The organism is Polaribacter sejongensis (assembly GCF_038024065.1).
Taxonomy (GTDB): domain Bacteria; phylum Bacteroidota; class Bacteroidia; order Flavobacteriales; family Flavobacteriaceae; genus Polaribacter; species Polaribacter sejongensis.
In genome coordinates this window covers 1,557,501-1,788,186 of record NZ_CP150667.1, presented here as the reverse complement: position 1 = coordinate 1,788,186, position 230,686 = coordinate 1,557,501, and the positions used below count along the sequence as shown (strand labels likewise).

Annotated in this window: 149 protein-coding genes, 11 tRNA genes, 4 rRNA genes and 1 riboswitch (2 of these 165 only partly in view); of the genes, 89 read left to right on the top strand and 75 right to left on the bottom strand. The window is 31.4% G+C overall.

Annotated features, from left to right (window positions below; all coding sequences use genetic code 11):
• Positions 1 to 1,457, top strand: the 3' end of a protein-coding gene (locus WHD08_RS07350) for a glycoside hydrolase family 3 N-terminal domain-containing protein (protein ID WP_208888684.1). 1,462 nt of this gene lie to the left of the window's left edge; the window shows 1,457 of its 2,919 coding nt (coding positions 1,463–2,919); its start codon lies beyond the left edge, outside the window; its stop codon occupies positions 1,455 to 1,457.
• 129 nt (positions 1,458 to 1,586) lie between these two features.
• Here WHD08_RS07350 and WHD08_RS07345 read toward each other — a convergent pair whose 3' ends face one another.
• The 6 genes from WHD08_RS07345 to WHD08_RS07320 all read right to left on the bottom strand — a co-directional run bounded on the left by WHD08_RS07345 (position 1,587) and on the right by WHD08_RS07320 (position 7,533).
• Entirely contained in the window at positions 1,587 to 2,645 is a 1,059-nt protein-coding gene (locus WHD08_RS07345) for a 1-acyl-sn-glycerol-3-phosphate acyltransferase (RefSeq protein WP_208888685.1), read from the bottom strand.
• A gap of 13 nt (positions 2,646 to 2,658) precedes the next feature.
• Complete coding sequence (locus tag WHD08_RS07340) at positions 2,659 to 3,570, bottom strand: bile acid:sodium symporter family protein (RefSeq protein WP_208888686.1); 912 nt, start codon at positions 3,568 to 3,570, stop codon at positions 2,659 to 2,661.
• A 105-nt stretch (positions 3,571 to 3,675) separates the two neighbouring features.
• Positions 3,676 to 4,314 carry a DUF4159 domain-containing protein gene (locus WHD08_RS07335; RefSeq protein WP_208888687.1) on the bottom strand — a complete coding sequence of 213 codons (639 nt, stop codon included), beginning with the start codon at positions 4,312 to 4,314 and terminating at the stop codon, positions 3,676 to 3,678.
• Between the two features lie 86 nt (positions 4,315 to 4,400).
• Positions 4,401 to 5,111 (bottom strand): 16S rRNA (uracil(1498)-N(3))-methyltransferase, encoded by a 711-nt coding sequence (locus tag WHD08_RS07330; protein ID WP_208888688.1) that lies wholly within the window; start codon positions 5,109 to 5,111, stop codon positions 4,401 to 4,403.
• Between the two features lie 139 nt (positions 5,112 to 5,250).
• Entirely contained in the window at positions 5,251 to 6,375 is a 1,125-nt protein-coding gene (locus WHD08_RS07325) for a GTP cyclohydrolase (RefSeq protein ID WP_208888689.1), read from the bottom strand.
• 30 nt (positions 6,376 to 6,405) lie between these two features.
• Positions 6,406 to 7,533, bottom strand: coding sequence for a transporter (locus tag WHD08_RS07320; protein ID WP_208888690.1), 1,128 nt, complete (start codon positions 7,531 to 7,533; stop codon positions 6,406 to 6,408).
• Positions 7,534 to 7,711: 178 nt separating this feature from the next.
• On the opposite strand from WHD08_RS07320, the gene WHD08_RS07315 reads away from it, so the two are divergent.
• From WHD08_RS07315 to WHD08_RS07295, 5 genes are read left to right on the top strand one after another with little or no spacing between them, the layout of a single operon-like run.
• A complete protein-coding gene (locus WHD08_RS07315) occupies positions 7,712 to 7,978 on the top strand; it encodes a DUF4834 family protein (protein WP_165732817.1) in 267 nt (88 codons plus the stop codon).
• Positions 7,979 to 7,981: 3 nt separating this feature from the next.
• Positions 7,982 to 10,390, top strand: a complete 2,409-nt coding sequence (locus WHD08_RS07310) for a YfhO family protein (RefSeq protein WP_208888691.1) — start codon at positions 7,982 to 7,984, stop codon at positions 10,388 to 10,390.
• Entirely contained in the window at positions 10,390 to 11,580 is a 1,191-nt protein-coding gene (locus tag WHD08_RS07305) for a glycosyltransferase family 4 protein (RefSeq protein WP_208888692.1), read from the top strand. The genes WHD08_RS07310 and WHD08_RS07305 overlap by 1 nt, the downstream gene beginning before the upstream one ends.
• Positions 11,577 to 12,842 (top strand): glycosyltransferase family 4 protein, encoded by a 1,266-nt coding sequence (locus tag WHD08_RS07300; RefSeq protein WP_208888693.1) that lies wholly within the window; start codon positions 11,577 to 11,579, stop codon positions 12,840 to 12,842. The genes WHD08_RS07305 and WHD08_RS07300 overlap by 4 nt, the downstream gene beginning before the upstream one ends.
• Positions 12,843 to 12,844: 2 nt before the next feature.
• On the top strand, positions 12,845 to 14,332 hold the full coding sequence (locus tag WHD08_RS07295) for a lipopolysaccharide biosynthesis protein (RefSeq protein WP_165732813.1): 1,488 nt from the start codon (positions 12,845 to 12,847) through the stop codon (positions 14,330 to 14,332).
• On the opposite strand, the gene WHD08_RS07290 is transcribed toward WHD08_RS07295, so the two are convergent.
• From WHD08_RS07290 to WHD08_RS07245, 10 genes are all read right to left on the bottom strand, one after another.
• The gene (locus WHD08_RS07290) at positions 14,323 to 14,628 is read right to left on the bottom strand and encodes a DUF6122 family protein (RefSeq protein ID WP_165732812.1); all 306 of its coding nucleotides are present in this window, start codon (positions 14,626 to 14,628) and stop codon (positions 14,323 to 14,325) included. The genes WHD08_RS07295 and WHD08_RS07290 overlap by 10 nt on opposite strands.
• A gap of 132 nt (positions 14,629 to 14,760) precedes the next feature.
• A complete protein-coding gene (locus tag WHD08_RS07285; RefSeq protein WP_165732811.1) occupies positions 14,761 to 15,336 on the bottom strand; it encodes a Crp/Fnr family transcriptional regulator in 576 nt (191 codons plus the stop codon).
• Positions 15,337 to 15,380: 44 nt separating this feature from the next.
• Positions 15,381 to 15,983 carry a WbqC family protein gene (locus WHD08_RS07280; protein WP_165732810.1) on the bottom strand — a complete coding sequence of 201 codons (603 nt, stop codon included), beginning with the start codon at positions 15,981 to 15,983 and terminating at the stop codon, positions 15,381 to 15,383.
• 73 nt (positions 15,984 to 16,056) lie between these two features.
• Positions 16,057 to 17,754 carry a signal peptidase I gene (gene lepB, locus WHD08_RS07275; RefSeq protein ID WP_208888694.1) on the bottom strand — a complete coding sequence of 566 codons (1,698 nt, stop codon included), beginning with the start codon at positions 17,752 to 17,754 and terminating at the stop codon, positions 16,057 to 16,059.
• 136 nt (positions 17,755 to 17,890) lie between these two features.
• Positions 17,891 to 18,592 (bottom strand): 4-hydroxy-tetrahydrodipicolinate reductase, encoded by a 702-nt coding sequence (dapB, locus tag WHD08_RS07270; RefSeq protein WP_208888695.1) that lies wholly within the window; start codon positions 18,590 to 18,592, stop codon positions 17,891 to 17,893.
• A 1-nt stretch (position 18,593) separates the two neighbouring features.
• Complete coding sequence (locus tag WHD08_RS07265) at positions 18,594 to 19,184, bottom strand: DUF5683 domain-containing protein (RefSeq protein ID WP_165732807.1); 591 nt, start codon at positions 19,182 to 19,184, stop codon at positions 18,594 to 18,596.
• Positions 19,185 to 20,069: a ParB/RepB/Spo0J family partition protein gene (locus WHD08_RS07260; RefSeq protein WP_208888696.1), complete on the bottom strand. Its 885-nt coding sequence runs from the start codon at positions 20,067 to 20,069 to the stop codon at positions 19,185 to 19,187. It lies immediately after the preceding gene.
• A gap of 1 nt (position 20,070) precedes the next feature.
• Entirely contained in the window at positions 20,071 to 20,835 is a 765-nt protein-coding gene (locus WHD08_RS07255; RefSeq protein ID WP_208888697.1) for a ParA family protein, read from the bottom strand.
• 193 nt (positions 20,836 to 21,028) lie between these two features.
• Positions 21,029 to 22,489, bottom strand: coding sequence for an aminoacyl-histidine dipeptidase (locus WHD08_RS07250; RefSeq protein ID WP_208888698.1), 1,461 nt, complete (start codon positions 22,487 to 22,489; stop codon positions 21,029 to 21,031).
• Positions 22,490 to 22,560: 71 nt separating this feature from the next.
• On the bottom strand, positions 22,561 to 23,193 hold the full coding sequence (locus WHD08_RS07245; protein ID WP_208888699.1) for an NAD(P)H-dependent oxidoreductase: 633 nt from the start codon (positions 23,191 to 23,193) through the stop codon (positions 22,561 to 22,563).
• A 116-nt stretch (positions 23,194 to 23,309) separates the two neighbouring features.
• On the opposite strand from WHD08_RS07245, the gene WHD08_RS07240 reads away from it, so the two are divergent.
• Positions 23,310 to 24,584 carry a DUF2851 family protein gene (locus WHD08_RS07240; protein WP_208888700.1) on the top strand — a complete coding sequence of 425 codons (1,275 nt, stop codon included), beginning with the start codon at positions 23,310 to 23,312 and terminating at the stop codon, positions 24,582 to 24,584.
• Between the two features lie 2 nt (positions 24,585 to 24,586).
• On the opposite strand, the gene WHD08_RS07235 is transcribed toward WHD08_RS07240, so the two are convergent.
• The 7 genes from WHD08_RS07235 to uvrA form a co-directional block, all read right to left on the bottom strand.
• Entirely contained in the window at positions 24,587 to 27,010 is a 2,424-nt protein-coding gene (locus WHD08_RS07235; RefSeq protein ID WP_208888701.1) for a zinc-dependent metalloprotease, read from the bottom strand.
• A gap of 139 nt (positions 27,011 to 27,149) precedes the next feature.
• A complete protein-coding gene (locus WHD08_RS07230; protein ID WP_208888702.1) occupies positions 27,150 to 29,603 on the bottom strand; it encodes an alpha-ketoacid dehydrogenase subunit alpha/beta in 2,454 nt (817 codons plus the stop codon).
• Positions 29,604 to 29,783: 180 nt separating this feature from the next.
• Positions 29,784 to 31,433 (bottom strand): hypothetical protein, encoded by a 1,650-nt coding sequence (locus tag WHD08_RS07225; protein ID WP_208888703.1) that lies wholly within the window; start codon positions 31,431 to 31,433, stop codon positions 29,784 to 29,786.
• Positions 31,434 to 31,443: 10 nt separating this feature from the next.
• A complete protein-coding gene (locus tag WHD08_RS07220; protein WP_208888704.1) occupies positions 31,444 to 32,115 on the bottom strand; it encodes a hypothetical protein in 672 nt (223 codons plus the stop codon).
• A gap of 108 nt (positions 32,116 to 32,223) precedes the next feature.
• Positions 32,224 to 34,983 carry an aminopeptidase gene (locus WHD08_RS07215; RefSeq protein WP_244183227.1) on the bottom strand — a complete coding sequence of 920 codons (2,760 nt, stop codon included), beginning with the start codon at positions 34,981 to 34,983 and terminating at the stop codon, positions 32,224 to 32,226.
• A 146-nt stretch (positions 34,984 to 35,129) separates the two neighbouring features.
• Positions 35,130 to 35,837: a TIGR00730 family Rossman fold protein gene (locus WHD08_RS07210; protein ID WP_208888706.1), complete on the bottom strand. Its 708-nt coding sequence runs from the start codon at positions 35,835 to 35,837 to the stop codon at positions 35,130 to 35,132.
• Between the two features lie 101 nt (positions 35,838 to 35,938).
• Positions 35,939 to 38,761, bottom strand: a complete 2,823-nt coding sequence (gene uvrA / locus WHD08_RS07205; RefSeq protein WP_208888707.1) for an excinuclease ABC subunit UvrA — start codon at positions 38,759 to 38,761, stop codon at positions 35,939 to 35,941.
• 178 nt (positions 38,762 to 38,939) lie between these two features.
• Between uvrA and WHD08_RS07200 the strand changes: the two genes are divergently transcribed.
• The 26 genes from WHD08_RS07200 to WHD08_RS07075 all read left to right on the top strand — a co-directional run bounded on the left by WHD08_RS07200 (position 38,940) and on the right by WHD08_RS07075 (position 64,488).
• Complete coding sequence (locus tag WHD08_RS07200) at positions 38,940 to 39,161, top strand: PspC domain-containing protein (protein ID WP_165732794.1); 222 nt, start codon at positions 38,940 to 38,942, stop codon at positions 39,159 to 39,161.
• A gap of 3 nt (positions 39,162 to 39,164) precedes the next feature.
• The gene (locus tag WHD08_RS07195) at positions 39,165 to 40,169 is read left to right on the top strand and encodes a potassium channel family protein (protein ID WP_208888708.1); all 1,005 of its coding nucleotides are present in this window, start codon (positions 39,165 to 39,167) and stop codon (positions 40,167 to 40,169) included.
• 90 nt (positions 40,170 to 40,259) lie between these two features.
• Positions 40,260 to 41,159, top strand: coding sequence for an SDR family oxidoreductase (locus WHD08_RS07190; protein WP_208888709.1), 900 nt, complete (start codon positions 40,260 to 40,262; stop codon positions 41,157 to 41,159).
• An 89-nt stretch (positions 41,160 to 41,248) separates the two neighbouring features.
• Positions 41,249 to 42,844, top strand: a complete 1,596-nt coding sequence (locus WHD08_RS07185) for an alanine/glycine:cation symporter family protein (RefSeq protein WP_165732791.1) — start codon at positions 41,249 to 41,251, stop codon at positions 42,842 to 42,844.
• A gap of 10 nt (positions 42,845 to 42,854) precedes the next feature.
• Positions 42,855 to 43,742 carry a helix-hairpin-helix domain-containing protein gene (locus WHD08_RS07180; RefSeq protein WP_208888710.1) on the top strand — a complete coding sequence of 296 codons (888 nt, stop codon included), beginning with the start codon at positions 42,855 to 42,857 and terminating at the stop codon, positions 43,740 to 43,742.
• 26 nt (positions 43,743 to 43,768) lie between these two features.
• Entirely contained in the window at positions 43,769 to 44,935 is a 1,167-nt protein-coding gene (locus tag WHD08_RS07175) for an acyl-CoA dehydrogenase family protein (protein ID WP_208888711.1), read from the top strand.
• Between the two features lie 290 nt (positions 44,936 to 45,225).
• The gene (gene rpsU / locus WHD08_RS07170) at positions 45,226 to 45,423 is read left to right on the top strand and encodes a 30S ribosomal protein S21 (RefSeq protein WP_036822200.1); all 198 of its coding nucleotides are present in this window, start codon (positions 45,226 to 45,228) and stop codon (positions 45,421 to 45,423) included.
• Positions 45,424 to 45,524: 101 nt separating this feature from the next.
• Entirely contained in the window at positions 45,525 to 46,418 is an 894-nt protein-coding gene (locus WHD08_RS07165; RefSeq protein ID WP_165732788.1) for a tyrosine-type recombinase/integrase, read from the top strand.
• A gap of 3 nt (positions 46,419 to 46,421) precedes the next feature.
• A complete protein-coding gene (gene hpf, locus WHD08_RS07160) occupies positions 46,422 to 46,730 on the top strand; it encodes a ribosome hibernation-promoting factor, HPF/YfiA family (protein WP_165732787.1) in 309 nt (102 codons plus the stop codon).
• A gap of 105 nt (positions 46,731 to 46,835) precedes the next feature.
• Positions 46,836 to 46,909: transfer RNA gene (locus WHD08_RS07155), tRNA-Thr, on the top strand.
• Positions 46,910 to 46,962: 53 nt separating this feature from the next.
• Positions 46,963 to 47,044: transfer RNA gene (locus WHD08_RS07150), tRNA-Tyr, on the top strand.
• A 16-nt stretch (positions 47,045 to 47,060) separates the two neighbouring features.
• Positions 47,061 to 47,133 (top strand) — tRNA-Gly (locus tag WHD08_RS07145).
• 15 nt (positions 47,134 to 47,148) lie between these two features.
• A tRNA-Thr gene (locus WHD08_RS07140) sits at positions 47,149 to 47,221 on the top strand.
• Between the two features lie 61 nt (positions 47,222 to 47,282).
• A complete protein-coding gene (gene tuf / locus WHD08_RS07135) occupies positions 47,283 to 48,470 on the top strand; it encodes an elongation factor Tu (protein WP_165732786.1) in 1,188 nt (395 codons plus the stop codon).
• Between the two features lie 75 nt (positions 48,471 to 48,545).
• A tRNA-Trp gene (locus WHD08_RS07130) sits at positions 48,546 to 48,617 on the top strand.
• A gap of 18 nt (positions 48,618 to 48,635) precedes the next feature.
• A complete protein-coding gene (secE, locus tag WHD08_RS07125; RefSeq protein WP_068450831.1) occupies positions 48,636 to 48,833 on the top strand; it encodes a preprotein translocase subunit SecE in 198 nt (65 codons plus the stop codon).
• Between the two features lie 2 nt (positions 48,834 to 48,835).
• Complete coding sequence (gene nusG / locus WHD08_RS07120) at positions 48,836 to 49,387, top strand: transcription termination/antitermination protein NusG (protein ID WP_068450834.1); 552 nt, start codon at positions 48,836 to 48,838, stop codon at positions 49,385 to 49,387.
• A gap of 76 nt (positions 49,388 to 49,463) precedes the next feature.
• Positions 49,464 to 49,901, top strand: coding sequence for a 50S ribosomal protein L11 (gene rplK / locus WHD08_RS07115; protein ID WP_165732785.1), 438 nt, complete (start codon positions 49,464 to 49,466; stop codon positions 49,899 to 49,901).
• A 20-nt stretch (positions 49,902 to 49,921) separates the two neighbouring features.
• Positions 49,922 to 50,611 (top strand): 50S ribosomal protein L1, encoded by a 690-nt coding sequence (gene rplA / locus WHD08_RS07110; protein WP_165732784.1) that lies wholly within the window; start codon positions 49,922 to 49,924, stop codon positions 50,609 to 50,611.
• Positions 50,612 to 50,630: 19 nt separating this feature from the next.
• Complete coding sequence (rplJ, locus tag WHD08_RS07105; protein ID WP_165732783.1) at positions 50,631 to 51,146, top strand: 50S ribosomal protein L10; 516 nt, start codon at positions 50,631 to 50,633, stop codon at positions 51,144 to 51,146.
• A 50-nt stretch (positions 51,147 to 51,196) separates the two neighbouring features.
• A complete protein-coding gene (gene rplL, locus WHD08_RS07100) occupies positions 51,197 to 51,571 on the top strand; it encodes a 50S ribosomal protein L7/L12 (protein WP_165732782.1) in 375 nt (124 codons plus the stop codon).
• A gap of 147 nt (positions 51,572 to 51,718) precedes the next feature.
• Positions 51,719 to 55,528: a DNA-directed RNA polymerase subunit beta gene (rpoB, locus tag WHD08_RS07095; protein ID WP_165732781.1), complete on the top strand. Its 3,810-nt coding sequence runs from the start codon at positions 51,719 to 51,721 to the stop codon at positions 55,526 to 55,528.
• A 79-nt stretch (positions 55,529 to 55,607) separates the two neighbouring features.
• Entirely contained in the window at positions 55,608 to 59,882 is a 4,275-nt protein-coding gene (gene rpoC / locus WHD08_RS07090) for a DNA-directed RNA polymerase subunit beta' (protein ID WP_208888712.1), read from the top strand.
• A gap of 196 nt (positions 59,883 to 60,078) precedes the next feature.
• On the top strand, positions 60,079 to 60,390 hold the full coding sequence (locus WHD08_RS07085) for a DUF3467 domain-containing protein (protein WP_208888713.1): 312 nt from the start codon (positions 60,079 to 60,081) through the stop codon (positions 60,388 to 60,390).
• A 220-nt stretch (positions 60,391 to 60,610) separates the two neighbouring features.
• The gene (locus WHD08_RS07080; protein WP_208888714.1) at positions 60,611 to 63,460 is read left to right on the top strand and encodes a TonB-dependent receptor; all 2,850 of its coding nucleotides are present in this window, start codon (positions 60,611 to 60,613) and stop codon (positions 63,458 to 63,460) included.
• Positions 63,461 to 63,465: 5 nt separating this feature from the next.
• Positions 63,466 to 64,488, top strand: a complete 1,023-nt coding sequence (locus WHD08_RS07075) for a phytase (protein ID WP_208888715.1) — start codon at positions 63,466 to 63,468, stop codon at positions 64,486 to 64,488.
• Positions 64,489 to 64,544: 56 nt separating this feature from the next.
• Here WHD08_RS07075 and WHD08_RS07070 read toward each other — a convergent pair whose 3' ends face one another.
• The 3 genes from WHD08_RS07070 to aroC all read right to left on the bottom strand — a co-directional run bounded on the left by WHD08_RS07070 (position 64,545) and on the right by aroC (position 67,667).
• Entirely contained in the window at positions 64,545 to 65,432 is an 888-nt protein-coding gene (locus tag WHD08_RS07070; RefSeq protein WP_208888716.1) for a carboxylesterase family protein, read from the bottom strand.
• A 6-nt stretch (positions 65,433 to 65,438) separates the two neighbouring features.
• Positions 65,439 to 66,527 (bottom strand): heparan-alpha-glucosaminide N-acetyltransferase domain-containing protein, encoded by a 1,089-nt coding sequence (locus WHD08_RS07065; protein WP_208888717.1) that lies wholly within the window; start codon positions 66,525 to 66,527, stop codon positions 65,439 to 65,441.
• Positions 66,528 to 66,602: 75 nt separating this feature from the next.
• Positions 66,603 to 67,667: a chorismate synthase gene (gene aroC / locus WHD08_RS07060; protein ID WP_165732774.1), complete on the bottom strand. Its 1,065-nt coding sequence runs from the start codon at positions 67,665 to 67,667 to the stop codon at positions 66,603 to 66,605.
• A gap of 247 nt (positions 67,668 to 67,914) precedes the next feature.
• On the opposite strand from aroC, the gene WHD08_RS07055 reads away from it, so the two are divergent.
• From WHD08_RS07055 to WHD08_RS07020, 8 genes are all read left to right on the top strand, one after another.
• Positions 67,915 to 68,002 (top strand) — tRNA-Ser (locus WHD08_RS07055).
• Positions 68,003 to 68,778: 776 nt separating this feature from the next.
• The gene (locus WHD08_RS07050; RefSeq protein WP_244183228.1) at positions 68,779 to 69,192 is read left to right on the top strand and encodes an HYC_CC_PP family protein; all 414 of its coding nucleotides are present in this window, start codon (positions 68,779 to 68,781) and stop codon (positions 69,190 to 69,192) included.
• Positions 69,193 to 69,300: 108 nt separating this feature from the next.
• The gene (locus WHD08_RS07045; protein WP_208888718.1) at positions 69,301 to 73,128 is read left to right on the top strand and encodes an efflux RND transporter permease subunit; all 3,828 of its coding nucleotides are present in this window, start codon (positions 69,301 to 69,303) and stop codon (positions 73,126 to 73,128) included.
• Between the two features lie 17 nt (positions 73,129 to 73,145).
• Positions 73,146 to 74,384 (top strand): TolC family protein, encoded by a 1,239-nt coding sequence (locus WHD08_RS07040; protein WP_208888719.1) that lies wholly within the window; start codon positions 73,146 to 73,148, stop codon positions 74,382 to 74,384.
• 2 nt (positions 74,385 to 74,386) lie between these two features.
• A complete protein-coding gene (locus WHD08_RS07035) occupies positions 74,387 to 74,944 on the top strand; it encodes a helix-turn-helix domain-containing protein (protein WP_208888720.1) in 558 nt (185 codons plus the stop codon).
• A gap of 76 nt (positions 74,945 to 75,020) precedes the next feature.
• Positions 75,021 to 77,519: a heavy metal translocating P-type ATPase gene (locus WHD08_RS07030; RefSeq protein ID WP_208888721.1), complete on the top strand. Its 2,499-nt coding sequence runs from the start codon at positions 75,021 to 75,023 to the stop codon at positions 77,517 to 77,519.
• Between the two features lie 4 nt (positions 77,520 to 77,523).
• The gene (locus tag WHD08_RS07025; protein ID WP_208888722.1) at positions 77,524 to 79,299 is read left to right on the top strand and encodes an efflux RND transporter periplasmic adaptor subunit; all 1,776 of its coding nucleotides are present in this window, start codon (positions 77,524 to 77,526) and stop codon (positions 79,297 to 79,299) included.
• A gap of 265 nt (positions 79,300 to 79,564) precedes the next feature.
• Positions 79,565 to 79,978, top strand: a complete 414-nt coding sequence (locus WHD08_RS07020; RefSeq protein WP_165732768.1) for a heavy-metal-associated domain-containing protein — start codon at positions 79,565 to 79,567, stop codon at positions 79,976 to 79,978.
• 434 nt (positions 79,979 to 80,412) lie between these two features.
• On the opposite strand, the gene WHD08_RS07015 is transcribed toward WHD08_RS07020, so the two are convergent.
• The 8 genes from WHD08_RS07015 to WHD08_RS06980 form a co-directional block, all read right to left on the bottom strand.
• A complete protein-coding gene (locus tag WHD08_RS07015) occupies positions 80,413 to 81,003 on the bottom strand; it encodes a LutC/YkgG family protein (RefSeq protein WP_208888723.1) in 591 nt (196 codons plus the stop codon).
• Positions 81,004 to 81,006: 3 nt separating this feature from the next.
• Positions 81,007 to 82,380 (bottom strand): lactate utilization protein B, encoded by a 1,374-nt coding sequence (locus WHD08_RS07010; RefSeq protein ID WP_208888724.1) that lies wholly within the window; start codon positions 82,378 to 82,380, stop codon positions 81,007 to 81,009.
• 11 nt (positions 82,381 to 82,391) lie between these two features.
• Positions 82,392 to 83,129, bottom strand: coding sequence for a (Fe-S)-binding protein (locus tag WHD08_RS07005; RefSeq protein WP_208888725.1), 738 nt, complete (start codon positions 83,127 to 83,129; stop codon positions 82,392 to 82,394).
• 253 nt (positions 83,130 to 83,382) lie between these two features.
• The gene (locus WHD08_RS07000) at positions 83,383 to 84,261 is read right to left on the bottom strand and encodes an AraC family transcriptional regulator (RefSeq protein WP_165732764.1); all 879 of its coding nucleotides are present in this window, start codon (positions 84,259 to 84,261) and stop codon (positions 83,383 to 83,385) included.
• A gap of 120 nt (positions 84,262 to 84,381) precedes the next feature.
• Complete coding sequence (locus WHD08_RS06995; protein ID WP_208888726.1) at positions 84,382 to 85,530, bottom strand: alpha-hydroxy acid oxidase; 1,149 nt, start codon at positions 85,528 to 85,530, stop codon at positions 84,382 to 84,384.
• Positions 85,531 to 85,534: 4 nt separating this feature from the next.
• Positions 85,535 to 86,833: an L-fucose:H+ symporter permease gene (gene fucP, locus WHD08_RS06990; RefSeq protein ID WP_165732762.1), complete on the bottom strand. Its 1,299-nt coding sequence runs from the start codon at positions 86,831 to 86,833 to the stop codon at positions 85,535 to 85,537.
• A 98-nt stretch (positions 86,834 to 86,931) separates the two neighbouring features.
• Positions 86,932 to 88,371, bottom strand: a complete 1,440-nt coding sequence (gene aldA, locus WHD08_RS06985) for an aldehyde dehydrogenase (protein WP_208888727.1) — start codon at positions 88,369 to 88,371, stop codon at positions 86,932 to 86,934.
• A 402-nt stretch (positions 88,372 to 88,773) separates the two neighbouring features.
• Positions 88,774 to 89,652 (bottom strand): sugar phosphate nucleotidyltransferase, encoded by an 879-nt coding sequence (locus WHD08_RS06980; RefSeq protein ID WP_208888728.1) that lies wholly within the window; start codon positions 89,650 to 89,652, stop codon positions 88,774 to 88,776.
• Positions 89,653 to 89,714: 62 nt separating this feature from the next.
• Here WHD08_RS06980 and WHD08_RS06975 point away from each other — a divergent pair, with 62 nt between their 5' ends.
• Positions 89,715 to 90,317, top strand: coding sequence for an alpha-ketoglutarate-dependent dioxygenase AlkB family protein (locus WHD08_RS06975; protein WP_165732759.1), 603 nt, complete (start codon positions 89,715 to 89,717; stop codon positions 90,315 to 90,317).
• A 2-nt stretch (positions 90,318 to 90,319) separates the two neighbouring features.
• On the opposite strand, the gene WHD08_RS06970 is transcribed toward WHD08_RS06975, so the two are convergent.
• The 3 genes from WHD08_RS06970 to WHD08_RS06960 form a co-directional block, all read right to left on the bottom strand.
• On the bottom strand, positions 90,320 to 91,027 hold the full coding sequence (locus WHD08_RS06970) for a LytR/AlgR family response regulator transcription factor (RefSeq protein WP_165732758.1): 708 nt from the start codon (positions 91,025 to 91,027) through the stop codon (positions 90,320 to 90,322).
• A 3-nt stretch (positions 91,028 to 91,030) separates the two neighbouring features.
• Positions 91,031 to 91,807, bottom strand: a complete 777-nt coding sequence (locus tag WHD08_RS06965) for a sensor histidine kinase (RefSeq protein WP_208888729.1) — start codon at positions 91,805 to 91,807, stop codon at positions 91,031 to 91,033.
• Between the two features lie 416 nt (positions 91,808 to 92,223).
• Entirely contained in the window at positions 92,224 to 93,237 is a 1,014-nt protein-coding gene (locus WHD08_RS06960) for a Kelch repeat-containing protein (RefSeq protein ID WP_165732756.1), read from the bottom strand.
• Between the two features lie 248 nt (positions 93,238 to 93,485).
• Here WHD08_RS06960 and WHD08_RS06955 point away from each other — a divergent pair, with 248 nt between their 5' ends.
• From WHD08_RS06955 to WHD08_RS06925, 7 genes are all read left to right on the top strand, one after another.
• On the top strand, positions 93,486 to 94,805 hold the full coding sequence (locus WHD08_RS06955; RefSeq protein WP_165732755.1) for a DUF4270 family protein: 1,320 nt from the start codon (positions 93,486 to 93,488) through the stop codon (positions 94,803 to 94,805).
• A 1-nt stretch (position 94,806) separates the two neighbouring features.
• Entirely contained in the window at positions 94,807 to 96,051 is a 1,245-nt protein-coding gene (locus WHD08_RS06950) for a hypothetical protein (protein WP_165732754.1), read from the top strand.
• A gap of 77 nt (positions 96,052 to 96,128) precedes the next feature.
• Positions 96,129 to 97,019: a 23S rRNA pseudouridine(2604) synthase RluF gene (gene rluF, locus WHD08_RS06945; RefSeq protein ID WP_165732753.1), complete on the top strand. Its 891-nt coding sequence runs from the start codon at positions 96,129 to 96,131 to the stop codon at positions 97,017 to 97,019.
• Between the two features lie 319 nt (positions 97,020 to 97,338).
• On the top strand, positions 97,339 to 98,469 hold the full coding sequence (gene tgt, locus WHD08_RS06940) for a tRNA guanosine(34) transglycosylase Tgt (protein ID WP_165732752.1): 1,131 nt from the start codon (positions 97,339 to 97,341) through the stop codon (positions 98,467 to 98,469).
• A 139-nt stretch (positions 98,470 to 98,608) separates the two neighbouring features.
• Entirely contained in the window at positions 98,609 to 99,706 is a 1,098-nt protein-coding gene (locus WHD08_RS06935; protein WP_165732751.1) for an LptF/LptG family permease, read from the top strand.
• Positions 99,693 to 100,607 (top strand): DMT family transporter, encoded by a 915-nt coding sequence (locus WHD08_RS06930; protein ID WP_165732750.1) that lies wholly within the window; start codon positions 99,693 to 99,695, stop codon positions 100,605 to 100,607. Before WHD08_RS06935 ends, WHD08_RS06930 begins: the two co-directional genes overlap by 14 nt.
• Before the next feature lie 74 nt (positions 100,608 to 100,681).
• Complete coding sequence (locus tag WHD08_RS06925; protein WP_165732749.1) at positions 100,682 to 101,635, top strand: acetyl-CoA carboxylase carboxyltransferase subunit alpha; 954 nt, start codon at positions 100,682 to 100,684, stop codon at positions 101,633 to 101,635.
• 75 nt (positions 101,636 to 101,710) lie between these two features.
• Here the strand turns inward: WHD08_RS06925 and WHD08_RS06920 are convergent, their stop codons facing one another.
• The 6 genes from WHD08_RS06920 to WHD08_RS06895 form a co-directional block, all read right to left on the bottom strand.
• Positions 101,711 to 102,739, bottom strand: a complete 1,029-nt coding sequence (locus tag WHD08_RS06920; protein ID WP_165732748.1) for a TlpA family protein disulfide reductase — start codon at positions 102,737 to 102,739, stop codon at positions 101,711 to 101,713.
• 353 nt (positions 102,740 to 103,092) lie between these two features.
• Complete coding sequence (locus WHD08_RS06915; protein WP_208888730.1) at positions 103,093 to 103,830, bottom strand: NYN domain-containing protein; 738 nt, start codon at positions 103,828 to 103,830, stop codon at positions 103,093 to 103,095.
• 147 nt (positions 103,831 to 103,977) lie between these two features.
• A complete protein-coding gene (locus WHD08_RS06910) occupies positions 103,978 to 105,138 on the bottom strand; it encodes a DUF3095 family protein (RefSeq protein ID WP_208888731.1) in 1,161 nt (386 codons plus the stop codon).
• A gap of 186 nt (positions 105,139 to 105,324) precedes the next feature.
• Positions 105,325 to 106,707, bottom strand: a complete 1,383-nt coding sequence (locus tag WHD08_RS06905) for a M64 family metallopeptidase (protein ID WP_208888732.1) — start codon at positions 106,705 to 106,707, stop codon at positions 105,325 to 105,327.
• The gene (locus WHD08_RS06900) at positions 106,704 to 107,174 is read right to left on the bottom strand and encodes a hypothetical protein (RefSeq protein WP_208888733.1); all 471 of its coding nucleotides are present in this window, start codon (positions 107,172 to 107,174) and stop codon (positions 106,704 to 106,706) included. Before WHD08_RS06900 ends, WHD08_RS06905 begins: the two co-directional genes overlap by 4 nt.
• 113 nt (positions 107,175 to 107,287) lie before the next feature.
• A complete protein-coding gene (locus WHD08_RS06895; protein WP_208888734.1) occupies positions 107,288 to 109,852 on the bottom strand; it encodes an ATP-dependent Clp protease ATP-binding subunit in 2,565 nt (854 codons plus the stop codon).
• Between the two features lie 274 nt (positions 109,853 to 110,126).
• Here WHD08_RS06895 and gyrA point away from each other — a divergent pair, with 274 nt between their 5' ends.
• Together gyrA and WHD08_RS06885 are read left to right on the top strand one after the other, a co-directional pair.
• Positions 110,127 to 112,658, top strand: a complete 2,532-nt coding sequence (gene gyrA / locus WHD08_RS06890; protein ID WP_208888735.1) for a DNA gyrase subunit A — start codon at positions 110,127 to 110,129, stop codon at positions 112,656 to 112,658.
• Positions 112,659 to 112,680: 22 nt separating this feature from the next.
• Positions 112,681 to 113,925 (top strand): tetratricopeptide repeat protein, encoded by a 1,245-nt coding sequence (locus WHD08_RS06885; RefSeq protein ID WP_208888736.1) that lies wholly within the window; start codon positions 112,681 to 112,683, stop codon positions 113,923 to 113,925.
• Between the two features lie 54 nt (positions 113,926 to 113,979).
• Here the strand turns inward: WHD08_RS06885 and WHD08_RS06880 are convergent, their stop codons facing one another.
• Both WHD08_RS06880 and WHD08_RS06875 read right to left on the bottom strand, forming a co-directional pair.
• Positions 113,980 to 114,750 carry a C40 family peptidase gene (locus tag WHD08_RS06880; RefSeq protein WP_208888737.1) on the bottom strand — a complete coding sequence of 257 codons (771 nt, stop codon included), beginning with the start codon at positions 114,748 to 114,750 and terminating at the stop codon, positions 113,980 to 113,982.
• Between the two features lie 31 nt (positions 114,751 to 114,781).
• Entirely contained in the window at positions 114,782 to 115,960 is a 1,179-nt protein-coding gene (locus WHD08_RS06875; protein ID WP_208888738.1) for an acetyl-CoA C-acyltransferase, read from the bottom strand.
• A gap of 134 nt (positions 115,961 to 116,094) precedes the next feature.
• Here WHD08_RS06875 and WHD08_RS06870 point away from each other — a divergent pair, with 134 nt between their 5' ends.
• The 11 genes from WHD08_RS06870 (at position 116,095) to rrf (ending at position 129,119) form a co-directional block, all read left to right on the top strand.
• On the top strand, positions 116,095 to 118,158 hold the full coding sequence (locus tag WHD08_RS06870; protein WP_208888739.1) for an HD family phosphohydrolase: 2,064 nt from the start codon (positions 116,095 to 116,097) through the stop codon (positions 118,156 to 118,158).
• 104 nt (positions 118,159 to 118,262) lie between these two features.
• Positions 118,263 to 118,344 (top strand) — tRNA-Ser (locus WHD08_RS06865).
• A 15-nt stretch (positions 118,345 to 118,359) separates the two neighbouring features.
• Positions 118,360 to 118,434 (top strand) — tRNA-Pro (locus tag WHD08_RS06860).
• Between the two features lie 30 nt (positions 118,435 to 118,464).
• Positions 118,465 to 118,538: transfer RNA gene (locus tag WHD08_RS06855), tRNA-Arg, on the top strand.
• A gap of 255 nt (positions 118,539 to 118,793) precedes the next feature.
• A complete protein-coding gene (locus tag WHD08_RS06850) occupies positions 118,794 to 121,769 on the top strand; it encodes a DEAD/DEAH box helicase (protein WP_208888740.1) in 2,976 nt (991 codons plus the stop codon).
• An 82-nt stretch (positions 121,770 to 121,851) separates the two neighbouring features.
• Complete coding sequence (locus WHD08_RS06845) at positions 121,852 to 122,481, top strand: porin family protein (RefSeq protein WP_208888741.1); 630 nt, start codon at positions 121,852 to 121,854, stop codon at positions 122,479 to 122,481.
• A 1,512-nt stretch (positions 122,482 to 123,993) separates the two neighbouring features.
• Positions 123,994 to 125,511 (top strand): 16S ribosomal RNA (locus WHD08_RS06840).
• 84 nt (positions 125,512 to 125,595) lie between these two features.
• A tRNA-Ile gene (locus tag WHD08_RS06835) sits at positions 125,596 to 125,669 on the top strand.
• Between the two features lie 84 nt (positions 125,670 to 125,753).
• Positions 125,754 to 125,827, top strand: a tRNA-Ala gene (locus WHD08_RS06830).
• A gap of 189 nt (positions 125,828 to 126,016) precedes the next feature.
• Positions 126,017 to 128,901, top strand: a 23S ribosomal RNA gene (locus WHD08_RS06825).
• 108 nt (positions 128,902 to 129,009) lie between these two features.
• Positions 129,010 to 129,119, top strand: a 5S ribosomal RNA gene (rrf, locus tag WHD08_RS06820).
• The 16S, 23S and 5S rRNA genes sit together here with 2 tRNA genes alongside, the layout of an rRNA operon.
• 1,931 nt (positions 129,120 to 131,050) lie before the next feature.
• On the opposite strand, the gene WHD08_RS06815 is transcribed toward rrf, so the two are convergent.
• The 3 genes from WHD08_RS06815 to WHD08_RS06805 all read right to left on the bottom strand — a co-directional run bounded on the left by WHD08_RS06815 (position 131,051) and on the right by WHD08_RS06805 (position 135,068).
• On the bottom strand, positions 131,051 to 132,826 hold the full coding sequence (locus tag WHD08_RS06815) for an AMP-dependent synthetase/ligase (protein WP_208888742.1): 1,776 nt from the start codon (positions 132,824 to 132,826) through the stop codon (positions 131,051 to 131,053).
• 364 nt (positions 132,827 to 133,190) lie between these two features.
• Positions 133,191 to 133,973, bottom strand: a complete 783-nt coding sequence (locus tag WHD08_RS06810) for a pentapeptide repeat-containing protein (protein WP_165734007.1) — start codon at positions 133,971 to 133,973, stop codon at positions 133,191 to 133,193.
• Positions 133,974 to 134,261: 288 nt separating this feature from the next.
• The gene (locus tag WHD08_RS06805; protein ID WP_208888743.1) at positions 134,262 to 135,068 is read right to left on the bottom strand and encodes a helix-turn-helix domain-containing protein; all 807 of its coding nucleotides are present in this window, start codon (positions 135,066 to 135,068) and stop codon (positions 134,262 to 134,264) included.
• Positions 135,069 to 135,997: 929 nt separating this feature from the next.
• Here WHD08_RS06805 and WHD08_RS06800 point away from each other — a divergent pair.
• Both WHD08_RS06800 and WHD08_RS06795 read left to right on the top strand, forming a co-directional pair.
• On the top strand, positions 135,998 to 136,561 hold the full coding sequence (locus WHD08_RS06800; protein ID WP_208888744.1) for a hypothetical protein: 564 nt from the start codon (positions 135,998 to 136,000) through the stop codon (positions 136,559 to 136,561).
• On the top strand, positions 136,552 to 137,013 hold the full coding sequence (locus tag WHD08_RS06795) for a hypothetical protein (protein WP_208888745.1): 462 nt from the start codon (positions 136,552 to 136,554) through the stop codon (positions 137,011 to 137,013). Before WHD08_RS06800 ends, WHD08_RS06795 begins: the two co-directional genes overlap by 10 nt.
• A 77-nt stretch (positions 137,014 to 137,090) precedes the next feature.
• Here the strand turns inward: WHD08_RS06795 and WHD08_RS06790 are convergent, their stop codons facing one another.
• The 8 genes from WHD08_RS06790 to WHD08_RS06760 all read right to left on the bottom strand — a co-directional run bounded on the left by WHD08_RS06790 (position 137,091) and on the right by WHD08_RS06760 (position 159,534).
• Positions 137,091 to 138,317, bottom strand: coding sequence for a threonine/serine ThrE exporter family protein (locus tag WHD08_RS06790; protein ID WP_165734002.1), 1,227 nt, complete (start codon positions 138,315 to 138,317; stop codon positions 137,091 to 137,093).
• 91 nt (positions 138,318 to 138,408) lie between these two features.
• Positions 138,409 to 142,101 (bottom strand): phosphoribosylformylglycinamidine synthase, encoded by a 3,693-nt coding sequence (gene purL / locus WHD08_RS06785; protein WP_208888746.1) that lies wholly within the window; start codon positions 142,099 to 142,101, stop codon positions 138,409 to 138,411.
• A 157-nt stretch (positions 142,102 to 142,258) separates the two neighbouring features.
• Entirely contained in the window at positions 142,259 to 144,334 is a 2,076-nt protein-coding gene (locus WHD08_RS06780; protein ID WP_208888747.1) for an endonuclease, read from the bottom strand.
• A 63-nt stretch (positions 144,335 to 144,397) separates the two neighbouring features.
• Positions 144,398 to 146,590, bottom strand: a complete 2,193-nt coding sequence (locus WHD08_RS06775) for an endonuclease (protein WP_208888748.1) — start codon at positions 146,588 to 146,590, stop codon at positions 144,398 to 144,400.
• A gap of 87 nt (positions 146,591 to 146,677) precedes the next feature.
• On the bottom strand, positions 146,678 to 147,889 hold the full coding sequence (locus tag WHD08_RS06770; RefSeq protein ID WP_208888749.1) for an RsmB/NOP family class I SAM-dependent RNA methyltransferase: 1,212 nt from the start codon (positions 147,887 to 147,889) through the stop codon (positions 146,678 to 146,680).
• 1,034 nt (positions 147,890 to 148,923) lie between these two features.
• Entirely contained in the window at positions 148,924 to 149,070 is a 147-nt protein-coding gene (locus WHD08_RS18620; RefSeq protein WP_422894401.1) for a T9SS type A sorting domain-containing protein, read from the bottom strand.
• Positions 149,071 to 149,516: 446 nt separating this feature from the next.
• Positions 149,517 to 149,876 carry a hypothetical protein gene (locus WHD08_RS06765; protein WP_208888750.1) on the bottom strand — a complete coding sequence of 120 codons (360 nt, stop codon included), beginning with the start codon at positions 149,874 to 149,876 and terminating at the stop codon, positions 149,517 to 149,519.
• A gap of 460 nt (positions 149,877 to 150,336) precedes the next feature.
• A complete protein-coding gene (locus tag WHD08_RS06760) occupies positions 150,337 to 159,534 on the bottom strand; it encodes an Ig-like domain-containing protein (protein WP_340833654.1) in 9,198 nt (3,065 codons plus the stop codon).
• A 909-nt stretch (positions 159,535 to 160,443) separates the two neighbouring features.
• On the opposite strand from WHD08_RS06760, the gene WHD08_RS06755 reads away from it, so the two are divergent.
• From WHD08_RS06755 to WHD08_RS06745, 3 genes are all read left to right on the top strand, one after another.
• Positions 160,444 to 160,722, top strand: a complete 279-nt coding sequence (locus tag WHD08_RS06755) for a hypothetical protein (RefSeq protein WP_208888752.1) — start codon at positions 160,444 to 160,446, stop codon at positions 160,720 to 160,722.
• A gap of 176 nt (positions 160,723 to 160,898) precedes the next feature.
• Positions 160,899 to 167,048 carry a T9SS type A sorting domain-containing protein gene (locus WHD08_RS06750; RefSeq protein ID WP_208888753.1) on the top strand — a complete coding sequence of 2,050 codons (6,150 nt, stop codon included), beginning with the start codon at positions 160,899 to 160,901 and terminating at the stop codon, positions 167,046 to 167,048.
• Positions 167,049 to 167,204: 156 nt separating this feature from the next.
• The gene (locus tag WHD08_RS06745) at positions 167,205 to 169,757 is read left to right on the top strand and encodes a DUF559 domain-containing protein (protein WP_261973755.1); all 2,553 of its coding nucleotides are present in this window, start codon (positions 167,205 to 167,207) and stop codon (positions 169,755 to 169,757) included.
• Here the strand turns inward: WHD08_RS06745 and WHD08_RS06740 are convergent.
• The 3 genes from WHD08_RS06740 to nrdG all read right to left on the bottom strand — a co-directional run bounded on the left by WHD08_RS06740 (position 169,750) and on the right by nrdG (position 173,365).
• Positions 169,750 to 170,901 (bottom strand): MFS transporter, encoded by a 1,152-nt coding sequence (locus WHD08_RS06740; protein ID WP_165734012.1) that lies wholly within the window; start codon positions 170,899 to 170,901, stop codon positions 169,750 to 169,752. The genes WHD08_RS06745 and WHD08_RS06740 overlap by 8 nt on opposite strands.
• A 217-nt stretch (positions 170,902 to 171,118) precedes the next feature.
• Entirely contained in the window at positions 171,119 to 172,909 is a 1,791-nt protein-coding gene (gene nrdD, locus WHD08_RS06735; RefSeq protein WP_208888754.1) for an anaerobic ribonucleoside-triphosphate reductase, read from the bottom strand.
• 3 nt (positions 172,910 to 172,912) lie between these two features.
• Positions 172,913 to 173,365 carry an anaerobic ribonucleoside-triphosphate reductase activating protein gene (nrdG, locus tag WHD08_RS06730; protein ID WP_165733990.1) on the bottom strand — a complete coding sequence of 151 codons (453 nt, stop codon included), beginning with the start codon at positions 173,363 to 173,365 and terminating at the stop codon, positions 172,913 to 172,915.
• Positions 173,366 to 173,483: 118 nt separating this feature from the next.
• Positions 173,484 to 173,681: riboswitch (cobalamin riboswitch) on the bottom strand.
• Positions 173,682 to 173,938: 257 nt separating this feature from the next.
• On the opposite strand from nrdG, the gene cysS reads away from it, so the two are divergent.
• From cysS to WHD08_RS06710, 4 genes are all read left to right on the top strand, one after another.
• Positions 173,939 to 175,417 (top strand): cysteine--tRNA ligase, encoded by a 1,479-nt coding sequence (gene cysS, locus WHD08_RS06725; protein ID WP_208888755.1) that lies wholly within the window; start codon positions 173,939 to 173,941, stop codon positions 175,415 to 175,417.
• Positions 175,418 to 175,527: 110 nt separating this feature from the next.
• Positions 175,528 to 175,764, top strand: a complete 237-nt coding sequence (yidD, locus tag WHD08_RS06720) for a membrane protein insertion efficiency factor YidD (protein ID WP_208888756.1) — start codon at positions 175,528 to 175,530, stop codon at positions 175,762 to 175,764.
• A gap of 140 nt (positions 175,765 to 175,904) precedes the next feature.
• Positions 175,905 to 176,765, top strand: coding sequence for a prolipoprotein diacylglyceryl transferase (gene lgt, locus WHD08_RS06715; RefSeq protein WP_208888757.1), 861 nt, complete (start codon positions 175,905 to 175,907; stop codon positions 176,763 to 176,765).
• Positions 176,766 to 176,769: 4 nt separating this feature from the next.
• Entirely contained in the window at positions 176,770 to 177,081 is a 312-nt protein-coding gene (locus tag WHD08_RS06710) for a DUF6787 family protein (protein ID WP_208888758.1), read from the top strand.
• Here WHD08_RS06710 and WHD08_RS06705 read toward each other — a convergent pair.
• On the bottom strand, positions 177,078 to 177,347 hold the full coding sequence (locus WHD08_RS06705) for a hypothetical protein (protein WP_208888759.1): 270 nt from the start codon (positions 177,345 to 177,347) through the stop codon (positions 177,078 to 177,080). The genes WHD08_RS06710 and WHD08_RS06705 overlap by 4 nt on opposite strands.
• A 93-nt stretch (positions 177,348 to 177,440) precedes the next feature.
• Between WHD08_RS06705 and WHD08_RS06700 the strand changes: the two genes are divergently transcribed.
• From WHD08_RS06700 to WHD08_RS06685, 4 genes are all read left to right on the top strand, one after another.
• Positions 177,441 to 178,067: an NUDIX hydrolase gene (locus WHD08_RS06700; RefSeq protein ID WP_208888760.1), complete on the top strand. Its 627-nt coding sequence runs from the start codon at positions 177,441 to 177,443 to the stop codon at positions 178,065 to 178,067.
• 54 nt (positions 178,068 to 178,121) lie between these two features.
• On the top strand, positions 178,122 to 178,937 hold the full coding sequence (locus WHD08_RS06695) for a lysophospholipid acyltransferase family protein (protein WP_208888761.1): 816 nt from the start codon (positions 178,122 to 178,124) through the stop codon (positions 178,935 to 178,937).
• A gap of 165 nt (positions 178,938 to 179,102) precedes the next feature.
• A complete protein-coding gene (rimO, locus tag WHD08_RS06690; protein WP_165733982.1) occupies positions 179,103 to 180,455 on the top strand; it encodes a 30S ribosomal protein S12 methylthiotransferase RimO in 1,353 nt (450 codons plus the stop codon).
• A 214-nt stretch (positions 180,456 to 180,669) separates the two neighbouring features.
• The gene (locus tag WHD08_RS06685) at positions 180,670 to 181,395 is read left to right on the top strand and encodes a diphthine--ammonia ligase (protein WP_208888762.1); all 726 of its coding nucleotides are present in this window, start codon (positions 180,670 to 180,672) and stop codon (positions 181,393 to 181,395) included.
• 72 nt (positions 181,396 to 181,467) lie between these two features.
• On the opposite strand, the gene WHD08_RS06680 is transcribed toward WHD08_RS06685, so the two are convergent.
• A complete protein-coding gene (locus tag WHD08_RS06680) occupies positions 181,468 to 183,945 on the bottom strand; it encodes a M14 family metallopeptidase (protein ID WP_208888763.1) in 2,478 nt (825 codons plus the stop codon).
• Positions 183,946 to 184,144: 199 nt separating this feature from the next.
• On the opposite strand from WHD08_RS06680, the gene bshC reads away from it, so the two are divergent.
• Positions 184,145 to 185,737 carry a bacillithiol biosynthesis cysteine-adding enzyme BshC gene (gene bshC / locus WHD08_RS06675; RefSeq protein ID WP_208888764.1) on the top strand — a complete coding sequence of 531 codons (1,593 nt, stop codon included), beginning with the start codon at positions 184,145 to 184,147 and terminating at the stop codon, positions 185,735 to 185,737.
• Positions 185,738 to 185,933: 196 nt separating this feature from the next.
• Positions 185,934 to 186,788: a 23S rRNA (adenine(1618)-N(6))-methyltransferase RlmF gene (gene rlmF / locus WHD08_RS06670; protein ID WP_208888765.1), complete on the top strand. Its 855-nt coding sequence runs from the start codon at positions 185,934 to 185,936 to the stop codon at positions 186,786 to 186,788.
• A gap of 584 nt (positions 186,789 to 187,372) precedes the next feature.
• Here the strand turns inward: rlmF and WHD08_RS06665 are convergent.
• Entirely contained in the window at positions 187,373 to 187,975 is a 603-nt protein-coding gene (locus tag WHD08_RS06665) for a hypothetical protein (protein ID WP_208888766.1), read from the bottom strand.
• A gap of 149 nt (positions 187,976 to 188,124) precedes the next feature.
• Here WHD08_RS06665 and WHD08_RS06660 point away from each other — a divergent pair, with 149 nt between their 5' ends.
• Entirely contained in the window at positions 188,125 to 189,612 is a 1,488-nt protein-coding gene (locus WHD08_RS06660; RefSeq protein ID WP_208888767.1) for a hypothetical protein, read from the top strand.
• A gap of 10 nt (positions 189,613 to 189,622) precedes the next feature.
• Here the strand turns inward: WHD08_RS06660 and WHD08_RS06655 are convergent, their stop codons facing one another.
• The 5 genes from WHD08_RS06655 to argS all read right to left on the bottom strand — a co-directional run bounded on the left by WHD08_RS06655 (position 189,623) and on the right by argS (position 194,724).
• Positions 189,623 to 189,901 carry a hypothetical protein gene (locus tag WHD08_RS06655; RefSeq protein ID WP_165733975.1) on the bottom strand — a complete coding sequence of 93 codons (279 nt, stop codon included), beginning with the start codon at positions 189,899 to 189,901 and terminating at the stop codon, positions 189,623 to 189,625.
• A 62-nt stretch (positions 189,902 to 189,963) separates the two neighbouring features.
• Positions 189,964 to 190,635 (bottom strand): hypothetical protein, encoded by a 672-nt coding sequence (locus WHD08_RS06650; RefSeq protein ID WP_208888768.1) that lies wholly within the window; start codon positions 190,633 to 190,635, stop codon positions 189,964 to 189,966.
• 183 nt (positions 190,636 to 190,818) lie between these two features.
• Entirely contained in the window at positions 190,819 to 191,193 is a 375-nt protein-coding gene (locus WHD08_RS06645; protein WP_165733973.1) for a LysM peptidoglycan-binding domain-containing protein, read from the bottom strand.
• A gap of 173 nt (positions 191,194 to 191,366) precedes the next feature.
• The gene (gene lpdA, locus WHD08_RS06640; protein ID WP_208888769.1) at positions 191,367 to 192,755 is read right to left on the bottom strand and encodes a dihydrolipoyl dehydrogenase; all 1,389 of its coding nucleotides are present in this window, start codon (positions 192,753 to 192,755) and stop codon (positions 191,367 to 191,369) included.
• 193 nt (positions 192,756 to 192,948) lie between these two features.
• Complete coding sequence (gene argS, locus WHD08_RS06635; RefSeq protein ID WP_208888770.1) at positions 192,949 to 194,724, bottom strand: arginine--tRNA ligase; 1,776 nt, start codon at positions 194,722 to 194,724, stop codon at positions 192,949 to 192,951.
• Positions 194,725 to 194,913: 189 nt separating this feature from the next.
• Here argS and WHD08_RS06630 point away from each other — a divergent pair, with 189 nt between their 5' ends.
• The 3 genes from WHD08_RS06630 to WHD08_RS06620 all read left to right on the top strand — a co-directional run bounded on the left by WHD08_RS06630 (position 194,914) and on the right by WHD08_RS06620 (position 200,804).
• Positions 194,914 to 195,438 (top strand): YkgJ family cysteine cluster protein, encoded by a 525-nt coding sequence (locus WHD08_RS06630; protein WP_165733970.1) that lies wholly within the window; start codon positions 194,914 to 194,916, stop codon positions 195,436 to 195,438.
• A 740-nt stretch (positions 195,439 to 196,178) separates the two neighbouring features.
• Positions 196,179 to 198,341 carry a beta-glucosidase gene (locus tag WHD08_RS06625; protein ID WP_244183229.1) on the top strand — a complete coding sequence of 721 codons (2,163 nt, stop codon included), beginning with the start codon at positions 196,179 to 196,181 and terminating at the stop codon, positions 198,339 to 198,341.
• Positions 198,342 to 198,548: 207 nt separating this feature from the next.
• Complete coding sequence (locus WHD08_RS06620) at positions 198,549 to 200,804, top strand: glycoside hydrolase family 3 N-terminal domain-containing protein (RefSeq protein WP_244183230.1); 2,256 nt, start codon at positions 198,549 to 198,551, stop codon at positions 200,802 to 200,804.
• 162 nt (positions 200,805 to 200,966) lie between these two features.
• Here the strand turns inward: WHD08_RS06620 and WHD08_RS06615 are convergent, their stop codons facing one another.
• The 3 genes from WHD08_RS06615 to WHD08_RS06605 all read right to left on the bottom strand — a co-directional run bounded on the left by WHD08_RS06615 (position 200,967) and on the right by WHD08_RS06605 (position 205,400).
• Positions 200,967 to 202,841 carry a cytochrome-c peroxidase gene (locus WHD08_RS06615; protein ID WP_208888771.1) on the bottom strand — a complete coding sequence of 625 codons (1,875 nt, stop codon included), beginning with the start codon at positions 202,839 to 202,841 and terminating at the stop codon, positions 200,967 to 200,969.
• An 85-nt stretch (positions 202,842 to 202,926) separates the two neighbouring features.
• The gene (locus WHD08_RS06610) at positions 202,927 to 204,528 is read right to left on the bottom strand and encodes a metallophosphoesterase (RefSeq protein ID WP_208888772.1); all 1,602 of its coding nucleotides are present in this window, start codon (positions 204,526 to 204,528) and stop codon (positions 202,927 to 202,929) included.
• A 5-nt stretch (positions 204,529 to 204,533) separates the two neighbouring features.
• On the bottom strand, positions 204,534 to 205,400 hold the full coding sequence (locus WHD08_RS06605; RefSeq protein WP_208888773.1) for a tetratricopeptide repeat protein: 867 nt from the start codon (positions 205,398 to 205,400) through the stop codon (positions 204,534 to 204,536).
• A 508-nt stretch (positions 205,401 to 205,908) separates the two neighbouring features.
• Between WHD08_RS06605 and WHD08_RS06600 the strand changes: the two genes are divergently transcribed.
• The 4 genes from WHD08_RS06600 (at position 205,909) to WHD08_RS06585 (ending at position 212,444) form a co-directional block, all read left to right on the top strand.
• On the top strand, positions 205,909 to 206,487 hold the full coding sequence (locus WHD08_RS06600) for a sigma-70 family RNA polymerase sigma factor (RefSeq protein ID WP_165733965.1): 579 nt from the start codon (positions 205,909 to 205,911) through the stop codon (positions 206,485 to 206,487).
• A 112-nt stretch (positions 206,488 to 206,599) separates the two neighbouring features.
• The gene (locus WHD08_RS06595) at positions 206,600 to 207,541 is read left to right on the top strand and encodes a FecR family protein (protein WP_208888774.1); all 942 of its coding nucleotides are present in this window, start codon (positions 206,600 to 206,602) and stop codon (positions 207,539 to 207,541) included.
• A 153-nt stretch (positions 207,542 to 207,694) separates the two neighbouring features.
• A complete protein-coding gene (locus WHD08_RS06590) occupies positions 207,695 to 210,865 on the top strand; it encodes a TonB-dependent receptor (protein WP_340833636.1) in 3,171 nt (1,056 codons plus the stop codon).
• A gap of 28 nt (positions 210,866 to 210,893) precedes the next feature.
• On the top strand, positions 210,894 to 212,444 hold the full coding sequence (locus tag WHD08_RS06585) for a RagB/SusD family nutrient uptake outer membrane protein (protein WP_208888776.1): 1,551 nt from the start codon (positions 210,894 to 210,896) through the stop codon (positions 212,442 to 212,444).
• Between the two features lie 248 nt (positions 212,445 to 212,692).
• On the opposite strand, the gene WHD08_RS06580 is transcribed toward WHD08_RS06585, so the two are convergent.
• From WHD08_RS06580 to WHD08_RS06565, 4 genes are all read right to left on the bottom strand, one after another.
• Entirely contained in the window at positions 212,693 to 214,231 is a 1,539-nt protein-coding gene (locus tag WHD08_RS06580) for a RagB/SusD family nutrient uptake outer membrane protein (protein ID WP_208888777.1), read from the bottom strand.
• 19 nt (positions 214,232 to 214,250) lie between these two features.
• Complete coding sequence (locus WHD08_RS06575) at positions 214,251 to 217,235, bottom strand: SusC/RagA family TonB-linked outer membrane protein (protein WP_244183231.1); 2,985 nt, start codon at positions 217,233 to 217,235, stop codon at positions 214,251 to 214,253.
• A gap of 440 nt (positions 217,236 to 217,675) precedes the next feature.
• Complete coding sequence (locus WHD08_RS06570; protein ID WP_208888779.1) at positions 217,676 to 221,830, bottom strand: hybrid sensor histidine kinase/response regulator transcription factor; 4,155 nt, start codon at positions 221,828 to 221,830, stop codon at positions 217,676 to 217,678.
• A 513-nt stretch (positions 221,831 to 222,343) separates the two neighbouring features.
• Positions 222,344 to 223,579, bottom strand: a complete 1,236-nt coding sequence (locus tag WHD08_RS06565; RefSeq protein WP_208891219.1) for an ABC transporter permease — start codon at positions 223,577 to 223,579, stop codon at positions 222,344 to 222,346.
• Positions 223,580 to 223,583: 4 nt separating this feature from the next.
• Between WHD08_RS06565 and WHD08_RS06560 the strand changes: the two genes are divergently transcribed.
• Positions 223,584 to 224,846 (top strand): exo-beta-N-acetylmuramidase NamZ family protein, encoded by a 1,263-nt coding sequence (locus tag WHD08_RS06560; RefSeq protein WP_208888780.1) that lies wholly within the window; start codon positions 223,584 to 223,586, stop codon positions 224,844 to 224,846.
• A 75-nt stretch (positions 224,847 to 224,921) separates the two neighbouring features.
• Here WHD08_RS06560 and WHD08_RS06555 read toward each other — a convergent pair whose 3' ends face one another.
• Positions 224,922 to 225,815, bottom strand: coding sequence for a transporter (locus WHD08_RS06555; RefSeq protein WP_165733957.1), 894 nt, complete (start codon positions 225,813 to 225,815; stop codon positions 224,922 to 224,924).
• Between the two features lie 267 nt (positions 225,816 to 226,082).
• Here WHD08_RS06555 and WHD08_RS06550 point away from each other — a divergent pair, with 267 nt between their 5' ends.
• The 3 genes from WHD08_RS06550 to WHD08_RS06540 form a co-directional block, all read left to right on the top strand.
• A complete protein-coding gene (locus WHD08_RS06550; RefSeq protein WP_208888781.1) occupies positions 226,083 to 227,117 on the top strand; it encodes a quinone-dependent dihydroorotate dehydrogenase in 1,035 nt (344 codons plus the stop codon).
• 54 nt (positions 227,118 to 227,171) lie between these two features.
• Complete coding sequence (locus WHD08_RS06545) at positions 227,172 to 227,786, top strand: LysE family translocator (RefSeq protein WP_208888782.1); 615 nt, start codon at positions 227,172 to 227,174, stop codon at positions 227,784 to 227,786.
• Positions 227,787 to 229,419: 1,633 nt separating this feature from the next.
• A 16S ribosomal RNA gene (locus WHD08_RS06540) occupies positions 229,420 to 230,686 on the top strand; it runs 251 nt beyond the window's last position.

The window sequence follows — 230,686 nt, the reverse complement described above, 5'->3', positions numbered from 1 at the left end:
GGTTGCAAGAAATCTCTAGAGAGAATAATGTAATTTTAGATGTTTTTGCGAGTCCTTATAGTTTATTACAAGTAAAATCTTTTACAAATATAGAAGGCATTATTGTGTCTTACCAAAATAGTCAATTGGCCCAAGAACTTTCTGCTCAATTAATTTTTGGAGCTTTTGGAGCAAAAGGAAAGTTGCCTGTTTCTATTAAAAGTGATTTTTTAGAAGGTAGTGGTTTCTTTACCTCAAACCTAAGTAGATTTGAGTATACCATACCAGAAGCAGCGCAATTATCTTCTATAAAATTAAAGAAGATAGATTCTTTAGCTACCATTATTTTAAAGGAAAAAATGGCACCAGGTTTTCAGGTTGTAGTAGCAAGACACGGTAAAATTGTTTTAGAGAAAAGTTACGGACATCACACAGATGATACGTCTAGAAAAGTAAAAAATTCTGACGTGTACGATTTGGCTTCGCTTACTAAAATCTTAGCCTCTTTACCTTTGGTGATGAAAGCAGAAGAAGAAAAGAAAATTTCTTTAAATGAAAAGCTTCAAGATCTTTTACCAGGTTTTAAAGGCTCTAATAAAGCAACGGTTTCTGTTAGAGAAATCCTTTCTCACTACGGACGTTTAAAAGCGTGGATTCCTTTTTATGTGGCAACTCAAGATAGTATAACGCATAAAAATTTACCGGCTTTTTATAGTAATAAACAATCGGAAAGATTTTCACTAAACGTGGCAAAAAACTTATATATAAACAAGAGTTATAAAGACAGTATTTATAAATATATTAAAGATGCAGACCAAAGAACAACTGCCGGATATAAATACAGCGATTTAGGATATTATTTATTGCAAGAAGCGATAGAGAAAACGTATGAAAAACCATTAAATACCTTGGTAGATGAAGAGTTTTATCAATCTTTAGGCGCTAATAGAACTACGTATTTACCGCTTCAAAAGTTCCCTGCAAGTGAAATTATACCTACCGAAAAAGACAACTATTACCGTAACCAATTAGTGCAAGGTTACGTACATGATATGGGCGCTGCCATGTTGGGGGGAGTAGGTGGACATGCAGGTTTATTTGCCAATGCAAACGATGTTGCAAAAATTATGCAGATGTATTTACAGAAAGGATATTATGGTGGTAAAAGGTATTTAAAAACAGAAACCTTAGATAAATTTAACCATCGTTATTTTTCAGATATGCAGGTTCGTAGAGGTTTAGGTTTCGATAAACCGCAGTTAAACCCTAAGGTAAAAGCAACTTGTGGCTGTGTCTCCGACGAGAGTTTTGGACATTCTGGTTTTACAGGTACTTATACTTGGGCAGATCCACAAAGCGGAATTGTGTACGTGTTTTTATCTAATAGAGTGTATCCAACCGCAGCAAATAGAAGTTTGGTAAATAGCAATATGCGTACAGAAATTCAGCAAGTAATTCAAGATGCTATTATAAATTAAGAGGAATAAAATAGTTGTTTTTAGAAGCTATTTCCTGCTTTCACTACTCGCTTTTTTTGAGAAAAACAAAAAAGAGCTCAAACAAACCGTTCAATCAGGGCTAGACTTGATTGGACGGTTTGTTTTTTTCTAAGAACTAGCCTCTGTATTTGTTGGCGCTAATTTGCTGTATAAAAATATAATTAATAAGCTAAAAGAAAAATAGAGTAAGGCAATCTTATCACCAAAAAAATAGGATATAATAAAAGCTTGTATCGCATAAAAAATAGGCAGGATAAACAGATTGTAAGTAAATCTAAAAGTGTCTACAAAATCGATATCTGGATTCTTTTGCGCTTGTTTTTTGTAAATTAGATAATGAACCAAGCTATTAAGAAGAATTACATAATACAAGGGTTTTAAATAATTTGTAGGACCTTCTTTTTTATGCGGAAATGTATTTGTTTTAATCATTTCTTGTACCTTTTTAACTTCTGTAAAATCTACTTGAGCATCATTTAACTTCGTTAAAATAGTATCGTAGTTTTCATCTTTTTCTATATGTACGGATAATTCTTTTAACTGATTTGCAACTTCGTTTTTTAGAATGTTAATAGATTTACTAGGAATGTTGTTAGCGTAAATTTCAGAAGCATTAATAGGTGCTCCGTAATGCAGTGCTACTTTACAAGGAAAGTGAGATGCATTTTGGTAGGTAAGGCCTACAGGTACAACTTGTATTTGTAAATCTGGATATTTTTCTATAGCTCCATATACAATTCTAGTAAACCCTTTGCTTAAAGGTCTAACGGTTCTTTCTCTACAATCGCTACCCTCTGGAAAAATCATCAACGATTTTCCACGATTAAAAATGTCATAACAGGTATTAAAAACTTCCTCGTTTTTAGCCAATTGATCGATGCCGTCTCGCATTCTATAAATAGCAATTAGATTTAAAGAATTTAGAATTTTTTCTATAATAGGGTTTTTAAAAGCAGCCGCTTTCACTAAAAAATAACTTGCTCTAGGATTGTTGGTGGTTACAATTAAAGGATCTATCAATCCGTTTGGGTGGTTTATAGCAAAAAGTACAGCACCTTTTTTGGGAACGTTTTTTAAACCCACAACTTTTATTTCTTTTGTGTAAAAAAAGAGTCCGAGTTTAACATACAAACGTACAAGACGAAACCATATTTGCGAAACTTCCATATATTATTAATAATTATTTTAAAGATGATTTTCTGCCCCAATAAGTCGCTAATGCCATTCCAGAAAAAACATCCCAAACTCCCCAAAAAGCTGCTAATAAGGCCATTCCTCCTAAACCTTCAAAGAAACCGAAAATAAGTAACAAACCTAAACCTCCATTTTGGATACCAGTTTCCATGGCAATTGTTTTACAATCTTTTTTATTCAATTTAAAACTTTTTGCGGTATAAAACCCTAAAATGTAGGCAAAAATATTATGAAAAATAACTAAGAATAACACGTGGTGAATATGATGTATAAAAACGTCTAAATTCTGAGAAAAAGCAATAAAAATTAAAGCGATAAAAACCAACATAGATAATGGTTTTAATACTTTTTCAATCTTTTGAGCCATTTCAGAATGGTAGTGTTTAATAACCATTCCAAGAATTAAAGGGATTCCTAAAATTATAGAAACGAGTTTAAATAAATCATACGGATTTAAAGAAACAGTTTTTAAAATTATATTGGTTGGTTCATATAAACTTCCCCAAAACTGTAAATTAAGAGGCGTCATTACAATGCAAATTAAGGTAGCAAAAGCTGTTAGACTTACGGATAAAGCTGCATTTCCTCCAGCCATTTTACTAAAAAAGTTAGAGACATTTCCGCCAGGGCAAGCAGCAATCATCATCATACCTAATGCAAAACTAGGATGCGGTTTTAGGATTAAAATAATTAAAAATGTAGCTGCAGGCAATAAAATAAATTGCGATAAAACACCTACAAAAACGATCTTAGGATTTTTAAAAAGCCTTTTAAAATCTTCTACAGAAATACCCAAAGCTACTCCAAACATAATAATGGCAATGGCTATATTTAAAACCCATAAACCACTTTCATCAAAGTTTATTTTAATATCGTCTATATCTATGTTGTTTTGCATTTATTTAAATTAGTTTCAAAGTTTCAAAGTTTCAAAGTTTCTGGTTTTCTTGGTTCTTGGCTCAAAAAAATCTTGTTTTAAATTTTATTTTTGCTAACTGCTAACTTAATTCTTAAAAGCAAATTCAATAATGTTCGCCCCCATTTTTAAAGCAGTTTCTCGTACACTTTTTGGGTTGTTGTGTATAATTTCATCTTCCCAACCATCACTTAAATCTGTTTCATAATCGTAAAAAACAACCAACCTTCCTTCGTAAAACAAACCAAAACCTTGGGCAGGTTTTTTATTGTGTTCATGAATTTTAGGAATTCCGTTGGGAAATTTAAAAGTTTGATGATAAATAGGGTGGTTACTCGGAATTTCTTTAAGTTCTAAACTCGGAAAAACTTTCTTTAATTCTCTTCGTATGAATTTATCTAATCCGTAATTGTCTGAAATATGTAAAAATCCACCAGAAATTAAGTAATTTCTTAAGTTGTTTGCGTCATCATCAGAAAACAATACATTTCCATGCCCTGTCATAAAGATGATAGGAAAGTTAAAAACATCTTCACTATCAATATTTACTGCTTGTGGATCTTTAGAAATATTGGTGCCAATATTTGTGTTTGCAAAGTCTATTAAATTAGGAATTGCTGTTGGATTTGCGTACCAATCTCCACCGCCATTATATTTTAAAATGGCTACATTCTGTGCGTTTGTAGAAAGTGAAAGTAGAAAGAGAAAAACGAATATTTTTTTCATTAAAGTAAGAGTTCTCTATTAAATTCTATAAAAAATAGAATTTAATAGAACTGACATTTAGTTATTAGAAAGCAATATAGTAAAAATTACTGATTGATAAACGAAATGGTATTTACAGCCACTAATGCAGCAGTTTCTGTACGCAATCTACTTTCTCCTAAAGAAATAGGAGTCATGTTTTTTGCCAAACATTTTTTAATTTCATCAATAGAAAAATCACCTTCGGGACCAATTAGAATGGTAGTTTTTTCTGAAGGTTTTACAACAGATTGTAGTAAGTTTTTATCTTTTTGATCTTCGCAGTGTGCAATACAAACGTTGCCTTCAAAGTCTTGTTTTATAAAATCATTTAATTTTATGGGTTCATTCAATTTAGGAAGCGTGAATTTTAAAGATTGCTTCATGGCAGACTGAATAATTTTTTCGAAACGTGCTAATTTTACAACTCTACGTTCTGAATTAGAACAAATAATTGGTGTGATTTCATCGATACCAATTTCTGTAGCTTTTTCTAAAAACCATTCAATTCTATCATTTAATTTAGTAGGAGCAATGGCAATATGTAAGTAGTAATTCCAAGGTTTTGGTTTTTCTTCAAAACCAATAACTTCTGCTAAACATTTTTTGTCGCTTGCAAGTATAATTTTTACATCAAACAAAAAACCTTTACCGTTTGTAATTTTAAGAATGTCATTTTCTTTTTTACGTAAAACACGCACAATATGTTTACTCTCAATTTTATCGAATGTAAGTTGCGTTGTTTCTGTAGAAATTTCAGAATTATAAAATAATTGCATTTTTTTTGGTTTCAAAGATTTAAAGTGGCAAAGTTGCAAAGTTAAATCGTTTTTATTTTTAAGCTGTTTGTTTCTAAAATTTTCATTTTTGCTAACAATCTAACAATCTAACAATCTAACAATCTAACAATCTAACAATCTAACGAAGAATACTCTTTCGATACGTTCTTCGCCTTTTATGCGTTACAGGATCAAAATTCTCCCATAATTTTTTAATAGCTTCGTTGTCTTCTAGCTCAGGAGTTCTAATACAATTTTCTATTCCTAAAGGCGCAAAAGTTTTGGTATATTGATCAAATATAATGGCATGTACCCCTTTATTTTGATAATCTGGATGTACGCCGATTAAATAAAATGTAACGTCTTTAGAGTGTTTTCTAGCTTTTAATAAGTGAAACAATCCGAATGGAAATAACTTTCCGTTTGCTTTTTGTAAAGCTTCAGAAAAAGAAGGCATTACAATCGCAAAAGCAACGAGTTTATTATTTTCATCAACCACAAATTTTATATATTCTGGATTGATAAAGCTGATGTATTTCTTTTTAAAGAAAGCAATTTGAGAATCAGAAATTGGTACAAAGGAAGACAGTTTAGAGTAGGAAGCACTAAAAACCTCAAACATATCATCTACATAAGGCATAATGTCTTTGGTTTTTGTGAAATCTAATGCTTTTAATTTTAACCTTTTTTTTAAGATTTTACTTATTCTATCAAAATAAACACCATCAACATTTTTAAACTTGAATTTATTTTCTAAATATTCCTTCTCTTTTACAAAACCTAATTGTTCCAAATGGTCTTTATAGTAAGGATGATTGTACCAGGTAATCATGGTACCAATGTGGTCGAAACCTTCAGTTAATACTCCGGTTTTGTCTAGGTTGTTAAAACCTATTGGTCCTTCTATATATTCTAAGTTGTTTTCTAATCCTATTTCTTTTACTTTTTCTAATAGAGCTTTACTTACTTCAATGTCATCAATAACATCAAACCAACCAAAACGCATTTTTTTAATTTGTTGTTTTTCAACCTCAAACCAATTGATTATCGCAATAACTCTCCCTACAATTTTGCCATCTCTTAAGGCAACAAAATATTGTGCATCTGCATTTTCAAAAACGGGATTTTTTGCTGGGTCAAAATTATCAATTTCATCTTTAATAATTGGCGGAACCCAGTATTTATGGTTTTTATATAACGAAAAAGGAAATGTTACAAATTGTTTCATTTCCTTTTTTGTGGTCATTTTTTTAATTGTAATCATATTACAAAAATAGTATTTCTAATGGTTATTTTAATCTTCTTCTACTTCTTTCTCTAGCTCCTTAATTTCTCTTTCTAATTTTTCTATATCTGTTTCTTCTTTCGCTTTTTTCTTACCAAACAAACCTAAGAAACCTCCTTTTTTCTCTTTTGTAGAAGTTCTTGTTCTGCTTCTTTTTCTAACAGCTTTCTTCTTGTCTTTTTTCTTAAACATTCTAGAGAAAAATCCGTTTTGTTTTTTATTATACCTACTTATTGGGGTGTCTCTAATTGCTTGTCCGCTATCGTCTAAATCGGTGTAATAATCAGAATGATTGTCTATTCTATATGAGATACCAAAACCTCCGTAAAAACCTTGAGATTTTCCTTCTTTTAAAAATCTAGCTGAGGTATTAATTTGAAAATCTTCATTAATAAGATAAGCTAAACCTGCCCCTAAATTTAAATTATTTTGTTCGCTTTTAAAAATTGCTTGGTGTTCTATAAAACCAGACCAATTGTAGCTAAGGTTCTGTGTTGCGGTAATGATGTATGAAAGTTCAAAGAAGTCGGTTCCTATTTTATCGTAATATCCATTGTAAACGACATTAAATCGATCGGTTATATTTTGCTGTAATAAAACGCCTAATTTAGGTGAAACACTTTCTGTTTTATATAGATCACCTACAACATCTGTATTTACTCCCAAATACAAAGCAACAGAAGGAATTAATCGTTTTTTATCAAAAGCATGCCTTTTTCTCCAACTTCTAACTTCTTTTGTTTTATCAGTATATTCTGGTTGAAATAATAAATATTTTGCACCGATTGTAAATTTACTTAACCCTGAAACTGAATATTGTGATGTAAAAATGTTATGAAACGTTACTTCGTCTTTTTGGTAGGTTAACTGTGCATTTAATTCTAATTTTTCTAAAAAGAAACCGGTTCTAAAAAGTAAATCTGCTCCAAAAGATTCTGGTATAGAAAAAGTAGGCTCTATGCTTGTGTTTTTGTAGAAAACATTTGTTTCAAATTGATATACGCCTGTACCAACACTATAAGGACTCTCTGAAAAACCAGGTTTGTTAGAGTTTATTACATCGGTGTATTGCGCTTCTGCAGAGCTTGTTATGAATACGATGAGGGTAATAAAAAATTTTAGGAAAAGGTTTTTCATAAATTAGAATAATATATTATTGGCAGTAATTGCCTATTACACAAACATAGTATAAAAATGCTATTTTATAAAAGCAAACGATACTTTTTTGAGTTTAAGAAAGTTTTATAGTTTGTAAACGCTCCAATTGTATTCAAATTGTTATTTTTGATTGATTTTTTTATAAATAAATATTTGAATGGGATTATTAAGAACCATAGCTATTATTGTTTTTTGCTATTATGCTTTTAAGTTTTTAGCAAAGTTATTCGCACCTTTTTTAATAAAAAAGGCTGCTGAAACTATTAAAAAGAAAGCAGAACAGCAATACGGTGGCGGGCAACAACAAGAACCGCAAAAAAATACTGTGCCAGAAGGGAAAACAGTAATCGATAAAACTCCAGGGAATCAACAACAAAGTAAAAATTCTGTTGGTGAATATGTGGATTTTGAGGAAATAGATTAATTTATGAAGTTTACTAAAGTTTTACCATACATCGGTGCTGTTGCAATTTTTGCTTTGGCATCAATTATCTATTTTCATCCTGTTTTAAAAGGAGAGAAGCTAAACCAATCTGATATTACTCAGTTTACCGGAATGGTAAAAGAGATTAATGATTTTAGAGCAGATAAAAACACAGAGCCTTATTGGACAGGTGCTTCTTTTAGTGGAATGCCGGCGTATCAAGTAAGTGCTTATTATCCGAATGATTTTGTAAGGGGTTTAGACAGAACTTTACGTTTTTTACCTAGACCTGCAGATTACACTTTCTTATATTTTTTAAGCTTCTTTGTGTTAATGATGTCTTTGAAAGTAAATTGGAGATTGGCAGTTTTTGGATCTCTTGCCTTTGGTTTTTCAACTTATTTAATTATAATTTTTGGAGCAGGGCATAATGCAAAAGCACATGCAATTGCCTACATGCCTTTAATTTTAGCAGGATTGTTATGGGTTTTTCAAAAGCGATATATTCTTGGTTTTTTAGTTACTGGAGTCGCAATGGCTTTAGAAATTTACACCAACCACCCACAGATGACCTATTATTTAGGTTTTGCATTAATCATTTTGGGTATTGTAGAATTTATTCATGCGCTTAAAGAAAAAATTATTCCGACTTTTATTAAACAAGTAGCTGTAATTATTGCAGCAGTTTTATTAGGAATTGGAGCAAATGCACCTCGTTTAATGGCTATGAAAGAATATGCAGATCATAGTACAAGAGGGAAATCTGAATTAACCATTACGCCCGATGGAAGTAAAAAAGAAATTACAAAAGGGTTAGATAAAGCCTATATTACAGAGTATAGTTATGCTAAATTAGAAACTTTTAATTTATTCATTCCACGTTTTATGGGCGGAGGAACCATAGAAAAATTAGGAGAAGATTCTAATTTTTATCAACTTCTAGAAGAAAAAGCTGGTAGAAGTGCTGCAAAAGAATACTCGGATCAAGCACTTACGTATTGGGGAGATCAAAATATTGTTGAAGCACCCGCTTATATTGGTGCTGTAATTTTCTTTCTATTTTTCTTAGGAATATTTTTAGTAAAAGGACGCTTAAAGCAATGGCTAGTTACTGCAACCGTTTTTTCAATTTTAATGAGTTGGGGAAGAAATTTTGATGTTTTAACCAATTTCTTTATTGATTATTTTCCGTTGTACAATAAATTTAGAGCCGTCTCTTCCATACAAGTAATTGCAGAATTATGCGTGCCTATTTTAGGAATATTGGCGTTAAAAGAATTCTTTTCGTCTAAGATTTCTTCGGATGTAAAACTAGACGGATTAAAAAAAGCAGTCTATGCTTTTGGAGGATTAATTATTGTTGGTTTTTTATTAGCACACGGATTTTCTACTTTTGAAGGAATAAGAGACGCACAATACAATCAGTTACCTGGTTTAACAGATGCTATTATTTCTGATAGAAAATCGATGTTATTAACAGACACGTTGCGTTCTCTATTTTTAATGATACTTTCTGCAGGTGTTTTATGGATGTTGTTAAAGGATAAATTAAAACAAGGCGTTGCTGTTTTGGCGTTAACTGTCTTTTTGTTATTCGATTTAATTTCTGTTGATAAAAAGTATGTCAATGAAGATGATTTTGAATCTGCAAGAAAAATAGAGAAACCATTTATAGCATCAACAGCAGATAAAATTATTTTACAAGATAAAAGTCATTATAGAGTTGGTAACTTCACCGTAAACCCAATGAATGATGGAAGTACATCTTATTTTCATCAATCTATTGGTGGCTATCATGCAGCGAAGTTAGGACGTTATCAAGAGTTATTCGATTTTCAAATTGCCAAAAATAACATGCAGGTTTTAAACATGTTAAATACCAAATATTTTATTATTGGTAATGATAAAGGAGAGAAGCAATCGCAATTAAACCCAGATGCTAACGGAAATGCCTGGTTTGTAGAACACGTGAAGATTGTGGATTCAGCGAATGAGGAAATTCAAGCTTTAGATTCTTTAAATACAAAGAAGGTGGCTGTTTTCTATAATGATGATGACAATCAATCTACTTTTCCTAGAGAAATTGATAGTACTGCCAAAATAGAACTTTTAAATTACGATGTAACAACGCTAACATATCAAGCTAAAACAGCCAAAGAACAGTTTGCTGTTTTTTCTGAAATCTATTATAAAGATGGTTGGAATGCTTATGTTGATGGAAAATTAACGCCTCATGTTCGAGTGAATTATGTGTTACGAGGAATGACAATTCCTGCAGGAGAACATACGATTGAATTTAAGTTTGAGCCAAAAGTAATTCAGCAAGGAAAAATTATTTCATTAGCTTCTTATGCGCTGTTAATTTTGATAACAGCAGGTTGGTTTTTTTATGAAAAGAAGAAAGAAAAGTAATGAAAATAGGGATGATTTTAGATGCTCCTTTTCCGCCTGATCCAAGGGTAGAAAACGAAGCAGTTTCTTTAGTAAAAGCAGGTCATGATGTTTTTCTGTTCTGTTTAAAATATGCTGATGAAAAATCGTCTGAAATTATAAACGGAATTCAAGTAAAAAGGTATATTTCTAATAAATTAGAATATAAATTATCAGCTTTAGCGTATACCGTTCCTTTTTATGGCATTTTGATGAAAAAAAAGATTCATCAATTTATAGAAGAAACTAAAATTGATGCGTTACATATACATGATATAAGAATCGCAGAAGCTGTTTTTAATGCAAATAAAGCCTTCAATGTACCTGTAGTTTTAGACTTGCATGACAACATGCCAGAAGTGATGAAATTGTATCCGCACTTGCAGAAATTCCCAGGAAAGTATATTATTTCACCATCAAAATGGAAAAAGAAAGAAAAAGAATTTATTGAAAAAGCAGATAAAGTAATTTCGGTTTCTCCTGAATTTTTAGATAATTTGGTAGAAATAATTCCATCTGTAAAAGAAAAGTTAGTATTAGTTCCTAATACCATTAGAGAGTCCTTTTACAAAGATTATAAAATTGATAAAGCGATTTTAGAGAGATACAAAGACAATTTTGTACTCTTATATTTAGGAGATACTCATTTAAGAAGAGGCTTGCAAACTGCCATTGAATCTCTAACTTCTCTAAAAGAAACCATTCCAAATATTAAGTTGGTTATTGTAGGAAGGAATACTACAGATGTTGTTTTAAAACAACAAGTAGCCGACTTAAAATTAGAACAATTTGTCGATTTTGAAGGTTGGCAAAATGTTGCTTTATTTCAATCTTATATTTTGTCTAGTGCTATTTGTATTTCGCCTTTGCATAGAAACTTACAACACGATGTTGCGTATGCAAATAAGATTTTTCAATATATGAGTTTAGCCAAACCGCTTTTAGTGAGTGATGCTACGGCTCAAAAAAGAGTTGTAGAGAACAATAAAACAGGTTTAATTCATAAAGACAGAGATGTTAAAGATTTTTCTGATAAAATTATAACGCTCTATAAGGATGAGAAGTTAAGAAATGAGTTAGGACAAAACGGAAAAGAGTTTATAGAAAATGAATTCTCTTGGGAGCAGACTTCTAAAAAACTGCTACATTTATACGATAATCTACTATCTTGAAAGTATTAATAATTACATATTATTGGCCGCCTGCAGGAGGTTCTGGCGTTCAGCGTTGGTTAAAATTTGTAAAATATTTACAAGAATTTGGCATTGAACCTGTTGTGTATACGGTTGATAATATAAATTACCCGAAGGAAGATAACACCTTAATTAATGAAGTCCCAAAAAATATAGAAGTTTTAAAACAACCTATTTGGGAACCTACAGATGTTCTTTTTTGGAAAAAGAAGACAACTCAGAAAAGTGGGATTTCCAATGCAAGTAATGGAGGAGTTTTATCATTTATAAGAGGGAATTTTTTTATTCCAGATCCTAAAGTATTTTGGGTAAATTCTTCTGTAAAATATCTTCAAAAATATTTAGATTCTAATAATATTGATACAATTATTTCTACTGGTCCGCCGCATAGTATGCATTTAATTGCTCAGAAATTACATCAAAAAAACAACATAAAATGGCTTGCAGATTTTAGAGATCCTTGGTCAGACTTGTATTACAACAAAGATTTTAAGCAATTGTCTTTTGCGAAGAATCGAAATAAAAGATTAGAAGAGAAAGTTTTAAAAAATGCAGATTGTATATTAACGGTTAGTAATGCTCTAAAAACCGAATTTGCTAAAAAAGCGAGTAGAGTAGAAGTGATTACCAACGGTTTTGATGATGAAGTTTTAACCAATAGCACAAGTTTTTTAGATTCGGAGTTTTCTATTTCCTACATCGGTTTGTTGCCAAAACAAAGCAATCCTAAAGTGTTGTTTAAAGTTTTAAAAGATCTTTGCTTACAAAATTTAGATTTTAAGAATGATTTAAAGCTAAATTTTATTGGTGATATTTCTGATGAAGTTAAAGAAGAAATTTCTAAAAATAACTTAACAGAGAATTCTAATTTTATTGGATATGTTACGCATAAAAAAGCAATAGCATATCAACAGAAAGCTCAGGTATTGTTGTTGTTAATTCCGAATGTAGAAAAATCAAAAGGAATTTTAACAGGGAAATTATTTGAATATCTAACTGCTAAAAGACCCATTTTAGCAATTGGACCAGAAGATGGAGATTTATCAGAAATAGTAAAAGAAACCAATGCTGGTGTTGTGGTTGATTTTGATAATGGAGAAAAAGTGTCTTTAGAAATATTAAAATTATATCGTCAATATAAAAAAGGAAGTTTACATGTGAACTCTAAAAATATTGAGAAATTTCACAGAAAAGCTTTGACGAAAGAGCTTGCATTGCTTCTTAAAAGTTTACATTCGTAGCTATGGGAGTTGTATTTAAACAGTCTTTAAAAAACACGCTTTTTATTTATTTAGGTTTTGCCTTTGGCGGAATTAATACGTTGTTTTTATATACTCGTTTTTTAGAAGATGAATATTATGGTTTGGTAACTTTTCTGTTATCTACTTCAAATTTATTAATGCCTTTAATTGCATTAGGAATTCATCATACAATTGTAAAGTTTTATTCTAGCTATTTTACAAAAGAAGATAGAGATAGTTTCTTGTCATCAGTACTTTTTTTACCGCTATTCATTGCAATTCCAATCGCTTATTTTGGAAACTTATTTTATCAAGAAATAGGAGATTATTTATCCGTAGAAAATCCTATTATAAAAGATTATACTGTTGTTATTTATCTAGTAGCCGTTGCTTGTTCCTATTTCGAGATTTTTTATTCTTGGGCTAAAGTTCAGTTTCAATCTGTTTTTGGTAATATTTTAAAAGAGCTGTATAACCGTGTAATGGTAATGATTTTGTTATTTGCAGTTTACTTTGAATTGATAACAAAGCACGAGTTTATTTACTACTTAACAGGGGCTTATTTTTTAAGAATGCTTATCATGATGTTTTATGCATTTAATTTATACACACCAAAATTTACTTTTTCTAGACCAGATAATTTTAAGGAAGTAATTCGTTTTTCTGGGTATATTATTTTAGCAGGAAGTGCAGGAGCCATCATTTTAGATATTGATAAATTTATGATACCTGGTAAAGAATCTTTGGTAATTGCAGCTTATTATTCTGTTGCCGTTTTTATAGGTTCTTTTATAGAGGCACCAAGTAGGGCGATGTTAAACATTTTACAACCTTTAACATCTAAAACATTAAATGAAGAAAATCATAAAGAAGTTGCTTCTTTATATAAAAAGAGTTCTATTAACCTATTATTAATTAGCGGCCTTTTCTTTGTCTTGATAAATGCAAACGTTGGTCAATTATTTAACTTACTTCCTAAAGAATATGGTGGTGGTGCATTGGTGGTTCTTATGATTTCTGTACTAAAGCTATATAATGGTTTCTTAGGGAATAATGGAGCAATCATAAACAATTCTAAGTTTTACAAGATTACATTACCCATTAGTATTTCTATGGCATTATCTGTTTACCTTTTAAATAAACTTTTTTATTATGAATTAGATATGGGAACAGATGGCTTAGCATTGGCAACTTTAATTGTAATCTTTTTAGCAAATACGTTTAAGCTGTTTTTTGTAAAAAATAAGTTTTCTATGACACCTTTTACAGACAAGTCGTTAAAAATGATTGTAATAATTACTGTTCTTTATCTTGCTTTTAATTTTTGGGATTTTACTATAAGTGACATTTATTTATGGAAATTCCCTGTTCATCCTATTATAAATATTGCTTTAAAAAGTATTTTAATTACGGTTGTATATATACTTTTAGTACTTAAACTTAATATTTCTAATGAGTTTGATGTACTCTTAAAAAAATACTACAAATAACAATCTATATAGTCTGTAAGCATGTGAAATAACAATGCAATACAGAGTATTCTGGTTTTCTTAAAAAACAAACCTACTGCATAAAAGCCTATAGCTATGTAAGAATGCAATGGATGAAAGTTAATGCTACATCTATTCTCTTTAAAAATAGGAGTGGCTAATAAATGATCTAAATCGACCAACATAGAGCACAAAAAGATTAAGTAAACCTTTTTCCAATTATCTTTAAAAAATAAATAGGCTATAAGTGCAGGTATTATAAAATGTAGGGTATAATGTATTATAAATTTTGACATAAAAAAAGGTTTACTTCTTTTACAAAATAAACCTTTTTTTTAGGGGTAGTAATTCTTTGGGGGAGCTTAGAATTCTTACACTGCTAAATTAGATATAATTTGTTTATTAATTCTTTACCTATGTTAATAGAATTATTTTGAATATATTTTTTTTCTAATTCTACTTAATTGCACAGCAGAAATATTTAAATATGATGCTATGTGGTACTGTGGGATAATATTTTCTATATTAGGTATTTCTTTTTTTAGCTCTTTATATCTTTCTGTTGCATCTAAAACGGATAAATTATATATCTTTTTTTCGAATAATAAAAAAATACTTTCCAAAGCGTTTGCATACATAACTGCAATGTCATTATCAACTAAAGCGAGTTCTTTCAGTTTTTTATAATTTATAACAAACAATTCACAGTCAGTTAAACATTGATAGGTTAACAAAGAGTTTTTATTAGAAACTAAAGCTCCAAATGAACCTGTAGAACTAAAAGGTACAAATAGACTTCTTATGTATTCTTTTCCGTTTTCATCTTCATAGTAAGATCTAACAATTCCTCTTTTTAAAATATATAAATCCGTAGGTTTATCTCCAGTTTTAGTTAAAACATCTTTATTATTAAATTTTTTCAACTCTGTAAGTTCTAAAAACTTTTGATAAGATTCAGGAGGTAATTTGTGGAAATTATTAATAAAAAAGGATAAAACATTCATTAAAGAAGAGTTTTAGTTTATAAGTCTAAATTTAATGCAATTAATTATAAATAACTAATGGCATTTGGTCCTTCCATGAAGATTAAGTCTAAAATTGATAAATTAGAAATAAACCCATGCTTATCATCAAACATTTGAATGTAAGAATCGGTTGTTTTTTTTGGTTGATTTTTTACATTTACAAGTTCTCTAAAATCAGGTTCTGCTGTATCTACAAGATATTCTGCTGTTTTAGAATATATTTGAGAAATTTGTAATGCATCTGTTATAAACAAATGTGTATCTATATTTACATCTTGTAAAAATGTATATTTTTTATGGAAGATTTTTAATAAATCATCTTCATAAAACTCGTAAAAAGGAGAGGTTCTATACGCTGTTTGTAAAGATTTTAAATGATGATCTTGCCAAAGTGCGTCATTATCTACCAGTAAATCTTTTGTTTTTTTACGCTGAGAAGTACCTTTATTTTTATCCTTAACAGGGATGTTTAGTAACTGTTTTCCGTTAGAATTATAAATGTAGCACCTGTTTCTATAGCTTTGTTTTTGGAAGTTGTCTTCCATTTCAAAAACAACAGCATCAGATTTTACAATCTCTGTATACTGAGATATTGGACCAAAATATGTGGGTATAAATAATGACATTTTCTATTGGTTTTTAGACGCTGTTTTTAGTAACAATCTGATGTTATTACAAAGAGTTATTGAAAACTGAATGCTATTTATTAGCTTTTTTTCCTCTGTAAAAACTATATCCAAAATACAAACCAATTAATGCCAATACAAAATATCTATAAGAAACTGGCTCTCCGTCTCCATGCACAGTTGTAAACATTCTATCCCAACGAATAGATTTTATTTTCTCACCAAAAGAAGCGGCATTTGCATCCCAACTAAACCAAACCATTACAGGTTTCCCTAATACATGATCGAAAGGAGTGTAGCCATAATAACGAGCATCTAAAGAGTTGTGTCTGTTATCTCCCATCATCCAATAATAATCTTGCTTAAAGGTATACGAATCTGTTTTTTTACCATTAATAAAAATATTATCTCCAACAATTTGTAAATCGTTGTTTTCGTAATTTTTAATAATTTGCTCGTAATATGGTAAAGATTTGGTATCAATTTTTACAGTTGCTCCAGCTTTAGGAATGTAAATTGGTCCCATATTGTCTTGACTCCATTGGTTCTCTTTTATATGAGGGAAAATACCAACATCTGCTCTATAATTTACCTTTTTTACAGAAACTGTAGAAGGGTGTTTTTTAAGTTGATTAAATTCATCTTCGGTTAAATTAATATTTATTTTGTTAGCTACATTCGTCATTTTTAAACGACTTGCTAAATCTTGAGAAACACCACCAGCAACTTCTGTATATAAAGAATCTGAACCTATTTTAGATAAGTTAGCACTCTTTTCAAAAGCTTCTTGAACTTTTGGGTTGTTCCAATATTCATTTAAAATTTTATAAACTCCTGTTCTTTCTTTATTGATTAAAAACTGAGGAAAATTGTTTCTGTCTATGGCAGATTTCGCTTCGTAAGTATAATAAAACTGAATTTTTGCTCTGTACGGTAATTTGTTCTTTTGTCCGTTTATATAAACGTAACCATCTTTAATTTCTAAAGAATCTCCAGCAATACCAACACTACGCTTTACATAGTTGGTTTTTTTATCCACCGGTTTGTATGTGAATTTTCCAGAAGTATCTCCCCACATAGTTGCCAATGTATCTGCAGGCCAATTGAAACAAACAATATCGTTGTTTTTAATTTTCTGTAAACCCGGTAAACGTGTATATGGTAATTGTGGACTTTTTAAGTAAGAAGCAGTTCCTGTAAATGGTAAAGAATCATGTACCATTGGTGCTGCAATCACTGTAGATGGAACTCTAGCTCCATAATGAAACTTGCTTACAAAAAGATAATCTCCCACTAATAAAGACTTTTCTAAAGAAGAAGTTGGTATGGTAAAAGGTTGCATAAAGTAGGTATGTACCAAAGTAGCCGCAATAATTGCAAAAGTAATAGAGCTTACCCATTCACCTAGTTCAGAGCGTGGTTTTAAGCTTCTTTCTGCATTGTACTTTGCATCTGTAGCATAATTGATGTAAAAAATATACAGACCTAAAGTAACAATCACTAAAAACGAATCTAGTTTTTTGTAGAAACCAAAAGTTCTAATAGTTTCAATCCAAATAACAGGAAACATTAATAGGTTTACAATCGGTATAAATAATAAAATGATCCACCATTTAGGTCTGTTTATAATTTGCATTAAAACAATTCCATTATAAACAGGTACAGCTGCTTCCCAAGCTTTTCTACCAGCTTTTACATATAATTTCCAAGTACCTAAAAAATGAATTACCTGTATTGCTAAAAAAAATATAAACCACTCTAAATAAGTCATAATTGTACTATTTGATTTCTGTTCGAGCGCAGTCGAGAACTTAATGTTTTATACTAAAAATATAAACCTCTCAACTGCGCTTGAGAGGATAAATTATACGTTTATTAGTAGCTTTATTATTAGTTTGTTACAGGATTTAACCTATGTTTAACACATCTTTCATAGAGAAAACTCCTTGTTTTCCTACAATCCATTCAGCTGCAACAACGGCACCTAAAGCAAAACCTTTTCTACTATGCGCTGTATGTTTTATTTCTATAGAATCTACTTCAGAATCGTACCAAACGGTGTGCGTTCCTGGTACTTCAGGAATTCTTTTTGCAACAATAGGAATATTTTCTTCGGATGTTTTTTCATCTAATTCCCAATTGTTTTTTGAAGAATTTTCTATAATTCCTTCTGCCAATGTAATGGCTGTTCCACTTGGTGCATCTAATTTTTTTGTATGATGAATTTCTTCCATAGAGATATTATAATCTTCTAAAGAACTCATCATTTTTGCCAATTGCTTATTCAATTCAAAGAAGATATTTACACCTAAACTAAAATTTGAAGCATAAATAAATGCGCTGTTTTTTTCTTTACAAAGTGATACTGCATCTTCATATTTGTCTAACCAACCTGTGGTTCCAGAAATTACAGGAACATTGTTATTAATACAATTGGTAATATTATTATAAGCAGAAGAAGGTACGCTAAAATCGATGGCAACATCAGCTAACGTAATGTCAATAACATCATCTACATCTTTTTTTATGACTATTTCATGTCCACGAGATAAAGCAATTTTTTCAATTTCTTTCCCCATTCTTCCATATCCTAATAGTGCAATCTTCATTTTAAAAATTATATTTAATTGTTAAACCTACTTTTGGTGCTTCAAAATAAGTAGGATCGTTAATAAAAGTAGGTTTAAATGATAAATCATCATCGGTATTAAATTGTAATAAATGTGCATTTACACTTGCTTCTACAATTTGTAAAACGTACAAAATAACAGTGGTTAATAAAGACATATCTCTATTTTCGCTTAACTGTTCTTGTGCTCTTTCTAGTGTTTCTAGAGAAAGAATCTCCACACCATCTACCGTAAATTCGTCTACTAAATTATTCTTTCTAAGTTTGTAGGCAGTTCTGTATCTATGGTATTCTTTATTATTGTCTAGATAATAGTAAATACTTGTACCCATAGCACCCCAAACAATGGGAGCTTTCCAATATTTCTTATTGTAAATTTGTCCCATTCCAGGAAATATAGCAGAATAAAATGCTGCTTTAGAAGGAGCTAAAGGATCGTAAACACCGCCTTTTTCAATTTTAAGATCTCCTTTTATTTTTAAATCTTTCACGTTTACAGAATCTTTCTGCCCAAAAATGGATGCAGAAAAAAATGCAAGGAATAAAACAAATATGGTATTTTTAATAAACACTTATTTTAATAAGTTTTTTATTCGATTAAAATCTTCTTCAGAATGAAAAGGAATCGAAATTTTTCCTTTACCATTGTTACCAACAGTAACGTCTATTTTATGACCAAAGTATTCACTAATATCTTTAACACTACTTTTAATGAAACTTGGTACTGGTTTTTTCTTTGGTTTTGCAATGGTACCAGATTTTAAGCTTTTTACTAAATCTTCTGTTTGTCTTACAGATAATTTATCTCTTAAAATTTTCTCGTAAATAGCTAATTGATCTTCTGTGTTTTCTACATTAATCATAGCACGACCATGTCCCATAGAAATAAATCCGTCTCGCATACCTGTTTGTAAAATTGGATCTAATTTTAACAAACGTAAGTAATTGGTCACTGTAGAACGTTTTTTACCAACTCTAGTACTTAATTCTTCTTGCGTTAATTGAATTTCATCTATTAAACGTTGGTAAGATAAAGCAACTTCTATTGGGTCTAAATTTTTACGTTGAATGTTTTCTACCAATGCCATTTCTAGCATTTCTTGGTCGTTGGCAAGTCTTATATATGCCGGTACTGTTTTATTTCCAATTAATTTTGATGCTCTAAAACGACGCTCACCAGATACTAATTGAAATTTATTTCCTTCTAATTTTCTAACTGTAATTGGCTGAATTACACCTAATTCTTTTATAGAGCTAGCTAGTTCTCTTAATGCTTCTTCGTCAAAATAAGTTCTAGGTTGAAAAGGATTTACATCAATTAAATCTAATTCTATTTCAATAATACTTCCAACAAGTTTGTCTGCATTTTTATCTGATGCAGAAATTACATTAGAAGATTCTTGCAATAAAGCAGATAATCCTCGTCCTAAAGCTTGTTTTTTGGTTGCTTTTGCCATTTTACGAATTCTTTTTTAATAATTCTTGTGCCAAATTTAAGTAATTTACGGCACCTTTACTGGTTGCATCGTATGCAATAATACTTTCTCCGTAACTTGGTGCTTCTCCTAAACGGGTATTTCTTCTAATTATAGTATCAAAAACCATACTAGAAAAATGCTTTCTAACTTCGTCAACTACTTGATTAGAAAGGCGTAAGCGAGAATCGAACATGGTTAAAAGTAAACCTTCTATATCTAAATCTGAATTATGAATATTCTGTACACTTTTAATGGTATTTAATAATTTCCCTAACCCTTCTAGTGCAAAATATTCACACTGAATAGGGATTATTACAGAATCTGCAGCTACTAAAGAGTTTAACGTAATTAAACCTAATGAAGGAGCACAATCTATTAAAATATAATCGTAATCGTCTTTAAGATCGACTAACGCTTTTTTTAACATATACTCTCTATCTTCCTTATCTACCAATTCTATTTCAATAGCTACTAAATCTATATGTGCAGGAATAATATCTACATTTGGAGACTCGGTTTTAACAATTGCGTCTTTTGCATCAATAGAATGTTCTAAAACTTGATAGGTTCCATATTCTACAGTTTCAACATCAATACCTAAACCAGACGAAGCATTTGCTTGCGGATCTGCATCAATCAACAAAACGTTTTTCTCTAAAACACCTAAAGAAGCAGCTAAATTTATGCTTGTAGTTGTTTTACCAACACCACCTTTTTGATTTGCAATAGCAATTATTTTACCCATTATAAAAGTTTAGTTTATAGGTAGTAAAATTACGTTTTTTTCTGTCTTTAGAAAATGAAAGATGTTAACAAAAAGATAAAACTGTAAGTTGCTGTTTTTTAATTACTTGTATTCGTTTTTGTTGACTTTTTAAACAAATTCAAGCAAAAAAAAACCGAAGCGTAAACTTCGGTTTCTAACAGGTAATATTGTACTATTTCTGTGGAATGTTCTTTAAAATTTCAATTAAAAATTTCCAAAATTTTTGTGTTGATGAAATAGATGCTTTTTCGTCAGGAGAGTGTGCTCCTCTAATAGTTGGTCCAAAAGAAACCATATCCATTTCTGGGTAATTCTGACCTAAAATACCACATTCTAAACCAGCATGACAAGCTGCTACATCTGCTTTTTCTCCATGTAAAGTTTCATATAAATTAGAAACTACGTCTAAAATTGCCGAATTAACATTCGGTTGCCATCCAGGATATTCACCAGATAAATCTACATCAAAACCAGATAATTCAAAAGCAGATTTTAAAGAATTTGCCAAATCTAATTTATTACTTTCTGATGAAGATCGTGTTAAACATCCAATTTTTATGCTTCCATCTTTTACAATTACTCTGGCAATATTATTAGAGGTTTCCACCAATCCTTTAATATCCGGACTCATTCTATAAACTCCGTTATGAGCAGCGTAAATAGACTTTAATAAACCTTCTTGAACGCCCAATTCCATAATTTTATTTGGAAGTGTAGTTTCTTGAATGTCAACTGCTAAGTTAGGTTCTATTGTTGAGAACTCTTCTTTTATATTGTTGATAAGTAAATTGGTTTCTAAAAGAAAAGCTTCTTTAGAAATGATGTCTACAGTTACAATTGCAGTACTTTCTCTAGGAATTGCGTTACGTAAACTACCTCCATTTATTTCAGATATTTGTAAACCAAAATTGGTAAAACCATCAAATAATAAACGGTTCATAATTTTGTTTGCGTTTCCTAATTCTTTAATGATATCCATTCCAGAATGTCCGCCATTTAAACCTTTTACAGTAATTGAATAAGCGGTAGCATTTTCAGAAATATCTTCTTCTGCATAACTTCTTGTAGCAGTAACATCTACACCACCAGCACAACCCATACCAATTTCATCATCTTCTTCTGTATCTAAGTTTAAAAGAATTTCTCCTTCTAAAATTCCACCTTCAAGACCCATTGCACCAGTCATACCTGTTTCTTCATCAATCGTAAAAAGCGCTTCTAGGTTTGGGTGTTCAAGATCTTCAGAAGAAAAAATAGCCATAATTGCTGCAACTCCTAAACCGTTATCTGCACCTAATGTTGTTCCGTCTGCAGTAACCCAATCTCCTTCAATTAGCATTTTAATACCTTCCTTATCGAAATCGAAAACAGTAGCTGAGTTTTTTTGATGAACCATATCTAAATGACTCTGTAAAACAACAGTTTTTCTGTTTTCTAAACCTTTTGTAGCTGGTTTTTTAATAATTACATTTCCAACTTTATCTACAAAAGTTTCCAGGTTTAATTTCTTACCAAAATCTACCATGAACTGAATTACACGTTCTTCTTTTTTAGAAGGACGCGGCACTGCATTTAAATCTGCAAAGTGATTCCAAACAATTTTAGGTTCTAAATTTCTTACTGCTTTACTCATTTTTTTGATTTTTATTATGAATTTTAAAGGCGTTTTAAAGCCTTTAAAAAGTTTAATTCTAGCTAGTAAAATTACAATATTTCTACTATAGTTTCTGTTAAGTCTTTTCTAACTTTTGTTAAATCTTTCATGTAGCAATCGTCGGCCCTAAAACCAATAGGAAGTACTAATACAGATTGTAAATTTTGAGCGGTTAAATTTAGAATTTCGTCGTATTTATCAGGAATAAAGCCTTCCATTGGGCAGGCATCTATTCTTTCTACGGCACAAACTGTCATTAGATTACCAAGTGCAATATATGCTTGGTTTTTATTCCATACCGTTAATTCTTCTTGTGTTTTTTTATCAATATCAGCGGTTAGAAATTCTTTAAAAGGTTTTATAATTTCATTAGGAGTCTTTCTAATTTTCTGTACCAATGTAAAGTAGTTTTCTACTTCTGAACTTGTATAGTTTTTAGGGATGCAAATAACCAAAACATGAGAAGCATCTACTATTTGTGCTTGGTTCCAAGAATGTGAAACTAGTTCTTTTTGAATTTCTTTATTTTTAATTACAACCAACTTTAAAGGTTGTAATCCGTAAGAACTTGCCGTTAAGTTAAAAGCTTCTTTTAAGGTGTTTATTTGAACTTCTGAAAGTTGCTTTTCTGAATCAAATTTTTTAACGGCATAACGCCATTTTAAACTATCTATAATATTCATTTATCTTAATTAGGCTACAAAAATAAGTCATTCTTTTTGATGATTTCTGTTCAGGTGATTATAAATATTGATAAAGGTATAAATGATTTTTTGTATCTTGATAACAAAAAAAGACTATGAATGAGGATTTTCTTCATTATGTATGGAAATATCAATTGTTTTCTGTTCACGATTTAAAAACAATGACTAACGAAGATGTTTCTATTTTAAAAGTTGGAATTCATAATTATAACTCAGGTCCAGATTTTTTGAACGCGCAACTTAAAATTGAGGATCAATTGTGGGTTGGCAATGTAGAGATTCACTTAAAATCGTCTGATTGGTATGCACATCATCATGAAATTGATGAAAATTATGATGCCGTTATTTTACATGTAGTTTGGGAAGATGATGCTACTGTTTATATGAAAAACAACAAACCTTTGCCTGTTTTGGTTTTAAAAGATTTTGTTCTTGCATCTGCCTTAAATAACTATCGGAACTTATTTTCTACCAAGCAAAATTGGATTCCTTGTGAAAAAGAAATTAGTACAGTAGATAATTTTACGATTGATAATTGGAAAGAACGATTGTTTTTTGAACGGTTAGAACGAAAATCGATTGAAATGAATCAAGTTTTGTTGGACAATCAAAACGATTTTGAAGCAGTTCTATTTCAATTATTAGCCAAAAACTTTGGATTAAAAGTAAATGGAGAAGTCTTTTTTAGCTTAGCAACTTCTTTTGATTTCTCAATTCTTAGAAAAGTAAGGTTAGATGAAACGCAATTAGCAGCTTTGTTCTTTGGGCAAGCAGGATTTTTAAAGGAAGTTATAGAAGACGAATATCATCAACAATTAAAAATAACGTACAGTTATTTGCGGCATAAATATAACTTAGAACCGATAGCAAATGTGCAGTTTTCTTTTTTTAGAATGAGACCACCAAATTTTCCTACTATTCGTATTGCCCAATTAATTGCTTTGTATCATTTACATCAAAATTTATTTTCTAAAATGATGCAAATAGAAACCTTAAAAGGATTTTATGAGTTGTTTGAAACTGATGTTCATCCGTTTTGGAAAACACATTATACATTTGATACAATTTCAAAACTATATCCTAAAAAGTTGACAAAATCCTTTGTAGATTTATTATTGATCAACACTATTATTCCTCTAAAATTTTTATATCAAAAAAATAGGGGAGAAGTGAATGAAATGGAATTTTTAAAGATTCTTAAAAAAATAAAATCAGAAAAAAATAGTATTATTTCTAAGTTTGATGAAATTGGAGTTCAATCTAAAAATGCTTATGAAACACAGTCTTTATTAGAGCTTAAAAATAACTATTGCGCAAAGAAACGATGTTTACAGTGCGCAATAGGAGTTCGGTTGTTAAGCGAAAAATAATGTTATTTCTTAGGATTTAAGATTTCATTAATTTTAGCATAACAATCTTTGTAATGATATTTTGTAATTGTGTTTACAGCTCTTTTACTTGCTGTATTTACTTGGTTTTTTAAAGCTTCTAATTCTCCTCTTACAATAGAAGAGATGTCGTTATTCTTTGATTCTTCATTATCCATTAAATTCTTCATTTTTTCAATAAATGATTTTTGAAGAGTTCTTCTTTGTAAGTCAACGTTTTTAGTTGCATTTGTCTCAGAAAAAATACCTTTTCTTAAATCTTTAACCATGTCTGATGCTGCATAAAATTCATCTTGAATTACTTCTGCTTCTATCATTCTGTTTAATGTACGGTAATTTAATAAAGTGCCTAAAAATCTATTTTGATAACTTGCAAGTTTGTCTGTATAACCAGTTTCTTCAATCTTGTTTAAAATATCTTTATCAAGTAACCAATTTTGAGTTTTAAAAACATTTGCTTGTAACCAAGCCATTGATTCTTTTTGTTTTGCTTTTGTAACGGGTACATAAACATTTCCAGACTGAGAAGGTTTTTTATTATATTCAAAAACACCACCAATATTACCAACAACGTGTCCAGAATATCTTCCCCAAACGCTTAGTAACTCTCCGTATAATTCACTTAAATCTTGGTAATTGTTTGTTTGATCTGATGTCCAACTTGGAAGATTTTTAGCTACAATTTTTAAGTTTTTAACTCCGTAAGTACTTGCTTTTACTTGGTCGTTTCCAATTCCTTCAGTTTGTGCCGAAGGATCAAAACGTTGTCCACCAAATCTATAAATTGGGTTATCCGCTTTATCTTCAATCCATGTATCTAAAGTTTTTACTTCGTCTTCTGGAGTATTTGCATTTGGCACAACTCTGTATCCCCAATTAATTGCATAATGATCATAAGGCCCCAATTGTCTAACAAATCTTACATCTTTATCACCAGGTTGTGCAACGTAATTGTAACGTGCGTAATCCATAATTGTAGCTGCAATTCCGTACTTCTGAGTAAAACTTCCAGAGCGTAAAGAATCTACAGGATACGCATAACTTGCTGCCATGTTGTGAGGTAAACCTAAAGCGTGACCAACTTCGTGAGAAATTACCATACGCATCATTTCTCCAATATCTTCTGCAGGCGTGTCTAAAGTTCTTGCAGACGGATTTGCTGCTCCGGTTTCTAATAAATATCTATTTCTATAAGAACGTAGATGATTGTGATACCAAATAATATCACTTTCTAATATTTCTCCAGATCTTGGATCTGCAACACTTGGTCCGGTTGCATTTCTTGTAGTACTTGCTACATATCTAATAGAAGAATAACGAGCATCTTCCATACTAAACTCTGGGTCTTCTTCTTTTGTTGGTGGCATTTTTGCTATAATAGCATTTTTAAAACCTGCAGTTTCAAAAACCTTTGCCCAATCATCAACTCCTTGTTTTATGTATTTTCTTAGTTTTTCTGGTGTTGCAGGATCTAAATAATAAACAATTTGTTTTTTTGGTTCTACTAATTCTCCACGGTTATATGCTTCAACATCTTTAGGTTCTAATCTCCAGCGTTTAATATATCTTTTTTCATCTGCTTTTAATGCCTCTGAACTATAATCTACATTTTCAAGAGAAAAATAACCAACTCTTTTGTCTGAAATTCTAGGCATCATTGGGTTTTCTGGCAGTAAAATCATAGATTGATTCACACGCATTGTAATTGTGTTTGTATTTCGATTACTTGGTGGAGCATCTGCGTCAAATGTAAAATTCTGAACTACTTCAACATTTTCAGGGTAACTTTTAATGCTACTAACAAAACTTCTATCTGCATCTAATCTTTTTACTTTATATGTTTTTCTAAATCTTGAAGATAATCCTGATATTGCTTTTACATCAGAAGAAAAGAATTTAGTAACATCAACTAAAACAGCTGTAGAATCTGAATTTTGAGTTTTAATATCAAAAGAATATATAATTGGTTCTAAATTATTAGCTTCTACCGATTTAAAAATCGGTAAAGAATCGTTTGCAACTGCGTTGTAAGATTTTACTTTTAGTAAAACTTTATTTTTATATTTTTCCCAAACAACAACTTGTGTGTTAATTTTAGAACCTGCATTTACATAACCACCACCTAAGCCCGCTGGTATATCTCTTAGTCTAGTAACTAACAACATTTCTTTGCCTAAGTAAGATTTAGGAATTTCGTAGATAAATTTATCTTTATCAAAGTGAACTTTAAATAAGCCTTCGTCAGTTTTTGTGTCTTTGTTTATGAAATCTGAATATTTTGGGGTTTTTGCTTTGCTTGTTTTAGCTTCTGAATTTTCTTTCTTTTTATCTTTTGATTTTCGTTGAGCTTCAAGAGAACTAGAAATTGTAAAAAGAGAGAGTAATAATAAAAGTAGTGTTTTCTTCATATTAGAGTTTAATGATGTATAAGGCACTAAATTACTTAAATGTGTTTGTTATTTTCTTAACGTTTTCTTATAATTATGTTAAAAAAAAAGCTCAAAAAAATAGATTTTTCGAGCTTAATAGAATTTATGTATGGTGTTTTTAATACAAACTTTTATGTTTATTAGGATTTGCATCATTCATAATTTCATAGATTTTCTCATAAATATCCTCTGCAGATGGTTTAGAAAAATAATCTCCGTCTGTACCGTAAGCTGTTCTATGTTCTTTAGCTGTTAAAGTTGCAGGTTTGCTATCTAAAAACATGTAACCATTTTGGTTTTCTACAATTTCTTGGAGAAGATAAGCAGAAGCTCCACCAGGTAAATCTTCATCAATGATTAATAACTTATTTGTTTTTTCTAAGCTTTTTACACAATCATGATTCAAGTCGAAAGGTAGTAAACTTTGTGCGTCTATAATTTCTATGTTAATATCTGCTTGTAGTAATTCTTTAGCTACTTCTTCTACAATTCTTAAGGTAGACCCGTAAGAAACAACTGTTAAGTCTGTACCTTCTTTTACAGTTTCTACAACACCTATTTGTGTTTTGTAGTCACCTAAATTTACAGGCAATTCCTCTTTTAATCGGTAACCGTTTAAACATTCTATTACTAATGCAGGCTCATCACCTTCTAGTAAAGTATTGTAAAAACCAGCTGCTTTTGTCATGTTTCTAGGTACTAAGACATGAATTCCTCTAACATTATTTATAATTCCGCCCATTGGAGAGCCTGCGTGCCAAATACCTTCTAGTCTGTGACCACGGGTTCTAATAATTAAAGGCGCTTTTTGTTTACCGAAAGTTCTGTAATGTAGGGTTGCTAAATCGTCGCTCATTATTTGTAAAGCGTACAACAAATAATCTAAATATTGTATTTCTGCGATAGGGCGTAGGCCACGCATTGCTAAACCAATACCTTGTCCTATTATTGTTGCTTCTCTAATTCCTGTATCTGCAACTCTTATTTCACCATATTTTTCTTGAAGACCTTCTAATCCTTGGTTTACATCACCAATAAAACCAGCATCTTCACCAAAAATAATTACTTCTGGATGTTTTTTAAGAATAGCATCAAAATTATCTCTCATAATTATCCGTGCATCTACCAATGTTTTACTATCAGAATATACAGGTTTCTTTTCAGGAACGTTTAATGCACTAAGGTTTGTTTCACTATATAGATATGAAGAAAATTTTTCAGAGGCACTTTTTATAGCGTTTTTTATAAAATTTTGAAGTAATATTTTTTCAGCAAAATTTTCATCACTTAAATATCGTAGTGTTTTTCTAGTTGCAGATAAAACATCTTTTCTACTAGGTTCTATAATAGAAATTAAATCTTTTTTATGTTTGTTGATAAAGCTACTGTTCTTGCTCTTTTCAGCAACTTTGTCTAATAATTGACAGGCAGTATTTACTTCTGTTTTTATTTCATTAATAAAAGTGTTCCAAGCATTTCTTTTTGCACTTAAAACTTCTTTTTTTGCTTGCTTTTCTAAAATAATAAGATCTTCTTCAGATTCTACAAAGCGTAAAGTTTCTCCTGATTCAGTTTCTAATTCGAAGTCTAAAATCCAATTTCGCATTTTTGTAATGCAATCGTGTTCTTTTTCCCAGTTTAGTCTTTTTTTATCTTTATATCTTTCGTGAGATCCAGAAGTAGAATGACCTTGTGGTTGTGTTAATTCTTTTACATGAATTAAAATAGGTACGTGTTCTTCTCTAGCAATTTTTGCAGCTTTATTATAAGTGTCTACCAATTGTACGTAATCCCAACCGTTTACCACAAAAATTTCATAACCATTATGATTATTGTCTCTCTGAAAACCTTTTAAAATTTCTGATATACTTTCTTTTGTAGTTTGATGTTTCGCGTGAACAGAGATTCCGTATTCATCATCCCAAACACTCATTAGCATAGGTACTTGTAAAACACCTGCTGCGTTTATGGTTTCAAAAAATAAACCTTCACTAGTACTAGCATTACCAATAGTACCCCAAGCAACTTCATTTCCGTTTATGGAAAATTTAGATTTATGTTGTACGCTTTTTTCTGTTCTGTATATTTTAGAAGCTTGTGCTAAACCTAATAAACGTGGCATTTGACCCGCTGTAGGTGAAATATCTGCACTAGAGTTGTATTGTTTTGTTAAGTCTTTCCAGCTGCCATCTTCATTTAAACTGTGTGTTGTAAAATGACCACCCATTTGCCTTCCGGCGGACATAGGTTCTGCTTTTATATCTGTGTGTGCATATAAACCTGCAAAGAATTGTTGTGGAGTTAACTCTCCGATAGCCATCATAAAAGTTTGGTCTCTGTAGTAACCAGATCTAAAATCGCCTAACTTAAATGCTTTAGCCATTGCTAGTTGCGGAACTTCTTTTCCGTCACCAAAAATACCGAATTTAGCCTTACCTGTTAAAACTTCTCTACGGCCTAATAAACTGCACTCTCTACTAATTTTAGCTATTTTATAATCATTTAAAACTTCTGTTTTAAAGTCTTGAAAAGATAGTTTTTGTTTATTATCTATAGGTGTTTCTTGCAACATTTTTATGAGCTTTTTAATGTGTCACAAAGATAGTTTTTTTAGTTGATAATTAAAAACTTATATATTTATTAAGAATATGGTAATTTTTTTTGCTAATTTTTAGTTTTTATTGGGTTTTGTTTAATAAAAAAGAGATATTGTTTTCACAATACCTCTTTTTTTGTATAAACTGTTATTTGGTTAGAATAATCTGCTGCATAAATCTCCGGGTGCTTCGAAGTCACCAATAATAATGTTGTCTGAGTTAAATGTATAATCATATTCATAAGAATTACCTCCAAAATATACTTTGTATTTTTGGGACACTCCTATATGTGCGTTATATATGTAGCCTTTTCCAGCATAAGTGTATCCAACCCATTTCCAATATGTATAAATTCTTCCGTAGTACGTGTAGCTTTCTTGTCTGTATAAGTATAAAAAAGGATTTAATACTTTATCTCCACATTTAGTTTGAAATTGTATGTTGATATTTCTTACGTCCGGCTTCGGGGGAATTGAATTAGAAAATGTAGAACCATCTATATTTATGGTGTTATTACTACAACCATCAAAAGCTTCTGAAGTATATAATAAAACTCTATTGCTGTCATATCTACCACCAGAATATAATTTAATTTTTAAGTTTTGGTTAGGAGTTCTGTAATATCCATTAGAATTATCTTTAGTTTTAGATATTTGTATATCTCTATTAGCGATAACTTGACCATTATGTGCATAAACTAGGTCGTAGCTTAAGTCATTGAAATTATCAGAAAGACTTGGTGTTTTCGGGATTGATACTGTTAGTTTTCTGTAATAATCACACCCTCTATAATAGTAGTCTAAGTTATACCAAGATAAATGAGTTGTTGTAAAAACTACGTTGTAGTTCCCAGAAGTATTCATGGTTACAGTTCCTGTTTTGTGAAAGCCCCATTGACCATCTTCTCCGTATGACCAAATTGGAATTAAATCACCTTCATTTATATTATCTCCAGTTTCAGGGTTTATGTAATTATTTGGGATCTCAATACCTACGCTAATTGGCTTAGAGAAGTTTTTAACTTCTTTACCATCTACAAACATATCAATAGAAGTAAAACCTGCTGTAATAAAAGCTACATCTTCAGTTTCATCTCCGGCTTCGTCAATAACACTTAGTGGGGTTAAACCTCCAGGGAAAGAAGCTATAGCTTCGGGTGTATCTAAACTAAAGTGAGCAATTTCACTTTTTAAGTTAGCTCCAGAGATGTTGTTTCCATTTGCATCTTGAAAAATAGTACCAGATTCAATTGTGATTTCTGTATTTGTTGTTGCTTTTGTTTTTGGTGTTGTAATGATATAGTTTTCAGAAATTGAGTTATTAGAAAGTGTTTTTGTGGTTTCTAAAAAATCAACTCCTTGTACAGTATTTAATTTATTTACTATGTTTATAGATTTAGTAACTAAAGTGTCATTTGCAGCTATAATAACAGGTATAGTCGTTGTTAGATAGTTATTGCCTTTAATTTTTAGTAAAACTTTTAAATCTTCAGAACTAGAAAAGTTAGGGTTTACTGCTAAAGATATATTTCCATCAATTACTTTTAAGTTGGAAATATTTTCTCCAGAATTTGTTACAAATTTATCAGCATCATTACCAATAAGTTCTACAGTTAATTTATTTGGACCCTCAATACTTTCTGGGTTTACAATATCTAAAACACTAATAAGCGCTTCTTGTTTTAATATGTTGTTGGATATTTGAATATCAACATCGTCTGTTATTCCTTTAAAATTACAACTTATAACAAGTAGTGTCATAAATGCGAGTGCAATAAATGCATGTAGTTTGTTTAATTTTTTCATTTTTCTTTTTTTAAAATTTATAAGCTAATCTTATTTGTATTCTTGGTATAAACTTAAAAGTATCAAGAGCTTCTTTTAAATTTTCTTTTTGGTTTGAAGTAGGTGAAAGTAAATTTGTTGCAGTTAATTCTACGTCTGGTGATGAAGTGAAATAAGTACCAAACTCAACACCAAAACCAAATCTTTTTTTAGGTACAGGTCTACCAAAACCAACCCCTAGATAAGGAGCTACGCCACTCCAAGTAACATCTGCGTTTATTTCACCAATATTTTCTTTGGTAATTGTAATATCTCCATATTTTACATCTTCTGTATACGTAATTAGAGCATTTGCATTTACTTTAGATAAAAGACCTAGACCGGTTGTTAATTTAAATGAAGAATTTTTAAATGGTAAATATTCAATTCCTAAATCTATTATGGAAGATTCTATCGTTGCAAGCAGGTCTACAACGTCATCTTTAATCTCTAGGTCTTCTTTTTCGAAGTCTTCTAATTTAAAAGTTTGCCAGACCACTTTTGCATTTAGTTTTGGGCTAACTTTTCTTGCATATTCTAATCCAAGACCAGGTGATCCAATAGAAATTGCAAATGCATTTTTCTTTTCAATTTCTTGTGATTGCCCTAGGAGACTAAAGCTAATAAGAAAAATGAATAATAGTTGTTTTTTTTTTTTTTTCATTTTCATCAATTTTAATTTGTTGTTTGTTGGACAAAATTAATATTTAATGAGAATGTTAAAATACCTACTTATAGGTATATTGACTCTTTAGTGGGGTTTTTGTGAATATTACAAAAATCCTCTCTTAAAAAAGTTGTAAATAGATTTTACATCAGCAGATAATGAGAATCTTATTTTTTCGGGATAAGCGTTCTGAGATATTTCCCATCCGTTGTTGGAATAAAGGGGAAAGTAAATTTCGAAGATCTCATGTACAAAGTTAAAACGGATTCCGTTTTCGTAGGCAAAGTACAGAGGTTGATTTTTATTTTTTAAGAAAGCGACATCATTATAAACCTCTATCCATCTCCACAAACCAATGCTAGAATTATTAGAAACCATAAATTGATTTGCAAATCTTGTAGGTAATACAGATTTAAAACCACCTTCGTTAATAATGTATTGTTGGCTAAAAAAACCAGAGCTTTCAGATCTTCCTAAATAATTTAATTGAAATAGGTAATCATTGCTTCTATCTAAGCCAAAACTAAAATAATCTCCTTCTGTTTTATTGTTAAAAAACACACCCGCAAAAAATCTAAAGTCTAATTGAGTATCTGTTGTTGTTAAGGTTCTAAATCTAAGATCTAATGTGGCTTTAGAAAACTTTTTAGCAAACTCTGTACTAAAGCTGTATCTAAACTCTTTTATAATATCTGGGTTAGAGTAATTGTAACTTAAGCTAAGAACACTGTAATTATCTTGGTCTGTTCTTATAGCATCAGGTGCAATTTCTTTATCTATATGAATTAATTTCGCTCTTAAATATTCTGATGAAATGTCTCTTAATGTTTTTCTCTTAAAAGTAATGTCTACATAGGGGGTAAGAGATTTATAAGATAAATTAGGTGCGTAATCAGAGGTGCCTCCAGCTAAACCGTAAGCGACTTTGTATATTTTTGTTTTTTCAAAAAATTGATTATAAAGTAAAGAGAAGCTCCCAATTACTGTATTACTTTTTGTAGCATAATATGGAGCTATTTTAAATTCAAAATTTCTTTTTATCAGCGGTTTGTTGTGTAGTTTTACTCCAAGAATCAAACCATTGTAAAAATTATAATTTACATCAGGTTGATAAAAAACTTGATTGTAATTAGGGCTGCTTATGTCTTTTAAAAATGAAAATTTTAGAGGTTTGTTCAGAATTTTTTTGTCAACTGTTTTCCAGTTATTCAAAGTGTTTAATTCTGGGTATAGGTTTTCATAATTCAATACAAAAGTGTCGTAGTCTCCTTTTTTAAACTTTACTGTTTTAGTACTGTCAACATCTGCTACCCATTTTTTTAATTTAATTTCTTCATCTTTTATTGCATAAATAGCTAAAGGAGTAGTAATATTTCTTTTATTTTTAATGGTTACAGAAATACTGTCTTTTTCTTTTTTTACGCTTTCAATCTTATGATCTATTTTTTTATTGGTCTTTATAAAATCATTAAAAAACCAATCTAAATCTTTAGTAGTCTTAGTAGACAGTAGTTTGTTGAAGTGATTACTTGAAGTAATTTTTAATTGGTTATCCTGATAAAATTCTTGAATTGTTTGGTTTAAGATACTATCACCTAAATATCCTTTTAAAAAACGAAAACCTAAGCCAGCTTTGTATTTACTAACAATTTTTCTATTAAAATTTGAAAGTGAGTCTGCAGAAGTATTTAATGCTTGATCTAAAAATTTACGGGCTGTAAATTGATATACAAAGGGGTATTTATCATTAAAATCTAATTTAGAAATATTAAATCCTTTTACAAGCCAAGAGTTAGAAACTTTACCTAGAAGTTTTACTTCTGGATAATATTCCTCTACATATTCGATCATTAAATAGTTTTGTATTCCGTCTATTAGCCAATAATCTTTTCTTTTGTTTAAGAGTAAGGTGTTTTCTATATACCTTTTTGTAAGTGCCTTAAACATTGTAACGTCCCATTTAAAAGTATCGGAAAATGGACGTAAGAAATTAGGTAATTGATTTAAACCATAGATTGGGTTTTTACTTTGGGTAGCTTTATCAATAAAAATTTCTACATGAGGATATTTTCCTAAATATTTTTGAATAAAAAGGATTTCTCTATTTAAGATACTTGTTGTTAAATTGTAATCTAATTCTTTAGAGAAAACATCTGTATGTACAGTAACTGTTTTTGTGTTATAGGTTTTTAGTTGTTGTGTTTTGTTGATTCCAACAATAACATCGGTTTTATTTTTTCCAACTAAATAGTAACTGTTTGTGTTTTCTTTTTTTGTTTTGTATTGATATAAATTAGATTCTACAATTAAATCTTTAGGCACATCGATTTCTATTTTAAAATCAGTCCCTTTTTCGTATAAATCATCTAAATTTAAATTACTCATTAATTGCCAACCATTGTCGTAAATAGCGGGTGTTAAATACCAATTTCTAAGATGATAACCTGTTTTTGTTTTACCATATTTTGTAAAACGAGCATTGGGTGTTTTTACAATATATGTTATTGATATAGTGATTTTTGAATTTGGATATAATGGTTTGTCAAGATCTATTTCTATGATGTCTGCTTGCTTGTCTAATTCTTTAAAATAGACATTTTCAAAATCTACAGAAAGACTTTTTATGGTAGATGAACCTAATTCTTGTGGTTTTGCAAAGTATAAATCTTTTCTAAAATCCTTAATAAAACGTTTAGACAATGGTGTTTTTCTGTCTCTGTAACTATTTGCCCAATTATGAAGGTAGACTTTAGTTAATATAGAGTCTGATGGGTTGTGAAAAACAATTTCTTGTTGAATTTTAAGCTCGTCTTTTTCAGTATCTAATTTAGATTTTATGCTGATAGAGTTCTGCTGCGAAAACACAAAACTGGATGCTAAGAAGCAAATTAGTACTATGTAATAACGATTTTTCAATTAAATCTTTATTGTGTTAAATAGGGTTTATATTATAATAGCCTATCTTACTAGAAAAAGACAGGCTATATAAAAGTGTAAATTAATATAATATTTTAGAAATTAGGCTTAAAATGATATTTATCGTAAAAATTATTAAGATGCTCAATAGCTTCCTCTGCAGTATCTACCAATCTAAAAAGGTCTAAATCCTTTTCACTAATATTTCCTTCTTCTAAAAGAGTGTTTTTTATCCAATCTAATAAACCTCCCCAGAATTTTGTTCCGACTAAAATAATAGGAAAACGACCAATTTTATGGGTTTGTATTAATGTAATCGCTTCAAAAAGCTCATCCATAGTACCAAAACCACCTGGCATTACTACAAAACCTTGCGAGTACTTTACAAACATTACTTTACGTACAAAGAAGTAATCAAAGTCTAAACTTTTCCCTTGATCAATCCAAGGATTGTCATGTTGTTCAAAAGGTAATTCAATATTTAAACCAACAGAACTTCCTTTTCCTCTATGAGCACCTTTATTTCCTGCTTCCATAATTCCTGGTCCACCACCAGTAATTACACCGTAACCATTACGAGTTAATTGAAAAGCAACTTCTTCAGCTAATTTATAATATGGATGATCTGGTTTTGTTCTTGCAGATCCAAAAATAGATACTGAAGGTCCAATTTTACTTAAACGCTCGTAACCATCTACAAACTCTGCCATTATTTTAAAAATAGCCCAAGAATCGTTTGTTTTTATCTCGTTCCAGGTTTTTGTTTGTAATTTTTCTTTTATTTTTCTATCATCACTTGTCATTATCTGTAATTTTTTAAAATTTATTTTTCTTTTTTCAAAAAAAAAGAAAGCTTGCTAAAATAGCTCTTTTTTAACATTACACGATGTTAAATGATTAAAATTTAATTCAATTCCTTTTTCAAAAATTTAGCAGTATAACTCGTTTTGTGTTCAGCAACTTCTTCCGGAGTTCCGGTACAAAGTATTTTTCCTCCTTTTTTTCCGCCTTCCATACCAACATCAATAATGTAATCAGCTAGTTTTACAACATCTAAATTGTGCTCTATAATTAGTACTGTATTTCCTTTATTGGCAAGTTTGTTTAAAACGTCCATTAAAACCCTAATATCTTCAAAATGAAGTCCGGTTGTTGGTTCATCTAAAATATAAAAAGTGTTTCCGGTATCTCTTTTAGATAATTCTGATGCTAATTTAATTCGTTGAGCCTCACCTCCAGAAAGTGTGGTAGATTGTTGCCCAAGTGTTATGTATCCAAGACCAACATCTTTTATGGTTTTTAATTTTCTGTGTATTTTTGGAATTAGTTCAAAGAAATCTGTAGCGTCTTCAATCGTCATATTTAAAACATCCGAAATAGATTTTCCTTTGTATCTAATCTCTAAAGTTTCTCTGTTGAATCTTTTTCCTTGGCAAGTTTCGCATTCTACTTGTACGTCTGGCAAAAAGTTCATTTCAATTACACGAACTCCACCACCTTGGCAAGTTTCACAACGTCCACCTTTTACATTAAAAGAAAAACGCCCCGGTTTGTAACCACGAATTGCAGCTTCTGGTGTTTTTGCAAATAAACTTCTAATTTCACCAAAAGTACCTGTATAGGTTGCAGGGTTAGAACGTGGAGTTCTACCAATAGGAGATTGATCGATGTCTATTACTTTATCTACATGCTCTAGACCTTCAATTTTTTTGTAAGGCATCGGTTTTTTGACACCTCTATATATATGAGCGTTTAAAATAGGGTATAAGGTTTCATTTATTAAAGTTGATTTTCCACTTCCAGAAACTCCAGTTACACATATCATTTTTCCGAGCGGAAATTCAACAGAAACATTTTTTAAATTGTTACCAGTTGCTCCTTTTAGTTTGATGAATTTTCCATTTCCTTCTCTACGTTTTTTTGGAACCGCAATTTCTTTTCTGCCTGTTATATAATCTGCCGTAAGTGTATTTTGCTTTTTTAAATCTTCAAAAGTTCCCGAGCTTACTATTTCACCACCATGTCTTCCTGCTCCAGGACCAATATCGAACACAAAATCTGCATGTTCCATCATGTCTTTATCGTGCTCTACAACTAAAACAGAATTACCTATATCTCGTAATTTTACTAAAGAGTCAATTAATTTCTGATTGTCTCGTTGATGCAATCCAATACTCGGTTCATCTAAAATATAAAGAACTCCAACTAATTGAGATCCAATTTGAGTTGCCAAACGAATTCTTTGTGCTTCTCCACCAGAAAGTGATTTAGAAGTTCTGTCTAAGGTTAAGTAATCTAAACCAACATCTAATAAAAACTGAATTCTAGTTCTAATTTCTTTTAAAATTTCAGCAGCAATAATTAGTTGTTTTTTTGATAAACTTTTCTCAATGTTTTTAAACCATTTTGCAAGTTCAGTAGCATCCATTTGTGCTAAGTCGCTAATGTTTTTATCAATAATTTTAAAATGAAGCGCTTCTTTTTTTAACCTTTTTCCACCGCAGGTAGAGCAAGAAACTTCATCCATAAAACCTTTTGCCCAACGTTTTATTGTCGTGCTTTCGGCGCTGTCATATTGGTTTTCTATAAAAGAAATAATTCCTTCAAAATCTATTTTGTAATTTCTAGTAACTCCGGCTGCTTTAGACTCAATTTCAAAAGATTCGTTTCCTCCATTTAAAATTACGTCCAATGCTTCTTTTGGAATACTTTTTATAGGGTCTGTTAATTTGAATTGATAACGTTCAGCAATATTTTCTATTTGTTTAAAAATCCAGCTACTTTTTTGTTCTCCAAGTGGAGTAATTCCTCCTTTTTGTATAGATATAGAGTTATCTGGAATTACTTTTTCTAAGTTAATTTCATTGGTAATTCCTAATCCACTACATTTATCACATGCGCCTTTTGGGGAATTAAAAGAAAAAGTATTAGGCTCCGGATTTGGATATGCAATTCCCGATGTTGGGCACATTAATTCTCTACTAAAATAACGAGGTTCATTGTCATCAATGTCAATAACCATCATAATGTTATTCCCAGAGTATAAAGCTGTTTTTATAGTTTCTTCTAAGCGTTTTTCTGCAGATTCATTAATCAGAAGTCTATCTATTACAACCTCAATATCATGCGTTTTATATCGGTCTAAACGCATTCCTTTTTCTATTTCTTTAATTTCTCCATCAACCCGAACACGTAAAAAACCTTGTTTAGAAATTTGTTCAAAAAGTTCTCTATAATGTCCTTTTCTAGATTTTACTAAAGGTGCTAAAACAGCAATTTTTTTATCAGAAAAATCGGTTAAAATAAGTTGTCTAATTTGTTCATCAGAATAACTTACCATTTTTTCTCCAGTATTATAAGAGTACGCATCTGCTGCTCTTGCAAATAATAGTCTTAAAAAATCGTAAATTTCGGTAATAGTACCAACCGTAGAACGCGGACTTTTATTAGTAGTTTTCTGCTCTATGGATATTACTGGTGAAAGTCCATCAATTTTATCAACATCTGGTCTTTCTAATCCACCTAAAAACTGACGTGCATACGCCGAAAAAGTTTCAATATATCGCCTTTGTCCTTCTGCATAAATAGTGTCAAAAGCTAAAGAAGATTTTCCACTTCCGCTTAAACCAGTTATTACAACTAGTTTTTCACGAGGGATTTTTACATCAATATTTTTTAAGTTATGGACTCTTGCTCCGTATACTTCTATATATTCTTGGTCTTTCAAATGAGATCTTTTTGGAAAAACGCAAAGTTAAAGAAACCAATTTTAATTTAAGGATGATTGTTTAACGCTTTTAATGTTAAACTTTTATAGAAAGATTGCTTTAAAAAGAACAGTAATTTAAAAAATGTTGTTATCAATTGATAAAATACTATATTGCATTTAAATTATTTGAACTTAAATGATAGATAATATTCGACATTTTTTTGAAAGAAATGGATTTCATGTTTCGTCAAGATTAGCAGACAGAATAGGGATGAGAGCATTAAATGTGCGTTTGTTTTTTATTTATGTTACTTTCTTTACGGTAGGTTTGTCTTTTGGTTTTTACTTAACATTAGCATTTTTATTTAAGCTAAAAGATACGGTGTACACTAAAAGAAGTTCTGTCTTTGATCTATAATATATGAAGATAGCTGTATTAGAATCTAAAATTAATAAAACTTTATTTTTAGTTATTGCTATAATTTCTTTAGGGACCATTGGGTATATGGTGCTTTCTAATTACTCTTTTATAGATGCATTGTATATGACGGTTATTACCGTTACTACTGTTGGTTTTGGAGAGTTGAGACCATTTTCTCCAGAAGAAAAAGTTTTTACAATATTTTTAATTTTAACCAGTATTACTATTTTTGGATACGCTGTTTCAGCTTTTTCAGAATATTTAGTTAGTGGAAGATTATTTGAACATTTTAAGCATAGAAAAGTGGAAAAGAAAATAGCAAGTTTAAAAGGACATACCATTGTTTGTGGATATGGAAGAAATGGAAAACAAGCAATTTTAAAATTAAAAAATTATAATAAAGACTTTGTAGTTGTTGAAAAAAGTAAAGAACGAATAGAAATTTTAGATGCAGCAGGAGTTTTAAATATAAGTGGAGACGCAACTCTAGATGAAACATTATTAAGAGCAGGCATAGAAAAAGCTTCCTATTTAATTACTGCTTTACCTTCGGATGCTAATAATCTGTTTGTAGTTTTAACGGTTAGTCAATTAAATAAAGAGTGCAAAGTAATAAGTAGGGCTTCTAACGAGTCTTCTTATAGTAAGCTAAAAATTGCAGGCGCAAGCAATGTAATTATGCCAGATAAATTAGGAGGAGACCACATGGCTTCTTTGGTTACTACTCCAGATGTTATTGAGTTTGTAGACAGGTTAACTATAGAAGGAGAAACTACTGCCAATTTAGAGGAAATAGCTGTAGATGATTTACCAGAAAAATATATAAATAAAACCTTGTTAGATTTAGATTTAAGAAAAAAAACGGGATGTACTGTTATTGGTTTTATAGATCCTAATAAAGAATACATTATAAACCCGGAAGCAGACTGTTTACTTATTAAAGGGTCTCATCTAATAGTCTTGGGGAGACCAAATCAAATAATTAAATTAAGAGAGTTGTTTTAGTTGATTAAGATTTCAAAAGAACGTTAAGCGTTTGTTGATTTTTTTTAACTAAAATAAAGCGCTAAGAAATATAAAATAAGAAATCTATTTATGGTTAAAGTTGTAATTACAGGGAGTAACGGGTTGTTAGGTCAATCTTTATTAAATTTATTACTTAAAGAAAAAGAAAATTACCAAGTTTTTGGATTTTCAAGAGGAGATAATAGAAGTGGAAGAAATGATTTTTCTTATGTTTCTATTGATATTACTGAAGAAGAAAAACTTAAAAAAGCATTATTAGAGCTTCAGCCAGATTTTATTATCAATACCGCAGCAATGACGCAAGTAGATGACTGTGAAAACCAAAAAGCAGCATGCGATTTGTTAAATGTAACGGTTGTAAAATGGTTGGCAGAAATATCAGAAGACCTAAATGCTCATTTAATTCATATTTCTACGGATTTTATTTTTGATGGAATAAAAGGAAACTATAAAGAAACTGATATTGCAAATCCATTAAGTTATTATGGATCTTCGAAATTAAAATCTGAAGAACTTTTATTAGAATCAAGTATCAATTACACCATATTAAGAACTATTTTGGTTTACGGTAAAGTGTTTGATATGAGTCGAAGTAATATTGTACTATGGGTTAGAGAGATGTTAGAAAAGGGTAAAGAAATTACTATTGTAGACGATCAATTTAGAACACCAACTTATGTAGAGGATTTAGCCTTAGCTTGTAAGGTCTCTATGGATAAAAAAGCAACAGGTATTTTTAATATCTCATCAAATGAATTATTAAGTGTTTATGAAATTGCACAACAAATAGCAGTTGCTTTTAATTTAGATAAAAACTTAATTAAACCGATATCTACATCCACTTTAAATCAGACAGCACCAAGACCTGCAAAAACTGGTTTTGATTTATCAAAAACAAATAAAGAATTAGAATTTTATCCAAAATCCTTTAAAGAAGATTTGCAAAGATTTAAAGAAATCTTAATATAAAATTTCTATTTATCCGCTAAAAGTTGTGAAAAGAGCAAATTTTTAGGATATTGCGACTTACTAATTGAAAAAACAATAATTTACATATTATGAAGAAACGAATCCTGTCAATGTTTTTATTGGCAATCCCCATGTTAACATTTGCACAAGAAAAAGGACTAGACCAACAAATCGATAAAGCTTTCGGTGATGCAACAGGTTGGTTTGTGAACCTTATTTTCTACCAAATTCCTTTTACAGATACAATTAGTATTTATTGGGTTTTATTTCCACTTGTTTTTGGGGCGCTTTATTTTACAGTTTACTTCAAATTTATAAATTTTAGAGGTTTTTTTACGTCTATAAACATTGTTAGAGGTAAATATGACGATTTAGAAGAAAGACAAAACCACAAAGTAGAGATTTCTAAATCGAAATTTACAGATGAAGAAGATAATCCAGACACTATAAGAATAGAAGGGCATGAAGGAGAAGTTTCACACTTTCAGGCATTAACGGCTGCATTGTCTGCAACTGTTGGTTTGGGTAACATTGCTGGAGTTGCAATTGCGGTTTCAATTGGTGGTGCAGGTGCTACTTTTTGGATGATTATTGCAGGTTTCTTAGGAATGGCATCTAAATTTGTAGAATGTACATTAGGTGTTAAATATAGAGATATAGAATCTGACGGAACCGTTTATGGTGGTCCGATGTATTATTTAACAAAAGGATTAAAAAATAAAACTTTAGGTAAAATATTAGCAGGTCTATTTGCAATATTTGTTATTGGAGGTTCTTTTGGAGGTGGAAACATGTTTCAAGTAAATCAAGCTTTTCAATTAGTAGAAAGTATTACAACTCCAGTTGGCGGTGTTTCTATTTTACATGGTAAAGGTTGGTTGTTCGGTTTGGTAATGGCTACGTTAGTAGGTATTGTTATTATTGGAGGAATTAAAAAAATAGCAAAAGTTACCGATAAAATTGTACCTTTTATGGTGGCGATTTATGTAGCAGCTTCGTTGTTTGTAATTTTTGCAAATTATACTATGATTGGTGATGCATTTTTACAAATATTTAATGGTGCATTTAGTCCAGAAGGAATTGCAGGTGGAGCAGTAGGAGTATTGGTGCAAGGATTTAGAAGAGCTTGTTTTTCAAATGAAGCTGGTATTGGTTCTGCTTCTATAGCGCATTCTGCTGTAAAAACAAAATTTGCCGCTAGTGAAGGTATGGTTGCTTTATTAGAACCATTTATAGATACTGTTGTGGTTTGTACAATGACGGCTTTAGTATTAATTATTACAGGTAACGTTGCGGCAGAAAATGCTTCGTTAAATGATGCGCAAGCAATATTATTAACTTCTGGTGCATTCGAATCTGCTATTTCTTGGTTTCCGTATGTGTTAACAGTTGCAGTTGTATTATTTGCATTTAGCTCTATGATTTCTTGGTCTTACTATGGTTTTCAAGGTTGGGTGTTTTTATTCGGAAGGTCTAAAAAAATGGAATATACATATAAAATAATTTTCTGTATATTCGTAGTAATTGGTGCGGCAGCAAGTTTAGGTTCTGTAATTGGTTTCTCTGATGCAATGGTTTTTGCAATGATGGTTCCAAATATGATCGGTTTAATTATTCTTGCGCCTAAAGTAAAAGAAGAACTAAATAAGTACATGGCTGCTATAAAGTCTAGGACAGAAGCATAAATCACTTTTTATGAAAATATTAAAATCCCATTTCTGGTATCACAAAAGCCAAAGAAATGGGATTTTCTTTTTAATCCTACTTATCCTTATCGTACAATCGGTAATTGTCTTTGGTAATTTTTCTTCGGATGACAAAATAGACATCAATTCTAAACAGGTTTTAGCATTTCATCAACAAATAGACAGTTTACGAACTATTGAAATAGAGAATAGAAAACCTAAAATTTATCCTTTTAATCCTAATTATATCACAGATAGTAAAGGAGAACAATTAGGCATGTCTATAAAAGAAATAGACAGGTTATTAACATTTAGAAAAACAAATAAATTTGTCAACTCTAAAATTGAGTTTCAGAAAGTAACCCTTATATCCGATTCATTATTAAATAAAATAGCACCGTATTTTAAGTTTCCAGATTGGGTTGTCAAACAAAATTCTAGCCCATCATCTTCAGGTAGAAATCAAACTTATTATAAAAAGAAGGAAAAGAAAGTATCTACTACAGATATCAATAAAGCAACTGCCCAGGATTTTAGAACTATAAGCGGAATCGGAGCCGCTTTCTCCGAGCGAATTGTAAACTATCGAACAAAACTACAAGGCTTTTCTATTGAAGATCAATTAAAGGAAGTTTGGGGATTAGATATAGAAGTTGCTAATAAAGTATTATCAAAATTTAAAATAGTTGAGAAACCAATTATCAATAAAATAAATGTAAATACAGCTTCATTTAAAGCGCTTTTAAAGAATCCTTACATAGATTATTCGTTGTGTAAAAAGATTTTTGAATACAGAGATGAAGTAGCTGAACTTCAAAATATTTCTGAATTAAAAAATATCATAGATTTTCCGTTAGATAAATATGATAGAATAGTCTTATATTTGATGGCTGAATAACAAACCACAAACACATTTATTGGCTTATGAGCAGTATGTATTTTACTGAAGAGCACGAAGCTTTCCGTGCAAGTTTTAAAGAGTTTTTGAAAAAAGAAGTAATTCCTCATATAGATAAATGGGAAAAAGAAGGTAGTATAGAACGTTTTATTTGGAAGAAATTCGGAGAAATGGGCTATTTCGGTTTAAATACTCCAGAAGAGTTCGGAGGCTTAAATTTAGATTTATTTTATACAGTTATCTTTTTAGAAGAATTGCAGAAAGTCAATTCAGGTGGTTTTGCGGCGGCAATGTGGGCGCACGAATATTTAGCCATGACACACTTAGCTAAAGAAGGTGATGATTTTATAAAAAATAAATATTTAACACCAAGTATAGAGGGAGATATGATTGGTTGTATGTGTATCACAGAACCATTTGGTGGGTCTGATGTTGCAGGTATGCGTTCTACAGCAATTAAGCAAGGAGATACATATATTTTAAACGGTTCTAAAACCTTTATTACAAACGGAGTTTATTCAGATTATTTAATTGTAGCTGCAAAAACAGATCCTTCAGATAAGTATAAAGGAATTAGCATTTTTGTGGTAGATAGAGCTTCAAAAGGACTTACAGCAACAAAGTTAGATAAGTTAGGTTGGAAAGCATCAGATACTGGAGAAATAGCATTTGATAATGTAGAAATTCCTGCAGAAAATTTATTAGGAGAAGAAGGAAAAGGATTTCCTTATATTATGCAGCATTTTGCTTTAGAAAGATTGGTAATGGGTGTAAATGCACATGCTAGAGCAGAATTCGCCCTAGAATATGCTTTAAATTATATGCAAGAACGAATTGCTTTTGGTAAGTCTTTAGATAAGTTTCAAGTATTAAGACATAAGATTGCAGAAATGGCAAGTAGAGTAGATATGTGTAAAGAATACAACTACTCAATTACAAAACGCCTTAATGACGGCCAATATGTGGTAAAAGAAGCAAGTATGTCTAAATTACTCTCTACAAAAATGGCAGATGAAGTTATTTACGATGCTTTACAAATGTTAGGCGGCTATGGTTATATGGAAGAGTACCCGATGGCACGTTTATTAAGAGATAGTAGATTAGGACCAATAGGAGGAGGGACTTCAGAAATCTTAAAAGAGATTATCGCAAAGATTGTAATTGATAAGAAAGAATATAAACCAGCAACATAAGGTTTCTAAAACCTTGTAGGTAGCAATTCAAAAATTTTAATTTTTGAATACACTGAACACTGAACACGGGCGTTACCTAAAGGTCGGGCTTTCACTACTCGCTTTTTTCGTGCCTCAAAAGAGCTCAAACAAGCCGTTCAATCCCTAACGCATATTGCTTATTTAAAATATATTGTAATAACTAATTGTCAATTCATAATTTGTAATTACATTTGCAGTCCAAAAAATAAAAATAATAGTTTAAATACTATTCTAAAATATAAAGAGACTATGAAGGGAGGTGCCAACTTATGTTAATTATACCAATTAAAGAAGGAGAGAATATCGATAGAGCTTTAAAGCGTTACAAGAGAAAATTCGATCGTACAAAAACGATGAAGAACTTGCGTGCTAGAAAGAACTTCACAAAACCTTCTGTAGCAAACAGAGCTCAAAGAATTAAAGCTTCTTACGTTCAGAGATTAAGAACACAAGAAGAAGTAGGTTAGAAATAACTTAATTCTAAGAAATAAAACCCGTATTGAATTTTCAATACGGGTTTTTTGTGTTCAATTTTTTGTAAATTTACTAACACTTAATAGCTAACAATTTGATTGATCCTTTTTTAGAATATTTGTCTTTTGAGAAAAAATACTCTGTACATACTATTACTGCTTATAAAAACGATTTAACCTCATTTAGAGACTTTTTAGAGACAGAGTATGATCAAGAAAGTTTATTAGAAGTGCATTATCCACAAATTAGAAGTTGGATTGTTTTTTTAGTAGATACTCAAATATCAAATAGAACCATTAATAGAAAGGTAAGTTCTTTAAAGTCTTTTTATAAATTTTTGCAAAAAACCAAACAGATAGAATTAAATCCGCTTTCTAAGCATAAAGCCTTAAAAACAGAAAAAAGAGTTCAGGTGCCTTTTACATCAAAAGAAATTAATGAGGTCATCAATCAAATAGAAAAAGAGGTAGATGTTACTTTTACTTCTATTAGAAACAAATTAATTGTCGAATTGTTTTATTCTACAGGTATTCGAAGAGCAGAGTTAATTAATATAAAAGAAAGAGACGTTAGTTTATCAGATAAAACGATAAAAGTATTGGGGAAAAGAAATAAAGAACGCTTTGTACCTTTATTAGGTACTGTTATTCAAACGTTAAAACAATATTTAAAATTTAAACAAGAATTTACAATTGGTTTAGATGAGCTTTTTATTACCGAAAAAGGAAATAAAATTTATGAAACTCTTGTTTACAGAATTATTAATACTTACTTTAGTCAAGTCTCTTCAAAGCAGAAAAAAAGCCCTCATATATTAAGGCATTCTTTTGCTACACATCTGTTAAATGAAGGAGCAGATATAAATTCAGTTAAAGAGTTGTTAGGGCATTCATCTTTAGCATCAACGCAAGTCTATACACAAAATAGTCTTGCAGTTATTAAAAAAGTATATAACCAGGCTCACCCTAAGAGTCATAAAACACAGTAAAATATGAAAGTATTCACGCAATCAGTTAATTTTAATGCAGATAAGGAACTTATAGCATATGTAGATGAAAAGGTTTTATCATTAACTAAATTTCACGATAAGATAGTTGACGCAGAAGTTTTTTTAAAAGTGATCAACACTAGCGATAAAGAAAATAAAGTTACAGAAGTTAAGATAAATATACCAGGAAGTGAGCTAATCATAAAAAGAGAGGCAAAAACCTTTGAAGAAGGCGTTAATGCTGCTGTTGACAATTTAAAAAGACAGTTAAAAAGGTCTAAAGAAAAGCTTCGAGACTCTGTTAATTCATAAAAATGAAAAAAAAAGTAAAAAAACTTTAAAAAAAGTTTTGAAAACTAAAATAACTTCGTACATTTGCAATCCGTTAGAAATAGCGGATTGTTTTTTGCATCAAAAGCCGATGTAGCTCAGCTGGCTAGAGCAGCTGATTTGTAATCAGCAGGTCGTGGGTTCGAGTCCCTCCATCGGCTCAAAAACAATAAAATTGCGAAAGCAGTTAAGTTCATTAAAATAGTAAATTAAAGGGGAGATACTCAAGCGGCCAACGAGGACGGACTGTAACTCCGTTGACTACGTCTTCGCAGGTTCGAATCCTGCTCTCCCCACAATTTACATATTAACGCGAAAGTAGCTCAGTTGGTAGAGCGTCAGCCTTCCAAGCTGAATGTCGCCGGTTCGAACCCGGTCTTTCGCTCAAGATTATCAACAGGCCGGTGTAGCTCAGTTGGTAGAGCGCATCCTTGGTAGGGATGAGGTCGTGAGTTCAAATCTCATCGCTGGCTCATTTAAAGGGTATTTTTTACACATTATATATATTTAAACTAAGAATTAAAATTAATAAACATGGCAAAGGCAACTTTCGATCGTTCAAAACCACACCTTAACATAGGTACTATTGGACACGTAGATCACGGTAAAACAACTTTAACTGCTGCTATTACTAAAGTATTAGCTGATGCAGGATTTTCTGAAGCAAAATCTTTCGATCAGATTGATAATGCACCAGAAGAAAAAGAAAGAGGTATTACAATTAACACTTCTCACGTAGAGTATCAAACAGCTAATCGTCACTACGCGCACGTTGACTGTCCAGGTCACGCGGATTACGTAAAGAACATGGTAACTGGTGCTGCTCAAATGGATGGTGCTATTTTAGTTGTTGCTGCGACGGATGGACCAATGCCTCAAACTAGAGAGCATATCTTATTAGGTCGTCAGGTTGGTATTCCTCGTATGGTTGTATTCATGAATAAAGTGGATATGGTTGATGATGAAGAATTAATCGAATTAGTAGATATGGAAGTAAGAGAATTACTTTCTTTCTATGAATATGATGGTGATAATGGACCAGTAATTGCTGGATCTGCATTAGGTGCACTTAACGGTGAGCAAAAATGGGTTGATACTGTTTTAGAATTAATGGAAGCAGTTGATGCTTGGATTGAAGAGCCTTTAAGAGAAGTTGATAAAGATTTCTTAATGCCAGTTGAGGATGTATTCTCTATTACTGGACGTGGTACTGTTGCAACTGGTCGTATTGAGACTGGTATTGCTAATACAGGAGATGTTGTAGATATTATTGGTATGGGAGCTGAGAAAATGACTTCTACTATTACTGGTATTGAAATGTTCCGTCAAATCTTAGATAGAGGTGAGGCTGGAGATAATGCAGGTATCTTATTAAGAGGTATTGCAAAAGAAGATATAAAAAGAGGAATGGTAATCTGTAAGCCAGGTTCTGTAACTCCTCATGGTAAATTTAAGGCAGAAGTTTATGTTCTTAAAAAAGAAGAAGGTGGACGTCATACTCCATTCCATAACAACTATCGTCCTCAGTTCTATGTAAGAACTACAGATGTTACAGGTACAATTAATTTACCTGATGGTGTTGAAATGGTTATGCCAGGAGATAACTTAACTATTACAGTAGATTTAATCCAACCAATTGCATTAAATATTGGTTTACGTTTTGCAATCCGTGAGGGTGGTAGAACTGTAGGAGCAGGTCAGGTTACTGAATTATTAGACTAAGATTTATTAGTTTTAATAAATAAATTCTAAGGGTGTTCCGTTTTTAACGGAACGCCTTTAATATTGAATTAAAATACGGGCGTAGTTCAGCGGTAGAGCACTGGTCTCCAAAACCAGCTGTCGGGAGTTCGAATCTCTCCGCCCGTGCAATTAAAAATAAGAAAAATGAACTTTATACAATACATCAAAGATTCTTTTGACGAATTAAGCAATCACATGACGTGGGTAACTAAAGAAGAAGCTCAAAAAACTACAGTAACTGTTGCTGTTTTTACGATTGTATTTGCTTTAGCTGTAGCTGGTATAGATTATGTTTTTCAAACAGGATTAGATAACTTTTTTGGAATGTTTAAATCTAACTAATTATGGCAGCTGATTCAGTAATGAAGTGGTATGTTGTTAGAGCCATTGGAGGACAAGAAAATAAAGTAAAAGCTTACATAGAAACAGAAATTTCTAGAGTAGGATTATCAGATTATGTTAGTCAGGTAATTGTACCAACTGAAAAAGTTATTCAGATTAGAAATGGAAAAAAAGTAAACAGAGAAAGAGTTTATTTCCCTGGTTACATTATGGTTGAAGCGAATCTATCTGGAGAAGTTCCTCACGTAATTAAAGGTATAACAGGTGTTATTGGGTTTTTAGGAGAAGTTAAAGGTGGTGAGCCGGTTCCTATGCGTAAATCTGAAGTTAACAGAATGTTAGGTAAAGTTGATGAACTATCAATACAAGATGAAAATATTGCAATTCCTTTTAATATCGGTGAAACTGTAAAAGTTGTAGATGGTCCTTTTAATGGATTTGACGGAACTATAGAGAAAGTGAATGAAGAAAAGCGTAAGCTTGAGGTAATGGTGAAAATATTCGGAAGAAAAACACCATTAGAATTAAGTTATATGCAAGTAGAAAAAATATAATTGTTACACAAATATATATTGATATCGATTTATTTTTTGGCTTCCAACTTAAAATAAATCATTAAACATTTTTAAAATGGCAAAAGAAGTTAGTAAAGTAGTTAAGTTACAAGTAAAGGGAGGCGCAGCGAATCCATCGCCGCCGGTTGGACCTGCTTTAGGAGCTGCTGGTGTTAACATTATGGAGTTCTGTAAACAGTTTAATGCAAGAACGCAAGACAAACAAGGTAAAGTTTTACCTGTTGTTATTACTGTTTTTAAAGATAAATCATTCGATTTTCTTGTTAAGACTCCTCCTGCAGCAGTTCAGTTACTAGAAGCAGCCAAAATTAAAAAAGGTTCAGGAGAACCAAACAGAAAGAAAGTAGCATCAGTTACTTGGGATCAAATTCAAATTATTGCAGAAGACAAAATGGTAGATTTAAATGCCTTTGAAATTTCTTCAGCAATGCGAATGATTGCAGGTACGGCTCGTTCTATGGGATTAACAGTAAAAGGTAATGCACCAGCATAAACTTTATAAAAAGTAGTAAAATGGCAAAATTAACAAAAAAGCAAAAAGAAGCTCACGCAAAGTTAGACAGCTCTAAATCTTATGATTTAGCAGCGGCTTCAGCGCTAGTCAAAGACATTACTAATGTAAAGTTTGATGCATCAGTAGATTTAGCAATACGTTTAGGAGTTGATCCTCGTAAAGCTAATCAAATGGTTCGTGGTGTAGTAACATTACCTCACGGAACAGGAAAAGATGTAAAAGTTTTAGCATTAGTAACTCCAGATAAAGAAGCAGAAGCTACAGCAGCAGGTGCAGATTATGTTGGATTAGATGAATACCTTCAGAAAATTAAAGGAGGTTGGACAGATGTAGACGTAATTATTACCATGCCAAGTGTAATGGGGAAATTAGGTCCTTTAGGAAGAATTTTAGGTCCTAGAGGTTTAATGCCAAACCCAAAGACTGGTACAGTAACAATGGATGTTGCAAAAGCTGTTACAGATGTAAAAGCTGGTAAAATCGATTTTAAAGTTGATAAAACTGGTATCGTTCATGCTGCAATTGGAAAAGTATCTTTTGATGCAAAGAAAATTGAGGAAAATGCAAACGAATTAATACAAACTATTATTAAATTGAAACCAACAACTGCAAAAGGAACGTATGTAAAAAGCGTTTTTATGTCTAGTACTATGAGTCCTAGTATTGCTGTTGAGGTGAAAGCTGTTTAATACGTTAAAACTTATAATTATGACTAGAGAAGAGAAATCACAAGTAATACAAGATTTAACAGCAGTATTAGCAGATACAAATACGTTATATTTAGCAGATATTTCTGGGTTAAATGCACAAACTACCTCTAATTTACGTAGAGCTTGTTTTAAAGCAGGGATTCAGTTATCAGTTGTTAAAAACACATTACTTGCAAAAGCAATGGAAGCTTCAGATAAAGAATTTGGAGACTTACCAACAGTATTAAAAGGTAATACATCAATGATGATTTCTGAAGCAGCTAATGCTCCAGCTAAATTAATCAAAGAATTCAGAAAGAAAGGCACTATTCCTTTGTTAAAAGGAGCATTTGCAGAAGAATCTGTTTACATTGGTGATGATCAATTAGATGCTTTAGTAGATATTAAATCTAGAGAAGAGCTTATTGGTGAAATCATTGGATTATTACAGTCTCCAGCTAAAAATGTTATTTCAGCATTACAATCTGGTGGACAAACAATTTCAGGTATTCTTAAGACTTTATCTGAAAAATAAGTACGCGCACAAATAAACTATAATAAACAAAATTTTTAAAAACAATTAAAATGGCAGAATTAAAAGATTTCGCAGAGCAATTAGTTAACTTAACAGTAAAAGAAGTTAATGAATTAGCTACTATTTTAAAAGATGAATATGGTATTGAGCCAGCAGCAGCAGCAGTAGCAGTAGCAGGTCCAGCAGCAGCAGGAGAAGATGCAGCAGATGAACAAACTGAATTTGATGTTATTTTAAAAGCAGCAGGTTCTTCTAAATTAGCAGTTGTAAAATTAGTTAAAGAATTAACTGGTTTAGGATTAAAAGAAGCTAAAGGTATCGTAGATAGCGCACCAGCAGCAGTAAAAGAAGGTATCTCTAAAGATGAGGCTGAAGGTCTTAAAAAATCTTTAGAAGAAGCTGGAGCTGAGGTAGAGCTTAAGTAAGCATTTTGTCCCGAGTTCGAGTAATCGAAACGGGAAAACAAATTTAGGTTTAGGTACTAAGAACTAACGTTTTTAGACCTAAACCATTTTGTGTATATATTCGTTTTTTATTTTTATTTCAGATTTTAATCAAAAAAATATTCTCTTTTGGCAACGAAAAACACTACTGAAAGAATCAACTTCGCTACTTCTCAAATGATAAAGGAATATCCAGACTTTTTGGATATTCAGGTAAAATCTTTTCAAGATTTTTTCCAACTTCAAACTAAGGCAGAAGAAAGAGGTGAAGAAGGTTTGTACAAAACCTTCATGGATAACTTTCCAATTACAGATACAAGAAATCAATTCGTTTTAGAATTTTTAGATTACTTCGTAGACCCACCAAGATACTCTATACAAGAGTGTATTGAAAGAGGTCTAACGCACAGTGTGCCTTTAAAAGCACGTCTAAAATTGTACTGTACAGATCCAGAACATGAAGATTTCGAAACTATTGTTCAAGATGTTTATCTTGGTACAATACCTTATATGACTAACTCTGGTACCTTTGTAATTAATGGTGCAGAGCGTGTTGTCGTTTCACAATTACACAGGTCTCCTGGTGTATTCTTCGGACAATCTTTCCATGCAAATGGTACAAAATTATATTCAGCAAGGGTAATACCTTTTAAAGGTTCTTGGATAGAATTTGCTACCGATATCAATCAAGTAATGTATGCTTATATTGATAGAAAGAAAAAATTACCAGTAACAACATTATTCAGAGCAATCGGTTTTGAAAGAGATAAAGATATTTTAGAGATATTTGATCTTGCAGAAGAGGTAAAGGTTTCTAAAGCTGGATTAAAAAAAGTATTAGGTCGCAAATTAGCTGCTAGAGTTTTAAAAACTTGGCATGAAGATTTTGTAGATGAAGATACTGGTGAAGTTGTATCAATCGAAAGAAATGAAATAATTTTTGATCGTGATACCATTTTAGATAAAGAACATATTGATGAAATAATAGACGCAGGTGCTAAAACCGTTTTACTTCATAAAGAAGATAACGATATGGCAGATTATGCTATTATTCATAATACTTTACAGAAAGATCCTACGAATTCTGAAAAAGAAGCAGTAGAACATATCTATAGACAATTACGTAATGCAGAACCGCCAGATGAGGAGACTGCAAGAGGTATTATAGATAAGTTATTCTTTTCTGAACAAAGATATAATTTAGGTGAAGTTGGTCGTTTTAGAATGAACACTAAACTTCAGTTAAATGAACCTATTGATCAAAAAGTATTAACAAAATTAGATATTATAACTATTATTAAATATTTAATTGAGTTAATCAACTCTAAAGCAGAGGTAGATGATATTGATCACTTATCTAACAGACGTGTAAGAACTGTTGGTGAGCAATTAGCAGGTCAGTTTGGTGTTGGTTTAGCTCGTATGGCTAGAACAATTCGTGAGCGTATGAATGTACGTGATAACGAAGTGTTTACTCCTATCGATTTAATTAATGCTAAAACATTATCATCTGTAATTAACTCATTCTTTGGTACCAACCAATTGTCTCAGTTTATGGATCAAACCAATCCATTAGCAGAGATTACTCACAAGCGTAGATTATCTGCACTAGGACCGGGTGGTTTATCTAGAGAAAGAGCTGGTTTTGAGGTACGTGATGTTCACTATACTCACTATGGTCGTTTATGTCCAATTGAAACTCCTGAGGGACCAAATATTGGTTTAATTTCTTCACTTTCTGTTTTTGCAAAAGTGAATAATTTAGGGTTTATTGAGACTCCATATAGAAAAGTAGTAGAAGGTGTTGTTGGAACTGAAGAGCCAATTTATTTAAGTGCTGAGGAAGAAGAGGGAATGAAATTTGCTCAATCTAACTTAGAATTAGATAAAGATGGAAGATTTGTTGCTGAAAGAATGATTTCACGTGAAGGTGGTGATTTCCCAGTTGTAAGTCCTGAAGACATTAACTTTATGGATGTTGCTCCTAACCAGATTGCTTCAATTTCTGCATCTTTAATTCCTTTCTTGGAACATGATGATGCGAATAGAGCGTTGATGGGATCTAACATGATGCGTCAAGCAGTACCATTATTAAGACCAGAATCTCCAATTGTAGGTACAGGTTTAGAGCGTAGAGTTGCAAAAGATTCTCGTATCTTAATTAATGCTGAAGGAGCAGGTGAAGTTACTTATGTAGATGCTAATAAAATTACAATTAAGTATGATAGAACAGAAGAGGAAAAACTTGTAAGTTTTGAATCTGATGAAGTTTCTTATAACTTAATTAAATTTAGAAAAACGAATCAAGGAACAAACATCAACTTAAAACCGATTGTAGAAAAAGGAGATAGAGTTGAAGAAGGACAAGTTCTTTGTGAAGGTTATGCAACACAAAAAGGAGAATTAGCTTTAGGTAGAAACATGAAAGTAGCCTTTATGCCTTGGAAAGGGTATAACTTTGAGGATGCAATTGTAATTTCTGAAAAAGTTGTTCGTGAAGATATATTTACATCTATTCATATTGATGAGTATTCTTTAGACGTAAGAGATACAAAATTAGGAACTGAAGAGTTAACTAATGATATTCCTAACGTTTCTGAAGAAGCTACCAAAGATTTAGATGAAAACGGAATGATTAGAATTGGAGCAGAAGTGAATCCTGGTGATATCTTAATTGGTAAGATTACACCAAAAGGAGAATCCGATCCTACTCCAGAAGAAAAATTATTACGCGCAATTTTTGGTGATAAAGCTGGTGATGTAAAAGATGCATCATTAAAAGCTTCTCCATCATTAAGAGGTGTAGTAATTGATAAAAAATTATTTAGAAGAGCTGTTAAAGATAAAAACAAGAGATTAAGAGATAAAGAAGCAGTAGCTAAGTTAGAAGCTTCATTTGTATCTAAATTCGAAGGTTTAAAAGATGTTTTAATAGACAAGTTGTTTTTACTTATCAGTGGAAAAACTTCGCAAGGAGTTTACAATGACTTAGGTGAAGAAGTTTTACCAAAAGGTAAAAAATACACACTTAAAATGTTAAATTCTGTTGATGATTATATTCACTTAACAGGTTCTTGGACAACAGATAAAGACTTAAATAGTTTTGTAGGTGAATTAGTTCACAATTACAAAATTAAAGTAAATGATTTACAAGGTTCTTTACGTCGTCAAAAATTTACAATCTCTGTTGGAGATGAATTGCCAGCAGGTATTTTAAAGCTTGCTAAAGTTTATATCGCTAAGAAACGTAAGTTAAAAGTGGGTGATAAAATGGCGGGACGTCACGGAAATAAAGGTATTGTTGCTCGTATTGTACGTGCAGAAGATATGCCTTTCTTAGAAGACGGAACTCCAGTTGATATCGTATTAAATCCATTAGGGGTACCTTCTCGTATGAATATTGGTCAGATTTATGAAACTGTTCTTGGTTGGGCAGGTCAAAAATTAGGAACTAAGTATGCAACACCAATTTTTGATGGAGCATCTTTAGACCAGATTAATGAGATTACGGATACAGCAGGTGTACCAAGATTTGGACATACTTATTTATATGATGGTGGAACAGGAAAACGTTTCGATCAACCGGCAACAGTTGGTATCATTTATATGATTAAGTTAGGTCACATGATTGAAGATAAAATGCATGCGCGTTCTATTGGACCATATTCATTAATTACACAACAACCTTTAGGTGGTAAAGCACAATTTGGGGGTCAGCGTTTTGGAGAGATGGAAGTTTGGGCACTTGAGGCTTATGGTGCATCAAGTATCTTAAGAGAAATCTTAACTGTGAAATCGGATGATGTTATGGGAAGAGCTAAAACATACGAAAGTATTGTGAAAGGTGAAGCTATGCCAGAACCAGGTTTACCAGAGTCGTTTAACGTATTAATGCATGAACTTAAAGGTTTAGGTTTAGACGTTAGATTAGAAGAATAAATTTTTTCAGTAACCAATAACCAGTTACAATTTTGTAACTGGTTATTGAATACTGCCAACTGAATACTTATCAAAAGACATGGCAAGAAAACAAGAGAAATACACTGTAAAAAAGTTTAACAAAATCTCAATTGGTTTATCCTCACCAGAAGCTATTTTAGAAATTTCTAAAGGTGAAGTTTTAAAACCAGAAACTATAAATTACCGTACACACAAGCCAGAAAGAGATGGTTTATTTTGTGAGCGTATTTTTGGTCCTGTAAAGGATTATGAATGTGCTTGTGGAAAGTACAAAAGAATTCGCTACAAAGGTATCGTTTGTGATAGATGTGGTGTAGAAGTAACTGAAAAGAAAGTACGTAGAGAAAGAGTAGGGCATATCAACTTAGTTGTGCCTGTTGCTCATATTTGGTATTTTAGATCATTACCTAACAAAATGGGATACCTTTTAGGTTTACCATCTAAGAAGTTAGATATGATTATTTACTATGAACGTTATGTAGTAATTCAACCAGGTATTGCAAAGAATGTGGAAGGAGAGCCATTACAAAAAATGGATTTCTTAACGGAAGAGGAATATTTAGATATTGCTGATGAGTTACCACAAGATAACCAATACTTAGATGATACTGACCCAAACAAGTTTATCGCTAAAATGGGTGCTGAATGTTTAATTGATTTATTAGCGCGTATCGATTTAGATGGGTTGTCTTTTGAATTAAGACACAAGGCAAATACAGAAACGTCTAAACAACGTAAAACTGAAGCATTAAAACGTTTAAATGTTGTTGAAGCATTTAGAGACTCTCAGAAAAATAGAGAGAATCATCCAGAATGGATGATTATGAAAGCTGTACCAGTTATTCCACCAGAATTAAGACCTTTAGTTCCTTTAGATGGTGGACGTTTTGCAACTTCAGATTTAAATGATCTTTATAGAAGAGTTATTATTAGAAACAATCGTTTAAAAAGATTGGTTGAAATAAAAGCTCCAGAAGTTATTTTACGTAATGAGAAACGTATGTTACAAGAATCAGTAGATTCTTTATTTGACAATACACGTAAATCATCTGCAGTAAAAACTGAATCTAACAGACCTTTAAAATCTTTATCAGATTCATTAAAAGGTAAACAAGGACGTTTCCGTCAGAATTTATTAGGAAAGCGTGTTGATTATTCTGCACGTTCTGTAATTGTTGTTGGACCAGAAATGAAATTATCTGAATGTGGATTGCCAAAAGATATGGCAGCTGAACTTTACAAGCCTTTTGTAATTAGAAAACTAATTGAAAGAGGAATTGTAAAAACAGTAAAATCTGCAAAGAAAATAATAGATAGAAAAGAACCAGTTGTTTGGGATATTTTAGAAAATGTAATTAAAGGACATCCAGTTTTATTAAACAGGGCTCCTACTTTACACAGACTAGGTATACAAGCTTTTCAACCAAAATTAATTGAAGGAAAAGCAATCCAATTACACCCATTAGCATGTTCTGCATTTAATGCGGATTTTGATGGGGATCAAATGGCGGTTCACTTACCATTAGGACCAGAAGCTATTTTAGAAGCGCAATTATTAATGTTGGCTTCTCATAATATCTTAAATCCTGCAAATGGTGCACCAGTAACAGTTCCTTCTCAGGATATGGTACTTGGTTTATACTATATGACTAAAGAGAGAATCTCTACTCCAGAAGTGAAAATTAAAGGAGAAGGATTAACTTTTTATTCACCAGAAGAAGTAACTATTGCTTTTAACGAAGAAATGGTAGACTTAAATGCTGGAATTAAAGTAAGAACTTACGATGTTGATGAGAACGGAGAGCAAGTTAGAAAAATAATACAAACTACTGTTGGTAGAGTATTATTTAACGAAGTTGTTCCTGCGAAAGCTGGTTACATTAATGAGGTATTAACTAAGAAAAACTTACGTGGAATTATTGGTGGTATTTTAAAAGCTACAGATATTCCTACTACAGGAGAATTCTTAGATAATATTAAAAATATGGGATATAAATTTGCCTTCCAAGGTGGTTTATCTTTCTCATTAGGGGATATTATTATTCCTAAAGAAAAACAATCTATGATTGATGAAGCCAACAAAGAGGTGGATATTATTGTAGGAAATTATAACATGGGTATGTTAACGCAAAAAGAGCGTTATAATCAGGTAATTGATATTTGGGGTAGAACCAATAACGATTTAACTGAGTTATCTATGAAACGTTTACGTGAAGATCAACAAGGTTTCAACTCGGTATACATGATGCTTGATTCTGGTGCAAGGGGTTCTAAGGAGCAGATTCGTCAGTTAACAGGTATGCGTGGATTAATGGCAAAACCTAAGAAATCTACTGCAGGTGGTGGAGAAATTATTGAGAATCCGATTCTTTCTAACTTTAAGGAAGGTTTATCAATTCTTGAATACTTTATCTCTACTCACGGTGCTCGTAAAGGACTTGCGGATACGGCTTTAAAAACGGCAGATGCTGGTTACTTAACTCGTAGATTAGTAGATGTTTCTCAAGATGTTATCATTAACGAAGAAGATTGTGGTACATTAAGAGGTTTAGAAGTAGCACCTTTAAAGAAAAATGATGAGATTGTAGAATCTTTATCAGAAAGAATTGAAGGTAGAGTTTCATTAAACGATGTATATCACCCGTTAACAGAAGAAGTTCTTTTAAAAGCAAATCAACCAATTTCTTATCAATTAGCAGTAGCTGTTGAGAAGTCTGGAATTGATGCTGTAGAAGTAAGATCTGCTTTAACTTGTGAATCTACAAAAGGTATTTGTGCAAAATGTTATGGTCAGAGTTTATCTACCCTTAACAAAGTACAAATTGGTGAAGCAGTTGGTGTAATTGCAGCACAATCTATTGGAGAACCTGGTACACAGTTAACATTACGTACATTCCACGTTGGTGGGGTTGCAGGTAATATTTCTGAAGAGAATAAATTAATTGCTAAGTTTGATGGTAAAGTTGTTATAGATGATTTACGTACAGTAACTGGTAAAGACAATGAAGGTAAAGAAATTGACATTGTAATTTCTAGAACTGCTGAGATTAAAATTATAGACAAGAAAACAGGAATTACTCAAAGTACGAATATCCTTCCTTATGGTTCTATTATATTTGATAAAGATATAAAATCAATCAAAAAAGGAGATGCTATTGTACAATGGGATCCATTTAACGGGGTTATTGTTTCTGAGTTCGCTGGAAAAGTGAAGTTTGATAATTTAATACAAGGTATCAATTACTCTGTAGAAGTAGATGAGCAAACTGGTTTCCAGGAGATTGTAATGATCGACTCGAAAAACAAGAAAATCATACCATCTTTAATTATTGAAGATAATGACGGTAATGCTTTACGTTCTTATAGTTTACCTTTAGGTGCACACTTAATGGTAACTGATGGAGATAAAGTAGAAAGTGGTCATACTTTAGTTAAAATACCAAGAAAATCTGGTAAAGCTGGGGATATTACAGGAGGTTTACCACGTGTAACAGAATTATTCGAAGCACGTAATCCTTCTAATCCATCTGTTGTTTCTGAGATTGATGGTGTTGTTTCTTTCGGTAAAATTAAACGTGGAAATAGAGAAATTATCGTTGAATCTAAAACTGGAGATATTAGTAAGTATTTAGTAAAACTTTCTAATCAGATTTTAGTTCAAGAAAATGACTTTATTAAAGCTGGTATGCCATTATCAGACGGAGCTACAACTCCTTCAGATATTTTAAGAATTCAAGGTCCATCTGCAGTACAAATGTACTTGGTAAATGAAATTCAAGAAGTATATCGTTTACAAGGTGTAAAAATTAATGACAAGCATTTTGAGGTTGTTGTTCGTCAAATGATGCGTAAAGTTAAAATTATAGATTCTGGTGATACTTTATTATTAGAGAATCAATTAGTTCATAAAATTGACTTTATCAAAGATAATGATGATATTTTTGGAATGAAGGTTGTTGAAGACGCTGGAGATTCAGAAAACTTAAGTGCAGGTCAAATTATTACAGCTCGTCAATTAAGAGATGAAAATTCTTTATTAAGAAGAAATGATCAGAACTTAGTAACGGCAAGAGAGGCTAAACCGGCAACGGCAGAGCAAGTTTTACAAGGTATTACAAGAGCATCACTTCAAACAAAATCGTTTATTTCTGCAGCTTCTTTCCAGGAAACTACAAAAGTATTAAACGAGGCTGCTGTTAGTGGTAAAATAGATACATTAGAAGGCTTAAAAGAAAATGTAATTGTTGGTAAGAGAATTCCAGCAGGTACAGGTATGAGAGCTTATGAAAACATTCTAGTTGGTCCTAAAGACGAAATAGAAAAAAGTTTCTAAATAAACGAAACGTGTAAACGTAAAAGTTTAATTATTTAAAAGTTGAATTGTTTAGGGTATCTCAGATGCACTATTCAATTCAACTTTTTCTTTTTTATAGCTTTTATTAAATATAAAAGGTGAAATTTTACGGGTGTAATTCATTTTTTTTTACGATTTTACATGTACTAGAATTAACAAATACACAATTTTAATTATGGAAGAAAATCAAAACAAAGACGGACAAATAAATATTGAGTTAGATCAGGAAATTGCAGAAGGAACGTATTCTAATCTTGCAATTATTAATCATTCTATGTCAGAATTTATTGTAGATTTTATTAATATTATGCCAGGTGTACCAAAGGCAAAAGTAAAATCTAGAATTATTTTAACTCCGCAACATGCAAAACGCTTAACACAAGCTTTAGCAGATAATGTTAGAAAGTTTGAAGAACAACATGGTGAAATTAAAGATTATGAGCAACCTCCAATTCCTATGAATTTTGGGCCTACAGGACAGGCTTAATAAATAGTATAAAGACTGCTTTTTTAAGTGGTCTTTTTTTTTTTGCTTATATCTCTATAGTAAGTAGATTTGTTTTTATTGTTTAAAATTTAGATTAATTCATTTTAAAGTTAACGTTAATTCAGGTTAAAATTAAGTATAAAATTAGCTTTTTGTTTTTAATTAGTTAATAATGTTAAGTAAATCAAAATTTACTTTTGCATTATAAAAAAACTAAATAATGAAACAATTTTATAATTTTAATTTATTTTTATTAACGATGTTTTTGTCGTTAAGTGCGTTTAATTCATTTGCACAAACCAGTAAAATACAAGGTCTTATTACTGATAAGGATGGACTTTATGTACCTGGTGCAAATGTTTTAATAGAAGCGCTTAAAAAAGGAGATATTTCTAATTTTGATGGAAAGTTCACCTTAGTTGGTGTACCCGCTGGTACGCACACTATAAGAATAACTTATTTAGGATTTAAAGATATTTTACAAGAAGTTGTTGTAAAAGAAAATGAAACTACATCGATTAAAATTGCACTTGTTTCAGAAAGTATTCAATTAGATGATGTTTTAATTACATCTTACAGCTTAGGTAGCCAATCTAAAGCATTAAACACTCAAAAGAATAATTTAAATATTACCAATGTAGTTTCTACAGATCAAATTGGTAAATTTCCGGATGCAAATATTGGAGATGCCGTTAAAAGGATTCCTGGTATTACGATGCAAGTAGATCAAGGAGAAGCTAGAAATATTATTATTAGAGGTCTTTCTCCTCAATTAAACTCCGTAACTCTTAACGGAAGTAGAATTCCGTCTGCAGAAGGCGATAATAGAAATGTACAGATGGATTTAATTCCGTCGGACATGATACAATCTATACAAGTTAATAAAGCGGTAACTCCAGATATGGATGCAGATGCTTTAGGAGGTTCTGTAAATTTAATAACAAGAACATCTCCTCAAAGTTTTAGACTTTCTGCAACCGCAGGATCTGGTGTAAACACAATTACAAACAAAAGAATTTTAAATGGTTCTTTTCTAGTAGGAGATCGTTCTAAAAACAAAAAATTTGGTTGGATGATTTCTGCAACTATCAATGATAATGATTTTGGTTCTCATGATGTGGAAGCAGAATGGACGGATGAATTTGCATATACAAATGACGCTGGTGAAGAAGTTGAATTGGAAGTAAATCCGTATACCAATGTTTTTGAAGAACGTACGTATTTAGTACAAAGAGTTCGTAGAAGTTTTTCTGCAAACTTCGATTATCAAATTAATGATGACAATAATATCTATTTTAAATCGATGTATAATTGGAGAGACGACAGAGAAAATCGTTTTAGATTAGAACATGAGATTTTAGATGCAGAAGATATAGGACTTGGAGATTTTACCATTACAGATAATACACCTACAATGTTTCCTGTTGAAGTTAAAAGACAATCTAAAGGTGGTATTGATAACGATCGAAATAAAAATAGACGCTTAGAAGATCAAAAAATGCAGAATTACACACTTGGTGGTAACCACGCTGCAGGTAAATTAAAAATTGATTGGATGACTTCTTTTGCAAAAGCATCCGAAGAAAGATTAAATGAACGTTATGCTGAGTTTGAAACTGAATATAGTATTAATAACGATATTTCTGATTCTAGGTTTCCTTTGTTTACTGCCGTAAATTCATCAGATTTTAATGATCTTGCTAGTTTTGAGTTTGGTGAAATCACAGAAGAAAATCAATATACAGAAGAAAAAGACTTTAATACTTTTGTTAATTTTGAATTACCATCAGACTTTTTTGGTCATGGAGATGGATTTATAAAATTTGGGTTTAGAGGTCGTTTTAAAACAAAATTAAGAGATAATGATTTCTTTGAATATGATTTAGAAAGCGATTATCCTACGTTATCATCTATACCAACCAAAGATTATTCGAACCCAGATTATTTAGCAGGTAGTCAATACCAATCAGGTTTATTTGCAGATGAAGAATGGTTAGGAAGCTTAGATTTAAATAATGGTGAAACTATAAGTGATGAGTTTTTAAGAGCTAATTATGATGTAAAGGAAAATGTATTTGCGAGTTATGTGATGACAAATCAAAGATTGTCTGACAAGTTAAGTGTATTGTTTGGTTTACGATTAGAGCACACAAAATTAACGGCAACAGGAAATAATATTTTAGATGAAGATACTTTAGATGGTACTTTAACAGAAAAAAGTTCTTATTCTAATTTAATGCCAGGTGTACATGTTAAATACGATATTTCTGATAAAACAGTATTAAGATTTGCTTGGACAAATACATTGGCAAGACCAAATTATGTTGATATTACACCAACTTTAGATGTTGTAACTGGAGATGAAGAAGTGTTTTTAGGTAACCCAGATTTAAAGCCAACAACTTCTATGAATTTTGATGTAATGGCAGAAACTTATTTTGAAAATGTAGGTATTTTGTCTGGAGGTTTTTTTTACAAAAACATTAGTGATTTTACCTATACTTTTCAATCAGAAACTACTACAGATGCTTTTGGACCAGGAACTACTGGTTTTGAAGTTTATCAACCTTTAAATGGTGATAAAGCATCTATTTTTGGAGCAGAATTAGCAATCCAAAGAAAATTAGATTTTTTACCTGGTTTCTTAAAAAACTTTAGTGTGTATGCTAATTATACCTTTTTAACTTCGGATGCAAACGGAATTCGTAATGAAGACGGAGAGGAAAGAGAAGATATAGATTTGCCTAACACAACACCAAATATGTTAAACGCTTCTTTAGGGTATGCAGATGCTAAATTTAATGCAAGACTTTCTGGTAATTTTTCTGATGCTTATGTAGATGAAATAGGAGGTAATGCTTTTGAAGATCGTTATTACGACAAACAATTTTTCTTAGATTTTAGTACAGGTTATACCATTAATAAAAACCTAAGTATTTATGCTAGTGTAAATAATCTGACTAACCAACCATTACGTTACTACCAAGGAGAAAGTGGTAGAACAATGCAAATGGAATACTACGGTAGAAGAATTACTTTTGGTTTAAAATACGATTTATTTAAAAAATAGAAAACATGAAATTATCTATAAAAAATAGTATCCTATTTTTAGGAACAGTAACATTGTTATCGTGTAATTCTGGTAGTAAATTACCAGCAATTGCACCAGATGTAATTACCGAAAAATCTGTTAATGATACAGATGATCCTGCAATTTGGATTCATCCAACAGACGCATCAAAAAGTATTGTTTTTGGAACAGATAAAGAAACCAATGGAGCAATTTATGCGTATGATTTACAAGGTAAAGTTATAGAAGATAAAACCATCAGAAATATAAAAAGACCTAACAATGTAGATTTAGAGTATGGTTTTCAAGTAAACGATTCTGTAAAAGTTGATGTTTTAATTTTTACAGAAAGAGAAGAGCAGCAAATTAGAATGTTTTCTGTACCAGATATGAAACCTTTAGATGAAGGAGGATTTCCTGTCTTTGAAGATGAAACTATTCCTGAAAACAAATTACCAATGGGAGTTGCTATTTATAAGAGTCCGATTGATGGAACTTTTTATGCAATAGTTGGTAGAAAAACGGGACCTAAAGAAGGGTATTTATATCAATATAAATTAGTTTCAGAAAACAGTAAAGTAACGGCTACTTTGGTTAGGAAATTTGGACAATTTAGTGGTAAAAAAGAAATTGAAGCCATTGCTGTTGATGCAGAAATGGGCTTTGTTTACTATTCTGATGAAATGCACTGTGTTCGTAAATATTATGCAGAGCCATCTAAAGGAAATGAAGAAATTACTTGTTTTGGAAGTGAACTTTTTGAAAGAGATATAGAAGGTATTGCAATTGCTAAATTTGAGAATGAGAAAGGGTATATTATTGTTTCTGATCAACAAAAAGGGCAATTTAATTTATTTGATAGACAAACAAATGAGTTTGTAAAAGCAGTTAATCTGTCAACTACCCAAACAGATGGATGTGATGTGGTTACTGTGCCTTTAAACGATACCTTTAAAAGCGGATTGTTTGTGGCAATGAATGATGCCAAAGATTTTTACTTTTATGATTTGGATAAATTATTAAAGTAGAAAAATAGCTATATTTTAAAAAGCGAAACAATTTTGTTTCGCTTTTTTTATGATTATTAAATCTCAGTTTCTATCTGTCTGTTTTTCTGTTTTAAAATATCATAATATAAAAAGTCCAATATTTCGTTTTTACATTGATAAATAGGTCTTGTGTTCCAACTATGATCTCCATTTTTTACACTATATAAATAAAAAGGTTTCTGAATAGATTTTAATTTTTTAGCAATTGCTTTAGAACCAAAAAGGTTTAAATATCCAACAGATTCTAGTTTACAAAAATGATGAGATGCAATATTATAAGGCACAAGGTTATCTTTTGTTCCATGAAATAATTGGGTTGGAATAGCTGTTTCAGTTGTTATTTTATCAATAGAAGTTACGGCTCCAGACATGGCAATAATTCCTGCAAATTTAAAATTTGGATCTAAAATTTTGTTATTGTAAACATACGCTAAATTTAAAATTGCTTCCGCACCAGCACTAGAACCTACTAGAATTATTTTATCAGCATCTATTTTAAGCCTCTTTTTACGTCTTAAAAAATACTTTACGGCATAACTGATATCTTTAGAAACATCGTTAAAAGCTTCTATTTTTAATGCAGAATTTGTCGCACATCCAAAACCTTTACCTTTCATTGTTAACCGATATGATATTGTTGCGACAGCGTAACCGTATTGAACCATTTCTTTTGCAAAAGCTGTAGAATTTTTATCTTTTCTATCACCTCCAGAAAAACCACCACCATGAACATAAATTAACAACGGAACTTTTCCTTTTGTCTTTTTAGGTCTGTAAAAATCGAACTTTAAGTTCTTCTCTTTTTTTATTCTGAGATAGGTATATGTTCTCTCGGAAAATTTATTTGATTTAGATAAGTAATCTACCTGAGAAAAACTATTTAAAAAATAGAATATAGAGCAAAGAGATAAAAGCGTTTTCATTTTAGATTAAGATTTTACTTTATGAAATAGTTTTCTCAAATTTAAATATAAAAAAGTATTTGTTTTTGCATAATAAAAAGATAGTAGACAAACTGATATTAAGAATAGTATTGCTCCAATAATAGCTTCTATTGGATTTAAGGTTTTACCAATAATATACTTTAACCCATAACCAGTAAAACTCCCATAAATAATGATAAAATGAATTACATATATAGAAAGTGTTTTTTGTCCTATTTTTAAAATTAAAGGCGATTTTAAATACTTCTCAAGGCTATAAAAGAAAGCGAAAATTAATAATACATTTCCAAATCTAGTAAATAGATAATTATAGCTTGCCGCATCCATTAATAGTTGAGATTGTAATAGTTTTGAGAAGAAAACGAGAATATTTGAAGAATAAAAAATTAGAATGAATCCAAAAAGGATAAAAGAAGTAATTATTATTTTTTTAAAGCTTTTTTTGAATACGTTTTTATGAAATATTGTTGCTATAAACGCACCAAAACAGACATAACCAGACCAAGGAATAATTGTAAATATAGATCCATTACTTTTAGAAATATAGTTGTTTAAAAAAAGAGGAATAGAGGTTAAGTTTAAATCTCTATACAGCGGTTCTAATATAAATATACTGGTACCAAAGAGTAATGTAATTATAGAAAAAAGGATTGTTTTATTATTACAAAGAAAATAAATACAAATAATTAATATTAAGCTTAAACCTATTATTTGAAGTACATCAATTACTAGAAAATAGGGGCTAAATATTCCTGCTAACCAACTAAAAACGGGAATTCTTAACAAATAACCAATACCTATTAAAAAGAAACCTCTTGTGATCCCTTTTGTCATTCTTTGGTTTTCTAATCCTTTCTCTTTTGCCTTTAGCAAAAGATAAGTAAAAATTAATCCAGAAATAGTAAAGAAAGTCGGAGCAGTAATTCCCCTAAAATAAGACCATACACTAAAAATAGGATCATTTAAGTCTCTATACGAGTCAGCTAGTAATGTATCTATAAAGTGCCCTTGTAGCATCATTAAGATAGCAAAAGCCCTAATAATATCAATAAAATATAGTCGTTTAATATCCACAGAAAAAAAAGTTTTTCCGTTAAAGGTAAATAAATTTACAAGTATTCTATTTCAATCTTTTAAATAGTACGTAAATTATATCTGTCTCGTTTTATTTAGCAACCAAAAATCTGCTAATACTAAAGCAGTCATAGCTTCTACAATTGGTACAGCTCTTGGTACAACACAAGGATCATGTCTTCCTTTACCTGTAATTTCTGTAACTTCATATTCTGAGTTAATAGTTTGTTGAGAGCTCATAATGGTTGCAACAGGTTTAAAAGCAACTCTAAAGTAAATATCCATACCATTACTTATTCCACCTTGTATTCCTCCAGATAAATTAGATTGTGTAGAGCCGTCTGCATTAAAAACATCGTTATGATCTGAACCTTTCATTTTTGCACCACAAAAACCACTTCCAAATTCAAAACCTTTTACGGCATTTATAGATAACATTGCGCTACCTAATTGTGCGTGTAATTTCTGAAATATAGGTTCTCCTAATCCTACAGGTACATTTTGTGCAACACATGTTACGGTACCACCAATAGTATCTCCTGCTTTTCTAATTTCTTGTATTCTGTTGATCATTTTCTCTGCAGAAGCTTCATCCGGACAACGAACAATATTGCTTTCTGTTTTAGAAAAATCTAAATCTTGATACGGTTTGTCTATAAAAATATCTCCAACCGAAGATGTAAATGCATTTATATTCATGCTTGCAATAAGCTGTTTTGCTAAAGCACCAGCAACTACCCAATTGGCAGTTTCACGGGCAGAACTTCTTCCGCCGCCTCTATAATCTCTGTTTCCAAATTTCTTATCATACGTAAAATCTGCATGAGAAGGTCTATATACATTGGTATTGTGGTTGTAGTCTTTAGATTTTTGATTGGTGTTTCTAATAACAAAACCAATAGAAGTTCCTGTTGTTTTTCCTTCAAAAATACCTGAAAGAAACTCTACAGTATCTGGTTCTTTACGCTGAGTAACAATTTTAGATTGCCCAGGTTTACGTCTATCTAACTCATTTTGAATGGCTTCAAAATCTACCTCTAATCCTGCAGGGAATCCATCTATGACGCCACCAATAGCAGTTCCATGAGATTCTCCATACGTTGTTACTTTTAATAAATTTCCAAAGGAATTAAATGACATAATTTTATAATTAAAATAATAAAGGCAAATATAATGAACTACTATACAAGAATTCTTTATTTAGACTTTTTTGTGACGATTTCTAAAAAAATAATAATAATTTAAAATACTTGATTTATAGATAGATATGTGGTTTCATGTATGATATTCAAAAAAAAAATAAAAATAAATCGTTTTTTGTTTTTGTAAACTAAAAAACCTTTCTATATTTGCAGCCGCAATCAGGGAATACTTGATGAGACGCACTGGAGAAATGGCAGAGCGGTCGAATGCGGCAGTCTTGAAAACTGTTGACTGTAACAGGTCCGGGGGTTCGAATCCCTCTTTCTCCGCCAAAAGCCTCACATATTATGTGAGGCTTTTTTTATACATCACATTCTAGGATGGTTAAATCTCTTAAACCTTTATAAACACTGAGTTCACCTTATAATTTATTAGAGTTAAGAATTTTTAGATCAAATAGATAATATCTTAATCTCCTTAAAAAGCATGTGACAGTTACCCTATGGGGTACCCTAGTTATTTTGAAACATAATGGAATAACGGAAATATTGTTAAAGCAAAAGATTGTGGAGTAAGCTTAAAACAAACAACTTTAAATATAGATAAACTTATTAGTAAGTAAAAATGGACGTTTATCAATAAATAAAGAAGTACATTTCGTTATAATTCTGAAATGAATTTTAAAAATGCAATTGATATAATTATCGAGGTGCTACTTTATAGGATTAAAGAAAAACAGGTTAAATATAAAAATTATTGTTTATCCCTGTCAAAAATACTTTTATCCGTTTAGAAGGACGTAAAATAATTTGAACTGTTTTTGTGCTAAATTTCAATTTTACGAAATTTACATTATTTCTTCAATCTATTTTTATTAAAGACATTTCGATTTAAATATACTGTCGCTGATTTTTTAACCTAGGTTGTGTGAGTTTTTTATGTTTGTAAATATATGGCTTGCTTTTTTACGCTAAACTCTCTAAATGAATGATGTCTGATTTTAAATAAAATATAGGGATACATTTATGAAAGTCAGTTGTCTTGTTTTCAGTTAAATTTTTCTTAACTAATATTTTGTTCTTTAATTTTGTATACCTTTGCGGCCAATATGAAGAAAGTTTCACATAAAATAATGTCAATTGCAATGGCTGTTGTAGTCCTATTCTCTACAATGTCATTGACTTTTAGTATGCATTATTGTGGTGATACTTTGGTAGAAACAGCTATGTTTCAAAAAGCAGAAGGTTGTGGTATGGAAATGCAAAAACCTTTATCTGAAGATTGTAATATTTCAAAAAAGAACTGCTGTAATGACGAACAAGTAGTTGTTGAAGGTCAAAATGAATTACAACATCATATTGATAGCATTTCTTTTGAGCAACAAGTATTCATTGCTTCATTTATTTATTCTTATATCAACCTTTTTGAAGGTTTAGAAAATAATGTACCTTCATCTGGAGAGTACGAACCTCTGCTCGCTAACAGGCAAATATTTAAGTTAGACGAGACTTATTTAATTTAATTTTTAAACAAAAAGACTGTGTTATCCTGTGATTAATCTCATTGGGATAATTTCTTGTATTCGGTGTTTTTTTTAACACCAATGTCTAACTGTTTAATAATTAAACCAATGCTAAATAAAAGCATCAAATTCTTAATAGAGAATAAACTCGTAGCGGTTTTATTACTTGTCCTTTTTGTAGGATGGGGAACTGTAAACGCTCCTTTTAATTGGAATACAGGCTTTTTACCAAGTGACCCTGTGGCTGTAGATGCCATACCAGATATTGGTGAAAATCAACAAATTGTATTCACAAAGTGGGATGGTCGTTCGCCACAAGATATAGAAGACCAAATTACCTATCCTTTAACCACCTCCTTATTGGGTATTCCTGGAGTAAAAACCATTCGTAGTTCTTCTATGTTTGGCTTCTCTAGTATTTATATCATTTTTGAAGAAGACATCGAGTTTTATTGGAGCCGTAGTCGAATTTTAGAAAAATTAAATTCACTACCAAGCGGATTATTACCAGAAGGTGTTAATCCTGCTTTAGGACCAGATGCTACAGGATTAGGTCAGATTTATTGGTATACTCTAGAGGGTAGAGATAAAGACGGAAATGTTACTGGTGGATGGGATTTACAAGAATTACGAAGCATACAAGATTACTATGTAAAGTACGCGTTGTCTTCTGCAAGTGGCGTTTCAGAAGTAGCTTCTATTGGTGGTTATGTTCAGGAATATCAGGTAGATGTGAATCCAGAATTGATGCGTCAATACAATATTGGTTTAAGTGAAGTTGTTAAGGCTGTAAAAAGTAGTAATCAAGATATTGGTGCACAAACTTTAGAAATCAATCAAGCAGAATATTTAGTTCGTGGTTTAGGGTATATAAAATCGGTTGCAGATATTGAAAATGCTGTGGTAACTTCAAAAGATTTTACATCCATTAAAATTAAAGATATTGGTAAAGTTTCTTTAGGTCCTGCAGCACGACGTGGATTATTAGATAAAGAAGGCGCAGAAGTAGTTGGTGGTGTTGTAGTTGCTAGATATGGAGCAAATCCTATGGAAGTAATTACCAACGTAAAAGAAAAAATAGCTGAACTAAAAGGTGGTTTGCCTACGAAGGTATTAGCAGACGGACGAACATCTCAACTAACAGTGGTTCCTTTTTACGATCGTTCTGAATTAATTGTAGAAACCTTAGACACACTTACCGAAGCATTAACTTTAGAGATATTAATTACCATTTTGGTGATTATTATAATGGTTTTTAATTTAAGAGCTTCTATTTTAATTTCTGGTTTGTTACCTGTTGCTATTTTAATGGTTTTTGTGGCGATGAAACTATTTAATGTTGATGCAAATATTGTAGCACTTTCGGGTATTGCAATTGCCATTGGAACCATGGTAGATGTAGGCGTCATACTCGCCGAAAATATGATTCGTCATCTTGATGAGGAGAAAGTGAAGAGTGAAAATGTCCTTCCGACAGCGCAAGGCACGAGCGACGAGGAATCTCATCAAAACAACAAACTTTCCATAAACGAAATTATTTATAACGCTACCGCGGAAGTTTCCGGAGCCATATTAACAGCCGTTTTAACAACCATTATTAGTTTTGTTCCTGTATTCACAATGATTGGTGCAGAAGGAAAGTTGTTTAGACCTTTGGCTTTTACAAAAACAATGGCATTATCTGCTTCTTTAGTGATTGCTTTGTTTATAATTCCTCCTTTAGCGGCTTTTTTATTCCGTAAAACAACGCTAAAAAAATCGTTTAGACATTTCTTAAACGGTGCTATCATTATTGTAGGACTGTCGATTATAGTAAGCGGTTATTGGTTGGGTGCTATTGTAGTTGCTTTCGGAATTTCGGGCTTATTAGGTATTTTAGGAAAACTAGATAGTAAAAAAGTAAACCTTGTAAATATTATTATTTCTTCGGTAGCTATTGTATTTTTATTGGCTGAATATTGGAGACCTTTAGGTTTTAATCGTAGTATTTTAATCAACTTGGTTTTTGTTGCTATTATTTGCTTCGGAATTTTAGGACTGTTTTCTATTTTTAGAAAATATTACGGACAAATTTTACAATGGGCTTTAGCGAATAAAATGTTGTTTTTAATGGTTCCAATTACAGTTCTTGTTTCTGGATTTTGGATTATGAGCAACACCGGAAAAGAATTTATGCCTTCTTTAAATGAAGGATCTTTTCTACTGATGCCAACATCGTTACCACATTCTGGAGTGGAAGAAAACAAACGTGTGTTACAGCAATTAGATATGGCAGTTGCTACCATTCCAGAAATTGAAACAGTGGTTGGAAAGGCTGGTAGAACAGAATCTGCTTTAGATCCAGCACCTTTATCGATGTACGAAAACATGATTCAATACAAAACTGAATACATGCGTAACTCCGAAGGAAAAAGACAACGTTATAAAGTAAATGAGGATGGTTTGTTTGAATTGAAAACGAATGTCATTCCGACAGCGCAAAGAACGAGCGACGAGGAATCTCATAAAGGTCATGCTAACAAAACAAAACGTTTCATTACTTCAGGCACATCAATTAAAGCAAACCAACTTATCGAAGACAGCGACGGAGAATTCTACCGAAACTGGCGACCAGAAATTAAGAGTCCAGATGATATTTGGAAAGAAATCATAAAAGTCACCAAATTACCAGGCGTTACATCTGCACCTAAATTACAACCTATAGAAACCCGCTTAGTGATGCTTCAAACAGGGATGCGAGCACCTATGGGAATTAAAGTAAAAGGGCAAGATTTAAAACAAATTGAAGCTTTTGGATTAGAGCTAGAAAGTCTTTTAAAACAAGCGGAAGGTGTTAAAGTAGAAGCTGTTTTTGCCGATAGAATTGTTGGTAAACCTTATTTATTGATTGATATTGATAGAGAAAAAATAGCACGTTATGGAATTTCAATCGAAGATGTACAGAGTGTGTTAAAGGTTGCTATTGGTGGTATGTCCTTAACACAAACTGTGGAAGGGCGAGAACGATATGGAGTTCGTGTACGTTACCCAAGAGAATTACGTGGCAATCCAGAAGACATTAAAGACATTTATATTCCTGTAGAAAAAGGGAGTCCTGTGCCTTTAAGTGAGTTGGCAACGATTCGTTATGAACAAGGTCCGCAGGTAATAAAAAGTGAAGACACCTTTTTAGTTGGTTATGTATTGTTTGATAAAATAGATGGTTTTGCAGAAGTAGCTGTGGTAGAAAATGCACAAGCGTTATTTCAACAGAAAATGGATTCAGGAGAATTAATTGTTCCTAAAGGAATCAGTTATAAGTTCACAGGAACGTATGAAAATCAATTACGTGCAGAAAAAACATTAGCTATAGTAGTTCCTTTGGCGTTGGCTATCATCTTTTTAATCCTGTACTTTCAGTTTAAATCAGTGACTACTTCATTAATGGTGTTTACCGGAATTGCAGTAGCATTTGCGGGTGGTTTTATTATGATTTGGTTATACGGTCAAGATTGGTTTTTTAATTTTAGTTTCTTTGGGGAGAATATGCGAGACCTTTTCAATATGAAAACTATCAATTTAAGTGTAGCTGTTTGGGTTGGTTTTATAGCCTTATTCGGAATTGCAACAGATGATGGTGTTGTTATGGCAACCTATCTTACACAAACTTTTGATCGTGAAAAACCTTCGGATAAAATGAGCATTAGAGCTTCGGCCTTAGAAGCTGCTAAAAAACGAATTCGCCCGTGTTTAATGACAACAGTAACTACCATTTTAGCCTTGTTACCTGTTTTAACATCCACAGGAAAAGGAAGCGATATTATGATTCCGATGGCAATTCCAATATTTGGAGGAATGGTAATTGATATCACTTCTTATTTTATTGTGCCCGTTTTATATAGCTGGAGAGAAGAGATGAAATTGAAGAGAATAAAGAGAAAAGAGCTTAGAAAATAGACTTTAAAAAACAAATCATGAAAAATAATAATTATATCGTACAGAAAGTAGTCTTGCTTCTTGGTTCTTTATTCTTTGTTCTAAATGTTCAAAGTCAAGAACTAGAAACCTATATTAAGGAAGCTTTAGAAAATAGTCCTGAAATTCAGAAATTCGAGTTACAATATCATATTGCTTCAGAAAAGGTAAACGAAGTAAACACATTACCAAATACCGAATTTAGTGCAGGTTATTTTGTGTTAGAACCAGAAACTAGAACAGGAACACAGCGTTTTAAAGTATCAGCAAAACAAATGTTGCCTTGGTTTGGAACAATTACTTCTCGCGAAAATTATGCAAGTTCTTTGGCAGACACCAAATATGAAGATGTAGTAATTGCCAAACGAAAATTAATGGTTTCCGTTTCTCAGTCTTATTACAAATTATACGTAAACAAAGCAAAACAAGCAATTTTAATTGAAAATAGCAAACTGCTTAAAACCTATGAAACGTTGGCTTTAAAATCGATTGAAGTTGGTAAAGCTTCTGCAGTTGATGTTTTTAAATTGCAAATGCGTCAGAATGAATTAGAGCAATTAAGACAGGTTTTAGAGCAACAATATTTATCAGAACAAACGGCTTTTAATAATCTATTGAATAGAGAAAAGGATATTCAAATTGAGGTTGTTGATGCTTTGCTAATGCCCTCTAAAGATTTTGAAATTACTTCTAGTAATTTAGGATTGCATCCTGAATTATTAAAATATGACAAACTATTTCAATCTGTAGAACAATCTGAATTTCTGAATCAGAAAGAAAGTAATCCTTCCTTTGGTTTTGGGTTCGATTATATTAATATTCAAGCAGGACCAGACATCACTTTTAGTGAAAAAGGAAAAGATATTTTTATGCCAACCGTATCCTTATCTATTCCTATATTCAATAAAAAATATAAATCGAAAACTAAACAAAACGAGTTACAGCAGCAAGAAATTGAAGCTCAAAAACAAGAACGTTACAATACTTTAGAAACGCTTTTAGATAAGGCAATAAACGATCGGTCTTCTGCAAGAATTAGTTATGATACGCAGGTTAAGAACCTACAACAAGCAAAAGATGCAGAAGATATTTTAATTAGAAGTTACGAAACTGGAACGATTGATTTTAATGATGTTTTAGATATTCAGGAATTACAATTAAAGTTTCAAATGAATCAAGTTGAAGCCATTTATAATTATTATATTCAAACAACGAGTATTCACTATTTAATTCAATAAAAATGGGACAAACATTAATTATAAAAAATATGGTTTGTGCTAGATGCAAATCGACAGTTATAGAATTATTGACACGTAATGGTTTAGAAATTGAATCTATAGAGTTAGGGAAAGTTGTTGTAAAGCAAGCTTTAGAAAATAATTATAATGCTATTAAAAACGGACTTAAAGATCTCGGTTTTGAGTTGATTGAAGATGAATCTAAAGTGTTGGTAGAACAAATTAAAGTGATTGTAATTCAGAGTCTATCAGAAAATGACTCAGAACCTATTATTTCGAAAATCACAAAAGAAATTGGTAAAAACGATTCGGCAATTAGTAAGCTTTTTAGTAAATCGGAAGGCATTACGCTAGAGAAGTATATCATCAACTTAAAAATTGAAAAAGTAAAAGAATACATACAATTAAATCAATTAAACTTTTCTGAAATAGCATACAATCTCAATTATAACAATAGTAGTCATTTAGCAAAACAGTTTAAATCTGTAACGGGAATGTCTATGTCTGAGTATCGAAAATTACAAGATTGGGACCGGAAAGAATTAGACCAAATTGTATAAATTATAATCAGAATTAGAAAAACTTATTTTTTAAAACAGCGATACATTTGTTTGTAAATTATAAAGAACCTACAAAATGAAACATACATATCACATACACGGAATGACTTGTAACGGTTGTCGTGGACACGTAGAAGAAACACTTTCTAAAGTTAAAGGTGTTTCTAAAGCTACAGTTAATTTAGAAAAAGCAGAAGCTACTATAGAAATGGAATCTCATATTTCATTAGAAACCTTCCAAGAAGCTTTAAAAAATGATGGTGGCCGATATAGCATTCACAAACCGGGAGAACATCATCATATTAAAGAAGTAAAAAAAGAACTTCCGAAAGGAAAAGGAACGGGTACATTTTATTGTCCGATGCATTGTGAAGGCGATAAAACGTATGACAAAGTGGGAGATTGCCCTGTCTGTGGAATGGATTTAGTAGAAGAACAAAACATTTCTATTAACACCGCAGAACAGTGGACTTGCCCAATGCATCCTGAAGTTGTAAGAGATGAAGCTGGAGACTGCCCTATTTGCGGAATGGATTTAGTACCTATGAAACCCGATCTTTCATCAGAAGAAAAAACATACCAAAAGATCATAAAAAAGTTTTGGATTGCAGTAGCTTTTACCTTGCCAATATTTTTAATTGCCATGAGCGAAATGATCCCAAACAATCCATTATATACAATTTTGGAACAAAAACAGTGGAATTGGATTCAGTTTGCACTGTCTATTCCTGTGGTCTTTTATGCCACTTGGATGTTCTTTGAGCGTGCCTATAGAAGTATAAAAACATGGAATCTAAATATGTTTACACTTATAGGGATTGGTGCAGGTGTTTCTTGGCTATTTTCTGTTTTCGGGCTATTTTTTCCAGATGTTTTTCCTGCTCAATTTAAAACCGAATCAGGAGCGGTACATGTTTATTTTGAAGCAGCAACTGTTATTTTAACATTGGTTCTTTTAGGTCAATTATTAGAAGCACGTGCACATGGAAAAACGAATTCAGCCGTAAAAGAACTCTTAAAATTAGCACCTAATAAAGCGATAAAAATAGTAGATGGAGAAGATGTTGAGGTTTCTATTGATAAAATTGCATTGCATGATATTTTAAAAGTAAAACCGGGTGATAAAATTCCTGTAGATGGTATTATAACCGAAGGAAACACAACTATTGATGAATCGATGATTTCTGGAGAACCGCTTCCGGTAGACCGATCTAAAGGCGATAAAGTAAGTGGAGGTACTATTAATGGCAATCAAGTTTTTTTAATGAAAGCAGAGAAAATTGGTAGCGATACCCTACTCTCTCAAATTATTAAAATGGTGAATGATGCAAGTAGAAGTCGCGCTCCAATTCAGAATTTAGCAGATAAAGTTTCTGGTTATTTTGTACCTGTTGTGGTGCTTATTTCTTTAATAACATTTGCTGTTTGGGCAATTTATGGACCAGAACCTGTGTATGTCTATGCTTTTGTAAATGCTATAGCCGTATTAATTATTGCTTGTCCCTGTGCATTAGGTTTAGCAACGCCAATGTCTATAATGGTTGGTGTTGGTAAAGGAGCACAAAATGGTGTCTTGGTTAAAAATGCAGAAGCTTTAGAACGAATGGCTAAAGTAGATACTTTAATTATAGATAAAACCGGAACCATTACCGAAGGGAAACCAACCGTAGAAAAAGCGGCTGCGTTTAATGCTATTTTAAGTGATGCAGAAGTGTTGCAATACATTGTGTCGTTAAATAGTAATAGCGAACACCCTTTAGCCGAAGCCACTGTAAAATATGGTAAAGAGCAAAACACGGAAGTTTTTAAATCGGAAGGATTTAGTGCTGTTACAGGAAAAGGTGTGGAAGCAACAATAAACGGTAAAAAAGTAGCTTTAGGAAATCCTAAAATGATGGAGTATGTAAATGCTGAAATTACACCTAAAATGGAGGATGAAGCTAAAACGTATCAGAAACAAGGGAAAACGGTTTCTTTTTTATCAGTAGATAAAAAAGTTGTTGGTTATGTGGTTATTGGTGATAAAATTAAAGCAACGAGTGCAAAAGCAATAAAAGCACTTCAAGATAGAGGCGTTTCGGTAATAATGTTAACGGGTGATAATTATGATACCGCACAAGCTGTGGCTAACGAATTAAATCTTGCCGATTTTAAAGCAAGTATGTTACCCGAAAATAAATTGCAAGAAGTAACCAAATTACAAGAGCAAGGAAAAGTAGTTGCAATGGCTGGAGACGGAATTAATGACGCACCTGCATTGGCAAAAAGTGATGTTGGTATTGCCATGGGAACGGGTACAGATGTCGCTATAGAAAGTGCGATGATTACTTTGGTAAAAGGAGATTTACATGGTATTGTAAAAGCACAACATTTAAGTGAAGCTGTTATGAAAAACATTAAACAAAACTTATTTTTTGCCTTGTTTTATAACACATTAGGTATACCAGTTGCAGCAGGAGTTTTGTTTCCTTTTTTCGGAATTTTGTTATCTCCTATGATTGCTGCTTTGGCTATGAGTTTTAGTTCGGTAACAGTAATTGCAAATGCCTTACGTTTAAGAAATATTAAAATATAGTCCAATGAAAAAATATATAAATTACATAGCAATATTAGCTGTTGGACTACTTTTAGGCTGGGTGCTTTTTGGAGGGAATTCGAATACAGAAGAAATGCACAAGCACGATGCTGTAGCAGAAACAAACCAAATGTGGACCTGCTCTATGCACCCACAAATTATGCAACCAGAAGCGGGTGATTGTCCTATTTGCGGAATGGATTTAATTCCTGCAGCAAGCAGTGCAGAAGGATTGTCTGCCGATCAATTTAAGCTTTCAGAAAACGCGATGGCATTGGCTAACATACAAACCTCAATAGTAGGAGCACATATTTCTGATGCTGATACAGGTTTTGTTTTATCAGGAAAAATTACAGAAAATGAAGATGAAACCGCAACCATGCCTGCTCATTTTAATGGTAGGGTAGAAAAACTATTTGTAAATTCTTTGGGAGAACGTGTTACAAAAGGGCAAGCAGTTGCTCAAATATATTCGCCAGAATTAATTGCGGCTCAACAAGAATTAATAACGGCCTATAAATTAAAAGGATCTCAACCACAATTATATAATGCTGTTAAAAATAAGTTTAAAAATTGGATGATTCATGGTACGCAATTAGATGAGGTAGAGCAAACAGGAAAAGTGAAAAATAGTTTTACCATTTACTCGCATGTATCTGGTGTAGTTACGGAAATTGCGATAAATGTAGGTTCGCATATTATGGACGGAAAACCGATTTTTAAAGTATCTAATTTAAACACTGTTTGGGCAAATTTTGATGTATATGAAAATCAAATTAGTCAATTTAAAAAAGGTCAGGATGTTGAGGTAACCACAAATGCATATCCAAATAAAGCGTTTAAAGGAAAGGTTAATTTTATAGACCCTATTTTAGATACGCAAACAAGAACTGTAAATTTAAGAGTAGTTTTAAATAATAAAAATGAGCTGTTTAAACCAGGTATGTTTGTAGAAGGAAAGATGAAAGGTATTGTTTCTGTGGATAAAAAACAAGCAATTACAATACCTGCTTCGGCTGTTTTATGGACAGGGAAACGATCTGTTGTGTATGTGAAAACGAATCCGAAAGAACCTATTTTCGAAATGCGCGAAATTACTTTAGGCAATCAAGTAAATAGTAATTATCAGGTTTTGGAAGGTTTAAATAATGGTAATGAAATTGTAACCAACGGAACTTTTACGGTAGATGCAGCAGCACAATTACAAGGCAAAAAATCGATGATGAATAAAGGTGGAGGTAAAGTAATGACGGGGCATGAAGGACACCTTGGTATGGAAATGAGTGGTTCTGTTGAAGGAAAAACTATAAATAAAAATGAAAGAATTAAAGTGTCTAAGGAATTTCAAAATCAATTAAAAGTGGTGTTTAATGATTATATAGATTTAAAAGATGCTTTGGTTTTAGAGAATTCTACAGAAGTGCTTACAGTTTCTAAAAATTTCTTAAGTAATTTAGAAAAAGTAGATATGAAGCAATTAAAAGCAGCAGAAGCCCATAAACATTGGATGGATATAGAAAAGCAGCTAAAAACAGCCACTACCTTAATTTTAGAGAATTCTGCTATTAAAGAACAGCGAAATCATTTTAAAATAGTTTCTACACAATTAACAAATGCCATTGAAGTATTTGGAGTCAATGAAAAAGTGTACCATCAATTTTGTCCGATGGCAAATAGTAATAAAGGTGCCTATTGGTTAAGTAGAGAAGAAAAAGTAGTGAATCCTTATTTTGGAGATGCAATGCTTACTTGTGGAGAAGTAAAACAAGTAATAAATTAAATAATTAATGTTCGATAAAAAACAAAAGAACGCTTCGCTTTTAGAACTAAGAGCCAAGACTTGATTGTTACGAACTAGAAAACAGATGTAATTAAAAATAGCTTTAAAAGCTGTTTAAGAATGATTCTGAAAAGTGAGGTTTCATTAAAAATAAAAACTGTGAAAATCTTTTTTTTAAAGGTTATATCAAACTCAACTATTTTTAATGGGACACCTAAAAAATTAAATAGTAACAATTAAATAGTAACAATTAAATAGAAAAACAATGAAAAAAGTAATTTTAAGTCTAGCTATTATAGCTTCAGTAGGTTTTACAAGTTGTAAAAATGACGCCAAACAAAAAACAGAAACTACAGAAGTTTCTAATGAAATAGCAAATGCGTCTCTGTCTTTTGGAGTTAGAGGAAACTGTGGTATGTGCAAGCAGACGATAGAAAAAGCAGCAAATGCCGTAGAAGGCGTTGCAACCGCAACTTGGGATGTAAATAAAAAGAAAATAGATGTGTCTTTTAATGATGCTAAGACAGATGTTATGGCAATTCATACTGCAATTGCAGCTTCTGGATATGATACTGAAGAGGTTTCTAGTAGCAAAGATGCATACAGTGGTTTACCTGGTTGTTGTAAATATGATCATACAATGGCAATGAATCAGTCTGGTGAAACAGTAGCAGATTAATATTCTAATAGTTATTAATCTAAAAGATTTCTTTTAGGTTTTACTTCTAATATGGTCAGTTGTATATTAGAAAAATTGCACGCACTTTACTGTGCAATTTAAAACTACAGGATTAGACTTTTATCGTTTAATCCTGTTTTAGTTTTAAAAAAGAGTGTTACTTCTTTCTCTTTTTTGATAATTGTAAGCTTGATTTTTGATACTGGTTTTCGTTTTCTTTATAATATTGCTTCGTACTTCGCAATGACGAAGCGGATTTTCTGTATAATTAATTGTAAATGAATTAGTTTAAATTGTTCTTTTGCGTGAAGGGTAGAAGGTTTTCTACTTCGCTCAAGATAAACTCCAAGCCCACAGTGAGGTACTAACGAGGACTTGAAACGGATAGCCTGACCACGCTTTTTTTTGCGTGGGCACACTAAATAAATAATAAATTAATCTTTTAAAAATACGGTAAGGCTTAAGGCACCGTGAGCGCCAATAACCAATGATTGCTCTATATCTGCGGTTTTAGAAGGGCCTGCAATAAATACTCCAAAACCAGCATCTTTATTGGTTAGTTTCTCGTATGCTTGGTGCATATATGGTACAATGTCTTTTGCTGATATAACCAATATTAAGTGTTTGGTAATAAACGGTAATACGCGTACAGGTATCTCTGAATCTGACACCCAAACGGAACCATTTTCTGCAACACCTAAGTTACTTTCTAGAATTAAAATATCTAAATCTTCTAAATCGTGCGGATTCTGTAAAGTGGCTAATTCTATAGTGTTAAAAGAAGCGGTGTTGGGCAAATTAGAAAACTTGACTTTTGCATCAGTAAATGTGTTTTCTATTTGCTGAATAATTTCGTCATTAGAGTTTAAAGTAACAACGTTACCCCCAACTACTTCTACTTTTTTGGTAAATTCTTTAAGAAGGTCTAAACCTTCATCAAAAAGAGAAGTATTGATGTTCGGTAAATCTAAAAGTTCCGGTTTATTGGCTTTAATTCTGTTTAATATTTGATTTCTACTTCCCATAATTTAACTTTTTTTCTCGTTCTCTCTGTCTTTAAACCATTGGTCGAAACTTTTTTCTGGTCCTAAAGGTAAATCTCTTGCTTTTCCCCAAGCATTTGGTTTGGAGTTAATCATTGCTTGTGGTAAGTTTCTTAAAGACCAACGTGCAATTTTACCAACGGTTTCAAAACGATTAGGATGTGCAAAAATGCTTCCCATAGCTTTCATGGCTTGTTTTTTTACAAACGGCTGAGGTGTTTCTTTAGTAATTATCTGTCGCCATTTATACAACTGTGTGTGAATGTCGATTTTTACAGGACACACATCTGAACAAGAGCCACATAAAGTGGATGCAAATGGTAAAGTACTGTGTTTTTTTAAGTCTTTTCCTGGTGATAAAATAGAACCAATTGGTCCTGGAATGGTAGCATCGTAACTATGACCGCCACTTCTTCTGTAAATAGGGCAGGTGTTCATACAAGCGCCACAGCGAATACAGTGTAAAGAGGCTCTAAAATCGGGTCTACTTAATTGTTCAGATCGTCCGTTGTCTACAATTACAATGTGCATTTTTGCACCTTTTCTCGGTTTTTTAAAGTGCGATGAATAGGTGGTTATTGGTTGTCCGGTTGCAGATCTTGCCAATAGTCTTAAAAATAGACCTAAGTGTTCTTGTTTAGGAATTATTTTTTCTACACCCATACAGGCAATATGAACAGGTGCTAAATGTGCGCCCATATCGGCATTTCCTTCGTTGGTACAAACTACAAATCCACCAGTTTCTGCAACGGCAAAATTTACGCCTGTAAGAGCTGCATCTGCTTGAATAAATTTGGTTCGTAAGTGTTTTCTTGCTTCACCAGTTAAATATTGTGGATCTCCATCACAAGGTTTTGTACCTAAATGTTCTTGAAACAATTCGTCTACTTCATGTCTGTTTTTATGAATGGCAGGCAATACAATATGACTTGGTGTTTCTTTTGCTAATTGAACGATGCGTTCTCCTAAATCGGTGTCTATTACCTCAATTCCATCTGCTTCCAAAGCTGGATTTAGATGACATTCTTCGGTTAACATCGATTTACTTTTTACTATTTTTTTTGCATTATTATCTTTAAGAATTTGAAGTACAATTTTATTGTGTTCTTCTGCATTTGCTGCCCAATGAACTTCTACACCGTTCTTTTTGGCATTTTCTTCAAACTGAATTAAATAGTTGTCTAAGTTAGACAACATGTGAGCTTTAATTCCGTGGCCTAGGTTTCTTAGTTCTTCCCATCCTTGAACATTGTGAACAGATAGGTCTCTTTTATGACGCACAAACCACAAGGCTTTGTCGTGCCAATCAACCCTTTTTTCATCTTTATTAAAAATACTTGCTAGTTTAGAATGACTCATGTTTTAGTATTTTATAGGTTGCTATTTAAAATTTCTGCGATGTGCAAAACTTTTAAAGGTTGCTTGTTTCTATTAATTAATCCTTCTAAATGCATTAAGCAAGAAGTGTCTGTAGCAGTAATTACTTCTGCACCACTTTCTAAATGATCTTGAATTTTGTCTTTTCCCATTTTAACAGAAACGGCTTCTTCTGTAACAGCAAACGTACCTCCAAAACCACAACATTCGTCACTTCTTTTTAAAGTGACTAATTCTGCTCCTTTTACCTCTTGTAGCAATTCTTCTATATAAGAATATTTTGGACCAACCACTTCCGAGCAAGAACCTAAACGCAAACCTCTTAGTCCGTGGCAACTTTTATGAACTCCAATTTTGTGAGAAAAAGTTGCGCCTACATCTTTTATTTTTAAGATGTTTAAAATAAAATCGCACAATTCATATACATTATCTCTCACCTTTGTTACTTCAGCTGTTTGAGGAATAATGTTGTAATGTTTTTTTACATGATACGCGCAACTTCCAGACGGAGTAACAATATAATCGAACTCCTTAAAATTGTCTACAAAGTTATTACAAGCACCAACAGATTCATATTCATAACCCGAGTTTGCCATGGGTTGACCACAACAGGTTTGCCCTGACGGATACCCAACATCAACATTTAATTTTTCTAAAAGTTCTAAGGTAGCAATACCAACTTGTGGGTATAACTGATTGATGTAACAGGGTATAAATAGACCTACTTTCATGCGGAAATGATATTAATATTTATAGATACAATAGTACAAAAACTGATTATTGGAGTCTTCCTAAATTTTGACCATTAGTAATACTTATTTTGCCTTATTATTTAGATTGATATTAAATAAAGCAAATAAAAGCATAAATATTTAAGTTTTTATCTAGAGTTAACTAGTTAAAAAGAGGGTGTTTTACTTTTTAAATTAAATGTATAGCAGAATACATTGTAAAAGCTAATAAAATAACGTTAGCACTAATTAATTACTGCTCGGAAATTTTGGTTTTATATTTTTTTAAATAGTTAGAAGGAGTAGAGTTCATCACTATTTTAAATTGACGATTAAAATTAGATATATTTTTAAAGCCAGATTCATAACAAATTCCGGCAATATTAAATTTGTCTTCCATTAACATTTTACAAGCATATCCTATTCTTATTTCAGTAACGTATCTAGAGAACGTTTTTTTATTTACACGTTTAAAATAGCGACTAAAAGCAGCGGTATTCATGTTAGCAATAGAAGCAGCGGTTTCTAAATTAATTTCTTTATTAAAGTTTTTAAATATGTAAGCTTGTACTTTGTCTTGTATATCACTTTTGTTAGATTTAAAGGAATTAACAAATCCATCACTCGCTAATTTTTTTGTAGATGTGTGTTTTGCGAGTTTATTTAATATAATTAAAAATGAGATTGTTTTATTAAATCCTTCTAAATCTAGCATTTTTTTAATCTCATTGATAAGGCTAGTATCTACGTTTAAGAATTTTACACCATATTTAGCTCTTTCAAAAAGTGCTAATATATGTTTCATTTCTGAAGCTTCAAAAAACGAATCTCCTAAATAGTTTTGCTTAAAATGAATCGCAATTGCCTTTACTAATTCGGTAGCATTTTGATTAAAATAATCTTCACTATTCACCCACATGTGAGGTAGGTTTTTACCAATTAGGATTACATCTCCAACATTAAATTTTTCAATACTATCGCCAATGAAACAAGTGCCTTCACTTTTTAAGATCACCACTAATTCTAACTCAGCATGATAATGCCATATTTTTAAAAAATAAGGGTATTCATTTACCTTTGTAGTTAAAGAGCTATTACTAATACTGCTTCTATCTAAGCGGTGTAATTTCATGAAAAATAATATTTTGTAAAAAAAAAACAGAAATTTAATACCATAATAAAGGTACTAAATTTCTGTTATAATTAAAAAATTAAAATATTAGTCTAAGAAAAATATAGTAATTATTGTTTGCTATTTTATCAAATGGTTCGGCAAGTCTTTAACATGCTCGCAGCATAATTGCTCCATAATTTGCTGAAATTCTCGTTTCATTAAAGAAATGGTATGGTTACCACCTTCTTTACCTAATGCGCCAACACCGTACATAAAACTACGTCCCATAAATGTAAATTCTGCTCCGTTAGCCATTGCTCTAGCAATATCTGGCCCACCACGTAAACCAGAGTCTACCATGATTTTTATGTCATTCTTAAACTTTTTAGCCAAATGAGTCATAGGTACAATAGAAGATTGACCTGCGTCTAATTGTCTTCCTCCATGATTAGATACAATTAATCCATCTACACCTAAATTAATGGTTTTTTGTGCATCCATTTCATTTACAACACCTTTTATGACTAATTTACCTTTCCATTGGTCTCTTATAGAAGCAATTCTATCTTCATTTAATCGACCTGAAAAAGTTACATCCATAAATTCACCTAATTTTTTTAGATTCAATCCTTTAGGCATATACTTTTCCATTGTTTTAAAAGCAGGTTGCCCATGAATTAAAGTTTGGATAGCCCAATCTGGCTTTTTAAATACTTCAAGAATATTTTTTACACTCATAGATGGAGGCATTGCTAAGCCGTTTCTAACATCTCTTGGTCTATAACCAAATGTAGGTACATCTGCTAAAATAACTAAGACATCTGTTCCTGCATTTGCAGCTCTATCTAACAAATCTCTTTTAACACTTTCTTCTGCAGGATGATATAATTGAAACCATGATTTTCCTTCTGTTAATTCTGCTACGCGTTCTATACTAGAAGTAGTAACAGTACTTAAGATAAAAGGCACATTATGATCAAAGGCTGCTTTCGCTAAAATTTCTGGAGAATTTGGCCACATAAGTCCCTGAAGTCCAACTGGTGAAATTCCAAAAGGAGCATCATATTCATGACCAAATAATTCTGTTTTTAAATTAGATTTATCAAACTTTGATAAATATTGAGGCATTAACTCTATTTTCTGAAGGTCCGTTCGATTCTTGTCTAAATTAATATCTTCGTTACATCCACCATCTAAATACTCAAAAGCAAATTTTGGCATTTTAACCATTGCTCTTTTTCTTAAATCTGTTACAGAGGGATATTTAGGGTTTATTTTTATTTCCATTTTTTTATTTATAAATTTTAAAAGCCCTGTATCCGTAAAGAGCAATAAAGCAAAAGCAAATAAAAGGTAAAATAAATGAAAAGTTGACTCCTGTAAACGGACCAATTTTTTCCATATCTATCATTGAACCTTGTAATATTGGCATTAAAGCACCACCTACAATTGCCATAACCAAACCTGCAGCTCCTAGAGCCGAATCTTCTTCACTTAATCCGTCTAAGGCTATTCCGTAAATTGTAGGGAACATTAAAGACATAAATGCAGAGGTTGCAACTAGTAAGTATAAACCAGCCATTCCTTCAATTAAAATTACTCCAGCAGTGGTAACCATCGCACCAATTGCGAAAATCATTAATAGTTTTTTTGCGTTGATGTATTTCATCATAAAAGTACTGATAAAACGACTTCCTAAGAAAATAGACATGGCAACAATATTAAAGTTTTGCGCTGTCGATTTTGGTATTCCTAAATTTCCTGCATATTGAATAATAAATGTCCAACACATAATTTGTGCTGCTACATAAAACATTTGTGCTAAAACACCTTCTTTGTATTTTCCGTTTGCAAATAATCTTTTAAAAGAATCTGCTGCACTAGAATATTTTTTAGTAGTATCTCTTTTCGGCATTTTAGTTACCGAAATTAACACCAACATTGCTATTACTACAAAACCAAGTATTACGTACGGGTCTCTAATAATTGCTAAATCGTGTGTTCTTATTACTGCTTTTTGAGCTTCGTCTAATGTGTTAAAAATAAGTTCTCCTGCTTCATTTCTTTTATCAGAATCTAGGGCGACTAATATAAATTTTGAAGCGACAAACATTCCGAATAAAGACCCAATAGGATTAAAGGCTTGTGCTAAATTTAAACGTTGTGTAGCTGTTCTTTCATCTCCCATAGAAAGAATAAAAGGGTTTGCTGTAGTTTCTAAAAACGCCAATCCGAAGGTTAAAATATAAAGCGATCCTAAAAAGAAACCGAAGACTTCAAATTCCGCTGCCGGAAAAAATAATAAAGCTCCAATAGCGTATAAGGTTAATCCTAAAAGAATTCCTTTCTTATAGCTGTATTTTCTTACAAATAAAGCGGCAGGAATTGCCATTGTTGCGTAACCACCATAAAAAGCAAGTTGCACTAAAGCGGCTTTGGCGGTAGATATTTCCATGACGGTACCAAATGCAGCAACCATGGGATTTGTAATATCATTGGCAAAACCCCAGAGTGAAAATAAAGAGGTAATGATGATAAAAGGAATTAAAACTTCCTTGGAAACTACGGGGATTTTTTTTGACTCAGCCATAATAAAGTTTTGTTGTGTGTATAAAAAAAGCACTTTTAAAAGATCTATATTGGGGGGAGATCGTTAAATTAAAAGTGCTTCTATAATATTAAGAAATATTATCTATATTGTGCATAGATAACTTTTGTTTGTAAATATTCTTCCATTCCATGTTTACCATCTGCACCACCTAAACCAGATTTTTTCCAACCTGCGTGGAAACCTTGAATTGCTTCAAAATGCTCTCTGTTAATGTAGGTTTCACCATATTGTAATTCTTCTGCAGCATGCATTACTTTGTTAAAGTTTTCTGAGAATATAGATGATGTTAATCCAAATTCACAGTCATTTGCTAAAGCAATTGCTTCGTCAAGAGTACTAAATTTCATCACAGGTAAAACCGGTCCGAAAACTTCTTCTTGAATAATTTGCATGTTTTGAGTTACATTAGTTAATAAAGTTGGTTGATAAAAATATCCTTTATCAAATCCTGGAGTTCTAGTTCCTCCAACAACAACTTCTGCTCCTTCTTTTTTAGCAAATTCTACCATTTCAGAAACCTTATCTAATTGCGCTTTAGAAACCAAAGCACTCATATCTGGATTGTTTTCAGAAAAAGCATCTTCTACTTTTAGAGTTTTCATTTTTGCTGCAACCATGTCTAAAAATTTATCGTGTATAGATTCTTCTACATATAAACGTTCTGCACAGTTACATACTTGTCCGCTAAACGTAATTCTAGAAGTAACAACCGCATTTACAGCCAATTCTAAATTAGCATCTGCACATACAATTGCTGGAGCTTTACCACCTAACTCTAAAGAAACTTTAGTAATGTTTTTAGAGGCGGCTTCCATAACCATTTGACCAGCACCAACACTACCTGTTAAGCTAATAATACCAGTAATAGGACTTTTAGAAAGTGCATTACCAACAATACTACCTTTACCACAAACATAGTTTAATACACCAGCAGGAAGTTTTATTGCTTCTATTAATTTAGCAAATGCCATTACCGTATTTGGTGCAATAGAACTTGGGTTTATTACACATGTATTTCCGGTAATTAAAGAGCCAGCAACTTTTCTAGCCATTACAAAGAATGGAAAGTTCCAAGGTAAAATACCTACGGCAACACCAATAGGTGCTTTGTGTAAAAAGATGTGCTCTTTAGCACGGTCACTTTGTATAATTTCTCCTTCTATTCTTCTTGCAAAACCTGCATAATAGTCAAAGTAATCTGCGGTAACATCAATTTCTACTTGTGCTAACCCCATTACTTTTGCTTGCTCTGCTGCTAACGTTTTTGCTAAGAAAATTCTATTTTCACGAATAACATCGGCCATTTTATTTAAATAGTTAGCTCTTTGAATTGCAGGAAGAGATTTCCATGCATGTTGAGAAGCTTGTGCTGCTTCTAAAGCTAATTGAGCATCCTTAACGCTTCCAATAGGCATTAAAGATAACACTTCTTCTGTACAAGGATTTAAAATTTCAATTACTTCTGTAGAGGTAGATTTTACAAATTTTCCGTTGATATACTGTTCAAATTGCTGCATAAAATATTTTTTAATTAATTGTTTTTATATTAAATGAAGTCAAAAAAATAAGATAATTTTTAAGCTTCTTCTGCTACTAACATATTGGTCATAAAAGACATTAAGCAAACTTATAAATATAACTGAGTAAAATTTTATCCATAATATGCAATAATATGTATAATTTAAACATAAGTGTATTTAAAAAGGTGTAACAACCCTCTAATAATTACTTGTAGAGATGTTTTTTTGTGAATATTATAAAGTTGGTTTTGTGTATGTTCTATAAATGTTTTGTCTGAATTGTGTTTTTAGTTTCAATTAATATGTTACAATGTAATCTAATTTATATATTGATGATATTTATTAGAATTGAGAGCCTACTGTTAAAATATTTAATTGTTTAGTAACTATCAATTTTTCTTAAATAGAATTCCAATCTAAGCTTGCATAATGTTTTTTTAGATATGCTTTTACAATAACAATATCATCTTTAGAAGATAAGTCTGGTACGTGTTCCGAAAGCGGAATTCCGACAACTTTATTAGTCGTTTCTGTAATGTAATTTAAAAGAGAGCTTTGCATTTCCTTTTCATTTCTAATAGGGTGTACAGGACAATTTTTTAAAAATGGATAAAACTCTTTACCATCAAATTTAAAAATATTCATACTCACTCTTAGCTTTCCGTCTCTGTCATAAAAATTAGGCACCTCTTCTTCCGAAGGTTTTTCAAGAATGTTGATGAGGTTATTTTGATCATCTAATTTTGTCAATGCAAATTTAGAAATTCGTTCTAACGGAAATTCTAAGGTGTCTCTATTATAACTGATAAAAGCATTCTTGTGTTCAGTTTTTCTTAGTGTATAAAGTGCTTCTGTAGAGTATAGATTATCGCTATTACAAACCGTATAAAATTGATTGTTCAATTCGGGGAATTGTTCTACAGCTTGTAAAAGAGCGTCTGCAGTTCCAAAAGGTTTTACTCTGTCTTTTGGAATATATTGTATGGGAAAAGAAATATTTAATCCGTTAAAATCATTGTTTTTATCTTTACTTCCGTAGAACTCTTTAAACAAACCACCTTTTTCATTGATAACTATATAGATGTTTTTATAACCTGCTTTTTTTGCATTGTACAACAGATAATCTAACACAGGTCTCCCTGTTTTATCTAAACTAATTAAACTTTTACTTCTGTTGTTTGCTTGTGCAGTTTCATTAGAATCTATGGTTTTAGAAGTAGCCGGTTTTTTCATTCTAGAAGATGCTCCGCCTGCTAATATTATCAAGTTATTGTGCATGAAAATTATTTTTTTGAGTCTTTAAAAGTAATCAATTCAAGTTAAAATTGTATTTTTATTTTATGGATTTATTTTCTTCAGAAACAATACAAAATATTTTACCTTTTGATGGAGTTACAAATTATCACGGAATAATTCTAAATAAAAAGCAGTGTGCGTTTTATTATCAAAAATTAATGGAAACCATCAACTTTAAAAATGATGAAGCAATTATTTTTGGTAAAAAGATATTGACCAAGAGAAAAGTAGCTTGGTACGGAGAGTCAGAATATTCCTATACTTATTCTAAGATAACAAAAACCGCCAATATTTTTACCAAAGAATTGTTAGCTCTTAAAGAAATCGTAGAGCAGGAGAGTGGTGAAACGTATAATTCTTGCTTGTTAAATTTATACCATTCTGGTGATGAAGGAATGGCGTATCATTCCGATGGAGAAAAAATGCTAAAGGAAAACGGAGCTATTGCTTCTTTATCTTTAGGAGCAGATCGTAAGTTTTCTTTTAAACATAAAGAGAACAAACAAAGAGTAGACATTATTTTAGAAAAAGGGAGTTTGTTGGTTATGAAAAAAGGGACACAAACCAATTGGTTGCACAGATTACCGCCAACTAAAAAGGTGAATTCACCTAGAATTAATTTAACTTTTAGAACAATAGAATTGTAATGTTAATTATCAATTTTTTTGATAAAATCGTCTCTATAATTTAACCCAATAGGTATCCAATTATTATCAATAATAATTCTATTTCTTTGCACAGAATAAATATGTTTTATAGAAACAATGTAGGATTTATGCACACGGATAAAATTTAATCTCCCTAATTTTTCTTCAAAACTCTTAAGACTGCTAAGTGTTAAAATAGGTTTTTCTCTATGGGTATGAATTTTAATATAATCTTTTAAAGACTCTATATATTTTATATCTGCTAAGTTTATTTTTAGATTCTCATATTCAGATTTTACAAAAATAAACTCAGGTGTTGTTTCTAAGTTTGTAACAGGTGTTTCTTCTTCTGTTTTAGACTTCAATAAACTTTGTGCTCTTGTTGCCGCTTTTAAAAAGCGATGAAAAGGAATTGGTTTTACTAGGTAGTCGATGGCATTTAAGTTAAAACCTTCTACGGCATAATGAGAGTATGCAGTTGTAAAAATAAATAGTGGTTTGTTGTCTAAAGATTTTATAAAATCGATTCCAGAAAAATCTGGCATTTCTATATCAGTAAAAATTAAATCTATTTTTTGTGCTTGTAAAATGGTTGTTGCTTCAAATCCATTAGAGCAAGAACCTACTAATTCTAAAAACGGAACTTTAGAAATAAAGTCTTCTAATAATTCTAATGCTAGCGGTTCGTCATCAATAATTATACACTTCATTTTTTATTTTTTTAAGTTGATTTTTAGATTTACTTCAAATGATTTTTTAGTATTCGTAATCTCTAAAGTATGCGCGTTTGGGTACAATAAATTTAATCTGTTTTGTATGTTTTCTAAACCAATACCAGAGTCTTTATTTAAAGCATTTTGTAGTGATGATAAATTGTAAACAGCTAAATGTAATTGATCTTCATTTGTAGATATTTTAATAGTAATATCTGTTTTACCTTTATAATCTGTTCCGTATTTAAAGGCATTTTCTATAAAAGAAATAAGAAGCAGAGGTTCTATTTTATAGTTTAAATTTCCATGAACATTTATTTTTACACCACTAGAATCCTTTAATCTTAATAACTGTAAAGAGATGTAATTTTTTATGTATTCTATTTCTTTTTCTAAACAAATATAATCTTCATTGGCCTCGTAAATCATATATCGCATGAGTTCGGATAAGGTAACAATGGCAACGGTAGTATCATCAGATTTTTTATTCGCTAAAGAATAAATACTGTTTAATGTATTAAATAAAAAATGAGGGTTTAACTGTGCTTTTAAAAATGATAATTCAGAATTTACTTTTTGAGAAGCAGCAATAGTTCGTTCTTTTTCAGATTTATACCATTCTGCAACTAGCTTTACACAAGTGCTTAAAGCAAAAAATATCAGCAGTAAAATAGGAGGTCTTAAATTGAAGTTGTTTTCTCTAGGTCCTCTAAAATTGGGATTAAATTGACCTTCGGGAAAAGGCGGTCTTAAAGAAATTTTTAAAGAATATTTCATTATAAAAGTTATAGAAAATATAATTCCTAATGAAATTAAAAGGTATAAAATAATTTTTTTATTCAGTAAAAAATGGGGGATTAGCACTAAATAATTTAAATAAAAAACAGCAATAAAAGTGAAGTTTAAAATATAAAACGCATTCGGAATTGTGCTTAGTCTAGCATAAGACTGAATGGCAGTTATCACCAAAAAGAAAATCCATATAAGACAATGGACAATTATTATGGTGTTATTTTTTTTAAATAAAGTACTCAATGTTTTCATTATTTAACAAATGCAAAATTATATGAGACGTTTCTTAAAACTCTCCCAATAAACTGTTGTTTTTATCACAAAAAAGGTTGAAAATTAAGTTACTAGAAATAAGTAGCTTAATTTTCAACCTTAAATATATCTTTTAAGAGTAAGACGTATTAATCATCTTCATTTTCTAATTCATAAGGTCTAAATTCCCAAACATCATCAAAATAATAATTACCGCTTCTACCCATTAATACAAATGCTTTTGTATCAAAAGTAAAAGTAGATGCGTTTTGTCTTGCAGAACCTTCAAATACTGGTAACTCTTCCCAAGTATCTGTAGCAGGGCTATATTCCCAAGCATTGGTATTTATAGAACCAGCAATACCTGTAGTTACATATCCTTTTCCGTCTAAAGAAAAAGCTGCACCACTGCTTAATAGAATGCTATAATCGTCATCATCATCTTCATCGTCATCTAAGTCTGTTAAACGTGTCCAAGTGTTACCATTAAAAGCATAAAAATCTTCTTCGTAAGCATTATTATGGATTCCTAAGCCAATATAAGCAACATCATCAATAGTGAAAACAGAAGCATCTTTACGTTTTTGTCCACTAAAACCAACAGATTGTTCCCATGTGTTTGAAGCAACATCATATTTCCAGAAATCTTTTTGTTCGCTACCATCATAACCTGTACCAATATAACCATCGTTACCAATAGAAAAACCAATAGCAGCATATCTTGCAGTTCCTCCAAAATCTGCTTTTTGAGTCCAAGTGTCTGTAGTTGGGTCATATTCCCAAAAATCTTTTAATTCTTCTTCATCAAGTTCGCTATTAAAACCAGTACCTAAATACCCTTTACCATTAATAGAAAAACCTACAGCACTACTTCTTGCAACTCCAGGGAAATCAGCTTTCTTTATCCAGTAATTTTCACTAGAATTATATTCCCAAGTATCAGCTAAAAAATCATCACCATCATAACCTGTAACAAGGTATCCTTTATCACCAATAGTAAAACTTACAGAGTTTGCTCTAGAATCTCCATTAAAAGCAGAACTCTCTACCCAGTTTCCGTATTCATCATCGTCATCATCACTACATCCTACAAAAAATAGAGACATTAATAATGTTGCTAAAAAGAGAATACTACTCTTCTTTATTAAATTTGTTTTTCTCATTAGATTTAATTTATTCATTTGCTTAATTATTGGGCAAACTTAAAAGCTAATAAATAGGTAACATTACAAAATAGACAAACAAGGGTATTTTATAGATAAACATGTAAACCAAATGTTAATTTTCTTAAAAGGTGTTAATTATAAGGTTTAGCGGTGTTTTTTATGGGTAAGTCTATAAAAAGAGTCTGTTTATATATTTTATGATTTTTGATGAGAGCTGTCCTAATATTTTTGCTTGAAAAAGTAAAATGAGGTATTTGATTTTTGGTATTATAGGTATTGTCTTTTTAGCATCTTGTGCTACAGATGATACTACTTATGAAGTAGGAAGTGATTTTATTGATAACAATATTCAAGTTAGAATTTTAGATACATTTTCTATAAAAACAGGAACTTTTAAATTAGATTCTTTAATTACGTCTGGTACTAACAGAATTTTAGTGGGTAATGTAGAAGATGGGCATTTAGGTACTTTAACTGCAAAATCTTATCTTCAGTTAATAACCTCTAATTTTTCTATAAGTACAGATGCGGTGTATGATTCTATAGGGATGATTTTAAATTATGATAATTACTATTATGGAGATACTACAAAAGTACAAACCTATACATTACATAGAATTACAGAAACAGTAGAGCCAGAAGACGATGCTACTAGTTTTTACAATACATCTTCCTTAGAATACGATGCTGCAATTTTAGGGCAACTTTCATTTACGCCAAGACCTAATAGACCTACAGATTCTTTATTTGTTAAAATGGATGACCTTTTAGGAGAAGAAATTTTTGATAAAATTGTAGACAATGATATTAATAACACAGACGATTTTTTACAATATTTTAAAGGATTGGTAATTGCGCCAGATACGTCTGTAAGTAGCCATGTTTTAGGTTTTAATGCACAAACTACAACAGGTGTAGGGAATTCTATGATGCGATTGTATTATTCTATAAATGATGATGACAGTGAAGATAATGATTATTACATAGATTTTGTAATTTCTTCAGCAGGGCAACAGTTTAATGAAATAAAATCGGATTTGTCTAGTACCGTTTTAGGCGATTTTGAAGATGGTGAAGAAATAAAATTAAGTACAACCACAGATAATTTATTGTTTGCACAATCTGGAACAGGAATTTCAGCGAGAATAGAAATGCCTTCTATTAAAAGACTTTCTGAGTTGTATGAAAATGCTGCTACTTTAAGTGCCGAATTAACCTTTAGTCCCTTAAAGGGGAGTTATAGTGATGATAATCCGCTACCAGAATACTTGTCGGTTTATATTGTAGATCATAAGAATAGAATTATACAACAACTTACGGATATAGATGGTAATACAGCTTCTGCAATTTTAATAGAAGATACAGATGAATTTAATGAAGATACTTATTACTACGTTAATTTAAGTGGATTTGTAGAGCAAATTTTATACTCAGATACCGATTTAAATTATGCCTTAATGATTCAGTCGGGAAACTTCTCTAAAGAAGTAAATAATGTAGTTATAGAAAATAACGCAAGTACTAATAGAGAAGTAAAATTATCAGTAAAATATTTAAACTATTAAGATGAGAAAAAAGATATTATTACTAGTGTTAGTAGTTTCAGGACACGCTTTGTTTGCTCAAAGTAATACAAATACACCCTATTCTTTATTTGGTTTAGGTGTAGAAAATAAAACAGCCACAGGAGGTTTAACCGGTTTAGGAAACACAGGTATTGCACAAGCTAATCCGTTTGAAATAAATTTATTTAACCCAGCGAGTTTAAGTAGTATTTTACCAAAGTCTTTTTTATATGAATTTGGTTTAAACGGTACATATTCTACCTTACAAACAAGCAGTGTTAGTGAAAGTACTAGCAATGGAAACATCTCTCATCTAGCAATTGCATTTCCTATAAAACAAGGTTGGGGTATGAGTATTGGTTTGCTTCCGTATACAAAAACGGGATACAATATAGATGTAGAAAATGCCATTGAAGGTTCTGCAGACACCTATATTACAAGAATAACAGGAGAAGGAGGTTTAAATAAATTTTATTTATCTACCGGTTTTAAAGTGATTAAAAATTTATCTTTTGGTGTAGATGTGTCTTTTCTTTTTGGATCTATCAATCAAGAAAGTATAGTGTATACAGGTTCTTTAGTTTCTATCAGTGATCAAAATCATTACGGAGGCGTAAAGTTAAAAACAGGATTGCAATATAAATTACCATCAATTAAAGGTTTCGAAAACACTATTGGCGCTACGTTAGAATCGCCTTCATCTTTAGGAGGATCGCAAACCAGAACTTCTTACAAAACATCATCAAGCGGAACATCAATAAGTATAGAAGAGGATGTAGAAAATGATTTAGAGAATTTCGAATTGCCATTTTCCTACGGAGTAGGACTTACTTCTGTAATCAATAAAAAAATTACTACAAGTTTAGATTACCGAAAATTACTTTGGAGCGACACTGCACAACCGCAAAATAACGAAAGTTATGCAGACCAATCTATCTATGCTTTTGGTGTAGAATATGTGTCTACATCAAAAAAATATAATTATTGGTCTAATATAAAGTATAGAGCAGGTTTTAATTATAATACAGGTTTTTTAAAGATTTCTAACCAACAAATAGATAGTTATTTTATATCTTTTGGGGTAGGTTTACCAATGAAAAAGTATAGTAATGATAATTTTAATATTTCTTATTCTTACGGTAGAGAAGGTACTTTAGATAGCAACTTGATTCAAGAAAACTTTCATAAAATTACTTTAAACCTAAACTTTGTTGGTCAATGGTTTAATAAAAAGAAAATAGATTAAACAAATAGCTTTGTAATTTAAAATAAGTGCGGTAATCCCTTTAAATAATTTGTATTTTTGCACAAAATTATTTTCTTTTGGATACTACAAATCAAAAATCGACAAACCTTAATAAATATATCAGCTCATCTGGTATGTGCTCTCGTAGAGAAGCAGAAAAATTTATAAATGAAGGTAGAGTTACCATCAACGGTAAACCAACGCAATTAGGAAACAGAGTTGCTAAAAAAGATGTTGTAAAGTTAGACGGACGATTAGTAGAACCTAAAAATGTTACGCTATATATTGCCTTAAATAAGCCGGTAGGTATAGTTTCTACTACCGATGATAGAGAGCCAAATAACATTGTAAAACACGTAAATTATCCAGAAAGACTATTTCCTATTGGACGTTTAGATAAACCGTCTGAAGGATTAATTTTTTTAACAAATGATGGAGATATCGTTAACAAGATTCTACGTGCGGGTAACAACCACGAGAAAGAATATTTTGTTTCTGTAGACAAATCTATTACAGATGATTTTATTGATAAAATGGGGAGTGGAATTCCTATTTTAGGTACTATGACCAAAAAATGTTTGGTAGAAAAAGTAAGCGATAAAATTTTCAAAATTATTTTAACGCAAGGATTAAACCGCCAAATTCGTAGAATGTGCGAATACTTAGATTACGAAGTTACCAAGTTAAAACGTACTAGAATAATGAATGTTGAGCTTGGTTATCTACAATCTGGAGATTGGCGAGAATTAACAGATGAAGAGATGAAAGAAATTAATAAAATGATTTCTAGTTCATCAAAAACTCAAGAAGCATCTGCAGTTAAAGAGAAGCCTAAAAAGCAAGTTTCTAAGAAAAAGGCAGCGCCAACTAAAAACGATTTCAATAAAAAAAGTGCTTCTTTTAGAAAATCATCTCCAAAAAGTAAAAGAAATAACGCTGGTGCTTCCTCTAAAAAGAAACGCTGGTAATCTTTTTTGGGCGTTACCTTGCAGGTCAGGCTTTACGCTATATCTTTTTTTATAATTTTATGCAAAAGCATTAAAATTATAAAAAAAGGATGCCGCTTCAATCCTTAACGCACATTTTAGCCAACCAAAATAAAGCCATAATTTTTTGCCTTTTTTATAACAGTTCATTTTATTTATCAATTCTTAAATAATAGTATCTTTGCAGGCAATGAAATGGAATTTATTTTAAAAAATAAATAAATGAGAGGACCAGATAATTATATCGGTTCTAAAGTTTTGTAATTAATTATAGTTACAAAAATCATCAAAAATTAAACGATTGAAATTCGACTTAAAAATTACCGACCCAAAAAGTAAGGCAAGAGCAGGAGTAATAACTACTGATCACGGAGTAATAGAAACTCCTATCTTTATGCCTGTGGGAACTGTTGGAACCGTAAAAGGAGTACATCAAACAGAATTAAAAAACGACATAAATCCTGATATTATTTTAGGAAACACGTATCACTTATATTTACGTCCTGGTTTAGATATTTTAGAAAAAGCAGGTGGTTTGCACAAATTTATGAATTGGGATAGAAATATTCTTACAGATTCTGGTGGTTACCAAGTATATTCTCTTTCTGGAAGAAGAAAAATTAACGAAGAAGGGGTAAAGTTTAAAAGCCATATAGATGGTTCTACGCATCATTTTACACCAGAAAATGTAATGGAAACCCAAAGAACTATTGGTGCAGACATTATTATGGCGTTTGATGAGTGTACACCATATCCTTGTGATTATAATTATGCAAAAAGATCTATGCATATGACACATAGATGGTTGACTAGATGTATCAATCATTTAGATAAATTACCTTATAAATACGGTTTCGAGCAAACTTTTATGCCAATTGTACAAGGTAGTACGTATAAAGATTTACGTAGACAATCTGCAGAATATATTGCAAATTCAGGTCAGCAAGCAAATGCAATTGGAGGTCTTTCAGTTGGGGAACCAGCAGAAGAAATGTATGCAATGACAGAAGTTGTTACAGAAATTTTACCAGAAGACAAACCAAGATATTTAATGGGAGTTGGTACGCCAATTAACATTTTAGAAAACATTGCTTTGGGTATAGATATGTTCGATTGTGTAATGCCAACAAGAAATGCTAGAAACGGTATGTTGTTTACAGCACACGGTTCTATCAATATAAAAAATAAAAAGTGGGCAGAAGATTTTAGTCCAATAGACGATATGGGAATTACAGGAGTAGACACCATGTATTCTAAAGCCTATTTACGCCATTTATTTGCAGCAAAAGAAATGTTAGGAAAGCAGATTGCCTCAATTCATAATTTAGGTTTTTATGTTTGGTTAACACGTGAAGCAAGAAAACATATCATAGCAGGAGACTTTAGAGAGTGGAAAGATATGATGGTAAAACAAATGGATAAACGTCTTTAAAAAGTAAGCACTGAGCAGTCTCAGTTTACAGTTAGAATAGTAACGTTTTAAGAAAGAATTAGAATAAAAAATAATATAATAAGTAAAAAAAATCACTTCGTAAAAGTCCTTCCCTTCGGGAAGGATTTAGGATGGGCTTATGAAAATAATAGACTGGTACATATTAAAACGATTTTTGGTAACTTTCTTGTTCACCTTATTAATCTTGATTCCTATTGCTATTGCCATAGATATATCAGAAAAGATTGATAACTTTTTAGAGCATGCAGATTTAGGATTGTACCAAATTATAGATGAATATTACAAGAATTTTATCATCTATTATGCCAATACATTTATGCCTTTGGCATTATTTATTGCTGTAATTTTATTTACTTCTAAACTATCTAATAATACAGAAATTATTGCCATTACAAATGCAAGAGTTTCATTCACACGTTTTTTATATCCTTATTTTGTTGGAGCTACCTTAGTTACAATTATTTCTTTAGGGATGAATCATTTTGTGGTACCTAATAGTAGTAAGGAACGGAAAAAGTTTGAAAGAGAGTATATTAAAAGTAGCAGGCAAAAGCACGAGTTAAAATATGTAAGAGAATTTAGTTTGCAACTTACTGATAGCACTTACATCTTTATACGTAGTTTTGATACAGAATCTAATTCCGGTTATGATTTTACATCAGAAGTATATGATGGTATAGAAATGAAATCGAAACTAGTTGCTGATAGAATAAGTTATAAAAAAACCGATTCTACTTCTATTTTTACCTTATCTAATTGGAAATTACGTAAAATTTTTAACGATAGAGACAGTATTTTTTCTGGATCTAAAATAGATACTGTTTTTAACTTTACTCCAAGAGATTTAATTTATAAATCTGCTTTAGCTCAAGAAATGCCTTCTGGAGAATTACAAGAATTTATTGGAGTTTCTAAAAAGAGAGGTGTTAAAAATTTAAATGCATATCTGGTGGAGTTTTATAAAAGAACAAGCTTACCAATAGCTTCTTATATTTTAACTATTATTGCCGTTGCTTTGGCTTTTAGAAAAAGAAGAGGTGGTACTGGAGTCAATTTGGCTATAGGAATTGGATTAATGTTTATGTATGTTTTCTTAATGAAAATAGCTGAGGTTTTAGGTGCTGTTGCGGGGGTTAACTCGCTACTGTATGTTTGGCTTCCAAATATTGTTTTTGGCTGTGTAGCTATTTATCTCTACTATAATGCAAGAAAATAAGTTAAACAATTATTTACAGTTACACCTTATTGTTTTTATTTGGGGGTTTACTGCAATTTTAGGCGCATTAATTAGTTTAGATGCCATTCCGTTAGTTTGGTACAGAATGTCTTTAGCAGTAGTTTTTATTGTACTTTATTTTATTATCAAAAAGAAATCATTTAAAGTTGACAAAAAAGGACTTGCAAAGTTCTTTGTAACAGGAGTTATCATTGCGCTGCATTGGATTTTTTTCTTTAAAGCCATAAAGGTTTCTAATGTTTCTGTTGCGCTAGTAACTATAAGTACCGGTGCATTTTTTGCCGCTTTAATAGAACCTATTTTCTATAAAAGAAGAATTAATCCATTAGAAATGGTGTTGGGCTTAATTGTTATTTTTGGGCTTTATATCATCTTTAATTTTGAGAGTCAATATAAATTAGGAATCATCTATGCGTTAATTGCATCTTTTTTAAGTGCATTGTTTTCTGTGTTTAATGGCCTTTTTATTAAAGAGTATGCTGCAAATACAATATCATTATATCAATTAGTTTTTGGGGTGCTTTTTATAACTGTTTATCTTTTAGTTACAAATGGTTTCTCGGTCTCTTTTTTTATAATTCCAACTTCAGATTGGATATACCTTTTAATTTTAAGTAGTATTTGTACGGCGTATGCGTTTATAGCTTCTGTTAAAATAATGAAATACATATCTCCATATACGGTAATGCTAACCATTAATTTAGAACCTATTTATGCAATTGTTTTAGCGTTATTTATATTTGGTGAAAAAGAAAAAATGAATCCAGAATTTTATTTTGGAGCATTTATAGTACTCTTTGTAGTTTTATTAAACGGAATTATAAAGAATAAAACGGTGATAAGAAATAAGATTAAAGCAAAGACTGTTAGAAAAAAGTAACTTCTTTTTAAAAAAAACAACTAATTTTATAGTATGTTTGTCTATTCAAACAACTAAAATCAAATAATTACAATATGGAATATTTAGATTTTGAAATGCCTATTAAAGAGCTTTTAGATCAATTAGATAAGTGTGAAATTATCGGTAAAGAAAGTGATGTAGATGTAAGTGCTACTTGTAAGAAAATCGAAAAGAAATTAGATAAAGCTAAGAAAGATATATATAAGAACTTAACCCCTTGGCAAAGAGTTCAATTATCTAGGCACCCTAATAGACCTTATACTTTAGATTATATTAAAGCTATTTGCGGAAATACCTTTATGGAGCTCCATGGAGATAGAAATGTAAAGGATGATAAAGCCATGATTGGTGGTTTAGGTAAAATTGGAGATCAGTCTTTTATGTTTATTGGTCAACAAAAAGGATACAACACAAAAACGCGTCAGTATAGAAACTTTGGGATGGCAAATCCTGAAGGTTACAGAAAAGCATTGCGTTTAATGAAAATGGCAGAGAAATTTGGTATTCCTGTGGTTACTTTATTAGATACACCTGGTGCATATCCTGGTTTAGAAGCAGAAGAGCGTGGACAAGGAGAAGCTATTGCTAGAAATATTCTAGAAATGACTCGTTTAAAAACACCAATTATTACGGTTGTTATTGGTGAAGGAGCATCTGGTGGTGCTGTAGGTATTGGAGTAGGAGATAGAGTTTATATGATGGAAAATACTTGGTATACTGTTATTTCTCCAGAATCATGTTCTTCTATTTTATGGAGAAGTTGGGAGTATAAAGAACAAGCTGCTGCTGCATTAAAGTTAACAGGTACAGATATGAAGAAGTTAAAATTAATTGACGGAATTATAGCGGAACCAATAGGTGGAGCACATACCGATAGAGAAGGAGCTTTTAAAGCGGTACAAGAACAAATTCTTACTGCATTTGATGAGTTAAAAGATTTAAATGATACAGATTTAGTTTCTCAAAGAATGGATAAATATGCTGCAATGGGAGTTTACAAAGAGTAACCTCTTATTACTAAGCACAAAAAAAGGCGAAATCTACATGTAGATTTCGCCTTTTTTTTATGAATTTATATTTAATTATATGTCTAAAGACTCTAATAAAGATTTTAATCTAGGATCTGAAGGTCTTGGAGCATTTGCTTCTACAATGTTTCCTTGTGGATCAATTAAAATAAATCTTGGAATACCAGATATTTGGTATGCTTGCTGAAAACTAAAATCTTGCCCTGCCCAAAGTTGAACACCACTTAAATCTTTTTCTTTTACAAAGTCTCTCCATTTTTTTTCTGCAGCTTCCCAAGAACCACCACTTCTTCTAGATTCATCAGTAGAAATACTAATAAATTCTATATTTTTATTATGAAATTCTTTTTCTATACTTTTTAAAGAAGGTATTTCTCTAATACAAGGTCCGCACCAAGTAGCCCAAACATCTATATATACATATTTTCCTTTAAAAGAATCCAAAGATTTTTTTCCACCTTTAACATCTACATAGTCTTCAAATTTAGGAGAAGCATTTCCTTTTCCCATACTTTTGTTTGATATATACGTTTTTTCAAAGTACTCAAACATTTGTGTATTTTGTTTAGTAGCCATATCTACTAAAGAACTATCTAAATCATTATAAGAAGATAGAATACTATCAAAATCTTTTTTTAATGAGGTCATTTTAGTATCAAAAGCTTCTTGGTCTAAAGCAAAAAGGTCTGCAGGATTTCCTATGTTTTCACTTTGTTCTAATTGTGCAATGATAAAATTAGAGTTAGAAGATCCAGCTCCTGAATACTTGAAGCTTTTCATGAATTCTTCAGAATCACCTTTTACTGTAATGTCAAACCCATTTTTTAAATATAATGGAGCTCTTTTTTGAGCACTAGTTTGAAATGTATAAACATCTACTTTTGGCACTTTTAATGTATCTTTAAAAGAACCGTCTTTATTAATTGTAATTGTTTTAAGGATACCTGTTCTACTAGAAATTGTTAGAATAGAATCTGTGTTATTTTCTAATTTACCAGATAAAGAAACGTATTCTTTAGAATGTTCTTTTGTACAAGAAGCAATTGCTAATAGTGTAAAAAGTGCAAGTGTTAATTTTTTCATTTTTTTTATGCTTAAATTTAATTACAAATATATGGTATATGTGTAAATAAAATAGTTAAATAATTTACAAGAATGCAATCGAGATTACTTTTAAAATATCAATTTAAAAAATTAGGAGCCTTTTTATTTATATTCTCTTCCATTAGATTTCACTAAAATTAAAGAATTTTTCTTCGGATAAAAAAGTAAGCACTTTTGAATACTTGAATGAAAAAAATAAAAAAACTCTAGGTCTTATTTAGTTGATAAGATCTAGAGTTTTATAGTAGAAGAAAACGATGTTTTACAATATGATATTATTGCAACTTCAGAATTTATTGATTTAAGGTAATTTCTTAAGTATAAAACTTAAATTATTTATTTTTCACAAAAATTAATTTATGTCTGCTCTTTGAGTTCTCTCTTTGGTCTAAATCAAATTTACCAATAGACTTAATAAGCGGAGTTAATTTGTCAAAACCATAATTTCTTGAGTCGAAATTGGGTTGTTTTTTCTGAAGTAAACTACCTACATCACCAAGAAAAGCCCAACCTTCTTCATCAGATAAATCTGAAATTGTTGAAGAGATTAGTTTAATTACTTTTGATGTTATTTTATCAACACTATCTTTTTCATTGTCTTTGGTGCTAATACTTTCTTTCTTCTCGGTTTGTTTTCTAAGAATTTCTATATAGATAAATTTATCACAAGCAACAATAAAGGGTGTTGGAGTTTTTTTCTCTCCAATACCAATAACTTGCTGACCTGCTTCTCTTAATCGAGTTGCTAGTTTTGTAAAATCACTATCACTAGAAACTAAGCAAAAACCATTTACTTTTTCTGAATATAGAATATCCATCGCGTCAATAATCATGGCAGAGTCGGTGGCGTTTTTTCCGGTAGTATATGCGTATTGCTGTATAGGAGTAATAGCATTTTGTAATAGTAAATTTTTCCACTTAGACAAATGCGGACTCGTCCAATCTCCATAAATTCTTTTAATAGTTGGGTTGCCATACTTTGCAATTTCTTCCATCATTTCCTTAACGTGAGCAGACGGTATGTTGTCTCCGTCTATAAGTACTGCTAAATTTATATTGTTTTGGGCCATTTTTTTGTTTTGTAATTGCAGCGAACAGAAGTATGTTCGGTGTCTGCAATTCTATTAATTATAATTTAAAAAGTAAAGTTAGTTTTTTGGTTTCATAAAATCAACAAGTACTAAATATTTGTTTTTTATCAAAATAGAACAATCAAACTAATTTAATGCCTTCATTTTTACTTTAAACATTTTGGCAGCAGTTGTGTAGCCTCCTTCTGTACCGTCTATAAAGTGTGCGTGTTTTGTTTTTCTGTCTAATACGTAACAAGACATTACGGAGGCGTGTGTTACATGAATGCCGTAAACAATTTTATTTTCTTTTTCTAGTTGATTCAGGTAGATTATAAATAAGTCTATTTTAGGTTGTTCTGCTGTAAATATTGTATTAATCATACCGTCTAACATAAAGGTATGTGATAATTGACCAATTTGATTTAAGTATTGCTTTCCGTCTTCAGACATATTAAAATACCATTTACCAATTAAAGTTTTAAACCAATTTTTTAATAAATATTTTAAGTTCTTATTGGCGAGCGTCACTTTCATTTCTTCCCATATTTTAGAAATGCTAAAGTTTAATTTTAAGTTTTTCGATTTTATAGGTTGCCTATTGTTAAAGGTGCCAAAAATAGTGTCCATTTTTGTAAGTACATCTCTATAAATAGCTCTTTGATCATTTTCGTTTACCGTGTCTAACAATAAACAAATCACTTTTTTTTGGGTTTGTCTTGGGTTTATTTCTTTCCATCTACATTCCATTCCTTCTAAGTTTAAAAGGTCTTTTTTAAAATCAATATCTTCTATTTTTGTAAAAGTACTTTTAATGATTTCTTCTGCTTTTTTTAAACCGTTTCCTAAAATAATAGGAATAGCTAATTGATCTGTTAGTTGGTGTTTTACTATTTTTAAATTGGCTTTTTTTTCTGATAATTCTTTTATGGAAATATGTCCAACTCTAAGTATTAAATCGATGTTTTTTTTAATATGAAGACTGTAGTTTTCTAAAACCAATGTAATTTTATTTAAAAGTAGTGTTGGTATAATAAAAGTAGCGCCATCTCCTCCAAAAAAATATGGAATTTCTATGTTTTTCTTTTCTTTTCTAATGGTGTTTAATACAGAAATTATTGCTCCGGTTGCTGTTAAGTTTATCTGATGATGTTTGCCTTCATCAACAGCTTTGGTAGAATTTTTAACATCAACAACTACTACATGCCAAGTATTTGGTAATTCAGAGAAATCAGATTCATCTGCTAATAAATCAACGAGTGTTTTACTAGAACTTTTTAATTGGGTGTAATATTTTATATTTTCCATTATTGTAAATACAGATTAATGAGATATATGTGTCGTTTGCTAAGTTAGTTTTTTTTAAAATAAATAAGAAGTTAAATAGGATGTGGGTTTGTTAATAAAATGAAAAGGTTTAAACAAAAAGAATCTCAAAATGTACATTTTGAGATTCTTTGAAATTAATTTTATGTTTTAAAATAAGGGTTGTTTTTATTTTTTAACTATTTTCTTAGAAATATGTAATCCGTTTGCAAATGTAAAGTTGATAAAATAGACTCCAGAAGGCAGTGTGCCTATTCGTATATTTTGATTTTCGCCTACGTTATTCATTTTTTTATGAATCAATTGCTTTCCAGAAATATCACTAATAAACACGTTATAGTCTTCATTATTGTTGGTGATATCAAAATATAAAATATTCTGAGTAGGGTTTGGGAATAGTTTTATGTCAAAACTATTTGTTGAAATATCATCGATACTTAAAGTGCTAGAATTTATATTCCAAAGTGTCGTAGAGAAATGTACCGTTTCATGATTGTCAACTTTAAGTAATGTAGTTTTATCTTCAATAGTTGCCAGTAGTTGATTATTTCCACTCGTTAAATCTTCTTTTGAAATAGAGACCGTATAGTCTTTACTATTTATTACTGTTCCGTTTAAAGTCCATGTAATGTCTAAGGTGTTTGGAAGTGGGTTTATAGTGTTTATTGTAAAATCTAAAACTGTAGATAAATCTATAGAACCTGTGTTTTGTGGAGAATAGTTTTCTATTACCGAAGTTAAAGAGTGTATTTGTTCTATAGTTCCCTCTGTACAAACTGAACAAAAAGGACTATTTAAAGATTCCATTTTACAATTTTGATGCGGTTTATACCAGCTAGCAGCCGTTCCGGATGTGCCATGCGGATAAATACCAACTCCATTTTGGTTCATCCAATTTTTCCATTTCACATTTGTTGGGTTTGTCTCTTGGGTCATGTTTATGCCTTCTCTTACATAAATATCTCCAGGGTAATACTCATCAATAAGATTTGCAAAAGAGTGTCCTAACTCATGAATGGCAATTTGGTTAGCTGATGCATGCAATGATGCTACGGCAATTTCACCACCACTACCACCATAATAAGGGCTGTTTACTAAAACTAAAACAATGTCGTAATTAGGAAAATTATTTGCTAAAACAGTGTTTACTATAGCGTTGTTAGCTACTAAAAGTCTATGAACATCATATGCATCAAAAGTCGATTCAAAATAATTATCTACAGTAGCTGCAGGTTGATTGTTAGAAGTATTTTCATCTGATGCTGTACGTGGATGTTTTGCTCCACTTTCATTAGATGGTACTTTTATAGCATGGACATTAAAGTAATTTTTATACTCTTTATAAGGTGTTTCTGAAAATAGAGCATTTGAAAAATTAGTGGCATCCGTTATAAATTGATTCAGCTCTGTACTTTGATATCCATCTGATAGAATTACAACATTAATTCTACTATCATTAGAACCAGACTGTGTAATTGTGGTTACATCAAAAGTTTGTGCGGTAACAGATGCGCACAAAAATAGAATAGATAAGAGTAGTGTTTTTTTCATAATTGTATTTTTAAAAGACTGTTATTGGTTTCACTTAGTAATTTAAGTGTTATAAATTTTGTTTGTGGTTTTAAATCCATTCGAATAGATAGGGTAGTGCTGTCTAATTCAATTGTTTTTCGACTTAATTTACCAAAATCATCTATGTATTCGAAGTTTTTTATTAATGGATTTTCTATCTGAATACTATCAATACCTAAAGAATTTATATCTTGTTGAATACAGATTAAATCTCCTGCATTACTATCTGTTCTTTTTTGGAAATTCTTTTTAAGACTTCCTTCTGTAATTATTTTATCAATAAAAGTAAGTTCTATATTTTTATCCTTAGAAACTTTATAATTTAAGAAAATAATTTTAGATATCAGAGGTTTAGTTTCCTCAATGGTAGAATTGTTGGTCATATTCTTTTTTAAAGAAGTACAGCCTATTAAAGCTAGAAATAAAAGTATGTAAATAGATTTCATTTTAATTATAAATAAGCAAAGTTAGCCTATTTCAATTAAAAGACAATAGTGGGTAAATTGTTCTTTGATAGAAAAAAGAAATCCCAAACTTTCGTTTGGGATTTTTATAATTTTTAAGATTCCTTTTCGGTCTCTGTCCTTGTTTCAGGTTTCTTTTCACCTTTTTCAATGGTAATGGTGAGTTTATTTTCTTTCTCATCCAAATCCATATGTATAGTGTCACCTTCATAGAGTTTAGAGTTTACTATTTCCTCTGCTAAAGCATCTTCAATGTATTTCTGTATCGCTCTTTTAAGTGGTCTTGCTCCATATTTTTTATCAAAACCTTTGTCTGCAATGTAATCTTTTGCTTTTTCGCTTAAGTTTAAAGTGTAGCCTAAATCTGATATTCTATGTAATAATTTATCTAACTCGATATCTATAATTTTGTGAATATCATCTCTTTCTAAAGCGTTAAATACAATTACATCATCTATTCTATTTAAAAACTCCGGAGCAAAAGATTTCTTTAAAGCACCTTCTAGTACAGATTTTGCATGTTCATCTGCTTGTGCTGCTTTAGTAGCTGTACCAAAACCTACACCACCACCAAAGTCTTTTAATTGACGTGCACCAATATTAGAAGTCATAATAATTATGGTATTTCTAAAATCGATTTTTCTACCTAAACTATCGGTAATGTGACCGTCATCTAAAATTTGTAGCAACATATTAAACACATCTGGATGCGCTTTTTCTATCTCATCTAACAAGACTACAGAATATGGTTTTCTTCTCACCTTCTCAGTTAACTGTCCACCTTCTTCATAACCAACATATCCTGGAGGCGCTCCAATTAAACGAGAGATAGCAAACTTCTCCATATATTCACTCATGTCAATTCTAATTAAAGAATCGTCAGAATCAAATAACTCACGTGCTAAAACTTTAGCTAATTGCGTTTTACCAACACCCGTTTGTCCTAAGAAAATAAAAGAACCAATTGGTTTGTTAGGGTCTTTTAACCCAACTCTATTACGTTGTATTGCTTTTACCACTTTGGTAACCGCTTCATTTTGTCCAATTACTTTTCCTTTAATTAAGGCAGGTAATTCGTGTAATCTATTGGTTTCTGCTTCTGCAACTCTATTTACAGGAATTCCAGTCATCATAGAAACTACTTCTGCAACATTATCTTCAGTTACAATTTCTCTATTTAATTTAGAATCTTCTTCCCATTGGTTTTGAGCAGAATTTAAAGCAGCTTCCATGTTTTTTTCATCGTCGCGTAACTTAGCAGCTTCTTCATATTTCTGTCCGTTTACAGCTTTAGTTTTTTGATCTCTAATAATTTCTAACTTAGATTCTAGTTCTAAAACTTGTTGCGGAACAACAATGTTTGTGATATGAATTCTAGAACCCGCTTCATCTAAAGCATCAATAGCTTTGTCTGGTAGGTATCTGTCGGTCATGTACCTGTTTGTTAATTTTACACAAGCTTCAATAGCATCATCTGTATAATTTACATGGTGATGTTCTTCGTATTTATTTTTTATGTTTTGTAAAATCTGTATCGTTTCATCTACTGAAGTTGGGTCTACAATTACCTTTTGAAAACGACGTTCTAAGGCGCCATCTTTTTCGATATTTGTTCTAAATTCATCCAACGTAGTTGCACCAATACATTGTATTTCTCCTCTTGCTAAAGCAGGTTTAAGCATGTTAGAAGCATCTAAAGAACCGGTTGCTCCACCAGCACCAACAATGGTGTGAATTTCATCTATAAAAAGAATGATATCATCATTTTTTTCAAGTTCATTCATTAAGGCTTTCATACGCTCTTCAAACTGACCGCGATATTTTGTGCCAGCAACTAAGCTTGCTAAATCTAAAGAAACAATACGTTTGTCAAATAAAATTCTTGACACTTTTCTTTCAATAATTCGCAAAGCTAAACCTTCTGCAATGGCAGATTTACCAACACCTGGTTCTCCAATTAACATTGGATTGTTTTTCTTTCTACGACTTAAAATTTGAGAAACTCGTTCTATTTCTTTTTGTCTACCAACAACTGGATCTAATTTTCCTTTTTCTGCTAAATCTGTTAAATCTCTACCGAAATTATCTAATACCGGAGTCTTCGATTTTTTTACAGTTTTTCCCTTTTGAGGTTGGTCAAAAGGATTCGATCTTTCTGAAGCAAATTCATCATCAGAAGGTGTCTCTGCAACAGGGTTTATAGGTAGTTCTATATCATCTACATGTAGTTGTTTATAAAGCGTTTTAGCTTCATCATAATTTACATGATATTTGTGAATTAACTTTGTAGTTGGGTCGTTTTCATTTCTTAAAATACAAAGTAATAAATGTGCCGTATCTATAGATTCGCTCTGATATAATTTAGCTTCTAAAAAAGTTGTTTTTAAGGCTTTTTCAGCTTGTCTTGTTAATCGTAAACTCGGCTTATCTGTACTTTCTGTAAACGTTGGAGTTACAGGGTTTAATTGTTCTAATTTTTTACGCAATAAAACAAAATCAACATCAAATGCTGTTAATATTTCTATTGCTTTTCCTTCTCCTTGTCTTATTAAACCTAGTAAAAGATGTTCTGTTCCAATAAATTCTTGCCCTAAACGTAGCGCTTCTTCTTTACTGAAAGTAATTACATCTCTAACCTTTGGTGAAAAATTATCGTCCATATTTCTATCTGTCTATTATTGATGTGTTGTAAATTTAGTCCTTTTTTTTTGTAGATAATTACAAAAAAGATGCCAATGCTAAAAAACTGACAGTTTGACTAAGATACCAAGGTAGAAAACTCTTGTAAATCAAGCAAATAAATTCTTGTTAAAAATTATGAAGTAATGTTGATAACTCTACTGAATTACAAGTGCTAAAACCTTTGTAAAAACAAGTAAAAATAGTAACTTGCCTTGTTTTAAAAAAATGACGTAAAATTAATCAAATATAAATATGGCAGACGGAGAAAAGTTAATTCCGATTAACATTGAAGAACAGATGAAAGCTGCGTACATCGATTACTCGATGTCAGTAATTGTTTCAAGAGCATTACCAGATGTAAGAGATGGTTTAAAGCCAGTTCATAGAAGGGTTTTGTTTGGTATGCATGAGTTAGGGATTAAAGCTACAGGTTCGTATAAAAAATCCGCAAGAATTGTTGGGGAAGTTTTAGGTAAGTATCACCCACACGGAGATACTTCTGTATACGATTCTATGGTGCGTATGGCACAAAGCTGGAGTGTACGTTATATGATGGTTGATGGTCAAGGGAACTTTGGTTCTGTAGATGGAGATTCGCCAGCAGCAATGCGTTATACTGAGGTTAGAATGCAAAAAATATCAGAAGACATGTTGGCTGATATTGAAAAAGAAACAGTAGATCATCGATTAAATTTTGATGATACTTTGCAAGAACCAACCGTTTTACCAACTCGTATTCCTAATTTATTAGTAAACGGAGCTTCTGGTATTGCAGTAGGTATGGCAACAAACATGGCACCACATAACTTAACTGAAGTTATAAATGGTACCATGGCATATATTGATAATAGAGATATTGAGATCGATGAATTAATGCAGCACATTACCGCACCAGATTTTCCTACAGGAGGAATTATTTATGGTTACGATGGTGTTAGAGATGCATTTCATACAGGTCGTGGACGTATTGTAATGCGTGCTAAAGCTGTTATTGAAGAGGTGAAGGGACGTGAGTGTATTATTGTTACGGAAATTCCTTACCAAGTGAATAAAGCAGAAATGATTAAAAAAACTGCTGATCTTGTTAATGAGAAAAAAATATCTGGTATTGCGAATATTCGTGATGAGTCTGATAGAAACGGAATGCGTATTGTGTACATTTTAAAACGTGATGCAATACCTAACATTGTTTTAAATAAATTATTTAAATACACTCAATTACAAACTTCTTTTAGTGTAAATAATATTGCTTTGGTAAATGGAAGACCAGAACAATTAAACTTAAAAGAATTAATTCATTATTTTGTAGAACATAGACATGAAGTAATTGTTCGTAGAACTGAGTTTTTACTTAAAAAGGCAGAAGCTAGAGCACATATTTTAGAGGGATTAATTATTGCTTCGGATAATATTGATGAAGTAATTAAAATTATTAGAGCTTCTAATAATGCCGATGAAGCTAGAGAAAGTTTAATTAAGCGTTTTGAGTTATCTGAAATTCAAGCGAAGGCAATTGTAGAAATGCGTTTGCGTCAATTAACAGGACTAGAGCAAGATAAATTACGTGCTGAGTATGATGAAATTATGTTAACCATCACTGATTTAAAAGATATTTTAGCAAACGAGCCAAGACGATACGATATTATAAAAGAAGAATTAGCGCTTATTAAAGATAAATATGGTGATGAGCGTAGATCTGTAATAGAGTTTGCTGGTGGAGATATGCGAATAGAAGATATGATACCTGATACGAAAGTTGTGGTTACTATTTCTAACGCAGGATATTTGAAACGTACAAATTTAGAAGAGTATAAGGTTCAGAATAGAGGAGGTAGAGGCCAAAAAGGAGCAACTACAAGAAATGAAGATTTCTTAGAGCACTTATTTGTAGGTACAAACCACCAATATATGATGTTCTTTACGCAAAAAGGAAAAGTATTCTGGATGCGCGTATATGAAATTCCTGAAGGTGGTAAAAACACCAAAGGTAGAGCAATGCAAAACCTTATAAATATAGAACAAGATGATAGTGTAAAGGCATTTTTAGTAACTCAAGATTTAAAAGATGAAGAGTATGTAAATAACCATTATGTTATTATGGCAACAAAGAAAGGTCAGGTTAAGAAGACTTCTTTAGAGCAATATTCTAGACCAAGAACAAATGGTATTAATGCAATTACTATTAAGGATGGAGATGAGTTATTAGAAGCGAAGTTAACAACTGGAGACAGTCAAGTTATGTTAGCCTTGGCATCTGGTAAATCTATTCGTTTCGAAGAAGCAAAAACGCGCCCAATGGGTAGAACTGCTTCTGGAGTAAGGGGTATTACTTTACAGCATGAAAATGATGAAGTAATAGGTATGGTTGCTGTAAATGATATGGAGAGCAATATACTTGTAGTTTCTGAAAAAGGATACGGTAAACGTTCTAAATTAGAAGATTATAGAGTTACCAATAGAGGAGGTAAAGGTGTTAAAACTTTAAATATTTCTGAAAAAACAGGTAATTTAGTAGCTATTAAAAATGTAGATGATTCTAACGATTTAATGATTATCAATAAATCTGGATTAACGATTAGAATGGCTGTAGAAGATTTAAGAGTAATGGGGCGTGCAACGCAAGGAGTTCGTTTAATTAATATTAAAGATTCAGATAGTATTGCTGCAGTTGCTAAAGTTGCTCATGAAGAAGAGGTTGTAGAAGAGCTTGAAGGAGATGAGGTTGAAGGCGAAACAGAGAATGGCACGGAAATTGAAAATGATTCAAATGAAAATCAAGAATAACAATAAATTAATAATTAGTAAAATGAAAAATCAAATATTAGCGTTAACAGTTGGTTTCTTATCAATAGCTTCTTTTGCGCAAAAAGATGAAATTAAAGCTGCTGAAAAGGCAATAAAAAAAGGTCAATTTAAAGAAGCAAAAGCAGCATTGGCTGGTTTAGAGGCTACAGAAGATTCAATGGATTCAAAATATAAAGCAAAATATTTCTTTTTAAAGGGATCTGCTTATGGTAAATCGAATGCAGAGAAAGCAGCAGAAGCTTATAATAAATTAATTGCTTACGAAAAGGAAATAGGGAAACAAAAATACACTAAAGAAGCAGAGCCTAAGTTAAATGAATTGGTTCAATTTGTTTCTAAAAATGCAATTGAAGCATACAACAAGCAAGACTATAAAAATGCAACAAGTGATTTTTATTTAACATATAAATTAAGCCCTAAAGATACTTCTTTCTTATACAATGCAGCTTTAAGTTCTTCTTTAGCTAAGGATTATGATGGGTCTTTAAAGTATTATAAAGAGTTACAAGATATTAATTATACAGGTATTTCAACTCAATATATTGCTGTTAATAAAGAAACAGGTGAAGAGGAAGATTTAGGAACTAAGGCTAATAGAGATGCAATGGTTAAGTTTGGTAAATACACAAAACCAAGTGAAAAAACGACAGCATCTAAACAAGCAGAAATTACTAAAAATATTGGTTACATTTATGTAAATCAAGGGAAACCAGAATTAGCAATTGCTGCCTTAGAAGAAGCTAGAAAGTCGAATCCTAAAGACATCAATTTATTATTAAACCAAGCTCAAATGTACATTGAACTTGAAAAAATGGATAAATTTGGAGAGTTAATGAAAGAGGCTGTAGAAATTGATCCTACAAACCCAACGTTGTTTTTTAACTTAGGTGTTGTAAATGCTCAAGAAAACCATATTGAAGAAGCAATTGGATTTTATGAAAAAGCGATTGAATTAGATCCAGAATACGGAGATGCTTATTTAAATTTAGGAGTTACTATTTTAAATAAAAGAATAGCTGTTATTAATGAGATGAATGAAAATTTATCGAATGAAAAGAAATATACAGAATTAGAAGGTGAGTTAAAAGTTATCTGTAAAGAAGCTTTACCTTATATTATTAAAGCAGATGAGCTTGAGAGAACAGAAGGAACTGTAAGTTCTTTATTAAATATTTATGATACCTTAGAGATGACTACTGAAGCAGATGCTTTAAGACCAGTTTATAAAGAGATGAGAGGTCAATAATTAAGACTTTCAATTTTATAAAAAAACCGAAACTAATTTTAGTTTCGGTTTTTTTTATATCATTTTTTTTATGATTCTTAACTTGTGTGTATGTTTTTGAAGTTCGGCATTAAAAATACCACTATGATCTAAAGTGTCTATTCTTACTTTACCATGGGCGTGTATAATATGGTAGTCGCTTAAAATGATTCCAACATGAATAATTTCTCCTTCTTCATTATCAAAAAAAGCCAAATCACCAGCTTCACTTTCTTCTATAAAACTTAAAACTTCACCTTGTGTAGCTTGTTGATTAGCGTCTCTTAAAAGTTGGTATCCACAAAGCTTATATACCATTTGTGTAAAACCAGAACAATCAATACCAAAAGGTGTTTTTCCTCCCCATAAGTAAGGCGTGTTTAGGTAATTAAAAGCAGTTTGTGCAATTTTATTTTTAGATTTTTCTTCTGATAAAATAGCACCTTCATATGTATATGATTCTAAGTTTATTTGAAGCTTCCCTGCATTATAAAAAGGTAAATTAGATCCCAAAGGTATGGTGGTTAACTCATTTTTACTATTGGTAATAAAATCAATCATTTCCCCTGAAAAATATTGCTTTTCAGTTTTTAGTTTTGAATAGAAATCAGCAGAGATTTCTGTATACTGTTTATTATCTATATACCCTTCATAGTTGTCAAAAGTCAAACGGATTTTACTCCATTCTTTCTGTTTTTCAATCACTTCAAAAGCTTCACCAAATAAAACCTGGCTCGTCATTTCTGATTGGTTAGATTCTTCTGCTCTTAAAGGAACAATGCTTAAATTACAAATGCCGTATAACAAGTTATAAGTTTTAAATGTTGAATTAAATCTTTTACGAAATTCTTTCTATAACAAATGCACTTGCTCCACCACCACCATTGCAAATTGCAGCAGCGCCAATTTTAGCGTTATTTTGTTTTAATATAGAGGTTAAAGCAATTACTATTCTGGCTCCAGAAACCCCTAATGGATGACCTAAAGAAACAGCCCCACCATTTACATTTACTTTATCATCTGTAATGCCTAAAATTTTCATATTTGCTAAACCAACAATAGAAAAAGCTTCGTTTAACTCAAAGTAATCTACATCATTAATAGAAATATTTGCTTTCGCTAAGGCTTTTGGTAATGCTTTTGCGGGTGCAGTTGTAAACCATTCTGGCTCATGAGCAGCATCGGCATAACTTAGTATTTTTGCTAAAGGTGTAATATTTAGTTCTTTTGCTTTATCTGCAGACATTAATACTAGTGCAGCACCACCATCATTAATGGTAGAAGCATTTGCAGCGGTAACAGTACCGTCTTTTGTAAAAGCAGCTCTTAAGGTTGGAATCTTATCCATTCTTACATTGCTGTATTCTTCATCCTCAGAAAAGAGTATTGGTTCTCCTCGTCTTTGAGGAATTTCTACAGATACAATTTCATCAGCATATTTTCCATCACTCCAAGCTTTTGCAGAACGGTTGTAAGACTGTACAGCAAATGCATCTTGATCTTCTCTAGAAAAACCATATTCACTAGCACAAGTATCTGCACAAACACCCATTGCAACATTATCATAAGCATCTACTAAGCCATCTTTCTGAAGTCCATCTTCCATCGTTATTGCTCCAAATTTTGTACCTTTTCTTGCGTGTTGATAATGCGGAATAGCACTCATGTTTTCCATACCACCTGCAACCACAATATCAGCATCACCTAAAGCAATGGTTTGTGCTGCTAACATAATAGATTTCATACCAGAAGCACATACTTTATTTACGGTAGTACAAGGCACTGTATTAGGTATTCCTGCAAAAATGGCTGCTTGTCTTGCTGGCGCCTGACCTAAGCCAGCAGAAACAACATTACCCATAAAAACTTCTTCAACCAAATTAGGGTTTAAGTTTATTTTTTCTAAGGCTCCTTTTATAGCAATTGCTCCTAATTTAGGAGCAGGAATGGTAGATAAACTTCCCATAAAGCTTCCAATTGGAGTTCTAGCTACAGATACAATTACGACTTCTTTCATAAATATAGTGTTTATTTTGAGTAAGATTTGTTGTGCTAAATTAACTATTTTTAATCAATTTAAGTTTTATTATTCAACTTGAATTTTTGAGCTTAACTTTTTTATGGTAAGTTTGTAGTAAGAAGATATGTTCTATGAGTAATATAGTTAATAAACTGTACCAAAACAATGCCATTATTTATAAGGTAATTTTGTTTTTAGTTGCCACTATTGCAATTGTTTATTTGTTTCCAAAAGGCGGGCAATTTAAATATGATTTTAATAATGGGCAACTTTGGAAATATGATAATTTATATGCGCCTTTTGATTTTTCTATTCAAAAAACTGCAGAAGAAATTACATTAGAAAAGAAACAAATTTCAGAGAACTCAAAAGTTTATTTTTTACAAGATTTTGATGTTGAAAAGGATGTGAAATCAAATTATAAAAGAAGGATTTCGCTATTAAAACAATCAGATTCTTTAAGTTCAGATGAGATTGTGAACATATCTAAAATTGGTCAAAAAGTTATAGATAATATCTATGAACGAGGTTTTTTAGAGGTGGTAAGTCAAGAAAGGGTATCAAATAAAAATGAAATAGTTGCGCTTAGAAAAGGGAATGAGGTAGAAGATATCTTGTTTAAAAACCTGCTAACATCTAAAGAGGTTTTAGAAATAATTAGAAGTAATTTAGAAGCAGAAAGATCTTTTTATGGTAAAAAAATATTATTAGATTTATTATCAGAAATTATAAAACCCAATATCTATTTTGATACAATTTATACTGATAAAGTAATTGAAAATGCTATAAAAAATATTTCTTATACAAAAGGAATTGTAGAAGCGGGTAAATTAATTATCTTAAAAGGAGATATTGTAGAGGGGAAAAAACTAGCGATATTAAATTCTTTAAAAACTGAATCTGAATCTCAGGTTTGGACGGACTCAAATTATAATTGGATTATTTTAGGATATACCATTTTAGTTTCTCTAGCTTTATTGATGCTTTTGTTATTCTTAAAAAAGTATCGAGTAGAAATATATGACAATAATAACCAGGTAACCTTTATTTTTTTCAATGTTTTTTTAATGATTTTTATACAAACATTGGTTATTAAATACAATGCAGATTATTTGTATGTTGTTCCTTTAAGTGTACTTCCCATAGTTTTAAAAGCTTTTTTTGATGCGCGTTTAGGCTTGTTTACACACGTTTTAACAGTATTGCTTTTAGGATATATTGTACCAAATAGTTTTGAATTTATCTACTTACATATCATTGCGGGTATGGTGACGATACTTACGGTTTCTGAGTTGTATAAAAGAGGTAACTTGTTTATTTCTGTAGCGCAAATTACACTTATCTATATGATAACTTATTTTGCCTTTTCAATTATTAGAGAAGGAAATGCTTCTCAAATAAACTGGAATTACTTTATGCTTTTTGCAGCCAATGGTTTGTTATCCTTTTTATCAATAATTATTATATATATGTATGAAAAGGTTTTTGGTTTGGTTTCTGATATTACTTTATTAGAGCTTTCTAATACAAATGCGAAGCTTTTAAGAGAGTTAAATGAAAAAGCTCCAGGTACGTTTCAACACTCCATGCAAGTCGCTAATTTAGCAGAAGCTGCGGCCAATGAAATAGGAGCGAACTCTATGTTGGTTAGAACAGGTGCTTTGTATCATGATATTGGTAAAATATTAAATCCAATGTATTTTACAGAGAATCAATCTACAGGTGTTAACCCTCACAACGATTTATCAGCAAGAGATAGTTCTAAAATAATTACAGATCATGTTATAAAAGGGGTGGAGTTAGCTAAAAAATATAAATTACCAGATAGAATAATCGATTTTATAAGAACGCATCATGGTACAAGTTCTACCTATTATTTTTATAAGAAGGAACAAGAACTGAATCCCGATACAAAAGTAGATATAAAGAAGTTTCAGTACCAAGGACCTATTCCTTTTTCAAAAGAAACAGCAATCTTAATGATGTGTGATGCTTCGGAAGCTGCGTCTAAAAGTTTAACAAAACCTACAGCTTTATCTATTAGTAACTTGATAGATAAAATTATAAGTAAACAAATGGCTGATAATCAGTTTTTGAACTCTAATATAACCTTTAGAGAGATAGAGATTATTAAGAAAGTGATCAAGAAAAAGCTAATGAATATCTATCATTTAAGGGTCGAATATCCAGAATAAAAAAAATAATTTTAAAAAAAATCAAAAAAGACTTGTGTAATCCTTTTAATGTCTTAAATTTGCACTCGCAATTTCAAGGTTATGTTTTTAATGTAACGCCGAAAGGAGAGATGGCAGAGTGGTAATGCAGCAGATTGCTAATCTGTCGACCTTAGGGTCGCCAGGGTTCGAGTCCCTGTCTCTCCGCTAAGAAATTGCACTCGGGGTGTAGCGTAGCCCGGTCATCGCGCCTCGTTTGGGACGAGGAGGTCGCAGGTTCGAATCCTGCCACCCCGACACAGTTGGTCGTAACAACTTAAAAATTACGGGCTCTTAGCTCAGCTGGATAGAGCACCTCCCTTCTAAGGAGGCGGTCGAAGGTTCGAATCCTTCAGGGCTCACTTAAACCTTACTAGAAATAGTAAGGTTTTTTGTTTTATATAGGTTTTGTGTTATTGTAGATAAACTTAATCTTTAAGGCTAAAACTTCAAATAAAAGGATTATTAGAATTAATAGCTTAGTCTTCAATAATTAACAATTCAACCTTATTTTTATCATTAATTATAGCAACTATTTCATCAAGAATAAACAACGAAAAGTATATATTCGCACTCCATTTTTTTAATTTACTAACCTAAGAATTCTAATAAAATACATGAGCAACGTAAAAAACTGGTTAAATTATTATAAAAACAGTTTAACAGACAGTGAAAACTTAGCAGTAGACATTTCTAGAATCAAAAACTTATTTCATCAAAACTATTGCGATTTAAGCAAAGCAACCATTAGTGCTAAAAATGCTGCTGAAATGCTTGATGTAGAAGAGAAAAGAATTAATAGGTTAAAAGGAGTTGCTAAAAAAGATAGCGATAATTGGCATCAAGTATTTGATGCCGAAATTATTATAGCACCTTTTCAATTAGATTTTCAAACAGACGATCCTAATTTCAAACAAAAAACAATTCATCCTTTTTGGATCACGGCAAGAGTAAATCGCTTAGGTCAATTATCTGCCCCAAGAGAAATATTTCCATTAATAGTTCGTAATTATTTAGATCCAATAGCAGAGGTTGGTAACGATTTTATTTTTTCATCCATAGAAACAATAGCAGAAGCTAGAGATTTAGAAGAACCAGAAGTAGAAGAGGAAGAAGAATTAGATTGGGCTTCTTATTGGGAGTATATTAGTTTAGTTTTTTCAGAAATTACGGGTATAGGTATAGAGGATTATAGGGCAGAAGGATATAAAACCAATAACAAAGTAACGTATTTTGCGAGAAGCTCTAAAATATCAGCAGCAAAAAGTATTCTGTTTTTGTATGAGAATTTAATAAATGAAACTGAAGAGCTTCCGTTAATTTCAAAAATAATAAACCCAAGAAATAGAGAGCGAAGAGATCCTATTACCGATAAAGGTTTTTTAGATTACAATCATTTGCATTTAGGGCAAATGTCTAACGAATTTCCGCTTTCTATTAGTCAGCGTAAAACCTTATTGTCTTATTTAACAGCAGAAGAAAATGGAATTACGGCCGTAAATGGACCTCCAGGAACCGGAAAAACTACTTTATTGCAAAGTTTGGTGGCTACAGAAGTGGTGCGCGCGGCGATTAATGGAGAAGAAGCTCCTGTTATTTTGGCCTGTTCAACAAACAACCAGGCGGTAACCAACATTATAGATAGTTTTATAAATTCTAAAAGTACTATGGGGAATTTAGCCGAACGCTGGATTCCTGGTTTTAATGGCTATGCTACGTATTTACCATCAAGCTCTAAAAGTGAAAAATCGTTAAAAGATATCAATTATCTTAAAGGGAATATGTTTGGTAATGAAGGTACTTTGTGTGATTTAGAAAACGAAAATTATATACACGATGCCAAGAATTTCTTTTATAGTAGATATTTAGATTATTTTGGTTTCGGTGCAAACTCTTTAGAAGATATTTGTAATCACCTGCAAGAAGAAATTTCGGTGATAGAAGATAACTTAATGGAGGGGGGGCAAATTTCTCAAGATTATTTATCCTCTATAGAAAAGGTGAATAATTTATTGCTAGACAAGGAAAACCACATTAAGAAAAATGTAATTAAAATATCAAAATTACAAGAGTGGAGAGATATCATTGTTAAGATAAAGTCGCTGGCTAAAGAAGGTAATTTTATCAACGAAATAAAACGCTATTTTAAAGTAGATTTAGAAGAAGGTTCAAATAACTCAGAACACCTTTTTATTGTAAGTAAAGAAACTCTTACAGATGATAAAACAGCACTAGTCTTTATAAAAAAATGCATTGTAGATTTTAATTTAGCGCTGTCATCAAACTTAAGGTTAAAAAACTGGAAACATTTAAATGAGGTTACAGGCTATCCTTTTATTTCAGAAGAACAAATGTGGGAGTTCGAATATGAAAAAATGGAGTCTACAGATAAAACACATCGGTTTTTTTATGATGAAATAGATTTAAGCCTACGTCATAAAGCCTTTTTATTAGCGACCCATTATTGGGAGGCAAGGTGGATTCTAGAAACAGAAGATGTTTTAGAAAATGAAACCGAAAAGGGAACTGGAGAAAAAACAGTCATTGCAAAATGGAAACGAAGAGCAATGCTAACACCTTGTTTTGTGGCAACCTTATATACAGCTCCAACTCATTTTTTATTCAGCCAATTTCAAGGAGAGAATGAAAACGGAAAACCAATCTTCGAATACTTGCCGCTATTTAATTTTTTAGATTTATTAATTATTGATGAAGCTGGTCAAGTAACGCCAGAAGTCAGCATTCCAATATTTTCATTAGCTCAAAAAGCAATTGTAGTAGGAGATTTAAAGCAAATAGAACCAATTTGGTCTATTCCTCCAAAAATCGATTACGGAAATTTAACCAATCAAAATATTGTTACAGATCTAGCGCAAAAAGAATATCTAAATAACATTGGGTTTTTAGCATCAAGCGGAAGTATCATGAAAATGGCTCAAAATGCCTGTGAATATGAAACCCCATTGGTTACCACCAAAGAAAATGGCTTATTATTATTAGAGCATAGAAGGTGTAATGATGAAATAATAGGATTTTGCAATGAACTAGCCTACGATGGTATTTTAAAACCCATGAAAGGGAAAGCGCATGAGGATCAAATTTTTGCGTCCATGATGGCGTATCATGTAGAAGGTTATAGTGAGCGCAAGTTTAACAGTCGCCATAACATGAATGAGGTAAAAGCCATCATTTTATGGATAAATAGACACAAAGAAGATATACAGAAAGCGTATAATGTAGATAAAATAGAAAGTGTTTTAGGAATCATTACGCCCTTTGCTAGTCAGAAAACAGAACTTTCAAAAGCATTAATAGAATCTGGTTTTAAAGTGAACGAAATAAAATTAGGCACCGTACATGCTTTGCAAGGAGCAGAGCGAAATATTGTTTTATTTAGTTCAGTATATACTAATGAAGACGAAGGTGTTCTATTTTTCGATAGAGACAATAAACCAAACATGCTAAATGTTGCGGTATCAAGAGCAAGAGATAGTTTTATTCTTTTTGGAGATACCAGAATTTTTGATGAAACGAAAAGTACGCCATCCGGAATTTTAAAAAAGCATTTAAATATGTTTGATATGCCAACTTAAATTAATATTGAATTACTTTTGTAGGGTAAGATAAGTCACCACAGAAAAATAGTAAGTTTTTAGTATTATAAAAATATTTAGAATGAAAAAAGGAGTTGCAATTCTGTTTATACTTTTAATGACTAGTTCATCTAATTTCGGGCAATCTTCAATGAAATATTTTGTAAAAGGAGGATTAAATCTTTCCAACACAAACTTTAAAATGATTGAAAGAGGAGTGTCCTCAAGTAGAGAATTCGATAACCGAAAATCTTTTTATGTTGCAGCGGGTATTAACTTTCCATTGACAGAAGTAAAAGACAATATTTTATTACAAGTCCAATTGGTTTATTCAGAACAGGGATGGGTATATAATTATACAGAACCAGGAGATTTTACTGCGCACGAAATCAATCAAATTAATTTACCTATTTATTTAAAAACGAGAGTTCTTCATAATTTTTATCTTAATATCGGAACTTATTTAGGATATGTTGTACATTCAAAAGAGAAAACCAGCGATAACCCAAATAGATTTGAAATAGAAGGCTATAAGAATTTTGATTCGGGTTTACTGGCGGGTTTTGAATATCATTTTAATTTTGGATTATTTTTAGAAACTAAATATATGTTTGGTTTATCAGATATCTCTAAGGTCGCCTATCCTACTTCGTTTATAGAGCATTCATATAAAAATAGGGTACTACAAATTGGTTTAGGTTACACGTTTTAAATTTTCAATATTACATTTTAAAGATGATTTTTCACGGGTGTTCCCACGCCGAAAAAAGCGTGGTCGGGCTTTCCTCTATATCTTTTTGTATGCTTATTTCTGCTGTCGCTACAATAATCATATAAAAAGGATGACGTTTCAATCCCTAACACAGCTAATTTGCCGAATGAAGTTCTTTTTGAAGAATTCTTCTTTATTTAAGTACTGACTTAATGCGCAAGAAACATTATAGATTACTTCTACAATATTTAGGACAATACCATTACCAAGACCTCACAGGTTTTTAAAACCTGTGAGGTCTATTAGTTTTAATGGATTGATAATAAGTGTTTTATTTTTAAGTGCTATTTGTTTTCATATAGACTGCATATAAGCCTCAACCAAATACATCTTAATTCCATACTATATTATCCAAACAAAACCCCAGAACTAATGTTTCTATTTGTCAAAAAAACTTGTTTCATCAGTTTTTTAGAGTAGTAATTTGTAAAGCACCCAATTCGTCGAACTCATCCTATTTATAAATATGCACCTATATATAAGAGCTTATATTATTCCGGTTTTAAGAATTACTTTGTGGAAATTCTCATTTCAAATACCTCCAGAGTTGTCAGCACAAGTACTTTTTTTACAAAAAGAATCATATAAAGAACAGGTTTAGCACTTAAATAAGTGTTTTCTTCAATAAGTAAAACGTATTTCAACCATACTATTTCATAGAACACCCCATATTTCAACAAACCTCAAACAATAAAAATGTCTATTTCCACTAAAACACAACCTCCAATCAACCTATGATTTCTATGTTCCTATGTGTTTAAAACAAGCATCCACTTCCAAAACCACCCCAAAACCTAAAACCCTCAAAAAACCCTCAAAAAAACTTCCTTTATAACCCCTTAAAAACAAGCCTCTTAAAACGTGATGTAAAATTAAATTAAAATAAAGGTAAAAAAATAGTTGTTAGATTAAAAATGAGTTGTAAGTTTGCACCCGCTAACAGTAATATCACACAGTTAGCAATGTTCATTGAGGAGTTGTAAGTAAGGTGAGGGTTAGTCTTTTATCTAAATAAAATGTCAAAATTTTATTAAAAATAAAATAACAATTTCCTTAGGTTTATAATTAAAAAGAGTTGTATGTTTGCAGTCCGAAATTTTCGGCAAAAACGTTCAGAGTTTTTTAGTTTTAGAGTAAACAAAAAGAAATAAAAAAAAAAGTTTAATTTTTTATTGTCAGATTAGAAATAGTTTGTATGTTTGCAGCCGCTAAGAATTACAGCAAAAACGATCAAAGAAAATTTGGAATGATAGTGAAAATTATCAGTTAGTTCGAGTCTAACATTTCTACAAAGTTTTATTTAGGAAGTAGCTTTTAAGTTATTGATTAAGATTAAAACAAAGTTCATTGAAAATATTGAAATTGACAGCGTAATTAAAGAGTAGAATAACCATGTTTAGATTTATTTAAACAAATTCTTTTGAAACTTATTCATTAAAATATTTAAAATATACAATGAAGAGTTTGATCCTGGCTCAGGATGAACGCTAGCGGCAGGCTTAACACATGCAAGTCGAGGGGTAACATTGTGCTTGCACAGATGACGACCGGCGCACGGGTGCGTAACGCGTATAGAACCTACCTTTTACTGAGGAATAGCCTTTAGAAATGAAGATTAATGCCTCATAGTATTGAGACTCGGCATCGAGTTTTAATTAAAGATTTATTGGTAAAAGATGGCTATGCGTCCTATTAGTTAGATGGTAAGGTAACGGCTTACCATGACTTTGATAGGTAGGGGTCCTGAGAGGGAGATCCCCCACACTGGTACTGAGACACGGACCAGACTCCTACGGGAGGCAGCAGTGAGGAATATTGGGCAATGGAGGCAACTCTGACCCAGCCATGCCGCGTGAAGGATGACTGCCCTATGGGTTGTAAACTTCTTTTATACAGGAAGAAACACTGGTATGTATACTAGCTTGACGGTACTGTAAGAATAAGGACCGGCTAACTCCGTGCCAGCAGCCGCGGTAATACGGAGGGTCCGAGCGTTATCCGGAATCATTGGGTTTAAAGGGTCCGCAGGCGGTCAATTAAGTCAGAGGTGAAATCCCATAGCTCAACTATGGAACTGCCTTTGATACTGGTTGACTTGAGTCATATGGAAGTAGATAGAATGTGTAGTGTAGCGGTGAAATGCATAGATATTACACAGAATACCGATTGCGAAGGCAGTCTACTACGTATGTACTGACGCTGAGGGACGAAAGCGTGGGGAGCGAACAGGATTAGATACCCTGGTAGTCCACGCCGTAAACGATGGATACTAGTTGTTGGGCATTAGCTCAGTGACTAAGCGAAAGTGATAAGTATCCCACCTGGGGAGTACGGTCGCAAGACTGAAACTCAAAGGAATTGACGGGGGCCCGCACAAGCGGTGGAGCATGTGGTTTAATTCGATGATACGCGAGGAACCTTACCAGGGCTTAAATGTAGTCTGACAGCTTTAGAGATAGAGTTTTCTTCGGACAGATTACAAGGTGCTGCATGGTTGTCGTCAGCTCGTGCCGTGAGGTGTCAGGTTAAGTCCTATAACGAGCGCAACCCCTGTCGTTAGTTGCCAGCAAGTAAAGTTGGGGACTCTAACGAGACTGCCTACGCAAGTAGTGAGGAAGGTGGGGATGACGTCAAATCATCACGGCCCTTACGTCCTGGGCCACACACGTGCTACAATGGTATGGACAATGAGCAGCCATCTGGCAACAGAGAGCGAATCTATAAACCATATCACAGTTCGGATCGGAGTCTGCAACTCGACTCCGTGAAGCTGGAATCGCTAGTAATCGGATATCAGCCATGATCCGGTGAATACGTTCCCGGGCCTTGTACACACCGCCCGTCAAGCCATGGAAGCTGGGAGTGCCTGAAGTCGGTCACCGCAAGGAGCCGCCTAGGGTAAAACTGGTAACTAGGGCTAAGTCGTAACAAGGTAGCCGTACCGGAAGGTGCGGCTGGAACACCTCCTTTCTAGAGAAAGATGGTGAGTTACAAAAAAAGGTCATTTTTACTCTTTGCTGTTAATTTTATAATATAAGTATTTTAAGCTATTATAGTCTCGTAGCTCAGCTGGTTAGAGCGCTACACTGATAATGTAGAGGTCGGCAGTTCGAGTCTGCCCGGGACTACAAAAAGCAAAAAAGTACTAAGGAAATTCTGGAAGTAAGAGGATTCTACATTCATAATTTAGGATTTATTCTGAATTTCATAATGGGGGATTAGCTCAGCTGGCTAGAGCGCTTGCCTTGCACGCAAGAGGTCATCGGTTCGACTCCGATATTCTCCACAACGGCTTAACGTTGTTGCTGATTTAATTATCAGTGGCGATTCGCCACAAGTTCATTGACATATTGGTAAAATGATATCGTAAGAATCAAATAGATAGAGAACAATTAGAGCAATCTAATTAAATAATTTTTTTATAAAAATATAAAAGAGTTCATTATAGTATGGAAACATACTGTAGCAAAAAGTACAATAAGTTAAGTAAGGGCGTATGGCGGATGCCTAGGCTCTCAGAGACGACGAAGGACGTGATAAGCTGCGAAAAGCTACGGGGAGGGGCACATACCTTTTGATCCGTAGATATCCGAATGGGGCAACCCGGCATGTTGAAGACATGTCACCACGTAAGTGGGGTAAACCCGGTGAACTGAAACATCTAAGTAACCGGAGGAAGAGAAAACAATAGTGATTCCGTTAGTAGTGGCGAGCGAACGCGGATTAGCCCAAACCTATTTTGTTACGGCAAAATAGGGGTTGTAGGGCCACGATATTCGAAGATAAGTGAATTAGAATTGTTTGGAAAGACAAACCATAGAGGGTGATAGTCCCGTAAAAGTAAGCGAATTTTAGATAGTGGTACCCTGAGTAGTGCGGGACACGAGTAATCCTGTATGAATCCACCGGGACCATCCGGTAAGGCTAAATACTCCTGAGAGACCGATAGTGAACTAGTACCGTGAGGGAAAGGTGAAAAGAACCCTAAGTAAGGGAGTGAAATAGAACCTGAAACCGTACGCCTACAAGCGGTCGGAGCATCATTTATGGTGTGACGGCGTGCCTTTTGCATAATGAGCCTACGAGTTACTGTTTCTAGCAAGGTTAATTGATTAAGTCAAGGAGCCGTAGCGAAAGCGAGTCTGAATAGGGCGATTTAGTTAGTAGTAGTAGACGCGAAACCGAGTGATCTACCCATGGGCAGGTTGAAGCTGTAGTAACATACAGTGGAGGACCGAACCAGTTGACGTTGAAAAGTCTTTGGATGACCTGTGGGTAGGGGTGAAAGGCCAATCAAACTCGGAAATAGCTCGTACTCCCCGAAATGCATTTAGGTGCAGCGTTGAGTAAAAGTTTTATAGAGGTAGAGCTACTGATTGGATGCGGGGGCTTCACCGCCTACCAATTCCTGACAAACTCCGAATGCTATAAAATGTTTCTCAGCAGTGAGGGCATGGGTGCTAAGGTCCATGTCCGAGAGGGAAAGAACCCAGACCATCAGCTAAGGTCCCCAAATATATGTTAAGTTGAAAAAACGAGGTGAAATTGCTTAGACAGCTAGGATGTTGGCTTGGAAGCAGCCATTCATTTAAAGAGTGCGTAACAGCTCACTAGTCGAGCGATTTCGCATGGATAATAATCGGGCATAAACATATTACCGAAGCTATGGATTAACGTTGAAAGACACGTTAGTGGTAGGGGAGCATTGTAATCAGCGTAGAAGGTGTACTGTGAGGTATGCTGGAGTGATTACAAAAGAAAATGTAGGCATAAGTAACGATAATGGGGGCGAGAAACCCCCACACCGAAAGACTAAGGTTTCCTCAGCGATGCTAATCAGCTGAGGGTTAGTCGGGTCCTAAGGCGAATCCGAAGGGAGTAGTCGATGGATAACAGGTTAATATTCCTGTACTTCTTATAATTGCGATGGGGTGACGGAGTAATGAAAGCACCGCGAACTGACGGAATAGTTCGTTGAAACATGTAGCTATTAGAACTGTAGGCAAATCCGCAGATCTAGGTGAAATGTGATAGTACCAAGCGTCTTCGGACAATTGGATAGCGTGCCTAAGGGCTTCCAAGAAAAACCTCTAAGCTTCAGATTATAAGAACCCGTACCGTAAACCGACACAGGTAGTTGGGATGAGAATTCTAAGGTGCTCGAGAGATTCATGGCTAAGGAACTAGGCAAAATAGACCCGTAACTTCGGGAGAAGGGTCGCCCATCTTCGGATGGGCCGCAGTGAAAAGGTCCAGGCGACTGTTTATCAAAAACACAGGGCTTTGCTAAATTGAAAGATGATGTATAAGGCCTGACACCTGCCCGGTGCTGGAAGGTTAAGTGGAGGGTTTAGCTTCGGCGAAGATCTGAAATGAAGCCCCAGTAAACGGCGGCCGTAACTATAACGGTCCTAAGGTAGCGAAATTCCTTGTCGGGTAAGTTCCGACCTGCACGAATGGTGCAACGATCTGGACACTGTCTCAGCCATGAGCTCGGTGAAATTGTAGTATCGGTGAAGATGCCGATTACCCGCAGCGGGACGAAAAGACCCCGTGAACCTTTACTATAGCTTAGTATTGGCTTTGGATAAGTAATGTGTAGGATAGGTGGGAGACATTGAAGCGGCGTCGCTAGGCGTTGTGGAGTCGTCCTTGAAATACCACCCTTTGCTTATCTAGAGTCTAACTCAGAGATGAGGACAGTGCTTGGTGGGTAGTTTGACTGGGGTGGTCGCCTCCAAAAGAGTAACGGAGGCTTCTAAAGGTACCCTCAGTACGCTTGGTAACCGTACGTAGAGTGCAATGGCATAAGGGTGCTTGACTGAGAGACATACAGGTCGATCAGGTTGGAAACAAGAGCATAGTGATCCGGTGGTTCCGCATGGAAGGGCCATCGCTCAAAGGATAAAAGGTACTCCGGGGATAACAGGCTGATCTCCCCCAAGAGCTCATATCGACGGGGGGGTTTGGCACCTCGATGTCGGCTCGTCACATCCTGGGGCTGGAGAAGGTCCCAAGGGTTGGGCTGTTCGCCCATTAAAGTGGCACGCGAGCTGGGTTCAGAACGTCGTGAGACAGTTCGGTCTCTATCTGCTGTGGGCGTTAGAAATTTGCGTGGATCTGACTCTAGTACGAGAGGACCGAGTTGGACTGACCTCTAGTGTACCTGTTGTTTCGCCAGAAGCATAGCAGGGTAGCTACGTCGGGAAGGGATAAGCGCTGAAAGCATATAAGCGCGAAACCCACCACAAGATGAGATTTCTTTAAAGGGTCGTTGGAGATTACAACGTTGATAGGTCATAGGTGTAAAGGCAGTAATGTCATAGCCAAGTGATACTAATAACCCATAGACTTATGTACGCTTCCCGCCGAAAGGCGGGAGCACAGACTCTTTATTTATTACGAAAAAAACGATATTATTTTACCATATGTCAACTTATACAGTTGAAGCAATTTAGCTGAAAATTTTAGGGTGGTTATAGCATTGGGGCTCACCTCTTCCCATCTCGAACAGAGAAGTTAAGCCCAATCGCGCCGATGGTACTGCATTTATGTGGGAGAGTAGGTCGCCGCCTTTCTTTAATACGGAATAAACTCCGTATCTATAAACCTCAATTCTTTGGAATTGAGGTTTTTTTTTGTGATAAACTGAAATTGTGTGTATGATTTTGTGACGGTACTCGTTACTAACGAGCACTAGCTTAGATTCAACTATCTAACTTGTCATTTTGACGGCAGGAAAAATCTCAGATGCTTGATCATACACTACATTTTATTGTTATGTGATTTCTCCCGAAAGGTTGAAAATATAAACTGGTTGTAAAATATGTTAATCATTGACGGTACTCGTTACAAACGAGCACTAGCCTTGGAAATATTTATTGTTATTTTTGTCAATTTGAATTTATTTCAGATTCTTATAAGTATTGAACTCAAGTAAGTTTATATGCTTAATAAAGTTCAGCATGACAAAGTTTTATTCTTTGTTGTGAATCTTTTTTATGGAGTTCAGTGCTTTATTCTGTTAATTAGTGATGGTACTCGTTGCAAACGAATAATAGATTTACTTTAGTTTTTATTGTTTTCTGTCAATCTGATTTTATTTTTGATATTATGAGTTTTGACTAAGTTGTTTATCTGCTGAAACAAGTTAAGCATGACTAAGTTTAGTTTTTTTAAGACAACCTTTTGTTTTAATTTGTTTTTTAGATTGTTAATAAAGGAGCTAAAAGTTGAAATTAAAACATATAAACGTTTGTCCTAGTTATTTCATGGTATTGTTTCTTTTGAGTGAAGGAAAGTAACGAAAAGCCCACAGTGAGGTACGAGCGAGGGAAATCATAGTCATTTTTCTGTAATCAATGCATTAGATATAATTATCTAACCTTTACAATTTTACGGTAGGAAAAATCTGATATGCTTGATCATACACTACTTTATATTGTTATGTAAATTTCTCAAGTAGTCGAAAAGACAATCTGGGTGTAAAATATGTTAATACATGACGGTACTCGTTACAAACAAGCACTAGCCTTACATTATTCTTTGTTGTTTTATGTCAATCTGAATTTATTTTTTATATTATGTGGGTTCTACTAAGTTGTTTATCTGCTGAAACAAGTTTAGCATGACTAAGTTTAGTTTTTTTAAGACAACCTTTTGCTTTAATTTGTTTTTTAGATTGTTAATAAAGGAGCTAAAAGTTGAAATTAAAACATATAAACGTTTGTTCTAGTTATTTCATGGTATTATTGTTTCTTTTGAGTGAAGGAAAGTAACGAAAAGCCCACAGTGAGTTACGAGCGAGGGAAATCATAGTCATTTTTCTGTAATCAATGCATTAGATATAATTATCTAACCTTTACAATTTTGACGGTAGGAAACATACACTACTTTATATTGTTATGTGAATTTCTCAAGTAGTCGAAAAGACAATCTGGGTGTAAAATATGTTAATACATGACGGTACTCGTTACAAACAAGCACTAGCCTTACATTATTCTTTGTTGTTTTATGTCAATCTGAATTTATTTTTTATATTATGTGGATTCTACTAAGTTGTTTATCTGCTGAAACAAGTTTAGCATGACTAAGTTTAGTTTTTTTAAGACAACCTTTTGCTTTAATTTGTTTTTTGAGATTGTTAATAAAGGAGCTAAAAGTTGAAATTAAAATATATAAACGTTTGTTCTAGTTATTTCATGGTATTGTTTCTTTTGAGTGAAGGATAGTAACGAAAAGCACACAGTGAGGTACGAGCGATGACTTCTTGTGGATAGCCTGACCATTTGTACTTTTAAGGTTTTATAATAAGGATATTTTTTAAAATGGGCACGCCCTAATTATTACATGTAACGGAATGTTTAAAGTTAAGTGTGTAGACAGTTTTAAACTTTTACTCTTTTTGTTTAGGATATATGTTATTTAAATATTTTAAGGTCAAAAAAAAATGAGCGTACAGTTATATAATTAACTTACGCTCATTTTTTAATTTTTAATTTTTATAAAATTATGCTCTATAAATTTTATCAAATAAGTCTTTATAGATTTCTTTGATGATCGCACGTTTCATTTTCATTGTTGGAGTCAAATGACCATCTTCAATTGACCATACTTCTGGGGTCAGTTCAAAACGTTTAATTTGCTCCCATTTACCAAAGTTTAAGTTGCATTTATCTACTTCTTTCTGAATACGCTCAATTACAATATTTGAACTAGCTATTTCTTTGTCAGACAAACCAATATTTAAATTTTTATGCTTAATCCATTCTCTAATAAAGTCGAAGTTTGGTTGTATAAAAGCCGCTGGCATCTTTTCTCCTTCACCAATAACCATTACTTGTTCTATGAATAAGGATTGTTTTAATTCTCCTTCTAACAGTGGTGGAACTACATATTTACCTCCAGAGGTTTTAAACATTTCTTTTGTTCTACCAGTAATTTTTAAGAAACCTTCGCTATCTAATTCTCCTTTATCACCAGTGTAAAAATATCCTCCTTTTAATACGTTTTCAGTTCTTTCTAAATCTTTATAGTAACCCAACATAACATTTGGTCCTTTTACTAAAATTTCACCGGTTTCTGCTATCTTCACTTCAACATTATTTATTACTTTACCAACCGTACCAACTTTAAAGCCTTTATTTCTTTGGTCATTTACTGAGATTACAGGAGATGTTTCTGTTAAACCATATCCTTCCATTATTGGCATTCCTGCTGCTGCAAATACTCTTGTTAATCTTGGTTGAAGTGCTGCACTTCCAGAAACCATTATTTTTAGTTCACCTCCTAATGCTGCTTGCCATTTAGAAAATATTAATTTTCTAGCTAATTTTAATTGAGTTTCATACCACCAACCATTTACACCATATGGTTCGTATTTTAAACCCAAATTTACTGCCCAAAAGAACAACCCTTTTTTTATACCGGTTAATGCTTCTCCTTTCAAAATTATTTTGTCGTAAATCTTTTCATATAAACGAGGTACCGCAGTCATTACATTGGGTTTTATTTCTTGTGCATTTTCAGATAATTTTTCAATTGATTCTGCAAAATAAATAGAAACTCCACAATATTGATATAGGTACAAAATCATACGTTCAAATATATGACAAACGGGTAAAAAACTTAAACCAATAGATTTTCCATAATCAAAAGGAACACGTTTTTCTGAACTTAAAACATCACTAACTATATTTCTATGAGATAACATTACCCCTTTAGGTTTACCTGTGGTACCAGATGTATAAATTAAAGTAGCTAAATCGTCTGTTTTTATATTGTTTTTTCTTTCTTCAACAAGATTTTGAGAGCTAGTATCTTTACCTGACTCTAATATCTCACTCCAATTTTTTTCACCTAATATATCATCAAAAGTATAAATAGCTTTTAAACTTGTTTTACTTTTTATCTTATTAATCTTTGTTAGAACTTCTATGTCTGATACAAAACAGTAAATAGATTCTGAATGATTTAATACATATTCATAATCTTCTTCTGAGATAGTTGGATAAATCGGTACATTTTGGGCACCAGTTTGTAATATTCCAATATCGCATATGTTCCATTCTGTTCTATTCGTAGATGAAATTACGGCAATTTTGTCGTTTGGTTTTACACCTAAGTTTATTAATCCTCTACTAACTTGGTTTGCTTGATCAATATATTGTTGTGTTGTAATAGATTGCCAATTACCACTGACTTTAGAACTAAATGCTTTTTCTAAATTATAGGTTTCTAATTGGTAATAAGGAAAATCGAATAATCTTGTAACTTCTACTGCCATATAATCATATTATAATTGAAGTAGGCAAATTAGGTATTTTAGATTGAATTAACAAATACTTATTATAAGAGTTTATTATTAAGAATAATTTAATATTGATAGTGCTATATATCTAAAATACTAAATAATAGATTGTTTGTTTATGAGTATTGTATTCTACTTATTGTGATTTAGATATTCTTAAGAGTGAATCTATCCTAGTAATATTGATAATATTTTTTTGTAAAAAAAAAGCTAGCCTTTATAAAAAAAAGCTAGCTGAATACGGTTTTGGTTAGCCCCCTAATTCCAACCTCTTCCATTATGATGTAAATTTATAATTTATTATAGAAATTAAAGCAGGTATAAATACCTATTTTGTGTTTTATAAGGACTTATTGAAGCTTTTTCCGTTTATTTTGGTGTATTTCGAATCTATTTCATAGCCAACTTTCATATTAGTTATGTTGAAATTACCAGATACTTTCATGTATTTAATGTTTAAGTCTTCTTTAAAATTAGTGTTTTTAAAAGATATACCATTTAAAATTTGTGTGTATTTAAATGTTGCAGATTCTTCAAAGGTAGAATCACTAAAACTGACATTATGATTAAATTTTGCATACTTAAATGTAGCAATTTCATTGAAAGTGGTATTGATAAAACTAACCTTGTTATCAAATTTTGCATATTTAAAAGTACTATCACCTTTAAAAACACTGCCTGAGAAATCTGAGTATTTTTCAAATTGAGAGTATTTAAACATTGCTTTATCTTCAAATATGCAGTTTTTAAAAATAGTTTCCTCTTCAAAACTAGCTGTAAATGTTAGTTCAGATTCTTTATTTGGAATATATGCTAAAACATCATCTTTAAAAGTGCAGTTCGTAAAAGAAATATTTACATCTATTATTTTTTTTATTTCGTTTGTTGAGTTGTTAGAGTTCCAATTAAACCAACTATTTTTCTTTGGATGAGTTGTTTTTTTAAGAGCTTCATTCATAAAAGTAAAATCTAAGACACCAATAATAGTTGCATTATGAAGTGAAATTGATTTTCCTGCTTTAATATCCTTAATAATATTAGAGGCTTCAATTTTTTTTTGAGCAATAGTTATGGTGGATATTAAAAATAAAGTGATTACAAATAGAAGTTTTTTATTTTTCATTTTATGAATATTGATTCGTTATACATAATAATGACTTTTAATTTTATAAACTGTGACACTTTAGCAAAAAAAAAAGATAAACTAACAATTATGGAAGTAATATAAAGAAGTGTTTATTTTTAAAAAGCAAAAAAGACCAAATAATTAAATTTGATCTTTTTAAACTCCATAGCAAATATACGTTGTATAACAATATTAAAGTATTTCCCCCAAAACACTTTAAAATAGCATATCAATGAACAAATATAGAAATAGTGTAGCATATTATATTGTAAAAAATCGAAGGGGTTATTTTTTTAAGGCTTGTTTTACAATTAGGTAATCTTCTTTAAAATAATTTTTAAAAGAATTTGAGGTAAATAATTTAAAATCTTTAGCAAAGTGAGATTCATCATAATAATCATACATATAGATTAAGTCTTTTAAGTCTATTTGATCTTTTTCATATTTTCTCATTAAATTGAGAAAACGTTTTATTTGAATATATTTTCCAGGTGTTATACCTACCATTTTTTTAAACTTTGTTTCTAATGTTTTTTGACTAAATGGAATAGTATCTAAAATGTCGTTAACAGAAAGTAGCCCTTCTTTTTTATTAATTTCTACAATAATTTTATCTATAATTAAAGTGTCTTTATTCTCTATAATTGGTAAAGAGTTTAGAAAAATAGCAAGCTGTTTAAAAAGGTTTTCATAATTATCTTCATAATTTATAAAAATAACACTTAATTTTTTTGATATATCTGGTGCAATTGAATCTAAAGAAATGTGTTTGTTAGCTAATTTAGAAAGATCCAAATTGGTTAATTTAAATAGTGTTGTAGGCTTGAAACTTATACCACAACATGCCCCCGTGTTTTTTACTAAAATGGAGTAAGATTTTATAAATTGGCCAAATATGGTAAGTCCTTCTAACCTTTTCTTATTGCTATTTTGTATGATATGTTGGTTGCCAGAATAAATATAAGCAATACTAGAATACGCCATAGGAATTATGGTAGTTTTAAAAGGCGTAATTTTCTTTGAGTATTCAATACTATAGAATTCGTCTACTAGATGAGAAGCTATTCCAGTATTATAATATTTTAAATTCATAAGAGTAATTTTATCAATTAAAAACAATTATTTAAAGCTAAATTTTTCTAATTATTTTTTGACTAATAAGGATAAATTTGAACTAGATTTTTAATGACGGTTTCTATTATTCTATGAGAATTACTTCTAAAGGTTAAGTTGTAATTTTTTTTAAAAGTTTGTTTTAGAATTAATTCGTACGAATTAATAAGCAAAAGGATATATTGATTAAAGTTTTGTTTAAACTCTTTATATTTTCTGTTATGTTAGTAAAAATAGACAAAAGATTAACAAATTAAAAATGAAAGAGTCTTTTACGTAGTAATAGCGTAGTTTTAAAACTAGAAACTACATTTAATACTCACTTTTAAAATAAATATCATAAAACTTAAATCAATTACTTTCTTTTTAACAATAATGTAAAAGCACAAGAAACGATAAAGGTTGGTTCTTATTTTATCAAAATTATAATCATTACTCCTATAGAATGTTTTTTTTATAAAGAGAACTGAATCTACTGTTGTTACATAAGAAATTAATGTTTCTATAGAAAAGTTTTACATATATATTAAGTGAAGGAATAAATTAGTTCTTATGGAGAAGCTACTATTCTTTATAAGGGAAATATGCAACTAAAAAAGGGTATTGTTATTCTATAATCTACCAACATAAAATTGATTTATAATTATGGCGTTCCCAAAGGTCGGGCTTTCCGCTATATCTTTTTACTGAAAAAGTAAAAAGGATGCCGCTGTAATCCCTAACGCAAAAAAGCTTTTAGAATTTTCTATTTGCTGTTTTTTAGTTAGGGATATTCTTAATTATTTTTAAAGAAAAATATTTTTTAACTTTTAAATTCCTAAATAAATTATTCGAAATTTTATTATAATGCTTTTAAATAAGAAAGTTTAAACAAGTACTTTTGCATCGCATAAATTTAATTACAGACTATGCTTAAAAAGCACGTAAAACAGCTCTCTTTCAGTTTAATATTATTAAGCCATTTAGGTTTTTTAGCTGCAATTTTATATGAAAAGCAGCAAAACATTTATGTTTCCATATTTGTTGTTTTGGTCATTGTATTACTTTTAATTAGATATAAAAAAACATCATTAAAAGCTAAAAATCATGATTTAGAACATGTCTTAACTGTTGCATTTGTTTTTTTTGGAGCAATTATTACATATGTTTTAAGTGTTTCATTTAAATTAAGCAGTGTTTTAGCAGCAAGTTTAGTAGGTTTGGTTGTTAGCTTTGTTCCTTCATTTTTTAAAAAGAATAATTTTATTAAAGGGATGCCTACTGCTGTTTATTGTGGAGCGTTTGTAGGAATGACAAATGTTAATATTGCCCCAGATTATATATTTATAGCATTAGCAAGTGTTATTACTGGTTTTTTATTAGTGGGTACAAAAGATGCTTTTCATGGTTTTGGAGGTAAATTAGGAACCTTAGCTTTTGGAGGTGTTACCCTTGCTTTCTTTATCACTTTTATAATTTCTAGATGGCTATAGATAACTTTATATTGTTAATAGTAGGAGGACTTTCTTCTATAGTTACATTTCTTTTACAAGTAAAATTTAAACAAGGACCGGTTAGGTCGTCTTCTTTAGTTGGTGTTTTAGTGGGAGTATTTGTTTTAGTGTTTCCTAATTTATTTTCTGCGTACTTAACAGAAAATTTGCCCTTAGTTTGTTTTGGTGCTTCTTTTATAGGTATGGTATCCTCTAAAATTATGTCAGATTATTTGTTAATAGGTTTCTCAGGAGTCGTTTTTACACTTATTTATTTTAATACAAGTAACTATTTTAATGGTTTTGGAGGTGGTTTAGGATCTGCAGCCTGTATTGCCTTATTAGTTACTTTAAGTATTCCTGTATTAAAGAAAAAAAGAAAATTAAGTAACGGATTTTTATTATTAAGAAGGCAAATGCGCTCTAGAATGAAAAAGAAAAATTACAAATAAATAGATTAAATAGAAAAGCAGTTTTTAGAATTATCTAAAAACTGCTTTTCTATTTATAAACTATATAGTATTATGTTTTAATGAGATTTAAAATGATGTTCTTTCGGTTTTCTTTCTCTAAAAGTCCCCGCAAAAAGGAGTCCACCAATAATAGCCATTAATATAAAAGTAACTTCTTCAAATAAGTTTGCAGAAGCAGTAATAGACGGATTAAAAAATGAATTACTTAACCCCATAAAAGATTTACTACCTGGAACTAGCATGATAATCCCTTGTGTTAAATAGACCGATTTAGGTGTTTTAGAAATTCTACCAAATATACGGCTGATACCAACAACTGTTAAAGTACCAATAAAAGTACTTACCAATATTCCCAAACCAGACGATAAAAAAACAGTTATAAAAAACGCAAAAATACCTGTTAAAATTCCAAAAAACATATCCTTTTTTCTCACTTGAAAAATGGGTAAAGTACATATAGAAAATATTGGTATGGCACAAAATATTGTCCATTGTGGCATATTAGATTCATAATGAGTTAAATCAATATCAAGTAAAGAAGTCATTAAGCCTAAACCTAATATTACACCAAAAAATTGTTTGAATAAAACAACCATTGCATCAAAGAGTTTTGCGCCACCGGCAACCAAACTTTTGGAGGTTATTTCCTCTAATGCGGTAGTAATAGCCAACCCTGGAATAAATATAATTATGGAAGCTAATATGGTTAAACCCAAATTAAAATCGGGGAAAATAAATGTTAATAGACATGCAAAAATGGTTACTACTAAAGCACATAAAGATTCTAAAACACTTTCTACATATTTAGATTTGTTAGCTAAATAGACAAATAGATAAGTAAGCGAACCTAGAAGTATTGAAAAAGCAAAAGAGATCCAATTGGTACCAATCATTAAGCTAAAAGAACCGGCAGCAAAGGCATAGGCTAAAGTTAAAATAAAATGATTTACCTCTTTTGTTTTTGCATGAATAATCTTTAATTCTTTATCGATTTCATCTACCTCCATCCCTGAATCAATAACCTTATTGGTCAATTCATCAATTCTAGAAAAAGCACCTAAATTTAAAGATCCTGGCGGAATGCATTCAACATAATTATAAGAGTTCTTTTCATCATAAAAAACATAATTCACCCAAGTAGGTAAATCCATAAAACTACCTGTAATGCCTTTTGTTTTGGCAACTTGTGTCAAGTATGATTGAATTTTATAAGAAGGAATACCGTATATGTGTAACGCTTTTCCTATTTCAACTATAAATTGATATTTTTTTGGAACTCTCATTTTTCTTAATTAAATAGGGTTGTTATTTTCTATTTTTAGAGCCAAAAAAAGGGCTTTAAAAAAGCCCTTTTGATCTACTTTTTTAAATAAATTATTTTGTCAACCAATTTTTAGCATTTACAAATGCTTCTAACCAAGGCGTAACTTCATCTTTTCTATTTGTTGGGTAATTGGCCCAGTTCCATTGAAAAGTAGAACGCTCAATATGAGGCATTGTCACTAAATGTCTTCCAGACTTGTCACACATCATTGCTGTGTTAAAATCAGATCCATTTGGGTTATTCGGGTATCCTGCGTAACCATATTTGGCAACAATATTATAGTTTTCTTCAGATTCTGGTAAGTTAAATTTACCTTCACCATGAGAAATCCAAACACCTAATTCTGTTCCTACTAAACTAGATAACATTACTGAATTGTTTTCCTGAATTTTTACTGAAGTAAAAGAACTTTCATGCTTCTGAGAATCATTATGACCTAATTTTCCATGAACTTTATGTTCAGGGTTAATCAATTCTAATTCCATCCATAATTGTGCACCATTACAGATACCAACAGACAATGTATCTTCTCTTTCAAAGAAATTCTTTAAAGCTGTATTTGCTTTTTCATTGTACTTAAATGCTCCGGCCCAACCTTTTGCAGAACCTAAAACATCAGAATTAGAAAAACCACCAACGGCACCAATAAACTGAATATCCTCTAAAGTTTCACGACCAGAAATTAAATCTGTCATGTGTACATCTTTTACGTCAAAACCAGCTAAATACATTGCATTTGCCATTTCACGTTCTGAGTTAGAACCTTTTTCACGGATAATTGCAGCTTTAGGTTTGTCTTTTCCAATTATAGGAAGTTTACCAATAAAACTCTCTGGGAATTTATACGTTAAAGGTTGATTTTTATAATTATCAAAACGGTCTTGTGCTAAATTATTAGCGGTTTGTTTTTGATCTAATAAGAAAGAAGTTCTATACCAAACATCTCTCATTTCTGTAACATCAAAAGAGAAATTATCTTCGTTGTTTTTAATTGTAACTGTTCCTGAATTGTTTGCAGAACCAATATTGAAAAATTCAATATTATTTTCTGATAAAATATTTTCTACAGAAGCATCTGCTTGAAAAACAATACCTGAGTTTTCTGAAAATAATACTTTAATAGGATCTTCTTCTTTTAAAGAAGAGATGTTAAAATCGGCTCCTAAATTTACATCTGCAAAACACATTTCTAATAAAGTGGTAATTAATCCACCAGAAGCAACATCGTGTCCTGCAGTAATTTTATCCGCTTTAATTAAATCTTGAATCGTGTTAAAAACAGTTTTTACATATTCAACATTGGTAACATCTGGAGCTTCATTTCCAATCGCATTTAAAGTTTGGTTGAAAGAACTACCACCTAATTTAAATTCGTCTTGAGAAATATTGATATAATAGATATTTCCACCATTAACTTGTAAAAGAGGCTCTACAACTTTAGTAATTGCATTACAGTTTCCTGCAGCAGATATAATTACAGTTCCTGGCGCAATAACTTCACCATCTGTATATTTTTGTTTCATTGATAAAGAATCTTTCCCGGTAGGAACATTGATTCCTAAACCAATAGAAAATTCTGAAACCGCTTTTACAGCTTTGTATAAACGAGCATCTTCTCCTTCGTTTTTACAAGGCCACATCCAGTTTGCAGAAAGTGAAACACTTTTTAAATTGTCTTTTAAAGGTGCCCAAATGATGTTGGTTAAAGATTCTGTAATTGCATTTCTAGAACCAGCTTCTGGACTAATTAATGCAGAAATAGGAGAGTGGCCAATTGATGTTGCAACACCTTCTTTACCTTTATAATCTAACGCCATTACACCCACGTTGTTTAACGGAATTTGTAATGGACCAACACATTGTTGTTTGGCAACTTTACCACCCACACAACGGTCTACTTTATTTGTTAACCAATCTTTACAAGCCACAGCTTCTAACTGTAAAACTTGTTTTAAATAGATTTCTAAATTCTTCGTTTTGTAACGAGGATTTTTATATTTTCTGATTACAGTTTTATCTGTTAAAACCGTTTTTGGCGAAGAACCAAACATATCTTCTAATGCTAAATCCATTGGTTTTACACCTGTAGATTTAGACTCAAAAGTAAAACGATCATCACTAGTAACTACACCAACATCGTAAATAGGAGAACGTTCTCTATCTGCAATTTTGTGTAAAGTTTCTAAATTCTCATCAGCAATTACCAATCCCATTCTTTCTTGAGATTCGTTACCAATAATTTCTTTTGCTGATAAAGTAGGGTCTCCAACAGGTAAAGCATCTAAATCGATTTTACCACCTGTATCTTCTACCAATTCTGATAAACAATTTAAATGTCCACCAGCTCCATGATCATGAATAGAAACAATAAAATTTTCTTCACTTTCTACCATTCCACGAACTGCATTTGCAGCACGTTTTTGCATTTCTGGATTCGAACGTTGTACTGCGTTTAACTCGATTCCTGAAGCAAACTCTCCAGTATCTGCAGAAGAAACGGCAGCTCCACCCATTCCAATTCTGTAGTTTTCACCACCAAGAATTACAATTTTATCGCCTTCTTTTGGCGTGTCTTTTAAAGCTTGGTCTGCTTTTCCGTATCCAATTCCACCAGCTTGCATAATTACTTTGTCGAAACCAAGTTTTCTTGCAGGTGAGTCACTTACAGAAGAGTTTTCTTCGTGTTCAAAAGTTAAAACAGAACCTGTAATTAAAGGTTGTCCGAATTTGTTTCCAAAATCTGATGCTCCATTAGATGCTTTTATTAAAATATCCATTGGAGTTTGGTATAACCAATCTCTAGCTTCAAATTTATTTTCCCAATATCTTGTATTTTTAACTGAATCTATAGAAGCTTCTAAACGAGAATACGAAGTCATATATACTGCTGTTCCTGCTAAAGGTAAAGAACCTTTTCCACCAGCCAAACGATCTCTAATTTCTCCTCCAGAACCTGTTGCTGCTCCATTAAAAGGCTCTACAGTTGTTGGAAAATTGTGTGTTTCTGCTTTTAATGAAATTACAGATTCAAAATCTTTAGTTTGATAAAAATCTGGTTTATCCGCCGTTTTAGGCGCAAATTGTTCCACTTTAGGCCCTTTTACAAAGGCAACATTATCTTTATATGCAGAAACAATATCATTCGGAAATTGTTTAGACGTTTCTTTTATCATATTGAATAGGGAAGTAGGTTGTTCTTCTCCATCAATTACAAATGTTCCACCAAATATTTTATGACGACAGTGTTCTGAGTTTACTTGGCTAAAACCAAAAACTTCAGAATCTGTTAATTTTCTTCCTATTTTAGTAGCAACACCTTCTAAGTATTCAACTTCTTCATCACTTAAAGACAATCCCTCTTGTACATTGTATGCAGCAATATCTTCAATATCTAAAATTGCTTCTGGTTGAATTTCAATAGTAAATGAATCTTGATGTAAACCATTAAATTTTTCAGAAATCATTGGATCAAAATCAGAAAATTCTTCTGTAGATGCAGTAAATTCTTCAATTCTAATGATGTCAGAAATCCCCATATTCTGAGTAATCTCAACAGCATTGGTACTCCAAGGCGTAATCATTGCGGCTCTTGGTCCAACAAAAAATGCATCTATTGTTGTTTCTTCTATTTTTGGTTGATCGGCAAATAACCAAGTCAATTTAGCAATAGTTTCTGTAGTTAATTTTTCTGATGTTTGAACAGCGAATACTTTGCTGTTTATATTTCCAAAGAAATGAATCATTATCGTGTTTTATTTGGGTGTTGTTGTAAATTGCAAATTTACTTTTTTTCAATTTAATACTAATGATTTAATTTACTGAAATTTAGGAGTTATTCACCAGGTTATAAACCAAAAAAAAAGACCGCCGAAGCAGTCTTTTTTAATGATAATTTGGTAATTAATTCTTTATCAATTTTTTTGTAATAGATTGATTCTCAGAATTTATTTTAACTAAATATATTCCTTTAGCTAAATTTGAAGTATCTATACTATTGTTGTTCGAGTTTATAGTTGCTTTTTTTATCAACTTACCTAAAACATTGTAAACGTTAACTTCTGCAATTTCTGTTATTTTAAAATAAACGGCATTACCGTCTGTTGGGTTTGGGTACATTTTAAAAGAGTTAAAGATAGAAGAATTTACATCTGCAGTGGCAGAATTGTAAATTCCAATTCCATCTACAGTATCTTTAGGTAATTCTTCCCATTCACTAGTTGTATACGTAGTATTTGGATTAGTTACAGATAATAACCTTCTAAGTGTTACATCTTTCGCAAAATTAGATGTTCCATCTAGATCCCCAATTATATCTATTAGATTACCATTTTTAAATAAACCAATTCTATCATCACCATTAAAAGTCATTGGAGTTTGGTTTGGTATTCCTAAGTCGCTCTCTTCTTTTAATTTTTCATTTTCTGTAAAACTATTTGTAATTACAAAAACATCATCTGTACTTAAAGAAAAGCCACTTAAAGCTAGAGGAGTTTCCCAAGAACCTTTAGATTGTCTGGCTATAGAATAGATAGATAAGTCTACAATACTACCTGTAAGATTAACTATCTCTATTGCTTTTCTATAGTTACCACCTTCTACATATTCAGAGAAAAATAATTCATTAGCAACAGCAGAACCATCTGTAGTTGTTTGACTAACACTTGTAGATTGTGCAGATTTATTATCTGCTGCATCTTTAGCTAAAACAGTTGCACTATAGGTTGTAGAAATAGTTAAACCTGTTATTGTGTAATTTGTATTTGTAGTTGTTCCATTAAAAACTCCATCTAAATAAACTTCATAACCAGTTACGGCAGTATCATCTGTAGAAGCGTTCCAATTTACTTTAAAACTTGTACCAGAAATATTACTAATAGTAACGTTTGTTGGGATTGTTGGAGGAGTGTTGTCTGTTAAAGTAGTTGCATTAACAGCAGTAGATTGAGCAGATCCATTATTTGCAATGTCTTTGGCTAAAACTGTAATAGCGTATGTAGTGTTTGGGTTTAAATTAGTTAATGTGTAACTGGTTGTAGCAGTTTCTCCATTTAAATCTTCGTTGGCATAAACTTCATATTTTGTTACAGCTTCGTTGTCTGTAGAAGCAGACCAAGTTGCATCTATAGTAGAAGTTGTAATGTTATTTAAAACAACATTTGTTGGTACTGTTGGTGCTTTATCATCATTAGATGTATAAATTCCCCAAGAGTCTACAGCAGCATCTCCCCCCCAAATTCTTGTTGCTAAATAGGCATTGTCTATAAAAGGGTTTCTATTTCCTTGTGCATATTGTTCTCTAGAATCGTGGTACGTATTTCTTTGTCTTTCAAAATCTGAAACCGGGTCTTCTACATTCCATTCTAAAAATAAATCGATCATATCATCTGGAGTAGAAGCAGTGCTACCAATTCCAACTCCTGTTGGTTTACATTGATCTGCATAGCGAATGTACATATACATCATAATTCTTGCAACATCACCTTTCCATTCATCACCAGGATACCAGCCACCAGAAACAGTACCAGCATTTCCCGATCCGTCAGCAAATTTTAAACTACCTCTTTGACTATTAAACCCAACATCAGAAGGACGTAAATGATGTCCATCTGCTCCAGGACCAGAAGTGCCTAAATTAGGTGTACCTAAAGATTTAGCATACACGTGTTCTCTGTTCCATTCATCAGAATCACCTCCGTGGTCATCTATACCTCTTCTTCTAGAAGTTGTACCAGTTGTAGAATCTGTATATCCATATATTAAGAGTACTTCCTGATCATTTTCTGGGTTTACATCTGTTGCTTGTAAAGCAGGCCAACCATAAGATAGTATGTTTGTATGAGCGGCTATTGTTTTATTAGCTAACTCTTCTTTTAAAGCTAACCCTTCTTGGTTTAGATTAACACCATTATAATATTGCTCTTGAGCAGAAATAATAGTTGTTAAAAAAAGTAATAATAAAAGTAGATTTTTTTTCATGGTTGTAATAATTAAATAAACGATCTGTTTAAAATAAATGGTTTCTGTTAAAGTGTAATTGTATTATTTTTTTATTAATTTCTTGATGATAAATTGTTTACCGGAATTAATTTTAAGTAAATAAATTCCTCTAGATAGTTCAGAAATATCAATGTTGTTTTTACTTTTTGTAACTTCTGATGTTTTTATTAATTTTCCTAAAACATTGTAAATATTAATAGTTGCGTCTTCTGTAACACTAAAGTATACGTAGTTTCCATTTGTTGGGTTAGGAAACATTTTAAAAGATTCAAAAACGTTTATTTTTGTACTTAAAGTAGATGTATGACTACCAATACCATCAAAAGTTTCCGCAGGTAAAACATCCCATTCACTAGTAGTATATGCGGTGTTTGGTACAGAAATTTCACTTTTTCTTTTATAGGTTTTGTCTTTTATATGATCATTACCGTTGCCCTCTTCTCCAATAATATCAATTAAAACACCATTTTTAAATAAACCAACCGGGTCGTTACCGTTAAAGTTTAATGGAGAACCATAATTATTAGCATCGTTAGTTATAGGACCAGATAAATCTGATTCTGCTATAAGGTGCTCATCAGATACATCTGCATTTGTAATTACAAAAACATCATTAGGAATAATACTTGTAACGTCTCCTGTGTCTAATCTAAAATCATCTACCCAAGCACCTCCGTTAGATTGTTTTTGTAAACTATAACCAACTAAACTTATTGTAGAGCTAGATAAATTTACAATTTCTATGGCTTTGTTATTTGCTTTAATTGGTTCTACATATTCAGAAATAAATAATTCTGTAATTCCGTTGGAAGTTCCATTTGTTGTAATTGCATTTACAGCATTACTCTTTGCAGATATATTACTATCAACATCTTTTGCTAAAACTTCTACGGTGTATGTTGTAGATGTACTTAAACCAACTATTGTATAAAAAAGATCTGTTGTAGATGCTTTAAAAGTTCCGTCTAAATAAACTTCATAACTTGCTACAGCATTGTTATCTGTAGAAGTAGACCAAGTCACTTTAAAAGAAGAGTCTGAAGTGTTACTAATAACAACATTTGATGGAGTAGTAGGAGCTTCTATATCTTGTAAAGTTGTACCATTTACTGTTGCACTTACATCAGATAAATTGTTAATAATATCTCTTGCTGCAACTGTAAAACTGTAAGAAGTATTTGTTTTTAAATTTTCTATTGTTGTGCTTGTATTAGATGTTTGTGCTGTTAAAACATCATTTACATATACATTATAACCGGATACTTCTACATTGTCTGTAGAGGGTGTCCAAGAAAGGTCTATCGTTGTTAAAGAAATATTATTTAAAGTAATATCTGTTGGAGTTGTAGGTGCTTCTGTATCGCTACCTGAATATAATCCCCATCTATCTTCTGCAGTAGTTCCTCCCCAAATTCTTGTTGCTAAATAAGGGTTATCTATAAAAGGGTTTCTGTTTCCTTGTGCGGCATAGTTTCTAGTATCTTCATGATAATTGTTTCTAGCTACTTCTATATCAGAAACAGGGTCTTCTGCATTCCAAACTAAAAATAAGTCAATCATTTCATCAGGAGTAAATTCTGTGCTACCAACACCAACAGCCGTTGGTAAGCAAACCTCTCCATAGCGTAAATACATGTACATAATCATTCTTGCAGCATCACCTTTCCATTCATCTCCAGGATACCAGGCAGGTGTATTTGCACCGCTTAATCCACTAAAAGTATCTGTAGAAAAGCCTGAATTTCCAGAACCTCTACCGTATTTTCTATTGTTTCTCGCAGAATTACGTGTTCTGTCTGCAGCTCTTAAGTGATGTGCATCTGTAGCAGGTCCAGGAATATCTGTGTCTAAAACTGGGTTTGCTAAAGATTTAGGGAAAACGTGTTCTCTATTCCAAACAAAATTATCACAATTTTCACCACAATCTTGCAAGTCTTTATCACGAGTTCTGTCGTTAGATTCATCTTGATCTCTGCTTTCTTCCCAACCATAAAACAAAACAACTTTATCTGTATTTGCTGTATATTCATCAGTTGCTTTGGTAGCATCCCAAACATCTGGTCCTCCACTTGTGTATTCTAATGTTCTTGTGTGAGTTGAAATAATTTTTGTAGCTAATTCATCTTTTAGTTGAATCCCTGTTAAGGTTAAATCTACATTATAATAATATTGTTCTTGAGAAAAACAAATTAAAGTTGATGTAATAAAAATAAAAAGAAGTAGTTTTTTTACCATGTAATATAAAATTAAGTTAAAAAATAAATACTTTCTTTTTCAGCAATTTAAGGGTTACATCAGCAATAAATATAACCCTTTGTTGTATTATTTTCTTTCTAAAAGTGCCATATAAAATCCGTCGAAACCAGAAATATGCGCTAACACTTTTTTATCTGATACAAAGGTAAAATCTTTTCCTGCATCTGATGTTAAGAAATGATTAACTTGCTCTTGGTTTTCTGATGGTAATACAGAACACGTAGCGTACACCATTTTTCCACCTGGTTTAACCATTGTAGAATATTGTTGTAAAACGTCTTGTTGAATTTTTTTAATATTTTCTATAAATTCTGGTTGTAATTTCCATTTAGAATCTGGGTTTCTACGGATAACACCTAAACCAGAACAAGGAGCATCAATTAAAACTCTGTCTGCTTTACCTTGTAATTTTTTAATAGGTTTTGTAGAGTCAATTACGCGCATATCTATATTGTGTGCTTTGTTTCTTTTGGCTCTCACTTTTAATTTACGCAATTTACTTTCGTAAATATCCATGGCAATAATTTGACCTTTATTTTCCATTAAAGCAGATAAATGCAAGGTTTTACCTCCAGCACCTGCACAGGTATCAATAACTTTCATACCTGGCTTTACGTCTAAATAGGCAGCAACAAGTTGCGATGAAGCATCTTGAACTTCAAAATAACCACTATGAAAAGCTTCCGTTTTAAAAACATTGGCTCTTTCTGGTAAAATTAAGGCATCAGGATGATTTGGTACAAATTCTGTATTTACACCTTCTGCTTTTAATTTTTTCTGAAGAACTCCTCTAGTAATATTTAAAGTATTGGTTCTTAAAATTACACTTGCTTGTACATTTAAAGCTGCAATTTCTTTGGTCCAAATTTCTTCGCCTAATTCTTTAGCACACATTTCATCCATCCAATCAGGAATAGATTCTCTATATTTTCTAGTTCTAGATAATTCCGCAAAACGTCCTTTGATTCTTCTTTCTGGTACATCACCAATTTGGTTCCAATCTGGTAAAGCAATTCCTCTTAAAATACACCATACAGAGAACAATCTCCAAATATTATCTCTGTCATACGGAGCTTTTACTTCTGCAATTTCTGCGTATAACCTATTCCAACGTACGATGTCATAAATAGTTTCTGCAACAAATTTACGGTCTCTTGCTCCCCAACGTTTATCTCTTTTTAAAGCTTTTTCTACAGCTTTATCTGCATAAACACCTTCATTAAATATATCTCTGATGCTGTCAATAACAGCAAAAGTTAAGTTTCTGTGTAATCTCATTATTTCATTTGAATATAGGGCACAAATGTACAAAATATGCGGTACCAATCAGTAGTTTTACTTCATTTTTAACTATGGCTTTATTTTATTAATGTTAAATAGTTTTTATAAAGGTTTGTGCTTTTTTATTACAGACAATTGTTTATATATGTGAGCACAATCCATTATGTTAAAAAGGAAAAGTTAAACTTATTTAAGTTTAACTTTTCCTTTTTTAATGATTATTTAAAATATATTTTCTAGCTCTTATTATTGTGAAAAAACCATATAATATGGCTATTATAGCTAGTGTTAAAATACCTGTATCTATTTCTAATCCTGGTGGAGGTGGAGGTGGACTAATTGGTGGAGTTTGAATTAGTAGTGCAATCATTTTTAATTAGTTTATTTAGTTATTGATTGAGTATCTCATTTGTTTTTCAAAATAAAACTTTCTTAGTTATTGTAGCTTTATCAGTATTTATTCTTACAATATAAATGCCTATTGATTTTTAGAAATAACATTTTTTTTGTTTACCTGCATAGATAGTTTTTTCTCTAACCTGAGCATCATTATCTACACCGAGTACTTTTCCTTCCTTAAAGGCTGAAAAAAAGGATTTAGAACAGAGGTCTTTAATAAAGATAGAAAGAGCTAGTATTAAATAATTGACTTCTAAGTTTGTGAAGTATTAAGTTTATAGAAACTATATATATGAAAAAATATTTCTCCAGTATATTTTGTGTTATTCATTTTTTTTAGGGGATTAAATTAAATAAAGATTCTCTCAAATATAACAAAATATAATTTGTTTTTGGCTGTTTTTAGGTTATAAAACTTTCTGTTTTAACTAATTATTATACATTCTTTTAAAAATTAGATTTCTATTATGAATTTAATAAAAGAATGTTTTTAAAAATAATCAAATTAAATACTTGTGGTATTTAATGCTCATTTTAATTCAAAAAATTATTGAAGGAAAAACAAATAAAGAAAGCTGAATAATGGTTTCATTAGTAAGATTTAGTTAATATTCTTCATGCTGTTTTATATCTTATTGATTTTTTTTTTTGCTTATGGTACCTTTGTTACTATAAATTTTTACAATGTATAGTCCTGTTGATATTTGATTTTTTATGGCTAGATTGTAGCTGTTTTTCTGTTCTGTAATGTTCCAAAAGCTTGTTTTTTTACCAAGTATATTAAAAGTTCTATTTTCTGTATTGTTATTTCTTTATTTTTAGAAATAACAATATTTTTATTTTGATTATCAGCATAAATAATAGTTTCTTTAATTAGTGCATTCTTATCTAGATAAAGTATGGTAGGTTCTTTAAAAGCTAAAACAAAACGATGAGAACAGATACCTTTATCTAAAGTTAAGTTTATTTTCCATCTTTTATGTTATATGAATTTCCTGTGAGTTTATCTTTTATGTAAATTTCTCTAGAAATATTTTGAATTTTATCTACCTTTAGAATACCCCATTGTAATTTCTAAAGGAACTTCTAAGTCATCAGAAATTTCTTGTACGCCAATAATTACATATTTCCTATGATCATTCTTAAATTTCCAATAGATGTCAGTTTCATTGTTGATAAATGACTCTGAATCGTAACCTTTTTCATAATCAAATGAATTTGTTGCTTAAAAAGATATTGCTATTTGATGATGTAACCTTAAGTTTTCTGTATTTGTATATTCAAACCCTAATTTAAGTATTGGTAATAATTTATTAGTTTTTGTTAATACAGTTTTGTCGCTTCTGTAATCTTTAAAAGTATTATTATAAAAGCCTTCTTTAGGTATGGGGTCTTTACATAATTCTGATGATGATTCTCTATTTGGTACTAGGTTGGCAAAAAAATTAGTATTTAAGAAAACGGATAGAAATACGATTAAATAGATAATTCTTTTCTTGTAGGCTTTATCTTCTTTATGATGTTGATTTTTAGAAAAATTGATTTTTTTTAAAAATAATTTCTGGGTGTTTTTAGTGTTATTCATTTTTTAGGGGGATTAAAATAAATATTATATTAAATAGGACTAAAAAGTATAGGCAAAAGTTTTAGTGTTATAGAAGATGGATAGAAATAAACACCATAAAAAAGATAAGTTCTTTTTTATGTACTTTATGATATTGTTTTTTAGAAAAATAGAAGATTTTAAAAAATAATTTCTGTGTATGTCTAGTGTTATTCATTTGTTGGGGGATTATATTAAATAAATACTATTTTAAAAGTAAAGAAATAATTTTGGGTTTGCTAATTATTATCTTGTAAATTATTAAATAATTGTTAATTATTATGTTTATTCAATAAAATGAGTTTTTTATTGAGTATTTAGTTTTTTTTTGGTGTTGTGGATTATCATGTTTCTTAATTATAATAACTTATAAAAAAAGAATAAAAAAAGCTGAATAATGATTTCATTATTCAGCTTTTTTTAATATCGTTATTTTTTGTGTTTACTCAATAATAACCTTTTTGTTTGTTTCACCTTTATTAGTATTCATTTTTACAATGTAAATACCAGTTGGTATTTGCTTCTTGATTTCTAATTGGTACGTATTTTTTTGTTCCTTAATTTCCCAAACACTTACTTTTTTACCAAGAATATCAAACATCTCTACTTTATTGATTTCTACATCACCATCTTTAGAAACTATAATATTGTGGTTTTCATTGTCTGCATAAATATTTGTAGATGTTGATAAAATTTCGTCATCTACACTAAGTGCAGCATTTTCTATAAAATTAAGTACAAAACGATCTGTATAAACTCCCTTTTCTAAAGTTAAAGTTATTTTCTCGTTTTTAACATCATAAGAAGTTCCTGTAAGTTTATCTGTAATATAGATGTCTCTAGAAATATTTTGAATTTCATCTACCATTAAGTTTACTTGTCCAGAATAATCCATTACTAATTCTAAAGGTACTTCTAACTCATTAGATATTCCTTGTACACCTGCAATTACATAGTTGTTATCATCATTAGGGAATTTCCAGTAGATGTCTGTATTAGCAGTTCCGTAAACTTTAGAATCATATCCTTTGTCAAAATCAAATGAGTTCGTTTCTTGAAAAGAAACTGCTATTTGATGGTGAAGTAATGTTTCCTCTGTGTTCTTGTATTCGAAACCTAGTTTAATAATTGGTAACAAGTTAGCTGTACTAGTCGTTTTGCTACTTTTTTGACTTGTTTTAAAGAATACAGATTCATCTCCCTCTGTAACGTAAGCTCTTTGGCTGTTGTTAAAAACAATTGGAGCACCACCTGCTTTGTCTCCTTCAATAAAGAATCCTTGACCTATTGCTATATAGGGTAGCGGCTCTTTGTACTCTTGATCACCTAAACCATAAGTTCCGTTATTATCATTAACACTAACACCTTCTATTTTATCTGCTGCGACTCCTGTAACGTAGTTTATGGTTGCATATCCACCAATGTAACCACCAAATATGTGACCATCGATTCCGCTTCCTTCACCAAGTTCACTTTCATGATGTTCCCAAAAGTAAAGTGTCCCAGTAGTATGCGCATAATTATCTTGTATAAATTTCTTAGTATTCATAGCAGAAGCATAAGGATTACCAACTAAATAACTTTCTCCTGAAGCTATTTTAGAAGTTGTGCTAAAATCACCATCGTTAGGCGTACCAGAGAATGTATAATTCTGTGCTCTTCCAGGGCCTTTAAAAATATAACCTTCACCTCTGTTTATAGTACCACTTTTATATTGATGTGCCCAATCAGATCTACCATCAGATCCAGGTGCATAGGTGTATATCCAGTAATCAGCTAGTGAAATACCTGTGCTAGTAAATGAACCATCATATCCATCAATAAATGTAATTTCCTTTGGATTACTTGGGGCAGTACCGTCTCTTAATACACCTTCTATTGTGTAGTTGTTTACGCCAGAATTAACAGGAGAACTCATGTAACCATATCTATATAAACTTGGTATTTCTGAGTTTTGATCTACTAAAAGGTTCCCCATAGTTCCAGAAACAGAGCTCGTAATTGTACTTGTACCTGTATGTGTTTGTACTAATTGAGCTAAAGTACCTGCTAAACGAATATCTCCATCTAAAGTAATATCATTAGTTACTACTAATAATTGGTCTGTTACTGTTAGTTTTTTACTTGCATTTACTTTTAATTTTCTAGCACTTAATCTATCTTCAGAATGTTCGAAATTTTGATCAATTACTACTGAACGAGATCTATCTGGATATCCATTTGTATAAACATTGTTACTATTTGTTGAAGTAGTAATATCAATTCTATGTAATCCTAATAAAGTATTAGACTCTACATTAGAAGATGTAATTTCAGAGATTAAAGGATCTTGAGGGTGCCTTTTAGTTCCTGTAACATCTGTTTCTCCTACTAATTGAAATGGTGTTATTGCATCATCTATAAATACTACCCAATCATTTGCGTTATAATCTTTGTTTGTTGTTAAACTTTCGTCTATTCTAACAACAGAAGTGTTGTTAGTAACATTAGAAACAACATCATATCTATGATCCCAAGAATAAACTCCATTAGATGCAGATAATATAATGATATCGTTAATAGTATCATCTAAATCTGTTAATGCATCATTATCTACAATTGTTCTACCTGTTACTAATTCTGGAGTAAGAGTATTACTCGAGTTTCTAAATAATACTGATTTCCCAGCAAGTAAAGGAGTTGTTAAAATGTAAGAAGCATTAGGAGCAATATTTGTTTGATCTCCTATTTTATCTTTAAATAAATGAATTTTCACACTATTTGCAAGAATTGTAGAAGCACTTATGTTAGTAATTTCTATCCATTTTTCATTTCCAAGGTGATATACTTGCGTTATCATAACATTAGCAGCTTCTGGAATATCTCTATAATCTAAATCTCCACCAGTATTAACATCATTGTCTTCATCTCCAAATGCATCTTCTAAAGAAGTATCTAAAATACTTGTGTTGGTTACCTTATCACCATCTCCTGATCCATCATTTACTGTAGATCCTGCAATATCAGAGTCATCATTATCGTCGAATGCATTGTCTAAACCATCATTATCATCATCTTTACCAGAAGCAACATCTAATAGGTGTCCGTTTTCTGCAATATCAGGAATATTATCATTGTCTGAATCTAAATCTAAATAGTCAGGATTATCTGTACCATCTGTATTTTCTGGAATCAAACCAATCTTATTATCATCTTCGTAAATATCATCTACACCATTATTATTTGTATCTGTTATTCCTGTAGCTATACCAGATGGAGCTTTATATCCAATAGTTGTCTGTGCTTCTATATTATCAGGAATACCGTCATTATCTGCATCAATGTCTAAAAAGTTAGGAATGTTGTCCTTATCTTCATCACCTTTTGTGTATGTATTTGGTTTTCCATTTCCGTCTGTATCTTCACCTGTTATTACTAAAGGTGTACTTGAATTTATAGCCCCATCTACAGCGTCATCAAAACCATTATTGTTTGTGTCTGTGGTTAGTGTACCATCAGCATTAATAGTATCTACTTTACCGTCTCTATTAGCATCAGTTCCTCCAGCTTCAATAATATCTAGAATACCATCGTTGTCTGAGTCTAAATCCATGCTATTTGGTATGCCGTCTCCATCTGTATCTAAGTTTTCTAGATTATTACCTCCAGCAACATCAGCATCATAAAGGTCGTCTAATCCATTACCGTTTGTGTCGTTTACAAGAGTACCGTCTGCATTGATATTATCTACTAATCCATCTCCATTAGTATCTATACCACCAGCTTCAATTAAGTCTGGTATCCCGTCATTATCTGAGTCTAAATCTAAAGAATTAGGTATTCCGTCATTATCTGTGTCTTCGCAATTGTTTGGAAAAATACTTACTAAATCTAGAGCAGCTCCAATTCCTATAGAACCTGGTACAGGAGGAGATGCTTGAAACTCTAATGATGTTTCTGTTGTAGTAGCTACAAATACTGTAGTAAAACGATACCATTTTTTAGGCCCCACAACTCCGTTTACAGCACCTTCTGCTATTGCGGTTAATGTTTTATTCAAAATATTAGAACTAGAAGCGTCTTTTACTTTTACATTTAAAGTAACATACTGTCCTGTTTCATGACCAATATCTTCTCCCCAATAAAAGGTTAGTGTATATTCACTACCTGGTACTGTAGAAAAAGTTTGTGAGAGAATATTGCTTACACCATCAGTTTTATCATTATTACCAAGAACATCTATGTATTGGTTTCCGCTATAAGCGTCTGCATAATTACTAGTTGACCAATATGGAGATTGTCCTCCAACCCATCCGTCTAGGTTTTGTGTATAAGACCAACCTGTTAAAGTGTTTGTGTTTAATCCTTTTCCTATAAATGTACCATAATTATCTGTTCCTCCGTTTGGAAATTCAGATGCGTTTGAAAAATCTTGAAGCTCAAAATCTCCATTTATAATTAAGTTACCACAACCTTCATCTGTATCTAAAATACCATCGTTATCATCATCTAAATCATAAAAATCTGGAACACCATCGTTGTCCGTGTCTTTAATGTCTCTATAATCTAGATCTCCGTTTCCAGGGAAGTCATTATCTTCATCTCCAAAGGCAATATCTAATTCACTTGGTGTAGTTACAGTTTTCTGTGCACTTGATCCATCATTTACTGTAATTCTTGAGTTTTCAGAATCATTGTTATCGTCAAAAATATCATTTAAGCCATCACCATCTTCATCTGCATTGATGTCTAAAATTACATTATTTGCAGGATCACCGTTTTCTACAATATCAGGAATCCCATCATTATCTGAATCTAAATCTAAGTAATCTGGATTATCTTTATTGTCTGTGTTTACAGGGATCAAACCAATAATATTACCATCTTCGTAGTTGTCGTCTACACCATTTTTATTAGTGTCTAACATTGCTCCATCAGGATTGCTTGGTGCTATATAACCACTAGTTGTTTGTGCTTCTATATTATCTGGTATACCATCATTATCTGAATCGATATCTATATGGTTTAATTTACCGTCTCCATCATAATCCTTACTTGGATATGAGTTTGGTTTACCATCTCCATTTGTATCTTTACCTGTAATTATTAAAGCGTTGTCTTTGTTTTCTGCTATGCCGTCTTGACCAACATCTCCATCAACAAGGTCGTTAAAACCGTCGTTATCAATATCAACCCAATTATCTACTTTACCATCTCTATCTTCATCTATACCACCTGCTTCTATAACGTCTAAAATACCATCGTTATCTGAATCTAAGTCTTTGGTGTTTGGAATACCATCTTTGTCTGAGTCTGGGTATGTAATTGCATTGGTATATGTACCGCTATTTACATCATAAAGATCATCTAAACCATCGCCGTCTAAATCATTTATAAGTTTTCCTGTTGTTGGGTTTATGTCATCTACTTTACCGTCACCATTAGTATCTACACCTCCAGCTTCTACAATATCAGGAATACCATCATTATCTGAGTCTAAGTCTAAATGATCAGGAATTCCGTCGCTATCTGTATCGATAGATTCACCATTTCCACTTACCATTTTACCTGTAGTATCAGTTTCTACAAGAGCAATACCGTTTGTACCACCTGCCCCTGGTCCATCTGTAGCATTTTCATCATAAATATCTGCTAAACCATCTTTGTCTTCATCTAAAATTGAGTCTACACGCCCGTCTTTATCTGTGTCAATACCACCTGCTTCTATTAAATCGGGGATACCATCATTGTCTGAATCTAAGTCTAAATGATCAGGGATTCCGTCGTTATCAGTATCAATAGAAGTACCATCTCCACCTATCATTTTACCTGTTTCATCCGTTTCTACAAGAGCTGTACCATTTATACCATCTAATCTTGGTCCATCAGAAGCATTTTCATCATAAATATCTGCAAGTCCATCTTTGTCTGCATCTAAATTTGTGTCTACACGTCCGTCACCATTAGTATCTACACCACCAGCTTCTACTAAGTCTGGAATACCATCATTATCTGAATCTAAGTCTAAGTGATCAGGAATTCCGTCACCATCAGTATCAATAGAAGTATCATTTCCACTTATCATGTTACCTGCTGCATCCGTTTTAATAAGAGCTGTACCATTTGTACCACTAGCACCAGGTCCGTTAGAAGCGTTTTCGTCATGAATGTCTGCTAGACCATCTTGGTCAATATCTGTAGTGTTATCTACCCGCCCATCTCCGTTAGTATCTATACCACCTGCTTCTACAAGGTCTGGAATACCATCGTTATCTGAATCTAAATCTAAGTAATCTTTAATACCATCTCCATCTGAATCTGGATTGGCAATTGGTGTTCCTGCAACCCAATTAGGTGTGTTTCCTGCAGAATCTGTATCATCGTACATATCTGCTAAACCATCTCCATCTAAATCGACCATACTTGTAGGGTCTCCTGCAATTGGATAATCTATTAATCCATCACCATTTGTATCTATACCACCTGCTTCTACGATATCTGGAATACCATCGTTATCTGAATCTAAATCTAAATAATCTGGAATACCATCTCCATCCGTATCTGTTAGTGGACAGAAATTCATTGAGGTTATTGCAGAAGTTACTGTACTGTTATTACCATCTTGGTTAGATTGTTGTTTACCTGTTCTTATTGTAATCGTATCTACTAAACCATCTACTGAAAAAGTGAAAGTGTTTTCTGTAACATCAGTTCCACCACCATTTTGGTGACCTACAATTTGGTTTGGTTCTACAAATTGCCAACCATCACTATCGCTAAAGTTATTTGGATTAAAATTAGTGAAATTAGAATTATCTACAGTTTTAGGCAAACCATTATAAGAAGCATTCATCTCATAATAATCATGACCATTTACTCCTGCTACTTTAAAAGATAACCCAGAAACTGGTTTAGGAAATGTTATTGTTATCGTTGCATAATTTCCTGTAGATAAATATGCTGTTCCTTTAGGTTGAAAATATATGTGTTCTCCAATAGCATCATTTGTATTTATTTGAACACCATTATCTGTTAAATACGCACTACCATTTAAAGCAACATCTACATCAAAGGATCCGTTTGAAAGACCTTTTAGTGGTAATTGTGAAGCTAAGTTTGTACCTGTTGTATAAGGGTTTAATGCTATTTCGTTTATACCCGAAACTGAGCCTTCAAAACAATTTGCAGAATCGCTGTATTCTACTGAGTCTGGGATACCATCATTATCAGAATCTAAATCTAAGTAATCTGGAACACCATCACCATCTGTATCTAAACAAGTAGCGTTATCAGAACTATCTGTTACAGCAGAAGTTGTACCTGTATAACCATCGCTACCAAGGACTGTACCTGAGGTAGAAATACCTGTACCGTCTATTTCTCCATCATTATCTGCATCTGTAAAACGAGCTTCTTTAACATCAGAACACCCATCTCCATCTGAATCTTTATTTATATAATCTGGTGTACCAGGAGTTGTTTCTCTTGGTATTAAGCCAGTACCTTTACAAGATATTGCGTCTGTACCTGTTATAGTAACTTTTACTCCATATATACGAGCTTCGTTAGTTTCATAAGTTCGTATTTTTAGATATTCTGATTCTCCAATTGTAGTGTAAGTGTAAGTACTAGGACCACTTGTGTTAATATTGGTGAATTCTTTAAAATTACTTCCTTCATCTTGACTAAAACTAGGTTTGTTAGTCTGCCTTACTTGAAATTTTGTTGAAGTTGTAGTTGCACCTAAATAAAATGTTACTTCTGCACCATTAGGTATTGTTTCTGCAAAATCAAAAATAATATAATAAGGATTTGATCCGGGATATGTAGAAGGACCTGTAGCAAAAGTAGTACCAGGATTACCTATGGTATTACTAGTGTTTGTAAAATGTCTTGAATCTGTAATAGCTGTAGCATAGAATGTACTCCCTGGAATAGCTGGTATTTCACAAGTGTCATCATAAATATCTGCTAAGCCATCGTTGTCTAAGTCACTTAAATTGTCAACTATTCCGTTGTTATCTGTATCTGTTCCACCAGCTTCTAATAGATCATAAATACCATCATTATCAGAATCTAAGTCTAAGAAATTTGGAAGATTATCTGAATCTGAATTAGTAGGAACTAACCCTGATCCTGCTGAACTTGGTATACCATCTTCATTTACATCTCCATCTGCTTTACCATCGTTGTTGTTATCTGTTCCACCAGCTTCTATAACATCAGTAATACCATCGTTATCAGAATCTAAGTCTAAATGGTTAGGAATTCCGTCTCCGTCAAAATCATAAACATCAGGTATACCGTCATTATTTGTGTCTGTATAGTCTGTAGTACCACCTGGTCCACCATTTCCATTATCTTCATTATCTTGGTAATTAAATATACCATCATTGTCTTCATCTCCATAAGGATCATTTCCACCACTTTCTACAGTATCTAAAATACCATCATTATCACTATCTAAATCTAAGTAATCTGGAACGCCATCACCATCAGAATCACGTCTAACAGTAATTGTAACTGTTGCAGTGTCACAAGTTGCTGTATTTGGAACTGGTAAACATACTTGGTATTTAAAAGTGTCTACTCCTACAAAATTTGTATTTGGTGTGTACTCATAAGTACCGTCTGCATTAAACACTAAAGTACCGTTACTAGGGGTTGAAATATTACTGTAAGTAGAACCATCTGGTACTTGATTGTTAGTTGTAACATCACCATTTAAAAAAGTTTGGTTCCAAATAATTTCTTCTTGAGAGTCCGTAGCATAAGATTGAAGTATGAAAAATTTTCCATCACCATGATCTCTTGTAGCAGCAGTTAATTGAACTCTAGTAATTTTAGAGCCAATAGGAGCTATTTCACTTAAATAAAATAAGGCAATCCCTATCGTTCCATTATTCTCTACAACTCGGTCTGATAACCAATAATCTGAATTTTCACTTGGCTCTTTTACAGTTCCCTCAGTACCTATGTTATCGCCAGTACCGCTACCTGTACCACCATGACCTCGTTCAGTAATAGAATTTGCACGTACAAAAGTTTCTCCTAAAGGTTGTTCTTTTTCACCAGCAGAAGGTATACCAAAAACTTCAATATGGTAAGCGTTGTTAGCGTTTCGCTCTGTAATTGCTACAATTGCTCCTTCATTAGAAGGAATTGCAGGAGCATATAACAATGATTGTCTTTGTGCATCTGTAGTTATTTCTGCATCAAATTTATAATTAAGATTTCTTCCGTTTTTACTAGATGTAAAATAGTGGTTTAAATTTTTATCTTTAAAAGCTGCTAAGGCTGCTGTATTCCAAGCATCACTTCCAAATCCATTTACTGAAGAATTTGAATTAGATCCACTACCTGATATAGGTGTTTTACCATTTTCTTTAATGGCATTTTGACCTTGACCATCTGGCCCTAATTGGGTTAATTGATAACCTGAAGGAACTGCGAATAAATCAAACACTGTGCCATCTACCGTAAAACTTTTTATGTTAGCGGCATCTGTTCTTTTAGTTTGATCACTAGCCCATTGAAAACTGACACCTTCTTTAATGCTTATTGCGTTTGTAGGTGTAGTTTGCGCTTGAGTATTTGTGATAAAAAAGAAAAGGAAATTACATATAATTAACCCTTTTACAAATAAGTATTTGTTTTTCATATATTTTACTTTGATAACTTTGATTTTTAAATTTGCAGCACATTTTATTGCAGATTGCTACATTTAACCACATAAGAAATTTAAAAGCGAGAACAATTATTCTAAACAAGAACCTATAATAGGTTTTGTCTAAAAGTAAAAGTCACTTTTATCTCTAAAGATTAAAATGAATTACTATTCTATAAGGAGAATTTGTTTTTTTATGGCTAATTCTTGTCCAATAGCTACTTCATGCTTTAGAGCATGAATTGGCCTGTTTAAAATTTTAAACATTGGCAATGAAAACAACCACATTTTGTGTTGTTTAAAAGCTTTTTTTATTATTTGAACAAAATAAAAGGGGACCTGCATTTTAAAATGAAATATTCCCCCAAATATTTTCATTCTGTTTATGAGCTTGGTCATTAAAAAGAAATTTATAAAGTACAAAAATAGTTATTATTTTATTTGTTACATCATTTTTGATACTTATTTTTATTGTAAGTCACATAGTTAGGTTCTTTTTTTTTACTATTATTTAGTAGTGTAAGTTGTAAAATATAAGGTTTTCTTATAAAATGTAAGGTTTTTTATCTTAAAAATAAATATGGATGATTAACTTGTTGTTTACTATTCTTATGCTTTTGTTGTTAAGACGGTGTTATGTTTGTTTTTTTTGATAAAATATTAGATATTTAATAGGTGAAAGTTTGTTTTTGTAAATAAAAAATTATATTATTGGTATGTCTAATGAAATTTACTGAATTAGTTTTTAGAGTTTTAGATAAATTACTTGTTAAGATAATTGCTATGTTATTTTACTAAAATAGGAACAAACATCATTGTGTATTTATTTTAGGTGAGAATTATATTTTTTGCCCCTAAATAATAGTATAAATAAGTTTATGAATTTTTTAATCCCCCGTAAAAATGAAAAGAAAAACAACTCAAAAAAAGTTCACCCTTTTATTCGTTTCTAGTATTTTAAATACTTCTGCAGAGAGTAATAATAAGGTGAAAAGACTTACTAACAAGTCTAAAGCAAGTAAAAATATATTTGCTGTTGATATTCTTGGTAAGCCTCCGGAGAGCCAAGTAGTACCTTTAATTAATATCCATACTTCTTTTAATATGGTTATGAAGGTGAATAGTAAATACCGTCTAATGCAGGTTGATAAGACAATGCGTAGAAATCTAAAGGTAGCGTAGTAGGTAATTGACTAGGTTTAGTCCTATAAAAAAAATACCCTATTTATTATTTTATTAAAATTCATAACAAACACAATAGTTAGAATAATTATTCTGAGGATAATATTATATGTATATAATTTTAATCTAGAAGAATAGCATACAAAAAGTTTATAATTTTTTTAATTCCCCGAAAAATGAAAACAAAAACAACTCAAAAATGGTTTACCCTTTTATTGGTTTTAAGCATCATAAATGTTTATGCTACCAATGATAAGGCAAATGGTATTGAAGGTCCACCTAAGACAAAAACAACAAAAAAATCACTTGTAGTCAATACTATTGCAGGTTTACCTAAAAATGTAATTGTACCGTTGGTAAATGATCTTACTTATTTTGATGGGGTTGCAGTAGATGGAACTGAAACTTGTACTGGAGTAGGGGTATCTGAAGTATGTACCCCTGAATGGAGTACACCTCCTGGAGTTGATACTTCAGGAAATGCTGTAGACTCAGATTTAACTAATTCGACATCTACAATAGCTACTGTTGCAGGAACTAATACATTAACAATTACAGCTCCTAGTGCATTAGGAGATTTTCCTGCAGGAACTTATGCCGGTTTTAATATTGGTACGGGAGTAGGTTTGCTTAGTACAATAACTATTAATTTATATAAAGACGGTAATCCAACTTCAGTAGCTTCTTATATTCCTTCGAGTGATGTATTGTCGCTTAATTTAGGTTTTGGTTCAAGTGCAAGTATTGGTTTTGTATCACCAGTTGCATTTGATGAGATGAGAATTTCTGTAGGTGGTTTGGTTACCACCTTAGAAGTTAACTATCCGTTTGTGAAAATTTATGAAGATACAAGTAGTGCTTTAGCTTGTAATACAATGTCGGAAATTTCTTTGGGTACAGGCTACGCAATGGAAGTAGATGATGTTGGTCAGGTTGGTGTTAGTTTAAATCTTTTAGGAACAACAGGTATTAACCCAGAAAATGTATTAGATGGTAACGCTAGCACTCATGCTAATTTAACAGGAGGTGTCCTTTCAGTAGGAGCGTTACGAACTGTTTATTTATCAGTAAAAAAACAAAGAGATTTTGAAGCTAGTGCATTAGTCCCTTTTGCAGGAGGTACTTATGCTGGTTTTAATATAACTACAAATGCTGCTGTGGATTTAAGTGTGTTAAGTACATTAAAAATTACCACTTATTTAGGTAATGTAGAACAACAGTCTATAAATGTTACTGATGCTCTTGTGGGGCTTCCTCTTTTAACAAGTGCTACAAGAAATGTAGGTTTTGTAACAGCTGCAAGTAAACCTTATGATGAAATTAAAATAGAGCTTTCAGATACTCTTGGTGTTAGTTTAGGTGATTTTAATGTAAATTATCCTGTTATAAAAGAATATTGTAGTAATACAGATACTTTAGATTGTAATACTCAAGTAGCTTGGACAAATACAGATTATCCAGTAGAGATTAAGACATCAGGTACTGGTTTAGTAAGTGCAGGTGTTAATATAAATGGATTAGAGAATATTATAGATTCAGATACAGATGATTATGCAGAATTAGGTTTAGATATAGATGCTTTAGGTTCGTTAGAAATTGGTGTTTATGATGTTTTGGACAATTACGTAGCTACAACAACGAATCCTTATTATGTGGGTTTTGTAGTAGAATCAGAATCTCTTGTAGCAATAGATTTATTAAGTAATACCACTATTTCTACTTATTTAAACGGAACTTTGGTACAGTCTAAGTCTGGAGGTCCTCTTTTAGTAGGTGCTCCTTTGTTAGCTTCAGAAAACAAACAAACTATTGGTTTTTCTGCTACACAAACTTTTGATGAAGTTCGTATTAAATTTGCAGCGCCATTAGCAGCAGTTAATTTAGGTACCATTAAAATTTACAATAGCTTTATTCAAAAAATGTGTTCAACAACTTTAGAGTGTAATACTTCTTACGCTTTAAACGCACCAACTTTTTCTACCTATATAGATTTTAAACAAACAGGTGTTTCGGGATTAGCGTGTGTAGGTTGTAGTGTTGCTAATGCAGATAATGTAATAACAAGTGACGATACAGATTATGCAACAATTAATATTTTAGCAAGTGTTGGTGGGTCAGCTAGTTTAGCCGTAAGAGATGCAACGAATAGTTTTCCTGCAGGATCATATGCTGGTTTCTCCCTAAATTTTAATGATGCTTTAGTAAGCCTAAGTATTTTACAAAATAGTTTAACGATTACTACTTTAAGTGCTACTGGAGTAGAGTTAGAGTCTAGTACCGCAGGTAACTTAATCGGGTTAGAGTTGTTAACAAATATTATTGGAGTATCTGGTTCTGGAGATCTTAATCTTGGCTTTAAAACGACGCAGGCATATTCAGGAATAAAAATTTCTGCTTCAGCATTGGTAGGTGTTTCTTTAGATAATGAAATTAAAGTTTTTGGAGCTTTCGTAGATACAAGAGGGGCTACAGAAGGAAGTTTTGCTACTTGTTTAGTCGATACAGATAATGATGGAATTGATGATAGTTTAGATATTGATGATGATAATGATGGTATTATTGACATTATAGAGAATGGTAATTGTCCGATTGAAGATAAAGTAGAAATTGTAGAACTGTATAGTGAAGATTTTGGTACGGGTACCGGAAGATCAGATAATCCTTATATTTTAAATCATTCGTATGACACTGGGGGAGCTATTCCAGATGGTTCTTATGCTGTTGTGTCTTCGTTAACTCCAGGCTTAGGGCATTACAACCGTACAGATCAAAATGGAGATTTAGATGCAAATATAGATGAGTTTAGTGGCCCTATAGGAGGTTCATCAAACGGTAGGTATTTGTCTATTAACATGATTAATGAAGGAAATAAGGAGTTTTATCGTCATACTCTTAATAATTTAGTTATTGGTGCAGATTATAGATTTCGTTTAGATATGTCTGGATTATGCAATGGATGTGCTGATGCACCTATTTTTAGATTAGAAGTACAAGATAGTAATGGATTAACTTTAAAAACAGCTTCTTCGGTAGGAGTAACTAATAATGATGAGTGGGAAAGGGTTGTCTTAGATTTTACAGGTAGTACTGATGAAGTAGATATTGTAATTTATAACGACCAACCCAACGGTGGTGCAGGTAATGATGTTGGGGTAGACAATATTGTTTTTAGTGTTTTACAATGTCCATCAGAATTTAATGATGAAGATAATGATGGTATTATTAATAGTTTAGATTTAGATTCTGACGGAGATAGTTGTCCAGATGTTATGGAGGCAGGGGTGCCTGGTATTTTAAAAACAACAAATGTAACTAATGGAAATGGAACCGATGCTTCAGGAAATATTAGCGAAGCTACAGATAATGCTATTTTAGATATTGCAGCTTCTGGTCAATCTGTAGGTAGTAATGGTTTAGTAGCAAGTATAGAAACAGATGATACTGCAAGGGCTATTACAACTTATCCTTCCAGTTATTTAGCCTATGCATTAAATAACAGTATTAATGGCTGTGGTACAGCAATGATTACGCAAGTATTTCAGTCTGATGGAGAGCGTTGGATTGAGGTAACTAACATAGATCCTAATAATATTGTTGCTCCAAATACAGCTAATGTTGCTTTCTATAAAGATAGAATATTAGATCCATCAGGTTTATTGTCTCCTACAGCTGTATTTGCTAATACAAGTAGCATTGATGGAGGAAAGTCTATATTAATATCTATGGGGGCTGTTACAAATAAATTATCTACTGCAACAGAGCATGTAAATACAGGAGTTACAGATTTTAGTGATGAAAATGATATTATTGTATTAACAAAAGACATTGATTATAAAGCTTGGGTTAATAGAACAGATGTAATAAGAAATATTGCAGATAGCACAAGTTATGTGCGTATTGATAGCATTTCATTACCAAACACAACTTTTGAGCCTGTAGAATGGATTGCTTTTATAGATGATGAGATTACTACTTATACAGATTTATTAACGGATGCTACTATAGAACGTCATGCTCATGATCCGTTGTTATCTGAGATTGCTTCAGCCAAAGTAAATGCAAACACAAGACCCGGATTTCATAGATTTGGGTTAACAGATAGAATAAGTGGAGATTGGTCTAACGGTTATCCAGATAGATCTAGAGAAGTTGTAATTTCTGAAAGCTATGAACATATAGAAAAATTAAGTGCCCGTAAATTAGAAGTTAAAAGTAATACAGTGTTTAGTGTTACAGATCATTTATTAGTAGTGACCAATAACATCGTTTTAGACGGTGAAATTAGATTGGTGAGTTCAGATGATACAAACAAAGCGCAGTTAGTGCAAACACATGACGGAGTAAAGCGAATTACAGGTTCTGGGAAGTTATTGGTAGATCAAAAATCTATGGTGCCTAGTATGTATAGATATAATTACATGAGTTCTCCTGTAAATACTATAGATGAAAGTACTTATACCATAGAAAGTGTTCTAAAAGACGGTACAAATCCTTTAAGTCATAGTGGTACAATTGGTCAAGGAACTACTGATATTGCAAAAAATATAACTTTTATTGGTGGTTATAACGGAACATGGAGTACAGACCCGATATCCATAGCAGATTACTGGGTGTATACCTATGCTAATGGTGCTGGATCTAGATCTAATTGGGAGCATAAATACAAAGACCAAACAATTTCTGAGACGGATGGTTTTATTTTTAAAGGTTCCGGAAGTCTAAATCAAAATACGAATGGGCAAAATTATACTTATGTGGGAACACCAAAAGATGGAGATATTAGTACAACAGTTGGTGCAGATGAATCTTATTTAGTAGGAAACCCTTTTGCAGGAGCTATAAGTGCAAAGAAATTTATACAAGATAATACGAGTTCTATAACAGGTGCTTTATATTTCTGGGAACATGCCGGTGAAGAAAGTGGTTGGGGAACCGCAGGGCATAATTTTGGTGGCTACATAGGAGGTTATGCTATTAGAAATATTTCTATGGGGTTGTCTGCGAACCAAGTAGAGGCTAATAATGGAGCTGATACTACAGTAAGTTTAATCGAAGCTGAATCTTGTGACAAAGTAAATGGAGCAATTGAATATACAGAGGTAGTGTCAGGTAACTCTATTACGGGTGTTTTAATAAATAATTATAATGAAGGGCTTTCTTTTACAAGTAATACCGATGCAGATAAATTGTTTGTTTCTTACAGAAGTGTTAATGATATACCTCTAGGAATTAGGGTAAATGGCGGTAACCTACAAATACTTCAGTTGGCAGATTCAAATGTTAAGTATGAACAAGGGAGTCTTCAATTGGATATTAAAGTTGGTGACCTTATAGAGTTTTCATATACAGATAATTCAGGGAATTCTGGCCTGTATATAGATTCATTTACTCTAAAAGGGCGTGTTGCACAAGCAGGTGTTCCATCTGTAGGTAGTGGAGATTATAAAGTGCCAGCTGCATATATTGCTATGGGACAAGGTTTTTTTATAGAAGGAGATAACAATGGTGGTCCAATCGAATTTAATAACAGTCAAAGAGAATACATTCAAGAGGGAGAGGAGTCTATTTTCTTTAAAACTGATGGTCATTCTAAAAAAGAAAGTGAAGCTCTAGTAAGTAAGCTTCCTATAATTAAATTAGGTATGGATTATGTAAATGAAGAAGGTTTAGGTCTACATAGACAAATAGGTATTTCTTTTAAAAGCGACAATTCTTTTGGATTTGAAAAAGGGTATGATGCTGCAATGTTAGATGTTGGTGAAACTGATTTTTATTGGAAGTTTCCAGAAAATGATGGTAAATACGCTATTACTGGAGTACAAGAAATAACTGACGATTTAGAAGTTCCTTTATTTATTTCTTTGTTAGAAAATGGTACTGTAAGTATTGGTGTTGATGAATGGGAGGCTATTGATAGAGATGTATTTATAAAAGATAAATTAACTGGTAAAGCTTATTTAATTAATAGCGGAAAATTCTCGTTAACATTATCGGCCGGAAGTTATACAGATCGTTTTTTCTTAGCGTTTAAAGAAGTAACAAATACAACTTTAGATGTTGCAGATGAAGCTGTTATTTTAGATAAAAATATAACGATCTTCATAGATAAAACTACTAAAGAAATAGTAATTAATAACAACGATAATTTGCAACTTAGAACGGTTAAGTTATTTAATCTTTTAGGGCAAACAGTTGATCAGTGGAGTAACCTAGATCAAGAAGTAGCGCAACAAAGATTAAAAACAAAGAAATTATCTAAAGCTATTTATATTGTTAATATAGAAACAGAGAAAGGAAAAATTTCAAAGAAAATAATATTAGAGTAGCGTGGGGAAAAATGACGTTTGTAATTTATAAACGTCGAGGTTAATTATTTTTGAGAATAGTTCTATTGATTTTTATTAAAAAAAAATCATTAGAGCTATTCTTTTTTCTTTTATTTATAGAGATTTCTGTATTTTCGTTCTTTATATTTCTATAAATTGAATTTAAACCATCCCATAACATATATTAAAGGAATTAGTGTACAAAGAGCAACGCTTATGTACACCGAATTGGGTATAAAAACATGTAATGATTTACTAAACTTCTTTCCGTTTAGATATATTGATAAAACCGCATTTTATGCGATAAAAGACTTACAACCAAATTCTTCTGAAGTACAAATTGTAGGGAAAATTACACGCGTAAAATCGGTAGCTCAAAAAAGAGGAAGTAGGTTAGTAGCTACTTTTCAAGATGCAACAGGTTCTATGGAGTTGGTTTGGTTTAAAGGTCAAAAATGGATTAAAGACTCTTTAAAAATTAATGAACCCTATGTGGTTTACGGTAAATTGAACCATTATAACGGCAATTTTAGTATTCCACACCCAGAATTAGAATTGGTAACGGAATACAAGAAAAAGTTGCAATCTAAAATGCAGCCTGTATATCCATCCACAGAAAGATTGGTGAACTCTGGTGTTTCAAATAAACTAATGCGTACTTATGTTCAGTATGTATTACAGCAGTTTTTTGAAGTAATTACAGAAACATTATCACAAGAAATAATAGACGATTTCAAGTTGATGTCTAAGCGTGATGCTTTGCTGAATGCACATTTTCCTAAAAATCAAGAAAACTTAGCCAAAGCGCAAAATCGTTTAAAGTTCGAAGAATTATTTTTTATTCAGTTGCAGCTATTGAGAAAGAAACTCATCAACAAAACAAAAATAAAAGGCTTTGTTTTTGAAAACGTGAGCGATTACTTTAATACTTTTTATAAAGACCATTTACCTTTCGATTTAACAAATGCTCAAAAAAGAGTACTAAAAGAAATTAGAAAAGACGTAGCTTCAGGTGCACATATGAATCGTCTTTTACAAGGAGATGTTGGTTCAGGAAAAACCATTGTAGCTTTATTAACCATGCTTTTAGCCATAGACAACGGTTTCCAAGCAACAATTATGGCGCCAACAGAAATTTTGGCAACCCAACATTATCATGCAATTTCAGAAATGTTGAAAGACATGGATATTAATGTCGATTTGTTAACAGGGTCGGTTAGAATAAAAAAGCGTAGAGAAATTCATGCAAATTTAGAAGACGGAACGTTGCATATTTTAATAGGTACGCATGCCTTGTTAGAAGATAAAGTGAAATTTAAAAACCTTGGTATTGCAATTATTGATGAACAACATAGATTTGGAGTTGCACAAAGAGCTCAACTTTGGAAAAAAGGAGGGAAAGATCCTTCTCAACCTTCATTTAGCGAAGAATTTCAAGCTGTGCATCAAAAATATATGACTGCTAATCCTTCTGTGTATGCTTTGATGAAGGAATTGCAAGTAGAACGTAAAAAACAAACCACACCAGCAGAACAAGTTCTTTGGCAACAATTAAAGGCAAAAAAGCTAGATTCTAAATTTAGAAGACAACATATTGTTGATGAATTTATTGTCGATTTTATTTGTATCGAAAAAAACTTAATTGTTGAGGTTGATGGAAAATATCATAATACAACAGCACAGCAAGAAGCAGATGATTTAAGAACGAAAATTCTTAGAGAATTAGGTTTTAAAGTTATTAGACTTACTAATGAAGAAGTTATAGGTGATATTGAAAAAGTAACAAAAAAGATAACACAAGAATTACACAACAGTGATAAAAGCCTTCCCTTCGGGGAGGTTGGAGGGGCTTCTCTTCCTCCACACATTCTAGTAATGACGGCAACACCAATTCCTAGAACTTTAGCAATGTCTGTTTATGGAGATTTAGATATTTCTGTAATTGATGAGTTACCTCCAGGAAGAAAAGAAGTAAAAACAGTACATCGATTTGATAAAAATAGATTGTCGGTTTTTAAATTTATGCGCGATGAAATTGAAAAAGGAAGACAAGTATATGTGGTGTATCCTTTAATTCAAGAATCTGAAGCCATGGATTATAAAGACTTAATGGATGGTTTTGAAAGTATTTCACGAGATTTTCCTACGCCTAAATATCAAATCAGTATTGTACACGGAAAAATGAAACCTGCAGATAAAGAACACGAAATGCAGCGTTTTGTAAAAGGCGAAACACAAATTATGGTCGCTACAACGGTAATTGAAGTCGGTGTAAACGTACCCAATGCTAGTGTAATGATTATTGAGAGTTCAGAACGATTCGGGCTTTCTCAATTACATCAATTAAGAGGAAGAGTAGGTAGAGGTGCAGACCAAAGTTATTGTATTTTATTGTCTAGTTATAAGTTATCCGAAGAAGGAAAAACACGTTTGAAAACGATGGTAGATACTACTGATGGATTTAAAATAGCTGAGGTAGATTTAAAATTACGTGGTCCTGGTAATTTAATGGGCACCCAACAAAGTGGTGTTTTAAATCTTAAAATTGCCGATGTTGTTAAAGATTCTAAAATTTTAGTGGCCGCAAGAAACACAGCAATTGCTGTTTTGCAGGAAGATGGTAATTTATCGCAACCAGCAAACAGCAATATTAAAAAGGCGTATGTTGCACTTTCTAAAAACTCTAAAATTTGGAGTGAGATTAGTTAGATTTCTTCAGTAAAACTAAATAGTAATAAGAAAAACAAATACCTATTGCTACCATACCAACTCCAATAAGCAAAGGCGAATTATAGGCGTAACCATAGGTAATTGGCAATCCGCCGAAAAAAGCACCCATGGTATTTCCTAAATTAAAACTAGACTGACCTCCGGCAGCAGCAATACTTTCTGATCCTTCAGCAGAATCTATTAAAAGCATTTGTATTGGAGATGAACAACTAAAAGCAGCAACACCCGTAATAAATGCCATTGAATAACTCATAAATGGAATGTGAGCTGTAAAATAAATGATAATTAAACAGAGCATCATAAATATAAAAGAAACAGTTACTGTTTTTTGAGGTGTAATAATGTCTGCTAATTTACCTCCTAAAAGGTTTCCTATTATCATTCCTAAACCAACTAAAACCATCACAAACGGAATTCCGTCTTCATTAATTTTGGTAATTTCGGTCATTAATGGTGCTATATAGCTTAACCAAGCAAATAAACCACCAGTTCCTATAGAAACCATACCGATTATAACCCAAGCTTTTTTTGTTTTAAAATAGGCCAACTGACTTTTCTTACTAACTTGTGAAAGCGGTTGCATTTTTGGAATCCAGAAGTATATAGAAAGCATCGATAACAAACCAAATAAACTGATTATTAAATACGTGTATCTCCAAGAAAAGTGATGCCCAATATAAGTGCCTAAAGGAACTCCAATAAGGTTTGCAATGGTCATACCGGTAACCATTATGGCAATTGCCTGTGCTTTTTTACCAGGGTCGGCAAATTTTGCAGCCACTACAGAGCCAACTCCAAAAAACGCACCATGTGGCAAACCTGCCATAAACCTAGAAACGAGTAAAAGTGAATATATTGGAGAAACAGCAAATAATGCATTAAAAACAGCAAACAAAAGCATTAGAAAAATTAATACTTTTCTAGGTGAATATTTAGCGGTAAATAGTACTAAAATAGGAGAACCAATAACAACACCTAAAGCGTATAAAGAAATTAAATGCCCTGCAGAAGGAATATCAATATTTAAGTCTTTAGCAATATCGGGTAAAATACCCATCATTGTAAATTCTGTCATTCCTATGGCAAAAGTCCCTAGTGCTAATGATAATAAACTCTTTTTAATCATATAATTTTTTTGACACCCTTTTTTAAAAGTTTGGCAAAAGTACTACATGTAAACTTTCTACAAGACATATAATTGTGAAGATTTGTTTGATTTAAAAAATGGTTTCTATTTGGGAGGGTAACTGTAATTTTCTTATTGTTAGTTTTTTATTTACTTATGGAAGGAACAAGTTTCTGTAAAAGAAGAAACTCATTCCTTAATTAGTTGGGGTGGTTTAAGAAGCTTTAATATTGTTTAAGTGATAAAACCTTAAATCGTGTTCATTTTGTCTCTCTGAACTAAAGTTCGAAATACGCTTTAGGTATCCAATAACTCGTGTTCCGTAGTCTATATTTTTAGAATTGCACTCACAACATTTTTGAAGTGTTTTTTTATCAATATGACCACATTCATTACAAATAGTAATCTTTACATTAAAACAAAAATAATTGCATCCAGCTTTTGCTGTAGCTTCAATTAGCTTAAGAAAACCGTCTTTATTAGGAGCTTCTTCTAGGTTTAAATGAAGTGCAGAACCACCATCTAAATACTTTATAATATCTGTACCATGCAGTATTATTTTATCCAAAGAATTGATAGCATTATTTTCTACAGGATAGAAATAAGAATTATAACAATCTCTGGGTACAAATAAGCCATCTTCTTTGTCCCATTTTGCATTTTTTACACCTAAATTTTCAGCAGGGACAAACTCAGTATTAAACATGTAACCATACGTTACTTTAGCTTCCTTGTTTGCTTCGAAAATTATTTTGAGCTGTTTTGCTACAAAATCTTTATAGATTGGCGTATTTTCTGCTTTTATTCCTTGACTTTCTGCTGCTTCTACCATTCCATTAATTCCGATAGTTAAAAACTGTTTATCAAGTGATATAAAACCAGCATCATAAACCGGAAGCATTCCTGCGTTTTTATATTCTTCAATTAATTTTCTGTAGGCAATTTGATATTTTTGAATTTTATTGATTTCGGTTTTAAGATCTTTACCTTGTTGAATTAAGCGATTCATATTTAGAGTAATCACATTAATCGAGCCAGTTGAAACACCTCCAGCACCGAGAGAATAGCTAAAAGTATTATCGCTAATTTCGTTCCTTAGCCTGCAGCAAGAAGCTAAACTATCTGCGCTTTCAGATTGATATATAAAAAACGAATTTCCTTCGCTTAATTCTGTGGCGCACATATTTGCAAATTCGGTATCTACAGGTTTGCCTTCTTTTACTAACATTGCAGCGGTAACTACCGGAAAAGTTAAAACAGCTTTTTCTCTTTCTTTATTAAACCATTTCATAAAGAACTGTTGTAGTTCTTTAAGGCTTTCCCATTGCGGTTTTGTCATGTCAGGGAAAACAAATTCACCAAATAAGCTATCAAAATATTTTTCATCATACAAAGAAATGTTCCAGAAAACAGATTGATAACCTCTGGCAGCTGCAGGTTGGTTTATGGCGTAAACAGCATGTTGTAAGTGGTTAGAAACCGTTTTTGTATTAGTGTAGAGGTAATCTTTTCCAAAATCTTTTCTAGCAAAATAATCGAAATATAGTAAAAATTCTACAGTTGCCAAAGCACCTGCAAATTGAGAACTTACCGCAAAAACAAGGTTTACAAATTCACCACAATAACTCTCTAAGTGTTGAGGAGCTTTACTTTCTCCGCCCAATTTTGTCAATCCATCAAATAAAAACGGATACATGCTAATAGAAGTGCAATAGGGTTTTAAAGAAGTTTCATCATGTACATAAATTTCATGAGCTTCTATTTGTCTTACATATTCATTAGCTAGTTCCTTGTTAAACAACTGTTCAATTTTATTTTTCACCAACTGCCTATTTACTTGTACATTGATGTCTTTATTTAATTCAGCTTCCATTGTGGCTATGTTTTTTGAAGAAACATTTGCGTTGGCATCTATTTTAGAGCCATCTGCAGCATTGTTAGCGTTAATGTAATTACTGATAAAATTAATTTTTTGGTCTACCTGTTTTTGTGTTAAGCGAATCATAGCTTAATAGTTTTTTAAGAATAAATGATTTAATATATTATTTGTTTTTACGTCTATAAATTGCTGATTTGTATTAGGATTTTCTAAGCCTCCTTTTTTAGAGATCCATTTTCCAGTTTTAAGCCAGGTAAGGTGTTGTTGTAAGTTTTTATCAATCCTTTTTTCACCAGTATATAGACAGGTTTTGTAGCCTTCTTTTTGTGCATATTTAAGGTGATTAATAAGTTCTTTTTGATGCCATTCGCCTCCCATAAATAAAACACAACTTGCAAACCCTTTGTATTTTTGTAATGTTTTTTGGTATAATTTGATAGAGAGTTGTTGTCCGTTTTCTTCTTTCCATAATATGGGGGAATGACAGCCTTTACAACGAATCTGGCATCCACAAATGCTAAAACATATGCTGATTTCACCAGGAACTTCTTGCAAAACAACCTGAATACTAGAGTAATTCATGTTCACGAAAATTATAATCAATAAAATGTATTTATTGATGGTTAATAATGTGTCAAAAAGGTACGATAACCAATGATATAAGTAGATACATCGTGCCAATAACCTTTATCCCGAAAGCTCGACTAATAGGAAATTGGCAGGTCTTCTGACTTACTCTAGTTTTTACGTCTTCCCATTTTAGAAATAAACAGTGACAAAGAATGTAACAACCTTTAATAGAGCTTACAGCTGCGGGAACAGTACAGGTTTTTCACCTGTTTCCCTTTTAATTATAACAACTAAAGCTGTTATTAGAACCAAATTCTATTCAAATTTAAAAATGATTTAACTACTTTTACTCTAGCAGATAATAACTTGTTAAGAAACTTATGAACAGCTTTTTTTTGTTGACTTAGTTGTTTATATAGTTTTTATTTTAAAATTTAACTTTATTTTTTTTAGAATATTATCCGAATAAAGAAAAAAAATAGGTTTTATGACAAACTTTAAATCTTATTAAACTTCTAACAAATTCCATTTCGTCATTCTTTTTAAAGTGTCTATCTTTATCCGCTGTAATTAGTCACTTATTTAATGGAACTGTACAAAGAAAATCAACTGAAAGTATACAACTCTTTAACAAAGAAAAAAGAGAATTTTAAATCTATAACAGACGGATACGTTGGTATGTACGTTTGTGGTCCAACCGTTTATAGCAACGCACATTTAGGTAATGTTAGAACTTTTATGTTCTTTGATGTTGTGTATCGTTATTTATTGCATTTAGGCTACAAGGTACGTTATGTGCGTAATATAACCGATGCAGGTCATTTAGAAAACGATGCAGATGAAGGTGAAGATAAAATTGCTGTAAAAGCTCGTTTAGAACAAATTGAGCCGATGGAAGTTGTACAGCGTTATACTGTAGATTTTCATGATGTTTTAAAAAACTATAATTTTTTACCACCAAGTATAGAGCCTACTGCAACCGGACATATTGTTGAGCAGATAGAAATGATTAAAGAAATTATTGATAAGGGGTTTGGGTACGAAGTAAATGGTTCTGTATATTTTGATGTACACGAGTACAATAAAAAAGAAAATTACGGAATTCTTTCAGGAAGAAAAGTAGAAGATTTATTAAATAATACCAGAACTTTAGACGGGCAATCTGACAAGAAAAACCCACAAGATTTTGCACTTTGGAAAAAAGCGGATGAAAAGCATATTATGCGTTGGCCTTCTCCTTGGAGCGATGGTTTTCCGGGTTGGCATTTAGAATGTTCTGTAATGAGTACAAAATATTTAGGCGAAAGTTTTGATATACATGGAGGTGGAATGGATTTAAAATTTCCACATCACGAATGTGAAATCGCACAATCTAAAACATGTAGTGGTGTAACTCCTGTAAATTATTGGATGCACACAAATATGCTTTCTTTAAACGGACAGAGAATGGCAAAATCTACAGGAAACTTTATTTTACCAAATGAAATTTTATCTGGAGAAAATAACATTTTACCAAAACCATTTTCGGCAAGTGTTGTTCGTTTCTTTAACATGCAAGCCAATTACAGAAGTATTTTAGATTTTTCTGGTGATGCTTTAGAAGCGTCTGAAAAAGGACATTCTAAATTGATGGAAGCGGTTAATTATTTAGATAAAATTGAAGCAGGAAAAACATCTACTTTTAATGTTCAAGAATGGAAAACAGCTTGTTATGCTGCCATGAATGACGATTTTAATACACCAATGTTAATTCCACAATTGTTTGAAGCTGTAAAGGTTATCAATCAAATCAAAGAACATAAAGCAAGTTTAACTGCAGAAGATTTAGCCGAATTTATAGCTACAATTAATGCATTTGTTTTTGATGTTTTAGGGTTGATGAATGAAAATTCTCAAGACAATTCAGAAAAAATAAATGGAGTTGTAGAATTGCTAATAAAGCTAAGAAAAGAAGCCAGAGAAAATAAAGATTGGGCATTATCAGACCAAATTAGAGATGAACTAATTACATTAGGAATTCAGCTAAAAGATGGTAAAGAAGGTACCACTTTTTTAATCAATTAAAGAGGGAATTATGAATTTCAAGTTTTTGAGTGTAATTGTCATTTCGAAAGAGGAACGATTGAGAAATCTCATAATCAGGATATATTCATTTAATTCTTAAATTTTAATCATTGAAAAAAATACTGTCTTTTCCATTTATATTGCTAGTTCGTTTTTATCAAGTCGCAATTTCACCATTTACACCAGCAACTTGTAGATACAGTCCAACGTGTTCACACTACACCATTGAGGCATTACAAAAACATGGTTTAATTTCTGGTGGATGGTTAGCATTAAAGAGAATATTTAGTTGTCATCCTTGGGGAGGAAGTGGTTATGATCCTGTTCCGGAGAAGAAAGAAGAGTAGAAAAAAGACATAAGACTTTTTGACTTATGACTAAAAAAGAAATACAATTGTCATCTCGAGCGCAGTCGAGAGATTTTTTTAATAGTACGTATTATAATAAGGTCTCGACTGCGCTCGACCAGACATAGAATAAGAAATATATGAGCTTTTTAGCAATTACTTGGGATCCTTCAATAGGAATAGATTTAGGTTTTTTTGTTGTGCGTTGGTACAGTTTAATGTTTGTAGCAGCATTTTTATTAGGTTTAAGACTAATGAAGAAGATTTATGTTGAAGACAAAATTCCTGCAGAAAAATTAGATGTATTATTTATGTATGTCTTTGTTTCGATGCTTGTAGGAATGCGTTTAGGAGATGTGTTTTTCTATAGCTGGTCTTATTATCAGAATCATTTATTAGAGATATTTTTACCGATAAAAGAAAGTGCAAACGATTCTTTATTCGGGATTATAAAAGGATGGAAATTTACTGGTTTTACTGGTTTTGCTAGTCATGGAGCTGCAATTGGAATTCCTATCGCAATGTATTTTTATGCAAAAAAACACTTGAATAAACCTTGGTTATTTATCTTAGATAGATTGGCAATTATGGTTGCTTTGGCAGGTTTCTTTATTCGTTTTGGTAACTTTTTCAATTCAGAAATTTACGGAAAAGCAACAGGTTCTAATTTTGGAGTCATTTTTAAAGCGGCAGGAGAAACGGAGCCAAGACATCCAACACAATTATATGAAGCATTTAGTTACTTAATATTGTTTTTTGTGATGTGGCATTTATTTTGGAAAACAGATAAAAAAGAACAAACAGGATTTCTTTTTGGTCTTTTTATGGTAGTACTTTGGTCTTTACGTTTCTTTATAGAATTCTTAAAAGAAGCACAAGTAGATGGTAGAGAAGATTGGGTTTTTAACTCCTTAAACACAGGTCAGGTTTTAAGTATACCATTGGTTTTAATCGGTTTTTGGTTAATGTTTAAGAAATCTAAAAAAGCTGGAAACAAATAGTTTTATGGAGAAATTAAAACAACGTTGGGGAGTAAAAAATAATTGGTCTATTGTAGCAATTATTTTAGTGTTTTCTATAAACGGTTCTTTTGCTACTTGGGTAGCTAAACCTATAACAAGTTATATCGGCTTGTCTCAAGAAACAACAAATCCTTGGGTATTTTGGCCTTTAAGAATTTTATTAATTTTTCCTATTTACCAAGCTACACTTCCAATTGTAGGTTGGTTTTTTGGGCAGTTTAAATTCTTTTGGGCTTTTGAAAAAAAGTTTTTAAGCAGATTAGGGCTCGGTTTTTTATTTAAAAAAGAAGATTAAAACGTTATAATTTCTTCTACTTCTTCCTTTTTAATTACATGGCTATAAAACCACATTATTGTAAATGTTGGTATAATATCTAAAAAGGGGAGGGCTTCTTCAATAAAACTAATTACAGCAGCAATTTTTCCTTGTTTCCCTTTGTACATCTTGGTCATTAAATAACTAGATAATGGTGCCCAAAGAACATCTATAAAAGGTAATGGAATAATTCCAATAAGATCTAGTACAATGCTTACAATTAGTTTTTGGTATTTTTTAGTCATAGTTGTATTTTAATAGGATCATTCAAAATTCTTGCCAAATAGGGTTTATTTAAAATCGAAATGAATAATTTTGTTAAAACTAAATTTTAATAAGTGAATTTTAACGATTTCAAAAATAAAATAACGCAACTTAAAACAACAGAGTTAGGAGGTTTAAATGCACAATTTAAATTAGCACCAAAAATTCGATTAAAGTACGATGCCGATAAAATTACTGCAAATAATCCAAGAAAAGCGGCAGTATTGGCATTGTTTTATCCAAATGATAAAAATGAAACTTGTTTTTTATTAACTCAACGGGCAAGTTATAAGGGCATACATTCTGCGCAAATAAGTTTTCCTGGAGGCAAGAAGGATAGTGAAGATGAGAATCTTGAAAAAACAGCTTTAAGAGAAACCTTTGAAGAAGTAGGTGTAGCTGAGAGGTCTGTTGAAATAATTAGAGAATTAACAGATGTATATATTCCGCCAAGTAATTTTTTAGCAACGCCTTTTTTAGGGTATGTAAATCAACAACCAAATTTTAATCTAAATTATGAGGTTGATCAAACAATTGAAGTTTTATTAAGAGATTTGTTAAGTGAAACGAATTTAACGGCTATAAAAATGAATACTTCTTATATGGATAATGTAGAAGTACCTTGCTTTAAGTTAGATGGTTATATTGTTTGGGGAGCAACAGCTATGATGCTTTCTGAAATTAAAGAACTCTTTAAATAGCATCTTTCTTAATTGTTTTGTAAGTTTGTTAAACTAACTAAAAACGAATATAGAATGCCTTTATTTAAAAGGAATCCATTTGGCCATATTTTATTACTAAAAAAATGGCTTATTAGAATTTTCGGAATTGTATCTCACGGTAGATATCGTAAATTTAATAGTCTACACATAGAAGGTTCAGAAAACCTTAAAAACTTACCAGATTCTGGAGTTTTATTTATTTCTAATCATCAAACTTATTTTGCAGATGTAGCTGCTATGTATCATGTTTTTAACGCTTCTTTAAGTGGTAGAGACGATTCTATAAAGAACATAGGTTATATCTGGAAACCAAAGTTAAATGTATATTTTGTTGCTGCAGGAGAAACGATGAGATCTGGTATATTACCTAAAATATTTGCTTATATGGGCTCTGTATCTATAGAAAGAACCTGGAGAAGTGATGGTAAAGATGTAAAAAGGCAAGTAAAAAATTCTGATATTTCTAATATAGGAAAAGCTATAAAAGACGGTTGGGTAATTACCTTTCCACAAGGAACAACAACGCCTTTTAGACCAATTAGAAGAGGTACGGCTCATATTATTAAAACCTATAAACCGGTTGTAGTACCTATTGTAATTGATGGGTTTAGACGTTCTTTTGATAAAAAAGGCTTGAGTATTAAAAAACGTAATGTATTGCAGTCTATGGTTATTAAAGAACCATTGGATATAGATTATGAAAATGAAAGTGTAGCAGATATAGTAACTAAAATTGAGTTTGCTATAGAACAACACAAATCTTTTTTAAAGGTTTTGTCTGTTAAAGAATTAGAAGCATTAACAGAAGAAGAAGAAGAATTGAATAAAAAGAGAGAATTTTGGAGTTAAGAATTTCAATTTGAAAATAATAAGTATCAAACCTCGAATTTTTCGAGGTTTTTTTATGGAAAAAAATAAGATTTTTGGTATTTAAAAACCGTAATTAATAACCATATAAAAACTATATAGATAAACCCTAATTAAGCTGTATATTTGCAGTCAGAAAAAAATGATATGCGTACAAAAACCATCAAAAAAAATAAGATTAACGTTGTTACTTTAGGTTGTTCTAAGAATATTTACGATTCGGAAGTATTAATGGGGCAGTTAAAAGCCAACGGAAAAGAGGTTGTTCATGAAGATGAAAATGATGATGGAAATATTGTCGTAATCAATACTTGTGGCTTTATTGGTAAGGCAAAGGAAGAATCTATCGATACTATTTTACACTATGCAAACAGAAAAGAAGCTGGAGAAATTGATAAAGTTTTTGTTTCTGGATGTTTAAGTGAACGTTATAAGCCAGATTTAGAAGAGCAAATTCCTAATGTAGATCAATATTTTGGTACGCATGATTTACCTAATTTATTAAAGGTTTTAGAAGCAGATTATAAGCACGAGTTAATTGGAGAACGTTTAACAACAACTCCAAAACATTATGCATATTTAAAAATTGCAGAAGGTTGCGATAGACCTTGTTCATTTTGTGCAATTCCTTTAATGAGAGGAAAACACGTTTCTACTCCTATAGAAGATATTGTTACAGAAGCAACAAAATTAGCCGAAAAAGGAATTAAAGAAGTAATGTTAATCGCACAAGATTTAACTTATTACGGATTAGATATTTATAAGAAAAGAGCATTAGCAGATTTATTAGTTGCGTTAACAAAAGTAGAGGGAATTGAGTGGATTAGAATGCATTATGCTTTTCCTACAGGTTTCCCTATGGATGTTTTAGAAGTAATGAAAAGCGAGCCTAAAGTGTGTAACTACTTAGATATTCCTTTACAACACATTAATACTGAGTTGTTAAAGTCTATGAAACGTGGTACAACGCATGAAAAAACAACAGCTTTAATTCATAAGTTTAGAGAAGTTGTGCCAGAAATGGCTATTAGAACTACATTAATTGTAGGTTATCCTGGAGAAACAGAAGAAATGTTTCAAGAGTTAAAAGATTGGATAGAAGAAATGCGTTTTGAGCGTATGGGAGCTTTTGAATATTCTCATGAAGAAAATACGGGAGCATACGTTTTAGAAGATGATGTACCTGCAGATGTTAAGTTTAGAAGAGTAAATGAGATTATGGAAATTCAATCTCAAATTTCTTGGGAATTGAATCAAGAAAAAATTGGTAAAACTTTTAGATGTTTATTCGATAGAAAAGACGGAGAGTTTTTCTATGGAAGAACAGAATCAGATTCACCAGATGTTGATAATGATGTTATTGTTGATGCAAAAGAACATTATATTAAAATTGGTGAATTTATTGATATTAAAATTCACGAAGCTGGAGATTACGATTTATACGGTACACCAACTGTTAAGCAAGAAAAGCCAGTTTCTTTAAATCAAAAGAGAAAATAATTATTAAAAATCCTACTTTATGTAGGATTTTTTTATAAAAAATAGCTACAAGTGTCCACTAAAAATGTTGCGCGTAGATTTGAGTTTGAAACTTTATTTATAAATGATATTTCACTTTTAATTTTTTTATAGTCAACTACAGTCAGTTGATAAAGTCTTGTTTCTTTTAATACAGCTGTCTTAAGTCAGTTTAGTTAGTTATAAATTTATCCTCATGAAAAAAACGTATTTTAATTGGAGTTCTGGTAAAGATTCTGCCTTGGCGCTTTATAAAATTTTACAAGACCCTACTTATAATTTAGATTTATTGGTTACCACAATCAATAAAGATTTCGATAGAGTTTCCATGCACGGTCTTAGAAATGAATTATTAATAAAGCAAGCCGAATCTATTGGAATCAATTTAAAAACCATAGAATTTCCTGCGGACGTAACCATGGATTTATATTCAGAAATTATGAAGGAAGCGATGGATTCTTTGGTAGAGAAGAAATATTCACATACCATTTTTGGTGATATTTTTCTAGAAGATTTAAAAGCATACAGAGATACTAAATTAGCTGAGGTAAATATTACAGGCGTGTATCCTCTTTGGCAAAAAGATACAAAAGAAGTATTAAAAGAATTTTTAGATTTAGGTTTTAAGGCAATTACAGTTTGTGTAAATGCAAAGTTACTAGGAGCCGAGTTTTTGGGGAGAGTTATAGATGAACAATTTATTAAAGACTTACCAGACAATGTAGATGTTTGTGGAGAAAATGGTGAATTTCACACCTTTGTTTTCGATGGTCCTATTTTTAAGAATCCTATTGATTTTACTATAGGAGAGAAGGTATTGCGTTCCTACACACTGAATGATAATGAAGATGACAATTGTCATCAATCTAAAAAAGAAAACTCAAATCACGATACAAGTTTTTGGTATTGTGATTTGAGTTAAGAGAAAATATCCTTAAAGTTTCCTTTGAAATTGTTATTCCCGCAAAGGCGGGAATCTAAAATTTTTAATTCTCTATTTCAATTTATCAGAATTCAATAAGAAAACAGCATTGGCAACAAATAGTTTTCCATTTTGCCAGAAAGATCTAAATAAGGGATTGTCTACCATATAAATAATACTTCCGCTACCAATTTTTTCTTCAGCGAATAAAATAGATTTTGGTACATTCTTCACAGCTTTACTGCCAGCGTAACCAGACACGTTTTTAGCTTCTTTATCAAAATAGGCAACATTATTACCGTCTTTTAAATATTCGTATGATGTACTACCTAATTTTAAAGAAAAATAATCTTTTCCATACCCAAAGGCTAACGGATGTGTATTGTCTAAAGTACTTTTAAAAATACTACCTGTAATTAAATTGGCAACACCTTTGCGCTCTTTGTCTGCATAAGGAGTAAGGTCTGTATCTTTAATTTTATCTCCAGATATTTTCTTCTTTAAAGAGAATTCCTTTTTATCAGCAAAACTATTTAAAGCATTTCCAATGGCGATTAAAGTTCCTCCAGAACGTGTCCATTTTTTCACTTTTTCTAAAGTGGCTTTTGTTAAGACTTTGCTGTAAGAACCATTTGGAATGATAATAACATCATATTTAGAATAATCTAAGGAACCAAAGTTTTCAGAATTTACGTTGGTAATTGGGTATTGTAATTGTGTTTCAAAGAAATGCCAAACCTCACCAAAACTTAAAGAAGAAGTTCCTTTACCAGATAAAACAGCTACTTTTTGTTGGTTGATCGGTTTCACAGAATAAGACCCAAAATCTACGCCAGAAGAAACAAAACCTGTAGAAACATTTGCTAATTCTCTTTGGTGTTTGTCTGCAATAGCTATTAAATTAGTATCAAAATTATCATTTCTATTGTCGTTTCTTAAAATAATTAAGGTTCCTCTTTCATACGATTTACCTCCAACAGAAAATGGTTTTTCAGAAAAACGAGGTGTAATATCTGCTTGTAATAAAGCACCTAAAAAAGTAGCATCGTCTAAACTATTCCATTTAGAAAGGTAAGCGTATGCACTTTTATCAACTATATTAGTAATCTTGTTTGTAGTTTTACTAATAGCAGAACTTACTTTCGTTTTAGAGGCAATTGCTTTAAATCCGTGTGCATAAGGCAGAGACCAAGCAGTAATATCATAGGTTAAAGAATCTACTATTTTTGCTTTTGGCTCAAAAAGTACCTTTACCATTTTACCTTTTGGCTGATTGGTGTGTATTACTAAATCCGATGAAGAAACAGACATTTTACCTTCTGTTTGCGTACTATAATCATATCCTTTTACACTACCGTTATTAGTGTTTTCATATTTAATTTCATGTGTGTCTAACAATGCTTTTAAACGATTGGTCTTATCTTCATTCTCGTTTTTTAGTACATAACTTTTATATTCTAAAGCATCATTTTTAAAAAACTTTCTAAATTCTGTATTTAATTTTTCGGCATTTTTAGATGCAATTTCTACGGTAGACAAGCCTGTTGTTAGGTGATGAATTGCTCTGTCTTTTAAAGTTAAAACCTCTCCATGATCTGTTTGAATACCTAAACCAGCCATTCCATGACCAGCTTGTTCGTACGTCATTCCAATTGCACCCATGTAGGTTGGATACGTATCTCCGTAACTTGGGTATAGTAAATCGAAACTTTCTTTTGTAAAATACAACCAGCCTTCTTTATCAAAATAGTTCGCATGGTTTTTTCCTATTTCTGTCTGAAATTCTCTTTGCCAATCAGAAATAATTTCATGAAAAGGTTCAGCCGCAGGCGCAAAATAATACGGATTATTAATATATTGTTCATGGAAATCTACGTGCACGTGAGGCATCCATTTATTATACATTTTTATACGTTGGGCAGATTCTACTTGTGTTGCCCAAGCCCAATCTCTATTCAAGTCGAATAAATAATGATTTGGTCTTCCAGAAGGCCAAGGTTCTACATGTTCTTTTGCATTTTGGTTGATGTTAAAAGGAGTACTTTTTACTTGATTGTACCAATTTACATATCTATCTCGTCCATCAGGATTTACAGACGGATCAAGAATTACAACCGTATTTTCTAACCAAGATTCTTTTTTAGTAACTAAATCATAAAGCGTTAACATGGCAGCTTCTGTACTAGATGCTTCATTTCCATGAACGTTGTAACTTAGCCAAACAATGGCTTTGTTATTTTTAGAATTCCCAGGAATAATACCAGTCTGAGTAAGATTCGCAATTCTAATATTCTCTAAATTATCAATATTTTCTTCGGAAGAAATATAACTTAAATACAAAGGTCTGTGTTCATTGGTTTCTCCATATTTCTCTAATTTTACATTAGATAAAGTGTTACTTACATATTTAAAATAGTCTATAACCTTATAATTTCTGGTAAAACGAGATCCAATTTCATAGCCTAAAAATTCAGAAGGAGACTGTAAAGTTTGAGAAAAAATACTTCCAAGTGTTAAGAAAGCAGTAATAAAAAGTAATTTAATTTTCATGAAGATGCGTTTGAAAGTCAAAAGTAAGAATATATTTTTTTGTTTTTCAGAAGATTGATTCTTTATCTTGTTAAAACTTTGTTAGATTGGATTGGGGTTTACGACAAAGGAAAAATTATTCGTATTTTTATCAAAAATTAATCAAACTAAATGAATTCTACTTCAGAATCTGATTGTTGCAAAAAAAGTGTTATTTAAGATGAAAGTAACACAGATACCATTTCAAAAAACAGGATTTTTTTCTAAGATAATGCTAGATTATTTAGAGAAAAAAGAATCTATACAACCATTTTATAATAATTTTCCTGATATTTCTGGTTTTCATAGTCAGATAGAGGAGAAGCAAAAATCATTTAGATTGCAATCTAGATTGGTGCTAGTTGATGCTTTAAAAAATCAATATCAAGGATTCAATTTTTCAAAAAAAACGGAAGAAAATATTGAGAGCTTAAAGCTACAAAATACATTTACCGTAACTACAGGGCATCAATTAAATTTATTTACCGGACCTTTATATTTCTTGTATAAAATTCTTTCAACAATTAATTTGTGTGAAGAATTATCAGAAAAATTTCCCGAACAAAATTTTGTTCCAATTTATTGGATGGCAACAGAAGATCATGATTTTGAAGAGATTAATTATTTTAATTTTGATGGGAAAAAAGTTCTTTGGAATAGAGAAGATGGTGGAGCAGTTGGACGATTTTCTACTGAAGGATTAGCTGCTGTTTTTGATGTTTTTTCTGAACACTTAGGTCATTCTAAAAATGCTGAATTTCTAAAAAAGTTGTTCTCAGATGGATATTTAAAACATGATAACTTAGCGGATGCTACTCGTTATATAGCAAATGAATTGTTTAGTGATTATGGTTTGATAATTTTAGATGGAGATGATGCTAGTTTAAAACAATTATTTAACCCAATTGTTAAAGACGAATTAGAAAATGAAACTTCATTTAAAGCCGTTTCTAAAACCATTTCAGATTTAGAAAAGAATTATAAAATTCAAGTGAACCCAAGAGAAATTAATTTATTTTATTTGGGTGATGAATTTAGAGAACGTATTATTTTAGAAGGCGGAATTTACAAAGTAAACAATACAGACATTACTTTTTCTAAGGCAGAAATCTTAAAGGAAGTAGATGAAAATCCGAAATCATTTTCGCCAAACGTAATTATGAGACCTTTATACCAAGAGGTAATTTTACCAAACCTTTGTTATTTAGGTGGAGGAGGAGAGATGGCGTATTGGTTAGAATTAAAAGATTATTTTGAAGCAGTAGCCATTCCATTTCCTATTTTATTATTACGTAATTCGGTACAAGTAGTATCAGAAAAACAAGCAAAAAAATTAGAGAAATTGAATATTTCTTTAGAAGAACTGTTTTTAAATCAACATGATTTATTATCTGAAAAAGTGAAGGAAAACTCTGATATTAAAGTGAACTTCGATGAAAAGATTCAGTTTTTAGAAAAGCAGTTTTTAGAACTAAAGGAAGTAGCCAAACAAACAGATGTTTCTTTTGTGAATGCTGTAAATGCACAAGAAAGAAAGCAAATTAAAGGTTTAGAAAATTTACAAAAACGTTTGTTAAAAGCAGAGAAAAAAAGACAAAAAGATTTAGTGGAAAGGATTACATTATTACAAAATGAAATTTTACCAAATCAAAGTTTAGAAGAGCGTCAGCGTAATTTTTCTGAATATTATTTAGAGTATGGTTCGTCATTTACAAAAGCTTTAAAAGTTGCATTGAAACCATTGCAGTTAGAGTTTACAATTTTGGAGTTGTAATACAGAGACTTGCAGAGAAATTACAAAGATTAAAATAGTTTTTTTGTGAATTAGAAATCTGATACACAATAACAAACTATTTTAAACTTAGCGTATAAATTCAATAAGAATCATCATTTTATAACTTACTTTTGACACGCTGTTATAATCAGTGCAATTTGTGTAAATTATTTACACTATAATTACATAAAACACAATGAAAGACAAAGGCTTACACCCAAAAAATAAATTCAACAAAGGTTATAATTTTGATGAATTAAATACCATAAACCCAGCATTAAAACAATATGTTGCTAAAAATCAATTCGACACTGTTACTATAGATTTTTCAAATCCGGATGCAGTAAAAGAATTGAATAAAGCTTTATTATTTTCTTTAGATAAAATTTCTACTTGGAATTTTGGCGATAAAAATTTATGCCCACCAATACCCGGTCGTTTAGATTACATTCATCACTTGGCAGATTTGTTATCAGAAGAAAAAGATATTAAAATTTTAGATATCGGTACAGGAGCAACTGGTATTTATCCTTTATTAGGAATTGCAGAATACGATTGGAATTTTGTAGCTACAGACATCGATTTAGATTCTTTAGATACTGCTCAAGATATTATGGATGATAATAATTTTACTGATAAAATTGAATTACGTCAGCAATTAAATGAAGAGCAAATTTTAAAAGGAGTTTTAAAAGATACCGATTCATTTTCTGCAACAATGTGTAATCCGCCTTTTTACAAATCGGCAGAAGAAGCACAAGGAGCAAATGGTAGAAAATCTAGAAACTTAGGTAATAATGCCGTTAGAAACTTTGCAGGAAATAACAATGAACTTTGGTACGTTGGTGGAGAAAAAGCTTTTTTACATAATTATTTGTATGAAAGTTCTTTGTTTCCTAAAAGTAGTAAATGGTTTACAAGTTTAGTTTCTAAGAAAGAAAACGTAAAGAGTTTAGAAAAGTCTTCTGCAAAGTTAGGAGCTGTTGAATTCAAAATTATTCCGATGCATCAAGGAAATAAAGTAACTAGAATTGTTGCTTGGAGATTTTAATAAAAAAGACCATCTTAATCTTCCCAAAGGGAAGAAATATATTTTATAAAAAAGGCTCAATCAAAATATTTTGATTGAGCCTTTTTTTATGAAGCAAATAATATTTAATTTTCGAATCTAATTGAAATCGTCTGAGATTTCTGATTAGTTTATCTTAAGCGAAGTCGAAAGATTAAAAATTCATTTGGTAATATAATACAAAATGTCATTCCGAATGAGGAACGAAGAGGAATCTATCTACTTAAAGAATTGCTATAAAACCCTCCGTAAATCTCAGCGTAATAACTCACTCAACAATCATCAGTGAAATCAGTGAAATTCATGTCTTTTTTTTTATTTTCTCTGCGAATCTCCGTATCTTCTCTGTGAATCTCGGCGTAATAATCTACCCCACAATCATCAGTAAAATCCGTGAAATTCGTGTCTTTTTTATTTCTCTGTGAAACTCTGTATCTTCTCTGTGAGTCTCAGTGTAATAATCTACCCCAGAATCATCAGTGAAATCCGTGAAATTAGTGTCTTTTTTTGTTTTTTCTGTGAATCTCTGTGTCTTCTCTGTGAATCTCGGCGTAATAATTAACAAACTAATTAAACACCACATCTTCAATTTTATACTTTTTACAAATAAAATGTAAAAGAGTATAAACTAACATGTGTACAAATACCAAGCAGATAAAAGCATATAAAGGCACTCCAAAAAGTTGATATGGCCAATAATAGGTCCAAACACCTAAATAAATAGTAATCACTTCTCCAAAAGCAGGAAGAATTAAAGCTAATAAAATGGCCAGAAAAATCTTATTTTTTTGAGTTTTCTCTTTTAATAAAGGAATTAAATTACGTTCCAGTTTGTATAAATAATGGAAAGCAAGCATCCAGGCAAAAGGCAACCATAAAGGCAATTCTCTTGTAACTTCATGATACTCCCAATAGCCATTTGCTACACCCCAAGTTTCACCAACAATTCCTCCAAAACCGGTTAATAGCATTCCGACTAATAACAACCAATTTTTGTTTGTTTTTGGCTGAATAATTTCTTTGTAAACGTTATGTATAATTTTTAGAACTAAAATACCTGCTATGATAGCGTCATATTCTTTTAAAACACCAATAAGAATTCCTGCAATTATTAATTTTAATAATGCTTTAAGCGTTTCTTTTAAGAATAGTTTTTTATTAGTAATCAATGTATTATTTCTTTTGTGGCAAAAATAAGATTCTAAACTGAGTCAACTCTTCTTTTTTTATAAAATTGAACGGTATGAGTTCATTCTTTTGTGCATTGAAGTAAGAAAGAACAGATTAGTGTGTTAAATTTGTTTTAAAGCAAACACACATGAATAAAAATAAAACCTTTAAAATATTATTAGTAGTTATTTCTATTTTGGTAGTTTATAAAATTGTGGATTATTATGTTACAGACAAAGTAGATGCTTATTTAAAAACACAACCATTAAGTTATGATGCTGTATCAGTAAATTTATTACTTGGTAATATTACTTTAAAGAATGTAACAAGTGTAAAAGACAGTCTTCAATTTACAACCGAAAAATTAGAAATAGAAGATGTTTCTTATTATCAATATCTAAAAAACAAGTCAGTTTCTGTTGGGAATTTAAAAATGCTGAACTCTAAAATTACAGGGAAACTAATAAGTAAAGAAACTAAAAAAGAGGATAGTACTAGTCAATCAAAAAAAGCTTCTTTAGATTTAAAAATAGACAATATTCAGTTTGAGAATATCGAAATTGATATCATTAAGAATGATAATTTTCCTTTAACTGTACAAAACATTTCTTTTGAAATGAATGGTTTTGAGTTGGATGATATTCAAAATAAAACGATTCCTTTTTTATATGATCATATAGAGGTCTCAATAAGTAATTTTGAAACTCAGTTTTCTAAAGTTCAGAAAGTTAAATTTTCTAAACTAAATTTTGAAAAAGACAATTTAACCTTAGATAGTTTAGAAATTTTGCCTTTAAAGTCGAGAGAAGAATATATCTATCATGTTTCTCAAGAAAAAGAATTAATGACTTTATTTAGTGAAAAAGTTGTTATTTCTGATATAATAATTGAGGAAAAAGAAAAACTTCACGTTAGTGTAAACCATGTTTTATTTGATGAAGTTTTTTTTAATTTATATTTAGACGGAACTGTTTTAGAACATCCAAATATAAGAAAGGATTTGTATAGTAAAAGTCTTAGAGATTTACCTTTTAATATTGATGTAAAAAATGTAGATATTAAAAATTCTAAAATTGTTTATGAAGAATATATAATTGAAAACAACAAACCAGGAATTCTAATTTTTGACAAGTTACAGGCGCAAATAAGTAATATAAATAATAGTAGCGATAAAGCTACTAAGCTAACAACAGCAAAGATTCAATCTAATTTTATGGAACATTGTCCGTTGGATATTGAGTGGACATTTGATATTAATAATAAAAATGATAATTTTAGAATAACAGGAAGTTTGTTTGATGTGAATTCAAAAAACATGAGTTCTTTTTTATTACCTACCATGAATGTGAAAATGGATGGTTATATAGATAAAATGTATTTCGATTTTGAAGGAAATGATTTTGCCTCTAACGGGAAGTTAAATCTAGATTTTAAAAATTTTAACATCAAGGTTTTAGAAAAAGACAAAACTAAAAATAAAGTGCTAAGTTGGTTGGCAAACCTATTTATAAAAGATTCCTCTAAAAACGGAATTGTAAAGGTAGAAACTGAAAATGTAGAAAGAGATACCACAAAATCTTTCTGGAATTTTTTCTGGATAAATGTTCAAAAAGGACTACAAAATTCTTTGATTTAATAAGATAAATCTATGATTGTTTTTTTAATCTCTGATATTTTTTCTCATAAATAGTAAAAGAAACATAATAAGAAAGAAGGAAATAAACGCAAAAAATAGTAAGGACTTTAGAAACGAATTGCAAGGTTAAAAAACCTTGTACACTTTCTAGTAATTGAAAAACAATACCAAAAGGAATTGCAAAGTAAAGGCTTTGTAATAGTGCGTATTTAACCCTATTATTTCTCTTTGCTTCCCAGTATTCTATAAAGTTGTCTTTCTTTTTTGAACCAGATTCTTTAGAACTCATATTTTGTTTTTATAAGTTTCAAATATAATTAAAACCAAAGATAATTACTTTGGTTTCAAAGGTTAATTATAAAAGAGTTCCTTTTTATCTTCAAGGATCGCTTCTCCTTTTATCAACCAAGAAAAACCAAAAGCCCAAAGAGCAAAGGTTTCAAGGTAGAAAATAATGTCTGTTTTATTTCTAGCTTCTTCACTCATAATATAAAAACTGGCACCTGCACCTGCTACAAAAACGATTATTAAGATTCCACACCAGAAATAAAATTTATTTCTTAATTTTTTCATTTCAGAACGGTTCTGTTCGGCAACTCCTCTTCTAAAGATAACTAAACAGAAATAAGCAAAAACAGCGAATAATAAAGCAGCAGATGAAAAATGAATAGTTCTAACAATACTACTTTCACTGGTTGTAGGAAAAAGCGCAACTAATAATGCAAAGGCACCACCTATGTTGGCAAAAAAGTTATCGTTATATAAAAGTCCTTTTCCTTCACTTTTATAGCCTTTATAAGTAAATAAGAAAAAACCAAGCACAAATAAAAAACCGACAAAAACATCTCTTAGTTTCGTACCATAATAATCACTAATAGAATCTTGAATAAAATTCTGTTTATCAAAATAAAACATTCCAAGTCCTAAAATTACAGGTAAAAAGACACCAATAGATCCTATTAGTTTTCTTAAAAGTTTGTAGGATATAATTAAATTATTATCAGATTCATGTTCCGTTTCCATAGCTTGTAGTTGTTTAATATGTTGGTAGTCAAATATAAACAATTATTTAGGAAACTCAGATTTAACAATAAAGCACAAAAAAGAGGCAGTCTAAAAGTATTAAGTTTGTCATACTCAAATAGATTAAGATTGACAAAAGAAACCTTTTAAAGCACCTCTTTTAAATATGTATTCGTTTATTCTTTATAGGTTAGGAATCACTAATTCTTGTCCTATTTGAATTGCATCAGGATTGCTTAAAATATTTGTGTTAGCTTCAAAAATAACATTGTATTTTCCAGACTTTCCGTAATATTTTTTAGATATTTTACTTAAAGTATCTCCACTTTTTACAGTATGAGATGCAAAAATAGAAGTATCAGCAACTTCAATATTTGCTTGTATATCTGTAGGGTTATCACCACCTACTTCTTTTATTTTATCCCAAAGAAGGTTTTTTTCATATTGGTTTTTTGCAGTACCTGTTACGTGTAAAACACCATTTTCTTCTTTTACATCACCATTTGCAATTGCTAATTTCTCACCTAAATCTAATACTCCTTGATATTTTGTTTTCATCTTATTTTTTAGTTATCGTTAATACTTTAAAGATACAAAAAAACCGAAGCAAGAAGCTTCGGTTTTCGATAAAAGTACTGTTTTTATCGTTAGAATTAAACTATCGTAAATAATATTACTTTTTTCTGTTAGATTCGTATTTCTAAAGTGCTACAAATCTAATAATCTATATTCTATAAATGAATCACTTCATCATAAGCGTCAGCAACAGCTTCCATAACTGCTTCACTCATGGTTGGGTGAGGGTGAATTGTTTTTAAAACTTCATGACCAGTAGTTTCTAATTTACGTCCTAAAACTGCTTCAGCAATCATATCTGTAACACCAGCACCAATCATATGGCATCCTAACCATTCTCCGTATTTTGCATCAAAAATAACTTTTACAAAACCTTCAGTAGCTCCTGATGCAGTTGCTTTACCAGATGCAGAAAATGGGAATTTACCAACTTTTAAATCGTAACCAGCTTCTTTAGCTTTCGCTTCCGTCATACCAACAGATGCAATCTCTGGAGTAGCATATGTACAACCAGGAACGTTTCCGTAATCGATTGGCTCTGTATGTAAACCAGCTAATTTTTCTACACAAGTAATTCCTTCTGCAGAAGCAACGTGTGCCAATGCTTGTCCAGGAACAACATCACCAATAGCATAATAACCAGGTAGGTTTGTTTGGTAAAAATCGTTTACTAAGATTTTATCTCTGTCAACAATAATTCCAACATCTTCTAAACCTATGTTTTCTATATTAGATTTAATTCCAACTGCAGATAATAAGATGTCTGCTGTTAAAGTTTCTTCTCCTTTTTTAGTTTTTACAGTAGCAACAACGCCATCACCAGAAGTATCAACAGATTCTACAGAAGAATTTGTCATTACTTTAATTCCTGCTTTTTTAATTGATTTTTCAAATTGTTTAGAAACATCAATATCTTCAACTGGCACTACATTAGGCATAAATTCTACAATAGTAACATCTGTTCCCATAGAATTATAAAAATGAGCAAACTCAACACCAATAGCTCCAGAACCTACAACAATCATAGATTTTGGTTGCGTAGGTAAACTCATTGCTTGTCTATAACCAATTACTTTTTTACCATCTTGTGGCAAGTTAGGTAATTCTCTAGAGCGCGCACCTGTTGCAATAATAATATTGTCTGCACTATATTCAGTTACCGTTCCATCTTCGGCAGTAACATCTACTTTTTTACCCGTTTTAATTTTACCAAAACCGTTAATAATATCAATTTTGTTTTTCTTCATTAAAAAAGCAACACCTTTGCTCATTCCTTCAGCAACACCACGACTTCTTTTAATTACAGCATCAAAATCTTTATCAATAGCTTCTGCTTTTAAACCATATTGGTCAACATGCTTTAAATAATCATAAACCTGTGCAGATTTTAACAATGCTTTTGTAGGTATACATCCCCAGTTTAGGCAAATTCCACCTAAGCTTTCTTTCTCTACAATGGCAACTTTAAAGCCTAATTGAGAAGCTCTAATACCTGTTACATAACCTCCAGGTCCACTTCCAATAATAATGATGTCGTATTTCATAATTGTATATTTAACTTTTTATTTTTATCTATGTTACTTCTAGTTATTTTTTAAATAGTATCTAGAAGTTGGGCGTTTTAACAGGCTTTTCGTTGTATCTTTTGCTAAAAAAGCAAAAGGATGCCACTTCAATCCCTAACGCTTGCTAATTTACTAACTTTTGGTCTTACAGCCAATGTAAGATTCAACTAATTTACATTCTTTCCGGAACTTGAATTCCTAATAATAAAAATGCAGATTTAATAGTATCAGCTACTTTTTTAGACAATTGAACTCTAAAAGCTTTTTTATCTAAATCTTGTTCTCCTAAAATATGTACATTCTGATAAAAAGAATTAAACTCCTTTACCAAATCGTATGTATAGTTTGCAATAATTGCTGGAGAATAATTGGCAGCAGCTTGTTGTACCGTTTCAGGATATAATTCTAATTGTTTTAGTAATTCTTTTTCCTTTTCGTGTAATTCAATTTTTACAGGTTGTGAATAATCAAAATCTGCTTTTCTAATAATAGACTGAATTCTAGCATACGTATACTGAATAAAAGGACCTGTGTTTCCTTGGAAATCTACTGAAGATTTCGGGTCGAACAAAATTCTCTTTTTAGGATCTACTTTTAAAATAAAGTATTTTAAAGCACCTAAACCAATCGTTTTATATAATTCGTTTTTCTCTTCATCAGAATACCCGTCTAGTTTTCCTAATTCTTCAGAAATTTCTTTGGCAGTTGCCGTCATTTCATCCATTAAATCATCTGCATCTACAACAGTACCTTCTCTAGATTTCATTTTTCCAGAAGGTAAATCTACCATTCCGTAGCTTAAATGATGCAATTGTTTTGCCCAATCAAATCCTAATTTCTTCAAGATTAAAAACAATACTTGAAAATGATAATCTTGTTCGTTACCAACTGTATATACCATTCCACCAACATCTGCATAATCTTTTACACGTTGTATAGCAGTACCAATATCTTGTGTCATGTAGACAGCTGTTCCGTCAGAACGTAAAACGATTTTCTCGTCTAAACCATCTTCTGTTAAATCACACCAAACAGAACCGTCTTCTTTTTTATAGAAAACACCTTTTTCTAAACCTTGTGCAACTACATCTTTTCCTAATAAATAAGTGTTACTTTCATAATATAAGGTGTCAAAATCTACGCCCATACTTTTGTAAGTAACGTCAAATCCTTTATAAACCCAAGAGTTCATTTCTTTCCAAAGTGCAACAACTTCAGCATCTCCAGCTTCCCATTTCAACAACATTTGTTGTGCTTCTAAAAATAATGGAGCTTCTTTTTTAGCTTCGTCTTCAGTCTTTCCTTCCGCAATTAATTGCGCAATTTCCTTTTTATATTCTTGGTCGAATTTTACGTAATAATTACCAACCAATTTATCACCTTTTAAACCTGTAGATTCAGGAGTTTCTCCGTTCCCAAACTTTTCCCAAGCCAACATAGATTTACATATATGAATACCTCTATCGTTAATAATCTGCGTTTTATAGACTTTTTTACCTGCAGCTTTTATTATTTCTGCTACAGAATAACCTAATAAATTATTACGAACGTGCCCTAAGTGTAAAGGTTTGTTGGTATTTGGTGATGAGTATTCTACCATCATGGCTTTGTCATCCGCCTTTGGCGAAACCATACCATAACTAGAATCAGGATAAATAGCATTGAAGAAATTTGTGTAAAAACTATCGTCTATTACTAGGTTTAAGAACCCTTTTACAACGTTATAATTGGTGATTTCAGTAACATTTTCTACTACATATTTACCTAAATCCTCACCAATCTGTACAGGATTTCCTTTTTTGTAACGTAATAAAGGGAATACTACTACTGTAATATCTCCTTCAAATTCTTTTCTAGTTGCTTGAAATTCTACAGTTGGAATTTCTATATTGTATAATGCTAAAAAACCTTCTTTTACTTTGGTTTCTATGATGTTTTGAATGCTCATGTAGTGTCTAAAATTGAAATGCAAAATTACGTTAAAAGATTAAAAGATTCAAGAGTTCACAATTAAAGATTTATAGGTTTCAATTAGAGGAGTTTTAAGGATTATAATAAATATAATTCACATTTAAAATAGTTGGCAATCCTTTTTTTAGAAATCTTTTTTTAAACTATTAAATTGTATTTTTGCACAATGGAAAAACGTCTAGAACAATTACCAAAATTAGCAGAAGAAACTAGAAAGGAAAGTCTAAAGTACTTTGCGACTCTTAAGAAAAGAACGCCTAAAAATTTAGATTATGTTGTGCAGGAATTACATGATGCTGAGTTTAAAAAAACAGATTGTTTAGATTGTGGAAACTGTTGTAAAACTACGAGTCCTATTTTTACGGATAAAGATACAGAACGTATTTCTAAACATTTAAAAATGAAAGTTGCAGATTTTCAAAAGCAATATTTAGAAAGAGACGAAGACAATTTTATGGTGTTAAAAACGGCACCTTGTTCTTTCTTAGATGAATCTGATAATAGCTGTTTTATTTATGATGTTAGACCAAAAGCTTGTGCAGAATACCCGCATACAAATAGAAAAAAGTTTATAAATATTTCAGATTTAACAGTAGCAAATACAGCTATTTGTCCAGCTGCATATTCTATTGTAGAGGCATTAAAAAAAGCAGTACCAATGGTTTCTAAAGTAAAAAAGAGAAGGAGCTAAGTAGTACCTTTGTTAAAGATATCTAAAAATACATTTCAAATATTCTTTTGGCACAGAACTTGCTTTTATAAAAATGAAGACAACGTAGTTAACTGTTTTCATTTTATAATTATTTGAATTAGTTGATTTAAAAAAACCATCTCAAGCGAGATGGTTTTTTAGTTTTATAAATTATTTTTGTATCAACTTAATAGCTTTTACAGTTTCTTTTTGAGGTAATTTACATGTTCCTAAATTACAAACGTAAATGTAAGTTTCATCTTCTACGAACTTATCTTTTAATAGCGGAATACTTTCATTTTCATTTACAGAACCTACAATTATAGTATTAGGTATATAATGATCTTGTAGCTCATTTTTAATGTTTTGTGCTTCATTTCCTACAATTGCAACTTCATAAAAAGGTTTTAAGAATAGAGTTCAATCTTTTATATTTTTTAGGTTCTTTAAAATATCAATACAATTAAAGCAGTATAAGCAGCTAACTTACAAAAAGTCTTCCATATAAGATTTAAAGCAAAATATAGAACAAATGAGTATTGGGGCTATAGAATCTTAGGGAATCAAATGAATTGCAACAAATGTTTTATTCTTAGTTGAAATAGTTTTATTAAAATACTTCGTTTAAAAGTAGTTTTATCAAAATAATTAAAAGTAAACTAAATTTGAAAAACATGAGAGTTCCGTTTAATAAAAATATTCCGGTGTTCCTTTTTGTTTTCTGCTTACACATATCATTTATGAAAGCACAAGATAAAATACCACAAATTCAATTAGAGAAAAATGAAGTTTCTACTAAATTTATAGAAGCCAAAATAGATAGTATTATTGCTGTTTTAACTTTAGAAGAAAAAGTAGCAATGACACATGCGCAATCTAAATTTAGTACAAAAGGAGTTGCTCGGTTAGGTATTCCAGAAGTGTGGATGTCTGATGGACCACATGGAGTTAGAGAAGAAATTAGTTGGGATGCTTGGGAGAATGCAGGTTGGACCAATGATGCAATTACTGCTTTTCCAGCACTTACATGTTTGGCGGCAACTTTTAACCCAGAATTAGCAGAAAATTATGGTTTTAGTTTAGGTGAAGAAGCTAAATATAGAGAAAAAGAGGTTTTATTAGGTCCTGGTGTAAATATTTATAGAACGCCCATGAATGGTAGGAATTTTGAATATTTAGGCGAAGATCCTTTTTTAGCTTCTTCCATGGTAGTTCCTTATATTAAAGGAGTTCAAGATAATGGTGTTGCAGCTTGTGTAAAACACTTTGCTCTAAATAATCAAGAACATTTAAGAGATAAAATTAATGTAGAAGTTGGTGATAGAGCTTTGCACGAAATTTATTTACCAGCATTTAAAGCAGCGGTGCAAAAAGGAAATGTTTGGGCATTAATGGGCGCTTATAATAAATTTAGAGGTCAGTACACTACCCATAATAAAATTCTGCATAAAATTTTAAAAACAGATTGGAATTTTGATGGTGTTGTAATTAGCGATTGGAGTTCTGTGCACTCTACAGAAGAAGCCGCGTTGTATGGTGTAGATATGGAAATGGGTACAGGAACAGATGGTTTGGGAACTACTACCAATAATCATTATCAACATTATTATTTAGCAAATCCATTTTTAAAAGCGATAAAAAATGGGGCGTTAAGTGAAGGTTTGCTAGACGATAAAGTACGTAGAATATTAAGGTTGATGTATCGTACAAACTTAAATCCGAATAGAACTTTAGGGAAGTTGAATACAGACAAGCATCTAGAAGTTGCTAGAAAGGTAGCAACAGAAGGAATTGTATTGTTGAAAAATGAAGATAATTTTTTTCCTATTCAGGATAAAAAAGGAATTACAATTGCTGTGATTGGAGAAAATGCAACGAGAGATATGACACAAGGTGGAGGATCTTCTCAATTAAAACCTCTTTTCGAAATTTCTCCTTTGCAAGGGATAAAAGATAGATACAAAAATGCAACTATTATTCATACAATGGGTTATGAGTCTGGTGCTTCTGTTTATGATGAAATTTTACCAGCTAATTTAAACCAAGATTCTTTGTATGTAAAAGCAATTGAGGTTGCAAAAAAAGCAGACATTGTTCTTTTTGTGGGAGGTTTAAATAAAAGTCATCATCAAGATAGTGAAGGAGATGATAGAGAAGTTTTTGATTTGCCTTACGGACAAGAAAAATTAATAAACGGAATTCAAGAAGTTAATGAAAACTTAGGTTTTTTATTGGTTACAGGAAATGCTGTAAAAATGCCTTGGATTTCTAAAACAAAAGGAATTTTACAAACCTGGTATTTGGGTAGTATGGCTGGTCATGCAATAGCAGATGTTGTTAGTGGAGATGTAAATCCTTCGGGGAAACTTCCTTTTTCTTTTCCAAAGGAATTAAATGATAATGCAGCACATGCTTTTGGACAAATATCGTATCCAGGAGATGGTGTTAATCAAAATTATAGCGAAGGTATTTTAGTTGGATATAGATGGTTTGATACCCGAAAAATAAAACCTCAATATGCTTTCGGATTTGGTTTATCTTATACTGATCTTAAAATTTCTGAAGTAAAAATAGATCAAAAAAAATATGCTAAGAATGATCAAATAAAAATAACTTTTGAGGTTGCAAACACCGGAGATAGAGCAGGAGCAGAAGTTGTACAAGTATATGTAGGTAAACATAAATCTAAAGTAGAAAGAGCTTTAAAAGAATTAAAAGGATTTTCGAAAATATATTTAGAAAAAGGAGCTAATAAAACGGGTACAATTACTATTGATGCATCCTCATTAGCCTATTATAATCCAGAAATTTCAGACTGGACTGTAGAAGAAGGAACTTATTATTTATACGTTGGTAACGCATCTAATAATATTGTAAAAAAGATAAAATTTGATTTGTTTTAATTTGAGTTGATTAAAGTGAAAAAGCAGTATGAATTTATTTTTGTACTGCTTTTTTTGAATAAAAAAATGAATCATTCTTTATATAATTACTACAAGTGTAGATATAATTAAAGATAAAGTAAAAAAGTAGTCTTTGTGATTTTTAGGAATTAAAGATGCAATAAATACTTTTTTGATAGAAAATAAACCAACAAAATGAATAATATTATGAAAAAAACATTCCTTCTATTACTGTTATTGGTAACAATTATAAGTTGTAAAGAAAATAAGGAGGCTTCTTTTACAGGAGACACAACGCATGAAGCAAAGATTGAAGCTTTACTCTCTAAAATGTCTTTAGAAGAAAAAATAGGGCAAACCAATTTAAGAGGTATGCACAGTACAGAAAGTGAACTTCCAGAAAAATTAATAGCATCTGTTAAAAAAGGAGAAGTTGGTGCTTTTTTAAACATTATGAATTTAAACTATGTAGATGAACTACAAAGAATCGCGGTTGAAGAGAGTCCAAACGGAATTCCATTAATTTTTGGTAGAGACGTAATTCATGGTTTTAAAACTATTTTTCCAATTCCATTGGGATTAGCTGCTACTTGGAATACACAAATAGTAGAAAAATCTTCTGAAATAGCTGCTTTTGAAGCTACCTCATCAGGCATACGATGGACGTTTGCCCCAATGTTAGACATTGCGAGAGATAGCCGATGGGGAAGAATTGCAGAATCACCAGGAGAAGATCCTTATTTAGCCACCGTTTTAGGTGCTGCTTATATTAAAGGTTTTCAAGGAGATGATTTAAGCAATCCTTACAGAATGGCGGCTTCTGCAAAACATTATATTGCTTATGGTGCTGCCATTGGAGGTAGAGATTACAACACGGTTAATTTAAGTGAACCTCTTTTAAGAAACATTTATTTACCACCATTTAAAGCAGCTATAGATGCTGGTGCTGCAACTGTAATGAGTTCTTTTAATGAAATAAACGGAATTCCAGCAACAGGACATGAGTTTTTATTAAAGGATGTTTTAAGAGGAGAATTAAAATTTGATGGCTTTGTGGTAAGTGATTGGGATTCGGTTACAGAAATGATTGCTCATGGTTTTGCAAGTGACGAAAAGCATGCTGCAGAATTAGCAGCTAAAGCAGGATTAGACATGGAAATGAATAGTGAAGCTTATGAAAACCATTTAAAAGAATTGATTAAAGAAGAAAAGGTAACTATAGAAGAATTGGATGAATTTGTACGTAATATTCTACGAATTAAATTTAGACTTGGTCTTTTTGAAAATCCGCATAGAAATAAAGAACATACTGGTAATTTGTATGCAGAAAGCCATTTAGAAGAAGCTAAAAAAGCAGCGATTAAAAGTACTGTTTTATTAAAAAATAAAAATTCTATCTTACCTCTTTCAGAGAAAACAAATGTTGCCATTATTGGTCCTTTGGCAAATGCGCCACACGAACAATTAGGAACTTGGGCTTTTGATGGAGAAAAAGAACACACCAATACACCTTTAGATGCATATAAAAAAGCGAATACAAATTTTACGTTTGCAATAGGATTAGGGCATAGTAGAGATACTTCTAAAAAAGGTTTTCAAGAAGCTATAAATAACGCTGAAAAATCTGATGTTATTTTATTTTTTGGAGGAGAAGAAGCAATTTTATCTGGTGAAGCACATAGTAGAGCAAACATTAATTTACCAGGAGCTCAAGAAGAATTAATTAACGAATTGGCTAAAACAGGGAAACCTATTGTTTTAGTAATTATGGCAGGTAGACCTATTACCATTACAAATATTATAGATAAAGTAGATGCTGTTTTAATGGCATGGCACCCCGGAACAATGGGAGGTGAGGCTTTGTATGAAATTGTACATGGAATAAAATCTCCTGAAGGAAGATTGCCTGTTTCTTGGCCAAAAACAGCTGGTCAACTCCCGTATTTTTATAATCATAAAAATACAGGTAGACCTGCGGATAGTATTAATTTTATTCCGATGGATAAAATTCCTATTGCTGCATGGCAAAGTTCACTGGGTAACGATTCTCATTATTTAGATGTTGGTTTTACACCTCATTTTCCTTTTGGTTATGGCCTAACATACACAACTTTTAAATATACAGATATTTCTATATCTAAAAAGATCATTAATTTTAATGAAGATTTAGAGATTAAGGTATCTATTACAAATACAGGTAAAAATGACGGTAAAGAAATAGCACAACTCTATATACAAGATGTTGTTGGTAGCATTACCAGACCTGTTAAAGAGTTAAAAAGGTTCGAGCATGTGTTCTTAAAAAGTGGAGAAACAAAAGAAGTTACTTTTAAAATTTCGGCTAAAGATTTAGAGTTTGTGAATCATAAAATGATAAAAGCAGCAGAAGTGGGAGTGTTTAATATTTGGGTTGGACCAAGTGCATCAGAAGGTTTAAAAACATCATTTTCTCTTAAAAAGTAAATATTAACTGGTAGATTCAACGGTTTTTTTGTGGTAGCAAAAGAGATGTTTTATATATTATTTCCCTAGTTTCTTTCTAGGGAAATATTTAATACAGATTAAGAGTAGTAAAATTATAATGTATTAAAATAAAAGACGCATAATTATTTTAAAATGGAGCCTTTAATTCTTATTGGTTGTAAAGTCAGATGTATCTGAAAGTGTTTTTATGAAAGCGATAATATCATCAATTTCTTGTTTAGATAAATTTAAATGTACGTTAGAAAGTGTTTGATTTTCTACTTTTACTCCCATTCCTTCTCCACCACCTAAGTTATAAAACTCTAAAACATCTTCTAAAGTAGAAAATAAACCATTGTGCATATAGGGGGCAGTTAAATCTGCATTTCTAATAGAAACCGTTTTAAAAGAATTTTTAAAATAAGGTTGTTTATCGCCTATAAGTCCATTATTATAACGCCCTAAGTCTGTGTCTAATTTAGGATTTATAGAATCAAAACCTTGCGTAATACCTAAAACCTCAGACTCAGATTCTAAATAAAAGGGAGGTGTAGTTCCGTTAAAAATTGGAGCAAAATGGCACGTAGCACAAGTTCCTTTTCCCATGAATAAATTAAAACCTCGTTTTGCATTTTCAGGATATTTTGTTGTTTCATTTCTTACATATCTATCAAATGGACTCTTAAAGGATTTTAAAGAATTTACGTAGGCTGCAATAGCATTACTTATAGAACGTTGGTTGATATTTTTTTTGGTAATTCCTTCGTAAGAATCTTTAAATAATTTTCTATAATTAGCATTTTTATTTAATTTTTCTATAATAGCCTTAAAAGTAGTATTAAATTCTAAGGGATTATCTAAAACATGAGCAACTTGAGTTTCTAAAGTAAATGCACGCATATCTAAAAAATAACGTGTAGAATACCCTGCATTTAATAGAGTTGGAGAGTTTCTAGCTCCAAAGACTCCTTTTTTATTAGAGACACTTCTAGGTAGACCATCTGTAAAAGCTTTGTTAGGATCATGGCAAGTTAAACAAGACATTTTTCCGCTATTAGAAAGTTGTGGATCGTTAAATAATAATTTACCTAATTCTATTGTGTTTTTATTATCTAAAGGAAGATAAACTAATTCTGAATAAAAATCAGCATCAAGAAAATTAGCATCAAATATATTTTTTGCTTTATAATTTTGAGCATGTTTTTTATACGGTTCTAATAGAATATTATTTAGATTTTGAAACTCTAATAAGTTACCGTATAACGGATTTACTACTTCTTTTAAAAAGAGCATTCTATCAAATTCATTAAAATTGTTTTCTAATTTTAATAAATTTTCTCCTTTTTCAAAAAGTCTTTTAATATGATGAAATTTAATAATTGCATTAGGATTTACTCCTTCCTTATAGTGCAAAAAAGCAGTTTTCATGCTTTGCAAACTCACTAAACTTTCCTCTAGACCATTTACAGAACCAGGCGTGTCGTAACCTGTAATTCCTAAAGTGAAAATTCTAACCATTCCAGAGCGAATAGACTCTATAATTTGACTAGATTTTAATTGAATTGGTAAGTGGCTTTTTAGAAGGAAATCTACACGCTCTTTTAATTTATTAGCTAATTTTTTAATATGTTGTTTGTTTTCTAAGGAATTTTCTTCAAAAATGGCTTCATCTAATGCCTGCAAACCATTGGGCTTTATAACTTCAGTGGCTTCAAAATATTCACTTATTTTTGGTAACGGAGCTCCGTTTATATAAGTAGTATTGTAAAATGTTTGGTAATAATCAAAAATAAATTCAATTTTCTTATAAGCTAATCTTGTTTTTTTTACTTGGCTTTTTATATCTTTTAAAGAAGCCTTTTTATTTGTAAGAGCATCTAATAAGTTTACTTCTTTTTGAAACTTGTAAAAATTATTTGTATAATCAAAAGCTATATTTTTTAAAATAGAATCTGTTTTATAAACGGCTGTTTTTTTACCAGATAAGATAAAAAAGCAACTAAAAAGCAACATACATAAAATGCTTATTTTTTTCATTTAGTACAAGTTTTATAAACTATTAAGGCTTTTTTATCAGAATAAAAAAGCCTTAATAGTAATTTATTAAAATGAGAATTTAAAATTATTTTAAAATAACAGATTTATAAAACGTTCCCTTATCCGTTGTTATTTCTACAACATACGTACCTAATTCCATTTTTTTAACGTCAATTACTTTGTCATTAGTTTCTTTAATCAACTGCCCAATATTATTATAAAATTTAACTGTTTTTAATTTTTCTTTAGGCTTTAAGTTGATGGTAAGTACACCATTAATGGGAGATATAAACGACTCTTCACTTTTTATAATTTCTTTTTTGATAGAAGAAGATTTAATAGTGATGTTAGGTTTATTGATGGTAAAATAATCATCAATCTCATTAGTATCTCGTATAAATTTAACAGTTAAATTTTGTCCACCTTTACCATCATCATCAACCTCCATAACACAAGAACCCAGTTTATTTAAAGAAATATACATTGCTTTATGGTTTAATTCTCCGCCAGATATTTGTCCTGCAGACCCTGTTGTTATATAAACAGCTCCTTTAGTATCTTCTTTCGTTTTTATGTAAGCACCATTACCATCTATTTTTCCATCTCCATTTCCATTTTTACCAACAATGTTACCTCCTTTAGTTATTTGTTTAGGATTAAAACTATTAGAAAAACCTTGATGCCCGTTTAAAAAATAAGAACGTTCATAAGAATGGCTATGGCCGTTTAAAACAAGGTCTATACCATTGGCTTCTAACATGGGCATAAAGTTTTCTCGCATTTCAATCAATCTATCTTCTACGTCAGAATCATGAGAACCTTTAGAATATGCAGGGTGATGGAATAAAGTTACAATCCAATCTTGTTGTGTATTTTGAATATCTGTTAAAGCCCAATTATACATTGCATCACCAACAGCTCGACTAGAGTGGTGAGAATCTAATATTATAAAATGAATATTAGCATAATTAAAAGAGTAATAAGCTTCAGTACCAGAAGCTATTCCGCCTGCTTCTGCTTCTTTAGGAAAAGAAAAAATATCATAATAAGGACCAGATTGCGTGTCTGAATCAGCAGTGTAACCATCGTGATTCCCTAAACAAGACCAAGCAACAGATTTTTTTAGCATCTCGTTATAAACATCAAAAAAAGCAAGTTTGTATTCTATATCCGTCCCGCTACTATAGGCATTATCGCCTAAAAATAACATCATATCTGTTTTTCCAGTGTTTATAGAATTTGTATCAACATACTTATAATATGCGTCTCTTACATTTCTTTGGCTTTTATTATCTGTACCAGGATCTCCCAAAATCCAAGCGCGAACAAATTGATCTGTACCAACTTTTGGAGCAGTTATTACATACATATCACCAGAAATACTTTCAGCTAAAACTTCTTCTTGATTACCAATATTAAAATAGTATTTTGTGTTTGGCAGTAAATTAGATAAAGCAACTTGGTGTTCTGTTGTTTTATTTTTATTGATTTTATTGTTAGATAAAGAATCTAATTTAGTTCCGTAATTAACAACAGATGCTGTTGCAATGTTTGTTCGCCATTTTACAATAACGCTTGTAGGTGTTCCGCTTTGTAAATAAGGACCTCTTTCTACAATGGCAGAAGTTTGAGAAAATAAAGATACCGAAATTAGCATCAGTAGTAAAAACATGCTTTTTTTAATCATAATATTTAGTTGTTAATGGCGTTTTCTAAAGTTTTAATTTGTTGTTTTAACTTAATTGTAGAGCTCATTTTTTTTAATTTAGCATCTAATTTTTCTATATTAATAGAAGCTAATTGTATGGCTATATATGCTTGCTGATGTTGGTGTAAGCTTGCTAGGTACTTGGCTTTTTTATAGTACCAAAACTCTTTTCTATTGTATTCTATAATAAAATAATTATATTGATTAATTACTTTTTCTGTTTGATTAGATTCTTTTAAATAATCTAACTTTTTTAGTTGAAGAGATAATGTATTTGCACCCAATTTATCTAAACCTACTTCTATTACTTGTAAAGCATCTTTATAATTTTTATTATTTTCTGCAAGTATTATTTTTGCATATTCTAAAATGTTTTCTGGGCGAATATCTTGTAGATTATCAACAACATATTTGTATGCTTTTACCGATTTTTTATAGGCTTTTAAATGGAATAATATTTGAGCTTCTAGTTTTTTAGCTTTGGTATTTAATTTCTCTTTTTTTAAATAAGTAGTTATAGCTTTTAAAGCTTCGTTATATTCTTCTGATAAATAATTTACCTCAGCAATTCTATATTCTAAAGCATTTTTTTTATTTCCTAAAGTTTTAGATTTTTTATAATCGATTAATGATTTTTTATATTCTGTATGTTGTTGGTATAGTAAACCTCTTTGAAAATAAAGGTTAAAATTATTTGGGTCTTTTTTAATTTCTAGAGTCTTTTTTTCTATTCGAATAGATAAATCTCCGTGTGCAAATACTTGTACGGATAATAATAAAAAGGAAACAATAAAAAGTATTCTTATAAGAAGAGGATTCCCAAAGTTTAGGGAATATGATTTTTTAACCATGTAAAAGGAAGGTTTTTTTAAGGGCAAATGTATATAATCTGTTTGCAAATGATTTTTCGAAAAATTAAAAACAAGAACTACTAAACACGTTGACAATAGAGGGCGTAACGAATATTTAATTTAAAACAAATAAACCTAACTTGTTGTTTGTTAGGTTTTTGTGATTTTTTGTTATGTTTAGATTAACAATTAGTTAAGTAAATGTTTATTCTGAAGTTGTTTATTAAAACTATAATTATACATGTTTCGTATATTAATTTATAACTAAAATAGGAACAAAACCTGTTTTAAGTACTCTTATTTAGAACTTTAAAAGAGTATGGTTTTTTTATTAGAAAGAAATTTTAAGATATTACTTTTTGTTGTATTTGTGTTCTTTTAGGTGTTTAGAAAGCTTAGTAACAAGTGTTTTTTATTGTCTAAAATTTTTAATTTATGATTTAACGGAATGATAATATATACTTGTTAGTAGTTGCGGTTAAATGCTTTTTTTTTGTAAAATCTAAAGATGATAACAATTAAACTTATGGGTAAGAAGCAAGATTACAATAAGGCCTACAATGAGTATTGGTATCAATTATTTGGGTATGCGAATAATATTTTACATTCTAGTGAAGACGCAGAAGATGTTACGCAAGAAGTTTTTTTAGATTTATGGAATCGGTTAGACAATTTATCAATAGAACATTATAAAGCCTATTTATTTAAAGCTGTAAAATTTCAATGTGCAAAAAGGCTTCGCAGTAAACCTTTTACTGAAGTTTTATTAGAAAAAATGGAAGCTGTTTTTAATTTTGATGATACAGCAGAAAGTGAAAAAATAGAAGAAAATAAAGTAGTACTGATTAAAAAAATAGATATTTTAGCCGACGATTTATTGCCAGAAAGATGTCTTCAGATTTTTAAACTTCGCTTTAAAGAGAGTTTAAGTTACAAAGAAATTGCCGCTGTATTAAATATTTCTACAAGTACAGTTGATAACCAAATAACCAAAGCATTAAAAATTTTACGAGAATCAGGAGTTTATAATTCAGAAATGATGTTACTTCAATTTGTGTTAATAGGCATTGTATCTGCACAATGTTAATTAAGTGTTATCTAGGTTAACAAAACTTTAACTTGAAATAAAAACATAGGGGACATTTAAAATTTGGGTACTTAACAGTAGAGGAATCTATTTTCCAATATGTAAGTACATTATGACAGAACAGAGTTTTAAAATTATTTTAAAAAAATACCAAGAAGGAACAGCTACGCAAAAAGAAACTGAAAGTGTAGAATCTTTTTTTGATGAAATGCAAAAAGGTGGAAAAAATCCTACGGATTTTAAACACAATCTTTCCCTTAAAAATACAATCTACAAAAGAATAGAGAAAAATAAAAAAACCAAAATAACTTGGTATTGGGCAGTTGCTGCTTCTATTATTATTCTATTAGGTTTTAACTTTTATTCAGTAAGCAATAATAAAGGAATTTTATTTTTCGGAAATCAGCATAAAATAGCACAAATTTTAAAAGAAACTCATTTAAACGAACTGGTGAAAGTTTATTTACCAGATGGCTCTTTGGTAGTTTTGAATGGGGAAAGTTCTATAGAATATCCTAAAAATTTTAATGATACAATTAGGTTGGTAAAGCTAAAAGGAGAAGCTTTTTTTGATGTAACTAAAAATCCGAAGAAACCATTTGTAATTGAATCTGGTAAAATTACAACCAAAGTTTTAGGTACTTCTTTTAATATAAGAGAGGCAGAAAATACAACTGAAGTAGTGGTTAATACAGGTTTGGTAAACGTAACTTCTAAACAACAATCTGTATTTATTAAGCCTAACCAAAAAGTAACTTATAATAATAAAACAAGCAAGCTTTATAAGAAAGAGGTAAACGCAGAGGTTACAAATCTTTGGTGGAAAGAAGAAGTGGTTTTAGAAAAAATAAAAATTGAAGAACTAGTAATAGAGCTTCGAAAGTTATATGAAATTCCATTTGTTTTTAAAACAGATAACCTTAAAGAAGAGTATTTCTATTCATTAAGATTATCTAAGAATGAAACATTAGATAATTTATTAGAGCGTATCAATTTTATCAACGAAGTAAAACTAATCAAAAATAATAATATGATTGAAATAGTGAAAAAGTAGAGATAATAATTAAACAAAAATCATAAGAATTTCATTAAAACAAAGTAAAAACTAAGACTTAATTAAATGAGGAAAAATCACAGTAAAACAGTACAAATATTACTATTTGTATGTTTTTTTAGTACGATTCAGATGTTTGGAGCATCTAAAAATATGAATACAACAAATTTAACTCTAAATGAAAAAGGAGCTACACTTGTAAAAATTTTAAACAAAATTGCTAATGTAACCCATTTTAATATTACGTATGGTGATTTTATTGCCAAGAATAATAATCAATACAGTGCTGTTTATAAAAATAAATCATTGACTTTAATTTTAGAAGATTTAGGTAAACGTGCTCAGTTTGATTTTAAAGTAAATGGAGATGAAATTTTAATTGGTAAAATAAAAGAAGCTAAACAACCACAACAAAAAGTTACAATAACTGGTACTATTGTAGATGAAATAGGAGAACCTTTACCTGGAGCGACTATTCTAGAAAAAGGAACAAATAATGGAGTTACAACAGATTTTAATGGGCTATTTTCATTAAAAGTTTCTACTAATAATGTTGTAATTGTAGTTTCTTATTTAGGTTTTGTAACACAAGAAGTTCCGTTAAACGGAAAAAAAGAAATTTCTGTTCGTTTAATAATGGATTCATCTAGTTTAGATGAGGTTGTAATTGTAGGATACGGAAGTGTTAAGAAGAGTGATTTAACGGGTTCTGTTTCTTCTATTAATTCAGAAGATTTAGTAGCTTTTCCAGTGATGGATGCAACACAAGCTTTGCAGGGTAGAGCTGCAGGTGTAACGGTGCAATCTACAAACGGTGCGCCAGGTTCTGATTATAGCATTCAAATTAGAGGAAATACTTCTATAAATGCGGGTAATGATCCTTTAATTGTTGTGGATGGTTTTATTGGTGGTGTTATGCCTCCGGCGGAAGATATAGAAGCGATGGAGATTCTTAAAGATGCTTCTTCTACAGCAATTTATGGTGCAAGAGGTGCAAACGGAGTGGTGATAATTAGTACAAGAAGAGGAGCAAAGGGAAAAACACAATTTAGTTTTTCTTCTTCTTACTCAACGCATGAAGAGATCAATCGTTTAGATTTATTAAACGCAGATCAGTTTACAACTTTTATTACAGAATTAGATCCTAGTTTTGTACCCGAATTTACAGGAGAAGGAGTAGATTGGCAAGACAAAATCTATAGAACAGGTGGAGTTCAAAATTATCAACTATCTGCTTCTGGAGGAACAGAAAAAATAAATTATTATTTATCTGGTTCTATTTTTGACCAAAAAGGAATTGTAGAAAGTTCAGATTTTAAAAGATATTCTATTACTTCTAATTTAGATCTAAAAGTATCGGAATCTGTAAAAATAGGTTCAAGTATTTTTGCTCGTAGAACTAATAAAAACGGAGTTAAAAGTCAAGAAGGAGGAGACGCAGCGCAAACTGGTGTAATTTCTGGAGCGTATAAATTTTCTCCAACACAAGGAGTTACAGATGAAAATGGAGATAATTCTTTAAGCGTAATTGGGTATCCGATTGATAATCCTTATGCAATGTCTACTGAGTATGAAAATGAAGCGATAACCGATTTGTTTCAAGGAAATGTATATGCAGAAGTTGGAATTCTTAAAGATTTAAAATTAAAATCGACTTTAGGTGTTAGCATCAACCATTCAAGAACTGGTGCTTATTACCCAACAACTTTAGATAGAGGAAATAGTGTAGGCGGAGAGGCAACTTTTAGCAATAGAAAAAGCACAAGTTTTATCAACGAAAACTATTTAACGTATCATAAAGTTATTGGTAAAAACCATGATTTTTCAATAATGGCTGGTTATTCTTTACAAAAAGATAGGTCAGAATCGTCTAACGTTATTGCTTCTGGTTTTATTTCTGATTCTTTTTCTTTTTGGAATTTAGGTGGAGGAACAAATCCGTCTTCTGTAGATTCAGAATTATCAGAAACTGCTTTCGAAGCTTTTTTTGGTAGAATTAACTATACCCTTAATGATAAGTATTTATTTACGTTTACTGGGCGTCAAGAAGGGGCTTCTGTATTTGCAGCAAATAATAAATACGGCTTTTTTCCATCAGCAGCTTTTGGTTGGAAAATTTCTGATGAAAAGTTTTTATCAGAATCAAACACTATTAATTTATTAAAATTACGTTTAAGTTATGGTCAAGTTGGTAACCAGGCAATTAGTCCTTATCAATCTTTAGCATCATTTACAGATGTTTTTTCTACAGTACAAGGTAGTACAGTAACAGCGATAAGACCATCTACAATTTCTAATAACGATTTAACTTGGGAAACTACTACACAAACTAATATTGGTGTAGATCTTCAAATTTTAAGAAATAGGTTTGGTGTTACTTTAGATTATTATAATATGACAACAAATGATCTTTTGTTTGATGTACCAACGCCAAATTATACAGGTTTTTTAACTCAATTACAAAACATTGGTACCGTAGAAAATAAAGGATTTGAATTTGCTGTAAATGCAACTATTTTACAAGGAGATTTAAAATGGAAAACGTATGCTAATATTTCATTCAATAAAAATAAAATAATAAAATTGGTTGATAATGATACGGATGGAAACGATATTTTTTATTCATCATCGCCTTTATCAGGAGCAGGAACTACACAGTTATTAAGAGAAGGATTATCTGTTGGTCAATTCTGGGGGTATCTTTATGACGGAGTTGTACAAACTGCAGATGATGTACTTGTTGGAGGAGAAGAAATTGGAGGAGAAAAATTTAAAGATCTTAATGGAGATGGCGCTTTAACGGATGATGATAGAGCAGTAATTGGAGATCCACATCCAGATTTTAGTTGGGGTTGGAATAATGATTTTAATTATAAAAACTTCAGTCTTAATGTATTTGTCCAAGGTTCTAAAGGTGGAGAAATATTAAATTATACTTTAATGGAATTAGGTGCTTTAAACGGTAGAACAAATGTTACTACAGAAGCTCTTAATCGTTGGTCGCCTACAAATACAGATACAGATATTCCAGAAGCAAGAGTTAGTAGAAGTTTTGTAACTTCAGATAGATGGGTAGATGATGCAAGTTATATTAGAGTAAAAAATATTTCTTTAGGATATAATTTCTCAGAAGCATTGTTATCTAAAATTAATCTGTCTTCTGCTAAATTATATTTAAGTGGACAAAATTTATTTACAATTACAGATTATAAAGGGATAGATCCAGAAGTATCTTATAGCAACTCTAGTAGTAATATTGGGCTAGATTATGGTAGTTATCCAAGCGTTAAATCTTACACTTTAGGGTTAAACATAGAATTTTAGTATTTAATAAAAATTTGAAATTATAATTATGAATAATATAATAAAATTATCTGCCTTAGCTGTTTTAACTTTTATGGTTAGTTGTGTAGATTTAGATGAAACTCCAGAAGGATCTTTAACTCCAGAAGGATTTTTTAATACAGTAGATGATGTGTATCCAATGATTGATGGTACTTATGGTTTAATGTCTTCTTCTAGTTATTACGGAGCCGGACTTACAGTTCCGTTACAATTAATGAGTGATATGGTAGATAATGGATATGAATTTGGTGATTATGCTGAGTTTAGTCCTTTTTTAGTAACACCTACAAATTCTTATGTAAACAATATTTGGGCCTCTTCTTACCAAACAATTGCAACCGCAAATACAGCAATAAAAGGTATTGGTCTTTTAGAAGATACAAGTGAGGCTGATAAAAATTTAGTAGAAGGAGAAGCAAGATTTGTTCGTGCATTTTTATACTATCATTTGGTAAGGCTTTATGAGAATATTCCTTATATCGATAATCCAGATATTGCAGATCCTTTAAGTATAAAACAATCTACAAAAGAAGAGGTTTATGCTAAAATTATTGAAGATATGACGTTTGCTTTTGATCATTTAGAAATGACTTCTAGAGGAAATGTAAAATCTAGACCTTCTAAAGGTACAGCTGCTACTTATTTATCTTCTATTTATTTGACTTTAGGAAATTGGGAAAAATCATACGAAAATGTGAAATGGGTAATTGATAATGCTGGCGAATTAAATTATGCTTTGCAAGACGATTTTCAAAATATATTTAGAAATAGCGAACAATGGACTTCTACAGAAGATATTTTTACAATAGATTTTACAAGTAATCAAACGGGGCAAAATCCAAATCCGGTTACTTATGAAAACGATAATAAAGTTGGTCCGTTTACTGGAGTAGAAGGCGGGGTAAAACCAATTAGAGGTTGGAGTATGTTAGTACCTCATATTAATGTTTACAATAATTGGGATGTTAGAGATTATCGATTAAAAGTAAGTTTAGCAGATTCTTTAATTTTAAATGATGGAACTGACATTGTTAGACCTTACACAGATTTCGAAATTGCAAGACCACACATTGCAAAATTTAATAGATTTCCGGGAGATGGTAGAACAACTGCTGGCTGGAGATCAGATTTAGATTTTGTTGCTTTTAGATATGCTGAGGTTTTATTAATTGCTGCAGAATCTGCTAATGAATTAGGTTTAACTACAGCATCTGTAGGATTTGTAAATCAGATTAGAAAGCGAGCAAGAAATGCTGGTACTATTAATTTTGATGGTAGTGGTTATGGAATTTATGCTCCTTCTAGTTTCCCTGAGGATGTTGATTCTGGTATAAGTACAGATAATTTAAGAACTACAATTATAGAAGAAAGACGTGTAGAACTTGCCTTTGAATTTAAAAGATGGTACGATATTGTTCGTTTAGATTTAGGTGATAAAGTTTTTAATGCTGATGGATTAGAACCTCATTCTAACTTTAATAAGTTTAGATATTTGTTACCGATTCCACAAAACGAGATGAATAAAAATGATAATTTTGTGCAAAATTCAGGTTATTAAAAACCATAAAAAGATTTAATATAATATCACCTCTCTTTAAAGTTCTTTTAGGGAGAGGGATGTTATATTTCTAAAATAAGGTTTATTCTTTGTTTTTTTTAATTGAATAACATGTAAATGACAGAATAACTAACAGAAAAGATAGCCTTCGAGGTTTTTGTTTTTAAATAAATAAGGCAGCATAAAATTAGTTTTTATGCTGCCTTATTCTTTTTAGAATAAAATTGGGGGACTAAAGTTGTTAATTGTTAATATCCTGGGTTCTGATCTGCAATTGTTAATTCTGAGTTTTTATCTATTTCGGTAATTGGAATAGGGAATAGATCATTTTTAGAAGTATAGCCAGTACCAGACAATTCTGTTGCTGCTTTCCCCCATCTCACTAAGTCCCAAAAACGTTGACCTTCGTGTGCTAATTCTAAGAATTTTTCATTTACAATAGCATCAAATAAATCGGTACCACTAGTGTTACTATTAATATTACCTAAACCAGCTCTATTTCTAACTTTATCTAATTCTGTTCTTGCTTTAGAGTCTTGCCCGTCTTTATTATATGCTTCTGCAGCTAATAATAAAACTTCTGCATATCTAAATAACCTAAAATTAGTACTGTAATTTAATTCTTTAATACCGTCTTCACTTGTGTCTTCAGATTTTGTTGCGTATTTTATTCTTATAGCTCCTTCATAATCCCAAATTACTCCTCCTGTAGCTAGTGACGCATTTACGCTTCCGCCTGCATCAATTAACTCAGCTTCTGTCATAATAGTTGCAGCTTTTCTGTCTGTGTCTCCTGCATCTTCAAAAGCATTTATTAATTTTTCTGATGGTAAGTTAAATCCCCATCCATTAATAAGATCTGTACCAGTAAGATCAAAGATCCCATCTCCTCTTGGTCCCATTAATTGAATGTGTAGATTACTTTCATTTCTACCTCCCCAAGCAAAGTTACCCCAATCTCTTGCAGTTGTAGAAATATATCCTATTTCGAATAATGATTCTTTTCCAAATTCATGATTAATACTCCAAACATCTGCAGGGTTTGCTTCTAAATCGATAGCAGGATTATTAATTACAGATTCAAAATATGGAATTGATTCGCTATACTTTTCTTGAAAAACGAGTACTTTACCCATTAGTGCTTCTGCAGTTTCCTTTGTTGCTCTAAAACTATCTGATGCTCCTTTGCCTGGTAAATCTGCAATTGCAGCAGTTAAATCTAGTTCAATTTGGGTATATATATCTGCTCTAGATGATTTTACGATTCCAAAATCTTCTGCTTTTTCTGGTACTGTTAATCTTAAAGGAACTTCACCAAACATGGTTGTCAATTCGAAATAACACCAAGCTCTCATAAACTTCGCTTCAGCTAAAGCTCTGTTTTTGTTACTTAAATCACTATCTGCAATGTTGTTTATAACTAGGTTTGATAATGAGATAGTTCTGTAAAAAAGATCCCAAACACTAGTTATCGAAGCATTAGAAGAAGATACATCTACATAATCATCTATAGCTTGCAGTTGAGACTGATCGTCTGCATTACCACCTGCAGCATTTGCATCGTCTCCAGGAAGCAGCTTTACTAAAAAAACACTACTCCAGTCTACAGCATAATTAAATTGCATTAAATCATAGATGCCTATAACAGCAGATTCTACATTCTCCTCTTCAAGAAAAAAGGTGTCTAAATCATCAACATTTATTCTTGGGTTTTCTGTAAATTCTTCGCTACAAGATATAATCCCTAGAAAAAGAACTCCAATAATTGTTAAAATTGTTTTTTTCATAATATGTATGTTGTTTTTATTAAAAGTCTAGAGAGAGTCCGAATACTACTTTTGCAGCCGTAGGGTAAAAACCTCTATCTACACCAATAGAATTATAGTTGAAATTTCCAATTTCTGGATCTAAGCCTTTGTAACCTGTAAAGGTGAAAAAGTCATCTAGAGAAACGTAAAACCTTAAGTTGTTAATATGCATTTTTTCAATAGTATTTTCTGGCAAAGAATATCCAAATTGAATTTGTTTAATTCTCATAAAAGAGCCATCTTCTACCATTAAATCTGTGTCATAAGAAGCAATTACATTAGCGGCTCCTGGGTAGGTAGCTACGTCACCTGGTTGTGTCCATCTTTCATTAAAGAAATGTACCGGTTTGTTTGTAATTGGTCTAGACGGTTGATGATACGTTGAAATAATATCATTACCCAATGTTCCTTGAAATTGTAGGTTAAAATCAAACGCTTTATACGCCAAACTGATGTTTCCACCAAATAAAACGTCTGGATGCGGTGATCCTATATTTGTTTTATCAGCATTTGTAATGCTTCCATCTTTATTGGTATCTACTTTTATAACTTCACCAGTTGCAGTGTCAATTCCATCTGTTTCGTATCCATAGAAATACCAAGAAGGTTGTCCTTCTGTAAACCTTGTAATTCCATCAGGATTTTGAGGAGCCCCAGCACCTGCAAGAGAAGTCCCCTCTGGTACAAATAGAATCTCTGTCACTTTGTTTTGTAGAGTAGATAAGTTTGCATTAATGTTGTAGCTAAGTCCACTTTGTGTAGTATCTCCATAGCCTAATTCAAATTCGAAACCTTTATTTTCTATGGTACCAGAATTAAATTCATTAGAAAGAAAACCTGCCGAACCTGGTGTAATTAAAGAACCGTCGTTAATAATAGCATCTCTAGTTGTTTTCTTGTAATAGTCTGCGGCAAAAGTTAATCGGTTATCTAAGGCTCTTAAATCTACTCCTAAATCTAACTGCTCAGAAGTTTCCCACACTAAGTTAAGGTTTGAATATCCTGTAATCTGAGCACCTATATTTCCTAAATAATCAATATTTTGTCCGTTAATTATAGAGGTAATATATGTTTTATCTGAGTTACCATTTAAGTTACTTCTACTTCCATTTTGCCCCCAACTTGCTCTTAATTTTAAATAATCTATTTTAGATTCTCTATTCCAGAAATCTTCGTTTGAAGCTACCCAACCTGCAGAAAATGCAGGAAAAGTACCCGCTTTATTTGCTATTGGAAATTTATCTGATTTATCTCTTCTAATAGAAGCTTCAAATAAATACTTTCCTAAATAATCATAAGATAATCTACCAAATATAGACACCATATTATCTGGTGATGGATCTATTTGATTTACTTGAGTGTTAAATTCTGGTAAGTCAAAATTAAAGCCAACAAAATCTGCAATAGAAGCAGAACCACTTCTAGAAGTGGGAGTTGTTACTCTTGTTTCTTCTGCAGAATATCCTGCTAATAAAACAAAATTATGATTCCCTAAGGCTTTCTCATAAGAAGCAAAATTTTCCCATAACCATCTTTTAGATTCTACAACGTTTTGAGAACCAGAATACGTTGTGTTTGATGCTTCTGAAGAAACATAATATGGATTGATCATGTTCCTTGTATCCCATTGATTTTTGTCATATCCAAATCTTGTTGTAAAAGAAAAGCCTTCAAAAGGTTTAAATTTTAAATAAGCAGAGGTTAAAAATTGATAAGCATCTACAGTAGTTTTGTTAATGTTATTTGCATAGGCAACAGGATTTACAACCTCTCCAGTAGAATAACTTGGGTATCCATAAACATTACCATTTGCATCTTTTAATACCGGAACACCATTTGTGTTAGAACGGTCTATAACAGATTGTGGTACGGAACCGTTAGCATAAGTGACGGGTGTTAATGGATCTAAAATAAGCATATTTTGAATTACACCTCTAGTGTCACTATTTTCTTGAATCCCACTCTTATCTGAAGAAGAATAGGTAGAATTAACACCTACTTCTAACCATTTAGCAACATCCCCTTTTAAGTTTACTCTAAAAGTAGATCTTTTAAATGAAGAGTTTCCATTACCAACAATACCATCTTGATCTAAATGAGAGGCAGAAGTAAAATAAGAAAATTTTTCTGTAGCTCCAGATAGGTTAATGTCATTTCTGTGCATAATGGCAGGAGAGAAGGTTTCTTCTATCCAATCTGTATCATAGCCATTGTCTGTTACACTTGTTAATCCTGCTTCGTTCATGTACTGAACAAATTGTGAAGCATTCATTAACTCCATATCTGTTTTTAAAAATTGAACACCTATTTGAGAATTAAAAGACACTTGTAATCCTCCTTTTCGTCCTCTTTTAGTTGTTATAATAACTACACCATTTGCACCTTCTGTACCATAGATAGCAGCAGAAGCAGCATCTTTTAGTATTTCGATATTTGCAATATCTGAAGGAGCAATATCTGCAATAGATGATGCTTTCATACCATCTACTATAAATAAAGGCTCTGAATTTCCACTAGAACCCGCACCACGAATTCTTATTTTTGCTCCAGAACCTGGTGAACCAGAAGAAGACGATACCGTAACACCAGATGTTCTACCTTGTAATACAGACTCTACTCTTTGATTAGAAGAACTTTTAATTTGTTTAGAGTCGATACTGGAAATTGCTCCGGTAACTAAACTCTTTTTCTTACTACCATACCCAACAACTACAATCTCGTCTAAAGACTCTAGGTTGTCTTGTAAAATTACATCTATCTTTGTACTAGTTCCCACAAGAATTGTTTGAGAATTCATTCCTAAATAAGAAAAAACTAACTCATTTTCTGGAGAAACGTTTGCTATTGAGTAATTTCCCTCAAAATCTGCATTTGTACCTTTAATAGTTCCCTTAATTACAACTGATACTCCCGGTAAAGTGTTTCCTGCGGAATCCGTTACCTGACCAGTAATTGTCTTGCTTTGCGAAAAAACATTCTGCATACATAATATTAGGCATGCAATAATCGTGACTTTAAATTTTATCATCATTCATATTAATTGGTTAATTAAAATACTTGTTTTGATAAACAATGTAGCAACTAAAAAAAATGTATTATAAATTAAGTAATACTATCAATAGTAATAACATAATAATTACTAATAGTACCTCGTAAAATATTTTATTTTTAAACTTTTTCTGTTCCATAAACATTGTCGTACTCTTCAAATTTATAAGAACAAATCAATATTTTATATCACAAAAAAAACAGCTTTTAAAACAATTGTAGCTATTTAACCTTTATTTAACACGTATGCTACATTTAATTCATTGCCCGCTTCAATTTTACTATTGCAATGTTTTAAAAGGAATTTATTTGTATTACTAATACAATAAGACGTACTTTAAAAGTAGTTTTCTGGGTGTTGTTATGGTTTTATAATTAGATATTTATGTCTTTTTTTATTTCTATTTCAGATGGTAAAATTCCAAAATGAGCTTTAAAGCATTTAGAGAAATAGGATGGGGAAGAAAAACCTACACTAAAACATGCTTCACTAATATTGCCTCTGCCAGAATCTAAAATTTGTTTAGCTCTTTCTAATCTTATTTTTCTAATAAATTCATTAACGGTTTGACCTGTTATTGCTTTTATTTTTCTGTATAATTGACTCCTGCTTAGTTTTAATTGTGATGCCAACTCTTCTACACTTAAGTTAGAATCTGAAATATTGTTATTTATATATTCTAATAGTTTTTGTATAAATTCTTTATCTATAGAGTTGGAGTTTATTTTTTCATCAGCACCACTTATTGCTCCAAAAAATTTATCGAAAATTAATTGTCTACTTGTAATTAATTGTGACAAACGAAGTTTTAATAATTTTAAATCGAATGGTTTTATCATATAAGCATCAGCACCATTTTCTATACCTTCAATTCTATTTTCTATGGTTGTTCTTGCGGTTAACATCATTACAGGAATGTGGCTTGTAGAGGCATCTGTTTTTATTGTTTTACAAAATTCAAAACCATCCATTTCTGGCATTACAACATCTGTAATAATTGCGTCTGGTAAGGTTTCTTTTGCCATTTTAACGCCTTCTTTACCATTACCAGCAACAAAAACCTTGTATTCTTTACTTAATTCTATTTTTAAATAATCTAGTAATTCTATATTATCTTCAACAATTAAAATGGTCTTAGTTTTAGTTAGTTTAGATACTTCTGTAGTTGGAATTTCTGTGTCTTCTGGAGTAATTAATAAGAATTGTTCTTTTATATTTACTTTCTTCTCATTTTCATATATAATTTGATCTTCTGTATAATGAGCATTACCAGTTGGTAATAGTATTTTAAATGTGGTGCCAGAACCTACTTTACTTTCTACCTTGATGTCTCCTTTGTGGAGGTACACAAAACTCTTTACTACTTCTAAACCAATTCCAGTTCCACCGATATAGGTTTTGTTTTGATCTTCTACTTGATAAAAGCGTTCAAATATTTTTTCAACTTCTTGTTCGTTTAATCCTGTTCCTGTATCAGAAATTACTATTTCTATTACTTCCACTGGTTGCTTTTTATCAATTAAAGGTAAGAGGTATCGTTTGTGATTAGAAAATAAATCAATATTTATAGCACCTCCTATAGGAGTTGCCTTTATTGCATTAGATAAGAGGTTGAATATGATTTTTTCTAACATCTTTTCATCTGCCCAAACACTTAAATCTGGTACATCTGAATCTACACTTAATAAAATATTTTTATTGGTTGTTTCTTCTTGAAAATAGTTCGCAATGTTTTTAGAAAACTCAATTAAATTAATTTTAGAGGCTCTAATTTTCATCTTATTATGCTCTAATTTTCTAATATCCATTAATTCATTTATCAACCTGTAAAGTCTGTTTGTGTTTTTGTAGATGATTGCATGTTTATTTTTAACACTTTGTGGTAGGTCTAATTCTTTATTGCTAATAATATCTTTAATAGGGTTTATAATTAGTGTTAATGGAGTTCTAAATTCATGAGAAATATTTGTAAAAAATTGAAGTTTCTTTTGATTCAATTCATCATTTTGACTTTGTGCTAAACGTTCATTTTTTAATATTTCTTTTTCTTTTATTCTTTGTTGAGTTAAGCTGTTTAGTAAATAAATGCATAATAAAAACACTAGAATATAGCCTAATATTGCCCAGTTGGTTTTCCACCAAGGTGGAAGAATGGTAATGTTTAATTCTAATGGTACGTTACTCCAAACACCGTCATTATTAGAGGCTTTGAGTTTAAAAATATAATCTCCATGATCTAAATTTGTATAGGTCGCATTTCTTTTATGTCCAACGTAATTCCAAGTAGTTTCATAACCTTCTAAATAATAAGCATAATTATTTTTTTCTGGTCTTGTATAGTTCAAACCAGTATATTCAATGGTAAATACAGATTGCGTATGTGAAAGTTGAATGTTTTTTGTCTCTGAAATAACTTTTTCTAATGGAGAGTTTTCAGTAAGAGGAATTACTTTTTCATTAAACAATTTAAAATCTGTAAAATGCAGAGAAGGTAAGCTCGCATTTGTGGCTATTTCTTTAGGATTAAAATAATCTAACCCCTTAAAATTACCAAAATACAAAATACCTTTTTCATCTTTTAAAACTGCTCCAAAATTAAAATCATTAGAAAGTAAACCGTCATTTGATGTATAATTAGTAAATTTTTCTTCTTCTATGTCAATTTTTGTAAGTCCAGAGTTACCGCTAACCCAAATATTTTTATCATTATCTTCTATGATTGCAGCAATATTCTCTTCCTCAAAACCTTTCGATTTATTATACCATGTATAGGTGTCTTCTTTTTTATTGTACCTACAAAGTCCTGCTCCTCTTGTTCCAATCCAAATTTCATTTTTAGAAGATTCATAAATACTTAAAATATGACTGACGTCAGATAAGTGACCATATTCTTTCTGCATTCTAGTTTTTAAAGAAACAACATTAAAGGTGTCATTTTCTAATCTTGTTATTCTAAACAGACCATCGGCAGTTCCTACCCAAATAGCATCTTCTGCATCTACAAAAACTACCATAAGTTTATTGCATAAAGATTGATGAGCTACAAATTCTTTAGAATTAAATTTTGTAAAAGTGTTTGTAGTTGGGGTGTAAGAGTGTAGTCCTTCAAAAAAAGTAGCAATCCAAATGGTACCTTTAGAATCTTCGGAAAAACTTCTTACCGTATTTGCTTTAAAGTTTTTTACAGGATTATGTTTACTGAAATTTATGAATTTTTTAGATCCGTTTTTTAAAAGATAAATACCATTATCCCAGCTTCCTGCCCATAAATTATTTTTAGAATCTAAAAACAAACTCACAATGTAATTAGAATTAAGCCCCGAATAAACAGTGTTATTTTCTTTATTGATATGAGTTATTTTAGCGTTTTTAGGGTTGTAAACATCAATACCACCTCCATCTGTAGAAATCCATAAATTACCAGTTTTGTCTTTTACAACACTTGAAACGGAGGGAATTGTTAACGAATTATTTTTATTAGGTAAGCTTTTTATGTCTTTAAATTTATCATAGAGTTTATCGCTAACGGCAACACCACTGTTAAAGTATCCCATCCAAATTCTATCATTTTTATCTATAAAAAGTTCCCAAATAGAATTATGTAAAATACTGTTTTCTTCTGTTTTATTTGAAACATAATTTTTAATAACATCGCCATTCTCTTCTAAGTGAAAAAGACCATCATTCTCTGTTCCAATCATCAATGTACTATCTGATAATTGAATTATTTTCATGATTTTTTTCGACGTAATATCAAATTTATTTAAGCGTATTATATTATTATTTCTATCATTGGTAAGGCCACATTTGTAGACGCCATTTTCTCTTTCAAAGCCAATCCATAAATTGTCTTTAGCGTCTATATACAAGTTAGAAATTGCGTGATTAATAGATTTTTCTTCACCAGCAAAAATTCTAGTGTCAATTAGTTTATTATGTATAAAATCAATTTCTTTTAAACCAAGGTTTGTGCCTACAAAAGTTTTGCCTTGCTTTGTGTGTTTTATACTAGTAATCGATAAGTCTGGAGATTTTTTATTTAAAATTCTTTCTGTTAAAAGTGTATTAATGTCTAATTTGTAAAGACCTTTTCTGTCTGTTCCTACTAACAAATTACCAGCAGCATCTTCTTCTAAAGCGAATACATTTTCTTTATAGTCAAGATCAGTATTTAATTGTACTTTTTTAAAATGATCTAAATCTCTATCGTATAAATTTAATCCATTTTCTGTTCCGCACCACAGTCTATTTTTACTGTCTAAAAAAAGACATTGTACTAAATTATTGCTTAAAGAATGAGTGTTTTCAAAATCAAATTTATAAGGAGTATAGTCTATACCATCAAATTTATATAAACCGGTTCCAGTAGTACCAATCCAAATAAACCCTTGGTTGTCTTGTACAATGGATGAGACGCCCACTTTAGGTATGCCTTCCTTAATATTTACAAACTGAAATTCTTTATAAGGTTTTTGTGCATAGTTAATTATGGAAGACAAAAATAGTATTAAAACCAAGAGGTTTTTCATAAACTAATAATTTAATAGTTACTGTAATATTACATTTTTAAACCTAATTATTTCAAGTTGATTTTAGATTTATTTGGAGGATGTTCTAATAAAAATCCATTTTTTTATCTAAATAATAGGTAGTTAGATAAATCTATTTTTGGAATGTTATTATTTAATTATAAATGTAATCAACTTTTTAACTTGAAAGTAGGGGAAGCTTTACAAATTAGATCTAAAGATAGCTTTTGTAAATAAATTTAAGTGCAACAAATTAAACATCTAATGAAAGAGATGTTGCTTTCTACTTTAGAAATAAATATAACGGAATGATTTACAGGTATTAAAAGCGCTACTTTTGTTGTAGAAACCTTTTATAAAACAGAAAAACAATAATACTTATAAATAGGTATTATTGTTTTTCTGTTTGTCTTATTTAAATTTTAAATAAAGTGCAGTAATTTTCATTTAACTAAAACGTTGTGAAATTTTAATAAACAAATTAAATAAAGAATATTGTTTAAAAAAAGAGATTTAAGCAAACTTTATAGATTTAGAAGGCTGAATTTTAGTGATAATATAAGAAGGAATAATTAGCATTAAAAAAGACATAATTAACGTGCCAATATTAAGCAATAAAATAGCTTTTAGAGAGATGTAAACTGGCATTGTAGTTACATAATAGGTCTCCGGATTTAATGTAATAACCTCAAAGTAATATTGTACAAAAAGGATAGATAAACCAATGATATTCCCCCAGAAAAGTCCTTTTATAATTAGGTAAGACGCGTTGTATAAAAATATTTTACGGATGCTTGTATTCGTGCTTCCTAAGGCTTTTAAAATACCAATCATTTGTACGCGTTCTAAAATTAAAACGAGTAGGGCAGTAATCATATTTATGCCTGCAACTAAGATCATAATGGCAATAATAAACCACACATTATTGTCAAAAAGTTCTATCCATTCAAATACAGCAGGGTAACTATCTAAAATAGTTTTACTATTCAAAGTTGCACCAATATTACTGTAAATTTCTTCTCCTTTTTCTTCGATTTTATCGAAACTATTTAGAATAACCTCAAAACCTCCAACTTCATTTTCTGTCCATTTATTTAGATTTTGGACTTCTCGGATGTCGCCAATCATCATAGATTTATCAAATTCTGCAAAACCAGAATTGTAGATTCCTACTATGGTATATTTTCTGTTTGATGGTAGCTTACTAGTAGAAGTTTTTATAAAAGTAGCTAAAACAACATCGTTTAATTTCAACTGTAAACGATTCATTATTGTTTGAGACAATAAAACCTCTTTGGTTCTATCTTGATTAAAATTTGGGGTTCTACCTTCAACTAAATACTCGTTAAAAAAAGTCCAATCGTAATCTGTAGAAACTCCTTTAAAAATAATGCCTTCAAATTCTGTTTCTGTTCTTAAAATTCCTGCTTTATTAGCAAAAACCTGAATGTTTTTAATTCCGTCTACATTTTTAAACTTCGGATAAAAATCTTGGTTTTTATCAACAGGAACCGTTGAAACATCAGAATTATTAGCATCGTAATTAATAATTTGAACATGGCCTTTAAAACCAGCCATTTTATCACGAATTTTATATTGCAAGCCAGCGCCAGTTGCAACAGAAATTAGCATAATAATTATTCCCAAGGCAATTGCTGTGATTGCAATTTTTATTATTGGAGATGATATGCTATTTTTATACTTTTTACCGGCAATAATGCGTTTTGCAATAAATAACTCGTAATTCAAATTGATGATAGATTTTAAACCTTTCAAAAGTACATATTTATTCTTATTTCTAATGCTGAATTTTCAGCTGATTTCTTATGCTCAAATTACACCAGTTAAAAGTGCTGGATTAAAAGTAGAAAGTGAACAAATAACTGTAAAGGTGGGAGCAGAAAGTACCCATTTGTACCTCAGTTTATTAAAAAATAAAAATGTAGCAATTGTAGCAAATCAAACTTCTGTATTGTCTGTTATTCAGAGAGCGGAAGTAGCGCCTAATGTTATGGGGTCTAAAAAAGTTACGCATCATTTGGTAGATTATTTACATAACTATAATGGAATAAATGTAAAAAAAGTTTTTGCACCAGAACACGGTTTTAGAGGGAAAGCAGATGCTGGCGAAGTTGTAAAAGACGGATTTGACACCAAAACAGGTTTACCAATTATATCGCTTTACGGTAAAAATAAAAAACCTTCAGCAGCACAATTAAAAGGAATTGACGTTGTAGTTTTTGATATTCAAGATGTCGGTGCTCGTTTTTATACCTATATTTCTTCTTTGCATTATGTAATGGAAGCTTGTGCAGAACAAGGAATCCAAGTGATTTTGTTAGACAGACCAAACCCCAATGCATATTATATAGATGGTCCTGTTTTAGAACTAGAGCATACGTCTTTTGTAGGAATGCATAAAGTTCCGGTGGTTTACGGAATGACTATTGGCGAATATGGAAAAATGATAAATGGTGAAAAATGGCTTAAAAACGGAATTCATTGTGATTTAACAGTAATTCCTGTAGGTAATTACAATCATCAAACGGAGTATAGTTTACCGATAAAACCGTCACCAAATTTACCAAATGATAAAAGTATAAATCTCTACGCTAGTTTGTGTTTTTTCGAAGGAACAAATGTGTCTGCAGGAAGAGGAACAGAAATGCAATTCCAAATTTATGGTTCTCCGTATTTAGCAAAAAGCGAATTTACTTTTACTCCAAAAGTAAATGAAGGTGCAAAATATCCAAAATATAAAAACATATTATGCTACGGAGAAAATTTACAAGAAGTAGAGCGTCTTAATAGATTAGACTTGTCTTTTTTAATAAAGGCATACAAACAGAATACTTCTAATGAGTTTTTTAATAATTTCTTTACAAAATTAGCGGGTACAAAAAAGCTGAAACAACAAATAGAAAAAGGAGTCTCTGAAAATGAAATTAGAAAAACCTGGGAGAAAGATCTGGAAGCGTTTAAAGTAGTTAGAAGTAAGTACTTGATTTATCAGTAAAAAAAGAACTTCAATAGTTTAAAATAAAAAAGCTCGTAATTTCTTACGAGCTTTTTTAATGGTATTAAAAGAAATCTATATGTTAAGGTTGTAAGTTAATCCAACAGAAAAGTTGGTAGATTTACCAATATTACGTCCATCAATTACACTACTTACACCAACACTAGCTCCTAATTCTGGAATAATGTTCTTATAAATAGTTGCACCTAATCTTGTGTATTCTACTTTAGTTTCAGGAAAATTTCCTCCAAAAGTAGCATCACTAATATCTACACCATCAGTAGAAGCTAAATAATCTAACCAACCTTCTACATAAATAAAAGAACTTGCATATCCTATTTTAGTTGTTGCATAATAAGCATTTGGTACATCAAAATCAGCCCCACCAGCAGTATTATCTGCATCTCCTTTAAATTGGTAAGAATTTAAAAAAGTTGCAAAAAGACCATCATTATTTTGTAAATGTAAACCGGCAGTTAAATTAGTAGAAAATGTATTATTACCAAGAGATAAAATTCCGTTTGCTTCGTAACCTGTAGGAATATCAACACTTAAACCCGTTATAACATCTAAATTTAATTTATCAAAATCAAAAGTATACGCATTGTATTTTAATCCAACAGAAATATCTTGAAAACCATCTTGTTTAGTAGTTCCGTTAAAAGGATCTGCAACACCATTTCCTTCTGCAGAAATGTAAGGTGCATTTAAAACAACAGATAATTTGTTTGTAATACCATATTTTGCGTATAAACTGTATATGTTTTGATCAATTTCATTATGTGCAGGCACTGCATCCATTTTAGTTTTTCCAGCATAAAATTTTTCATAATTACTAGAGGTATAAGAAGCTGTTACAGATAAATCTCCTTTTTTTGGAGTAAAACCATCTAACAATCCTTGTGCATTAGTTTGTGCTGTTAAAGCTAGTCCAAAAACCAACCCTAATACTATTTTACTTGTTTTCATTTTGTGTTTTTTAATAGTTAGGTTTCTTTGTCGAGTGCTAATTATTTACATTACAAGATAATTTTTTTCTTTTCTGAAATAGAAAAATAGAAAAGAAAATATTTTTTATTTCTACCTCTTTTTGAGTGTGTTATCAATTTTAAAAAAAGATTATTTTTTTTAAAATTTTTTGATTTTTTATTTGAAATAGGTTTTAGAGTTTTATCATTATAAAATTTGTAATTTTGAAAACTAGAAATAAGCTACTTAAAATAATTCTAGTAAAGCATGTACAAATCTATTGTAAGACCGATTTTCTTTTTATTCGATCCAGAAAAAATTCATTACTTCACTTTTTCTTTAGTCAAAACACTTTGTAAAATTCCTTTCGTTCCTTCTATATTCAGAAGTTTATATGTGGTTGATGACAAACGATTAGAGAAAACGTTATTCGGAATAACTTTTAAGAACCCAGTAGGTTTGGCGGCAGGTTTCGATAAAAATGCAGTTTTGTATAATGAATTGGCAAATTTTGGTTTCGGATTTATAGAAATAGGAACCGTAACTCCAAAAGGACAAGTTGGCAATCCTAAAAAAAGGTTGTTTAGACTAAAAGACGATCAAGGAATTATAAATAGAATGGGTTTTAATAATGACGGAATGGAAGCTGCCATTAAAAACCTTAAAAAGAATAAAGGAAAAGTTATTATTGGTGGAAACATTGGTAAAAATACGGCAACAACTCCAGAAAATTATACGCAAGATTATTGCGAGGTTTTTACAGAATTGCATCCTTATGTAGATTATTTTGTATTAAATGTAAGCTGTCCAAATGTGGGTAGTCACGCAAAACTAAATGATAAAGACTATCTATTAGAATTAATTTCTGCTTGTCAGAAGCTTAACAATAAAGAAAAACTACAAAAACCAATTTTACTTAAAATTGCTCCAGATTTAAATAATATTCAGTTAGATGAAATTATTGAATTGGTGCATGAAACAAAAATTGATGGTGTAATTGCTTCCAACACTTCTACAAATAGAGAAAATCTAAAAGCTTCAAAAGAGCGTTTAGCAGAAATTGGTAATGGAGGTGTTAGTGGTCAACCGGTTAAAAATCAAAGTACAGCTGTTATTCAATATTTGGCAGAAACTTCTAAAAAAGCTTTTCCTATAATCGGAGTAGGAGGTATTCACTCAGAAAAAGATGCGTTAGAAAAACTAAATGCAGGAGCAGATTTAGTACAAGTGTACACAGGTTTTATTTATGAAGGACCAAGTTTGGTAAAGCGAATTAATAAAGCAATTCTAAAACAATCTTAAAGTCTAACAAAAAGTTTAACGAATCAATTTACTACTTAAAAGAACTTAATTGTTATGACAGAAACTTTGATATCTTTTGTCTTTGCAACCGCTATTTTAGCATTTTCTCCAGGGCCAGATAATATTTTCGTGCTAACGCAAAGTATTGTAAACGGCACAAAATATGGCATTGCTACCGTTTTGGGGTTAATGTCTGGTTGTTTGGTGCACACTTCATTGGTCGCTTTTGGGGTATCGGCAATCATCAAAGAAAATGAAAGTCTTTTCTTTATCATTAAACTATTAGGAGCAAGTTATCTGCTCTTTTTAGCGTTTAAAGTCTATAAAAGTGATGCTAAAATAGTATTATCGAATAGTAATATTCAAAAAGAGTCTGTTTTTCAATTGTTTAAAAAAGGATTTATCATGAATGTTTTAAATCCTAAAGTCGCTTTGTTCTTTTTGGCATTTTTTCCACAGTTTTTGTTTTCTAAAACAATTTCCAATGTTATTCAGTTTTATACATTAGGAGCACTTTTTATTGCCATTTCTTTTTTAGTATTTTCACTCATTGCAATTTTAGCGGGCAGTATTTCTACCTATATAAAAGAGCACACTAAAGTAGGAGTGTATCTAAAATGGGGACAAATAATTGTATTTACCTTCATTGCAATTATGATTTTATTATAATTAAAATCAAAAAACACCCACCTTTTTAGATAGTACTCATAGTTTTCAAGTCTGAATATTCTTTTGGGTGTTCCCTTTTTTTTAGTTTATACTATATAAGTATCGTTATTACTTAATGACCAACATCAATTTAAAGAACGTCTTAGATAAAAAAGGTCGGGCTTTCCACTATATCTTTTTGTACGGTTATTTCTGCTATCTCATCAATAACCCTATAAAAAGGATGCCGTTTCAATCCCTAACACAGCTAATTTGCCAAATGAAGTTCCTTTTCAATGATCCCTCTTTATATAAGTATTGGCTTAATACGCAAGAAACATTATCGATTACTTCTCTAACATTTAAGACAACACCATTACCAAGACCTCACAGGTTTTTAAAACCTGTGAGGTCTATTAGTCTTAAGTAGTTGATAGTACGTTCTTTATTATTAGATGCTATTTATTTTCATATAGACTGTATATAAGTCTTAACCAAATACACCTTAATTCCATACTATATTATCCAAACAAAACTCCAGAACTAATGTTTCTATGTGTCAAAAAAACTTTTTTCATCGTTTTTTTAGAGTAGTAAGATCATAATAACCCTTTTTCTCTCCATCAGTAAGGCACGCAATTCGTCGAATTCATTCCATTTATAAATATGCACCTATATATAAGAGCTCATATTATTCCGGTTTTAAGAATTACTTTGTGGAAATTCTCATTTCAAATACCTCCAGAGTTGTCATTCCAAGTACTATTTTACAAAAAAGAATCATGTCAAAGAAAAGGTTTAGCACCTAAATAAGTGTTTTCTTCAACCAGTAAAACGTATTTCAACCACACTATTTCTTAAAACAACCCATATTTCAAGAAACCTCAAACAACAAAAATGTCTATTTCCACTAAAATTGACACTACATCCAGCCTATGATTTCTATGTTCCTATGTGTTAAAAACAAGCATCCACCACCAAAACCACCCTAATCCCCAAAACCCTCAAAAAAACCTCAAAAAAACTTCCTTTATAACCCCTTAAAAACAAGTTCGTTAAAACGTAATGTAAAATTAAAATAAAATAAAGGTAAAAAAATAGTTGTTAGATTAAAAATGAGTTGTAAGTTTGCACCCGCTAACAGTAATATCACACAGTTAGCAACGTTCATTGAGGAGTTGTAAGTAAGGTGAGGATTAGTCTTTTATCTAAATAAAATGTCAAAATTTTATTAAAAATAAAATAACAATTTCCTTAGGTTTATAATTAAAAAGAGTTGTATGTTTGCAGTCCGAAATTTTCGGCAAAAAAGTTCAGAGATTTTTAGTTTTACAGCAAACAAAAACAAATAAAAAAAAAGTTTAATTTTTTTATTGTCAGATTAGAAATAGTTTGTATGTTTGCAGCCGCTAAGAATTACAGCAAAAACGATCAAAGAAAATTTGGAATGACTCTTAAGAAAGTCAGTTAGTTCGAGTCTAACATTTCTACAAAGTTTTATTTAGGAAGTAACTTTTTAAGTTGCAGATTAAGATTAAAACAAAGTTCATTGAAAATATTGAAATTGACAGCGTAATTAAAGAGTAGAATAACCATGTTTAGATTTATTTAAACAAATTCTTTTGAAACTTATTCATTAAAATATTTAAAATATACAATGAAGAGTTTGATCCTGGCTCAGGATGAACGCTAGCGGCAGGCTTAACACATGCAAGTCGAGGGGTAACATTGTGCTTGCACAGATGACGACCGGCGCACGGGTGCGTAACGCGTATAGAACCTACCTTTTACTGGAGAATAGCCTTTAGAAATGAAGATTAATGCTCCATGGTATTGAGTTTTGGCATCAAAACTTAATTAAAGATTTATTGGTAAAAGATGGCTATGCGTCCTATTAGTTAGATGGTAAGGTAACGGCTTACCATGACTTTGATAGGTAGGGGTCCTGAGAGGGAGATCCCCCACACTGGTACTGAGACACGGACCAGACTCCTACGGGAGGCAGCAGTGAGGAATATTGGGCAATGGAGGCAACTCTGACCCAGCCATGCCGCGTGAAGGATGACTGCCCTATGGGTTGTAAACTTCTTTTATACAGGAAGAAACACTGGTATGTATACTAGCTTGACGGTACTGTAAGAATAAGGACCGGCTAACTCCGTGCCAGCAGCCGCGGTAATACGGAGGGTCCGAGCGTTATCCGGAATCATTGGGTTTAAAGGGTCCGCAGGCGGTCAATTAAGTCAGAGGTGAAATCCCATAGCTCAACTATGGAACTGCCTTTGATACTGGTTGACTTGAGTCATATGGAAGTAGATAGAATGTGTAGTGTAGCGGTGAAATGCATAGATATTACACAGAATACCGATTGCGAAGGCAGTCTACTACGTATGTACTGACGCTGAGGGACGAAAGCGTGGGGAGCGAACAGGATTAGATACCCTGGTAGTCCACGCCGTAAACGATGGATACTAGTTGTTGGGCATTAGCTCAGTGACTAAGCGAAAGTGATAAGTATCCCACCTGGGGAGTACGGTCGCAAGACTGAAACTCAAAGGAATTGACGGGGGCCCGCACAAGCGGTGGAGCATGTGGTTTAATTCGATGATACGCGAGGAACCTTACCAGGGCTTAAATGTAGTCTGACAGCTTTAGAGATAGAGTTTTCTTCGGACAGATTACAAGGTGCTGCATGGTTGTCGTCAGCTCGTGCCGTGAGGTGTCAGGTTAAGTCCTATAACGAGCGCAACCCCTGTCGTTAGTTGCCAGCAAGTAAAGTTGGGGACTCTAACGAGACTGCCTACGCAAGTAGTGAGGAAGGTGGGGATGACGTCAAATCATCACGGCCCTTACGTCCTGGGCCACACACGTGCTACAATGGTATGGACAATGAGCAGCCATCTGGCAACAGAGAGCGAATC

Coding starts and splice junctions, on each gene's coding strand:
- WHD08_RS06760 (WP_340833654.1), bottom strand. CDS start 159,534: ATGAAAAACAAATACTTATTTGTAAAAGGGTTAATTATATGTAATTTC.
- WHD08_RS06995 (WP_208888726.1), bottom strand. CDS start 85,530: ATGGAAATAAAAATAAACCCTAAATATCCCTCTGTAACAGATTTAAGA.
- WHD08_RS06950 (WP_165732754.1), top strand. CDS start 94,807: ATGAGAAAAAAGATATTATTACTAGTGTTAGTAGTTTCAGGACACGCT.
- WHD08_RS06595 (WP_208888774.1), top strand. CDS start 206,600: ATGACAGAACAGAGTTTTAAAATTATTTTAAAAAAATACCAAGAAGGA.
- WHD08_RS07195 (WP_208888708.1), top strand. CDS start 39,165: ATGAAGATAGCTGTATTAGAATCTAAAATTAATAAAACTTTATTTTTA.
- WHD08_RS06975 (WP_165732759.1), top strand. CDS start 89,715: ATGGATTTATTTTCTTCAGAAACAATACAAAATATTTTACCTTTTGAT.
- WHD08_RS07050 (WP_244183228.1), top strand. CDS start 68,779: ATGAAGAAAGTTTCACATAAAATAATGTCAATTGCAATGGCTGTTGTA.
- WHD08_RS07185 (WP_165732791.1), top strand. CDS start 41,249: ATGAAGAAACGAATCCTGTCAATGTTTTTATTGGCAATCCCCATGTTA.
- WHD08_RS06610 (WP_208888772.1), bottom strand. CDS start 204,528: ATGATTAAAAAAAGCATGTTTTTACTACTGATGCTAATTTCGGTATCT.
- WHD08_RS06605 (WP_208888773.1), bottom strand. CDS start 205,400: ATGGTTAAAAAATCATATTCCCTAAACTTTGGGAATCCTCTTCTTATA.
- WHD08_RS07245 (WP_208888699.1), bottom strand. CDS start 23,193: ATGAATATTATAGATAGTTTAAAATGGCGTTATGCCGTTAAAAAATTT.
- WHD08_RS07335 (WP_208888687.1), bottom strand. CDS start 4,314: ATGAAAAAAATATTCGTTTTTCTCTTTCTACTTTCACTTTCTACAAAC.
- rplJ (WP_165732783.1), top strand. CDS start 50,631: ATGACTAGAGAAGAGAAATCACAAGTAATACAAGATTTAACAGCAGTA.
- rplK (WP_165732785.1), top strand. CDS start 49,464: ATGGCAAAAGAAGTTAGTAAAGTAGTTAAGTTACAAGTAAAGGGAGGC.
- WHD08_RS06920 (WP_165732748.1), bottom strand. CDS start 102,739: ATGAAAAAATTAACACTTGCACTTTTTACACTATTAGCAATTGCTTCT.
- purL (WP_208888746.1), bottom strand. CDS start 142,101: ATGATTCATTTCTTTGGAAATATAAACAGCAAAGTATTCGCTGTTCAA.
- WHD08_RS06645 (WP_165733973.1), bottom strand. CDS start 191,193: ATGAAAACAAAATATCAAGGAGTATTAGATTTAGGTGAGAAATTAGCA.
- WHD08_RS06845 (WP_208888741.1), top strand. CDS start 121,852: ATGAAAAAAGGAGTTGCAATTCTGTTTATACTTTTAATGACTAGTTCA.
- WHD08_RS07005 (WP_208888725.1), bottom strand. CDS start 83,129: ATGAAAGTAGGTCTATTTATACCCTGTTACATCAATCAGTTATACCCA.
- WHD08_RS07015 (WP_208888723.1), bottom strand. CDS start 81,003: ATGGGAAGTAGAAATCAAATATTAAACAGAATTAAAGCCAATAAACCG.
- WHD08_RS07285 (WP_165732811.1), bottom strand. CDS start 15,336: ATGAATGTTTTATCCTTTTTTATTAATAATTTCCACAAATTACCTCCT.
- WHD08_RS07190 (WP_208888709.1), top strand. CDS start 40,260: ATGGTTAAAGTTGTAATTACAGGGAGTAACGGGTTGTTAGGTCAATCT.
- WHD08_RS07045 (WP_208888718.1), top strand. CDS start 69,301: ATGCTAAATAAAAGCATCAAATTCTTAATAGAGAATAAACTCGTAGCG.
- secE (WP_068450831.1), top strand. CDS start 48,636: ATGAACTTTATACAATACATCAAAGATTCTTTTGACGAATTAAGCAAT.
- WHD08_RS07200 (WP_165732794.1), top strand. CDS start 38,940: ATGATAGATAATATTCGACATTTTTTTGAAAGAAATGGATTTCATGTT.
- WHD08_RS06575 (WP_244183231.1), bottom strand. CDS start 217,235: ATGCAGAATGTTTTTTCGCAAAGCAAGACAATTACTGGTCAGGTAACG.
- tuf (WP_165732786.1), top strand. CDS start 47,283: ATGGCAAAGGCAACTTTCGATCGTTCAAAACCACACCTTAACATAGGT.
- WHD08_RS06625 (WP_244183229.1), top strand. CDS start 196,179: ATGAAAGCACAAGATAAAATACCACAAATTCAATTAGAGAAAAATGAA.
- cysS (WP_208888755.1), top strand. CDS start 173,939: ATGGAACTGTACAAAGAAAATCAACTGAAAGTATACAACTCTTTAACA.
- WHD08_RS07235 (WP_208888701.1), bottom strand. CDS start 27,010: ATGAAGAAAACACTACTTTTATTATTACTCTCTCTTTTTACAATTTCT.
- WHD08_RS06970 (WP_165732758.1), bottom strand. CDS start 91,027: ATGAAGTGTATAATTATTGATGACGAACCGCTAGCATTAGAATTATTA.
- WHD08_RS06655 (WP_165733975.1), bottom strand. CDS start 189,901: ATGAGTTCTAAAGAATCTGGTTCAAAAAAGAAAGACAACTTTATAGAA.
- WHD08_RS07080 (WP_208888714.1), top strand. CDS start 60,611: ATGAAACAATTTTATAATTTTAATTTATTTTTATTAACGATGTTTTTG.
- WHD08_RS07070 (WP_208888716.1), bottom strand. CDS start 65,432: ATGAAAACGCTTTTATCTCTTTGCTCTATATTCTATTTTTTAAATAGT.
- argS (WP_208888770.1), bottom strand. CDS start 194,724: ATGAGCATTCAAAACATCATAGAAACCAAAGTAAAAGAAGGTTTTTTA.
- WHD08_RS06790 (WP_165734002.1), bottom strand. CDS start 138,317: ATGAGAGTTCCAAAAAAATATCAATTTATAGTTGAAATAGGAAAAGCG.
- WHD08_RS06895 (WP_208888734.1), bottom strand. CDS start 109,852: ATGGACGATAATTTTTCACCAAAGGTTAGAGATGTAATTACTTTCAGT.
- lepB (WP_208888694.1), bottom strand. CDS start 17,754: ATGACTTATTTAGAGTGGTTTATATTTTTTTTAGCAATACAGGTAATT.
- WHD08_RS06680 (WP_208888763.1), bottom strand. CDS start 183,945: ATGAAAATTAAATTACTTTTTATTACTGCTTTCTTAACACTTGGAAGT.
- WHD08_RS06585 (WP_208888776.1), top strand. CDS start 210,894: ATGAATAATATAATAAAATTATCTGCCTTAGCTGTTTTAACTTTTATG.
- WHD08_RS07295 (WP_165732813.1), top strand. CDS start 12,845: ATGGGAGTTGTATTTAAACAGTCTTTAAAAAACACGCTTTTTATTTAT.
- WHD08_RS06770 (WP_208888749.1), bottom strand. CDS start 147,889: ATGAGATTACACAGAAACTTAACTTTTGCTGTTATTGACAGCATCAGA.
- WHD08_RS06805 (WP_208888743.1), bottom strand. CDS start 135,068: ATGAATTTAAAATATTATAATACTGGAATAGCTTCTCATCTAGTAGAC.
- WHD08_RS07030 (WP_208888721.1), top strand. CDS start 75,021: ATGAAACATACATATCACATACACGGAATGACTTGTAACGGTTGTCGT.
- WHD08_RS07315 (WP_165732817.1), top strand. CDS start 7,712: ATGGGATTATTAAGAACCATAGCTATTATTGTTTTTTGCTATTATGCT.
- dapB (WP_208888695.1), bottom strand. CDS start 18,592: ATGAAGATTGCACTATTAGGATATGGAAGAATGGGGAAAGAAATTGAA.
- WHD08_RS06850 (WP_208888740.1), top strand. CDS start 118,794: ATGAGCAACGTAAAAAACTGGTTAAATTATTATAAAAACAGTTTAACA.
- WHD08_RS06815 (WP_208888742.1), bottom strand. CDS start 132,826: ATGGCAGTAGAAGTTACAAGATTATTCGATTTTCCTTATTACCAATTA.
- WHD08_RS07330 (WP_208888688.1), bottom strand. CDS start 5,111: ATGCAATTATTTTATAATTCTGAAATTTCTACAGAAACAACGCAACTT.
- rlmF (WP_208888765.1), top strand. CDS start 185,934: ATGAAAGACAAAGGCTTACACCCAAAAAATAAATTCAACAAAGGTTAT.
- WHD08_RS07175 (WP_208888711.1), top strand. CDS start 43,769: ATGAGCAGTATGTATTTTACTGAAGAGCACGAAGCTTTCCGTGCAAGT.
- WHD08_RS06695 (WP_208888761.1), top strand. CDS start 178,122: ATGCCTTTATTTAAAAGGAATCCATTTGGCCATATTTTATTACTAAAA.
- WHD08_RS07290 (WP_165732812.1), bottom strand. CDS start 14,628: ATGTCAAAATTTATAATACATTATACCCTACATTTTATAATACCTGCA.
- WHD08_RS07260 (WP_208888696.1), bottom strand. CDS start 20,069: ATGGCAAAAGCAACCAAAAAACAAGCTTTAGGACGAGGATTATCTGCT.
- WHD08_RS06755 (WP_208888752.1), top strand. CDS start 160,444: ATGAAAAGAAAAACAACTCAAAAAAAGTTCACCCTTTTATTCGTTTCT.
- WHD08_RS06965 (WP_208888729.1), bottom strand. CDS start 91,807: ATGAAATATTCTTTAAAAATTTCTTTAAGACCGCCTTTTCCCGAAGGT.
- WHD08_RS07305 (WP_208888692.1), top strand. CDS start 10,390: ATGAAAATAGGGATGATTTTAGATGCTCCTTTTCCGCCTGATCCAAGG.
- rpsU (WP_036822200.1), top strand. CDS start 45,226: ATGTTAATTATACCAATTAAAGAAGGAGAGAATATCGATAGAGCTTTA.
- aroC (WP_165732774.1), bottom strand. CDS start 67,667: ATGTCATTTAATTCCTTTGGAAATTTATTAAAAGTAACAACGTATGGA.
- WHD08_RS06600 (WP_165733965.1), top strand. CDS start 205,909: ATGATAACAATTAAACTTATGGGTAAGAAGCAAGATTACAATAAGGCC.
- WHD08_RS06910 (WP_208888731.1), bottom strand. CDS start 105,138: ATGGAAAATATAAAATATTACACCCAATTAAAAAGTTCTAGTAAAACA.
- WHD08_RS07250 (WP_208888698.1), bottom strand. CDS start 22,489: ATGAGTAAAGCAGTAAGAAATTTAGAACCTAAAATTGTTTGGAATCAC.
- rpoC (WP_208888712.1), top strand. CDS start 55,608: ATGGCAAGAAAACAAGAGAAATACACTGTAAAAAAGTTTAACAAAATC.
- WHD08_RS06905 (WP_208888732.1), bottom strand. CDS start 106,707: ATGAAAAAAACACTACTCTTATCTATTCTATTTTTGTGCGCATCTGTT.
- WHD08_RS07325 (WP_208888689.1), bottom strand. CDS start 6,375: ATGATTACAATTAAAAAAATGACCACAAAAAAGGAAATGAAACAATTT.
- WHD08_RS06560 (WP_208888780.1), top strand. CDS start 223,584: ATGATAGATTTTAAACCTTTCAAAAGTACATATTTATTCTTATTTCTA.
- nusG (WP_068450834.1), top strand. CDS start 48,836: ATGGCAGCTGATTCAGTAATGAAGTGGTATGTTGTTAGAGCCATTGGA.
- WHD08_RS06580 (WP_208888777.1), bottom strand. CDS start 214,231: ATGAAAAAAACAATTTTAACAATTATTGGAGTTCTTTTTCTAGGGATT.
- WHD08_RS06685 (WP_208888762.1), top strand. CDS start 180,670: ATGAAAAAAACGTATTTTAATTGGAGTTCTGGTAAAGATTCTGCCTTG.
- WHD08_RS07255 (WP_208888697.1), bottom strand. CDS start 20,835: ATGGGTAAAATAATTGCTATTGCAAATCAAAAAGGTGGTGTTGGTAAA.
- WHD08_RS06765 (WP_208888750.1), bottom strand. CDS start 149,876: ATGAATAACACTAAAAACACCCAGAAATTATTTTTAAAAAAAATCAAT.
- WHD08_RS06620 (WP_244183230.1), top strand. CDS start 198,549: ATGAAAAAAACATTCCTTCTATTACTGTTATTGGTAACAATTATAAGT.
- WHD08_RS06705 (WP_208888759.1), bottom strand. CDS start 177,347: ATGACTAAAAAATACCAAAAACTAATTGTAAGCATTGTACTAGATCTT.
- bshC (WP_208888764.1), top strand. CDS start 184,145: ATGAAAGTAACACAGATACCATTTCAAAAAACAGGATTTTTTTCTAAG.
- hpf (WP_165732787.1), top strand. CDS start 46,422: ATGAAAGTATTCACGCAATCAGTTAATTTTAATGCAGATAAGGAACTT.
- WHD08_RS07320 (WP_208888690.1), bottom strand. CDS start 7,533: ATGAAAAACCTTTTCCTAAAATTTTTTATTACCCTCATCGTATTCATA.
- WHD08_RS06630 (WP_165733970.1), top strand. CDS start 194,914: ATGGAAAAACGTCTAGAACAATTACCAAAATTAGCAGAAGAAACTAGA.
- WHD08_RS07000 (WP_165732764.1), bottom strand. CDS start 84,261: ATGAAATTACACCGCTTAGATAGAAGCAGTATTAGTAATAGCTCTTTA.
- rimO (WP_165733982.1), top strand. CDS start 179,103: ATGCGTACAAAAACCATCAAAAAAAATAAGATTAACGTTGTTACTTTA.
- WHD08_RS06930 (WP_165732750.1), top strand. CDS start 99,693: ATGCAAGAAAATAAGTTAAACAATTATTTACAGTTACACCTTATTGTT.
- WHD08_RS07075 (WP_208888715.1), top strand. CDS start 63,466: ATGAAATTATCTATAAAAAATAGTATCCTATTTTTAGGAACAGTAACA.
- aldA (WP_208888727.1), bottom strand. CDS start 88,371: ATGCAGCAATTTGAACAGTATATCAACGGAAAATTTGTAAAATCTACC.
- WHD08_RS07225 (WP_208888703.1), bottom strand. CDS start 31,433: ATGAAAAAATTAAACAAACTACATGCATTTATTGCACTCGCATTTATG.
- WHD08_RS07180 (WP_208888710.1), top strand. CDS start 42,855: ATGAAAATATTAAAATCCCATTTCTGGTATCACAAAAGCCAAAGAAAT.
- WHD08_RS06960 (WP_165732756.1), bottom strand. CDS start 93,237: ATGAGAAAAACAAATTTAATAAAGAAGAGTAGTATTCTCTTTTTAGCA.
- WHD08_RS07240 (WP_208888700.1), top strand. CDS start 23,310: ATGAATGAGGATTTTCTTCATTATGTATGGAAATATCAATTGTTTTCT.
- WHD08_RS07010 (WP_208888724.1), bottom strand. CDS start 82,380: ATGAGTCATTCTAAACTAGCAAGTATTTTTAATAAAGATGAAAAAAGG.
- WHD08_RS06660 (WP_208888767.1), top strand. CDS start 188,125: ATGAATAAAAATAAAACCTTTAAAATATTATTAGTAGTTATTTCTATT.
- WHD08_RS06795 (WP_208888745.1), top strand. CDS start 136,552: ATGGCTATAGATAACTTTATATTGTTAATAGTAGGAGGACTTTCTTCT.
- WHD08_RS06980 (WP_208888728.1), bottom strand. CDS start 89,652: ATGCACAATAACTTGATAATATTAGCAGGCGGAGCATCTTCTAGAATG.
- WHD08_RS07280 (WP_165732810.1), bottom strand. CDS start 15,983: ATGTCATTATTTATACCCACATATTTTGGTCCAATATCTCAGTATACA.
- WHD08_RS06810 (WP_165734007.1), bottom strand. CDS start 133,973: ATGAAAAATAAAAAACTTCTATTTGTAATCACTTTATTTTTAATATCC.
- gyrA (WP_208888735.1), top strand. CDS start 110,127: ATGGCAGACGGAGAAAAGTTAATTCCGATTAACATTGAAGAACAGATG.
- WHD08_RS07220 (WP_208888704.1), bottom strand. CDS start 32,115: ATGAAAAAAAAAAAAAAACAACTATTATTCATTTTTCTTATTAGCTTT.
- rplL (WP_165732782.1), top strand. CDS start 51,197: ATGGCAGAATTAAAAGATTTCGCAGAGCAATTAGTTAACTTAACAGTA.
- WHD08_RS07020 (WP_165732768.1), top strand. CDS start 79,565: ATGAAAAAAGTAATTTTAAGTCTAGCTATTATAGCTTCAGTAGGTTTT.
- WHD08_RS07025 (WP_208888722.1), top strand. CDS start 77,524: ATGAAAAAATATATAAATTACATAGCAATATTAGCTGTTGGACTACTT.
- nrdG (WP_165733990.1), bottom strand. CDS start 173,365: ATGAATTACTCTAGTATTCAGGTTGTTTTGCAAGAAGTTCCTGGTGAA.
- WHD08_RS06555 (WP_165733957.1), bottom strand. CDS start 225,815: ATGAAAACAAGTAAAATAGTATTAGGGTTGGTTTTTGGACTAGCTTTA.
- WHD08_RS06800 (WP_208888744.1), top strand. CDS start 135,998: ATGCTTAAAAAGCACGTAAAACAGCTCTCTTTCAGTTTAATATTATTA.
- WHD08_RS06775 (WP_208888748.1), bottom strand. CDS start 146,590: ATGGTAAAAAAACTACTTCTTTTTATTTTTATTACATCAACTTTAATT.
- WHD08_RS06570 (WP_208888779.1), bottom strand. CDS start 221,830: ATGAAAAACCTCTTGGTTTTAATACTATTTTTGTCTTCCATAATTAAC.
- WHD08_RS06780 (WP_208888747.1), bottom strand. CDS start 144,334: ATGAAAAAAAATCTACTTTTATTATTACTTTTTTTAACAACTATTATT.
- WHD08_RS06750 (WP_208888753.1), top strand. CDS start 160,899: ATGAAAACAAAAACAACTCAAAAATGGTTTACCCTTTTATTGGTTTTA.
- WHD08_RS07310 (WP_208888691.1), top strand. CDS start 7,982: ATGAAGTTTACTAAAGTTTTACCATACATCGGTGCTGTTGCAATTTTT.
- WHD08_RS07345 (WP_208888685.1), bottom strand. CDS start 2,645: ATGGAAGTTTCGCAAATATGGTTTCGTCTTGTACGTTTGTATGTTAAA.
- rplA (WP_165732784.1), top strand. CDS start 49,922: ATGGCAAAATTAACAAAAAAGCAAAAAGAAGCTCACGCAAAGTTAGAC.
- WHD08_RS06550 (WP_208888781.1), top strand. CDS start 226,083: ATGTACAAATCTATTGTAAGACCGATTTTCTTTTTATTCGATCCAGAA.
- lpdA (WP_208888769.1), bottom strand. CDS start 192,755: ATGAAATACGACATCATTATTATTGGAAGTGGACCTGGAGGTTATGTA.
- WHD08_RS07210 (WP_208888706.1), bottom strand. CDS start 35,837: ATGACAAGTGATGATAGAAAAATAAAAGAAAAATTACAAACAAAAACC.
- WHD08_RS06935 (WP_165732751.1), top strand. CDS start 98,609: ATGAAAATAATAGACTGGTACATATTAAAACGATTTTTGGTAACTTTC.
- WHD08_RS07085 (WP_208888713.1), top strand. CDS start 60,079: ATGGAAGAAAATCAAAACAAAGACGGACAAATAAATATTGAGTTAGAT.
- WHD08_RS07230 (WP_208888702.1), bottom strand. CDS start 29,603: ATGTTGCAAGAAACACCTATAGATAATAAACAAAAACTATCTTTTCAA.
- nrdD (WP_208888754.1), bottom strand. CDS start 172,909: ATGATTCGCTTAACACAAAAACAGGTAGACCAAAAAATTAATTTTATC.
- WHD08_RS06650 (WP_208888768.1), bottom strand. CDS start 190,635: ATGGAAACGGAACATGAATCTGATAATAATTTAATTATATCCTACAAA.
- WHD08_RS06925 (WP_165732749.1), top strand. CDS start 100,682: ATGGAATATTTAGATTTTGAAATGCCTATTAAAGAGCTTTTAGATCAA.
- WHD08_RS06900 (WP_208888733.1), bottom strand. CDS start 107,174: ATGAAATCTATTTACATACTTTTATTTCTAGCTTTAATAGGCTGTACT.
- WHD08_RS06590 (WP_340833636.1), top strand. CDS start 207,695: ATGAATACAACAAATTTAACTCTAAATGAAAAAGGAGCTACACTTGTA.
- lgt (WP_208888757.1), top strand. CDS start 175,905: ATGAGCTTTTTAGCAATTACTTGGGATCCTTCAATAGGAATAGATTTA.
- WHD08_RS06615 (WP_208888771.1), bottom strand. CDS start 202,841: ATGAAAAAAATAAGCATTTTATGTATGTTGCTTTTTAGTTGCTTTTTT.
- WHD08_RS06870 (WP_208888739.1), top strand. CDS start 116,095: ATGAGTAATATAGTTAATAAACTGTACCAAAACAATGCCATTATTTAT.
- WHD08_RS06955 (WP_165732755.1), top strand. CDS start 93,486: ATGAGGTATTTGATTTTTGGTATTATAGGTATTGTCTTTTTAGCATCT.
- WHD08_RS06915 (WP_208888730.1), bottom strand. CDS start 103,830: ATGGCCCAAAACAATATAAATTTAGCAGTACTTATAGACGGAGACAAC.
- WHD08_RS07040 (WP_208888719.1), top strand. CDS start 73,146: ATGAAAAATAATAATTATATCGTACAGAAAGTAGTCTTGCTTCTTGGT.
- WHD08_RS07035 (WP_208888720.1), top strand. CDS start 74,387: ATGGGACAAACATTAATTATAAAAAATATGGTTTGTGCTAGATGCAAA.
- WHD08_RS06545 (WP_208888782.1), top strand. CDS start 227,172: ATGACAGAAACTTTGATATCTTTTGTCTTTGCAACCGCTATTTTAGCA.
- WHD08_RS06710 (WP_208888758.1), top strand. CDS start 176,770: ATGGAGAAATTAAAACAACGTTGGGGAGTAAAAAATAATTGGTCTATT.
- WHD08_RS07340 (WP_208888686.1), bottom strand. CDS start 3,570: ATGCAAAACAACATAGATATAGACGATATTAAAATAAACTTTGATGAA.
- WHD08_RS06875 (WP_208888738.1), bottom strand. CDS start 115,960: ATGAAAGAAGTCGTAATTGTATCTGTAGCTAGAACTCCAATTGGAAGC.
- WHD08_RS06885 (WP_208888736.1), top strand. CDS start 112,681: ATGAAAAATCAAATATTAGCGTTAACAGTTGGTTTCTTATCAATAGCT.
- fucP (WP_165732762.1), bottom strand. CDS start 86,833: ATGGCTGAGTCAAAAAAAATCCCCGTAGTTTCCAAGGAAGTTTTAATT.